The organism is Chitinophaga silvisoli, from assembly GCF_003412465.1.
Lineage (GTDB): Bacteria > Bacteroidota > Bacteroidia > Chitinophagales > Chitinophagaceae > Chitinophaga > Chitinophaga silvisoli.
Genome location: NZ_QTJV01000007.1, coordinates 115,343 through 346,028, shown reverse-complemented (window position 1 = coordinate 346,028; position 230,686 = coordinate 115,343). Strand labels below are relative to the sequence as shown.

Below are 230,686 nucleotides of genomic sequence, written 5' to 3'. Positions count from 1 at the left end.
CTAATTAGGACAAGTTTGAGGTTTGATGTAGTAAACCCAAAAGCGAATGCATATCAGAGACACACTTGCAACTATTACACATACAGGAGCTGATGTGGATGACCTGGATCTGCGTACCCGTATCATTAAGGTGAATACGATGTCGTTGATTATAGGGTTGTTGGTGACTTTTTTTGCATGGTTTTTTTACGCTATTTCGGGGAAGATGGAAATCCTGGTAGCAGCTTCGGTGGAGGGTTTGGCTTATTTCTCTATCATCTGGATCAACAAGAAGGGCAAGTATGACCTGGGTGCCTTGCTGGCACAGTTAATTCCCAACCTCGCCACTTTATATTTTGGAATCATCTTATCGGCAGTGGTAGAAGCGAGTCTGCTGGCGATCTTCCTCATTGGTTCCAGTTTCCTGATCATAAAAGACAAAAAGTACAGGGTGATTTCGGTTGCATTGACTGTGATTGTGGTGGTGCTCTTACAGGTCAATGAAGAACTCCTTATTATTCATCCTTTGACTTTTGGTTATACTAACCAACGCATTATTCACTTCTCTGCTATCGGGGTGGTGTTTAGTCTGAATATCCTCATCATTGCCCTGTATGTGAACCAGAATGATATCCTCGTCACAGAGCTGCGGGAAAGAGGAGAAAAGCTGGAAAAGGCGAATGATTACAAGAGTATATTTGTGCGGGAAACGAATCATGAAATCAGGGTGCCGCTGAACGCTATTCATTCTATCAGCCAGTTATTAGTGATCCAGAGCCGGCAGCAACAGGAGCTGGCACCGATCCGGGCTACGGCGGAACACCTGTGTGCAGCGAGTTATCACGCACTGGAAATTATCAATAATGTCCTTGAATTATCCAGGATCGAAGTTGGCAAATTGCACGAGGTATTCCGGGAACCTTTTGATGTGAAAAACTGGATTGATAATATCGTGATCACCAGTCAGTATATTGCGAGGAATAAGGGTGTCAGGATCGTGCTGGATTACGACAAGCAACAGATGCCTGCGCAGATAGACAGTGATAAGGTGAAGCTGACACAGATTGTCAATAACATCCTTTTCAACGCTATAAAATTTACTGCTGATAATTCCACTGTCTCTATCCAGATCTCTACTGAAAAGAATATCTGTTATATCCGGATCCGGGATGCGGGCCAGGGTATGGACAAGGAACAGCTGGAAAGGGTTTTCGATCCTTTTATTTCCGGTAAGAATGATTTCTCCAGTGGAACCGGTTTAGGATTGCACATTGCCCGTCACCTGGTGAGTCTGTTGGGAGGTGCAATTACGGCGGAAAGTTCGCCGGGCAAGGGGACGCTCTTCTGCATTGCCTTTCCGCTGGTTGCGTTTGAAGGTAATAAACCAGCACAACCAGTGATGAAGGAGATGCCTCCACTACCCTCTTTTACGAATATCCGGATGATGATCGTAGAGGATGACCAGATGAGCCAGATATACCTGACCCGTTATCTCTCCAGCCTGGGTTGTCATTTGCTAACGGCGGCTACCGGCGAACAGGCGCTGAGTGTGATGCAAAAACAGCCGCCAGACATCATTTTGCTGGATAGCCATCTGCCCGATATGGATGCATTGGTAATGCTGAACAAGTTAAAAATCATACCCCACTTAAAAGATATTCCCGTTATAATCACCACCGGTGATGTATTTGAAGAGACCCGGGCTGCGATGATGAATGCAGGCGTTGCCGGGTATATCACCAAACCCATCGATTTTAATTTACTGACCCAGGAGATCAATAACTGCCTCAAGCTCCCCGCACTGTTTTAATCCCTGTACTTCCCGTATCTTCACGTTATATAATGTTGGTTTACAACCCATAGTATGCTGTCATATACTCAGCCTTCACCAGGCTCATAGTCGTTAATGCCGCACTTATACTTTTGAATGTCTTCTCTTGTGCTACTGCGGAGTTCCCGCAGCGCTATCCCGCTACTAATCCGAGCTAGTTTTTCTTTCACTCATAAAACACACACAAGTATGAAGACTATTAACGTTCCGCAGCTTTACTGTCCTTTTGAGTCAAGGATCAGTCCATTTGTAGACAAGGTAGACAGACACACTACCAATTGGCTACACCGCTTTCAGCTTCTCTCGGGGGAGGAATTGTACGAAAAGTATGCGAATTACAAGTTTGCCTGGATGACCTGCAGGACTTATCCGGATGCAGATTATGAATTTCTTTGCGCTGCCAACAACCTGAATTCCCTGCTTTTTGTAATGGACGATTTGCTCGACCATGCTTCTTCAGAGACGGCGGGTTACAGGACCGCCGATTATGTACAAGGTATTATTGGGGGCTTTGTAAATGTATTGCGGTTCAATAAGCGCATACCCATTTCTGTCAACCCGATTATGGCGGCTTTCAGCGATTTCTGGGAAAAGATGCGACGACTGAGCAGTGCATCCTGGCAATGCCAGTTTACCCTGAGTCTGAAAGCGGTTTTCGAGGCCGGGATGTGGGAAATTGAGAATTCCCGGGCACACCGGCATCCGAGCATGCTGCAATACATGAAGATGCGCCCTTATTTTGCCGCGGCCAACCTGGCTACGGACCTGCTGGAAGTGGCTACCAAACAGAATTTGCCTGTTTTTGTGCTGCAGAATGAAGAGTTCCAGCGCCTGGTAGAACTTGCAAGGCGTACCATTTGCTGGTCCAACGACCTCTTTTCACTGTCTAAAGAGCTGGAGCATGGGGACGAGCACAACCTGGTGGTGGTAATTGAACATGAGCGGAATATCAGCCTGGAACAGGCCATTGAGGAGACGGCCCGCATTCATGACCGGGAGATTGCACAGTTTAATGAACTGCGGACACAGTTGCCTTCTTTTGGGATCAGGATTGATACGGAAATTCAACGTCACCTGGATGCGATGGGGACCATGCTCAGGGGATTTATGGATTGGTCCATTTATGACACGGCGAGGTATGAGTTTAACTATGTAACCGAATAGGTTACAATGAAACCTGCTTTGGCCCGCAACCAAAGCAGGTTTTCACTGGTTCGGCCCGCTTGATTATCAACAATTTTAAGGTAGCTGTAAATTTGTTTTGGGTAATGTTTAATATAATTTTATATATTTAATGTCATTGTAGTGCGGGAATAATGTTCCCTTCCCGTGATTGTAGCGATTGGTTCCCCTGTTTCCCAGGTTGCCCGTAGATAAATTTTGTACACTTTAGAAAGTTTTAATCATATAATCCTGCTATCATGAAAGTATCTGCTATCAGTTTTCCCAGCGTGTTCGAGTCAGCGTATGGAAACACAGAGAATTCCTCAAAAGACCTGTTGAATGGTTTAAAAATTAAGAAAGACGATAACTGGTACATAGTCGGCAACCTCGCAAGAAGAGGTGGCATTAACCCGGGGCGTATTACCAATGCGGCACCCCAGGAAGATGACTATGAAATACTCTTCAAAGCTGCCATGGTCAATGTATTGGACAAGGTTCAACAGCCTTTGTCTGTCACCATGGGGTTCCCTTTTTCTACGTACAATATTTACAAAGCAGCAGCAGAACAATTCCTGAGTAAAAGACATTTCCTGATAGAGTATGATACGCAGACTTTCAACAATAAAGGCACGATCAAAAAAGGGATGCTCGATATTGAGCGTTTTGAAGTGATCCCTGAAATTGTAGGTGGTATAATCGGGTTAAAGAAGACCCTGAATGAGCAGAAGAATGACAATTTTATTGCTGTGAGCTTTGGCTTCGGTACTATTGAAGGCGGTCTGGCTACTGCCGATGGGCTTATTAACCGTACCTGCTTTAGTAGTCATGGTATTAAATATGCGATCAATAACCTGGCCCGTGAGCTGAATAAAACCTATTACCTGGATATGAAGAATGAGCATCAGCTGGATGATGCCTTCATGAAAGGGTCCATCTTTACCAACCGCAAGCGCATTGACCTCAAGGAGACCCGTAAGGCTTTGCTGAAGCAGTATTACAAGGAAGTGGTTTCCCCGCTGATGCGTAATTATTTCACTGACCAGGATTTTGAAACCTGCAGCAAGATCTACCTGATGGGTGGTGGTGCACATTACCGTGAACTGACGGATTGTTTCCTGGAAGAATTTAAGGATTTTATCCCGGTAGATGTGGCACCGGATCCTGAAAACCTCGTAAGTATAGGTTATCTTTATAACTCATTGCGTATCTCTGATGATAAGCATCAGCGTAGTGTAGGCCTGGACCTGGGCAATGCCTCCTCTATTATTTCCATATTTGAAGAAGAAAACATATCTGCGGTTTCAAAAATCTGACGTGTCTGCAATAATCGAAATACTAAAAAATGCTTTCCGGAAGAGCATGTTCCTGATACCGAAAGAAGTGTCCGTACAGGGCGCTATCGAGTCGCCGATTCCGGGCCGCATCGATGGTACTGTTCGTGGCGATGTGCGTACTGAGGGTTTGCTGACTATCGGCCATACCGCCAGTATACGGGGAAATGTGTATGCTACGGACCTGATTCATTTCGGCAAAGTATATGGTGATATCTATATCACCAATAAGGCGGTGATCAGTAATAAGGCATATATAAAGGGTGATGTGACGGCGTTGATCCTGGAGCTGGAGGAGGAAGCGGTAATAGAAGGGGCAATCCGGAAGCATGTCAATGACCTGGAGCATGCAATTCCTGTTGATCCTGAGCCGGAGCCTGAGAAGCCGGCGATTGAGGAGGAGGAAAAGCCAACGAGTTGGTTTTAAAAAACTGGTCCTGTAAAATATTAAGGGCTGTTGCTTTACGCAACAGCCCTTTTTTTAGTGTCTTGGTTTCGCTCTTTCATATTGCAGCGGCCATTTCAGTGATTCATCTTTCAGCTGATGGGCGGCGTGCAGCGGGAAATATGGATCCCTGAGCAATTCCCTGGCGAGGAATACCAGGTCTGCTTTCCCGGTGCTGACGATCATTTCTGCTTCTTCGGCAGTGGTGATCAAGCCTACGGCACCGGTTTGGATGCCGGTTTCCTTTTTAATATGTTCAGCAAAATGTGTCTGATACAATGGGCCTACCGGTATTTTCTGCCTGGTATCCAGGCCGCCGGAGGAGGTATCGATCAGGTGTACGCCTGCAGCTTTCAGGATGCCTGAGAGTTTTGTGCTTTCAGGCAGATCCCAGCCACCTTCTACCCAGTCGGTCGCAGAGATGCGCACGAATAATGGGTTTTCTTTTGGCCATACTTCCTGTACGGCTGCAACTATTTCAGTGAGCAGGCGGATCCTGTTTTCAAAGCTGCCACCATATTCATCTGTGCGGTGATTGCTGAGTGGTGAGAGGAACTGGTGAATGAGGTAGCCATGGGCAGCATGGATTTCAATCACTTTAAAGCCTGCTTTGAGGGTGCGTACGGCGGCTGCTTTAAAGTCGGCGACAACTTTATCGATTCCCGCCTTATCAAGCGCTTTTGGCTGTCCGTAATGTTCAGAGAAGGGAATGGCACTGGGAGCCATGATATTTTCCCATCCGCCTTCGCTTACGGGCACCAGTTTCATGCCTTTCCAGGGCTCGGTGGTGCTGGCTTTGCGGCCGGCATGGGCGAGTTGGACACCGGCGACGGCACCATGGGCATGGAGGAAATCGACTATGTGTTTTAATTTTTCGATGTGTTCGTCTTTCCAGATGCCCAGGTCGGCGGGTGAGATGCGGGCTTCGGGGGATACAGCGATCGCTTCGGTGAGGATCAGTCCTGCACCGCCTACGGCGCGGCTGCCCAGGTGTACGAGATGCCAGTCATTGGCAAAGCCGTCTGTAGCGCTGTATTCACACATGGGACTCACTACGATTCTGTTTCTGAGTGTAACTGCGCCTATCTGTAGCGGCGTAAATAGTGCTGCCATATATTGCTCTTCTTTTATTTTTGATTGAAGGAGATCGAATTTAGGGAGAAATGAGGATATGGAAATTGCAAAAAGCAATGGAAGAGTTATGAAAAACAAAGATGGGTTTATCCTTTGGGGTTGGGGCCGGCAGGACATGCAATACCGGCCCTGTATAAAATAAATATCCCGACCTTGTGGGGCCGGGATATTCCTTTCAGTGTATGAAAAAGCAAGCTTAGTCGATACGGCGAACGTTAACTGCGTTTAATCCTTTTCTACCTTCCTGCACTTCGAACTCCACGCGGTCGTCTGCCTGGATCTCATGGATTAAACCGTTTACGTGAACAAAAGTCTCTTTATTGGATTCATCATGCTTAATGAAGCCGTAGCCTTTTGTCTCGTTAAAGAACTTTACAGTTCCTTGAAATTTGTTTGTCATTTGAAAAAATTAAAAATTTGTAAAGGTTAAAGGTAACCTTTTCAGCGTCGCTTACCAAATATTAATTTTCAAGGTAGTGTTGTTGTTTGCAGTTACTTATTTATCGCGACATCGATATCCTTGTACATTACCCTGAAACAGCGGCTGGCGCTCTCTAAAGTATCCTTCGGCGTTTTCCGGCCGTAGTACTCATCCATAAAGGATTCCGCATTGGACCATACGGTCTGCATCATCCCCTGATAACGGTCTTTCATTTCGGGTGTTGCATTATTTCTAAAAGCAATCATATCCTTTACCTGTTGCTGGGCAAACTCAGGTTTTCTCCAGGGACAGGTAATTACATTGAGTCCTTTAATGGCAAAATAAACCGGTGTTTTTTCCGGGCGATCGTAATGCCAGTCGCAGATCATCACATCTTTTGGAATCAGGTCTATGGCGCGGTATGTATTATTCATACTTGCTTCCCACATGCCCAGGCCGGTGGTTTTACCATCCAGCAGGCGGTCGCCCCAGATCCAGAGCTGGCGGCCTTTGTCTGCCAGGTGATTGCGCAGGGTGGCCACTTCGCCGGCATAAAGTTCCGCCTTGTCCCTGCCACCGCAACGGGGGCACTTCTCCTCTCCTATGTAAAATACCTCGTCCATGCCTGCATGAAAGGCGGTGGTTTCAAAGACATCGCAGAGCTCATCCATGATATCAAATACCACTTTGTGCAGACCGGGTGCCAGTGGACAATAGCTTTTGCAGTAAAGTCCGTCCGGGTTAGGCCAGGCATACTTTTCAGGCATTTTCACCCAGGGAGTTTCGTCGAACTGGGGGTACCTGGTGAGCAGGCCAAATACTTCTCCGGCCCAGGATTGGTGGCCTAAGAGGTTGAATTGCGGAATTAAACGAATGTGGTTTTTCTTGCATACGGCTACCACCTTTTTGATATCCGCTTTGCTAAGACAGTTTTCGTTGCGGAGTTCAGGGTGGCTTTCGTATTTGTAATTGTAGTCCACCCGCAGGATCAGCGTGTTCACCTGCCGGGGGGCCAGTTCCTGGTCAATGAATTTAATAAATTCGTTCAGTCCAGACGGTGAGGGCGCTCCGATACAGAAACCACGAACCGGTAATACGCTGTCTGGTTGAGTTTGGGCGTAGGAAGTAAGTCCTATAACGCAGCATAACAGGGAAAGAAAGATGACGTTTTTCATTTTGATAAATTACGAAATAGTATTATCAATGTGAAAGAAATTACATCAACGGAGCCAGTGAATGTTTGAAATGCCGGATTGACATTATCACAAGTTCAGATCAACCGCTCCTCTTATCTCTGTAGATATTTCACCTATGGTTGCATTGCCCTTGCTATTCTGACCTGTATAGACTTTTACAAAATTGATGGCTGATAAACTTACCTTGTTGCCATTATCATCCACCGCATTGGCCAGGTCAAAACTATTGTAGCCATTTGTGCTATATTCGGCCGTCCAGTTATCCGCGTAGCCATTTGCAAAACCGGTATTGGTAATGAAACCCGCGCTGTCTTTTAGTGTAACCGGTAGTCTAAGGCCTGTGAAAGAAAGAGAATCCTGTGTGGTGATGAACGAAGGATAATAGGACTGTGTATGATATGCATTGATTGCTACGGTGCCTGAGTCACCCTGGTTGTCTTTCCACTTTACATCTGCATTGGTGCCCGGATTATAATAGGTGATCTTATAATTCTTTAGAGCATTGTTATATTGGTCACCTGCTAATGTATACCAGGCATCATCCGGCAATCCATTTCCGTTTACATCCTGGCTTACCATAACTACGCCGGGTTCTGAGAGGCTTTCTATGGTATTGCTGTAGATCCCAAATCTGCTGACTCCATGATCAAATCCAAAGATCACATAGCCGCCAAAGGCCCCGAGGCTTAGTACATTTTCCGTATTGCCAACCAGCTTTTGTGCGGCTGTATTATCACCTATACTGGTATTTATAAATTGTCCGGGTGCGGGTTTATATTCATAGATCTTACTGATGTATTTACTTTTTGTAGCAGTGCTTGTATCATCCTTTTTGCATGCACTTAAAACCAATAAGATGAAGATCCATTTACGCATAAATTATTGAATAAAGGGCGATAAATTGTGATTTTAAAACAGATAATGAAATAGGAAATGCTATTCGATAAAGGTGATCACTGAAGGTATATTACCGGTGCTAACACTCCATTTCTTTGTTCCTGTTTTATCAAAGCAATACAAGGTGCCTGGCAGTAAATAATCCTTTACATCTGTGATCAGGATATCTCTTGTTACAGGGTCTACGGCTATCCCGTATGGCGTTGTAAGAGCCTGATTCTGAATGAACCCATTGCTAACAATTGATTTCGTTTTTACATTCACTATACCATAACTGATAGTGTTTGTACCTGTATTATTACTCCACTGCACGCTGATGATGTAAGCGGAGTCTCCCCTGATAGCGAGGTTGCTTACCCCCAGATTCAGTGAATCTGTAACAGCATCAGTTGTACTGCTGACTATAAAAAGTTTGGAAGGTATATTATAATAATCACCCCTGGAACTCACATACAGGTTACCGTATCTATCTGCTTTTACATGGTGCAGGTTGACGGCGACATCAATTGTTTTGATGAGGGTAAAGGTATTTAAATCTATTACTGACAAGGTGCGGTCATAATTGGAAGAAGTATACCCACCTGAGTTCGCGACATACATTTTACTTCCCACCACAGCCATTTCTTCCGGCTGGCGGCCAACAGTCAGGGTACGCAATACTTCGAAGGTGGAAGTATCTGCTTCGGCAATAAAACCAGCTCCATCTGTACTACCACTAGCGGCAGCGAATGAGCTCACATATACTTTACCGTTATAAAAAGAAATATAGCGGCAACTGCGTACACTGATTTCCCCCAGGTGCTTTGCGGTATGCTTATCCATCACTTCTACCCTATCCGAGCCATTGATTACGGCATATAATTTATTGCCATAGATCTTCAGGTCATTGCCTACATCGCCCAGCTCTTTTACGATGGTGGGATTGATTTCTCCGTAGATATTCAGGTTATAATCTCCTTTCCTTCCATTGAAATAGTCCAGCGTCGTCTGGTTCAATCCCATATTCCCTTCATTTAATAAATAAAAGGAACTTTGATTTGTATCATCCGTGACATGCGTTGCTTCGCTGGAACTGCTGTTTGTCCCGCTTTTTCTGCATGCACTTAAAACCAGTAAAACGAAGATCCACTTTCTCATAACTTTAAAAATTTACACTTGCAGTAATACGGTAATAACGGCCCGGCATGGGATAGTTATATATGACATCGTAGTACTGGTTGAAGATATTATTAATTTCCCCGTTTATTTTCAGCTGACTGATATGCCATGACAAAGACAGGTCATGTGTATACCAGGGCTCAATATAATATTCGGGAATATTGACACTGCCATAATAACGTGATCCTACATAGACAAAGTTATAATTGAGGTCCCAGGCCTTCCAGGAGAGGTTGGTCGTAAAGGATCCGCTGTGCAGCGGTACGTACACAATCTGCTGGTCATTATTGTCCGTCGCCCGCTGGTAAGTGTATTTAAGCGAGAAGTTTGTGCCTATCTCTTTGAAAAATCGCGGTGAGGTCTGCACGCCTGCATCTATACCATAGATATTGACCAATCCGATGTTTTGCATTTGCCAGCGAAAGAGTTTTCCCGGCACGGCAACGATTTTATCGGTAACCCTACTGTAATATGCATCTGCCTGAATGGCAAAGTACTGCCACCAGCCAGCGGAGGTCCTGGTATAACTGGCTCCTGCATCATATTGTTTGCTATACTCAGGTTTGAGTGTAGGATTGCCGGTGGTGGTATAATAGAGGTCATTGAATGTCGGCATGCGAAAGATTTCCTTGTAGAAGGCCCGGATCCGCAATGCAGGATTGGCCAGGGGTTGCCAGGAGGCAATGACTGCAGGGGTATATGCCCTGCGGTTGCCACCACTGGTATAAAGTTTTGTGCTTTCGTTGATAATGCTCGCAAGCAGGCTTCCCTGTAGGTCCAGTTTCTGAAAATGCAGTTGTGTAGCGCCTGCCACCAGTGTTGTGATCCTGGTAGGAATACTGAAGTGATCGAGGTTCACGGCTGTCATCTGGTTGACCTGAAAATCGGCGGACAGGGCTACATCCCACCAGTCCTTAATGCGGTATTGGTTGGCTGAGGACAGGTAATATTCATGCTGGCGGAAGCGGTTGATCAGTGGGCCGGTAGTGGTGACGATACTTGTATCCAGGTAGCGAACATAATCCAGCATATACTTGGCATTCAGCTGCATGTTGTATTTGCCGAAGCTTTTATTATAGCCACCCTGGATAAATGCATTCCGGTCCCATTGTCTTTGTCCATTCTCGAAATGGCCTTTTACTATAGGGCCGGGGAGGCCACGATCAGCATTATAATAATATCCCTGTACATGCCAGTTGCTGCTATCCCGGCCATTGCCGTAGACAGCTGCTTCCACGCGCCAGGCATCGATGTCTCCATTTTTGCGAACGGCGGTAGTATCATAATCGTTGTAGCGATACCTGAATTTGTATTGTCCGTCAGCATGTGTCCATTCTGAACTGACAACGGCTGATATGCATGAGCTGAGCTTCTTTTCTATTCTTAGCGATGGGTTGATCAATCCAAAGCTACCGGTCTTAAAGCCTGCTTTACCGTGTAAGGTAGCTGCATCGTGAAAGACAGGTTTTTTGGATTGGAGATAGATAGATGCGGCGGAAGCAAATCCTTTTGCGGGCTGGAAGATGACACCTTTCTGTGCATTGTAGAGGTCTATCTGTTCAATATTGTCAAGAGAAAAGCGACCCAGGTCCACGGTGCCGTTTTGTGCATTGCTGAGTTGAATGCCGTCATAAAATACCCCCAGCTGGTTAGTCCCCATACTGTGTACGTTCAGGGTTTTGAGGCCACCTACGCCACCATAGTCTTTAATCTGCACACCTGAAAAAAAGCGGGCGGCATCAGCTACGGAGAGACTGTTCATTTTTTCCAGTGCCTTGCCGCTGAGAGTTTGAACGGGTGTGATGGCACCTGGTTTAGCAGAGAAGATGGTGATGGTCTGTAAGGTATGGGTAGTATCTTTTTGCTGTGCCTCTAAGTTGAGGCACAGCAAAAAGAAGCATATTATGAAACTTGTTTCCTTCATATTAATGGAACACTACCATGGCCGGATATAAGAAGCCGGTATAGTTCAAAGTATTTTTTAAAGAAGCGTCTGCAGCGCTGTAAGTATAAAGGGTGTTGTCAGGATCACTGCCCCATACGCTGGTGTTCGCTGTTAAAACGAGTGTATTTTTTGCAGGATCGTAGTTAATACCTTTACCATAAAAGTAATGATCAGCAGGCAGGCTAATAAAGGCAGTGCCCAGGGAACTGTTATTGCCGGATACATAGCGGTACACTTTCTGGTCATCGCTCAGTATATATATGGCATTCTCCTGTGTGGAAGCTACGATAGAACTGCTGGTAAATACGAATTCATTATAGCGTACATTGAAGCTGGTGGAGATGGTATCTACTTTGAGTGTAGATGGATCGATTTTCAGCAGCGCATTTTTTTGCGCAGCGTATACATAGCCATCTTTGCCCTGTGCAAAACCTGCAATGGCGGTACCTAAATTCTTTGCTACACTGTAGTCGCTTGTCCTGAGGGCCACGATACCATCATTGGCGGTGAGAGCAAATACATAGTTGCCGGATTTCAGCAGATCGCTGACGGAGCCGGATACTCCGCTGATCCTGCTACCCAGCGCCAGTGAAGACAGGGTGACAGGATAGATGCCATCGTCTGTACTAAGCAGGCCGCTGGTGTTGTCGATGCCTATGAAAGCATGGCCATTGGCCGGCAGACTTGTATTCCTGGCGCTTTCTTTCAGGGAATATTCGTCGGCTGCTACCAGTGGGCCACCGTAATTGGTGACGAGGTACAGTTTGCCATTATAAATAGTACCATACTCCAGTGTGGTGGTGGTAGTAGCCAGCGGGCTGGAAGGATTTATATCAATGTAATTATCCTGTGTAAGGGTATCCGCATTATAGCTGCGGAAGCTCAGGTCTCCGGCTTTGACAGAGTAGTTACCTTCGTTTACGATAAAGTAGCCATTGTCATAGGGGCCCTTGGAAATAATCGTAGTATTTTCATCTTTGCTACATGAAGCCAGGAAGAATACGGCGGATGCTAATAAAAGTGCGTGTAGTTTTCTGTGCATGCTGTTTTAATATTGAAATAGTTGTAAGATTCCTTCCGGAATAGATCATTCAGCATGGCGAGCATGATTTCCTTATAACCCGAAGCTTTTCACCCGAAAGCGCTGAATGGATCTATGCAATCTGGCAGGTCTTCTGGCTCCCTGATTTTCCGGCGGCCTTCCCATCCATGGTGGACAGTGGCAATGAGTAGAACCGGAAATATTACTCAGGTTACAGCTACGGGGATAGCTCCGGTTTTGCACCGGATTCCCTTTTAAGCCTATCACATGATAAGCACCAAATGCGGCACAAACCTACATCAAGGGGGTGGAATAACCAAATTGAAACGATTTTTCGCCTATCTTGCCGCAAATTTTAAAAAATCCATTTTGTTGAGACAACTTTTCCTGTTTGTAGTCCTGCTTTGTAGCATTATCCATAGCTATGGCCAGGGCAACCTGAGTAAGACTGTTTCCGTCTCTATGACCCGTCAGCCTATACATGCTGTACTGGATGCAATAGAACACCAGGGCGATTTTCATTTTTCCTATGTACGTGAGATGGTACATGCTGATAGTCTTGTGTCGGTACATGTCAGCCATAAAACAGTGAAGCAGGTCCTGGACCAGTTGTTTCAGGGAAGCATGTCTTATAAGGATGCGGGGAACCAATTGTTGCTGCAGCCTAACAGGGAGAAGTATTTCTTTGTGAGCGGACATATTACGGATGGTGCTACTGGTCAGCCCCTGCATAATGCGAGTGTGTACGAAGGTGTACAGCTTATTTCGGCCATGACGAATGATCAGGGGTATTACAGGTTGCGACTGCGGGAGCGGGATAAGGATCGGCCTATCCCGGTGATGCTGACAGTGAGTAAGGAATTGTATAAGGATACGATTATGATGGTGACGGGTGGGTATGACCAGGAGATCAGTGTGAGTATAAAACCGGCGGCACCAATCACTTTGGGGATAGTGGATGTGAACCAGTATTCCAGGGTGAGTGAGTCCTGGTTTGGCAAGGTGTTCCTCACATCGAAGCAGCGGTACCAGTCACTGAACCTGAGTAAGTTCTTTGCAGATCAGCCTTACCAGACTTCTTTGTTACCCGGGTTGGGCACACATGGCAAGTTGAGTAGCCAGGTGGTGAATAAAGTTTCTTTGAATTTTATCGGGGGCTATACAGCGGGTTTGAACGGGGTGGAGATTTCAGGTGCTTTTAATATCGACCAGAAGGATGTGAAGTATGCCCAGTTTGCCTCCCTGTTCAATGTGGTGGGGGGCAAAATGGAGGGTGTACAGCTGAGTGGTTTGCACAACCAGGTGATGGATTCTGTAAAGGGATTGCAGGCTTCGGGGTTTAGTAATATGACAGCGAAGGGATACAAGGGGGTGCAACTGGCCGGGATCTTTAATGTATCGACGGGTGAGACACGGGGTGTAGGTGCGGCCGGGGTGTTCAATGTGTACTGGAAGGATCATTATGGTGTGATGGCGGCAGGGATTGGTAATATGACCAGGGCTAAGGAGAATGGGGTACAGGCAGCCGGTGTGTTTAACGTGGGCGTGCGGGAGAATGGAGTGCAGGCAGCAGGTGTGTTCAATGCGGCTGATACGGCTAGTGGGGTCCAGGTAGCGGGTGTGCTGAATATTGCCCGTGTGCTGAAAGGTGTGCAGGTGGGTGTAGTGAATTATGCAGATTCTTCGGATGGGTATAGTATAGGGGTGGTGAGTATTGTGCGGAGAGGATATCACCAGCTGTTGGTATATAATACGGAGTTGTTGCCGCTGAACCTGGCTTTTAAATCGGGGAATAAAAAGCTGTACAGCCTGATCCTGGCCGGGGCTAATTTTGCGGAGGGATCCCGGGCGTATAGTTTTGGGTATGGCATAGGTAAATCGTTTAAGGATTATAGTGTAGAGGTATCCGAGCAGAATCTTTACCTGGGGAGTTGGGAGACGATGGGAACGCTGGCGCGGTTGCAGATGGCGTGGAATAAGGAGTTAAGCAGGCATACGCGGATTTTTGCCGGGCCGGCACTGACGCTTTATTTTAGTAACAATGAGCCGGGTGTGGAGGGGTATAAGACGAGGGTACCGGGTCCATACGGGGCATTCAGGTTTAATGATAATATGAAGTTTTGGTTCGGGTGGCATATTGGGTTTAGTTTCTTCTAAAAGTAATCTGACTATTAAGGATTCCATAAGCCCTTATTTTGTCCTTAGAATTCCGTAAATTTGCCCCTTCTTTTTCAAAAAAATTAAACACTGGTAAATGTCAAAAGTCAAAGTAGGTTTTGTGCAAATGAGTTGTACGGCCAATAAGGCGGAAAACCTTGCCAAAGCAATTGAGCAGGTAAAGATTGCCGCTGCCAAAGGTGCACAGATCGTTTGTTTACAGGAGCTGTTTACTTCCCTGTATTTTTGTGATGAAGAGAATTATGACAATTTCTCTCTCGCCGAGCCTATTCCTGGTCCTTCCACAGATGCCCTGCAACAGGTAGCTGGCGAACTGGGTGTTGTGATCATAGCCTCCCTCTTTGAAAAGCGGACAGCAGGTTTGTACCACAACACTACTGCTGTGCTGGATGCTGACGGCTCTTACCTTGGCAAATACCGTAAAATGCACATCCCGGATGATCCGGCTTACTACGAAAAATTCTATTTCACGCCTGGTGACTTAGGCTATAAAGTTTTCAAAACGAAATTCGCGACTATTGGTGTACTTATCTGCTGGGATCAGTGGTATCCTGAAGCAGCACGTATTACGGCACTTATGGGTGCTGAAATCCTGTTCTACCCTACCGCTATTGGCTGGGCGACTTCCCAGGATGAAGCAACCAATGTGGAACAGTACAATGCCTGGCAGACTATTCAGCGTAGCCATGCCGTAGCCAACGGTATTCACGTGGTAAGTGTGAACCGTACCGGTTTTGAGCAGGAAGGCCGCATGAAGTTCTGGGGTGGTTCCTTTATCAGCAATCCTTTTGGTACTGTTATCTACCAGGCTTCTCATGAAGAAGAGGAAATCCATGTGGAAGAGCTGGATCTGTCTGTTACCGACAGATACCGTACGCACTGGCCTTTCATGCGCGATAGGAGAATCGACTCTTACGGCAACATCACTAAAAGATTTATCGACGAAGCATAATGAACGGACAAGCAACGCTGAAACAGCAGGGATACTTCTTCCCTGCCGAATTCCATCCGCATGTAGCTACATGGCTGAGCTGGCCGCATAAAGAAGCCAGCTGGCCGGGCAAGATTGATGCTATTTATCCTTATTACAGCCAGTTTGTGAAGTACCTGGCGATGAGTGAGCTGGTACGCATCAACGTGGCAGACGAAGTCATGAAAGCCGCTGCTGTTGCACATTTGCAAAAAGCAGGCGTACAAATGGACAAAGTGGAATTCTTCCTGCATCCTACCAACGATGCGTGGTGTCGTGACCATGGTCCTGCTTTCCTGATCAATCCAACTGCTGCAGAAAAGAAGGTGATCGTAGACTGGGGCTATAATGCCTGGGGTGGTAAATATCCTCCTTTTGACAAGGATGATGTGATTCCTACCCTGATCGCAAATCACTTTAAACTGCCGGTATTCCATCCTGGTATAGTGATGGAAGGTGGTTCTGTAGAATTCAATGGTGCAGGTACGGTGCTGACATCCACCTGTTGCCTGATGAACGAAAACAGGAACCCTCACCTGAGCCAGGCACAGATAGAGACATATTTACAGGATTATTATGGTGTAGACCAGGTGCTGTGGGTTGCAGAAGGGATTATTGGCGATGATACGGATGGTCATATTGACGATACTGTTCGCTTCGTAAACGAGGATACTGTACTGACTGTGGTGGAAAGCAACAGGCAGGATGAAAACTATGAATTGCTGCAGGGTAACCTGGAACAATTAAAGCAGATGCGCCTGCTGAATGGCAAACAGCTGAATGTAGTGGAGTTGCCAATGCCGGATGCGGTAGTGTATGAAGACCAGCGGTTGCCGGCTTCTTATGCGAATTTCTATATCAGTAACAAGCATGTAATTGTGCCTACTTACCGTTGTGCACAGGATGATAAGGCGCTACAGATTATCCAGGAGTGCTTTAAAACCCGTGAGGTAGTGGGTATTGATTCGACTGAGATTATCTGGGGACTGGGTAGTTTTCACTGCCTGAGTCAGCAGGAACCGCTGGTATAAATATCAATAAAAATTATATCAAAAAGGCGCTGTTGCCCTCGCAACAGCGCCTTTTTTAAGCAGAAACACATCCCTGAATTCCGTTATATGATGCCCTTGTAATGTCATCTTATTGTTAAAAATCCCTGGCGACCGCTACTGGCTTGATTCTTCTAAAACTGCACCGCTGTTGCATATGCCCTGATTGTTGCAATCGTCCCGTTCGGAGTCCTACTCTCCTCTTCACATTTCTTTTACATTTTCAGTCTTACCTTTGCCTTGTCCTATTATTCCAGATTATTATCCTTATTAAAGAACCTAACCAATTCCTTAGATGAAGAAACCTGTTATTAAAAAAATTACACAGTTCACCTTTGCCGCCGGAGTTTTTGCAGTCACAACATTTGGAGTACTACCATCTACCGGTCATAGAGCAAGTAACGTTATCGCGATTAACAAATCTTCAGTAAGCAGTAAAGCGATGTTGTATGATACGCTCGCATTGGAGTCAATGGGGTTATCCCGCACTGCTTTTAACTATGCCATCCAGGGGATGGAGAAACTGGAGTCTGAAGGAAAATTAGCCAACACTGACCTGATTACGATTGTGGATTTCAGCCTGCCTTCGAGTAAGAAGCGCTTGTTCGTAATTGACCTTAAAAATGGGAAAGTACTGTTCAATACACTTGTATCACATGGTCGGAATTCCGGAACGGATGTAGCCACTGCCTTCTCTAACAGCCCGGAGAGCTTCAAGAGTAGCCTGGGTTTTTATGTAACGGGCGATACTTATAGGGGGGAACATGGTTACAGTCTGCGTTTGGCTGGCCAGGAACAGGGCATTAATGACAATGCGATGAGTCGTGGTATTGTAATGCACAGTGCGGCGTATGTGAATGAGAAGTTAGCGGCGTTGCAGGGTTATATCGGGCGTAGCCTGGGTTGTCCGGCTATTCCTGAAAAGGTGCACAGGGCAATTATTGAGATGATTAAAGACGGATCTTGTCTTTTCTTATATAGTCCTGATAAGTATTATATGGCGCATTCGAGAATTTTGGAGTCATTGCCGGTGGATACGACGATTGCGTAAACGGCTGATTTTAGATTCCGGTATTCGGGATTGAAATTTTCAGTAGGCATGAGTTTCAAGGATATCGGCAAGGAGATTATTGAATTTTACGTGAAGGTATTTCAATCGCCTCAACATCCATTTCACTATAAAGTCAGATGTCCGTTCTTCATCCACCCTGGCCCCTCTTCATTACACACTTCGGCGCTCAATGACACATTATCACGCAACAGACACATCAGAAGGTTAACAGATGCGCAGGAGTATGAAAAGGGCCAGGGGGATGTACGGAGTTTTTTAACGTGCGTCAGTAAATAATTTCGCAGCCATTGTTCGGTCGTGGTCATAGATGTCTTCCACCACATGCAGCTGACCGTCTGCGCCTACCCAGGTAGTATAGTAAGTAATCATAACGGGTACCGGGTTCTTCACTCTGACGTACTTTTCTTTTCCACTGTTCATTGCACTATCAATCTTTTCTGCTGTCCATTCCGGCTGATCATGCAGCAGGTAATTGGCCATTTTAACGGGATCAGACAGTCTTATACAGCCATGGCTATACGCGCGCTGATCCTTGTTGAATAATTCCTTTTGATTCGTATCGTGGAAATATATATTGAAGCTGTTGGGAAAAAGGAATTTCACCCTGCCCAATGGATTTTCTTTTCCAGGCACCTGTCTGATCACCGGTACACCATTTCTCTCACCGGTCACTTCCATATGATGACTTGCCAGGTAATTTTTGTTTCTGCTCATAGCAGGCAATACTTCTTCTTTGATAATACTGCGTGGCAGGTTCCAGTAAGGACTGAAAACGACCTGGTTCAGATCACCGCTAAAGCTGGTGGTACTTTTACCTTCCTTACCTACTACTACAGCCATATCGAAATCTTTATTCTTACCATCCCAGGCATGCAGCATGAATTCAGGGATGTTCACCATGATCAGCCTACCTTCCGGAACAGGCGGGATCCAGCGCATACGCTCCATGTTGATCAGTATTTTCTCAACTATGGTGATAGCCGGTACATTCATTTCACGTACAAGGGTATCCGTGATGATCCCTTTTGGTGTGTGACCATGGGTTGCTTCAAACTTGTTGACAGCAGCTTCCAGTGCATCGTCGAATACGCCGGTGGTATCCTGTCCGTCCAGTTCTCCGCTTGCCTGCAATCGATGTTTGATTGCTGCAATGACTGGACTGTTATCACCTTTTTTATACTTTTTCTTTTTATCAACAGGAATGCTATCCCAGTTACCTTTCTTAGCGATAGCAGTATATTTTTCCAGTTCTTTTGTCAGATCACCATATACATTTTTGATGTCGGTGGAGTGATAACCTTTACCGGAAATCACAGCATCCGCCATTTTCAGGATGTCACTTTTTTGCATGGGTACGTAGTGTTCCATTACTTTTACAGCATCCTTATCATCTTTATGTGCGTCCAGGAAATAGTTAATGAAGCGCTGGGTCAGCTGCAGTTCTGTCTTCACGATATTTGCATCGGTGGCAGAGATAGCTGAATCCTGTTCATTGCTCATGAGGGCATTGAGACGATATTCAAGGGCTTTGTTGTTCTCGCTGGTGTCTACACTATAATCGTACAGGCTGCGAAACCCGTAAGCCTGTTCGTTCAGGCCAGCAGTATCGAACCAGGCATATTCAAAGTTGCGTGCATTGTAAAAACTGCGCAACCTGTTCGCGAGATTGCTATCCAGTTTCTGGTTAGCGATGAACTTCTCTACATCTTTGGTTTCAAGGAAAAGACCATTGTACGCGTTTGCCGGGGTTACTTCATTATTCCTGGGGGTAACAGGTATATCATTGTGCGTGGCAGCATTGTCGCCGCCTGTATTTTTTTTGTCTGTACCTGATTTACAACCTGCGATCAGGGAGATCGCGAAAGCCGAAATTATCAATGCTTTTTTCATACTTGGGATAAGTGCAAAACCTGTGCCTGTGTCCGGGACCGATATTCACGGCCCCGGAACAGTCCCTGATGAAAATAATTTTCCGCAGATTGGGTATTAATTCCCATAAAGCAGGTCCACACTCTCCTTTGCATAGCCTGCGCCGGCGGTCATACCCTTCCCCCCTATTCCTGTGCGGATATGGATTTGCGGTGTCAGGTCATGCTCGAAAATATTATTTTCGTTGTGTTGTGCATAGTAGCCATTCCAACAGGCGGCGATTTGTCGTCCCTTTATATTAATTATATGTGAAGCTTCTTCGAGGATCAGTTCATTAATGTAGTGATTGGTGTGAAAACCAAGATCGTCTGACTGATGGATGGGCGCATATTCATGGCTGTCGCCGATGATGATGCTATTGTCCGTCGCCTGTTTAAAGAGGATGTGAATACCCCATTTTTTCAGCTCCTCATAGTGATGGGGCGTTTTTATTTTATTAAATGAAGGGCAATAGGTAGCAAAGCTTTCATAGCGGCGAATGGTGAGTCCTGTGAGGATATTACCTTTGAGCTGCAATTCCGGCATCGGGATGGTGCGGAGCATCTGGAGTTTGCTCACTACCTGTCCGCTGTTAGAAAAGACATCAGGATATAAAAGTTTTCCTTCATGGCCACAGCAGATGATGACTTTATTTGCCTGGAATTGCTGGTTGACAGTGACAGCACCATTGGTTTCTTTGATAGAACTGACAGGCGTGTAATATATAATCTGCAGCTTGTTGTATGTCTCTTTCATATACGCATGCAGGCGGTGAATCATCTTATCCGGCTCCACGCTGATTTCTTGAGGAAAGAAGAGTGCTTCCCTGGCATATCCCGGTTTGATAGCAGGGTAACGTTGCTGCACCTCCGTAGCGGAAAGCAATTGTGCCTGATACCCGATATGATCATAGTGGGCTTTGAGCTCATGAACCAGTAATTGCTCATCCTCATCAGAGGCAATGTATACACTCCCATTATGCCTGACGGAAATATCACCTTTTGCCTGGATGGATTTGTAGAGGGCCAAGCCTGTGAGGCCATAGCCAAACCATTTATCAGCAAGACCGGAGGGTACGACCTGGCCGAAATTGCGTACGGTTGCGCCGAGGGGGTAATTATCCCTTTCCAGTATTAATACTTTCAATCCTTTTTCCAGGGCGTGCCAGGCATGTGCGGTACCGAGGATGCCGCCGCCGATAATAATGAGATCAAATTGTTGCATAAAAATATTGTTACCATGGCAGGGAATAAGTCTTGGTGAAACTAAAGGTTTTCATCGCTTCAGTGACACCTTCTTTAATACCCAGTCCTGAGTCTTTAATACCTCCGAAAGGAGAATGTTCAATCCGGTAGCCGGGCACTTCGTTGATATTCACGGTACCGGCTTTGATATGTTTGATGGCGTACATGGCATGCTCCAGGTTGTTGGTCACCAACCCTGAAGATAATCCATAGGCCGTGCTGTTGGCAACGGATACGGCATCTTCCAGGTGAGTGACAGCCATTATGGGTGCCAGTGGTCCGAAGGCTTCCTGAACGACCATTTCTGCATGCCGGGGTACCTGGGTAAGGATGGCTGGTTGCAACAATGCGCCCTGACGTGCGCCACCCTGTACGAGGTTTGCCCCTTGAGCGACGGCCTTTTCAATGAGTCGTTCCAAATGAATGGCGGCCGCTTCATCGATCACAGTGCCAACTATGGTAGCAGGATCCGCAGGATTGCCGCAGGTATAGGTCTTTGTTTTTTCAATGAAGCGGCTTACGAATTCATTGTGGATGCTTTCCTGTACCAGGATGCGTTTTACAGCTGTGCAGCGCTGTCCGGAGTTTCTGAAAGCACCTTCGGCGGCGAGTGTAACCGCTAATTCCAATTCAGCATCTTCCAGAATGATCAGGGGATCATTGCCACCCAGTTCCAGGATGACTTTTTTATAGCCTGCGGTCTGCGCGATGCGCTTACCGACACTTACGCTACCCGTAAAGGAGACTACTGCTACCCTGGGATCGGCGACGAGTACTTCGGCTACTTCGTGGGTAGGTCCCAGCAATACACTCAGCATATGCGGGGGCAGCCCCGCTTCGTAAAGCAATTCTACGAAACGGATGGCGGTGAGCGGTGTTTTTTCAGAGGGCTTCAGGATCACCGGTGTACCGGCTGCCAATGCCGGTGCTACTTTATGTGCAACCTGGTTCAGGGGGTGGTTGAATGGGGTAATCGCCACCGCCAGGGATACAGGTTCCTGAACGGTATAGATCTTCCTGGTTTTACCCTGGGGAGAGACATCGCAGGACAGGACCTGGCCGGGTTCCTGGAGGCCAGCGATGGCGGCGAACATGAGCACATCCATGGCTCTTCCGGTTTCGTACATGGCCTCCCTGATACTAAGACCCGATTCCGCGCTTATTAGCGCCGCAAATTCCCCCTTTCTCTCCCCCAGGAGAGTTTGTGCCTTATTTAAGACCTGATAGCGCTCAAAATGGCTCATAAGCGCATTTGGTGCTAAGGCTGCTGCGATGGCAGCCAGGGTATCTTCTTTTTTTACCGTGGAAAGGGTTCCGACTATCCGCCTGTCGTATGGGCTGCGGATGGTAAGAAGCTCTTCGCCCCGTATCATTTTGCCAGCTGCATAGCAATGCAGGGATAAGTTATTGTCCTGTTCCATTAATTGTAAAATCAAAGACATCAAAATTGCGGGCATCACCTGCCGCTTTTCGCATATAGATTGCATTCAGGGGGTGAGAAATGAGCAGTGGCACCATTTCTTCATAACGCCCGCCATGAGACCGGAGGCCGCTATCCAGTGCAGAGAGGTCGTGGTGGGCAGGTGTACGACCCAGCACTACATTGCGTGCGGAGAGTACGACCAGGTCACCTGTACGGTCAGCGGGTTGTTCGAGCAAACGTACGGCCGTGTCCCGGTCATAAACTTCGGTAATGCCGGGTTGTGCCAGTAACCAGCGGCCTATTTCTGCCGCCCGGGATGCATCTTTCAGGTGTACGACTACATATGAGCCTAATGCACCGTGATGTTTTACATAAGGGTCAGTGATGGGGCAGATAACGCGGCTGCCTTTCCCGAATTGTTCATCCAGCAGTGTTTCTACATACATGACGTTCGGACTGCCATCAGGCAATTGTTTGGCATTCATGCCATGATCGGCTGTAGCACCTACGATGGCTCCTGCTGCAAGGAGCTGACCCAGTTCATGATCGATGGCAGCGTAGAAATCTAAAGACTCCGGTGCCTCCGGAGCATAGGTGTGCTGCATGAAATCTGTCAGTGACAGGTACAGGAAATCGGCTCTGCCTGCGCGGAGCAGGGCGTTGCCAGCCCGGAGTACGAACAGGCTGGCATCTGCACTGTAGATGGCGGGAGCGGGTTGACCTGTCAATTGTTCTACATCATCGATGCCATGGGTGGCTATAGTTGCTGTTGCTGCTTTCTCTGCTGAAAACGCAATGCCTTGCATATTATGAGACAGGATGTCGCGCAGTTTCTCTTTCGCTGTTACGACTGCTACTTTACGGCCTGCATTTGCGGCAGCTGCCAGCAGGGTTTCTGCCCGCAGGTAAGAAGCTGCGTTCATCATCACCTCCTGGTCCAGTGCTGCATCGTAAAAGAAGTTGCCACAGATGCCATGGACTGCAGGTGCCACCCCCGTTACAATCGAGGAATTGTTTACGTTCGTAAAAGAAGGTAAGGCCCCTCTTACCATGCCTCTATAGCCTTGCTGAATCATTTTCTTCAGGTGGGGCATGCGGTCAAAAGCCAGTGAGGCATCCAGGTATTCATCGGCCGAGCCATCCAGGCAGATCACCACGATAGGTGCTGCTGGTGGCTGATAGGTAATGCCATTCGCAGTAAAGGATAAGGTAGATATAGACATGTGATTAATTTTGCGGTTCGTTAAATCCTGCAAAAGCGCTCCTTACAGGGCGGCCTATCCAGGCATAAGGTTGTTTCGCATGCAGGGCAAAAGCAATGGTGGCAGCCAGGTCGTAGGTGTACACGGGTTGTTTGATTTCGTATCCGGCTTTCACGTCTTTGCCTGAGAAGATCATGGCAATTTCTGCTTCTTCGGGCGTAGCGCCTCCGTGACTTTTGCCTTTGCCGCCATGGTCGGCAGTAATGATCACCAGTGTATTTGCAGGGATGTTTTCCATGATACGGTCGATGAGTGAATCGGTTTTGGCTACTGCCTGGTAATATAAAGGCGAGCCATGGCCATATTCATGGCCGGCATGGTCCACATGATCGAAGTGTACGAATGCAAAGAGTGGTTGTGCCGTGCGGATGTATTGAATGAAATCGGTAGCTGTTGAATCTTCTGTATTGAAATGGCGGTCGTGGTTCACAGCATTCTTTTCAAAGAGGCGGCCGAAATCATCCCAGTGGTAGACTGCGCCGATACCGGCTTTGGGAAATTGCTGGTGTAGCACACCGAAGATGGTAGGGAAAATCCCCTCTTCATTGGTCACTATCGGTGGAAGGGTATGTTTGTCGCGTTGCCAGTCGTTGTCGGTAATGCCATGTTGTTCCGGACCGGCACCCATGATCATACTTGCCCAATTCGGACTACTACTGCTGGGCAGTACGGTTCTTACATTCCACTTTACGGCACCCTGTGCTATGAGCCTGTGCATGACGGGGGTATTGGCATTTTTGATGCCATCGGGACTCATGCCATCTACGCCGATGATGATGACATGTTCAATGCCTTTGGGTAATTTCTCCTGTGCTTTCAGGAAGGCCGGTAAAATTAAAATACAGCCCGTGAGGAACTTTTTCATATAGCGCTGATGATGATGTCTAAAGCGTGGTCTATTTCTTCTTTGGTGGTAATCAATGGCGGGTATAGCGACAATACCCTGCCGCTGGATACTTTGAAACTCAGGCCCTGCTCCAGGCAGCGGTACAATACCTGCTCTGCATTGTCCGCTTCAATTGCCCAGAGCATGCCTTTGCCCCGTGATGGTAAGTTTTTCAGCCGGCTGCCTATATGGTTTTCCATTTCTTTCACATGGTCCAGTATTTTATATTCTTCCATATAGTCCAGTGCTGCCAGCGCAGCGGTGGCACCCAGGGGATTTTTTTCGTGGGTATAGTGACCCAGTGAAATATGTGCTGCTCTGTTGTATTCTTCTTTGCAGAGCATGGCTGCCATTGGTATCAAACCGGCACCTAAGCCTTTTCCCAGTACAAGGATATCGGGTACGATCCCGTATTGCTGGAAGGCGTAGAGAGAACCTGTACGACCCATACAAATGGGAATTTCATCGAGGATGAGGAGCACGCCGTGTTTTGTACAGATTTCCCTGAGACGTTTCCAGTATTGTATGGTTGGAATAATGACATCTGTGCTACGGATTGTTTCAGCTATCAATGCACCGATATCTCCTTCTTTTTCTATCACATATTCTATATAGTCAGCGTAGGCCATTTCATCTTTCCAGATGCCCCGTTTGGGATCCGGTGGTGGTACGTGGATACTGCCGGTGAGCAGCGGGCCGAGATCCTGGTGGAACTGGTATTCGCCACCAACGGAGATACTATCCAGGGAGGCACCATGGAAGGAGTCGTACATTGAAATAGTCTTGTATTTCCCGGTTACCACGCGGGCCAGTTTCAGGGCCATGCCGATGGCGGAGGTACCTCCCGGCGCAAATAATACCCTGCTTAAGTCTCCAGTGGTCAATCTTTCGGCCAGCTGTATAGCCGGCACATTGGTAAACCTTCTGGGAGAAAAAGCAAGGGTATCCATCTGCGCTTTCACCCTGTCCGTGATGTATTTATTCCGGTAACCCAGCTGATGAACGCTGTTACCGTGGAAGTCCATATACTGTTTTCCCTGCTGGTTGATGATATATATACCTGTTGCCGCTGACAGTACATCCATACAGGGGGTGGAAAGCGATTGGTGCAGGAATACGTTTGCATCTGCATTCAATAGCGCGGTGGTAGTAGTATCTGTCTGCCGGCTTATCCATTGCTGCCGGTTTTCGGAGCTATTAATATCTCCTTCTTTTGCTGAGAATTGCTCTTCCATACCGGACAAATATCTAAAAGAAATAGTTTAGTGTAGCTTAACAAATTGTTAAGTAATAGTAAAACAAAGGTAGCTTGTTAAATTTACTAATACTAAACAAATTTGGGGAGAAAGATTTAATTTTTAATTAACCATGGCTTAACCTTCCCACAACTTTTGTAAAATATATTTACAAATATTAAACTTTCTCACCTATGCATCGCTTACTCAAAAATGCCTCCGGCCCCTGGTTTAGTATCTGGTGCCTGATCGCTTCTTTTGGCACCTATTTCTGTATGTATGCGTTTCGTAAACCGATGTCCACGGGTTTGTATGCTGAGTATACTTTATTTGGGATGGGATATAAAGCGATCCTTATTATTTCGCAGGTGCTTGGTTATATGACATCAAAATTCATCGGGATTAAAGTCATTTCTGAGCTCCGCCCCGCCAGCAGGGTCAAACTTATTATCGGGTTGGTGGGATTTTCTGCTATTGCCTTATTATTCTTTGGCCTTGTGCCTTATCCATATAATTTCATCTTCCTGTTTTTTAACGGGCTGCCGCTTGGGATGATCTGGGGTGTTGTCTTCAGCTTTTTGGAAGGCCGTAAGTATACGGAAGTGCTTTCGATTGGTCTTAGCATCAGTATTATTGCGGCCAGTGGTATTTTAAAAACCACTTACCTCGAAGTGCATAGTTTGTTCCCCCGGATTTCTGAATTCTGGTTACCCTTTACGATTGGTGCTATTGCGTTTCCACTTTTTTGCTTTTTTGTGTGGATGCTTTCCGTCATCCCCGCTCCTTCTGCATCAGATAAGCTGTTGCGTGCTGAAAGGCCGCCAATGACACAGGCCGACAAGGCAAATGTATTGCGGCAATATGGTCCTGGCATCGTTTGTATTATGATTGTATATTGTATGCTGGCAACCATGCGTGATTTCAGGGATAATTTTTCTGTAGAGATCTGGAATGAACTGGATGCGCACTGGAGTAAGACAGTCCTGGCGCAGACGGAGGTTTTCTGTAGCATTTTCGTGCTCATTGCTGTGGGTGCGCTCAGTTTAATTAAGAATAATGAGAAGGCTTTTCATGCCACAATGGGTCTGATTATCGCGGGGGTGGCTATGGGAGGCATCAGCACCTTATTATTTCATCTCCACCTGATTGCTGCTTATTACTGGATGCTTTGGCTGGGCATTGGGCTTTTCCTGGCATATGTGCCCGTCCAGGTCGCCTTGTTTGAGCGGATGATTGCATTGTTTCAGATCCGGGCCAATGCGGGTTATTTTGTGTACCTGTGCGATGCCTTAGGCTACCTCGGCAGTGTGGGAATCCTGTTCTATAAGGAGTTTTTCGCAAAGACTGTAAAATGGTCGGATACTATGGCCCAGTTTAGTTGTGTGATGACTATAGGTGGAGGGGTACTCCTGTTTACCTGCGTGGTATTTTTTAAAAAACTGTTGTTAGATAAAAAAGTAGGCTACCAGAATTAGGGCTGTATCCTCGCCGATATTTGCAGGACGGTGACCCTGCCTGCCATCAAAAAAGATAGAATCGCCGGCGTATAAAGTGTGCTTCTCGTTGTTGATCAGGTACTCCACGGTGCCTTGTACAATGTATTTATATTCATAGGCCTCTGTCCTGACCATATTACTTCTTTTCGCGCCGGGTTTCAGTTCCAGCATTACTATATCTACAGGGAAATTTTTTAGGTTGCGGGTCATAATCCGCTTGTATTTGAACCCTTTTGTCTTTTCCTTTTCAAATTCATAGTATTCCTCACTCCGCTTTACGATTACCTGGGATGCCGTAGATTGTTGTTCGATGCCTTTAAAAAATTCATTCAGGTCCAGATCCAGCGAGGTGATAATATTCATTAATACCAGCAGGGATGGAATGGTACGGTTATTCTCGATCTGTGAAATTAAACCTTTGCTCACTTCGGCCTTGCTGGCTAGTTCCTGTACGGTGATTCCTTTAGCTTTACGAATCTCTTTAATCTTGTTTCCGATTTGTATCAGTATATCTTCCTGCATAATATAAGATAAGGCTTCGAAGTAAAGATAGAATTTTTATCTTTGCCTTATCGTGGGAAAATTACGCCTATACATATTAATGGGTCTCTTTACTTTGCACACCATTTCTTTTGATCAGCTTTTAAAGCTGCCGGTATTGGTGATGCACTATATAGAGCATCGTGCACAGGATGGAAATCTGAGTGTGATGCAGTTCCTTTCCATGCATTACTGGGGACATGACAACAATGACAACGACCAGGATCGTGATGACCAGTTACCCTTCAAAAAAGTAAACAGCACAACCGTTCACCAGGTATTCACACCACTTGCCAGGATTACATATCTTAAAGTACAGGCAGTGTCAAATATAGCCATTAAATACCCCGAGCCGGATGAAGACCGTCTTCCGAATCCAGCTGCCAGCGATCTTTTCCGCCCTCCACGGGTTTAATCTCCTCTTATATATTTCTTTGCAAAGGAAGGATTTCTTCCTTCAATTTCTATTTGATCGAATCTGATATATTATGCTAAATAAAATAATTAGCTTTTCTGTAAAGAATAAGCTGATCATTGGGCTATTTGTTATTGCCCTCATCGGCTGGGGCACTTACGAAGTGACCCGTTTACCAATTGATGCGGTGCCGGATATTACCGACAACCAGGTACAGGTGATCACCGTATCGCCTGCCCTCGGTGCACCGGATGTAGAGCGCCTTATCACCTTCCCTATCGAACAATCCTGTAGTAATATCCCGGGGCTGAAACAACTGAGAAGCTTTTCCCGTTTCGGGCTCTCACTGGTGACCATTGTATTTGAGGATGAAACAGATATTTACTGGGCACGCCAGCAGATCGCTGAGCGACTGGCACAGGTGCAGGATGCTATTCCTGACGGCATAGGCAAGCCTGAAATGGCCCCGGTGACTACAGGGCTGGGTGAAATCTACCAGTACGTAGTAAGGCCCAAAAAGGGGTATGAAGGTAAATACTCTGCGATGGACCTTCGAACTCTGCAGGACTGGACTGTACGCCGGCTTCTACTGGGTACGCCCGGGGTGGCGGATGTGAGTAGTTTTGGCGGGGAACTGAAACAATATGAGATCGCTGTACGCCCTGAACAGCTCAAAGCGTATGGTATCACTATCGCAGAAGTATTTGATGCGCTGGAAAAGAATAACCAGAATACCGGCGGTGCCTATATTGAAAAAGGACCAACCGTACTGTATATCCGGAGTGAAGGCTTGACGGGTAGTCTGGCCGATATTGAAAAGATAGTTGTAAAGAACCTGGGCAATGGGGTACCCCTGCTCATCCGTGATGTGGCAGAAGTGCACCTGGGTGCTGCGACCCGCTATGGTGCCATGTGTTTCAACCAGGACGGTGAAGTAGCTGGTGCAGTGGTGATGATGCTGAAAGGTGAAAACTCTTCGGCGGTGATTAAGCGGGTAAAAAATAAAATAGCGGAGATTCAAAAGGCGCTGCCCGAAGGTGTGGTGATTGAGCCGTTCCTGGACCGGACGAAGATGGTAAATAATGCGATCCGGACGGTGGAACACAACCTGATGGAAGGTGCGTTGATTGTGGTTTTCGTATTAGTATTCTTTTTGGGTAATCTCAGGGCGGGGCTCATTGTATCATCAGTGATTCCGCTTTCCATGCTGTTTGCAATTATACTGATGAACAAGTTTGGTGTGGGTGGTAACCTGATGAGTCTTGGGGCGATTGACTTCGGGTTAATCGTGGATGGAACGGTAATCGTGGTGGAAGCGATCCTGCACCGGTTTTCGCACTCCAAACATTTCAGGAATACGAACCTGATCACACAGGAGCAGATGGATAAGGAGGTGAATACCAGTACTGGTTTAATGATCCGTTCTGCTGTATTCAGCCAGATCATCATCCTGATAGTATATTTCCCGATCCTGTCTTTGCAGGGTATTGAGGGCAAGATGTTCAAGCCGATGGCATTGACGGTGGCTTTTGCCATCCTGGGTGCCTTCCTGCTGTCTATCACGTATGTGCCGATGATGAGTGCATTGTGCCTGAATAAAAAAATATCCCATAAGGCCTCCCTGGCAGATAAAATGATGACCCGTATTGAGCGTTTCTATCAGCCCCTCCTGAGTCGTGTGCTGAATTTTCCCAGGTCCATCATTGCTGCTATCTGCGTATTGATGGTACTGGCGGTGATTGTACTGGGGCAAATGGGTGGTGAGTTCATTCCCCAACTGGAAGAAGGTGACTTTGCTGTAGAAACCCGACTGCTTACAGGTAGTAACCTGAAGACGACGATCAAGGCGACACAACAGGCATCCGGTATCCTGCTGAAGGAATTCCCTGAAGTAGAGAAGGTGGTGACCAAGATAGGAAGTGCGGAAATCCCGACGGACCCGATGCCCCTGGAAGCTGCCGATATGATGGTGATCCTGAAAGATAAGAAGGAATGGACATCGGCAAAATCTTTCCCTGAGCTGTCGCAGAAGATGACTGCAGCATTATCTGTAGTGCCGGGTGTCAGCGTAGGATTTCAGTTTCCCGTACAGATGCGTTTTAATGAGTTGATGACCGGTGCCCGTCAGGATGTGGTGTGCAAGATCTTTGGTGAAGACCTGGATTCCCTGGCATTCTATGCGAACAAACTGGGGGATGTGATCCATACTGTAAAAGGCGCGGTGAACCTGTATGTAGAGAGTGTGACAGGTATGCCGCAGATTGTAATCAATTATAACCGCGATGCCATGGCCCGGTATGGCCTGAATGTGAGCGACATAAACAGAGTGGTGAATACGGCTTTTGCCGGTCAGCGTGCAGGTATTGTATATGAAGGTGAAAAGCGTTTTGATATGGTGGTCAGGTTGGCGGGTGAGGCGAGACAAAATATTTCTGATGTCGAAAACCTGCTGGTGCCTGCGGCGAATGGTATCCAGATCCCGCTGTACCAGGTGGCAGAGATCAGGGAGATTGAAGGTCCTAACCAGATTCAGCGCGAAAATACCCGTCGCCGTATTATAGTTGGTTTCAATGTAAATGGCCGGGACGTTCAGACCATCGTACAGGAGCTGCAACAGAAGGTGGCGGCAACAGTGAAACTGCCTTTAGGTTATTCTATCGTCTATGGTGGTGCATTTGACAATCTCACAGCTGCTAAACAGCGCTTATCTGTCGTGGTGCCGATTGCGTTATTGCTGATTTTCCTTTTATTGTATTTCGCATTTTCTTCTATCAGGCAGGGCTTGCTGATTTATACCGCTATTCCATTATCTGCTATTGGTGGCATCTTTGCTATGTGGCTGCGCGATATGCCTTTCAGCATCTCTGCGGGTGTGGGTTTTATTGCACTCTTTGGGGTGGCGGTATTAAATGGGATCCTGCTGGTGAATGAATTTAACAGGTTGAAGAATGAGGGCTGGCATGATGTGCGGCGAATTGTAATTCATGGGACCAAATCAAAACTGCGGGCGGTGCTAATGACTGCACTGGTGCCATCTCTGGGCTTTATTCCTATGGCCGTCAGCACCGGTGCGGGTGCAGAAGTACAGAAACCACTGGCCACCGTGGTTATAGGTGGTTTGATTATATCTACTATGTTGACACTTTTTGTATTACCTGTCTTATATATCCTTTTTGAAAAAGGATTCCGTTTTTACAGGAAGGGCGCTGCGGTAGCGGTCCTGTTATTGATTGGTACGGGTTTGCAGGCGCAGGAAAAAATATCCCTGCAGGAGTCACTTGATCAGGCGGTTAAAAACAACCTGCATATCAAAGCTGCGAAATCAGGTGAGGATTATTATGCCATGCTCCGTAAGAGCAGCTTTAATCCTGAGAAGACGCAGATCGGTGCTGAATATGGACGGATCAACAGCATGGCGAATGATAACAGGTTTACTATCTCCCAGGGCATTGAGTTTCCTACCGTGTACAAACGACAGCGTGACCTGGGGATCGCGCAGTGGCAGATCAGCCAGGCGAATACCCGTAACGCCGAGAATGAGCTGAGGGCGAGGGTGAAATCTACGTTCTACCTCCTGCTGGCATTGCAGGAGAAAAAGCGTCTTTTGATGGAAGCTGACAGCATCTATGCCGCCTTTGTTGCAAAGGCAACGCTGCGTCTTAAAACAGGTGATACAGATGCACTGGAAAAAGCGACGGCTGAGAACCAGCGATTGCAGATTGCTTCGCAGCTGGCGATGCTGAATACGGATTATAATGCGGCACTGCGCTTATTTGGTGTTTTATTGAATAGCAGTACACCTGTACTGCCTGTTGCAGATAGCCTGGTCTACCATCCGGCGGCGCTGCCGGAGAATACCAACAATGCGCCGCTGCTTCAATTGCAGCAGAAACAACTGGATGCTACAAATGCGGAATATAAACTGGAGAAAAGTAAGATGCTGCCTTCTCTTAATGTGGGGTATGCGAACGGCAGTTTTATCGGCTATCAGAATACAACAGGTGCCGAGGAATATTATGGCAGTGGCACCCGTTTCTCTGCTGTAAGTGCAGGTATTGGAATTCCTATTTTTGGCGGAGCGCAACGTGCCCGTATTAAAGCAGGCAATATCCTGATACAGCAACGGCAGCAGGAACTGGCAGCGAACAGGCAACAACTGGACCAGGAACTTAACAGGGCTTTGAATAACTATTACAGGTACCAGGAGTTGTTACAGACATATACACTGGTACAATTGCCAAATGCAAGGATCCTGATAGAAGGTGCTAATAAGCGTTTGAGCAGTGGGGAAAGCAGTTACCTGGAATGGACAATCCTGATCAACCAGGCCATCGAAACACGCAGCAATTATTACAACCTGATTATAGCCCTGAACGATGCCGCTTTTGACATCGAGAAAATCAGCGGAATTAACTAACTCATTTAAATACTCATCATGAGGGATATATTAAACGTTCTTGCAGGCTCACTGATCATCATGACCGGCTGTCATTCTTCAGCCGATAATAAGGAAGCAACCAAAAACGAGATTGCAGACAGCAGTAATAACACGGTGCAGCTCAGTTCCATCCAGGTGAAAAATGCAGGCATCGTTACCGGCAGACCTGAACTGAGACAGATGCATACTTCCCTGAGGGTAAGTGGTGTTATTGACGTACCACCACAAAATCTGTATTCTATCAGTATTCCATTAGGCGGTTACCTGAAAACGATGAACCTGTTGCCTGGTAGCCAGGTGAAGAAAGGTCAGGTCCTGGCGATACTCGAAGATCCGCAGTATGTGCAATTACAGGAAGATTACCTGGTGGCAAAGAGTAAACTGGCTTTCCTGGAAGCGGACTTCGCCCGCCAGCAGGAACTGAATCAGTCCAAAGCAAACAGCGATAAGGTACTGCAGCAGGTAAAGAGTGATTTCGAAAGCCAGCAGGTAATCGTTCGTGCTCTCGGGGAAAAGCTGCACCTGATCAATATTAACCCGGCCACGCTGCGGTCTTCAAACATCAGTCGCCAGATCAGTATCCTGGCTCCGATCAGTGGTTTTGTAAGTAAGGTGAATGTGAATACAGGTAAATATGTGGCACCTACTGATGTATTATTTGAATTGATGGACCCTGCAGATCTGCATCTGAGTCTGACAGTATTTGAGAAAGACCTGTCGCAGATCAGCGACGGTCAGCAAGTGGTAGCCTGGGCGAATAACAGTAATGAAAAGTACCAGGCAGAAGTCCATTTCATTACCAAGGGGGTAGATGAAACGCATGCAGCAGAAGTGCATTGTCACCTGAAGAAGTATGACAAGCGCTTGGTGCCGGGCATGTTTATGAATGCAGAAATTGCGCTGAATAATGCACAGGTTACAGCCTTACCTGACAATGCAATTGTAAAGTGGCAGGGTAAGAATTATGTGTTCAAAGTAGATACCGGCAATACTTATAGGATGCTGCCTGTAGAAACAGGTGCCCATACGGACGGTTTTACTGAAATCAAAACCAACCTGCCTGAGGGATCGTATGTGATAGATAATGCCTATCCGGTTCTTATGAAAATGAAAAATAGCGGAGACGAGGAATAATGCTTAGCAGGGGCTGGCTTTTTTGAAGCCAGTCCCTATATTGTTTTACCTTCTTTGCCGAATTCTTTCCTGATACCGGCCAACAGGTCTTTTTGCAGAATAGCGTTGTCTCCCCTTTTCAATGCTGCCAGACAGGTATGTCGCGATACATTGATGATGGCTCCACCTGTCATTTCATATTTCTTAGCGATCTCTGATAACTGTATCCCTTCTTCCATGCTTACATGTGAGGGAAAGGATTGTTGCCATAGGCGTTCCCGTTGTACAGGGCCTGGTACCGGGAAATAAATCATGGATTGAAAACGCCTGCCAAAAGCTTCGTCTATATTTGCTTTCAGGTTGGTAGCCAGGATGACCAGTCCGGGAAAGTCCTCAATTCTTTGCAGCAGGTATGCCACTTCCTGGTTGGCATAGCGGTCATTAGAACTTGTGGTATTACTTCTTTTTCCAAACAGGGCATCGGCTTCATCAAAGAATAAGATCCAGTTTTTGTTGACCGCCTGGTCAAATACACCGGCCAGGTTTTTCTCTGTTTCTCCAATAAATTTTGACACCACCATGGACAGGTCTATGCGGTATACATCAAGTCCGAACGTCTTGCCCAGTAAACAGGCTGTTAAAGACTTGCCGGTACCCGGAGGGCCGTAAAACAATGCCCTGAAACCGGGTTTTATTTTTGCCTTCATATTCCATTCATTGAGCAAGGTGGGACCATGTTCTACCCAGGTTCTGATATCTTCCACTTCGTCCATGGTGCGTTCATCCAGTACAAGATCTTCCCAGTTTAAGCCGGTATCAATTCGTTTAGCAGGGAAGTTGATGTTGTAATCCGGTTTGTGGGGAGTACCCAGCGTAAAGTAGCTCAGGTATTCATTTGTTATCTGCAAAGCCCCGCTTAGGAAAGGTTCGCTTGCCGGAGCAGATTGGATACTTAAAATATTGTGTTTTGCGAAGAAATGGTCTGGCCCCAATATCTGCTGGAGTAAGAATCGCTGTTCCAGCTGATCGCCGGCAATAATAAAAGCGGCTGTTTCGCCGGTAGGCAGGAAGCCTCCGTGTTGGGTGCCTTTGATACCACCGAATTCAGTAAACCCCCGGTCGTATGTACTGTTCCGGAGATAAAAGAGGTCCAGCAGCTGTGGTTGAATATGTGGTGCGAGTGCCAGTAATAATAAAACTCTTTCAGGGACGGTAATATTGTAGTGGCGTAAGATTCTTGCGTACACCGCATCATCATCCGGCAATTCCGGCGGCGCAGGGAAGGTGGCAGTACTCTTTTCAAAGTATTGTTGCATGCGTACTTCCAGAACTTCTCTGAGCCATGCCAGCTCCTGTTGCAACACGCTGGCATTTGAATTAATCAGCAAGGTGTCCATTCTGTATAAAAAAATTTATCTGTCCAGGAAGTCCTGATCATTCCATAACTCCAGGGCAGGGTTTGTAATATTATATCGTATCCGCGGGGGGTGACACGTTGAAACCAGGCATCGTCTTTCTGCCATACCAATCCTTCACGTTGCAGGAAACTGGCGCGAAAGCTCTCTACACTACTATTCTTCATTTTCTCCCATTGCTGGATGGCGGCCAGGATGAGTTGTTCTGACAATGCTTTTTCATCATCTGTGATAACCGTGTCAGGCTCAAGGGGAAGTTCCAGCGGGTAATTGCAAAGGATCTTATTCAGAACCAGTTCGTGTTCTGCATGACCGGTTTTCCCATCTACCAGCAATTGCAATAAGCGGATAGCCTTTTGCCGGGCCTGTGAATCTATGAACTTCCCGTTTTGTAATAATTGCAACCTGTTGAAGTAGGTATAGAAAAAAGGATGCAGCAATACGAGTCCTGCATTATTGATGCGGAGCCCTTCCTGCTCTGATGTCGCTATTTGTTTTTTTTGCACCGGTTCAGGCGTTGGAGGTTGTAAGATACGGCGGGTGGCTCTTTCATCAAACTGTTGCAGGAAATCTCTCAGGGCTTTTTTGTATTGTTCCGCATCTTTGAGAATCAGCTTCCCTCCCAGCCATTGTAGATTAAACACACGGAACAGGTGTATGATCCTTTCTCTTTCCAGGTTGTCGGCACCATATTGTACCAATTCTTCCTGGATTTCTTTCAGCATGCTTACGGTGACAACAGGCAGATCTGCCATTAGTGACCAGAACTCTGATTCTCTCAGTAACAGGGCAATCCTGTTGATGGCAGGGGCGGTCTGTAAAACCTGTCTGTAGAAACGGTTCTTATCGCTTGTCTTTTTCCAGATTTCAATGAAGCTACCTGTTTGCTGGTCGTTCAATGTCTCCTGCAGGTACCGGATTGTATCCTGCTCGGTATACTCGGCCAGTTGCTTATTGATTTGTTCTTCCAAAGGGTTTACCGGGTAGGAAAAGAGCTGGTGCATACGCAGGCGGATGTGCGGGAAACGGATTGATTTCTCCCAGAGAGAGAATAGCAGCACAGCGCGTTTCCTGTAGAGCAGGATGATCGCTTGTTGTAATAATCCATTCTGCAGGCCGGGCTGGAGTTGGGTGAACCAATAGGGCAATGGTTCGCCGCTCAGGAATTGGGTAACCAGGAATACTGCTTGTTGCCATACCTCTTCCCTATCCGATTGTTCGGGAATCGTATCATATGCAATCCAGGACGCAGGTAATGGCACATTGGGTCCGTATGGATCAAGGATCCGCCGTACCATAACATCGCCGGAGGTAACTAAGAGAAAGTAAGCCAGAACGGCCTCGCGTGTAGTGGCTACAGTGGGTGAAACGTCTGAGAATTTCTCTTCGTATAGTTCCCTGATCAGCGCAGCCAGCGAACCTGCCGGGATTTCTTTTTTATAAAAGATCAGGGCCTGTCTGAAGGTGTACAGCAGGCGGATATAACCAATATTGAAGTGATGGGCCAGTTGTTCCAGGTTACGGCGGATGAAGGTCTTCCTGTTGAACTGTCCGCTGTTGTCAGTGACCAAATAATTGAGCACAAACAGCCATACCATTTTTTCAAACTCCTCCTGGGTAGCTTTTACAGCAGGTCGTTGCTGTTGCAGCATGAGTACATTGGCAATGTAGCCGTAGATAAACTCCGCCTGGTCAGGTTCCAGCAAGGTAATCAGCTTTTCGAGGGTATGGCGTGAAAAGTGATAGACGATACGGCGTAGTACGTAGTCCGACTGGCTGATGTTAATTATTAACCTGCTGAACCGATCGGGTGTGGTTGTCATCAACCGGATCATGTATTCATCCAGCAAGGCTCCTTCACTGTTTTCGGCCCACCATGGCAGGGTACCTGTCAGCAGGTAGTGCTGCAACAGGGCATAGAGCCGTTCCGTTTCATCTTTAAAATATAGATTGCCGATATCCTGTGTAACGAGTTCCAGCTTGCCCTCCAGTGCATCGCGCAGGGCGGCGATAATGCGGTCGGTGATCTGTTGTTCAAAATTTTCGTAGGCTATTTCGCCGACATCCAGTTCCAATCGTTCTATCCATACACTTTCTCCATTTGCCCCCAGCTGATTAAACAGTGCAGCAGTAGCCGGTTCAATGCTTTGATTGAACACACGGCTGATCCTGTCCTGCAATTCGCCGGCCAGCTCCCTTTCTGTAAAGGTCGCATCCATTACTATCTGCTTTATTTTATGCGAGAAAGTCAAGCAATTTATCTTTATTGTTTGGATTGAAATAGGCGGCTTCGAAGCTGCGCATATCATTCACTCCCAGCCAGCGGAATTTTAATTTATATTGTGGAGGTGTCAGGTCCCTGAATAATGATTCTGTAAATCTCCTGAACTCTTCGTACTGACACCTTGCTGGCCATCCCGGGAGTACTACGGTGATATTAAACTTAAAGAAGGATTCTGGTAATACATGCCAGGGAGTGGCCATTACAAAAAACTCTATCTGACCATTTATGTCAAGGCCGGCGATGGCCGCTTCTCTTTCTGCAAAAGTGAGGCGTTGTTCCTCTTTCAGTATTTCACCCCTGCGGTTTTTTACCCGGTAGCCATAGACAGGATCTTTGAAGGAGGGTTTCAGTAATATGTGCTCTACGATATAAAATCCTTCCGATTGTATACTGATATCTTTAAGATGCCGGATCATCGACTCCTTTGCGGCAAGAGCATCATCGTGATTGCTATGTTTTGCTACTGCCTGCCAGATGCGCTGGCCAGGGGCCTTATACAATACATATCCCTGAACTACCCGGTAATGGGCCGGCTCTATACCATGCCGCAATAAATTTAATGGCTGGTGTCCGAAATAATACCCTTCCTGATCAGGGGGAATCTCGCTGACTACATGGATGATTTCACCGCCTTCATGGAGGGTGAATTGTTCTGAAGGATGTTCATTCGTGGTTCCCAGGTGCGATTGTTCAAATACATCGGTGAGTCGCTCGCCCTGCTCCCGCTGCATATATAGCAATTGTCGCAGGGTTTCCTGATAGCCGCCTGCTTCCGCCTGCAGGCGGGCATACATCAGGGCCGGGAGTTTTTTCAGGAGGTTTTGCTTCCAGGCCAGGGTGGTAATACCGCCATATAAACGCTGATAGAGTGTAATGGGATAAGGTAATAAAGGGAGATTAAAGCGGGCGAGTAAGTGGTCCAGAATAGCTTCTTTACTGGCATCTGACTGAACTGCCAGGGGCTCATAATCCGGCGACAGCAGGTCTTCCACTCCTGGTACATCCGTCAGTGCCTGGGTGAACCTGGTTTGTGTTTTGGACGGTGAAAAGATATGAGGGATATTGCCCAGTTGTGCGCTGTAATTGGCAAGAATCTGTTCAAAGAAGAGCAGGTAGCCTTTCAATTGCCTGGCCTGGGCCTTTCGTTCCCTGGGGGCATCCCTGGGAATACCTTCATGTCCGATACCATAGATGGCCGGGAAAAAATGCTGTATGCTATAATAGCGTCCCAGGTCCCTGAAAACGCTCTGAAGGGAGGTATCGGCCATCGCCACCTGCTGACCGGTATAATGCCTTTTTCGGACCTCTTTTATGCGCTCAAATACATTCCAGAACAGGGCATCCTGGGAATGGTGTTCCACCTGGTCACTTATGATGCTGATGTCGTTCGTATTATTGCTGATATCCACCGAAGGAAAATATCCGGCAGGAATCTGTACCGGCTTGTTCCTGAAGTTCTTTTCATCGCTGGAGAGATACAGGTATTTTACCTGCAGCACATCGTCAAGGCTGGAGATAGCCTTTGTCAGCTCTGCGGGATCTACCTGGATCCGCCTGGGTTTCAGGTCTTCATCCGGAATAAAACCACCGGAAAGCAAGGGGCCCGAGTATATTTCATCCGTTGTTTTATTCATTGCCAGCAGTTCAGCTTCTGAGAGGAACCTTACCGGAGGATGAATGGTCTGTTCTATCGTATTGCAGATATAGGCCAGGGTTTCTTTGACAGGTTGTTTGCCATTGACCAGTATTGCTGCTTTAATAGCTATATTGAGGGGACGTAATATGATGATCTCTTCGTAATTTTCACCCAGGTTGCGGTAGCGCATTAAACAGCGGCGTACATCATCTTCCAGCTGATCATAATTTTTGCTGGCGGTAATGTTCTCATCCGGTTGTACCAGCACTTTAAAAATGCCTTTACAGATTGTGCTACCGGATTTACTTGTCACCGGTTCTATCCATACCTGCTCTACGCCCTCTACCTGGCCCAGGAGCAATTTGCAGAAGTCTGCGATCGTGACCGGGCCGGCGCTTAATATTTCGCCCTTGTTAAAGAAGGCGTGTGCCTGCGGATCAATACGTCCATTAGGCCCTGCCAGGATCTCCTCAATCGGGAAACTGGTTTTGTAGCCGAGGTCTGTAATTGCAAAGCAGAGTTGTTCCAGCATGGTCACACCCGGATCGTGGATATTATAATCAGTCCAGATATGCCCGGAGAGTTTTTGTACCAGTGCCAGGGCTTCTTCGCGCAGCTTGTTATAATCGAAGCGGCTATCTTTCTGAATTTGTATGGGCTTATTGTTCATCAGTGATAGCATTCTGCAGGTAAGAAAGACTCGTCGTCCCAGAGGCGGGTGATCCTGTAGTATATTGCTACTCCTTTGCCATAATTGCTGTTTGTACGCAACTGTAGCCGGTAATTATGTGTGCTCCCTTTCCAGCGCAGGCGCAGTTTGTTCCAGAAGAACCCATAGTGGGCACCGGTACTGTTGATGCTGTTATGGCCATTGCCGAAGGTACTTACAGCAATTGCATGCAGGATGGCAAACCGGCCGGTGTTGACTACACCCACGCGGGCCATCACTTCCATGGCCTGGCAGTTATTGAGATTTTCCAGGATATTATGCCATTTACCGTCTGCAGGTATTGTACCACACATATAGTTGCCTATCCGGCCTTCCATAGATGCAAAGCCATTTACCTGCAATTTGGTATTTTCATCGCAGGGAGCCCCCAGGCCCATGCTGCCATTCATATGCAGAAAGAAACTTTGCGCATCGCGTTTTACTTCTTCCGTTTCTGTTGTAAATGCCTGCATACGCATGGCTGGCCGGGAACGCTCATCTTTTTCCATCATGAAAAAAGGGGCCTGATCGTCGGTATTGCGATAAAAAGAAATTAATCTTGAAGAGGTGCCCATGGCCTTGATGAGCAGGCCGTTCTCTTCATCCTTTGCAAAGCCGTCTTCCTGTTTATTGATGGCGGAATCTATCAGGTAGCCGAAATGCGTTTCTGTGGGAACTTTCCCATTTTTAAAATGTTCTTTCAGCTCTTCTCTTCCTAATGTTTTTGAGGCCATAATGCAATTATTTTGAGTGAATGCTTAGTCGTATCATTTCTCCTTCCATATCCAAAGTATCATCTGTATATCCGTACTCAGGCAATGGTTTCCTGCCTACTATCATTTCCTCGCCTGTTATCATGCTGTTGATGCCCATAGGTGCGGGTTCCCTGTATCTCATTTCATCTGTTACATTGATGCTGTGATGATCCGCAGGGATTAATACGGCTCCGGGTGTGGATGGCATGATGAAGTCTACATCCTGCACGGCAGTATCCAGTACACAATGCAGGTCTCCTTCCTTAAAAAAGTGTACGATAGAAAATGCTGTCATATACGCTACATAAGGTAGTTTCCTGATAAAGCTCATCAGGTCTGCCTTATATATTTTACTGCCGATATTCAGGTCTGCACCTTTGTCGTATAGCCATGGCGTGAGGAAATGATGTATGTCTTCCTGGATCCGGACCAGGTAATAACTGCTATCTTTAGAATTGAAGACCACATCGCAAATCACTTTGACACGTTCGTATACCGGGTTGTGTACCGCCACTTCCATATAAGGCGGCAGCAGTCCTTTTATATAATCCCGGATGCTGTAGAGCGTGGCCAGGTCTGCCCTTGGCTCAGGCACCTGTTGTTTGGGTACGACTATCAGCTGCAGCTCAGGTCCTGCATCCTCATGATTGGCGATATACTTGGCGATGAGCAGATCAGGATAGGCTTCCAGTACCATTTGGATGACATCTACACCCAGTATAGGCCTGTTTTTATGGCGGAGGCGCTCGCTTACGCGCACATAATATTCCTCCTTTGTTTCAGCGGGGCGGCCGCCAAACGACGGAAAGAACTGGTACACCTGTTGGATCCCTCTTATTTCTTTCTGCAATGCTTTGATGGATAAGGGGGGCAGACTTGTGCTGACGGTGGTGCCGGCCTGTTCACGCCTTACTATACCTGCGTTGAGGAAGATACCTTTCACCATGGGTCTTGTAGCCGGCGCATCCGTACAGGAAAGTCGCAACCATTGTATACCGGCTTCCAGCCTGGTATGTCCGCCGGCATCCAGGATGGGCATTTTCAGTACGATGATACCGCTGCGTATAAAATTCTGCGTACTATCTGCCAGTATATGGTGCTGCTCCAGGGCGAGCCATTTATCATTGTGCAGGTAGCTCCAGTAATAGTTTTGCAGGGTACCCGTAGTGTCGGAGTAGTATTTTTCTTCCAGCTGGAATAAGAAGGATAAAACTTCCTGCTGCTTTACATTGTCCAGGCCGATATACAGATTCGCAGCATGTTCAAACCCGGGCAGCAGGGTAAATTCAGACTCATTTGACTGTGGAAAGCATAGCCTGTAACCAAAGGGGTAAATATGATACAGGGAGGTATGCTGTTCTGCTTCGTTTACCAGTTCCGGGCGTAGCATTTGGGTATGTTCCAGCTCATAGTCTACGGTAATGGATTTTACAAGTGGTATATAGGGTGGGTTTGGAATAGGACGTTTCTTTGCCCACTTGCCCGCATTATGTGTCACTACCTCCGGGAACAGTTGTGTATAGAGCCGCTGGCCAAAAGCCACCGGGGGATTGGTAAGTTCAAGCCTGACTACACCGTCTTCATAGTAATTACTTTTCAGGGGTGTGTTGTTAAAATTGATCCTAATGAAATCGATATGCTCTATATCCGTTTTTTCGGCTAATTTTTTGTCGTGGCCTATTTTGAATAAGGGGAAGAGCTGGCGTTTTTCTTTTGCGGGCATGAAGACACCGTCACGCATGTTACTCATGCTTACCTGGAACGCATCGTTTGTCATACCGGCGTGATAATCGGCATACCACTTATTGAATCCACCTTCTACCATAGGCAGGTCCAGCCATTCCAGCTGCAGGCAGAACTGTTTGGTGTACCTGTTAAAGATATTGGCATTGGAGATCTGTAAATAACTGCCGACAGCAGGCGCAGGTCCGAAGAGCTGAAAGGGATTGGCGGCACTCAGTGGGCCGACGTTATTGCGTAGCTGCACGGCCCTGCATCCTTTTACCCTGGCATGGATGGTGATCCTGTCGAGTTGCAGGTATTGCAGGTATGAATATGGATGATGAAAGCTGTTGTTATTAAGCAGCACTTTTACCATAGGATGTGTGGTCCTGTATTGTTCACTATGCACCTTTTGATTGTATACAACAACCGGTGGGGCTGACATGCCGATCGTGAAAGTCAGCTGAATGCTATCGGATGTGAGTCTTGCAGTGTATTCTTTTACATACTGCCAGCCTTCGGGAGCCGTGTAATACACCTGGAAGGCAGCTGCCAGCAGTTCCCATTTCAACACATCTTCTTTTCGGTTCATGACAGCGGAGAGATTGGCGATATAAGTACTGAGCTTTTGAAAACTTTCTGTTGTGCCATATAGATGGATAGTTAGAGTTCTTACTCCTTCCTCCAGGTACAAAACCGGCGATGCCAGTATAAAGCCCATGGAGAGGATCTCCATGGTACGGCTATTGTCGCCCAGTTCCGCCTGTTCTTCCCCCAACATGGGCCAGGAGCTCACAGGTGGAGCATCAGGCAGGTAGGCTGCCGCAGTGGGTATTGGCAGTTTTTGCATATAGACCTGTGTCTCGATGACATCCTGTTGATCTTCACCACGTGCCGTGATCTGTTTATGATGACTTACGAATACGGTACGCAATGCTTTCAGCCTGGTCTGGGACACGGGTACGTCGAAGAGCAGCCGGAATAATACGGGTGGCTGTCCCTTAATCAGCTCAGCAGAGAACAAGGTATTCTCTGGGATGGTTTGATTGGGTGCTTGAGGAGCAGGTACCAGTATTACATGTGCATCATCTGGTCTCGCTGCTTTGCGTGGAATGCCCAGCACTGTTTTATAGTAATATTCCAGGTGCCGCTCTGTGAGCTGATTGATGCGCTGTTGCAGTTGTTTATATAGTTCCAGAAAGGTGAGCAGCAGACCGATATGCGGGTGATGTTGGTGCTCCGGTTCAAGTAAAGTGAGTTGTCTGCCAGCCGCGCTGGTTACCTGGTAAAACCTGGCACGCAGGCGGTTGTAAATTTCATTCAGGGACTCGTATCCCAGGAAATTATTGGTATACGGATCAGTAGCTGCCCGCTGCATACTTCTATCGAAGCTGCCAGCCGGATCGACTGTGTGTAATACTGTACCGGCGGGAAAGAGTGCCAGGGCCTGCTGTTCGTATGAAAGCAGGTGATACACATCCAGTTCCACGCTATCCATCACCTGATCGATATAGTTCCAGAAGGCTGCCCTGGTATCTGCCTGTCTGGCTAATTCCAGTTGATTGCCCAGTAGAATAGCTATCGAGTATAGGAGGTCAAATAAAGCGGTCAGTCCTTTTTGCAATTGTTCTTCATCGCCGGCATGCTCCAGTTCAGACCTGATGTTTTGTTGTGCTGTTTGAAATGCTCCAAAATCGAGCCGTGAGATGTATTCTAATTCTATGCGCAGGTCATGTTGCAGGAACTCTTCCCAGTGGCCCTGTTCATCGTTATTAAGGTCATAATACCGGATCTGTTTTGAAAACTCCATGAGCTCCATGAGCAGATCGCCGGTACTGCGGTCATCGATTTTTACATACGATGGATGCAATGCCGGCAGGTATCGCTCAGACTGCGTCACCCCGTCCCTGATATAGTCAAAGAGGTGCTTCATGTAAGACTCGTTCCCTCCAGGAAGTAAAACGGATAAACAAGGTTATGGCGGGTATTGGTAATGATGACAGTGTAGTTGAGTTGAATATGCAGGATCCCTGCAAGTTCGTCTCTGCTCAGTAATTCTATCGTTACATCCTTAACCCTGGGTTCGAAGTTCAGGAGGGCATAGTAGATCATGTGCTTTAGTTCTCCTATGAGGGAGGATGCGAATTTCTCGAACACGAGCTTTTTGAGATCACAGCCAAAGGTAGGCTGCATCAGTCGTTCGCCGGGGATAGTGCTGAGAATAATGCGAATGCTTTCTTCTATATCTGCGATATCTGATACCATAATGGCGGTGCGGCCTACCTTATCAAAAGACGGTGGGAAGCTCCAGCCGGTACCTAAAAATGATTGTATCTCCATGATCTGTTATCCTCCTATTAGTACGGTGGGACATCCTAATACGATAGTACCGCCATGGGCGGTGCTATCTCCCATTCTGGCTGCAGGCTTACCGCCAATCATGACGGTAGCGGAGCCTTTTACGATAGTATCCGGCGGGCCAACGCATACACACATATCGCCCATAACGGCAGCCGGCATTTTACCAATGAGTACGGTAGGTGCTCCTGGACCTGTAACAGGCCCGCCTACATGGGGTATGGGTGGCAGGCCCGGTGTAACCATCGGGCATACGTGCATGTCTGTTAGTCTGGCTGCTGGCGTTCCCATTCTGTGAGCGTTTTAATTGATCATGACCATGCCGCCTTTCACAATGGTTTGTCCGGAGGCGGAAAGTTCAGCACTGGCAGTACCCTGCGCTGTAAAACCAACCTGGGCTGTCTGCTTGATGTTCATACCAGACAGTTCCAGGTCCTGCGTGGCGGTGCCTGTTATTTTTGAGGTGGCATTCATTGTAATGTTACCTGTAGCTTTGAGCACTAGATCTTTTGTACTGTTTAGTGTAATACCGCTGTCATCCAGTTTGATGCTGTTGCTGTTCTGATCTTCCAATGTAATTCCTTTGGCATCGTCACTAATGGTAATGGTATTGTTGCCGGGGGTGGTGATTTTAATAATCTTTTTATCATCATCAAAATTTACCTGCAACTGGCTTCTTGTATAGATAGCTTTTGTATTATTCTTTTCATCAGGCTGTGTCAGGGGCGGTGTATTTGCCTTGCTATACAGTGAGCCTAATACGATGGGATAGCGGGGATCGTTCTCCAGGAAACCCAATATGACCTCATCGCCTACTTCCGGGGAAAATACGATACCTGCGCCTGAGGTGGCGTAATAATTTCCCAGCCTTGCCCAGATCCCTTTTGCTTCAGCATAGGCGGATACCGGTTTTACCTGCACCCGGAAGCTGGACCCGGGATCTTCTGAGATCTTTACTACTGTAGCCAGTTGTAGACCATGGACAGGTGGTACCTGGCCATTTGCATTGCTATAGGAATATTGTTCCTTATCGTAGATCGGTTTCTCAGAAAGTCCGAAACCAACCGTCGTTGTCCATTCACCTTCTTCCAGTACGTGCTTTACCATGCTTACATATGTATTGCCATTAAAGCGTGCACCGACACCATTGAGGGTGATCATTGAACCTGGTTTCACCGTGGCATTGCCCAGAAAAGAAACTTCTCCTTTAACGGCACTCATACGCATGCGTAAGAGCAGGTTATCTGCCCAGGTTTTTAAGTCAGCCTGTGCCAGGGGGACTGTGGCCGTCAATTGAAATGCAGATTGACCGAGTGTGCCGGATAAGGTGGTCGCCGTCTGGTTGCCGGGCAGGGTGACTGTCGGTTCCGTGGCATCTGCGGTGATCAGTGCCAGCGTAGTTGGATCCCATGCGGCAGTTTGTAAGGTGGGGGCTTGTTTTTCGGCATTGACCTCTCCTTTGAAATGGATGATGGAATCTCCCATTGCAATATTTAAGACAGGGTCTGTGCTAAAATCGGGTAAACCGATGGTAACTGTATCATCATACATGGTGGTAATGAAACCGTTGAAGGCTGCCCTGGTAAGGAGGAAGTCCCAGTCGGTCGCCATCTTTTGGAACACGGCTTCCATTTGCGAATCAGTGCTGCTCACAGTCGCGGACAGTCCGTAGTTGCCCATAAGTTTGCTCATGATATCGCTATCGGTGATCTGGTCGAATTCACATTCTTTCCTGTTGTACGTCATCTTCACCGCCTTGTGCTTGCAGGTCACAATGAGTTTATATCCACCTTCTGCACTTGCGGTGATTGCCTGTTTTACAATAAGACCTGTAAAGATGGAAGCCGGCGCACCGGTACCGTAGCCTGCGGAAATAGCAATCTCCTTTCCCGGGATAAAATCATCTCCCTCGCTAATTGGGAAATTACCTGCGTCACCTTCGGTATCATCATTCAAACCTTCAGCAATTACAATTTCTGCGTATGAGATGCGGTTCACCTCGTGCACGACCTGGATTGATACAATAGGGTATTTTTCCTCTACGGGATTCCCGGCTATTGCAATTGTAAAGCTGATATTGACATCCTGTATATTTGCTGGTGATGGTGCCGGCATTTAAATCTTTTTGAGTGGTGGAAAATATAACTGATCTCCGGGGCGGATCGCGTGTACACTGTTCAGGTTATTGACTCTGGCCACTTCCATATAATAGGCTGAATTGCCATAAATACGGTAAGACATCAGCGGCAGCGTATCGCCCGCGCGCACTGTCAGGATATGTGTAAGGTCCGGAGAACTCTTGCCTGCTTCCTTGTTTTTGGTCAGAAAGTCTTTTGTCTCAGCCAGTCTGAGTTTGGCTTCAGCACGCAGTGTAGCTCCTCCCGGATCAAATAATTTATAGTTGATAGTAAGGCCTTCACTGACACCAGTGACGAGGACCTCACCCCATGTTATTTTCAGGTAATGGCGATGATGGAGATTCCCATCATAGCGGGATACCACATCACTGAGCTGGTTAATATAATCATCTACGGATGTGATACCGTCAGGGAAAGGGATGACCCCTGTCCCATCAATTACCAGGCTTAGTTCAAACCTGGCTGCACTGCTCTTGAATGTTTTTGTATCCTTGCTTTTATTCATTTCCTCGCTGCTCTTGTAATCCGTCATGTAACTTTTGGAGAAGCTGGCAGGGTTGATCATGGCATAGATGGACTTATTCACAGACTGTGTACAGGCCATGTCACTATATGCCTCTATCTTTAACTTGGTCAGTTGTGGCATTGTGCGCGATTTATCTGTCTTCTGTGCTGACTTTTAACCCAGCTTTTAATTGTTGCATACATTCTTTTACAATCTTATCCTTCAGTTGGCGGATAAGCATTGCATCCGGTGTTTCCTGCCTGGAAGCTTGTCCGGAAGTGATAGTGACTTTGATGACCAGTTCACGTATTTCAAGCGCCATGGTTACAAGGTTTTTTCAAAGAAATCATAAGCTATTTCCAGTGATTCGATTACGATCTGACCTTCTTTGGCCGTGAGACCGCTGTAATCGAGTTTCACGGCATATGCATTGAAGAAGGACCAGATGGCAATGGGCATGGCATTTTCCTCCAGTAACTGTACGACCACCGTTTTGGGGCTGATTGTAAATTCACTGATGCACTTTTGTGCCCAGAGGATAAGCGGGGAGTCGAGAACCATGCCCCGCTTTAATACCAGGTTGCCATATTTGGGAGGAGAAGGGAGCCGGTGTGTAAACCGGTTCTCTCCTCCCTCCTTTACTTCTTCGGGGCTGATGGTCACAGAAAGGCCATTGACTTCGCTGAAGCTGCCTTCATGCATACCAAAGATGCCCACAAAGGCCACCTTGAAATAAAAGCCCGTAGGTGGGTAATAAATCTTATTTGCAAATGGTAATGGCATAATTTATCAACTTGGAGCCAGGCCTTCATGTGCTACTTCCATTGTTTCTACGGCGACTTCATTAGCGTCGGACTTCATGTCGGTCACTGTAATTTTGGATGGAAAAGCATTTTTCAATGTCCAGCTCATAGCTACCTGCTGACTTTCATCCAGCAGGCTAATGACGATACTGGAGCGTTTATATGTGTTCATTTTAATAGCACTGTATTTATCCCAAAGGGCCTTATCGCCTTTGAAGATGCCTTTCTTCAGGGTGATGTTGGAGAACTTTTGGATGCCCGGCATTTTTACCGTAGAGTATACAGGGCTGCTGCCGCCTCTGTATTCTATGATCTGGGTTTCGGAGGAGAGGCCTGTAACTTCCTGGAATATCAGTTCAGCGCCATCCCACATTACCTTGAAGGAGAATTTGACCAAAGGCCACACCGTCTGTGACTGTACTGATCCGTCATCTGCCATATTATAATGATTTTAGGGGGTGAAGAAATATTATGCCTGCTGCATTTGTTGCTGGAAGGTGATCACGATGAATTCTGCCGGGCGAACAATCGCAACTTTTACGGTGATGAGCATTTTACCATCGAGGATGTCCTGTGGTGTCATAGTAGTACCCAGGCCGATCTGGACATCATAGGCAACGTCTGGTGAGGAACCTGCCAGGGCACCTTGTTTCCAGAGGTTGTTCAGGAAGTTATTGATCATGCTCTTTACGGTTACCCAGGTAGTGCCGTCATTCGGTTCAAAGACATAAGCACGGGTAGCCAGTTTGATGGATTGTTCGATCATGATGAGGGTGCGGCGCACATTGACGTAGCACCAGTCAGCGCTGTTGCCGTCGAGTGTTCTGCCGCCCCATACCAGTACGCCGATGCCGGGGAAGGGTCTGATTACGTTGATAGACTTACCGGCCATTACGTCGACATTGAGGTCTTTCTGCTCATCGTGGGAGATGTTTACGGCGGGTGCATTCACCATGTTTACGCTCACATTGGCAGGAGATTTCCATACGCCCCGGTTATTGTCTACCATGGTATACAGGCCTGCAATTGCCCCACTGGGTGGCAGTTCGTTGAGGCGTGCTCTTACTTCTTCTATGATGCTGTTGTAAGTAGGGCTGGCTGCTTTCAGCGACTGGTGATAGTTCTTTTTGGCGTTATTGTCAGGTGTAGCTACAGCTTTGAAGGTGGTGACGATTTTTTTAGCCGCGTCTTCAGGCAGGAGTGCGCTGAGGTCAACTTTGTCATCCAGGTTTTCAAAGGTAACTTCGCTGGGCTGAACGATGGATGTCTTAAGCCAGGGGTAATAGGCTGCGCCATAATTGAGTGCATTGATGCCAATACCATCCCTGAACTTCTTCACGACATCTTCAGTCTTGTCAGTGTAGGTCTGTTGTGCCAGATCGAAGATGCCAAAGCGGCTCTGTGTCTCCTGGCAGTGTGCGAGAACTTTGGTATAAACAGAATTGTATGCAGCTTCGCCCAATGCTATGGCATCAGGGATGACCACCAGAGTAGGTTCGAATTCTTTTTTTAACAGTTCAAAGACGTTTGGTTTGGTATCTGAACCAAAGATGTCTTCTCCTGCTATTTCGATCCCGTCCGGCTTATCGCCATAGGTGCCTACCGAAACGATGTAACAGTTGCTGCCACCGTTTGCGTAGAACAGGCGGATGCTGTTGTAGAGGTATACTGTATTTTTAGGATTTATGGTGACCACGTACGGTGCGCCATTGATCATAAAGGTCTCGCTGGGTTTGGCAGGGTCTGCCGCAGCGATGGAAAACTTTGCATGAAAACCGCCACCGTAGTTCTCAACGAACTCGGCAAAGGAGGTGATGCGGGTGGGCTTGTACAACAGCGATTTCCCGAATCGTTCGGCTATTTGCGTATAGCCGATAAATACAGGAACCGCAGTTTCCACGGCGACCACCGAACTGGGGAAGGCGTTCTTTTCCTCGATATAAACGCCGGGGGTCATAAATGTTGAGGCCATAGATTGAGCAGTTTAACAATTAGTACAAAAAGATTTCAGACGACAATTTTGATTGACCACCTGCTACAGAAATCCTGCTGATATCCGGAACCGGCAATGCGGGCATGACTATGCGATAGGCATCACTGCCTGTGGCATAATCTACCAGCATGAATGGAGCTGCCTGTTGGGCCAGTGTGACCGGGGAGTCTGAAACAAAAGATATTGTTTGCCTGCCATCCGGTAACACGGCAGATTGCGGTCCACTGAAAATCGTTTTGCCCGAGGGGTCCAGTACAGCTGGTTTTATCAGATCCTGCAAGTGCCCGCTCATCAGGAAATAATACCATTGTGTAGACCTGGGTGCAAAATGAATAACATATTGTGGCCGTAATTCTTTATCCAGCAGCAACTCTATTCGGCCAAAGGGCCGGATAAAACCGGTGCCTGTCAGCGGAGCGACTTCACTAACGGAAACGTACACGTCCTGATGTAACCTGCCCGTAGAATTATTTTTATTGGTGAACAGGAGTATACTATTCCGCAGATCGTGCTGCTGCAAATCTGTATAATTATAAAAAAGGTGATCCTTTAAAGACAAGTCAAAATTAAGTGACAGTGCATCCTGTAGAATGTTGTCCCTGCTGAGCAGGGTATCATCAAAAGAGATCGTGATGCCATCAGCCTGCTGCCTTAGCAACAGTCCGTACCGGCGCAGATCTCTTGCTGTGGCCACAGGAATGTTTACCTGTAGCTGCTCAAACCTGGTTGAAGTGTAATAATCATGACGGAAATAAACCGCTGTCAATGGTGTATAGCTCATGAATACCTAAATTATGGCGGAAGGGTCCGTTACACCGGGTCTGTATTCCCTGATTACACCATCATCAAATGTCAGCATACGCATCTTGTATATCACAGATGGCATATACTTTGCGCCCAGTGTTGCCCATACATTATTCAGCCGCTCTGTTCCCACGCTCTCCATTTCGAACATCAGCTTATCTATTCTCTTGTCAAGTGAGGGTGTATTTGTACTGGTCAGCACATTCCTGGATTGAAAATATGCAATGATAAATGAGAGGAAACGTAATGCTTCTGCATAGTTATTACTGCTGAAATATGCAGCAAACAATATGTAGAGGTTGATGCATACCGGGGGCATGCTTCGCGTAGTTACGTTACCATTATTGAAACCCGGAGCATTGAGGCCCAGTGACTCTTTTTCAACGTTGATAAGTGTAAGTACCACTTTATTTTCACCCTGAATGGCCACGGAGCCATCCTGGTTGACGATAGCCGACAACACTACTTTGTCTTCACTGAGATGAAGCTGCCGGTTGAAATATTTATTGATTTCATCGGCTATGCAGGAAAGGGTTTCATAGATCATGTCGGTTCTTTTAAGGCAATAGCTACCCGTATAACCATATATGTTAGCAAAGCACATACTATGATCATACACTGTGATCTTACAATGTCAGTAATTATTATATTTTATGGATGCCCGATACGAAGACAGTTCTCAGTATTGCGCATTACACGCATGAGGGAATATACTGGAAACAGGAGATCGTAACGTTAGGATACGTTCATAGTCATGGAGTCATCATAAATGTTTATGTGATAAGTGTTGAATTCTGCGGGCTAGGAATTCTTAATAAGACGCAATATAGGGCTTAGGAAAAAATTATTCAAATTTTATTTTGAATAAATTATTGTCTATTTTTTATGAGGATTGCTTACTATTGCATCATTGACCTCGCCCAAAGTCACAATATTAAATCGAAGTAATGATACCCTGCATGCGGAATAATTTCCGTCTGATTTTATTCATCTTTACTATCTTTTTCTTTGCTGGAAATACTTTGACTGCTTCTGTTGCTGTGTGCCAGCAATTGCCGAAGGATACTGCTGTGAAGACGAAACTGCTGAAACGGATTACTGAAATGTTGCAGTTCAGAAAGAACGCGCGCAGGCGTGAACAACAGCGCATGATCACCATCGTGAACGGTTTGTTTGCAGATTCCCTGGTGGCTACGCCAGCTGCCATTAAATACCTGAACTGGGCATTGGATAATGAGCGTAATCAAAACTTTGCCTACTTACGGCAATTAATAAACGATAGTTTGCCCAGGCATACGACCGATACTGTCTTAGTGAAAGCAGGTATCACTGAAGAAGAGATGACTGAGCTGGCAGGAAAACTGGTACCACTGCTACAACAAAAAGAAGTTGAAGTGAAGGAAGACACTGCCCGGCAGCAGCGCTTAAAAATTATCCGTGCCTTGTATGGCAGGCCGCCTGATCAGGTAGATACCCTGCGCCTGAGTGATACCACCGGACGGCTGTACAAGATCAGGTTATCACACCAGGCCGAAGTAATAGGAATTCAATCGAAGGATAATGGTGATGCGTATATGAATTATAATTTCACCACGCTGAGTTATCTTTCTATTGCACCACCGGGTTCTTATAAAATAATGGATGCTGCCAGGAAATATGGCTGTAAGACAATGTTTATGCTGAACGGCAGTAGTGGTTTGTTGCAAAATGAGGCTCAGCAGTTTGAACTGGTAGACTCTCTCCTTCCATTACTGGAAGCACAGCAGGCCACAGGTGTCAACGTATGGATCAGGGATGTGAAGCAAAGTGAGCGGGATGCATTTACACGTTTTGTGACCATCCTGTATAACTATCTTGATCACAATGCACCGGGAAAGTACAGTGTAGCGGTAACCATTCCTGCCTATGATAAAAACAAGGCTTATGACCTCCGGGAACTGGCACCAATGGTAAAATATTTTATCATCAACTTTACAAGTGCACCTCCCCCGGCAGGAAGTTGCGATCCCCTCAAAGGAAATAATAATTACAGTATAGATCCTGTGGTGTCGCGATATGTGAACCAGCACATCGCACCAGAGAAGTTTATCCTGATGCTGCCTTATGACGGTATAAAGTGGGTGGGCAATACTTACTCTTTTATGTCGTATAAGGATATTAAAAAAGCGTATCCACAGGATAGCATGGTGAGTTATGATGTGACGGCAGCCTCCGCTTATATAGGCAACATCTGGTTCAATGATCCGACCACGCTGGATGTGAAGTATGACTATGTGTTAAGAAATGGATTGGGTGGAGTGGCTATTTGTCCGCTGGGAGCAGATGATGGGTACGGGGAATTGTGGGATGAACTCACCGATAAATTCGTGGTAGTCGATACGGTGTGGATGGATAAGGTGAGGCTGACACCCCTGCCGGTAGAGAAACCGGGATTGTGGACGAGGATTAAACAGCGGATAAAATATGAATTGCGGGCGATTCATCAGTTGTTGAAGGATCCATGTAGCATTAGCACGAACTATTATAAGAGTGATGAATACTTCAGGTACCTGGCAATCTTTTTATTTGTGTGTGTGGTGCTGATTGGGATCTTCTATTTGTATAATGTGAGGATGGAGGGATCGGACTGGAAGTTGCGGAAGAAGGTCCTGTATGTGTGGATTGGTGTGATTGTGCTGGCAATGTTGTCATGTACAGTGAGCCTGATGCTGGCGAAAAGGTTGCCGCTTTTAGGATTTACGGATGACCCCGTGGAGTGTAAGAATATATCCCTTTATAGTGTACTGGTGGTGTTTTTAATGGGAATTGCATTGGGGATGGTATTGATGAGGGTATTTGTGTTTCCGCTGGTGAGGAAAAGAGATATACCATAGTGTCATACGGCCGTTTTTTTGGAGAAAATCGGTTAAACTTTTATAGACGCATCTTCTGAAATGCGTACATTTATTTGATTCACAGTGCGTCCGCAATAATCAATTCAAGATATATCATGCTTTGGATCAAATTTTGCCGATCTTAGCTTTATGCTGATTATTCCCGGCATGCCATTGCATGAATATAATTGAGATTGTCAACAAGCAGGTATTGACTATAGAAAACTGTGACCGCGAGCCGATTCATATACCTGGTAGTATCCAACCTCATGGTATGTTATTGATACTGTCACCTGAGAATGGAGTGGTTCGTTACTGTAGTGCGAATACCTATCAATTCATTGATAAACAACCTGTTGAAGTCTTAGGTAAGTCCCTTACCGATATTCATCCCGCCCTTTGGGAAAAGATACAGCCTTTGCTGCATGCCGATAACTCCCCCTTCCATCCAGTTCCGGTTGGTGATCTTCATGTCACTATTCATGCATCCGGAGAATTTCGCATTTTAAGCCTCGAAAAACGGCTGGACCATGAAGATGACCCGGATTATGCATTTGATCAAACCAGGGGGTTTATTGGGTTTATAGAACGGTCCAGAAGCCTGAAAGACCTCTGTCAAAATATCGCTGTAGAAACAGCCCGCATTACCGGCTTCGACAGGGTCATGATTTACCGTTTTGATAAAGACTACAATGGGGAGGTTTTCGCAGAATCCCGCAGGGAGGATTTGCCACCTTTCCTGGACCTGCATTACCCTCATACCGATATACCGGCTCAGGCAAGGGAGCTCTATCTTCGTAACCTGCTCCGCCTTATTCCCGATGTACAATATGAACCTGTTCCCTTGTTGGCGCTTGCCACGGAATCAATACAGCAACCAGACCTGAGTGATGTCATTTTGCGTAGTGTGTCGCCCATTCACATACAATACCTGAAAAATATGGGTGTAAGTGCTTCCATGAGCGTATCTGTTATCATGGAAGGCAAATTATGGGGCCTGATTGCCTGTCATCATCACCAGCCACTGTATCTTTCAGCCCGGCAAAAGAAAGCTGCGTTATTGCAGGGGCATTTCCTGAGTTCCCAGATCAGGGTACAGCAGGTAGCGGAGGAGCATGTGATCAATGTAAACGTGGAGGCACACCTGCAGCAACTGTTGAACCGGATTGAGCAGGACGAAGATATGAGCCAGAAGTTTGAGCAATTTAGCTCATTGTTGGCGGTTACCAATGCGACTGGCGTAGCGATGCTGCATGAAGGTAAGATTTATGAAATGGGCCTGGTGCCTTCCAGGGAAAAAATCCTGGGTTTGATTCGCTGGGTAGGTGAAAATGTAAAGTCATCGTTGTTTTCTACGAGTTGTCTCAGTAAACGCTATCCTGAAGGTGCTGCCATGAGTAAATATGGTTCAGGGGTGATCTTTCATGCCATGGGGAAACCAACTGATAGTTGTGTGATCTGGTTCCGGGAGGAACTGGAGCTTACTGTAAAATGGGCTGGCCGGCCGGAGACTTCGATCGGGAAAAACAACGGGGACAAGCCGCTGACTCCCCGGAAGTCATTCGAAATATGGAAAGAAATAGTAAAGCAGCAGTCTGCCGAATGGCGGGCCTCAGAGATCAACGCGGCTACCCGTTTTGCTACCTCTCTGCAGAATCATTTCCATCTCACTTACCTGCGTAATGAGGAAAACAGGTTACGTGTGTTGAATGAACGGTTGCAACAGGCCAACCAGGAACTGTCGAACATCAACTGGATTACTTCCCATGATTTGAAGGAACCGCTGCGTAAGATCCAGCTAATGTCGTCGAGAATTGTGTATGAGGGTGGTGACAACCTGTCTGATGTCATCAAAATACACATTGAAAAGATCCGGAACTCAGCCAGCAGGATGCAGCATCTGGTAGATGATATTCTTTCCTATTCGATGATGAATAACAGGAATAATATGTTTACCCTGGGCGATTTGGGACCGATTATTGCGGATGTAAAAGCAGAACTGGAGGAGGAATTGTCTAACAAGAAAGGGCTGCTCTCGGTACAGTCTATGCCGCAAAGTTTGCGGATTGTGGTACATCAGATGGGACAGTTGTTTTCGAACCTGATTTCAAATTCCATCAAGTTTGCGCAACCGGGAGTATCTCCGGAAATCTATATAAATTGTCAGGTGGAAAAAGGCAGGGATATCCGGGAGGTAGCCTTACCGGCGGATAAAAACTTCTATTGCATCAGGATTTCAGACAACGGTATCGGGTTTGAGCCAAGGTATAATGAAAAGATCTTTGATATTTTTTACAAACTACATGACCGGGACACTTATGCGGGTACAGGAATTGGATTAGCCATCTGTAAAAAAATTATGGAGAATCATCAGGGGGCTATCACTGCCAGCGGGGAAATCGGGAAGGGGGCTATTTTCAGGATTTATTTACCAGTAGAATAAAATTGTTTTTCATAGGCTCATATCAGTTAGTTAAAAAGAAAAGCATAATTTTTTTTGGTGATTTGAAAATAAATTCTACTTTTGCAATCCCAATCACGGGAATGGCTTCGTAGCTCAACTGAATAGAGCATCTGACTACGGATCAGAAGGTTTCTGGTTTGAATCCAGACGAGGTCACAAAAAAGAGAGGAGTTTTGTACTAAAAGGGATCAAAACCCTTCTTCTTTAAAAAAGAAATGGCAAAATTTGGTTTTCTAGTAGAAATATTCTAAATTTGCCGTCCAAAACAGCCAAATGGCTTCGTAGCTCAACTGAATAGAGCATCTGACTACGGATCAGAAGGTTTCTGGTTTGAATCCAGACGAGGTCACAAAAAGCCCGATTCATCTACATGAATCGGGCTTTTCTTTTAGCATATTTTACATTTGTGATCATGAAAATACAACTCTGGAGTATCGGGAAGGAGAATGACGCATATATCAGGGATGGTATTGCGGTTTTCCAGAAACGATTACAGCATTATACGGATTTTGAGCTGAAGCTGATCCCTACGGTGAAGCAGGCGGCGAGTCTGTCAGTGCCGGAGCTGAAAAAGGCGGAGGCAAAAATGATAATGGATATGCTTCAGCCACAGGATTACCTGCTGGCCCTGGATGAACACGGAAAGATGCATACCACCCTGCAACTGGCAGATTTTTTACAGCAAAGGGCCAATGCCGGTACCAGGCAGCTGATTATCTTAATCGGCGGAGCCTATGGTATCGATAACAGTCTCCTGGAAAGGGCGCAGCTAAAAATGTCACTGTCTCCCCTCACCTTCCCGCACCAACTGGTAAGGTTAATAATGACAGAACAAATTTATAGGGCGTATACGGTTTTGAACAGGGAAAAATATCATCATCAATGATATTTTAAGTACATTACAATATATAAATTATCTGACTCAACATGGAAGGGCTTACATTAACGATTACAATTATTCTGATCACCAGCCTGGTATCACTCACGACATTGTTCCAATACCCGGATAAAATTTACGATCTCAGTCTGCGTCCCACCATGATCAGGGATCGCAAACAGTACTATCGCTTCTTTACTTCTGGTCTGGTACATGCTGACCTGCTGCACCTGGGCTTTAACATGTTCTCCCTTTATTTCTGCGGACGCTTTATTGAAGAAATTTTTGAGAACATTTTCCAATCTAAATTTTACTTTTTGCTGTTTTATGTTTTAGGTATTATCTTTTCAAATATACCCACATATCTCAGGCATAAAAACGACGATTACTATTCAGCGGTGGGTGCATCCGGTGCTATTTCGGCCGTGATCTTTGCAATGGTTTTATTTGCGCCATGGGCAAAAATTTATTTTATTATTATTCCAATGCCGCTGATCCTGTATGCAGTAGTATATGTGGCAATGACGGTATACCTGGATAGACGTATGCAGGGAGTAGCTGGTGGTGTCAATCACTCTGCACACCTGTGGGGCGCGTTATTCGGATTGATATTCCCAATAATTTTCAAGCCTGCTATTTTCCTGTTCTTCCTGAATCAATTGATCCATCCTACTTTTTAAATGGGAGCACATAATATTTAAAAGTCGCTTTGGTCTCTTTCCAAAGCGGCTTTTCTTTTTTACACGGCCTGCTTTTTGCATTTCTGTATCAGAATTAAGGCTCCAGCTAAGCTAAATACGCCATCTGATGAAATCTGAGGCCACCCGGACTGAGCGGCTAAGTAAATATCCCTACAACGCCACTGTGGACGCAGAATCAATTAGTGGATTTTTTTCTACGGGAGTTCAGTCATTACTTTATAAGGAATTGGTTGCAAACAGGTATGGAAGAAAAAAATGTGAAAATATTATTGGCAGATGATGATCTGGAAGATCGTTTTATTATGCAAGACGCTTTCAATGCCATCAATCTGCCTGACGTGCCCTTGCTTGTGGAAGATGGAGAGAAGGTATTACAACATATGGAACAGCTTTCGCAGGATGCAGGCACCCTGCCCTCTCTGATTGTACTGGATTTGAATATGCCCAGGATGAGCGGCACCGAAACCTTACGCGAACTAAAGAACATTCCTGAATACCAGGATATCCCGGTAATTATCTTCTCATCCTCCATGAACGTGATGGAAATGCATGAGTGCCGTCAACTCGGTGCCCTCTCCTACATGGTCAAGCCATTTACTTATGAGGAATACCTCGTTTCGGCACAACATTTTTACGATTTTTGCCTGAAAAAACATTCTTTCCCGGAGCTCAGCAGCCTGATCCAGAATTTTAAATAGGGTGCCACTCCAGCACCAGCATGTTCCTGGTATTGGAGGTGATTTTACACCTGTCGTCTATGCGCATCCCTATGATCCAGACTACGCGTTTGGCCGATTCCAGGACCCAGATATTTTCCTTCTGAATCAAGGATAATTTTTGATCAATGAAAAAGCGGCTTAGCTTTTTCTTTTTTCGCATGCCTAAAGGGTAGAAATAATCACCCTGTTTCCAGCGACGCATGAGCAACGGAAATTGCAAGGTATCCAGATCGAGGCATGCCATTAATGGAGACGCAGGAATAGGTGCACCCTCACTAGTCCGGATCTTTAATTTCAGGGTGCCTCCTTTCACGCTTACCACACCTGTTTCTTTCTCTATCACAATCAATGGAGCTTCCGGCGCTTCCAGGGGCGTAATCAGGAGCCATACCCGATCGCGGATTATGCGGTGAGTGGGGGTTTCTACTAGTTTACCGGGTTCTGACTGCAGGAGGTCGATTACCTGTGGCAGTTGTGCCGGGCTACAGCCAAATTCTTTGAAAATTTCCCAGGCGAGGGTATGTAGTGGAATCGCTTTTTGCAGTTTTAATACCGGTACTTTAAAGTTCTCTCCCTGTTTGAATAAAAGGCGTTTTTTATGCCTGCTTACAGCTTCTGTATACAATTGTTCCGCCTCCCTGAAACGGTCTATGCTGGCAGCCATTTGGGGTACGGCAGCAGGATAGGTTTCCTGGATTACGGGAATTACTTTATGTCTGAAGAAATTGCGTGTATATTTTACAGTTAGGTTAGAACTGTCTTCCACATAGCCCCAGCCATTGGCCGCTGCAAGTGCCAGTAAATCTTCTTTCTGTGCAAAAAGCAATGGCCGGATCAGGTGTTGCTGCTTCGGTAGTATGCCGTGGAGGCCTGCAATGCCGGTACCTTTGGCGAAGTTCATGAGTACTGTTTCCACATTGTCCTGCATATGATGTGCGGTGGCGAGAAAAGTATATCCATGTTTCTGCCGTGTTTCTTCCAGCCATGCATATCGCAGTTCGCGGGCAGCCACCTGTATGGATATACGTTTATCACCGGCATAGGTTTCTGTATCGAAGCGGATGCTGTACAGGGGCAGCCCCAGTTCATTGGCCAGTGCAGTTACAAAAGTTTCGTCTCTGGCAGATTCTGCCCCCCTGAGCTGGAAATTGCAATGTGCAATACCACAGTCAATGCCTGCCTGTTTGTAGAGGTGTGTCATAACAACGGAATCCACTCCGCCGCTTACTGCCAGCAGCACCTTATCACCCGGGTGGTATAACTTCTCTTCCGCGATATATGCTTTAAATCTGTTGATTAGCTCCATAGTTTTCATTCGATTGTTTGTTCTTACAGCAGGTCATCAAGTGCCATCTGCAGTTCATTATAGGCATGCCTGTTATTCTCCGCTTTCGCCATTTCCATTCCTTTTTCATAGATGGCAATGGCCTCCTGCTCCGCTCCTGCCCTTTCAAGCAGTTTGCCAAGGTGATAATATGAACCTACATAACCCGGTTCGTGTGCCAGCAGTTCTTCGAACTGCTGACGGGCATCTGAATCATTGCCCAGCTTTATATATTCCAGCGCCAACGCATGCTTCAGAAAGCTGTCATTTGGTGTCTGTTTCAAAAATTCTTTTATACTGGCTATCCTATCCATTATTTAAATATATTTGCTCATACCGCTTTTTTTTATATAAAACAGTTAAGGCCATGAAGATATTAGTATGTATCAGTAAAACTCCGGACACGACTGCAAAAATAGCTTTCACAGACAACAACACGAAATTCAATGAAGCGGGTGTACAATTCATCATCAACCCCTACGATGAATGGTATGCCCTGGTCAGGGCGCTGGAACTAAAAGAGACCCTCAACGCTACTGTACATCTCATTACCGTGGGTGGTGCCGACACAGAGCCTATTATCCGTAAAGCCCTTGCATTAGGAGGCGATGAAGCCTTCAGGGTGAACACAGATAGTCCCGACAGTTATTTTATCGCTGCGCAGATTGCAGCCCATGCCAGACAACAGGGGTATGACCTGATTCTGACCGGAAAGGAAACCATCGATTACAATGGTGCTGCCATCGGTGGTATGGTCGCAGAATTGCTTGACCTACCTTATGTATCCATCGCTGCAAAGCTGGATCTGAGTGGTAATACCGCTACCATCAACAGGGAAATCGAAGGCGGCGAGGAAGTCGTGAATGTTGAGCTCCCGGTAGTCGTATCCTGTCAGAAAGGAATGGCCGAAGCCCGCATTCCGAATATGCGTGGTATTATGGCTGCAAGAACCAAGCCACTGGCGGTAGTAGAGCCGGCAGCAGCCGATACGCTGACTGCTATTGCAGGTTTTGAGCTGCCACCGGCCAAGGCAGGCGTAAAAATGATTAGCCCCGACAATGTGGAAGAGCTGGTAAAGCTATTGCACGAAGAAGCTAAGGTGATTTAAGTTAACCGGTTTTACTGAATACCCCGTTAAGAAAAATCATTCCACGTAAGGCTCCTCGCCTGCGCGCACATTATTCAACAATCTAAACAGCCAAGAGATATGTCAGTCCTCATATTTGCAGATCAGGCCCAGGGTAAGATCAAGAAGGCGGCTTTTGAAGCGATACAATATGGTGCAAAAGTAGCACAACAATTTAGTACAACTGCAACCGTGCTGGTGCTGGGTGAAGTAGCCGAAAATGAATTAACGGCACTGGGCAATTACGGTGCAACAAAGGTGTTGCACGCAGCAGATGCGCGCCTGAATGAAACAGAAGGTTCGGTGTTTACCAGGATCATTGCGGCGGCTGCGGAGCATGAAGCTGCCGATGTGATTATCTTCCCACACAATTTTGATGGAAAGGCAATAGCGCCCAGAGTAGCTGCCCGCCTCAAGGCAGGTTTTGTATCAGGTGTGGTTTCTTATCCTGATACCAGCAATGGTTTTGTAGTAAAAAAGAGCGTGTTCTCTGGCAAGGCATTTGCCAACATAAATATCACTTCTGCTAAAAAGGTAATAGCAGTAATGCCCAATACCTTTGCAGTGGAAAAATCTTCGGGTACAGCGACGGTTACTGCTTTCCCGGCAGCTGTGAACGATGGGGATTTTAAGGTAAAAGTGAGTAAGGTAGAAACAGTGAGTGGGGAAATTCCGCTGACAGAAGCAGAGATCGTAGTGAGCGGCGGCCGCGGGCTGAAAGGTCCCGAGAATTGGGGCCTGGTTACCGACCTGGCACAGGCATTGGGAGCAGGTACAGCGTGTTCCAGGCCAGTAGCGGATTCAGGATGGCGGCCACACCATGAACATGTAGGACAAACGGGTTTGACTGTGCGGCCGAACCTGTATTTTGCAATAGGAATATCTGGTGCAATACAACATTTGGCAGGGGTAAATGGTAGTAAGGTGATCGTAGTAATCAATAAGGATCCGGAAGCACCGTTTTTCAAGGCGGCTGATTACGGAATTGTAGGTGATGCATTTGAGGTAGTGCCTAAGTTGACAGCGGCTGTAAAGGCTTTAAAAGGATAAAAATAAGTCCTGAAAATTGGCTGCTGTCTTCGACAGCAGCTAATTTTCAGGATTTTCAAGCATTACGTAATTTTTAGATAAGGAATATTTTTTCTAACTTCACGACTTATAAAATATTCAGCGACAACGCAGGACAGATATGAGAAAAATAGAACTGGAAATAGTTGCCCTTTCGCACAGCATTACACAAACACATTCATACGCCGTCGTATTGGGGGAAGTGAACGGTTTGCGCAGATTACCTATTGTGATAGGTGGATTTGAAGCACAGGCCATTGCTGTAGCGCTTGAAAAAATGCAACCCAGCCGCCCACTGACACACGATCTGATGAAGAACTTTATGAATGCATTCAACATTGAATTACACGAAGTAGTCATCAGCAACTTGCAGGAAGGGATTTTTTATTCAAAACTGGTCTGCTACAGTAATGATGAAACCATTGAAATAGATTCACGTACTTCCGATGCACTTGCACTGGCTGTTCGATTTGGTTGTCCCATCTTTACTTATGAAAACATCCTGAACAGTGCCGGTATCCTACTCGATGACCCTGCCGGCAAGAAGGGTTTAAAACCTGTTACGCCGACCATTTCGGAACATGAAAAAGGCGCAGAGGATGATCTGAAAGTCCTGAACCTGGATGAGCTTACACAATTGCTACAGGAAGTATTGGAACAGGAAGATTATATCCGGGCGATCGCGATACGCGATGAGATCAATAGCCGGAAAAGCAGATAATTCATACCTTTTTTCCGCATGATCGTTTTTCCAAATTGCAAAATAAACCTGGGTCTGCATATTATCCGTAAGCGTACGGATGGTTTTCATGACCTGGAGACGGTATTCTATCCCCTGCAGCTCACAGATGCGCTGGAGGTTTTGAGTCCGGGAACATTACAGTTCCACAGCAGCGGTATTGACATACCGGGTGCTGCTGCAGATAATCTATGCCTGAAAGCCTGGCATTTGCTGAAGAAGGACTTTCCATTTATACCGGAAGTAGATATTCACCTCCATAAGCATATTCCTATTGGTGCAGGTTTGGGTGGTGGATCCGCAGATGCGGCATTTATGCTGGTACATCTGAATCAGCGTTTTCAGCTGGAATTGACGAAGGAGCAAATGCTGGCGTATGCCGCAATGTTGGGGAGTGATTGTCCTTTTTTCATACTCAACAGGGCTTGTTATGCTACAGGACGCGGAGAGGTGATGGAGCCCCTTGAACTGGATTTGAAAGGATGTACGATTGTGCTGGTATATCCTGGTATTCATGTAAATACAGGTTGGGCGTTTAAACAGCTGACACCCAGGGAGCCAGAAGTCTCTTTGAAGGAGGTGATAAAACGGCCATTAGAAGAATGGAAGGGATTGATGAAGAATGATTTTGAGATTCCGATTTTTGAGGCGCACCCGGAACTCGCGGCGATTAAAGAGGAGATGTATCAACAAGGTTCGGTGTACGCGACAATGAGTGGTAGTGGTTCGGCCATGGTTGGCATCTTTCCGGAGGGAGGGAAATTTAAAACAGATTATAAGTCATTTATCATATAGTTAAAAAAGCGCTTCTGCCAAAGGTGGAAGCGCTTTTTTTATGAGTAGCTGTGGAGGATGACTACAAAATAACAAAGCCGGTGTCTTTACGACACCGGCTCTATTTTTATCCTTGGAGGCTTCCGCTTATTTAACGGTAGCTACGAGCTTCTTGAAAGTCTCAGGCTCATTCATAGCCAGATCAGCCAATACCTTTCTGTTCAGATCGATATTTTTAACTGACAGCTTGTGGATGAACTCAGAATAAGTGATACCTTCTGCACGAACTGCGGCGTTGATACGCGCGATCCACAACTGACGGTAGTTTCTTTTCTTTAATTTACGGCCTACATAGCTATATGTAAGACCTTTCTCCAATACGTTTTTGGCTACGGTATAAACATTTTTACGTTTACCATAGAAACCTTTGGCCTGCTTTAAAATTTTCTTCCTGCGGGCTCTGGAAGCAACTGCATTTACTGAACGAGGCATTTTGTGCTCTTTTTTCCGTTTTAGTTAAATAATAATTTCTAAACTACCGACTATCTGAGTGCGAGCATTCTCTTAACCAGATCCAGGTTAGCTGAACTAACCAGGCTGCTGCCTCTCAGGTGGCGTTTTCTTTTGGTAGCTTTCTTGGTCAGCAAGTGACTTTTGAAGGCATTATACCGCTTAATCTGTCCGCTCCCGGTAACCTTGAAGGTCTTCTTAGCCCGGGAATGAGTCTTTACTTTGGGCATCTTACATCAAATTTGGTCTGCAAAGGTAGATAAATATTTGACACTACGAACGTCAAATATAACTTTTTTATTCACGGATCGCAGATGTGGATAACTTTTCTTCTCAAATGTAAAAATAATTTTAACCCCATTAAGTACCTGAAAATCAAAATTCCTCTCCCCTATTACTTCCATTTATGCTTTTATTTATCCAATGATGAGTAATACACATTTTTTCTATTTACTATATTAGTGTTAATTTTAATTTCAAAATAGTATTATTTAAAGCCATATCGTAAAACTTAACCAGGCCTATGAAAGCACTTTACACTTCATGGATCGCCATCTCCGTAAGGAGCTGGTTGCTTTTTCACCCTCAAAAATATGAAAGACCACAAAGAGCGCCCGATTGTTAATCCAGCCCTCTCTGATAGTTTTTTCCCAAAATAATTGAAGATGAAAAAGATTCTAATCCTATTATATAGCTGTTTGTTCCTCGTGACGGGTATAACACGAGCGCAATCAGTCTATTTCAACGTGCCGGACACGGTATGTATGTCCACTAATAATAGTACTGCGGATCAGGCCAAGTTTGTTAGTATGAATGCCTTACTCTCAAGTAACCAGATAGGTAAGGCCAACTGGACAATCGCAACACCCAGTGGATCAGATGCAGATTACACTATCCTGTATTCTGATGTCAACTCCAGTGTCAAAGCGACCCAGCTAACAGGTACTCAGGCCCTGACTATTCAGTTCCTCACTCCCGGTACTTATACATTTACCGTTACCATGAAAAGGAATAATGGTGCAGACATCGTGCGGACCCAAAAGGTCGTGGCAGTTGACTGTACAATCCAGACATGTAGCGGCGGTAATGCCACAATGCCAGGGTTCTCTGAGAATTTCGGTGTGTTGCCCAGCAACGCTACCCGAATGGCTTACACCCCCTCTTCGGCTGTTACCTATATTTACCAGGGTTCAGGTGATCTGAACGATAACTACTATGCGATCTCCAATACCACCCGACTCAGACCTGAGTGGGTGGCCGCTATGGACCATAGTGGTCTCACACGCGGTGGTATGCTGGTGGCCAACTCAGATTATACACCTAGTATCTTCTTCCAGAAAGAAGTAAACGGTCTCTGTCGCGGTTCCGTTTATAACTTCAGCGCGTGGCTCCTCAACACGGACTCCTCTGTTGTTCTAAACAACAATTGCGTAAGCGATTATAAATATGCCGGGGTTACCTTCCAGGTGCTCAACGCGGCAAATACCAGCCAGATACTCGCAGAGTTTAAAACCTATGCGGTATCCATGAACATCAAAAAGACACAATGGCAAAGGTATGGTGGTTCATTCACCGTACCTTCCGGCGTTACAGATGTTATTGTAAGAATCAAAAATAATTTTGACGGTGGTTGTGGTAACGATATTGCGGTCGATGATATCGAATTCCAATATTGTAGCCCGGTGATCACTGCGAAAATTGAAGGACAGGACGATAACCTGAAAGAGGTATTGTGTGAAGGCGCTCCTACTATGATTACCTCCAGCTACACTCCCAGTACTTACTTCACTAATCCGGAGTACCAATGGGAAATGTCCGACGATGGAGGTGTTACCTGGTTCAACGTACCTTATGGTACCGCGAACAACGATACCCTTATCATTGCTGAAGGCGAACTGACTGCTACCAAAACATCGGCGGCAGATTATTATTTCCGTGTAAGGATTTACGAGAGTGGTAGCTCCTCCGAAACCTGTGCGTCTCCATCCTCCGCTGTTAAGATCACAATCCTCCCAATGCCAACTCTTTACCTGACAAAGAGCCAGGTCTGCGAGGGGGCCATTGTTGAATTGCAGGCTTCAGGTGGTTTCGACTACTTCAACTGGAGTGACCTGCCGGATACGCTCCATATGGCAAAACGAGAGATCCAGGTATTATCTGATACCACTATTAAAGTATATGGTCACATATATTATGGTATCGGAGATGTTAAAGAGTGTGTGGACTCAAATAGTGCTACCATCCTGAAAGATGATAAACCAATCGTAGAAATCTCTGCTACGCCAAGCGCTATCTGCCTGGGTAACAATATTACCTTCTCTGTAAACGATGCATTGAACGTAGATTCTACAGGAGGTCATATATATTGGTATAAAGGAGCGGATTCGACCGGTACATTGCTTGCTACCGACCAGACATCGATCACTTATACTACGGTGACCATGGCCGATACTTTATTCACCGTCGTCGTTAAGGTCGGGGAATGTATTGTGCAGGCGGCACCATTCAAAGTAAATCTCACCGATATTCCGGCACCTCCTGCTGGTAAGCAGTTCATTCAGTGTGCGGAAACAGGAACCGGTAAATTTAATACCGGCCGTACCAATATTACAGGTACAACCGGTACATGGTCGATAATAGGCGTGGAAGGACCTGCGGTGACGGATCCAGCTAATGTTGACTTTGCGGATTACGTAAGCCTGGGTAACACGAAAAATCCAAATTACACCTTTGAAGTTTATCACGCGGGTACCACCGTCTACCTCCAATGGAAAGTGACCGCACAAGCGAACAACAACTGCGTTGGTTATGCTTATGATACACTGACATTCGTAGGTGGTGCTACTGTGGCCGTTGCCGGTCCGGATACCACCCAGTGTGGAACTTCGAATGTATTCACCATGGCGGCTAACGAGCCTAACGTAGATGCTACCGGAATTTTCGCAGAACAGGGTACCTGGTCTGTCATCTCCGGCAACGCGGCAAACGTTGCGATCGACGATATCCATGCCTATAATACTACTGTAACTGTTACCCCTATAGGTACAGCACAGGATGTAGTATTACAATGGAGCATCGCGAACACTATAGGTTGTGCTACCTCTTATGACACTGTGATCCTGCACTACCAGGGAGTGCCAACTGTGACCCTGAAACCGGTGACCATCTGTAACACATCCACTTCTTTCTCTCTGGATACTACTGCTACTACCGGCAATCCAACTTACTACAGCATCGCTGCTGCAAGCACAGGTGCAATGCCTGGATTCAGCGCCGTTGCTGAAACGCCGATTACCGGATGGCCAATCACTGTAACCGTTCCCAGCGGTGTTGCTGCCGGAGTTTACAACTTCGTGCTCACCGTAAGAAATGATAATGGTGGTTGTATCAATACGATTCCGTTCTCTGTGAACGTAGAATCCCCTTCCGCTGATCCTACCGGTGTAACCGTAGGTTCTCCAAACATCTGTAGCTCAGGTGCTACTACACTGACCGTTACAGGTGGTTCCCTGGGTAAAAACCCTGATGGTACCGATGCTGCACAGTGGGTATGGTACGCTGGTGGTTGTGGTACAGGTACCGCACTTGGTACAGGTCCTACTATCACTGTAACCGTTTCTGCTACCACTACTTTTTATGTAAGAGCAGAAGGTACCGGCCTTTGCGCAAACTCAAATTGTGCAAGTGGTATTGTAACCGTATACACTGCACCTGATACTGCCAAAGCAGGTCCGGATCAAACCCATTGTAATGACAGTGCCTTCATTATGACAGCTAATACAGCTTCCGTAGGTGCAGGTAAATGGACTGTTGTAAGTGGTACTGCCACTATTCCGGCGACCGATTCTGCCAATGCAGGTGCCAAAATATATGTACTGGCTGGTAACACAGCCACCCTGGCATGGACCATTACAAATGGTGTATGTCTCACTTCTGACCAGGTAGTTTTAACTAACTACATGCAACCGGTTCAGGCGAATGCAGGTCCTGATTCTATCAAAAACTGTAGCACCAATACATTTGTAATGTCTGCTACCGCTGCATCACCGTCTACCGCAACCGGTACATGGTCTACATTTGCAGGTAGCGCTGCTACCATCACTGCAGGTCAGTTCAATCAGCCCAATGCGACTGTTACAATGCCTGTAGGTGATACAGCCACCCTGATCTGGACTGTAACAAATGGAACCTGTTCTTCCCATGATTACGTAAAACTGTTTAACTACGCCCAGCCTACTACTGCCAATGCAGGTGTAGACACAATTAAACAGTGTATGACCACTTCCTTCACCATGGCAGCAACAGCGCCCACCATCGGTACCGGTAAATGGTCTGTGAAGAGCGGAACTGCTACCTTCGCTCCTTCCGACAGCAGCAAGGTCAATGCGGTGATCACCGTACCCAATGGTTCTACTGCCGTGCTGACATGGACAGTGACCAACGGAACCTGTTCTTCTTCTGATGATATCGTATTAATCAATTACCAGAGTCCGGCTACCGCAAATGCTGGTGCGGATTCAATCGTACAGTGTAACAATGCGACCTTCACCATGGCAGCGACCGCAGCCTCTCCTGCTCCAGCAGTTGGTACCTGGTCTCTGTATCCTGGTAGTGCGGCCACCATTGCTGCCGCAGATCTGAATAAAATCAATGCAGTTATCACACTGCCTGCAGGCGACACTGCTACTGCCTTCTGGACAGTTACAAATGGCGTATGTTCCAGCCGTGACTCCATCTTCCTGAGAAACTACCAGGCACCGGCCAAGCCGAATGCAGGTGTTGACCAGGCACATTGTAACGACTCTATCTTCACTATCAATGTAACTACTCCGGCTATTGGTACCGGTACCTGGACACTCTCCAAAACTACCTCTGCCATCGTTTCCCAGACTGCTACTACTGTAACAGTCAGAGTGCCTGCCGGCGATAGCGTACTGGCGATCTACACTGTTGTAAACGGTACATGTTCCGCTGCGGATACTGCAAAACTGCTGAACTATATGCAGCCTGCAGATGCAAATGCAGGTCCTGACCAGCACCAGTGTAACAACGCTAACTTTACCATGGCCGCTAATACACCGAATGTAGCAGGTGCTACCGGTATATGGACCAAACCAGCTGGTTCTACTGCAACCATTACAGGAAGCACCAGCAGTCCAACCACAACTGTCACCATCCCTGTGGGTGACAGCAGTATGTTGTTCTGGACAATTACTAATGGAACCTGTGTGGATACTGACACTGTTTGGATTGTAAACAACAATCCGCCAGCTGCTGCCAATGCAGGTCCGGATACAATTAAACAATGTAACACTGCAGCTTTCGTTATGACAGCGAATGCTCCATCTGTGGCCGGTGCTACCGGTACATGGACAGTGGTGTCTCCATCTTCTTATACCATCCCAGCCGCTGATGAACACAATCCGACAGCAACCTTCAATGTAACTGCCGGTTCTACAGTAGTACTGAGATGGACTATCACCAACCTGGGATGTACTTCTGCTGACAACATTGTGCTGATCAACTACGAACAGCCAACTGCTGTAAGTGCAGGTGCTGACCAGACCAAGTGTGCGGGTACTGCCTTCGTGATGACTGCTTCTGCAGTAAATGTAACGGGTGCAGTTGGCACATGGCGTGTAGCCAGCGGCAACGCTGTGATTACTGCCGGTGAAGAGCACAATACAAATGCCCATGTCACTATTCCAAACGGTCAATCTGCCGTATTACATTGGGTAGTAACAAACGGTGTCTGCGCTGACTCTTCTGCTGTCACACTCACTAACCTGCTCACCCCAAGTGATGCAGCTATCACCCAGGATTCCATCAGGCATTGTAATGACAGCGCCTTCGTAATGTCTGCCAATGCTCCTGATGTAGCCGGTGCTACCGGTACCTGGACATTCAAGGGCACTACTACTGCTTACGCCAGCAATGCGAATGATCCGAATGCAACGATCTACGTTTCCGCCGGTGACAGCGTAATTGCTTACTGGACTATTTCCAATGGAACCTGTCCTACTACCGACAGTATTAAACTGGTTAACTACATGGCACCAACTGCCGCTGCGTTACCAGCTGATATGCAACAGTGTATGACAAGTACCTTCCCTGTTACTGCAAATGCGCCGGATGTACCGGGTGCAACTGGTACATGGGCAATAGTAAAAGGCAATGCTACCTTCCCTGCTACTGACTTACATAACACCAGCACCACCTTCACGGTTGCAAACGGTGACAGTGCTTATGTAACATGGACGATTACAAATAACCTGTGTAGCAGCGTAGATACTATTAAATTATACAACTATCAGCAACCCGTTCAGGCAAATGCCGGTCCGGACCAGACCCAATGTAATATAAGTGCCTTTACCATGCAGGCTACAGCAGCATCTCCTGCTACCGCTGTTGGTAAATGGTCACTGTACCCGGGTAGTGCCGCCAGCTTCAGTTCAGCAGATTCCAGCAAGCCAAACGCAGTATTTACACTGCCGGCCGGCGATACTGCTACCGCTATCTGGACGGTAACAAATGGTGTCTGCTCTTCTGCTGACGTAGTACTGCTGAAGAACAGTGCAATGCCAAACCAGGCAGATGCAGGTGTCGATTCCATCCGCCAGTGTAACACCACTACATTCACTATGGCTGCCAATAGCCCAACTGTAACAGGTGCTACAGGTAAATGGACACTCTCTAATACACGTGCTACTATGGCTGCAGCTGATACCAGCAATCCGAATGCGGTCATCACCGTTCCTGTAGGCGATAGCGTAATTGCTACCTGGACAATCACTAACGGTGCTTGTTTTACTACCGACAAGATCAAACTGGTAAACTATGCGCAGCCTACTGCTGCAAATGCAGGTCCTGACCAACGCAAGTGTGCTACCACCACATTTACTATGGCAGCGAACACACCATCTATCGGTACCGGCGTATGGACACTCTCTAATACCCGCGCAAGCATCGCTGCCGCAGATCTCAATAAACCAGCTGCAGTGATCAACGTACCTGTAGGTGACAGCGTAGTGGCTACCTGGACAATCACCAACGGCGTATGTACTACCAGCGACGATGTGAAACTGGTAAATGATGCAATGCCTACGACCGCAAATGCAGGCCCGGCTCAGACTCATTGTAATAACAGTGCCTTTATCATGGCGGCCAACACTGCCACCGTTGGTACCGGTACATGGTCATTCTACACCGGGTCTACAGCAACGATCGCAGCAACAGATCTAAACAATCCAACGGCTAAGATCTTTGTACCAGCCGGTGATACAGCCACTGCAATCTGGACAATCTCTAACAACTCCTGTATGACCAGCAGCACTGTCCTTCTGAAGAACGACAGAATGCCTGAAACTGCTAATGCAGGACCTGATCAGACACACTGTAACGACAGTGCCTTCATCATGGCAGCTACACCAGGAGCTCTTCCTAATTCAAAGGGTACCTGGACTGTCATTAGCGGTACTGCAACCATCGCAGCTGCTGATCTGAACAATCCTACTGCCAAAGTACTGGTATTCGCAGGTACATCTGCTACCCTGCAATGGACCCTGACCAATGGTACCTGTACCGGCACACCGGCAACAGTCACCCTGACCAACCTGGGACCAGTAATTGGAAACACCATCTCTGCCGATCAGACACTTTGTGCATCTGAAACACCAGCTGCCCTCACAGGTACTTTAACGCTGGGTGGTGGTAATGGCACCTTCACTTACCAGTGGCAGATGAGCACCACAAGTGCAACCGCAGGATTCACTAACGTGACTACAGGTACAGGTGGCACCGCTGCTACTTATACTCCTGCAGCACTGACTGCCGATACTGTATGGTTCAGAAGAATTGTAAGTTCCGGTTCCTGCTTAAATGCTACCAGCAACGTTGTGAAACTGAGAAGAATCACGACTAACCCTGTAGTGGTTTCCGTACCTGCTGCCATCACTACCAATTGCGTAGCCGGTAAAGATTATACTACTATGTTCGGTACACCGGTATTCAGTCACATGCCTTACAGCAATGAACCACTGACTGTTACCTATACCGATAATACCCAGACACCGAATGCCTGTCAGACAATCATCATGCGTACCTGGACTGCCGTTGACCGTTGTGGTCTCACCACTTCTGCAGCACAGACCATTACCGTGATCGATACCACTGCACCTAAGTTCACCACTGCCGCCCCGGCAAATGTGACTGCAAGTTGTGACAACGTACCGGCTGCTGTAACCCTGACTGCTACCGATGATTGCTCCGGTACACTGACTATCACACCGATTGAAACCCGTGTAGATATCGCTGGTCAATGTACAAGTAATTATTACCTGATCCGTAAATGGGTAGCGGTTGATAATTGTGGTAATGTAAGCGACACCCTGAGACAGACCGTCACTGTTAAAGACACCACCGGTCCTGTGTTCACCGGTCCTGCTCCTGCCAACGTAACCGTTGATTGTGATAAGGTACCGGCCGCTATTACACTCACTGCCACTGACAATTGTACTCCTGGTACCATCACTGTAACACCGGTAGATACCAGACAGTCTATTTCAGGTGCGAAGTGTAGCAATACCTACCAGATTACCCGTACATGGACTGCTACCGACAATTGTGGTAACAGCACCATCCTGAAACAAATCATCACTGTGGTTGATACCACCCGCCCTGTATTCAATACTATCGTGGTGGCTGATACCACAGTAAACTGCGACGGCGTACCTGCCCTCCCAACCATCACCGCGACAGACAACTGTACTGCCAGCGTGAAGGTAAGCGTGGCTCAAACCAAGGTATTCCTGAGCACTACCTGCTCTAATAATTACCGCCTGACTCGTACCTGGACCGCGACCGATGACTGCGGAAACGTGGCTACCATGAAACAGGTAATTACTGTACAGGATACCACCAGACCAAAATTCACGATCACACCTCCTGCTGATACTACGGTAAGTTGTAGCGCAGTGCCAACACCGCCTAGCAACCTGTCAGCTACTGACAACTGTAGTGCTGCCAGCAATGTGAAGATCAGCTACAGCCAGGTTCGTCAGTCTATCACTGGTGCCTGTGCAAGTAACTACCAGCTGATCAGAACATGGATCGCGAAAGATGAATGTGGTAATACCAGCACTATTCGCCAGGTAATCACCGTCGTAGATACGACCAAACCTGTGATCGATCCGGCTCCGGCTGCTGTCACTGTCACTTGTGGAGGTACTATCCCGGCTGCTGCTACCCTGTATGCAACTGATAACTGCGATGCTAACTTCCCTAAGAAAGCGACTATGACAACCGATCCATATACCGTGGATGCTTGTAACGGTTACACCATCACCAGAAGATGGAACATCGCTGATGCATGTGGTAATGCCGCTATCGAAAGAGTACAGATCATCACTGTAGTCGCTTGTCCTAAACCAGAACTGGACACAGCACTGCCAATGAACTGTTCTGACAATACGAAGTTTGCACTGCAACTGAAAACGAAAGTCAGCAAACCAACATTTACGCTGCAGAGCGTTTACCCTGCGGGTACTGTAAGTACACCGAAGAGTCAAACCAGCAATGTATTTGACCTGAACGGTGCTACTCAGGCTACCTTCATTGTAACTGACGGTGTAACTGGTTGTGTATCTGATCCGGTAACTTATAATCTGCGGTATGTAACCAGGCCAACTGTAGACCTGGGTGCTGATGTGGCCATCTGTGAAGGCAACGCTGTAACCCTGGATGCAGGCGCAGCAAATGCAACGGCTGGTTATGCCATCAAGTGGAACACTGGCGCAACTACCCAACAGATCACCGTATCTGCTGCCGGTACTTACTATGCAACAGTCACCAACAATGGTTGTTCCGCAACCGACACTGTGAAAGTAACGGTGAATACACCTCCAACAGTTAACATCCCGGATACCACTATCTGTGACGGCATGACAGTGAAACTGAATGCTTATGTACAGGGTGCTTCCTACACCTGGAACACAGGTGATACCGGACCATCTATCACCGTTAGTACCGCAGGTACCTACACCGTAGATGTAACACTGAAAGGCTGTACCGTTACCGACCAGGCTACTGTAACGGTGTCTACCCCGCCAAACGTGACCCTGACACCTGATACTGCTATTTGTCCTGATCAGTCAGTGATGCTGCAGGTAGAGCCAGATGGTGGCAGCGTAGCATGGTTAGACGGTTCTGTAACAAACTCTATCGTCGTATCTAAACCTGGTGATTACTGGGTGACTGTAACGAAGGGTGGTTGTGTTGTGAAAGATACTGTCACTGTGACCAACAAAGCAAACATCTCCTTCGACCTGGGACCAAACAAGGATATCTGTGCCGGTGGTCTCGTAGTACTGGATGCCACTAATCCTGATGTGATCTCTTACCTCTGGAATGATGGTACAACCGATCCGATCAAGGAAGTAAGCACACCAGGTACCTACACCGTAACAGTGCTGGACAGGTTCTGTAACCTGACTACTACAGATAGCGTAAAAGTAACAGTGGCTGGTATCGGAGATATCTCTCTGGGTAATGATACCACCATCTGTATCGGTCAGACCCTGACCCTGAGCGTAGATGCCGGCAGCGGTAACAGCATCAGGTGGCAGGATGGCGCTACTACTCCAACGTATGTAGTGACTACGACCGGATACTATACTGTCACTGTTTACAATGATTGCGGTACTGTAACCGATGATATCACTGTAACTTATAAAGCTTGTGAAGGTAAACCTGAATTCCCGAATGCGTTCACACCGAACGGCGACGGCAAGAACGATTCCTTCAAACCACATGTAACCGGAACGATGTATGATTACGACCTGCGTATCTACAATCGCTGGGGTGAACTGATCTTCCTGAGTAAAGATTCCAAGACCGGATGGGATGGTCGATACAAAGGAACACTGGTGGATGTAGGAACCTATGTGTGGATGCTGAGTTATAAGAAGATACTGGGAGGACCGGTAAATGTGGTGAAAGGAGAAGTGACGGTAATAAGATAAGAGAAGTGTAAAGTAGAAATAAAATAGGCTTAAAGGCGTCCCGGGATACCCACCGGGGCGCCTTTCTTTTTCAGATCAAAAACAAAAAGCCCTGGCAGCATCCTGCCAGGGCTTAATACCAAATTTATTTACTCCGATTAATAAAGCAGTCTTGCCTTAATTGTATTCTTCACATCGCGCAGCAATACAAAAGCTTCTTTCGATAACTCACTGTCCACGTCCAGTACCACATAGCCTACCGCGTCATTGGTCTTCAGGTACTGCCCCAGGATATTGATCTTATTTTGTGAAAGCACCGTATTGATTTCTGACAATACACCCGGAACGTTCTGGTGAATATGCAGGATACGGTGTGCATGATCTACCTCTGGCACACTCATAGCCGGGATAGTATGAGAGCCGAAGCTCGCACCTTTCTCCAGGTAGTTCAGCATCTTGCTGCTCACATCCAGACCGATGTTGTGCTGAGCTTCCTCTGTACTACCACCGATGTGTGGCGTGAGGATCACATTGCTCAGCTTTTGCAGCGGAGTAGAGAAAGCAGCGCCATTCTTTTCAGGTTCTACAGGGAATACGTCGATGGCAGCACCACTCAGGCGTTTTTCCACCAGCGCATCGCGCAGCGCTTCCAGGTCTACCACCTCACCACGGGCATAGTTGATGAAAATAGCACCAGGTTTCGCATGACTGAGCACCTCGGCAGTAATCATATTATTGGTGGTCTTGGTAGATGGTACGTGCAGGGAAATGATATCTGACTGCGCAAACAACTCCTCCAGGGTGCGGATCTGAACCGCGTTACCCAGTGGCAGTTTAGTTTCCACATCATAGTAGAGTACGTTCATACCCATCGCCTCAGCAAGCACGCTCACCTGGCTACCAATATTACCATAACCTACTATACCCAGACTCTTGCCTCTCAGTTCGAAGCTGCCTTTGGCTTCTTTCATCCAGGTACCTTCGTGCGCAGCGGCATTTTTGTCCGGAATACGGCGGATGAGCATAATGGACAGGCCAATTACCAGCTCAGCCACAGAACGGGTATTGGAATACGGCGCATTAAATACAGCTACCCCAAATTCACGGGCACTCTTCAGGTCCACCTGGTTCGTACCGATACAGAAACAACCGATGGCCTGCAGTTTATGCGCTGCCTCCAGCACCTTGCGTGTCACCTGCGTCTTGGAACGGATGCCCAGCAGATGTACGTCTTTTACCTCACGAATCAGATCCTCTTCGCTCAACGCTCCCGATAACCTTTTTACATTGGCATAACCAGCTGATGTAAATTGTGCCGCGGCGGCATCGCTGATGTTTTCCAACAATAAAATATTGATCTTCTCCTTCGGATAACTAGTCAACTTTTGCTGATCCATGATTCTATTTTATATGTTACCAACTGCAAAACAATTGGCTTAATGTTTGTTATTACCGCAAACAAAGCACAAACCTAAAAGATGTTGCGCAAAAATCAAATAGCAGTCGCTTCAAATTTGATTTCGTCAAAATTAAGCCGGTTTTTGGGGTTTGTTTTGCCATTTTAGGGGTATAAATCTTAAAATACCTTTAAAATGACCAATTTGGGATTGAAATTTTTGCCCAACTTAGCTTTAGGTCCTAATTTTATCGCTTTTACGAAATTTTTGTCACAGACCGACTCTTAACAGCAGAATGAAAGCAGCTTTTATTGCACTAACTATCTCCGGGTTTACGTTATACGCTGTTACCGCTTGTCAAAGCAATGCGGCGTATAATAAGGATAGAAAATCGAGAACAAAGGATACTACGCAGATTGAGATTACTGATGAGGCGAAAGCTGCTGTACTCAATTCCCCCCGCACAAAAGCACAGCAAGCGGAACTGGAGGCTTTTTACAACACAGGTTTATTACGCGCAGGTTTCAATGGCTCCATGATTGTAGCCAAAAAAGGAGTAATCATCTTCGAAAAATATCATGGCCTGGAGAATTACAGGGTGAAAAACTCCCTTATCGGGGACAGTTCTTCATTCCAGCTGGCCTCTGTGTCCAAAACATTTACCGGGATGGCCACCCTTTACCTGGCTGAACAACAGAAGCTGAGCCTGGAGGATACCCTGCAGAAATTCTTTCCAAATTTTCCATATAAAGGAATTACTGTCCGGATGCTGCTTTCTCACCGAAGCGGGCTTCCAAACTACCTGTATTTCTGTGATAGCATCTGGCCTGACCGGCAGAAATATATGACCAACGACGATGTGATCCGGCTGATGGAACAACATAAGCCAAAGATCCAGCACATGCCGGGTACACATTTCCAATATTGTAATACCAATTTCATGTTACTGGCATCCATCATCGAAAAGGTGTCCGGTGAGAAATATGCAGATTTTTTACATAAGACTTTCTTTGAACCCCTGGGCATGAATAATACCTTTGTGTATGATCCACGTACCCCACCAAGAGCACACCAGACTGTCAGCCATAAATATAATGGACAGGCAGAACCGGATACGAACTTCGACGGCGTGGTGGGCGATAAAGGAATTTATAGTACCGCACAGGACATGCTGAAATGGGATCAGGGATTGTATAGCGGCAAGCTGTTTACACCTGAATGGCTGAAACAGGCGTACACACCATATAGTCATGAGAAACCGGGTGTCAGGAATTATGGACTGGGATGGAGATTGATGGTGTACCCCGATAGTACCGAAATTGTTTATCACAATGGCTGGTGGCATGGAAATAATACGGTGTTTTACAGAATAGTGAAGGATACCTCAACGATTATTATTTTAGGTAACAAGTATAACAGGAATATTTATCATGCTGTCAAACCGGTAGCGGCGATCTTAGGAGCCGGCGATGGGGAGACGGAAGGTGAGGAATAAAAAAAGGGGCGATTCCAAGAATCGCCCCTTTTTTTATTATTCTTCCCCATGTTTTCTGTTCGGTAACACATTCTCCCTCGTCCAATGAATCACCCCTGTAAAATCATGCTGGCGTACCGCGCAATCCGGCATCTGGCAATAATGACAACAGGACGACAGGCAAGGGTCGATATGGATAAAGAACTCCACTTCTCCCGATGTAAAAGAATCATTTACCAGCTTCTCCATCGCTTTCAGTTCCTCATGTGCATCATTTAATAATAAATAATATGGCAGGGTCAGATGGCAATCGATATGATAATTATTCCCATACTGCTGCACCCGCATATTATGTACGTCTATCCACTCTACCCTCCTGTGCTCCTGTAGGATGGCAATCACCTTGTCTACTACCTGCATATCCGTTTCATCCATCAGCCCTGATATAGACTGCCGGAGCAAGCGGTACCCCTGTCGCAGGATGAGCGCCCCCATGAGAGCCGATGCCAGGGGATCCACCCAGGTCCATCCCGTAAAGTGAATGATCAGCAACGCTACGATCAGTCCGCCGCTGCTGTACACATCTGTCATGATATGAGAACCATTGCCGGTGATGGTCAGGGAAGATAATTTCTTTCCCTCTCCTAACAGATAAGCCCCTAATATCAGGTTGCCTGCAGCCGTGCCGCCAATGATCCAGAGACCCTTATCAATGCTTTCCAGCGTAGTGGGGATAAAGAAGAACTGAACTGCTTTAAAGAGGATAAGGCAACCAGCTATGAAGATCATAGCGCCTTCGAAACCGATGGAAAAAAATTCTACTTTCCCATGCCCGTAAGGGTGGTTCTCGTCTTTTGGCTTACCGGCCAGGTAAATACTGTAGCAGGCAAAGGCACCGGCTACCACATTGATAATTGATTCGAGGGCATCTGATAGGATAGCCACTGAGTGCGTCATGAACCAGGCAAGGAACTTGGTCCCCGTAAGTATAAAGCTTACGATCAGTGATATCAATATGACACGTAATTCTTTTCTCTGCAAAACACAATTAATTGATCCACAAAGAAAGGAAATTTTGCGTAAGTTTAATGAAAGAGAATATTAGGTAAAAAATAACAAAAAGATTAGTGGGGCTCGTCGTACCTGTAGCAAATCTGATTTTTCAACCAAAGGTTAATCAACATGTAATCGTAATAAATCTGTAGCAATATACCCCCAACCAAAATCGTAATAATGATGAATTTCAACCCAAAATTCGCATGGCTATGCCTGCTATTTTGCAGCATATGCATGTATCCTGTGCACGCATTCCAACAACCCGCTGATATAGTCATTACCGGGGTGGTCCGATTACTCGACAAGAATGGCCTTAGCGCCACAGCACCCGGTATCAGTGTAATAGAGCAAGGCACAAAAAATGGTACTATGACAAACCTGGAAGGTACCTACAAACTCAAAGTAAAGCCAGGTGCTACCATTATTTTTTCCATGGTCGGTTACAAATCTGTCACCCGTGCCGCACAGGCGGTGATCAATGTAACAATGGAAGAAGATGTCAGCAGGCTGGGCGAGGTGGTGGTCACCGGTTACCAGACTATCGACCGCAAACTTTTCACCGGGGCCGCTACTTCTGTGAAAGCCGCTGATATCAAACGCGATGGTATCGCCGATGTAAGCCGCATGCTCGAAGGCCAGGTAGCCGGTGTAAGCGTCCAGAATGTATCCGGTACCTTTGGTGCCGCTCCCAAGATCCGCATCCGTGGTGCTACCAGTATTACCGGCGATAACAAACCCCTCTGGGTAGTAGACGGCGTGGTACTCGAAGATGTGATCAATGTAAGCAATGAGCAGCTTTCAACCGGGAACCCTTCTACCCTGCTCGGTTCTTCTGTGGCTGGTCTGAACTCCGATGACATCGAAAGCTTTCAGATCCTGAAAGATGCCGCCGCTACCGCACTTTATGGTGCAAGAGCCATGAACGGCGTGGTCGTGATCACTACCAAGAAAGGTCGTGTAGGCAAGCCGGTAGTTTCCTACACAGGCAACTTCTCCACTTACCTGAAACCAACATATGATCAGTTTGACATCATGAACTCCGCAGACCAGATGTCCGTCTACACGGAACTGGAACGCAAAGGCTGGCTCAACCACTCGGATGCCACCCGTGCTGAAAACGGCGGTGTGTACACCAAGATGTACAACCTGATTGATACTTACGACGAAACCAAAGGACAATTCGGACTGGCCAATACCCCTGAAGCCCGTAAGGCATTTCTGCAAAGGTATGCCGGTGCCAACACCGACTGGTTCGACCATCTCTTCAAAAACTCCTTTATGCAGGAGCACTCTGTCAGCATCTCCTCCGGTACAGATCGTTCGCAACTCTATGTATCCACCAGCTTCCTCCAGGATGGCGGATGGACCCCGGCGGATAAGCTGAAACGCTTCACCGGCAATGTAAGAGCCAATTATAACTTCAATGACAAGGTCTCCTTCGGCTTCATCACCCAGGGCGTGATCCGCGATCAAAGAGTACCGGGTAGCCTGAACAGGAACAGTAACCCTGTGAGCGGACAGTTTGACCGCGACTTCGACATCAACCCGTACAGCTACGCCCTGAACACCAGCCGGACACTCACGGCCTATGATGAACAGGGACACCTGGAATACTTTACACGCAACTTCGCTCCTTTCAACATCCTCAATGAAATGGCAAACAATTACATCGATGTAAGCCAGCTGGATCTGAAATTGCAAGGCGAGTTTTCCTATAAGATCCTGCCAAACCTAAAGTATACCTTCCTCGGCAATATCCGCTATGTAAAAAGCAGCCAGGAACATAAAGTAAAGGAGAACTCCAATATGCCCATGGCATACCGCGCTGCTGGCGATGCCACCATCAGGGACAGGAACCGCTTCTTATATAAAGACCCCGATAATCCTGATGCAGAAGCAATCGTCGTGCTCCCCTATGGCGGGATCTATTCTACTGATGATGATTACCTCGTGAGCTATTATTACAGGAACACATTAGAATGGAATAAGACCTGGAATAATACACATACCCTGAACCTGCTCGGTTCCCAGGAATTGCGCTACGCCAACAGGCAGAATAAACAGTTTGACGGCTACGGCTACCAGTTTGACAAAGGAGGTGTGCCCTATATCGATCCCAACATCATCAAGCAGAATGTGGAGAACAACTTCAACTACTACAGCATGACGATGAACTATGATCGTTACCTCGCCTACCTTGCAAACGCCGCCTATTCGTACAGGGGTAAATACAATTTCAATGCAAGCCTGCGCTACGATGGTTCCAACCTCCTGGGGGAATCCAGAACCGCCCGCTGGCTGCCTACCTGGAATGTGAGTGGCTCCTGGAATCTCGATACGGAAGACTTTATGCAATCACTCAACAATATAAACCGCCTTACCCTGAGAGCGACCTATGGGCTGACAGGAAGTATGGGGAATGCGCGAAATTCCAGCGTAGTATTGCAAAACAGGAGTACCAACAGACCTTATCTATCCGAAGTAGAATCAGTGATTTACATCCAGAGCTTAGAGAATTCACAGCTCACCTGGGAGAAGCAATATGAGACGAATGTGGGCATAGATTTAGGCATGTTCCAGGACAGGCTGACCCTCACGCTGGATGGTTATATCCGCCAGGGCTTTGACCTCATCGGTCCTATCCGTACATCCGGCATCGGTGGTGAAGAGATTAAAATTGCCAACTATGGCGACATGCATTCTAAAGGGGTGGAAGCAACTGCCGCCTATAAAATTGTGAATGACAGGGACTGGGCACTTCGTACCCAACTTACCCTGGGGTACAATAAAGGGAAAATCACCCGCCTGGAAAACAATCCCATTATCTGGGACCTGGTCGTAGCCGAAGGCGGTGCTACCCAGGGCCATCCTGTAAGAGGACTCTACTCTATTCCATTTGCAGGCCTGAATCCAAAAGATGGTACGCCATTATTTATTAACGAAGATGGCAGCAAGAGCAACAACGTATACCTGCAAAGTGACAAGGTGCAAAACCTCCATTATGACGGCCCTGTAGATCCTACACTTACCGGTGGCTGGTACAATACCCTGCGCTATAAAGCCTTCTCACTCTCTGCCCTGGTGACGTACAGCACAGGCAATAAAATCCGCCTGAACCCCGGGTTCAAACAACAGTACACCGATCTCGATGCCAGCTCCAATGACTTCATCAACAGGTGGACTTTGCCAGGTGATGAATCCCGTACTAATGTACCCAGCATCCTGGATAAGTACGGCGAATCATTGCTGGATGGTGTATACCCATATAATAATTATAACTACTCTACAGTACGTGTGGCAGACGGCAGTTTTATTCGCCTGAAACAGGTATCCCTGACTTATGGATTCAAACCAAAAGGTTTCAATAACCTTTCGGTAAGCCTGGTAGCCAATAACCTCTGGCTTATTTATTCTGATAAACGGCTGAATGGACAGGACCCTGAATTCTTTAATGCTGGTGGTGTGGCATTGCCAATACCACGTCAGTTCACCCTTTCAGTAAAGGCCAGTCTGTAACCCTCTAAAACACGCATTCATGAAAAAGCATCATATCTTATTACTCATATTACTTGCCGGCAGCGGGTGTAAAAAGTACCTGGAGCAGGCACCGGATCAGCGTACACAATTGAACAGTGTAGAGAAAGTAGCGGAGCTGCTTGGTACCGCATATCCGCAGGCAGATTATGCTACCTTCACAGAAGCCGCTTCTGATAATGCTGCGGACAAAGGTACCGGTGGTACAGTATCCCTGGAGATCAATACCAATCCTTATTATTTCAGAGATGTCATCGATAAGACAGAGGGCTCTCCTACCTATTACTGGAATAATTGCTATAAGGCCATCGCAGCCTGCAACCAGGCATTACAGGCCATCGATAATGCAGAGAACCCGGCTGACTACAGCGCGCAAAAAGGGGAAGCTCTCGTGGCAAGAGCATACTCCCATTTTATGTTGGTGACCCTCTTCTCCAAAGTGTATGATGCTGCTACTGCTGCACAGGATCCCGGTATTCCCTACGTAACCAGTCCTGAAAATGTAGTGATTCAGCAATACGAACGTAAGACTGTCGCTTATGTATACGAGCAGATCGAAAAGGATCTTACCGAAGGATTACCATTGATCAAAAACACGAGTTATAAAGTACCCAAATACCATTTCACTACTGCGGCTGCCAATGCCTTTGCCACCCGCTTTTACCTCTTCAAAAAAGATTATCAGAAAGTGCTTACCTACGCTGCCAATGTATTTCCAGGAGGTAACAATAAAAGCAATCTGCGTCAGTGGGTAACGGTGTACCAGAACCTGACAGCTGCCCAGGCGCTGGCCCTATATACCAATGCCACTGAGCCTGCCAATCTCCTGCTGGTAGAAGCACCTTCTATCTGGGCCCGCAATGTGGCACAATACCGTTACGGCCTGCAAACAGATCTGGTATACAGCATCTACAGGTATACCAATGTAACGGGTGCTACCTGGGTACAACCGCTCTACTACATTGGTGATAATACTGACAACTGGGAGATCCTGAAGTTCAGGGAACATTTTGTTCGCTCCAGTGCCAATGCAGATATTGGCGTACCCTATACCATCTTCCCGCTCTTCACAGCAGAGGAGGTACTGTTCAACAGGGCTGAAGCCAACATCTACCTTGGTAATTATGATGCGGCCAAGCAGGATTTGAATGACTATGCCAGCATGCGCATAGATGGTTATACCACCAGCAACCGGATCACCAATACCAAGCTGGCAAACTTTTATGGTACTACCGATGTGAAAACAGGACTAATCTACACTTTACTCGATTTTAAGCAGGCAGAGTTCATGCAGGAGGGCATGCGCTGGTTCGATATACTGCGCTATCACATTCCTGTCACCCATAGTGGTGAGACCCTCACAGGTGATGACCTGCGCAGACTGTTTCAGTTACCCCAGGAAGTAAAGCTTTCAGGTCTTGAACAAAATCCCCGTTAACCGCTTAAAAAAAATGAACATGAAATACTTGCCTATATTACTGCTCATGGTGCTCATGGCCTGTTCCAAAAAGGAACACCTGGATACAGACCTGCCGGGACTCGGTGGCGAAACCTGGGATAAAGGACCACTGGATTTCTGGCTGGATTCAAATTTTGTCTATCCATATAATATAGAAGTGAAATACCGGTTTGACCGCTATGAACTGTCACTGAACAAGGACCTGGTACCTATATTGGAATCGCAGGTCACACCCGTGATGACGACCATCTCCAAAACATGGGTACAGCCCTACATCGACGAAGCCGGTGCTACTTTCTTTAAGAAGTATTGCCAGAAGCAGTTTGTACTGGTTGGTAGTCCGCAATACAATACCAATAACACCATTACATTAGGTACCGCAGAAGGCGGCCGTAAAGTGGTGCTCTTTGCACTGAATGCCTTCAGCCTGGATGACAAACCTGGTGTAAGGGAAATGTTGCATACCATCCATCATGAGTTTGCACACATCCTGCATCAGACAATCATGTATCCTGTTGAGTTTAAAACAATTTCTACTGGTTATACCGGTAGCTGGAATGACTACTCGCTGGATGAAGCACTTGCTAAAGGCTTTGTGACCCAATATGCACGCAGTGCCCCGGATGAGGACTTCGTAGAAATGGTATCGACCATGCTTGTAGAAGGCAAAGATGGTTTTGATGAAATCGTGGATAGTGCCCCGGATGATGGTGCTGCCAAACTAAGACAGAAAGAAGAAATTGTAGTCCGGTACTTCAAGGAGAGCTGGAATATTGACTTCTACAGTTTGCAGACCCGGGTACAAAATGCTATTGATAACCTTTAACACAGCTCACCATGCGTAGACATATTATATATATCCTTTTGCTGGCATGCCTGCTGAGCTGCCGCAAAGATAAAACGACCTCTATCTTTGGAGAAACACCGGATCAGCGATTAGAAAAGGCTCTGGCTGATTATAAAACCCGCCTGACCGGGGCTGAGTATGGATGGAAAACGTCCATGTTCCCTCCGGCCGGAGGCGGTTACAGTTTCTTCTTTACCTTCGATACCGCAGGCAGGGTCACCATGTACGGCGATGTTACTAATGATGCTGCCGGCACCCCGGAAAATAGTACCTACCGGCTCAAGGCTATGCAACGCCCCTCGCTCTTATTTGATACCTACTCCTACCTGCACCTGCTGTCTGATCCGGATCCTAACGTGTATGGAGGTGTCACCGGCCAGGGATACAGTGTAGACTTCGAATACTCAATAGATAGCGTTGCGGATGATACTATCAAACTAACCGGCATTGCATACAATACCAAAATGATCCTGGTAAAGGCAACGAAGGCGGAACACGACGCTTATACATCCGGTCAGTTTGGCGAACAACTGGCGGATATTGAAAATACGATCGCGGATTTCCCCTGGCAGTATTTACAATTTGCTGATGGTAAGAAATTGCAGGTGAGCATCAATACGGCTACGAAAAACTTCACCCTGATTTACCTGGATGATGCAGGCAAGGTACAGCTCATTTCTGCAGCGTATTATTATACTACGGATGGTTTGTACCTGCAAACGCCCATTACCTATGGCAGCTACACCTTCAATGAGGTGTTCTGGGATGCTGATAACCAGGTATTTTATGTGGAAATTAACGGAAGCCGGGTGGATGTACAGGTATCGGACAATTCAATCATCCCGATGCACCAGTTGCTCGGCGTGAGCTTCACATCTATTGTAGTGCCGCCACAGGCCATCCCGGGCTGGTCTACTGATTTTACGAATATGTGGAAGTCAATCGCGGCTTCTTTAAAGAGCGGCAATTATGGTCTGACCCTGTATTACACTTACTTTACTTTCGATCCTGAACAGGAAGTGCTGTTCCTGGACGTATACATAATACAGAATAACCGCCTGTACCTGGCAGAGTATCCGTATACATATACCAAGACAGCTGCAGGGGTATTTGATTTTACGGAACAGGCTTACCAGGGGAATGCCTCACTGATTGCAACAGATATGGCCCCCTTACGGGATCACCTGGAAAATGATCATTTTACGATGGACTTCTTTGAGGGAACTTTGGGACAGTTGAAAAGTGTGGAGGACACAGAATTTTATTTCACAGGTTACCTTGAATAATAAATAAAGAGGTTGGATCAAAAGTAATTATGAATGCTCATATTACTTTTGATCCAACCTCTTTCTATTTTGGTAAGTAGACAGTAAATGACGCACCTTTCCCTAATTCAGCGTCCGCCCGGATTAGCCCATGATGGTTCTCTGCGATCTTTTTACAAAGTGCCAGCCCGATGCCGGTACCAGCATATGCTTTCTTTTCGTTCAGGCGTTGAAAGATAGTAAAGATACGATCGGAGAATTGCTGCTCGAACCCGATACCATTATCCTGGAAAATGAGTTTGATGTAGGCTTGATCCTTCGATAACTCCTCCGGTATCTCCTCTTCAGGCACGGTACACCCGGTAATTTTAATCACAGGTTTTTTGTCACAGAACTTCAGTGAATTTCCAATCAGGTTTGTAAATAATTGCTGTAGTTGCAAAGGAATACCCCTTACTACAGGCAAGGCATCTGATTGTACCAATGCACCTTTTTGTTCGATCAGTAATTCAAAATCCGTCAGGGTATTTTTCAGGATAGCCTGCAAATCTGTATCTACAAACCGGGCATCCGGGTTTGAAAGCCGGGAATATTCCAAAACGTCTTTGATCAGGGCTGTCATGCGGGCAGCAGAAGACTGAATTTTCTCGAAGTAATGATTTGCCTGTGTTCCCGTACCCTGCATACTTTTCTGCAATAATTCCGAGAAGGTCCTGATTTTTCGCAGGGGTTCCTGCAGGTCATGACTGGCGATATACGCAAATTGTTCTAATTCGTTATTTTTTCTTAACAATTCCGCCGTACGTTCATCGACTTTCTGCTCCAGCTCCTGGGCACTTTGCTGCAATATTTCCACAGCGTGGCGGTGCAGGCGGGTAATCCGGATCTGTACCCGTACCCTTGCTAATAATTCTTTAGCTGAAAAGGGTTTGACGAGATAATCATCTGCACCTACATCATAACCGGCAATTTTGGCTTCCTCCCCGGCCCTGGCAGATAGCAGGATGATGGGAATGGCTGAAGTCTGGGGATCATTTTTCAGGTGATTCAGCAGTGCCACCCCGTCCATTTCAGGCATCATCACATCGCTGATCACAAGCTCCGGCACCTGCTGCCGGATTCGTTCCAGGGCAAGTTTTCCATTAGCAGCTATATCGACTACATAATAGTGTTGTAGCAGGCGCTGAAGATAGTCCCGCATATCCGCATTGTCATCTACAACGAGAATCAGGGGTTTATCACTATCGGCAATTTCTCCATTATAAACAGGTTCAATTTCAATTTGATGCGCGGCCTCCTGTGCAAATGATTCCGGCAACAGGGAGAAGTAATCACTGTTGTCATACATGCTGACCTGGGCTGCAGGCAGGTGATCAGCGCCCAGGGGGATGCTCACTGTAAAGGTACTACCCTTGCCAGCCTCACTCTCCACTGTAATAGTGCCTTCATGCAGCAATACCAGTTCCTTGACTAAAGAGAGGCCGATACCGGTGCCTTCAAAGCTGCGCCCACCACTTTGCTTAACCCTGTGAAAGCGTTCGAACATATGGGGCAATTCCTCCGCAGGGATACCAATGCCGGTATCCTTTACCCTTAAGACGGCCTTATTATCTTCTTCCCGCAAAGACACTGAAATGGTGCCTTTCAGGGTGTATTTAAATGCATTTGAAAGCAGGTTGAGAACGATCTTCTCCCACATATCCCTATCCACATAAGCTGTTTCCTGGAGTGGCCGGCAATCGACCTCCAGTTCCATACCGGCATGCTCAATGGCGGAGCGGAAACTACCCGCCAGGTCTGTCGTCACATTGGCAAGGTCCACAGGGAAGTACTGGGCATGGGCTTTTTTGGCTTCGATCCGGCTGAAATCCAGCAGGGTATTTACCAGCTTCAGAAGGCGATTAGCGTTCCTTTGGGTAATCTCCAGGTCAGCACGTTGTTTCGTCGAAAATGCTGAAGTGTCTCCAGCCAGTAATTCTTCCAGGGGTCCCAGCATGAGTGTAAGCGGTGTCCGGAACTCATGACTGATGTTGTTGAAGAAAGCGGTTTTAGCCCTGTCGATTTCGATAAGAGCTTCGGCTCTCCTGCGGGCTTCTTCATATGCGTATACGTTCGCCAAACTGCTTCCCAATTGGTCAGCGATGAGCTGAAAAAAGCTGCTGTATTTATCGTCCAGTTGTCGGTGCGGATTTAGTCCAACGATCAGCAGGGCACTTACTTTTGACTGAGCAGCATTGACAGGAATCACCAGCGCATTGTCGGGCGAGCGAGCCCATGCACCTGAAGGTAAATTGCCAAAGCCTTCTATGACGCTGCTGATAACCAGTGTTTTATTAAACGAAATGGCTTCCTGGAATTTCCAGTAATCGGCGGCTGCTGTATCCAGGTTTAGCCGGGCCGGTAATACGTTTTCCAGGGTGCTTCCCACCTGGATAGCGGTATTACTTTCTGTACCTAACTGGTAAATACAGGCAAACGGGAAGTCGTGAGGGTTCTCTTTAAGCACATGAATGGTATGTTCAAAGACGGCCGCATCGGAGGTATTCTCCGTGTTTGTCCTGCCCAAATCTCTTAAGGTACGTAGTTGTCGTTCGCCTGTGATGCGGAGCGTATCGTCTGTATTGGCACAAATAATCCCGTTGGTACCACCGGAATCACCTGGGATTGGACTGTATGAAAAGGTGTAATAGGTCTCTTCCGGGTAGCCGTTGCGTTCCATGATCAGGAGCATGGCTTCGTCATAAGTGCCGATATTCTTTTCCATACAGGTAGTGGCCCTGGGCCCTACATCATCCCAGATTTCTTTCCATACTTCGGCGGCAGGCATGCCAAGTACATTGGGGTGTTTACCTCCAAGGATGGATCTGTAAGGATCATTGTACAGGTTAATCAGCTCCGGTCCCCACCACACGAACATGGGTTGGCTTGACGTGAGAATGATGCGTACGCAGGTTTTCAAACTTTGTGGCCATTTTTCAAAAGAGCCTAATGGGGTTGATGCCCAGTCATGGGAGCGAATCAAAGCACCCATCTCCCCACCACCGGTGAGGAATTCCGGGACAACGGTATTGGTCAGTTCCATATAAATGCTGAAATCAGGTATGATACCCTCTCAAAACTTGCTCCAATCTTTTCTCAAGCAGGGCCATACTGGGTGGTTTAACAATGTAATCGGCCGCACCGAGATGTTTGGTTTCCAAAATGTCACGTTGTTCGGATGAAGTAGAATAGATAATTACGGGAATATTATCCAGCCTGGGAATCTTGCGGATTTCCGACAGGCATTCCCGTCCATTCATGCGAACCATATTCAGGTCAAGGAAGATGAAGTTTGGCGTAAACGCATCTTCTTTGTTTAACCTTATCAGGGCATCTATACCATCGTTGGCAGTAATGCAATGGATGTTATCATCGATGTTGCTAAGTGCCAGGGAAAAGATCTCCTGGTCATCGTCGTCATCGTCAATTAAAAAACAAATTATCCTATCCTCCATATTGTCTTTAAGCTTACCCAATATACAGTTTTTATATGCAGGTAAATATCAAAAGTAATACCTAAATCTTCCCCTATGTTCATGCAAAAAGACCCGAAGCCATTGACTTCGGGTCTTTTCAATATTATACACCAGTGATTATTCTGGTTTGTTCTCAGGAGCCGGTGATGCTGCAGGAGCTGCAGGACGTGGTTCTCTTGGCTGCTGTGGACGATCTTCTCTTGGAGCACGATCTTCCTTCGCTTCTTTAGGACCACTTGGCTTTTTCTTCGCGGATTTAGGGGCGAAGATAGCGATCATACGTTTACCTTCCATGGTAGGCATACCTTCCAGTGCACCTACTTCTGCAAGTCTTTCTGCAAATTTCAGGAGGATCAGCTCACCACGTTCTTTGAACATGATAGCACGGCCCTTGAACTGCACATATGTTTTTACTTTATTACCGTCTTTGAGGAATTTTTCCGCATGTTTGGCCTTGAAGTCGAAGTCATGGTCATCGGTATTAGGCGTAAAGCGAATTTCTTTCACTTCGCTTTTGTGCGCATTCGCCTTCATTTCCTTTTCCTTCTTCTTCTTCTCGTAAAGGAATTTATTATAGTCAATGATGCGGCAGACAGGAGGAGCGGCATTCGGAGATATTTCAACCAGGTCCAGTCCCTGTTCTTCGGCCATCCGCAGCGCTTCGTCCGTGCGGTACACACCTACTTCAATGTTCTCTCCCACTAATCGCACTTCAGGAACGCGGATCATTCTGTTTGTGCGGTGCTCTTGCTGTTGTTCTCTACGAAAATTGGGGTTTCTTCCGCCCCTGTTAAAATTTGGTCTGGGTCCTTGCTGCATTAAAAAAAATAAAATTTCAAATTAATAATTGTCTATAATGTTTAGCATGAGCCGGCACAGCTACCGATTGTTTTGCTTTAAATAATTGATATTAGCTATGAACCGACCTTTTATTGTTAATAGACTCTTTAGCAATTAACGTACCCGAAAATACAAAAGTTCAATTAGTTAAAAATATATTTCTATATTTTTCGAAGTATCAACCCTCAAAAAAGAGGGTTGATACAAGAACTTTGTACTTTAAGGAATGTTATTCAAAAGATTTTCTGTTTGTTACTTCTTCCTGAACCAGTGAGATGAATTGTTCGAGATCCATGGCTCCGAGGTCTCCCTTGGCCTGTCTGCGTACTGCTACCTTATTGTCAGCAGCTTCTTTTTCACCCAGTACGAGCATATAAGGAACTTTGGCGAGCTCGGTTTCCCTGATCTTCTTACCAATCTTTTCACTCCGGTCGTCAATTTCTGCTCTAATTTCCGCATTTTTTAACAATTCTGCCACTTTTTCTGCATATGCCTGGCTCTTGTCACTAATTGGCAGGATTTTCACCTGGGTAGGTGTCAGCCACAGCGGGAATTTACCACCGCAGTGTTCGATCAATACCGCAATGAACCTTTCCAGGGAGCCAAATGGCGCACGGTGAATCATTACAGGACGGTGACGCTGGTTGTCTGCACCGATATATTCCAGTTCAAAGCGCTCAGGCAGGTTGTAATCCACCTGGATGGTACCCAGCTGCCATTTACGGCCCAGGGCATCCTTCACCATGAAGTCCAGTTTAGGACCATAGAACGCTGCTTCATCATATTCTGTTACAGTATTCAGACCTTTCTCAGCAGCTGCTTCGATGATCGCCTGTTCCGCCAGGTTCCAGTTTTCCTCTGTACCGATGTACTTGTCTCTGTCAGTCTGGTGACGCAGGGAGATCTGGGCAGTATATTCTGTAAAGCTCAGACTGTTAAATACGTATAATACCAGGTCGATCACTTTCATGAACTCTTCCTTCACCTGGTCAGGACGGCAGAACAAGTGTGCATCATCCTGGGTAAATCCACGAACACGGGTCAGACCATGGAGCTCTCCATGCTGTTCGTAGCGATAAACTGTACCGAATTCCGCAAAGCGAACCGGCAGGTCTTTATAGCTTTTTGGACTCGCCTTGTAGATTTCACAGTGGTGCGGACAGTTCATTGGTTTCAGCATGAACTCCTCTCCTTCCTCCGGGGTGTGGATGGTCTGGAAACTGTCTTTACCATATTTCTCATAGTGACCGGATGTCTTGTACAGGTTCACATTACCAATATGTGGTGTCACAACAGGGAGGTAACCCAGGTCAAGCTGCGCTTTTTGCAGGAAAGCCTGCAGTCTTTCGCGGAGTAATGCACCTTTTGGCAGCCATAAAGGCAGTCCTAAACCTACTTTTTCAGAGAAGGTGAAGAGTTCCAGTTCCTTACCCAGTTTACGGTGGTCACGTTTCTTTGCTTCTTCCAGGAGGAACAGGTGCTCGTCCAGTTCTTTCTGGTTAGGGAAAGTGACACCATAGATGCGGGTGAGCATCTTGTTCTTTTCATTACCTCTCCAGTAGGCACCAGCGATATTTGTCAGCTTGATCGCTTTGATAAAACCGGTACTTGGAATGTGTGGGCCACGGCACAGGTCAGTGAAATTACCCTGGGTATAAAAGGTAATTTTACCATCCTCCAGCTCATTGATGGTCTCTATTTTATATTCGTCACCTTTTTTGGTGAAGTATTCGAGTGCTTCTACTTTGCTGACTTCTTTACGATCGTAAACGTTATTGGCTTTTGCCAGTTCGTTCATTTTCGTTTCTATCTTACGCAGATCTTCGTCGGAAATAGTACGGCCACCAAGGTCGATATCGTAGTAAAAACCGCCTTCAATGGCGGGGCCATAACCGAACTTTACGCCCGGATAAAGTGATTCCAGCGCTTCGGCCATCAGGTGGGCGGAAGAGTGCCACATGGTTGATTTACCTTCAGCATCAGACCAGGTCAGCAATTGCAGCGTACTGTCCGTCGTTATAGGGCGGGCGGCATCTACTACCTGCCCGTTCACTTTAGCGGCTAATACTTTGCGTGCCAATCCCTCACTGATGGATTTGGCAATGTCCATTGCAGTTACTCCTGCTTCATACTGACGAACTGCGCCATCCGGTAATGTAATGTTGATCATACGATTGAGCTGTTAATCTTCAGCTGTTAAGTTTTGCGTTTTTATGTTCCCAAAAAGGTATATCTGTCTGATACACCGCATTTGGGCTTGCGAAGTTAAGAAAATTGATGGGTTTTTCTGCATCTGTTAAAAGATGGTTGACAGGACCTTCGGATTAACAGGGACGAAGGTAGCAGGGAGGACTGCATTAATACTTCCTGCAGGTATGCTTTATTTCTATTTTCAGATCCAAAATACAGGTTATGTATGTTTAACAAGGCCCCAACCCTTTTACCCTCCTGCAGGGACCTAATTGAATTTCAGGCTGTCTGTCACCTCCACACATCCCAGCATATCATTCCCAAAATATGGATTTATCTTTTTACTGGAATTACTCAGCCAATAACCGCCGGCATCCTTCAGCGCCATTGGACAATACTGCCGGTAAATCGTCTTTCCTTTCACACCTGTCACCTTAATCAAATCAAACAACAAACCGGATACCATATCAAATGCGGCCCTTTTCTCTTCAAGCGCCTTCTCACCTGCCAGCCCACTCAGCTCTGCACTCATACTCGTCACCTGGTTTCTCACATTCGCCAGTCGTCCTGAATCCATCTGTAAAGTATTCAGTGGCAGACTATCCAGGTGCAGTTTCAACTCAGAACTGTACTTGTCTATATAAGTAATATTAGCCTGGGTAAAACCTTCCGTCAGGGAATAATAACTTTCCATGGCCAATTGTAAAGAATCGTAAAATACTGTGGCATAAGGTGCCTGTAATACGGTGCTATCTATTTTTTCTTCCGCCTCCTGCCTGCCGGATGACTGACATGCCGCTATGCTAATCACCAATAATGCCGCTGCTATGAACCTCATAATATTATATGTATCTTTTTACAAAGATAAGGAAACCATTGCTTTTGCCTGCGCCCGGCACAAAGGATCATGAAAAAGCACTAACTTTGCCCCTTTCAATTAATTTAGGCAATGCTAATAGCACTTCAGGACATTACTTTTGAGTTTGGCGCAAGGGCCATTGTAGAAAATGCCTCGTGGCATATTGTTCCAGGCGACCGTGTAGGATTAATCGGTATGAATGGAACCGGGAAATCCACCATATTACGTGTTATTAACGGCGAGTATTCCGTGTCAAAGGGTAGCGTTAACAAGGCCAAAAACCTGTCTCTCGGCTTCTTTAACCAGGACCTCCTCAGCTTCGAATCCGACGAATCCATCCTCAAAGTAGGCATGACTGCTTTCGCAGAAGCCATAAAATTGGAAAAAGACATTGAGCGCCTCACACAGGAACTGGAAACTAACCAAAGCGAAGAACTCCTGATCGAATTCAGTGATAAACTCCATCTTTTCGAAACCCTCGGTGGTTACGAAATGAAACACCGTACCGAACAGGTACTGGAAGGTCTCGGTTTCAGTACCACCGACCTCGAAAGACCTTACAGCCAGTTCTCCGGAGGCTGGCGCATGCGCGTACTCCTGGCAAAACTGATCCTGCAGCAGCCGGATGTACTCATGCTCGATGAGCCGACGAACCACCTTGACCTCCCTTCTATCGAATGGCTGGAAAAATACCTGCAAAGCTATAATGGTGCCGTCATCATCGTATCGCACGACCGTTTCTTCCTCGACCGGATGGTGAACAAGATTGTTGAGTTGTACCAGCAACAGCTGCACCACTACTCCGGCAACTATGAAGACTATGAAGTAGAGAAGGAAATGCGCCGCGAAATGCAGCAACGATCTTATGAAAACCAGCAGGAATACATCCGCCAGCAGGAACGTTTCATCGAGCGATTCAAAGCCAAAGCCTCCAAGGCTGCCCAGGCACAGAGTGCCATGAAACGCCTGGACCGGCTGGAAAGAGTAGAGCAGGTTGATGGCGGTCCTTCCAAAATCAGGATCAACTTCACGATCGATAAAACCCCAGGTAAGATTATCTGTACCCTGGAACATGTGACCAAGAAATACGGCAACCTCACCATCCTGGAAAATGCCAGTGCTATCATCAACCGTGGTGACAAGATCGCCCTCATCGGTGCAAATGGTAAGGGTAAATCTACCCTGCTCCGCGTGATAGCCGGTACCGAAGAGATGGAAGGTGAACGCATTCCCGGGCACAACGTGGTAGACAGCTTCTACGCACAGCACCAGCTGGAAAGTCTGCACCTGGACAGCGAAATCCTCGATGAACTGAAAAGCTGCGGTAGCGGCCGTACGGAAGTGGAACTTCGTTCCCTGCTGGGCTGCTTCCTCTTTACCGGCGATGATGTTTACAAGAAGATCCGCATCCTCTCCGGTGGTGAAAAAGCACGTGTGGCACTTGCCAAGACCATCATCAGCCAGGCGAACTTCCTGCTGCTCGATGAGCCTACGAACCACCTGGATATGAACTCCGTGCAGATGCTGATTGATGCACTCTCCAAATATGATGGTACCTATGTACTCGTATCGCATGACCGTTACTTTGTAAGCCAGACGGCCAACAAGATCTGGGAGATCGTGGATGGGGAGATCAAAGAATTCAGAGGTACCTATGCAGAATGGGAAGAACATAAAAGAAGACAGGCAGAAGTACTGAAACAACAGGCCGCAGTGGAAAAAGGACAAAAGAAAGAAGCCGCGCCGGTTGTAAAACAACAGGAACCTAAAGCGCCTATTGATAAGGATAAGAAAAAGGAACTCCAGAAACAGCAGAAGCAATTCCAGCAACTGGAAGAACAGTTGGCTAAGCTGAATGCAAAGAAGGCAGACCTGGAAACAGAAATGAATAATCCGGAGGTATATGCTGATAAAGCCCGTTTCCAGAAGGTGGAGGCAGCCTATACACAGCTGAGCAAAGAGCTGAAAAGCGCTACTGAAGAATATGAAAAGGCATTTGAAAAACTGATGGAGCTGGAAGGTTGATCCGCTCCCTCAGTTTGCATCATACTTAAATCAGCTTATGCAGCGTATACTCGTAGTCGAAGATGAAATAAAAGTAGCCAACGCCGTCAAAAAGGGTTTGGAGGAGAATGGTTTTGAAGTAGATGTAGCCTATGACGGCCGTATGGGTAAAAGCCTGGGTGCGTCTAATAATTACGACCTGGTGATCCTGGATCTCAACCTGCCCCATGCAAATGGTTATGAAGTGTGCGAAGTGATCCGTCGCCGCAATAACCGCATCCCTATTATTATGCTGACCGCCCTGGGCGGCATGGAAGACAAGATGCAGGCCTTTGAACTGGGGGCTGACGACTATCTCGTCAAGCCGTTTGACTTCAGGGAACTTCTTGCACGCATTCGTGTGTTCCTGAAAAGAGCCGGTAGCGAGGTACAGCAGAACTCACAGTACAAAATTGTTATTGCCGACCTCGAGATCGACAGGGAGAAGAAAGAAGTAACACGCAGTGGCAAGAAAATACCTCTCACAGCGAAGGAATATCAGCTCCTGGAATTCCTGGCCCTGCACAAGGGAAAGGTGATTTCCAAACTCGTTATTGCAGAGAAAGTGTGGGATATTGATTTCGATACCGGCACCAATGTGATTGAAGTGTATATGAACTTCCTGCGGAAGAAGATCGATAAGGATTTTGAGAATAAACTGCTGCATACCAAAACCGGGATGGGATATTACCTGGCGGAGGAGTAATCTCTACCAGGACTTTTTACACCGCATTCATACAAATAAATCCCGGCGCCCGCTTTTCCTGCATACATCATTGTGAAGATCAAATATAAAATAGCACTTACCTACTCTATTTCAGCAATCATCCTGCTGAATACCTTTGCTATTCTCGCTTATTACTTCTCTTCACAATCGAGACAGGCCGAGTATCTCGACCGCCTGGAATACCGTGCCCGCTCCATCGCCAACGTCATTATAGAAGACAATACCGTAAAGGTGGACCTGCTGCGCAAACTGGATAAAACCACCTTCCAGGACCTCTACAAAGAAAGCATTCTCGTATACAACCTCAACTACGACCTCCTGTATTCTAACCTGAAGGATACAGCCATCCGCACCTCCCGCCCACTCCTCGACTACATTAAAAAATACGGAGAGTATAGCCATGGTCGTGATAACGGGGAGTTAGTCGGCGTATATTATACAGAAGGCAATGTCTCTGTCATTGTACTCGTTTCCTCCTTCGATAAATACGGTTATCAGAACCTGCAAAACCTGAAGCGGATCCTGATGATCGAAATTATCGTAGCTGTGATCCTGTTAGTCATCATCGGCTATTTCTTTGCCCGCAAGATGGTACAGCCGATTGATAAACTTGTGAAACAGGTAAAAACCATCAATGCCAACAACCTTCAGGGTATTAGTGTGGAAGCTCGTGGAAAGGACGAGATCGCACAGCTGGGGGCGAACTTCAATACAATGCTCCAGCGCCTGAGCGACGCATTTGACCTGCAGAAGAGCTTTGTAAACAATGCCAGTCATGAGCTGAGAACCCCGCTGGCATCCATCATCAGCCAGCTCCAGGTAGCACTGTCCAAAGAAAGGACAAAGGAAGTCTATGCAGACATCCTGGCCTCCGTACTGGAAGATGCAGAGAACCTCTCAGACCTGAGTAATGGCCTGCTGCAGCTGGCCCAGAGTGAGCTGAACCAGCAGAAGTTTATCTTCAGCGCGGTGCGCATGGATGAGCTGCTGCTCGAAATGGGAAACCTGGTGAAGCTAAAGCATGTGCCTGTAGCCGGAGAGCCGCAGAAAGGGCCAAAGGTAGATATCAGTTTCCTGAAAGTACCGGAGCAGGACACAGAGCTGGTGGTACAGGGCAATGAGAGTCTGCTGAAGGTATTATTCCTGAACCTGCTGGACAACGCATTTAAATTCTCCACTGATAATACAGCGCGTGTCACAATCGATTTCTTTACACATAATATACAGATCCAGGTAAGAGATAACGGGATCGGTATAGCGCCGGAAGAATTGAACAAGGTATTCGAACCCTTCTATAGAGGTGCCAATGCACATCAAACCCGTGGACATGGCCTGGGATTATCTATTTGTAAGAAGATTGTACAATTGCACAAAGGCCATATTTCCGCCTCGTCAACCCCTGGAAAAGGCACTGTATTCACTGTTATCCTGCCCCATGCCTAAATGAGGCAGCTTCCTGCATCCCTTACATTCCTGTATTTTAATGAGTTTTTAATTGCCTTTAAAGCATTCTTTAAGTGAGAATGGGGAATTTTGCTATTATTCTACAGAACGACATGAAGTGCAATTTTCTTTTTTCCCTGTTACTTACTCCGGGACTTTTCCTGGGGAGCTGCAAACATCCGCAGCTGGAAGGCGGGGTCACTAAAAAGACTTTTGTACTAAGTGATACCATGCTGAAGACAATTCGGATAGATACTGCCAGTATTGAACCTGTGCAAATGGAATTACATTTTTCAGGTAAAGTAGCGGCAAAGGTCAGTAAGCAAAAAGATGTAGAGATCCTTGTCGATTATTCCTCGCTGCATCTGGATGATGTAAAGGAAGGCTATAAAGCTGAAATCGTCACGGCAGCGCTGCCTGATAAGGTTTTTTACGGAACTGTAGATGCCGTCGATTCTTCTTCAAATGCAATGCAGTTAAGCATAAAACTGGATGATGCGAACAAGTTGCTAAAGCCTGAAATGTTCACAAAAGTCATTTTACATTATAGCGAAGGAGATGATATGGTAGCGGTACCTGAGAATGCGGTGATCGTAGATCATAGCAGGAATTATGTGCTGGTATTTAAGGATAAGTACAATATCCAGTTAAGAGAGGTAGAAACGTATACGACTTCAGGGGAAGTAACATATATCAGCAAGGGACTGGACGCGGGAGAGAATGTGATATCAGATCACCAGCAGCTGATCTATGATGCATTAAGTGAGAATTAAGTTTTAGTTCGCATATAGGTTGATAGAATGGACATGCAAACGCAGCTCTTTCAGATGTTAAATTTGTCTGAACTGTTTTCATGCTCAATTACTCCGCCCCGCCGCAGAAGAAACAACGCGGGGCGGTTTTTCTTTTTAATAACTCGTATCCTTGGAATAGCAATGTCGATTAATCATAGGCAGATTAGTCAATTTTAAGTTTTAGTTTTAAAAAAATACGCTCATGCTAATGCATGAGCGTATTTTTTTTATTCGTTTATCCTGGGCCGTAATCGCTGCTTTGCTTTGTTAAATGCCATCACTCCCTTGTCAACTCCCTTCCTCATTTCCTGCTGCACCTCCGGTTCCAGGTGATACACTGTCTGGCACTCTTCACTACAACATCCATCATACTTCGCCGCACATTCCTCGCATTGAATAAAGAGCAGGTGACAGCCATCATTCTTACAATTCGTATGCGTATCGCAAGGCTTTCCACACTGGTGACAATTACTGATGATTTCATCCGTAATACGCTCCCCTAAGCGATCGTCGAACACAAAGTTCTTACCCTTGAACTTAAGCGGTAAGCCTTGTTCTTTTGCCTTATTGGTATATTCAATAATCCCCCCTTCCAGGTGGAATACATTCTTAAATCCATGATGCAGCATATAAGCCGATGCCTTTTCACAACGAATACCACCGGTACAATACATGACGATATTTGCATCTTTTTTCTCCTTTAGCATATCTACCGCCATAGGTAACTGCTCCCTGAAAGTATCAGATGGTACTTCAATCGCGTTCTGGAAATGCCCCACTTCATATTCGTAGTGGTTACGCATATCGACCACGATGGTATCAGGATCGTCAGTAAGGTCGTTGAATTCTTTGGCTTTCAGGTACTTACCCTTGTTTTCCATGCTAAAGGAAGGATCCTCAATACCATCGGCCACGATTTTCTCGCGCACTTTGATTTTGAGTACCCAAAAGGATTTGCCATCATCGTCCACGGCGATATTCAGGCGTATGCCATTGAGGAAAGGATACGCGTACAGGCGATTCCTGAATTCCTCAAAATGGTGCTCAGGAATGCTGATCTGGGCATTGATGCCCTCGGAGGCTACGTAAATACGGCCAAATACCCGGAGCTCATCGAGCTTCAGGTACAAGTCATCACGGAAAGCCTTTGGATCTTCGATTTTTGCGTACTGGTAAAACGAGACAGTGACGCGACGGAATGTCTCTGCTGCCAGCTTCACTTTAAGTTCAGCGGCGGAAATGCGGTTGTGTAATGCCATTGTTTGTTGGTAGAAATTTTAAGAACACTTGCCTTGTGAGCAAAATTTCTACGAACCCCTTACCTGATAAGGACCTCGTAACGTTAATTTCTTTAATTCTGTCTGAATCTACGTATTTGGAATGCTTAAACTAATAGGTTCAGACAATGCAAAGGTAACAATATGCTTTTAAATTTCACGCTTCCCAAACCGCAGGCTCCATAGACCACTCATACAATACAGACGACATATAATACGCCGCACTACTGATAATCAATACATAACCTGTAAAACCGACCGTCAGATACTCCTGTAAACCTACCCAGTCATAGATCTCTGCGAAGTAAGCCAGCGTAGCCAGTACCACGCCCAGGATGAATGCGAATAATGCAATTCTTTTCATAAGGGGATAATTTAATCACACGAACATGTTATAAAAGTCCAGACCAATCTGGCTTGAATTTAGATTACTCTTATTATTATAACATGATACAGGTACAAAAGTTCAGGCTGCCGCTGACATATCTGAACTCGTATAACTATCTGATTATTATTGTATATAAATAAATTTTAAGACTTGGCACTCTTTTTGACTTAAACGAACCGGACAAGTAATCAGCGTTTAACCCAAAAATGTGAATTTATGAGTACAGTTTTTCTTTACATCTTTTACTTTATCGTAGGATTGTGGATATACCGCCTCCTGGCTTACTTTTATGATCGTGATCCCAAAGAAAGCTACAAAGCAAGAAAGGAAAGATACTAAGCAGGCAAGGGGAAAGTCAATGGCAGGCTTTCCCTTTTTTATATCTCCATTTGGAGCATGCCCATTTTCAGGAATATCAGTTTTAGCGGCTACGGCTCTGGCGTATTCTGCTGTCTTACCATCCCGCCAAACAAACCACCAAATCCTAACCTCACTCCCATTCTCGTTGCATCCTTACTCTGGTATCCTGCGATTACATCAACGCGCAATACCTTGAAAATATTCTCCAAACCGGCAAAAACTTCTACATAATTATTATCCCGGTTCACATAGAATGCATTCGAACCTGCTACAAGATTCCATTTTAGCCTGTTGAACAAAGGAATTTTATTAGTCAGCAATCCGTTGAAATGGTGCTCCACATTTGCCGTTGTATAGAAGGATGCCGTCGTTGAATACCTATAGTAAGGTGCCAGCTGGAAACTATTCAGGTAATTGATATTGTAGAACGTCTGATTTCCGTTGAAGTGCTGAAAATCAGGAAGATCTACATGTTTATCATTCAGGAATCCACCCACTCTCACCCTGTACATAAACTCTCCGAACAATTTCAGGTTCATATTATCTTTCACCTGGAACTGCCATTTGTCAAAATCCGCATCACTGCCCGCCAGTCCATGAATCCCCTTGGTATACGTCAGCCCGAAAATGGGATACTTTGACCCAAATGCAATCTTCCTGTCCGGCAGCTCAATAAACTTCTGTCCTGGCTGGAACGAAAAACCAACTTCCGCCACCAATGCCTGGTTCCGGGCAAATGGAATGTCGGCCAGCTCATATGGATGGTTGGGTAAAAATTCCTTCCTGCTGTTCTTAAAGATTACAAAATCCGTTGTGTTTTCCAGTGGCATACGATCCTCATACCGTACGCCCAACCTGAGGAATGAATTATTCTCAAACCGGCGGGTGAACTGCAGGGTTGTAAAATAGTTCTCGTACAACTTCATATAGTTCTCCTTCAGGAACAGCGTATAAAACTCGTTTTCCAGGGCAGAAATCGGGTTATCGTGGTTGAACTGACTCACCCTCTTTCCCCCGCCCAGTAACCAGGAATTCTGACCGATGCTATTCCGGATCCTGCTTTCCTGCGTCCATTGCAGGTACGTCCAGGCATTCAGGTGCGTATTGCTGAATCCATACCGGATATGTGGCATAATCCTCAGTTCCTGTGAGCGGGCCAGGCTCAGTTTTAATTCAGGTTCCACACTTAGTACCAGCCCTTCTACAGTGTTGTATGCAATTTTCTTAAGCAGCCCATTCATGGACAGCTGGTGTGAATAAATTCCGGTATCCCGTTGGAAATAATAGTGATGCTTTGGTCCCGACCAGAAGAAGTCGGTAATTTTGACAGGTTTCTGGTGCGCACGCAGGGTATCCAGGGTGCGGGATGACCTGGCGCTGTCTCTTTCCGCCTGGGCTGTACTGTCTTTCACACGAAAATCCTTCACTTCTTCCTTCTCTAATGGTACCGGACGGATGCTATCCCAGTAAGCCAGCAGCTTTTTATCGAAAGCGGTGTCATACCGCATAATAATATTGTCAAAGTGCTTTTTCTGAAAGTTGGGGTGCAGATCATAATTGGAATATACATTTACGAAGTTGCCTACCATATCAAAACCCAGTTGTTTGATGCTCATGGTGATCACCTGGTCTTTGGTGCGCCATACTTCGTTATTCACCGGTACATGGATCTGCCTGATCCGCAGGGTGTCCATAATCTCCAGCTGGTATTCCTGTGTGAGCATCAGGTCTGCACTATGAATGCGCCAGTCATCGTCGGTAATAAAGATGGTACCGGAAAATAAGGGTTCAAATTTCCTGCGGGGAATGACTTTGATCTTGTTCACAATTTTACCATCATCCTGGAAGGTACCTTCCAGCTGGTATTTATAATAAAGCAAAGCGTTTTCTGCGATAGGAGAAATATAGCCTCTCTTGTTGAACTGGGTAATGACAGCCGTTACATTGTTGTCGTAGAAGTCGATGAAGGCCGGGAAACTAAATCCAAATCCACCCCCACTCTGGCGTGCAGAGAGCACTTCGACCTTTACTTTGTCCGGCTCCTGGAAGTCTACACGTGTCATGGATTCGGAGAGGAATACCACTCCCTGGCCATTAGAGTCCAGGCCCATGTCTTTCTTATTAATTTTCTGGAAGAAGACCTGTTCCGGCACGTTTCTCAGTTTGAACATGCCTTTGATATAATCATTACAGGTATACTCACTCACCTGGTGACGATAGAAATTGCGCTTTTTGATAGCCGCCCGAATGATTGCGTAGGCAGGATCCTCACCGCCGGATTTAACGACGATCTCTTTGATCTGCATACTTACCGGTTGCAGGACAAAGTCGATGGTCTGGTCGCTATTGGAAATGGTGATCTGTTTTTCCAGTTTACGATACCCCATGTACTGGCACACCAGTGTATAGGTGCCCGCAGGGATCTCCAGCTGATACTGGCCGCCGGCATTGCTGGTTGTTCCGGTGGTAGTACCTTTTATGAAGATGGTTGCGTAAGGAAGCGGGGTGTGTTGTTCATTGGTGATGTGCCCTTTGATAATGGCAGCCTGTGAAAGGTTAAATAAGAAGCAAAATAATACGGTCAGTACGTTTTTGGGCATAATCAATGTTGTGTAAGGAGATCACTGAAAAGTTCAAATCTCTTTTATGAAAGAAAATCGCTTTTACTAACAGCAAAAGCGATTTTCAACAGCATATTTTTAATAAAAAGGTGTCTATAATTTTTTGTTGTATCTCAGGTAACTACCTGACAGGCTTCCCAGGCCAGCAACCAGTCCTCCGATAAACGCACTTACTACGCCAATCAGTATAGGACTTTTTACTTTCAGTATTAATTCACTCATCCTGTTCGCCAGGATATGATCATTGCGTATGTCCGCCACGAAAGCCAGTGACAGCCAAAGCAGGAACACCGCAATAAAGCCATTCATAAAACTACGAAATGGCGGCAAAGGGATCACCACAGCTACTATAAAAGCTGCAATTGCCACTGTCCACCATGGTAAGAATAAGCCACCCAGATAACTGAGTATAACGATCAGGATAAAACGAGGGAATGACTTCATAACGGAAAGATAACGAAAAAAAGGTCTTATATAATGGTAACACTTTTCAATTTAAATATAATATCAGAAGCCCCCCTTGAATTTGGTTGAAATAATTATAAGCTCCCAATGATTATCGTAAGAACCCTTCAATCGGATTATACTTCTAAGAAGCCCCCGGTCCGGCTACAATTGCAGGAACCCTTCGATCTGTTTTTTTATCCTGGTATAAGTCTCCGGCTGAATCACCTGCGAGTTTGGAACAATCAGCTGATTCCAGCTATAGTTCTCCTTGTAATCCCAGGCACTCTGACCATTGGAGCCGAAGATTTCCAGTCTGAAGCCGCGTGATTTGTCCATATCACTCGTCAGCTTGTACCAGTCCGGACCACCTTCTTTCTTTGCCTTATCAGCACCTTTCCCAAAAGTCACCTGTACGGCAATCACGTACTTTACCTTTAGCAGGATGCACAAACCTGTCTTGTCCAGGTAATACGGCTGATCGGGTTCAATACCGGCATCGGCAAAGAGTTTGTTTGTCCTGGAAGCGGGTTGCAGAGTATCGCCACCCGCATAAATGGAATTGTAGAGAGCTTCCTGTAAAAAGACACCAATCTTCTTACTATATTCTTGCATTTCGGGTGTAACTTCTCCCGCTGGCACACCAAAATTGATGGAGAAGGGCAGGATAGCTACACCGCGCTGCGCAAAGGCAGCTACCGTAGCCATCAGGAACAGGCATAGGAATAATAAGCGACGCATAGGATTAAATAAAATAGGTAAAGGAAATAAAAAAAGGGCTGAACAAAATCGTACTTTTTGTTCAGCCCTTCAAATATGCAAAATTATTTACTTATTTCCAACGCCTGATTTATATCATCGATAATATCCTGTGCATTTTCCAGTCCCACAGAGATCCGGATCATGCCCGGCGTAATACCAACTTTCAGTCTTTCCTCATTACTCAACTTAGCATGAGTAGTACTTGCAGGGTGTGATGCAATACTGCGGCTGTCGCCCAGGTTGGCTGTCAGGGTCAGCATCTTCAGGGCATCCAGGAAACGGGTTCCCTGTTCCAGTCCGCCTTTCAGTTCAAAGCAGACGATCCCGCCACCAGCAGTCATTTGTGCCTTTGCGATTTCATGCTGCGGATGGCTGGCGAGCATGGGGTATTTCACCCATTGCAGCAAGGGATTTCCTTCCAGGGCTTTGGCCAGTGCCAGCGCACTTTCGCAATGCCTTGCCATACGGATATGTAATGTTTCGAGACTCTTGCTCAGTACCCATGCATTGAATGGAGAAATTGCAGGACCAGTACTGCGGCAGAATGTATGAATTTCTTTTATCAGGTCTTTTCTACCTACTACTACCCCACCCAGTACACGTCCCTGGCCATCCATCCACTTGGTAGCGGAGTGAGTGACGATGTGCGCGCCAAGTGTGATAGGCTTCTGCAATACAGGAGAGGCAAAACAGTTGTCAACGTTTAAGATGACACCATGCTTGTCGCAGATCTTTGCCAGCAGGCTGATATCAACTACTTCCAGACCTGGGTTTGAAGGCGTTTCTACAAACATCATTTTGGTGTTTGGTTTGATCAGCGCTTCTACAGTTTCTGGTTTGTTGATATCAAAATAAGTATACTCAATACCCCATTTAGGGAGGAATTTGGTAATAACTGTATGGGTAGAACCAAAGATAGAGCTGGCGGATAGCAGGTGATCGCCTGCATTCATCAGGGCCATAAAGCTCGCAAAAATAGCGCTCATACCGGATGCGGTGGCATAACCGTCTTCAGCCTGTTCCAGGCTGCATACTTTACGTACGAATTCATCTACATTGGGATTACTGAAACGGCTGTATATATTATTATCCGTTTCATCTGCAAAGGTAGCCCGCATCTCCTCTGCACTGTCGTAGGTAAAACTGGATGTGAGGAAGAGTGGTGTAGAGTGCTCCATCTGCCAGGTCTTCTCCGTCTGTATCCTGACTGCATTCGTTTCCGGCCGGTATTGATCTTTCTCCATTACTTATGTTAGTTAGTTTTTAGTAAACCCCATTATTTTTTAAATATTTGACGAAGTCAATTATCTATTTGACTCAATCAACCATTTACCCTGGTTTCCCATGTCAGCTTGCCTCCTGCCCTACGCAGTGTCTCCGCCACGGAACAATATTTAGTCATAGACAGTTCAACTGCCCTCGCTGCTTTGTCAGCATCCAGATTTTCACCGGAAAGATGAAAAATGATATGAACATTCTCCCAAATGGATGGTTCTTTACCCTTCTCACGCTCTCCATCTATTTCAATTCTAAAATCACTCAGTTCCTGGCGTTGCTTCTTCAGAATCATAGCCACATCTATCGCAGAGCAGCCACCGAGTCCCATCAGCAACATCTGCATAGGTCTTACACCATTATTCTTTCCGCCATTCTCGATGGAAGAGTCCATTGAAACTTTATGTCCCTGCTCGTCTACAGCTTCCATGTTGAACGCGTCGTCGATTCTCTGTAATGAAATCTTCATATTAGATGTTGTTTATCCTACAAATATAAGTAATGCAGAAGGATTTTTTAAGAAGTCATAATTTGGTAAAAAGCCGGCAAGCTCAGATTATTTTGCCACCAAATAATTTAAATGGAGATGCATTTTCCACGTTTTGCGGCCCTGATAAATTAGATGATTTCCAAATTTCTTCCCATTTTCTTGACTTATACCCGTCATATGTTATATTTGCGCAAATTTTTCCGGGGTTTTGACGGTACAGATCTATCATAATAAGCACACATTTACACTGGAGTCCGGGGTCGTGTTACCGGAGCTGCAAATCGCCTATCACACATACGGTACGCTGAATCACAGCAAATCAAATGTGATCTGGATCTGCCATGCCCTTACTGCCAATTCGGATGTAGCCGACTGGTGGAAAGGCCTCATAGGCCCGGGCAGGGCCATTGATCCTGCCCGCCACTTCATTGTATGTGCAAACATCTTGGGCTCCTGCTACGGCAGTTCAGGCCCGCTTTCCATCAATCCTGCTACCGGGAAGCCTTATTACTCCTCTTTTCCACAAATCACCGTGAGGGATATGGTGCAGGCTCATACCCTGCTGCGCGAACACCTGGGTATTGAAGAAATTCAGCTGCTCATGGGCGGCTCTATGGGGGGCTATCAGTCCCTGGAATGGACCCTGCTGGAACCTGCCCGCATCCGTCAGCTGGCATTGCTCAGCACAGGTGCCTCAGAAAGCGCATGGGGAATAGCCATACATACCGCTCAGCGCCTGGCTATTGAAGCGGATAGCACCTGGAGGGATCATACGCCAAATGCCGGCGCAAATGGCTTAAAAGCCGCCAGAGCCATCGGCATGCTCACTTATCGTAATTACCAGACTTTCGTTCGCACCCAATCCGACCCGGACAATGACAAAACGGACGATTTCAAAGCTGCTTCTTATATCAACTACCAGGGCGATAAACTGGTAAGAAGGTTCAATGCACAGGCCTACTGGCGACTCACCAAAGCGATGGATAGTCACAACATCGCCCGCGGCAGACGCACAGATCAGGCAGCTACCCTGGCCCTTATCAAACAACCTACCCTGATCGTGGGCATCACCAGCGATGTGCTGTGCCCGCCGGAAGAACAACACTTCCTCGCTAAGCACATCCCCGACGCTACCTACCACGAAATCGATTCTTCGTATGGCCATGATGGTTTCCTGATAGAAGTCGATAAGATCGATTCCCTGCTGAACGACTGGCTGGCTTAATTCAACAGCAAACAAACATTAAAATAAGATAGGCCCCCTGCAAAGCAATGAGCGTTTGCAGGGGGCTTTATTTATCATTAACCGAATGAAAATACGCAGTATTAGCCTGTTTGAAGCCTTGATAATTAAAGTGTTTCCCCCGGTTTCACCATGTGATCAATGCGTTAAAATCTAATTAAAAAGGTCTTAAAATTCCTTAAGACCCTTTAAACTGTTATAGCCCCAGTCTATATTTGTACCAGATTTAGCATGACAAAGGTATTTTCTTACATATTACTCTTCCTACATATTGCGACTACTATGTTTATCCCGGTCGCGGATGAGAAGGATATATTCGATGCCCGCGGCAGACAAATCAATGATGTCAACACCATTTTCGATTTCGTCAATCATGTAGTACTGGGCCACACAGCTGTCACCCAGCAGGACGAAGACGATGACCAGGCACATTACTTCACCGGAAGCAACAGCGTGTCTTATTACATCGCCAATCCTGAACAAATCACCTGCAGCAGGCAGGAACCCTCTACCAATGATCTGGCTGTGGCGTACCCGTTTCTTGCTGTACAAAAACCACTTGCCATCGCCTACGAAATTCTCACTCCTCCCCCGGAAGCCTGACTTTTACGCGATAAGTCATGAACTATTATCAGCTATAAATGGTTGATAAGAGAGCTCGTGTACATACAGGTCTTTCACTTTAATAGTATTAAATTCAAATCAGATGTATAGTCGGGATTCTAAAACAAAGCGCCCTCCCCGGATTGTAGCCAGTTGTATCATCATGTTGTTATTCGCATTCAAAGTATCTGCACAGGATACCGTGCATATAAGTCTGCAGGATGCCGAAAAACAATTCCTGGAGAAAAACCTGGACCTGCTGGCAGAGAAATACAATATCTCTATCGCCCGCGCCCAGATCATTCAGGCCAGATTGTACAACAACCCCAACCTCCAGATGAGTGGGAACCTGTACAACCCAGACCGGAAGCAATTCTTTGATCTCAGTAATCAACATGGTCAGTACGAAATCGGTATTACCCAGCTCATTTCCCTGGCAGGTAAAAGAAACAAACAGATAAAACTGGCGCAAACAACCGCAGCTATGTCTGAAAATGCATTCTTTGATCTGCTCAGAACCCTGCGCTACTCCCTCCGTAGTAATTTCTTCCAGGCTTATTACCTGCAGAATTCTATGAGAGCCTACGCAGACCAGATCAGCTCCCTCGAAAAGATGGATGCCACCTACAAGGACCTCCAGTCCAAAGGTCTCGTAACCCTCAAAGATGCTGTGCGCCTGCGCTCCCTGCTCTATAGCCTGAAGGCAGACCGTACCGCCGCCGAAAACCAGGTAAGTGATATCGAATCAGAACTGCAAATCCTGCTGGCCAATAATCATGCTTACTATATTATAGACCTGCCTGAAAATGCTGCCGCCAACCTGCCTGCTATCCGGAATATCAGCCTGGCAAGCCTGGTAGACACCGCCTACGCTAACCGACAGGATCTGCTGATGGCGCAGAACAATCTGCTCTATAACCAGCAAAACCTAAAACTGCAGAAAGCCATGGCCGTACCCGACCTGAACCTGGGCGCAGACTTCGATAAACGTGGCAGCTTCGTTAACAATGCCAGCTTCCTCACCGTTGGTATCGACCTCCCCTTCTTCAACAGGAACCAGGGCAATATCAAAGCTGCTACCTACAGCATAGATCAGACAAAACTGCAGGTAACACAGCAAACACAAAAAGTGGAAAACGAAGTGCAGACCGCTTACCTCAAAGCATTGAATACCGATAAAATGCTGGAATCTGTAGACCCTGATTTCCGCGGACAGTTCGAACAACTGCTGAAATCAGTGACTGACAACTTCCTGAAGAAGAACCTTAGTCTGCTGGAGCTGACAGACTTCTACGATTCTTATAAAGAAAATATGCTGCAACTAAACCAATTGCAAAACGATAGAATGCAGGCTATCGAAACACTCAATTTTGCTGTGGGTAAAACTTTGTTCAATAATTAATCACAACCTTAGTATAGTCATGAAACCTTTCGTTATATATCTCTTTCCTGTTGCACTTGGATGTATGCTCACGGCATGCGGTGGTCACACGCCCGAAGTAGCCAAAGATGAAAACGCACTGTCTGATAGCCTCGTGAAAAATGTTCAGACCGCACCTGCTACTTTCGAGAATCCTTCGGAAACCATCAAACTGAATGGTAAAATCGTTCCGGACGAAACCAAAGAAGCCAAAGTATACGCCCTGGTAAGTGGTAAAATCAAATCCGTGAATGTTGAACTGGGCGATTATGTAAAACAGGGCCAGCTGCTCGCTGTATTGCAAAGTACTGAAGTAGCCGGCATCAGCAACGATGTATCTGTCGCTGAATCGAATGTCGCCCTGGCTAAGAAGAATGTAGAGACCCAAAAATCCCTCTTCGAAGGCAACCTCGCCACCCAACAGGATTACCTGGCTGCACAGATCGAAGAAAAGAAAGCAGAATCTGAACTGAACCGTGCCCGCTCCGTAGCCAGCATCACCGGCGGCAGCAGCGCTGCTTATACCCTGAAAGCACCCATCAGCGGTTATATAATTGAGAAAAATATTTCCAACAATTCAGAAGTTCGCCAGGACAACAACGCGAACCTCTTCACTGTTGCCGACCTCAATACTGTGTGGATCATTGCAAATGTATACGAAGCAGATATTCCTGCTATCAAACTGGGCGATGAAGTACGTGTCACTACCCTCGCCAGCCCTGAAAAAGACTACATCGGTAAGATCGACAAGGTTTATAACGTACTGGACCCCACGAACCGTACCATGCAGGTGCGGATCAGCATGCAGAATGCCAGCGGGGAACTGAAACCAGAGATGTTTGCCACTGTAAAAGTAAATACCAAACCTGCCGCTACCAGCATGCTGAGCATCCCTGCCAGTGCAGTCGTGATGGACAACAGCAAGCAATATGTAGTGGTAAAAACTGCTAAAGGGCTTGAAATCCGCGAGATCAAAGTGATCCGTCGTATCGACAACAGGGCGTTTATCTCCGGCCTGCAGGTCAATGACCAGGTGGTGACCAGCTCACAGGTATTTATTTATGATGCCCTTAATACAAAATAATCCATGCAGAAAGTCATAAAAAAGATAATTGCTTTTTCGTTAAAGAATAAGCTGTTCATAGGTTTTGCGACCATTGTCCTCATCGTATGGGGTGTGATCGCATTCAAAAATATTCCCATTGAGGCCTTTCCGGATGTAACCAATACACAGATTACAATCATTACCCAATGGCCCGGCAGAAGTGCGGAAGAAGTAGAAAAATTCGTCACTGTACCGGTGGAAATAGCCATGAACCCTGTACAGAAAAAAGAATCCGTTCGTTCTACAACTGTATTCGGCCTGTCAGTTGTGAAGGTAATCTTCGAAGACGGCGTGGACGATGCATTTGCCCGTCAACAGGTGAACAACCTGCTGCGCGATGTAGAACTGCCGGATGGTGCAGATCCTGATGTACAGCCACCTACCGGCCCTACCGGTGAGATCTTCCGTTATACACTGGAGAGCAAAACCAAAACGGTACGTGAACTCAAAACCCTGCAGGACTGGGTGATCGAACGCCGCCTGCTGAATGTACCCGGTGTAGGCGATGTGGTGAGTTTTGGGGGTGAAGTAAAGACCTACGAAATTGCAGTAAATCCACAGAAACTGGCTTCCTATGATATCACGCCGCTGGATGTATCGAACGCAATTTCGAAAAGTAATATCAACGTAGGTGGCGATGTGATCGTAGACAACTCACAGGCTTATGTGGTACGCGGTATCGGTTTGCTGAACAATGCAGAAGAAATCGGTAATATCATCGTAGACAATATCAATGGTACCCCTATCCTGGTGAAGGACATTGGAACTGTTTCCATCTCTGCCCTGCCCCGCTTAGGCCAGGTAGGTCGCGACAAACAGAACGATGTGGTGGAAGGGATCATCGTAATGCGTAAGGGTGAAAACCCCAGTGAGGTCATCAAACGCGTACAGGACAGGATCACTTACCTGAACGAAAAAGTGCTGCCACAGGATGTAAAGATCAATACCTTCTACAACCGTAGTGACCTGATCGAATTTGCTACCCACACCGTACTGCACAATATGCTGGAGGGTATCATCTTCGTAACGGTGATCGTATTCCTCTTCATGGCCGACTGGCGTACTACCGTGATCGTAGCCATCGTGATCCCGCTTGCACTGCTCTTTGCATTTATCTGTCTCACGCTCAAAGGCATGTCTGCGAACCTGCTGTCGATGGGGGCGATTGACTTCGGTATCATCATTGACGGTGCCGTCGTGATGGTGGAAGGGATCTTCGTGCTGCTCGACCAGAAGGCTCACCAGATGGGGATGGAGCGCTTCAATAAATTATCCAAGCTGGGGATCATCAAGAATACCGGTGGTGAACTGGGTAAGGCGATCTTCTTCTCCAAACTGATCATCATCGCGGGGCTGCTCCCTATCTTCTCTTTCCAGAAGGTAGAAGGTAAAATGTTCTCCCCCCTTGCATGGACACTGGGTTTTGCGCTCCTGGGTGCGCTGATCCTGACCCTGACACTGATCCCATTACTCAGTAGCCTGCTCCTGCGTAAGAACGTTAAGGAAAAGCACAACGTATTCGTGGAGTTCATCACCAATGGTGTCATGAAAATGTTTTCCTGGACCTACAGGAACAAACGCCTGTCATTGCTGGTAGCCTTGGGGCTGGTAGTAGTCGGGCTGTTCAACTTCAAATTCCTGGGGAGTGAGTTCCTGCCCGAGCTGGATGAAGGTGCGATCTATATCCGTGCTACCTGCCCGCTCAGCGTATCGCTGGAAGAATCCAAGGCAATTGCCAACAAAATGCGCCGCATCATCCTGTCTTATCCCGAGGTAAAACAGGTCATGTCGCAGACAGGTCGTCCGAACGACGGTACGGATGCAACAGGGTTCTATAACATCGAATTTCACGTTGATATCTACCCGAAGAAACAGTGGAAGAGCGGTATCACCAAAGAAGAGCTGATTGACCGGATGCAGGATAAATTGTCTGTCTATCCTGGTATCAACCTGAACTTCTCCCAACCGATCATGGATAACGTAGAGGAAGCGGTATCCGGGGTGAAAGGTTCACTCTGCGTGAAGATCTATGGTGATAGCCTGGTGTATACCGAAGGCAAGGCTAACCAGGTATACGATATCATGAAGAACATCCCCGGTGTAACAGACCTGGGTGTGATCAAGAACATCGGTCAGCCGGAACTGGATATAGAACTGGATGAAAACAAAATGGCACTGTATGGTGTGACCACTGCCGATGCGAACGCGATTATTGAAATGGCGATTGGGGGTAAAGCAATCACCCAGATCTATGAAGGTGAGCGTAAATTCCAGCTGCGCCTGCGTTATGATGAGCAATATCGTAACAATGCGGAAGCGATCAGTGACCTGATGGTACCTACCCTGCGTGGTGCAAAAGTGCCTATCAAAAACATTGCAACGATCAGGACACTGACGGGGCCAAGCATCATATTCCGGGATGATAACAGGAGGTATACAGCTGTGAAGTTCTCCGTACGTGGTCGTGACATGGGTAGTGTGATTGCAGAAGCGCAATCGAAAGTAAACAAGCAGGTAAAACTGGATAAAGGTTATGAAATGCAGTGGGCAGGTGACTTTGAAAACCAGCAGCGTGCCACCAAACGCCTGACACAGGTAGTACCTATCAGTCTGATGATCATCTTCCTGATCCTGTTTGTGATGTTTGGCAATGTGAAGGATGCGGGCCTGGTATTGATCAACGTACCGTTTGCGATCATCGGAGGTATTGCTGCCCTGCTGATCAGCGGTACAAACTTCAGTATCTCCGCAGGTATCGGCTTCATTGCACTGTTTGGGATCTGTATCCAGAACGGGGTGATCCTGATATCGGTATTTAAGAATAATATGGCGAAGGTGAAGAAGCTCGACTTTAATCATCATACCCTGGAAATTTCCATCAGGGACGGGGTACGCGAAAGGGTACGCCCGGTGGTGATGACGGCGCTGATGGCGGCAATAGGATTGCTACCTGCGGCATTGTCGAAAGGGATTGGTTCTGAAACTTCCAAGCCACTGGCGATAGTGGTGATCGGAGGTTTGATTACCGCGACCGTATTGACGCTGCTGGTATTCCCGTTATTCTTCTACCTGGGGTACCGCAAGGTAGGCCAGAAGATGGATTAAGTTTCAAATTATATAAAGAAGGTGTCTCATTGAGGCATCTTCTTTTTTTATGTGGGGAATCAATTTCATTGCTACATTCAAACCGGTGCTGTTTATTCCAGTTTTACTTCCCTCGTTGATTCATTCCCGGGTAAATCCACTGCCGTCGCTATTACCCATCCACCAGCGGGCAAATTCACCGCTTTATAATACCAATCCACACCATTCCGGCCTAAAACAGCCTTCCCATTTTCCAGGATAACACCTGCCGGATCGACTACTTTTATCGCTACTTCTGCTACCCTGAATTCATCTTTCGCGGTCACTACTACAGTGGTATCTTCAAATTTCAGTTTTTGGATCTCAGGAGAGTTAAAAGCATCCTTCACAGCCATATTATAAGCATTCTGACCCGGACCTGCTTTGGACTGGTAGTAAGCCTTTATTTCAGGGTCTTTCAGGATCGACTTCGCATACGCAGCTGCTTCCATCATTCTAAACCGGGCTTCTTTTTGCTTTTGAGTGGGCTTCCTGTTTGACCGCTTACGTTTTTTGGCAATAATGATCCGGCCGTTTCTTTCGTAAATCGTGAATTGCCCACCGATGGTGCCCCGGACGTGCTGAAAGAGAATATTGTCTTTAATAATGGCCATAACAAACATTTTTAGATGATAAGATTAATATACCTATTAGTGGTGAATCCCAATACAGCTTTAACACTAATTGAGTACTAATACGTAACATTATCTTCATTAGAAGGGCACTTCAATATCCAATCGATATACAAGTGCCCTTTTAGTGAACTTATGATGATCTATTGGAGTTAATTTGGTATAAAAGCTTCACACCCCAAATTCCCACTTTTGCGGTAGCCCACTTTTTGTTTTTATTAACATTTATTACTTATATTCAATTAAAATTATACACCCCTTCAATCGAAATCGCAAAATCGCCACTATATGAAGAACTGCTTTGTAAAAGCCAGTCTGTGCTGTATGCTGCTATTATCCATTTTCACAGTAGCACAAGCCCAGCAAAAAACCATTACCGGCACTGTAACCAATAAGAGCACGGGGGATCCGTTACCTGGGGTAACCGTTAGCTTGAAAGGTACCTTGTCGGGGACTATCACTGACGCCAGCGGCCATTATAAATTAAACACCACCCGATCGTTGCCGCTGACACTTATTTTCTCATCTGTAGGTTTTAAAAGCGAACAGGTACAGGTCTCGAACGAACAAAGTAATAATATACAGCTCAGCTCCACCGAAATCCTGGGAGAAGAAGTGGTGGTAGCCGCCAGCCGTGTATCAGAATCGATTCTCAATTCTCCTGTGTCTATTGAAAAACTCAATGCGACGGCCATCAGGGAAACACCTACCCCCAATTTTTACGATGCACTCCCCTCCCTGAAAGGCGTAGAAACCAGTATGCAAAGCCTTACCTTCCGTACCGTGACCACCCGTGGTTTCAATACCAATGGAAACACCCGCTTCAACCAGCTGGTAGATGGTATGGACAACCAGGCACCCGGTCTCAACTTCTCTGTAGGCAACATTTTAGGTCTTTCCGAACTGGATGTGGCATCTGTAGAATTATTGCCCGGTGCATCTTCCGCCTTGTATGGTGCCGGTGGTATGAACGGTACATTGCTCATGACCAGCAAAAGTCCGTTTGAATACCAGGGGCTGAGCCTTCGCCTACAAAGCGGTGTCAATCACATCAACAAATCACAACAACCCTATGTAGGGTTTATTCCCGACCTGGCAGCCCGTTATGCAAAGGCATTCGGCCGCTTCGCATTCAAACTGAATGTGAGCTACCTGCAGGCAGACGACTGGCAGGCACTGGATTCTACCAACTATGACCGTTTGAATGGTAAAACAAAAGCGGGCTTCTCACACTCCTCAGATCCTAATTACGATGGGATCAATGTATATGGCGATGAAATCACCACTACTTATGGTGCCAGCGCCGGTTACCTGAACGGCGTGGCAGTGTCCCGTACCGGTTACCGGGAAAAGGACCTGGTAGACTATGGCACCAAAAGCTTAAAGCTAAGCGGTGCTTTCCACTATAAATTCACGGACAACCTGGAAGGTATTATCCAGGGTAACTGGGGACGCGGTACAACCGTTTACACCGGATCTGACCGCTACTCTCTCCGCAATTTCAATATGGGGCAGTATAAGGTAGAACTCAGGGGCAAACGCTTCTACCTCCGCGCTTACACTACCCAGGAACGTTCCGGTGAAGCTTACAATGCAACTGCCTTAGGTACGATCCTCAATGAATCTTATAATCCAAGTGCTACCTACGATGCCAATGGCAATGTAACCGGTGGCTGGTTTGCAGAATATGCCACCGTATACAACCAGGCAAGATTGGGTGTATTCCAGGGGGCACCAGGCGTGAAGACAGATGCTGAAGCACATGCCATCGCCCGTGGATATGCTGACAGGAACCGGCTCTTACCTGGATCTGATGCCTTCAATACCGCTAAGAAAGCCATTACCTCCCGTTATATCGGTTTTGGTGCAGATCGTAATGGTGCGAAATTCAATGATAAAACCAACCTGTATCATTACGAAGGATTCTATGATTTCACGGATCATGTGAAAGTGTTCGACCTACAGGCTGGTGCCAGTTTCCGACATTATGCACTCAACTCTGACGGAACTATCTTTGATGATGCAAATGGCCGTATCGGGATCAATGAATATGGTGGTTTTGTACAGGTGGGTAAGAAACTGGTGAATGACAGGATTAAGCTGACAGGTTCTGTACGTTATGATAAGAACGAAAACTTTGACGGCCGCTTTACACCCCGTATCTCCGGTGTGTTTACAGTAGCACCACAGCATAATATCCGTCTTTCTTTCCAGACAGCTTATCGTAATCCTACCAACCAGGATCAGTATATTGACTTGCCGATCCGCTCCAATACAAGGCTGATTGGTGGATTGCCCGCAATGATCTCCAAGTATGACCTGTATAACACAAAAGGGTATACGCAAGCCAGCGTACAACAGTATGCGGCTACCGGCGATCCTTCCAAACTGGAAGCCTACACTTTTGGGAAGTTCAGACCTGAAAGCGTAAGTTCTTATGAAGTAGGTTATAAGGGTCTGATCGATAACCGCCTGATGATCGATGCTTATTACTATTACAGCAAGTATACCAACTTCCTCTCCTACCTGGTACTGATTCAGCCTACACAGCCGCTGGCTTCAGATCCAGCCTTCAGCAGGGCTAATATTTTTGCTACTTATGTAAACAATCCTGCCGATGTGGTGACGCAGGGTGGTGCATTGGGACTGGATTACCTGATTGGCAAATGGACGCTTACAGGTAATGTATCTTACAATGATATCACGAAGGATTCCAAGACCCTGACCAATGCATTTAACACGCCGAAGTATCGTTTTAACCTGGGATTGTCTAACAGGAATGTGTACAAAAATTTTGGATTTAATGTGATGTATCGCTGGCAGGATGCCTTTGTGTGGAACTCAAGTTTTGTACAGGGTGACGTAGCTGCATATTCAACGCTGGATGCGCAGGTAAGTTATAGAATACCGAAGGTAAAAGCCACCATTAAAGTAGGTGGTTCTAATATTACCAATCATTATTACCAGACTTCTTTGGGTAACCCAATGGCAGGTGGCATTTATTATGTATCACTGCTGTTTGAAGATCTGTTGAAATAAATAAATAAAAGAAGGCGCGGCATCAACCGCGCCTTTCTTTATATCGGGAATGTATATTCCTCTCCTCTTTCTTCTACTGTCGTATTATACCGGCTCTCCCACAAAGGACGATGCAACTGGGTCTCCTCATATTTCTTCAACTCGTCTTTCAATTGCTGCAACTCCTTCGGATGTGATGCTGACAAGTCATTTTTCTCCTCCCTGTCCTTACCCAGGTCAAATAACCATTCTTTTTTGTCATGCTCATTTATTACTAATTTCCAGTTGCCACTGCGATATGCTTTTGAAAATCCACTTCTCCAATAAAACTTCTCATGTGGGTGTTTAGTCAAAGTTCCTTTCTGTAAATAAGGTAACAGGTTCACACCATCATAAGTCCTGTCTGCAGGCAGGGTAGCATTGGACAAAGCCGCAGCAGTCGCAAAAATATCCAGGGAAGAGATCTCCTGTGCGGAAGTCACGCCGCTGGCAATATGGCCCGGATAGCGCACATAAAATGGCACGGATAAACCACCTTCGAAATGAGTACATTTCCCACCACGCAAAGGATAATTATCTGTGGCACGGGTATAGCTGGCACCACCATTATCACTGGTGAAGAAAATGATAGTATTGTCTTCCAGACCTGCGGCCTTTACCTGTTGCAAGACTTGTCCTACAGCATCATCCAGGGCTTCGATCATCCCGTAGTAAATACGTTTCAGGGAATCTTTTTCAGTGCTTACTTTGTTATAGTAAGCCTTAGGTACCTGGAAAGGATCATGCGGAGCATTGAAGGTGAGGTACAGGAAGAAAGGTCCGTCTTTGTGCTGCCGGATGAACTGTGTCGCTTTATTGGCAAGTGAGAAGGTCAGGTAAGAGGTATCTTTGACCACCTCCCGCCCTTCGCGGATGGAAGTAGCTCCTTTGCGGGGTGTCCAGGCAATTTTATCAGTCAGCGCCCAGGGTGCACGGATGCCCACATATTTGCTGGTATCCAGTTCCCCCTCTGTATAAGGCGATAAACCAGCCTGGAAATAATAGCTGTAATCAAATCCTTTCTGATCCGGATAGAAGCCATCGCCAGTACCCAGGTGCCATTTTCCGACGATACCGGTAGCGTAACCCTTGTCGTGCAGTAATTGCGCCAGGGTGATTTCAGAAGCAGGCAATCCATTTTGGGTAGCACCGCTGGTTTCGGGCATGAATTCATAGCCGAATCGTACCTGGCTCCGGCCAGTGATCAATCCCGCACGGGAGGGGGAACAGATCGGCGCAGCGGAATAAGCGGTGGTAAAACGTATACCACTCTTACCTAAACCATCAATGTTGGGCGTGCGTACTTTGGCATTGCCATAGGCTTGTAAATCGCTATAACCTAAATCGTCTGCAAGGATGACGATCACATTTGGCGGACGTTTTGCAGCCGGTTTGGGGCCTGTAAAGCTGCTTAAGACAGCAGCTCCCAGTATAAGAGGTAGAAGAAATGTTCTTTTCATATTGAATAGTCTACTGATTAAGTAGACAAATATAAAAAGAGAAAGCTTAACGAAGCTTAAAAATTTTAAATACTAAGGGAGCAGCCCCCTTTAAATAGGCGATGCCCTGGGACCAACCGGCCCAGGGCATCTTTTGTTGTAACCCTCATCGGCCATTACAGCCGTGAAGCATCTTTTATACGTTAAAACGGAAGTGCATAACGTCGCCATCCGCCACTATATATTCTTTACCTTCTATTCTCAGGCGGCCATTATCTCTCGCAGCACTCTCAGAGCCATACTTCACAAAATCATCATAAGCTATCACCTCCGCCTTGATAAAGCCTTTTTCGAAATCCGTATGGATTACACTTGCTGCCTGCGGCGCTTTCCAGCCTTTATGGATGGTCCAGGCCCTTACTTCCTGTACACCCGCTGTAAAGTAGGTGATCAGTTCCAGCAGGTTGTAAGCAGAACGAATTAGGCGGTTCAGGCCTGGTTCAGTGAGGTTATATTCGGAGAGGAACAGTTCCTTGTCAGCCGGATCTTCCATTTCAGAGATCTGTGCTTCAATAGTATTATTCATCACGATCACCTGCGCGCCTTCTGCCTTTACACCTTCCTGCAACGCCTGTGAATATTTATTACCGGTGTGCATGCTGGCCTCGTCTACGTTAGCTACATACAGTACTGGTTTTTCTGTCAGCAGGAACAGGTCTGCAATGGCAGTACGGTCTTCCTTGCTCAGTCCCAGTTCACGGATATTTTTACCTTTTTCCAGGTGTTCCTGGCATTGTTTCAGAATTTCAAATTCTTTCTTTGCTTTCGGATCACCACCGGTTTTCGCCATCTTCTCAGTACGGGCGATCTTCTTTTCCACGCTCTCCAGGTCTTTCAGCTGCAGCTCGGTATCGATGATTTCCTTGTCGCTGATAGGATTGATCGCACCTTCTTCACGGAGGATGTTGTCATCTTCGAAGCAACGAATTACGTGTACAATAGCGTCTACCTCACGGATATTGGCGAGGAACTTGTTTCCCAGACCTTCACCTTTACTGGCACCTTTTACCAGGCCGGCGATGTCTACGAATTCGATAGTAGTTGGAACGATCCTGTTTGGATTTACCAGTTCAGCCAGCTTGCTCAGCCTCACATCCGGTACATCCACCAGGCCTACGTTAGGTTCAATAGTACAAAAACGGTAGTTGCTAGCCTGCGCCTTTGCGCTGTTGCTCACCGCATTAAACAATGTCGATTTTCCCACATTCGGTAATCCAACAATTCCTGCTTGTAACGCCATTTTTTAAAAAATTTGCGCGAAGATAGTACTTTTTTAACTTAATCAATAAGTTTTGCCGTCCGGCCGCTTCTGGCCGGGAAAAAGGTTTGATCGCATCCTGCATTTTTTGCGCTCATGTATCTAAATGTTGTTTTACCCCACAAAAGGTGCTGGCTTGCAGCCGGCTGAAAAATTTATTACATTTACCGGATTACTTATATAACCAATCTAAATTCATGGCTTTAAACTACGTTTGGCTGGCTTTTTTCCTGATTTCTTTCGTCGTGGCACTCTTAAAACTGATCGTTTTGGGAGATACCGCTGTGTTCTCTACCGTAATGACTGGCATGTTCGACAGCGCCAAAACCGGGGCGGAGATCTCCCTGGGCCTGGCCGGAATCATGACCTTCTGGCTGGGAATGATGAAAGTAGGAGAAAAAGCGGGGATGATTGAAGTCTTTGCCAAAGCAGTAACTCCTTTCTTTTCCAAACTGTTTCCGTCCATTCCAAAGGGCAACCCGGCCATGGGGTCTATGCTCATGAACTTCAGTGCCAATGCACTCGGACTGGACAATGCCGCCACTCCCCTGGGCCTGAAAGCCATGAAGCAGCTGCAGGAGATCAATAAAAAGGAAGATACCGCCAGCGATGCCCAGATTATGTTCCTGGTATTGAATACCGCGGGCATCACCCTCATTCCCACATCGGTGATCGCTATACGCCTGGCCCAGCATGCCGCCAACCCGGCCGATATCTTTATTCCGACCCTCATAGGTACACTCATTTCTTTTATATCGGGTATGATTGCCGTTGCCATCTACCAGCGGTTGAACCTCTTCAAATTGCCGGTATTGATCTTCCTGGGCATTTTCGGTGCACTGCTGGCCGTACTGTATTACGCCATGCATAACCTGCCTGCTGAAAAATTAGCAACTTATACAGCCTTGACAGGCGGCCTGGTGATCTTTTCTATCATCGTATCCTTCCTTACCCTGGGACTGATCAAAAAAGTGAATGTCTACGATGTGTTTATTGAAGGGGCTAAAGAAGGTTTCCAGACTTCCGTAATGATCATTCCTTATTTGGTTGCCATGCTGGTTGGTATCAGCGCCTTCCGCAGTACCGGTTGCCTGGACTATGTAACCGGCGGTATTGGTGCCGTGGTATCCTGGCTGGGACTGAATACTGACTTCGTACCGGTTCTGCCTGTTGGTATCATGAAGACCTTCAGCGGGGGCGCGGCACGGGGCCTCATGGTAGACACGATTGTGCACTATGGTGTCGATTCTTTCCAGGGTAAACTGGCCAGCGTCATCCAGGGCTCTACAGAAACTACCTTTTATATCTTAGCCGTATACTTCGGATCTGTAAATATCAAGAATACCAGGTACGCCCTTACCTGTGGGCTGATTGCGGATGTGGTAGGCCTCATAGGCGCTATCATTGTCGGTTATATTTTCTTCTGGCATAAATAAACCTTATTTATTATCTTACCGGCACCACCACTTACGAAAAAACCTTATGCATGCTTACTAAGAAAATCCACGAAGACTGGATCGCCGTCATTATTGCGTTCCTGACAATTGCTGTTATTACTACTGGTCTCAAACCCTTCTATGGAACAGATGTTCTTACCAAAACAGTTTCGGGTTTTATCTGGGTAGCTGTCAGCCTGTTCATTGCAAAAGTACTGAGCCGCAGTACGGCAGATTATTTAAAACTGTTGCCCGCTTTACTGGTGGTGGTCTTAATTACCCTGGTCGCACAGATTGCAGCGAATACTTCCGTCATGAAAGCATATGGTATCGAAGTAGTACTTTTCAGTCTTATAATCGGGCTGCTCATCAGCAATACGATTGGTGTACCCGCCTGGTTAAAACCTGCTATCCAGACAGAACTCTATATCAAAATTGGCCTGGTGCTCTTAGGTTCAACCGTCTTGTTCCAGGATATCGTCAAGGCTGGTGCACTCGGTATTATTCAATCTGTAGCGGTGGTCTTTACCGTATGGTATTTCAGCTTCTGGTTGTGTAAGAAATTAGGACTGGACGATGAATTCAGGATGATGATCTCAAGTGCCGTTTCCATCTGTGGGGTATCTGCGGCTATTGCTACCGCGGGCGCTATAGAAGGGGATAATAAGAAACTCTCGCATGTCATTTCACTGGTATTGATCGTGGCGATTCCCATGATGCTGTTCATGCCTTACATCGCAAAGTGGGCAGGGATGTCTCCGGCAGTTGCAGGTGCATGGCTGGGAGGTACTATAGATACTTCCGGTGCAGTGGTGGCAGCAGGAACGACGCTGGGCGAAGAAGCGCTGAAATATGCAACACTGGTGAAGTTCTCACAGAATGTATTATTGGGATTAGCTGCTTTCTTTATCTCTTTATACTGGTCTTATTCCAAAAAAGAGGCTAATTATGAAAAGCCTACACCGAAAACAATCTGGGAGCGGTTTCCTAAGTTTGTATTAGGGTTTATTATTGCTTCCCACTTCTTTTCATTTGCGCTGAGTCCTGAGTTTGTGACCAGCATCAAAGGAAGCATCAAGGAAATACAAACTTACTGGTTTGCACTGGCCTTTACCTGCATAGGACTGGAAACAAAGTTCACTGACATTTTTAGTATGGAAAGAGGCCGGCCGGCAATGGCATTTATCATTGCCCAGGTGTTTAATATCTTCTTTACACTGGGGATCTCCTACCTCGTGTTTGGTTAAAATCCGGAGCCTGCTGTTTTAAACAGCAGGCTTCCAAAAACCTTAGTCATATTTTTCCATCTTGTCATCGATGTATACATCCGCATCTTTTTTAATCTGCATTTTGATGTAGCACAGGAGCTGCGACGCACCGGCTTTAAAGCATACTTCCTGGGCCTGTCGTACCACTGCCATGACTTCATCATACTTCCCTTCTATCACAGTTTCAAAAGGACATACCCGGTATTTGAGGCCTGAGTTGTGAATGACAGCTATGGCCTCATCTACTGTTGCATACACCTTTTCAGGCGCTACTGTCGGCAAAATCTGTAAAGCTACGTTAATCGTGTGTTCCATTATTTTTTCCATTTTACTTCGTAAAGGTCTTTTCGTATATCCTTTTTTGTTTGTACGCTACCGAATGCATGTAGTTCCTTTAACAATACCAGGTCTACATCTGCAATCACTACCATTTCTGTATTGGTAGTCGCATCAGCTTTTACCCCTGTAACGGGGAATGCAAAATCAGATGGTGTTAATACAGCACTTTGTGCATACTGCAGGTCCATATTATTTACCTTCGGCAGGTTGCCTACACAACCCGCTATGGCTACATAACATTCGTTTTCGATGGCACGTGCCTGTGCACAGAAACGAACCCTGTTGAATGCGTGCTGTGTATCAGTGAGGAAAGGTACAAACAGGATCTGCATGCCTTCTTCCGCCAGTATACGCGATGGCTCCGGGAATTCCACATCGTAGCAGATCTGTATACCGATTTTGCCACAATCTGTATCAAAAGTCTTCAGTTCATTCCCGCCTTTTATTCCCCATGCATACACTTCGCTCGGGGTAGGATGAATCTTGATATAATGATCAAAGGTACCATCCCTGCGGCAGAGATAAGAAATATTATACAGTGCATCTTCTATAAGTACGGGCATACTTCCCGTTATGATGTTTACATTGTAGGCTACTGCCTTGCCGATGAACCAATCCCTGATCTGCTCTGTATATTTCGCTACGCCCCTGATAGCCTGTGCAGAATCCATCTGGTTGAATTCTGCCATCAATGGCGCATTGAACAGTTCCGGGAAAACTACGAAATCAGATCCGTAATCGCTGACAGCATCAATGTAATATTCTACCTGCTGCAGGAAACCATCCAGGCTGCCGTAGTCTCTCATCTGCCATTGCACCAGGCCAATGCGCACTGTCGACTTGTTGTAACGTACCGTATCTGCATCTTTTTCATAGTAGATATTATACCATTGGAGCAGTGTCGCAAATCCCTTGCTGGCCTCATCATTCGGCAGGTAGTTTTTGAGGATCTTTTTAACCAGGAAATCGTTGGAGAACTGGAATGTCAGTGTCGGATCATAGATCTCTTTATCCTTAACTTTCTCAATATATTCGCGGGGAGTGAGCTGATCTGCGTACTTTTCATAATTAGGAATACGGCCGCCGGCTACTATACCGCGCAGATTGAGGCGCTCGCAAAGGTTCTTACGGGCATCGTACAATCGTCTTGCCAGTCGTTTGCCCCTGAAATCGGGATGTACAAACACCTCAATACCGTACAGGATATCCCCTTTGGGATTATGCGTATTAAAAGTATAATAACCGGTGATCTGCTCGTAGGTATGTTCATCTCCGAATTTGCCATAATCCACGATGATAGATAATGCACAGCCCACTACCTTTTCATTTACAGTAATAGCGATCTGCCCTTCGGGAAACACCTCTATAAGTCGGCGCAGGGTAGGTTCCCGCCAGTAACTGCCAGCCATATCCGGGTAAGCCCTCAACATGGATTCTTTTAAATCTATGTAATCTTCTGCGGTCAATTGCCTGATTTCTACTGTTTCTGACATGGTTTCTCAATTTACAGGCAATTTAAGTAAAAAGGGCGTATCATGATGATACACCCTTTCTGCTGATTTTTCGCATATTCCCCCGCTTCGTCGCGAGGTTTTCCTTTAGTATGAGAGGGAAACTATTGATTCAGGAGATCCTGAATATAGATGACCTTATTATTTTGTGTCTGTAAAAAAGCTTTATTCGCCCTGCCGATATGCAGGAATGCTTTGACTTGCCTGATGAAAAATACGGGCAGGTAAAATAGCGCGCCCACGGTTTTCCTGTCTGTGCTCATCACCGCTACGATGATGAAGAATGACAATGGGAATAATAACATCGCTGCTATCCAGCCCAGCATCCACACCGGCGAGATCCAGTAATTCACAAAGGCAAAGAACGCTGCGGCGACTACCTGCAGGAACAATGGCGGACGCAGTAAATTGAACCCGAAAAATACGAGGTTAAAACTACCACGGCGCAGTCCTGTCAGGAACACATCCCAACCGTATTTAAAATATTTAAAGTAGGCATTGATCCACCTGGTGCGTTGTGTTTCCAGGGCATCGCCGCTATCTATCTTTTCATCGTATACTTTTGCATCTTCAGCATAAGCCAGCTGTGGAATGAGTTTCACAATATCTGCCTGGATCTTCTTATCAAATCCACCCAGGAAGTTGCGATAGATCACCTGCTTGTACAAAGCTGTTTCGATCGCAATACCCAAGCCCCAGATATTGGCCGATAAACCCATTTCCATGCGCATACGCCTGTCAATGAAGTTGCTGAAATAATTACCGGCTGCATCCAGCTGTGCATATACGCTGTCATTGTTCTTAGCCAGCATATTGGTCTGTACCGCGCGGTAACCTTTATTGAAATACCTGTTCAGCACTTCCAGATAATCAGGGTGCAGCAGGTTGTCCGCATCCAGGATAATCATTACATCGTGTGCAGCATCAAAGTGATTGATGGCATAGTCGATGGAACGGATCTTTGCATTAAGAGGTACTTCAGGCAGGAGCACTTTTACCTGTGGATCATCATTGTATCCGATGTTTGCGTGGTCACATCCATCCGCCACCACATATACTTTGAAGTGACGGTAAGTTTGCCTGAGTACTGAATCTACGAGGGGTGGAACCAACTGTAGATTCTTATGCGCTGTAATAATCACAGCAAAGGAATAATTTTTCCCTGGTGCTTCGATATCGGTTTTCTTCTTAGCAAAGAGGAAGCCAAAAAATTTCTTTATGCCATAAATGAGCAAAAGAAAAGTTGGTTGGAGCAGGTATGCTGCCAGTAAAAGCTGTATAGCTGCAAAGCAGCCAAAGAGAATTGACCACATATTAATTTGCTTTTTCCCACACTGAAAAGAACCCTCCTGTAAAGCGGTAAGGCAGTGCATCGGCGATCTTACAGTCTAACCACTGTAATGCACGTACTTTTTTCGCTACAAATGAGAAGGGAAATACATCCTCAATAAAATTTGCCTTGCCAAAACGAACGATGCGAAATTTGTTTTGTGTAGACAAATTTTCCAGGTCCGATTTGTTGAAAAATTGCACATGGTCCAGATTATCCGCTGCAGACTGCACAGTAGTGCCTGTATAGCCCAGTGCTTTCTTGACACTGACCACCATTCTCCATGGCCAGCTGTTTTTTTCACGCATTGCCAATACGGGCCGGGTTACAAACAATTCGCGCGGACCACTTCCATTGGGTACGGTTACAATCAGTACACCATCCTGTTTCAAGGACTGGTACAATACTTTCAATAAGGAGGAAGGATCCTGCAGGTGTTCTAATACTTCGCTACAGATGATGGCATCGAAGCAGTCGCCCTGTGCTACCAGTTTCTCTGCACTGATCACGTCAAACCTTACATTAGGCTGAGTATTCAGGGCGCGTGCACGGGCTATGGTCGCCTCGCTTACATCAATCCCCAATACATTAAAGCCCAGTTTACCCAGGTGACGGCTGATCACACCGTTGCCACAGCCTACATCCAGTACCCTGGCAGCTGGCTGGGCCTTGCGCTGCAGTGCATTACTGATAAAGTCAAGCCGCTTTCTGTCAGCGATTCTATCATATTCGTATGTAATAGTCGTAGTCATGATTCGTATCCGGTTAATTTTTATGATCAAGCACGTTCCTGTACAGGACTTCTACCTGACGGGTCATGCCTTTTGCACAATAGTGCTGATTCACGGTAGCAGCAGCTGCCTGCTGTAAGGATGTGCGCAATGCCACATCCGAATGTAAAGTGCCGATGGCCGTAGCCAAAGCAGCGGGGTCACGGGCAGGTACGACCAGCCCGTTCTGCCTGTCGGCCACAATTTCTTTGCTGCCATCTACTGCTGTCACAATCACGGCCTTTCTCATGGCCATGGCTTCCAGCAACCCGATAGGCAGGCCTTCCCAGAGGGAGGGCAAACAATAAATATCTATCGCCTGTAACAATGCCGGCACGTCGCCGCGGAAGGGCTGAAATACAATCTGGGAGGCAATGCCCTGTGCCATCGCCAGTGAAACCATTTCGTCTTTCATATCCCCTTCTCCTACTACCAGCAAGGTAATGTCGCGATGCTGCTCCAATACCTTTTTAAAGGCGTAAATAAGGGTTAAAGGGTCTTTTTGATGGGTGATGCGGGCTATATATCCCACCACAGTATTTGAGGCTGGAATGCCCAATTCCTGGCGCACATCAGGCAGGCTTGCCCCGGGATTAAATCTGCTTAAATCAATTCCGTTATTGATCACTGTAGACCTGAATCCTGAAAAGTGTTTTACGCCGGTATCCCTGTTGGATGCAGAGACGGAGATGTTTGCTTTGGTGCCGCTGGTCAGCAACCTTTCTGACCACACCCTCACCTGTTTTTGCAGGAAAGGCTGATCATCGTGAAATGACCAGCCATGGATGGTATACAGCAAAGGTCGGCCACTCATGCGGGCGGGAATGAACAGATTGCTGGCAGCACGGGAACCGTGTGCATGAACGATGTCAATCTGTTCGTCCTGAATAAGGGTTTTGACCCGTTTCCAGCAGGAAGGGTCAAATGCTTTCAGGGAAGGAATCACATAATGGCGTATACCCATTTCCTGCAGGCGCGTGATCATAGGGCCGTCTGTAAAAGACAGCACCACCGGCTCAAAGCGCTCTTTGTCCATGGCATCCACCAGGCTGAGTACGTGGGATTCCCCACCGCCTATCAGTCCCTGGCGGATGGCCTGCAATACCTTTATTTTAGGTGTGTTGTTCATTATGCGGGAACACCTTCGGCCTGGGGTTGTTTTCTCTCCCAGCCCTGTGGCAGTTTTTCGTAAATCTCAATGTTTTCGAATTCCTTGCTCTTACGTGCACCTACTTCTTTCGCCCACTCGGCCATGCGTGCAATGCCATCCTGTAAGGATACGCCGCTGCCTTCGCCAAATACGCGGTGCGCCTTGGTGTGGTCAGAGTAAGCGTGCATTACTTCGTTGCGAGCGGCCAGGTATTTAATATCCGGTGTCACACCAAAGCAGGCACCTACTACCTTCGCCAGTTCATTTACTGTATAAGGTTTGTCGGCCCCGATATTGAATACTTCGTTGTATGCTTCCGGAATGTTTACGCTGTTAGCGATTGGAATAGCTACATCATCGATAAAGCTGAAAGCCCTGGTCTGTTCGCCATCGCCAAAAATGGTCAGTGGTAAACCCTGCATGATCTGGTTCATGAAGATGCCGATCACGTTGCGGTATTTATCCCCGATGTTCTGGTTCTCGCCATATACGTTGTGCGGGCGGAACACGACATAGTTCAGACCAAACATTTCGTGTGCTGCTTTCAGGTCCAGTTCTACAGCGAATTTGGATACGCCATATGGATCTTCCGGCATGGGTACCATTTCTTCACGCATAGGCAGCTGACCTGCACCATATACTGCGATAGAAGAAGTGAATACAAAGCATTTTACTTTATGCTTGATAGACTCATTGATCAGGTTAATGCTGCCAATGAGATTATTGTTATAATTGAAGCGGCGGATGAAGTGGCTCAGGCCTTCAGCTGCATATGCCGCCAGGTGATATACATATTGGAAACGGTATTCCTCGAAAAGGCTGGTCACCAGCTGATCGTCGGATACAGAACCCTGTACGAATATTGCGCCTGCAGGGATATGATCTTCAAATCCTCCGCTGAGGTCATCCAGTACAACTACTTCATGTCCCATTGCCAGGCAATGTTTTACGACATGTGAACCGATAAAGCCGGCACCGCCGGTAACGAGTGATGTTATTTTAGACATAATTGAGTTTTTTTATACAGGTGAATAACTTGATGTAGTGAGGTTCCAGAATGTTCCTTTTACAAAAGATCTTAAATGTTTGAACTGTCCTTTGAGTGTGTAAGTAAGCACCGCTTTGGGGAATGTGAGGAAACCAAAGAAGCAGAGGAACGCGGCCAGCTGCAGTTTGTTGGTATTCCTGCGCATATAGAGAATGCGGTTACGGGTATGGTAGTATGCTTTGATAGCGCTTTCCTTACCCATGGTGATTGACTCTTTGTGGTAAATTAGTCCGTTAGCATTATAATAGATCTTGTAGCCGGCGCGCAGAATTCTGGCAGACCAGTCACTTTCTTCGTAATAGATAAAGAACTTGTCAGCAAACCGGCCTACGTTGTCAATCACTTCACGCTTTACCATCATGGCAGCGCCGTGTGCGCACCAGGTAGGACCTGATACATCGTGCTGACCTTTATCTTCTTCCTTACTGCCTACTGCCCAGGTACGACCTGTGAGCAGGTTCATCTTGTTGAAGCCTGCATACTGAATGACATTGGGGTGTGAGTAAAAGCGAATTTTGGGGCACACCACACCAATTGTTCCGTCTTCATAAAATGGTTGCAGCAGCTGCTCCAGCAGGTCAGGCGTGACTTCGGTATCATTGTTTACAATGAATACAAAATCGCCTTTCGCATGCTCAATACCGAGATTGTTGCCACCGGTGAAACCCAGGTTGACAGGGCTCAGTATGAGACGGAGATTCGGATAGTTGCCTGCTTCAATTTGTGCAGTAGGATCAACGCTGGATCCGTTATCTACGAGGATCGTTTCAAAATTGCGGTAGGTCAGCTTTTTTGTCGATTCCAGGAATTCGCAGGTAACAGTTGTCTGGTTGAAATTAAGGGCAATAATGGACACCAAAGGTGTTTGTTCTTGCAAACTCATAATTGTATTCGGTAGTTATAATAATTTATACATTGTCCTTTTGCCGCAGGGCATTGGGAGTATTAGCCAGGATCCACATATCATATAGTACAGAATGCTTTTCAGCATAACTCTTATCCAGGTTGATTCTTTCACTTACGCTCATATCCTTATTGCCTCTCTTTTTGATCTGCCACAGGCCGGTGATACCTGCAGGTGCCAGGAAGCGGCCTGCATAATCGTCTGTAGTAAGGGTGGCAGCTTCGTACAATGGAAGGGGGCGATTGCCTACGAGGGACATGTGCCCCAGCAGTACATTGAGCAGCTGGGGAAGTTCATCCAGACTGGTGTTGCGCAGGAAGGCACCCAGGGGGGTTACACGAGGGTCATTGCTTACCTTGAAAAACACGGGACCGGTGCCATTCGTATCGTACTGGTTCAGGTGTTTCATCTGGGCTACCTGTTGGTCAGCGTCCGCTACCATAGTGCGGAATTTGTAAAACTTAAAGATCTGGTAGCGCTTGCCGGCGCGGCGGGACACATAGAAAACAGGCCCTTTGGAATCCAGTTTGATCAGAATAGTCAGGACAAGGAAAAGCGGGGATAACAATAAAAGCAGTGTGCCGGCAAATAAAATATCCAGGCCACGCTTGATGGAATAGTTAAGGTAATACCCAGGTTTGATAGATACAGTACTGCCTTCTTTTTCGACAGTCTGTGCCATCTGCCTGATCTGCTGTGCAATGCGCAGCTTTTCTTCAAATATCGCAGGGGTAACGTCGGGGGTGAGGATATCATCGATACCTCCAATGGTGCGGAGCTCCTGTTTCAACTCCGCTGATAATGCTTCAGTATATACGAACACAGGTACTTTCGCAAGTCTGGACTCCGTTCGGATGTAGTCTCTCAACTTACGGAAATTGAATTGGGGATTGTCATGTACATTACATATAATGAATGTAGGTACATTGTTGTACAGCAGCTGCTCCTTCAGTACATTTACTGACAGGGACAACTCTTTGGCGGTAAAAACATACTCTTCCGTTTTGCCAGTCACACCATCGAAGAACTCATCATTACCGATACAAAGCGTATACCTGTTGACGTGGCTCGAGGCCATGGCGACGACTTTGGTGCCGGTTTTTTTCCTGGCATTAGGATAGCTCAATGGTAGATTAGATATCATGTGCGTTCGGTTTACTTAAAAATACTGGTATAACAATGGTGCCGGGGAACAACGAAAAGGATCATCCCGCAATACTCACAGACTGCCTTGTGCTTAACTGGTTATCTACAATCTCGAGCAGTTTAATCGGATCAAAAGGCTTGCTAATCACTTTGGCCACGTTTGGGTACAGGGGTATGTTTTCCTTCAGGTCCATCCCCGTCAGCACGATGACAGGAATATCGCTATACAGTGCATTGCCTGCAAGATTTTTGGCAAGTTGCCATCCATCTATATTAGGCATCTGAACATCAGTGATGATCAGATCAGGAATGTTGCCACCGGATAACCACATAGTAGCAGTCAGCCCATCTGTAGCAGCATATACTTTATACTTGTTGCCTAACATCGCTTCTAACAAAAATCGCATTGGGGCACTATCGTCTACTATTAAAATCTTCTTTTTCATTTTACTCCGGTTTAGAACATAAAAGATTGCTCTGTAAACCAAATGCATACACGCCACAACGTTCATTGTTGCAGAATGGGCAAATGGAATCTCTTTGATCTTCCAGGAGGATAAGGTAGAATTATCACAAAATTTTCACCACTTGCAGGTTAGTACATATGTACAAATAAGTGTACATACGCGCAAAGACTGCGGTGGTAGTTCATTTCAGGACAAATTGGTTAAGTGAATTTCAGAGGAGATGGCTATGGTTACTATTAGCAGATTGCTATATTCAGGGTAAAAATATTTATTATTCCTGAATAGTGCAAATAAAATCTTGAACAATATTTTTTTTGCACTTGAATGTCAACAATCTCTAGGTTTTTATCGAAATATGCTCCAAAAGTATAGTAATAATTATTTTTTAATATTTTGAAATTGGTAAAAGACTAAGAATTCCTCGTGAATGATGCAAAAGTGAAAGTAAACGATACTAAAATTGCGGTTGCTGTATCATTATATTGAGCCACAATAATTTTTCTTCTTTAATTTGGCATCTTATTAAGAAAGCATTACCCCGATAAAGCCAATGTTAACGATGACGATTTTATTCTACACCAGCTTATTCATACTGTTCTATAATTATATCGGGTATGGTTTCCTGGTAGGGATACTGGTGGGCTGTAAGCGCCTGCTGTCAAGGATTCACAAAGAGTCCACTGCATTCGAGCCTGCAGTCACCCTCATCGTTGCAGCCTATAATGAAGCGGCATTTATTCCAGAAAAAATTAAGAATACGCTGGAACTGGATTATCCTGCTGATAAATTAGAGATCATATTTATCACTGACGGTTCGAACGACGGTTCTGAAAAAATAGTGCAGCAGTATTCACGTATCACCAGCATGCATGAAAATGAAAGGAAGGGAAAAACAGCTGCCATCAACCGCGCTATGCAAAGCGTACATACACCGCTTGTGATCTTCTGTGATGCCAATACGCTGCTTAACGCCGCTGCTGTCAAGCATATTGTGCAGCACTACCAGGATCCCCGGACCGGTGGTGTAGCCGGTGAGAAAAAAGTAATGCAGGCCGGCAACAGCGGCGCTGCAGGTACTGAAGGCATCTACTGGAAGTACGAATCTGTATTAAAGCGACTGGATGCTGCGCTGTATACAGTGGTGGGGGCTGCCGGTGAATTGTTCTCTGTAAGAACAGCACTCTTTACCCCGGTAGAACCTGAAGTCATCTTAGACGATTTTATAATTTCATTAAGAGTAAACCAAATGGGCTACAGGATAGCATATGCGCCGGATGCCTTCGCAATGGAAACACCCTCAGCGGGCATTACGGAAGAGCACAAGCGTAAAATCCGCATCAGTGCCGGTGGCTTTCAATCCATCGTTATGCTGCGTGCATTGCTCAATGTGTTCCGCTATCCCCTCCTCTCCTTCCAGTACATTTCGCACCGGGTACTGCGTTGGACACTGAGCCCGCTTAGTCTGCCCATCCTGTTCATCAGCGCAGCTGTATTGACATTCCAGGGTGCGGGCAGCTGGTATCAGTTCATCTTCGCAGCACAGGTAATATTTTATATACTGGCAGTCACCGGATTTTTTCTTGCTAAGCGGGATATTAAATTCAAGCCCTGCTATATACCATTCTATTTTCTCTTTATGAATGTGGCGATCTACGAAGGTTTCTTCAGGTATATCAGGAAGCAGCAATCTGCCGTGTGGGAAAAGGCCAGGAGAGAAACAGCCGTTATGAATGCTTAAAAACAACAACCAAAAGATGTCGACAGGTTCCAATACACAGCGTATTAACAGTATGGATGCACTCCGGGCACTCGCCATGTTCCTGGGTGTGGTGCTGCATGCAGTGATGGCGTATACAATGACCCCATTCGAGAATTTCTACCACGACCCTCATTACAGTAGCAATATTTATGATGTAATCTTTTTTGTCATACATACTTTCCGGATGCAGTTGTTTTACCTGATAGCCGGGTTCTTTTTCCGTTTGTTATATTTCAGGATTGGCGAAGCAGCGTTTATCAGGCACCGTACGCAACGTATCCTGATCCCCTTCGTAGTGGGTCTGTTCCTGATCCTTCCCTTTACCAATCTGCCGCTCACAGCGTACACCGTCACCGGTGGGGGCCAGCACCTCACCGGTCCGGACGTTTCCCTGATCCTGCACAATATCATGATCTGGAGAGGCCCGGTACACTTGTGGTTCCTGTATTACCTTACGCTGTTTTACATCATTGGTATCGTGTTACTACGATTGAAATTGCCTAAACTGCCAGTAGCCATTGTGCCTCCACTGCTGCTGGCAGGTTCATTTGTTTCCTTGCTGCTCTTTGATACTTACTATATCAAATACACGCCGGGGCTGGTGCCTAAGCCTAATTACATACTGTACTACGGCATTTTCGTATATGCCGGCTGGGTGCTGCATGCGCACAAAGAAAAATATTTCCCCCTGCTCAAACGCTATGGACTGGCGTTTACGGCAACTGGTCTGGCCGTAGCGCTCCTGATATATTATAATAGTACTGCAGCCGGAATATTATTAAAATCAGGTATGACTATTGCTACCGTATCACTCGTGCTTGGTTTCCTGGGCGTGTTTCTACGCTGGGTCAATGCTGAATCATATACCATGCGTTACTTATCAGATGCCTCCTACTGGGTATACCTGGTGCATGTAGGGCTGGTATATATGATGCAGGCCTGGCTGGGAGATACAAACCTGCCTGGCATCCTCAAACCGGTATTATGCTTTATCGTACCCGTGGCGATTTCACTGCTCAGCTACCAGTGGTTCGTACGGTACACTATTATTGGATTTTATTTACATGGGAAAAGAGAAAAATCGAATACAGAAGAACACAAAAGAGTATACAAAGTATCTACATCCAAATCTTAAAAAACGTTATAATCCTTTGCACATAAGCATTACAGCAGATTTTAAAACGATTTGTTAATGTATTAAAAAAGATTTGCTTCTTTTAAATTTTATACTACCTTAGCAATCGAATTTATCCTTCCAACCAGTCCTCATTTAAAACCTCACGATAATACTTTTAGCCGTTTTCCTATTAAAAGCCGCTCAGCATTGAGTTGGCCGAATACGTTGTTGAGATACATGTGAATAATTAAATCGCAGTGTTGCCAAAACTTGCTGGGTAAGTTAATTAATCGGTTTACAACTGAAACACTTATCCATATGAGGAAATTTTACGCAATCTGTCTGTTTTTTATCATGGGCTTTGGTCACCTGGCCATGGCGCAGATATTTAATTCAGGCGACGCCGTTGTGAATTACGACCCCAATAACCCTCCTACTGCACCTGCGTGGGGTACTATTGGCAAATGGGTCCGAACATTGCGCAGCGATGTCAATTTCACCAACAAAGACTCTTACAAGTGTTACTACCTGAACGGCATGCCGTTTCGCCTGAAGTTCCCCAAAAGCTATCAGCAAGGTGTAGCAGATGGTAAGAAGTACCCCATCTTCATCTTCTTCCACGGCAAAGGAGAAGGCGGAGGCATTTATGACAATGAATATTCCCTGTACCATGGCGGTGGCAAATTCTGTGCTGCTGTCGACAATGGTAACTTCGACGGATTTATTCTTGTTCCCCAAAACACAACCGGCTATTTTGGTGCCGGTCATTTTTCATTCGTAAAACAAATCCTGGATACCCTCATCGCCAGCAATAAGCTCGATGTAAACAGGATCTTCGTTGACGGTCTTTCCGCAGGTGGCTCCGCTACCTGGGAATTTATGTTTGCTTACCCTACGCTGGTAGCTGGTTTCCTCCCTATCAGCGGTTGTTCAGTTGCATACAAAGACCAGGTCAACACATTTAAGTACATTCCTCTTTGGATCTTCCAGGGTGGCCTGGATAACAATCCTCACCCTAACACTACTGCACAGGTTATGACCGCCGATTCTCTCGCTGGCGGCAATTGGAAAGAAACGCTTTACCCTAACGGGGGACATGGTATTTGGGACAACGCATGGAACGAATCTGATTTCTGGCCCTGGATTAACAGGCAGAATAAAACCAACCCCTGGCCAAAAGCCGGGCACAATGAATTTTGCCCTGGTGAAACTGTAAATGTTACATTAGGTTTAACAGCTGGTTTTGATGGCTACGAATGGCGCAAGGATGGTGTAACTATCCCTGGTGCCACTTCAAACGAATTGGTAGTGACCGCTTATGGTACCTACGACGCAAGAATTAAAAGAGGTGATGTATGGTCTGATTACTCCACTACTCCTGTAGTTGTAAAACAAAAATCAGCCACACAAACCCCTCCTATCACTATCTCCGGTCTGATGAGTAAGGTAATCCCTGCTCCGGACGGAAACAATTTTGTCACACTGACACTGCCCAACGGTTATACTTCCTACCGCTGGGCGAAAGCTACGGATACAACTACACTGGCTACTACGCAGACTTACAATGCAAGCACTGCCGGCCAGTACCGTGCCAAGGTAACTGAACTGTATGGCTGCTCCAGCGAATGGTCCGCACCATTCAATGTTGTACCTGCCAACGGTACCAAAGCACCTGCTCCTGCTTCAGGTCTCACGGCTACGGCTATTTCAAAAACAGCCATCACCATCGACTGGACAGACAATCCAAACGCTACTTACAATGAAACCGGTTACGAGGTTTACCGTGCCACTACCTCCGGTGGCCCGTATTCCCTGATCAAACTCACCGCCGCAAATGCTGCTACTTATACTGACAGTCTGCTGAATCCAAACACGAAGTACTATTACATCGTACGCGCTGTAAACGACAGCAGTGCTTCAGCTAACAGTAATGAGGCTGTGACCCAGACACAGGTGGACAACACTCCTCCTACAGCTCCCGGCAATCTCACTGTAACGGGTTCTTCTTCCAGCCAGGCTTCCCTGTCATGGACGATCTCTACCGATGATGTGGGTGTCTACAAATACGACATCTATGTAAATGGCATCAAATCCTACACTGTAGACAACGATGTGAACACCTTCACTGCCTATGGCCTGAAGAGCGATTCTCTGTACAACTTTGTAGTGAAAGCCAGAGACGTAGCAGGCAACTCTTCCGCACGCAGTAACCAGGTAGCTGTTTATGCCGTGGCCAACGGCCTCGCCTGGCGCTATTATACCGGTAACTGGAGTACACTGCCTGACTTTAATACCCTCACTCCTGATGCTACCGGTTACTCCGCTATCCCCGATATCAGCGTAGCTACAGATGCTGATTACTTCGGCTTCGTATGGGAAGGTGAAATCCGTATCCCTGTATCCGGCAACTATACCTTCATCATCAACTCTGATGATGGTAGTAAACTCTGGATCGACAGCAAGTACGATGCTTCCGTAACCCCACTTGTGAACAACGATGGCGCTCACGGTACACAGGATAGAGAAGGTACTATCTATCTCACTGCAGGGATGCACAAGATTGCTGCTGCCTACAATGAAATCGCAGGCGGTCAGGCATTTACCCTGAGCTGGAAAAATACGGCTAATGGTATCACTACCGCTACCCAGATCTCCGCGGACTATTTCAAGAAAACGGTGACCAACGGTGCTGTACCTAAATATCCCGGCAACCTGCTGGCTACTGCTACTGCTTATAACAAGATCAAACTGACATGGGCAGACAGCAGCAGCAATGAATCAGGATTTGAAATCTACCGCGCTACCGCACAGGCAGGTCCATACGCAACCATAGCTACTACAGCTGCGAACGTAACGACCTACACTGACAGCAACCTGGTGGCTTCCACTACTTACTACTACCGCGTCAAAGCGATCAATAAATATGGTGATTCAGGCTTCAACCCTGCTGAAAGCGGCGGCCTGTTCTGGGCTGAATATCCAGGCAGCTTCAGTGCCCTGCCTGCATTCGCATCCCTGACTCCATACATCTCCGGTACTACGAATAATATCAACCTGAATGTAAGAGACCGTGAAGACAATTTCGCACTCAAGTTCGATGGTTATATTAATATCCCGACTACCGGTACTTATACGTTCTATACTGCTTCTGACGATGGCAGTAAATTATATATCGGAGGCTTTAGCGAGAGCAATCTGGTGGTGAACAATAACTACCTGCAGGGTACTACCGAACGTTCCGGTACCAAAACCCTTACTGCTGGCAGATATCCTATCACCGTTACTTATTTTGAGCAAGGTGGTAGCCAGACATTATCTGCCAGCTATGCAGGTCCCGGATTAAGCAAACGCCTCATGCCTGACAGCGCTTTCATTTACAAAAACATGAGAGCCACTACCCTGGCTAAACCGGCACTGCCTGCTGCTCCGACTAACCTGGTATTGACTGCAGTAAGTCCAAACAAGATTCAGTTAAGCTGGAAAGACAATTCCACTACTGAAACCGGTTTTGACATCTACCGCTCAGTGAATGACAGCTCTACTTTCAAACTGTTTACTTCCGTTGCTGCAAACAGCACTGCTACTGCCGTGTACAACGACTCTGCACTGTTTGCAAACGTGAAATACTTCTATAAGGTGCGTGCGAAAAATGAAGGTGGTAACACCATCTTTACGAACAGCGCCGGAATTTACACACTCAACACCCCACCTGTGATCACACAGCTGGTCAACCGATCAGTAAGGTATGGCACTCAGCTCGTGCTGAACATCACCGCTACTGACGCAGATGGCGAGACCCTGACGCTCACGGCAGCGAATGTACCTTCCTTCGGAACTTTTGCTAACACGGGGAATGGTACAGCAACACTGACATTCAATCCTGCCAATTCAGATCAGGGTACCTATGCCAACATTACCGTAACTGCTACTGACCAGCACAGCGGTACTGCAAGCACCTCATTCACCCTGAATGTGAATGATAACTACACCCCGGTCATTGGTACTGTCAGCAATGTATCACTGGCAGAAGCAACTACCTCTTCTATCAGCCTGACTGCAACAGATGGCAACGCAGGAGACTCCATCACCTGGACCACCAGCGGCCTGCCTTCTTTCGCTACCCTGACTAAGAGCGGTAACAATGCCAGCATCAGCCTCGCTCCTACATATGTAGATGCCGGTACTTACAATGTAACTGTAAATGCCAATGACGGTAAAGGCGGTATCGATACCAAAACCTTTGTCATCACTGTGACTGATGTGGACCCAAGCCGTACTATCTATGTGAACTTCTCCGATGGATCTTATGCTCCATCTGCTCCATGGAACAGTACCAACAAGGCACCGGTTCAGAACGACCTGTTCCCGAACCTGAAAGATCAGAACAGTGTAGCTACCACCGTTGGTATCAAAATCGTAAGCAACTGGGGTGCACTGGGTAACGGTTCTAACTACTATGGTACCAATACCGGCAATAACTCCGGTGTGTATCCTGACAATGTAATGAGAACTGCTTACTGGACTAACACCACCAAACAGACCCTGAAACTGTATGGCCTGAGCAGCAGCAGCAAGTATAGCTTCACCTTCTTCGGTGCCCGTGCGGATGTAACAGATAACCGTCTGACCAACTATACCATTGGTACGACTACGGTATCCCTGCAGGCATCATCCAACACGAAGAATACAGTAGCTATCAACAATGTAGCACCAGATGCCAATAACGAAATCAGCATCGACCTGCAGAATGGTACCGGCTCTGTATATGCCTACCTGAATGCAATGGTGGTGAAAGTAGCCTACGATGATGGGAACGCACCTGCGAAACCGACTAACCTGGCCGTAGCCAGCAGTTCTACCGGTGTGAACCTGACCTGGAAAGATGTAGCCTTCAACGAAAGTGCTTATGAAATCTGGCGCGCTGCTACCAGAACAGGTACTTATAGCCTGCTCACACCAACAGCTGCTGCCAATGCCGTAAGTTATACCGATACTTCCGCTAAGGCTAACAATACTTACTTCTATGCAATCAGGGCGATCAACGCAAATGGTAACTCTGCATTCTCCGATACAGTAACGATCACTACCGGCAACAATGCACCTAAACTGGACAGCATCGCCGGTGTGACCATCAAGAACAACGAAACCGCCACTGTAACACTGCGTGCTACCGATGACGCAGGCGATGTGCTGACACTGAAAACCACCAACCTGCCGTCTTTCGCTAAGCTGACTGACAACGGTGACGGTACCGGTAGTATCGCCATCACACCAGCTGCCGGCAATGTTGGCAAATACACTGTGACTGTCACAGCGAATGATAACAACGGTGGTACCACGAGCAGAACTTTCGTGATCTACATCAGGGACAAGAACCTGACATCAGTATACTTCAACTTCAACCAGACCTTGCCTGCTGATGCGCCATGGAACAACTTCAATACTTATCCTTACAATACAGCTGTGATCAACAACGCTGTAGATGAATCAGGTGCTGCTACCAGTATCAAAATCGCCCTGCTGGATGCCTTCTCAGGTACCAATGCAAGCGGTGCTTCTACCGGTAATAACAGCGGGGTATATCCTGACAACGTACTGGCCACCACTTACTACACCAGTGAGTCTACCGCCAGAAGAATCAAGATCTCCGGCCTGTCTTCTACCTACCGCTACAACCTGATCTTCCTGGGCAGCCGTACCGGTAATGATAACAAGAATACGGAGTACACTGTAGGTACCAACACGGTCACCCTGAATGCAGCGAACAACACCAACAATACTGTTCAGATCAATGGTATCTCCGCTGACAGCACCGGTGCTATCCAGTTCACTGTAAAACAGGCTACCGGCGCCACCTACGGTTATATCAACAGCGTAGTACTCCAGTACTACATCGACAACGGTTCGCCGCTGAACCCGACCAACGCTACTGCTACTGCAACTTCCAAGACCAGTATCAATGTGAAATGGCAGGATAACTCAACGAACGAAACCGGCTTCCAGGTATACCGCTCTACTGACAACAGCAACTTCTCATTGCTGACCACCGTAGGAAACAATGTGAATTCTTATGCAGATGCTGGCCTGGCAACAGATACCCGCTACTACTATAAGATCCGCGCCATCAAGGATACCGCGAAGTCCGATTATACCAACGTAGCAAGTGCCTCTACTTTCATCAATGCGGTGTACATCAACTGTAATGTTTACACCCCTGCAGGTGCTCCATGGAACAACACGAACTCAGGCCCGGCCCTGGGATCTACCTTCCCGAACCTGAAAGATGAAAGCGGCAATAACACAGGTCTGACCATGACCATCACCCAGGCCTTCACAGGTGACAACCCTTATGGTATGAATACTGGCAACAACTCAGGCATCTACCCTGACAATGTAATCAGCAGCACCTACTGGGTAGATATCAACGTGAATGGTCAGCTGAAGATCTCCGGTCTGAACCTGGCTAAGCGCTACAACTTTGTATTCTTCGCCAGCCGCGATGGTGATGGTGACAGAACGACCAACTACACCGTTGGTACCACCACTGTATCGCTGAACGCTTCTTACAACACCAGCAATACCGTTCAGATCAACGACATTGTTCCTGATGCAAACGGTGAGGCCTACATCAATGTGAAAGCAGGTGGTAACTCCATCTACGGTTACATCGGTGCCCTGGTGATCCAGCAGTATACGCCGGCCACAAGTGACCTGGATCCGTCCCTGATCATGGCGAAGAAGAGCGACTTCCTGACAGGCCAGTTAACAAATTCAGACGCTGCTAACAAAGTTGCCCTGACAAACGTTTATCCAAATCCGTTCGCATCCAGCGTAACCCTGGATATGACGAATACCGGAAAGACAAGCAGCAATGTGAGCATCGTAGTTTCAGATATTACCGGCAAAATCCTTTACACCAGATCGCTGGGTAAACTGGATGCCGGCAGTCAGCGAATCAATGTTGATCTCAGTACCTCCCAGATTCCAGCTGGTCCATGTATACTGAGAGTGATAGAAGGAGAAAATGTAGTGAAGACTGTTAAGTTGATAAAGAATTGATAAGCACCATTCTTTGATTGATTACTTATTTGTTACCGAAAAAGTCCGGTGTAAACCGGATTTTTTCGGTTCTCTTAGATTAGATTTTTTTACACTTTAAAGAATACGCCGATATGGATTTGATCTATTTATTCAAATCACTACTGAGAAGAAAATGGTTAATCATCATCAGCACCTTTCTGGCTGTGCTGGCGGCTTTTTTGTTAACCCTGAACCAGGAAAAACTATACAAGTCCGTTGCCCAACTCGCTACCGGGTTCACCATGAGTGACCAGGTAAAACTCAAAGATGAAAGTTTCAACGTGTATGAAATTGATGTGAAATTCAACAACGCAGTGGAGGCCATCAAGTCACCCCGCGTGTTAGGGATGACAGGTTACAATCTCATGCTGCATGACCTGGAAAATCCTGACAAACCATACAGGATCCCCAGTGAAGAGGACCGCAAATCTGATATCTACCGCAAACTAAACAGGCAGAAAGCGATCGAGATCCTCACCAAGAAATACAACGAAGAACAATTGCTCAGCTCCTACGATCCTGAAGAAAGGAAAATCCTGGAGCTGCTGAACATATACCGGTATGACCTGGAAACATTGCGCTATGTGCTGTACGTAGGCCGTGTGCAACGCACTGACTTCATCGATATCCAGTACCGCTCTATCAATCCCGAGCTGTCTGCCTATATCGTCAACCAGGTGGTGACTGAATTCCTCCGTAACTATGAATCCAGCCGTAACCAGCAAACCGTTCAGAACATCGAAACGCTGAAGAAACTGGTGGACCAGAAACGCGAGGAACTGGATGCCAAAATTGGCAATATCAAAACCATGGGTACCCTGGACGCTACCGTCGAGAGCTCCAGTACACTGGAACAGATCTCTAACTTCGAGAGCAGGCTGGCTGACGAAAAAGCGATATTGACCAGCGCACAACTGGCCAGCCAGCAAGTGACTCAGCGCCTTTCAGAAATGGAAAGCACCAGTACCCAGAATGCTGCTGCCACTAATAGCTCCAATTCTGAACTGGCTACCCTGCGCGAAAAAATGAATGACGCTTCTGCTGAATACCAGAACAAAGGCGGTAATGATCCTGAACTGTATAATAAATACAAAAAGGCAAGAAATGATTACTCCGCCAAACTGATGGCCATGGCTTCCGCTGCTCCTTCTGCCGCCAATCCCGGTACTACCAAGGCGGACCTTCAGCAGAAGAAGAGTGACCTGGACCTGCAGGTAAGATCTGCGCAACAGAACATCGCCGCCTACGAAGCCAAGATCAGACAACTGAATAGCAGCATGGGCGCTGCAGCTTCAAGAGGTGCCAACAACCTGGCACTGCAAAAGGAAGTAGAACTGGCCCAACAGGAATATGAAAGCATCAAATCACGTTACGATGCTGCGGTGAACAACAAGATCGCCCCGATGGACAACTTCCACCAGATCCTGTATGGCCAGCCTGCGGTAGAACCAGAACCTTCCAAGCGGATCATTATCGTTGCTATGGCAGGTATGGCTGTTGCTGTGTTCTGCTGTATCCTCATCATCTTCCTGGAATACATCGATGTGAGTATCAAAACACCCACACAGTTCCTGAGAGTACTGGAACTGAAACTGCTGGGGGTGGTGAACAGGATCAACCTGAAGAAAACGCCACTGGAAGAAATCTTTACAGATCCAACCCTGAAGCAACATGATACCGCCGCCTTCCGCGAACTCCTGCGTAAGCTGCGTTTTGAAATGGAACATAGTGGCAAAAGGATTTTCCTGCTCACCAGTGCAAAACCCGGTGAAGGTAAATCTACCATCATCAAAGCACTGGCATATAGCCTGAGCCTTAGTCATAAGAAAGTACTGATCATCGATACACAGTTCCCGCACAATAGCCTGACCCAGGAGTATGAGGCAAAACCGGTGCTGGAAAGCTTCAATACATCTGCACAGGATTTCAGAATTTCTGCTGTACAGGACCTCATCTCTCCTACCAGTATGCCCAATGTGTCTATCATTGGTTGTGAAGGCGGCGAGTATACACCGGCCGAAATCCTGAAACCGGGCAACCTGCTGGAATACCTGCGTGCACTCACACATCAATATGATTACATCCTGATGGAAGGTGCTGCACTGAATGACCGTGCTGACAGTAAGGAACTGATGCAGTATGCTGATACCATCATTACAGTTGTATCTGCAAGATCTGGTGTGAACCAGACGGACAGGGAGACTATCTCCTTCCTGCATAGCCTGAACGGTAAGTTCAGCGGTGCCGTGTTAAACTTTGTTGAACCAGAAAATATAGATCTATAATGAGCACAGCGAAACCCGGCAACAGGCTGGCGTGGATAGATTACGCGCGTGGCATTGCCATCATACTGGTACTGTACCGCCACATCTTTGAGGGCATCAGCCGCTCAGGTGTGGAGGCTGCCCAGTTTAGCTGGCTGGAACATGCGAATATCATTTTCTACAGTTTCCGTATGCCCCTGTTCTTCATCCTGTCTGGTGTGTTCATTGCCAGGAGCCTGGCAAAGAGAGGTATGAAGAGTCTGATCATTAATAAATTCAACATCCTGCTGTATCCGTATTTACTGTGGTCTGCCTTGCAGATCACGATCCAGATCTGCCTGAGTGGACTGGTGAATGCGAACAGGGGGATTGCAGACTATGGATATATCTTCCTCTTTCCCCGCCGGATTGACCAGTTCTGGTACCTCTATGCACTGTTCAATGTAACGGTCCTGTATATACTCACTAAGGAAAAACTGCGCCTGAAGATCTGGCAGCAGCTGGCGATTGGGTTTGCAGCTTATATGTACAGCAGTTATTTGTCCGTGCATCATATTGATCTGGGCTTCGTTTACGACATCTGCCACTTCTATATCTTCTTTGCCATCGGGGAGCTGATTGCAGACCAGATTTTAGATAGCAGCAAGTATCCATTGTACAGCAGCTGGAAATTATTCTGGATCCTCCTGCCCTTCTTTGCAGTGGGCCAGTATTATTTCCTGGTCACGAATTTAAACAACCAGTACAACCTGTTTGTGGAAGAACATCAGCCCCTTTTATTTGCGCTGATCGCCCTGGTGGGTTGTGCTTTTATGATCAATATATCATTCCTGTTACAACGCTATGGCAGTGTGAAACTGCTGCGGGTAGCCGGATTCCATTCACTTTATATTTATGTTTCCCATGTGTTGGTTGCATCGGCGGTGCGTATGTGCCTGGTAAAGGTGTTTCACATCACCTACCTGCCAGTGCTGTTAGTGATTTGTTTATGCTTTGCCGTTGTAATACCCATCCTGCTGTACAAGGCAGCTATGCGCGCAGGTGCATGGTGGCTGTATAGTCTGGAAAAGCCCATGGAACTTAAATTAAGTTAAAACAAAAATGAGCGACCCAAAATACACCTACTGGCTGAAATCCGGCATCTACAGCGGATTACAGAAAATTGCTGTACTCCTGTTCGGGATTGGCAGTGTGCTGGTTTTAACCCGCTCACTGACGAAGTCCGACATGGGCGTATGGAACCTCTTTCTCGTATATACCGGTATTATTGAGATTGTAAGACAAAGTCTGATTAAGAACGCCGTGATCAAATACATCAATGGTCATGCTGCTGAAGAACATCCCCACATACAGTCCGCTGCTTTATACCTCAATATTGTAATCACAGGTCTGATCGGGATCCTGATTGCAGCCTTTATCATTCCTGTGAGCAAGGTGCTGCAGGCACCACCACTAGCCATGGTGATGTACCTGTTCCTGCCAGGTTTGGTATTGTTAATTCCCTTCTCACATTTTGAGTGGGTGCAGAATGCCAATGCTGATTTCAGGGGCATTTTCTGGGGCTACCTGAGCCGCCAGGGTACCAGTTTCTTGCTGATTGTAGCCCATTTAGTATTTACCCACGGGATCTCTCTCACTCACCTGATCCTTTATTTCGATGCCGGGCTGGTAGCGGGTACCATCGTATCCGGTTACTTCGCAAGGAGCTTCCTGAGCCGCCAGATTAAATATCACAGGGAGTGGTTTAGCCGCCTGTGGACATTTGGCAGATGGGTGTTTGGAACAAATGTGAGTTCCTCCCTGTTCCGCAATACAGATTCGTTTATTATCTCTTCCTTTTTAGGTACCCCATCTGTGGCATTGTACAATGTATGTCTGCGTATATCCAATCTCGTAGACGTACCCAGCCAGGTCCTGGGAGATATTCTTTTTCCCAAAACAGCGAAGATGATGGAAGACGGTAACCTGGTAATGGTGAAGTACTATTACGAAAGAGCGGTGGGTACGATCCTCGCTATCGCAGTACCAGCCAGTCTTGCCATCGTATTGCTGCCTAAGCTGGTGATTGGTATCATAGCCGGCCAGGGGTATATGGAAGCAGTACCTATATTGCAGGTAACAATATTTTATGGCCTGTTTCTGCCATTCATCAAGCAGTTTGGCACTATTATGGATTCAATAGGCCTGCCCAAATTGAATTTCTATGTAATCACTGTAACGGCTATCTGTAATATCTTCATCTGCATGTTCTATACCCGTCAGATGGGATTGATGGGCGCTGCTTATGGGACGATGACCTCATACGGGATCTGCTTTATTATTACGCAGACCATCCTGCACCGTAAGCTCAAAACCAGCTTGCTCAATGTGGTTAAATATATGCTGCAATTTTACCCGGAAGCTATTTCCGTGGTACAGCAACGTTATTTACTTAAATGGAAAGCCAGATGATCAGGAACAGGGACATCATAATAGTTGGCTTACAGCCCTGGGACATCCGCATTGGGAGTAACTGTAAGAACATGGCGCAGGAGCTGTCGCAATACAACCGGGTACTGTACGTAAACCGGGCGCTGGACAGGATCTCTGCCATCCGCTCTTCCGACGATGAGAAGGTGCTGGCCCGGAAAGCGAGCCTGCGTGGCGATACCAATGATCTGAAACCTGTTTCAGCTTCACTCTGGACACTCGACCCACGCACGGTCCTGGAATCTATCAACTGGATTCCTATGCCGGTACTCTTTGACAGGATCAACCTGGTCAACAATAAAAGACTGGCCCGCGAAATCAACCAGGCTGCAAAGCGCCTGGGATTCAGCAATGTACTCCTGTTCATTGACAATGATTTTTTCCGTGCACAATACCTGCCTGAATTGCTGGAAGGTGTACAGGAGACCATTTATTATATCAGGGATCACCTGACCACTCAGCCTTATTTCAAAAAGCATGGGGTACGGCTGGAACCACAGCTGATGCAGAAAGCAACGATGGTAGCAGCTAATTCAGCTTACCTGGCAGAATATGGTGCAAAGTATAATAAGGCTTCTTTTGACATCGGGCAGGGTTGTGATTTCAGCTGGCTGAAAGCAGAATTGCCGGCAGTACAGCAATTCAAAAGTCCGGTGATCGGCTATGTAGGCGCACTCATTACCTCCCGGCTCGATCTGCCCCTGCTGGAGATGATTGCCACCCAGCGTCCCGACTGGACCCTGGTACTGGTAGGTCCGGAGGATGAAGCCTTTCATGGCAGTGTACTGCATCAGCTCAGGAACGTGCACTTCACAGGTAACCGCCCTGCGGAAGAACTACCTGCCTGGATCAGCAGTTTTGATGTGTGCATCAATCCGCAGGTGTTAAACGGGATGACGATAGGCAACTATCCACGCAAGATAGACGAGTACCTGGCACTGGGGAAACCGGTGGTAGCCACTGATACAGTCGCTATGCGCATGTTTGCGCCGTATGTATATCTCTGCGGCAAACAGGCTGATTACATCACGCAGATCAATACCGCCCTGCAGGAAGGAAATAATACTTACCTGCAGGATGCAAGGAAAGCCTTTGCATTATCACATACCTGGGAACAGTGTATACAGTTAATGGGGGCATATCTGGAACAAACTCAAAACGTAGAGGCATGAAAGATAACAGGTTTTCAGACGATCGCTTATTAGAGATCACCGTAACGATGTTCATTGCCTTCACTTTGATCATCCTGACTTTAAAAGTTTTATTCTTCTAAACATATGCGACAATCAATCATCAGCAGAACAGCTCCTTTGAGAGGATCCAGTGTACTGGATGCTCCCCTGGCTTTCGCTGCCGTGTTGGTAGTGGCCCTGGGCATCAGTCTGCTGGTCGGCTACAAGGATTACCGCATAGGTCTGATCATTGCAGCAGGCCTGGTAGGCGGCATGATTACTTTTATCTGCCTGTTCAATACCCGGCTTGGATTTGTGATTACGACGATAGTAGGCTTCTTTATGTTCTACATCAAGCGTATGAGTGACGATGCGATCCCGATGGGGGTGGCAGTGGATGTGCTGACGGCGGTGACATTTATCGGTGCTTATTACAGAAGGACGATTCATAAACAACGCATCTGGCAGTATATGAAGAATCCCGTTTCCTACATGTACATCATGTACCTGGGATTCCTGCTCATAGAACTGTTCAATCCTTCTATGTATTCGGTAGCCGGCTGGATCTTCACGGTACGTAAGTTTATCAACTTCGTCATGATCTACTTCGTTGGCCTGTTTACATTCAACAGTGTGAAAGATGTAAAGGATTATATGAAACTCTGGCTCTTCCTTTCTGTGCTGGCAGGTGCCTATGGCTGCTTCCAGCAATGGTTTGGATTGCTGGGATTCGAGGAGCACTGGGTAGTGAGCGACCCGGTACGCTACAGGCTATACTTCCAGGGGGGAGATATCAGGAAGTTCTCCTTCCTCTCCGACCCTACTGCGTATGGTATCCTGATGGCCTGTAGTATTGTCTTTGCCATAGTACTGGCAATGAACACACAGAAAGCGAAGCAGCGCAACTGGCTGATAGTGGGCATTATCATCATGGCATTGGGGATGGCATTTTCAGGTACCCGTACGGCCTACTTCATGATACCTGCGGGCCTGGCTATTTACATCCTGATGACGATCACCAACAGGCGCACACTCCTGTTCATGGCCGGCTTCCTCATGTTCATCGTGGTACTCATGTTCGGCCCTTTTTCCGGCAATAATACCGTGAACCGTATACGTACCTCCTTCCACCTCAAAGATGACGAATCTATGAACGTAAGGGATGAGAACAGGCATAATATCCAGCCTTACATCTGGCGGCATCCTATAGGGGGTGGCGTGGCTACATCCGGGGTATTGGGTATTCAGTACAATCCGGGCCATCCTTTGGCCGGTTTCCCGCCGGACAGTGGTTACCTCCGTACTGCCCTTGAAACGGGCTGGATCGGGCTAATAATCACTATGTCGCTCTTCTTTGTGACCCTCCTGGTAGGCGTAAAAGGATATTACCGGGCGCAGACGAAAGATGTCCGGGCACTTTATGTGGCGATTGTGACGGGTTTATACGCCTATATCGTGGCGCATTATGCCCAGGTGGCCATCGGGCAGATCCCGGGAGCATTTTTCTTTTATAGCTCCATGGCCATTATCGTTAAAATGAAAGATTTCGAAACACCTTCTCATAAACATTCAGACCAAGCAAAAACTATAACAACATGAAACAGCACATCAGCATTATCTTAATTTTCCTCGCTACTGCCCTCACAGTGAGCGCACAGAACAAAACATTACCGTCTGCACCGTCCAAAGATGTATCTGCCGAAGACATCCAGGAGAAACTGGTACAACTCGCTTACGAGAATCCCGACCTGAAAGTCAGAGTATACGAAAGACAAAGAGCCGGCTATGAGCTCAACAAAGCAAAGGGTAACTGGCTGAATTATGTAACCGCAAGTGCAAACATCAATGATGTGACTACAGGTCGCTACAAAAACTCCGGCGACTATCGTGCACAGGTTTATTATCCTCTCTGGAACGTAGGGATCAACGTACCATTGGGTTCCCTGGTGGGTAAAGGTTCCGATGTAAAGGTAGCCCGCGCCAATGTAAACATTGCGACGGCACAGGAAGAATCTGCTAAAAGACAGATCAAGGCGATGGTATTGTCAAAATATCATGATTACCTGATGACCAAGCAACTGCTGACGATGCAAAACGAAATTACCGAAGATGATTTTGCTGCATTCACCCAGGCAGAAAGCAAACTGGCAGCTGGTAGTATTTCCTACGATGCTTATTCTTCTGCTTCTCAGTTGTACAACAATGACAGAACCAAGAAGCTGAACCTGGAAAGAGACCTGGCGAATATAAAACTGGAAATCGAAGAGCTGATCGGCGTTAAGCTGGAGACTGTGATTGCCCAGTAGTTACCTGGACCCATTTATTAATTTTAATTATTTGTCATGGTAAAAAGTACCACTACAATTGTTGCATTCTTGTTCGTAATGTGCATGCAAACAGTGAACACATATGGTCAACATCATATGGATAGTATTTTGATTCCTGTTAATCCATGGAGTAAAGTAGGCGCACTGCTGCAACTCCCCGATGATTATACCAAATCGAAAAAAGAATACCCCCTGATCGTTTTCCTGCATGGCAAAAGCAAATCGGGGCATGATCTGTCAAAGTTATACCTGGAGGGCATTCCTTACTGGATCAATAATGGCGAGAAAATAGAAGCTGTAAATCCCGTTGATGGTAAACTGTATAAATTCATTGTTGTAGCACCCCAGGCCCCCAGCTGGGGCCTGAAACCAGCAGAAATCAAACGGCTGCTGGACGATGTGGAAAAGCGGTATCGTATAGACAAGTCCAGGGTCTACTTCACCGGTTATAGTGCGGGAGGCTGGGCAACTGTGATGGCGATGACGGACAATGCGGCATTATCCAACCGCATAACGGCGGCGGTACCCATGTCAGTAGCAACTATTGATGTGGAAAACATGAAACGGTTTAAACTGGTAGCTGATGCCAATATTCCGACCTGGTACCTGGCCGGTACAGATGAACCGCATTTCCTGGAAGAGTGTGAGCGGTACAAAGACAGTACAAATACATATAAGCCGAACCTGGCCAAACTCACCATTGTGGAAGGGTTTGCACATCATACATGGAAAGCGCTGTATGATACGAAGAACAGGCAGTATGGTATGAATATTTACGAATGGATGTTACAATACAGGAAGTAATAAAAAAAGGCCTGCGGCATCTACCGCAGGCCTTTTCTCTTTAATTCACTTTTATAAACTTACTGCTTAGTTTCATGGCCTTACCATCCGTTATTTCAAGAATATACAATCCGGCAGAAAGGCGACTTACATCAAAAGTCCTCGTCACCGAATTGGTGGTACCCAGGTAATAAGTATCCCTGATATATCCACTGCTGTTGAATATTCTCACCACAAGATTAGCCGCCTCTTTGACTACCAGCTTCAGGTTCAGGGAGGTACTGGCAGGATTAGGATATACCTGGATGGTCACTTCGCTGTCATCGGTTGAGGCAGACTTGCCACTGACTACCACTGTTACTTCGTCGGTGGCGGTAGCACCATAAGTATCCGTTACTGTGAGACGGAACACATAGGTACCTGTCAGGGTGAATGTAACCACCGGTGTTTGAGATGCCGTATTCAGGATAGTCGCCCCATTGGCAGTTCCACTAACCAGCTCCCATTTATAAGCGGATATATAATTATTGGAAGTAGAACCGGCACCTGTGAGTGTTACTGTGTTAACAGTAGGCAGTGTGATGGTTTGGTCCGGACCCGCATTGGCCACCAGGGTATTGCCTGCAGCTGCTTTCACGATCACATTAATGTCATCGGTTGCAGTGGCACCATCGTCATCGGTGACGGTGAGTCTGAAGACATAGGTCCCTACATAAGAAAGCTGGTTAACGTCTGTCTTCGCAGCAGTAGCAGCTGGCAATGATGCGGTGGACGGACCTGAGATCTGTGTCCACTTGTAAGCAACGATGGACCCATCGCTGTCAGCCGAACCTGAGCCATCTATGGTAGTAGAGTTCTTCGGCATGGTGATGGTGATATCGCTCCCTGCGGCAGCTACTGGTGCTTTATTGGTGGCAGGAGATGAAGTCGTGGCCGCTTTTACAGTGATGGTCACCTGGTCAGATGCAGTGGCACCATCATCATCAGTTACTGTCAGTGTAAAGATGTAGCTACCTGCCGTAGTGAGTTTGCTTACTACCGGGGAAGCGATGGTAGCGCTGCTTAGGGTAGCGGTAACAGGACCGGAAGCCTGTACCCATTTGTATGCTTTGATGCTGCCATCGCTGTCAGCAGAACCGGTGCCGTTTAAAGTCACAGTGGCTGTAGGCAGTACAATCGTCTGATCAGCGCCGGCATTGGCGGTAGGTGCTTTATTCACAGCAGCAGCGGTGACGGTGATGTTTACCTGGTCGGTTGCAGTAGCACCGCTGTTGTCAGTGACAGTCAGGGTGAATACATAAGTACCTGCTGTAGTAAGGTTGGTGATCACCGGCGAAGCGATGGTCGCACTACTAATAGTCGCAGTGACAGGACCGGAAGTTTGCACCCATTTGTAAGCAGTGATACTGCCGTCACTGTCTTTAGAGCCGGTACCGTTTAAGGTCACAGTAGCGGTAGGTAGCTGGATGCCCTGATCAGTACCTGCATTGGCAGTAGGTGCTACATTGGTAGAAGTAGCTGCTTTTACAGTAATCGTAATATTATCAGTTGCAGTAGCACCGTCATCGTCCGTCACGGTCAGCGTAAATACATAAGTACCTGCTTTGCTAAGATTCGTAATGACCGGCGATGCGATGGCGGTATTGCTGATGGTAGCGGTAGCAGGACCGGAAGCCTGTACCCATTTGTAAGTCTTGATAGTGCCGTCACTGTCTTTGGAACCAGTACCATTTAAGGTAAGGGTAGTAGTAGGCAGTGTGATCGTCTGGTCGGCACCGGCATTGGCAATAGGTGCTACGTTGGCTGCTTTTACAATGATGCTTACCTGGTCGCTGGCAGTAGCGCCATCATCGTCGGTAACAGTCAGTGTAAAAACATAAGTACCGGCAGCAGTCAGTTTTGTCAACACCGGGGAGGCGATTGTAACGCTGCTGAAGGTGACGGTAACCGGACCGGAAGTCTGCACCCATTTATACGTTTTAATGGTACCGTCACTATCAGTAGATCCGGTACCATTTAGTGTAACAGTTGCAGTGGGTAAAGTAATGGTCTGGTCAGTGCCTGCATTGGCAGTAGGTGCTACGTTTGCGGAAGTACCGGATGCATATTCATCGGCACCAACATCAAATGCGCTACCCTGCGGACGGGCATTGCCATCTATATCAGTTTTGAAATACGTACTCAGGTCCTTTCCCTGGTCGATAGCAGGAGAACCTGCTGCCAGGTGGAAGTTCTTGTTGGCAGCATCTACAAACTTCACGGTGGATGCATCCGGGTAATTCAGGTTGTTAGATCCTGAATAAGAGATGCCTGATTGAATAGTGAGGTAAGCAAGTGCTCCCCTGGAAGCCAGTGAGCCTGGTTTCACAGCAAGGTTGTTGATAAAGAGGTTGCCCGTACCATCAGTACCGTTGGTATTCTGCATGCGGATGGCATCTCTGCCGGAATTGATGATGGTATTGTTCATCACGTATACCTGCAGGGGTTTGTAGTTTTGTTTGGTTGGGCGGTCATCGATGAAAATGGCATCCTGACCTACGCTTGTGCCATCTATACCACAATCGCTGAGGATGTTGTTGTAGATGTAACTCAGACCGGTACCGAATACTTCGATTCCATTACCGGTACCTTTGATCACGGTATTGTTGTACACCTTACCGTTGGATTCACCACCAAGGATGATACCTGCCTGCTGGCTACCTTTGTTTTCTACCCCGTAGTTGGACACCTTATTATTATAGATCTCTACGTTTTCAGGAGCGGATGCTACCTGGATGCCGTCCCAACCAGTGTTGGCGGTGATAACGTTGTAGATTTTCAGGTTGTAGATGCGTGGAGGCAGTAAGGTAGTAGAAACACCATTACAGGTAGCGGTTTCGCCGTTGGGCGCGGTGTTACCGATGTACATACCTTCGCCTGTTACATCGTGTATATAAAGGTCATGCAGTTTTACATTTCTGATAGCGAATGTAGGATACTGGTTGGCCGCATCACAATCAGGATTTACTTTGGCCATTACCCCTACTTCAGAGCCGGTGATTTCAAAGTGATCTGCTTCATAATCGGTACAGCCTTTACTGATACCGAGACCCACATTTAGTTTTTTGGTGACACCGTCCACGCGGAAGCCGTATGTATCAGTACTACCGGTACCGGTTACTTTGAAGTATTTGGCGTTGTTGAACACAAAGCCATAGCTACCGCCGTTGCCGATCTTCACCTGGCCACCGCAATTGATGAACACAATTGGTCTGGCAGTGGTACCGGTGATGTTGAAGAACTGGATGTAATTGTAGCTGCCTGACTGGATACATACGGTATCGCCGGGTTGTACGCCGAGGGTAGTACCATTGATATAAGCACCGCCATCGGAACCTGGAGTGATGAGGAACTTACAACCAGCGCAGGCAGTTTTGCCGCCGGTAGCAGCACTCACGGCAACGCTCACCGTTTTGCTGCTGGTGCCGGTAGCGTTTTTAACGGTGAGTGTAAATACATAGTTACCTGCTACAAGGTTGCTGGCAGTGATCTTCGCGGTGCTGGTGCTGCTGAGCGTAGCGGTAGCGGGACCGGAAGTTTGTGCCCATGTATAACCGGAGATGGTGCCGGTAGAAGAGGAACCATCCAGGGTAGTTGTGTTTGTTGGCAGCGTAATCGCGATATTGGAAGCGGCGACTGCGGCTACAGGAGCGGCAAGGGTGGCAGCGTTTACAGTAACGGTCACAGATTGGGAACTACTCCCTGCGGAATTGGAAACAGTCAGCTTAAAAACATAAGTGCCGGCAAGGAGATTGCTGGCGGTGATTTTTGAAGTGCTGGTGCTACTCAGGGTCGCAGTAGAAGGACCTGAAGTTTGTGTCCATGTATATGAGCTGATGGTGCCGGTAGAAGTGGAACCATCGAGTGCAGTACTATTAGTGGGTAAGGTGATGCTCAGGCTGGAAGACGCTACAGCAGCCACCGGAGCGGATATGGTAGAGGATGCGTTGTTCCGGCTATATTGGAGCATCCATTCGTAAATGTTAGGATTCTGGTAAGTGTGATTAGGATCATATGCTTTGTCCCATACATCATCGCTGTGGGTACCGCCACTATATTCAGTAGCAATAGGTGTGATGGAAGGATTGCAGGCCTTCATATCAGCAATATAATCACGCTGGTTGCCAATGAAACTATCGTTGGTGCCACAGAGCATCCATACGGCAAGTTTACTGCTGGCAACATTGCATAAACCGGCAAATTTGTTCGCATCGATTGCGGCTGAAGACACTGGTACGATAGCAGCCAGGTTATCTGAATAGGTCGTTCCGGATGCGATGTAGTTTAATACACCATAACCGCCGGCACTGAGCCCGGTCAGATAAATACGGGATGCATCTACTCTGTACCTTGATTTAATATCATTCAGTACATTCTGCACCATGGTCTCACTCGCCCATCCGTTGGGAATTTGCGGAGATACCACGATAAATTTAAACAACTTGCCATTGACTGTGTACTGCATCTTTGCACCGTTTGCAATCATCTTCGGTACACCGTGTGCTAATACAGCATTGACATCAGTTCCCCCCTCTCCTACGCCATGCAGGAAAATGAGTAATGGATAACTGGTAGAAGTGCTGTTATAATCATCCGGTAAATGCAGCCAGGCCCCTGTGGTTTGGCCGGTGGCAAGTTTTACAGAGATAGCAGTCTGGTCTCCCTGGGCTTTCGTTACATAGGGATACACGGATGCAATTAATGACAGACAGGCACATATCAGTAGCCTGACGATAGGTAGGTTCTTCACGTTTGGTTAAAATTTAGTAGCGTTTTACAATAGCCGACTTTTTTTGTTAATACTTTAGAATCGATCTGATGTGTCTCAATCGTCCCGGGCAAAAATAGGACACAAATTTGTTTTTCAATAAAAAAAACAAATATAAAGTATTAAATAATCTATATTATTTAAATATACGTAACTAACTGGATAAAAACAATATGTACTACAATTTTCCCCTCTAATTTTTTTCTGTTTAACTGCTCGTTAAGAATTGTTCCAAATTAACTTACATACAGGGATCGTTTTGACACATTCGATTTAGGATATGAACATGGAATTTTCTTGAATAACATGATCATTTAAACACAAATTTTGGAGATTTTGTTTTGGGAAGGCACACATTGTAAATTTACATAGAGATAAAAATTACTCATGTTTTAAATGAGGGATAGCGCATCGAATAAATAAAAAATGGTGCTTATGTTTTTTTGCGCCTTTTGTTAAGGCGCTTACTTAAATTTTAGAAAAGCTTTGGATGCTCATGTGAATACTGCCGTCAGCGCTTCACCTGGTCCTTATTCGTCATCTCCTGGATTCTATTCAATAATAAAATCCCTTTCACGGCAGCATTGATACTCACGGATGGCCTTTCACAATTGAAACGATGCAGGATCTTTGGATTAAAATCTTTCCGTTGATTGCCGGTTCCAAAAATCACATCCAGTGGATCAGGTCCTTCCAGTAGTGTATTAAAGAAGATCTTACTCACACCTGCATCGGTATGTGGGAATGCGAAAGCCCTGTACGGAAGCTGGAATTGCTGTACGAGGAAGTCAACGGACTGCCTGGTTTGAAAAAGTTGTTCCTCCAGTGTAAGCTGGCTGTAATATGGATGATCGATGCTGTGGCCACCGATGGCAAAGCCTTGTTGTAAAAGTGTGCTTACCTCATCAGTGTTTAAAAATGGTTTTACACCTGATAAGTATTCGGTAAACGAAATACCCAATATCGCAGCTATTTCATCTGCCTGTCCTCTCGTTGTATAGGTGATCTTTCTGATCGCTGGAATGATGGATGTTTCGTCCGCTTGCAGGTAAGCATAGAGCTGATCAAGCGTGGCCTTTGAATGAGTGGATGTCTGCAGGCTTTCAATGATCAGGCTAAGCTTAAATTTATAGAAGAGGTTTTTATTATCCAGGAATGCGCTGTTCAGGAAGAATGCCGCCGGAGCGCCTTTACGGAGGAGCATGGGAGCTACGATGTCTTTGATCTGGCGTAAGCCATCATCGAAGGTGAGCAGGAAGGAACCTGCAGGAAGTGATTGTCCTGTTTTTAATGATTGGATGATATCCTGTAAGGTGACAGGTTTGAAACGCCTGAGCAGGTAATCGAGGTCTTTTTCGAAATCCTTAGTGCCTTTCCAGGGATAGAGGTGTTTGATGTGGGGAACGGGGGCATCGCTTACCAGGTGGTGATAGGGCAGCAATAAACTACCGGGACGTTTTTTTTTCAATACGGCAAGGGGTAACAGTTGCGCGGCACTGTAAAATGCGTTTTTTACCAGGCTCATAAATTGTGATAAATCTGCTAATTAGATAAATCTTCTAATTAAAGGTATGATTATTCTTTTTTAATGAAAAAGCGATTTCACGCTTCCGAAAAATGCATAGCATGTAATGCGGGATAACTTTTGTACCCTTGGGAAATGCACTATTGCATCGACATCACCTTCACCCGATGCTGTGCCCCCCATGCTGCCAACACTTCTATCACCGGTTTCAGGGAAGCACTATATTCAGTCATCATATATTTTCCCTCTTCATTCTTTTGGATCAGACTGTTCACTTCCAGTTCATGCAATTCTCTCGAAAGCATCTTGGGCCCTATCCCGGCCAGTTCCCGTTGCAGATCCATGAACCGCTTCTCTCCCATTGCCAGGCACCCTAAAATGGTGACTTTCCACTTGCCACCAAGAATATCCAGGGTATCCTGGATAGCGAGTAACTGGCGCTTGCAATCATAAATCTTTTCACCGGGACAAACCATATAAGAATAATTTAGTATTATTTTCATTCCCTGCATGGAAGCACTTCCATAAAGGGTAGTTCTCATCATTGTAAAGTTAACCTATTTACTTTTGTTCAAAATGATAATTATGGAATTTGAAGTCATCATCGTTGGAGGAAGTTATGCCGGTCTGCAGGCAGGAATGACACTTGGCCGGGCACTCAGGAAGGTATTGATCATTGATAGCGGTAAGCCCTGTAATGCGCAAACCCCGCATTCCCATAATTTTTTAACGAGAGATGGCGAGACACCGGCAGCGATTACGACTGTAGCACTTGAGCAACTCAAAACATATAACACCGTGCAATTGCTGCGTGGCAAAGCCATAAAGGGAGAAAAAACTGGTCATGGATTTGCAATTACCACTGAAGCAGGAGAAAGATTCACCGCAAAAAAACTCATTATAACAACAGGGATTAAAGATCTGGTGCCTGACATCCCGGGAGTAGCAGCGTGTTGGGGTATTTCCGTGATCCACTGTCCGTATTGTCATGGCTATGAAGTAGCACATCAGCCAACAGGCATTTTAGGTAATGGCGATGGCGGATTTGAGACGGTAAAATTGATCCGGCACTGGACAAAGGATTTAACCCTGTTTACGAACGGCCCCCTGGCGATGAGTGAGGAGATGGTGGCGCAAATAAAGCGGAAGAACATCCGGATCATAGAAACGCCTGTAAAGGCCATTATTCATGAGAAAGGGCAATTGAGTGCAGTGGAGCTGGCAGATGGAACAAAAGTGCCTTTAAAGGCCGTTTATGCACGATTACCGTTTATACAACACAGTGACATCCCGGCACAATTAGGTTGTGAGTTTACAGAAACAGGTCATATTAAGATTGCGGATTTTGGAAAGACGAGTGTAGAAGGAGTATATGCCGCGGGAGATAATTGCAGTATGATGCGTGGGGTGGCGAATGCGGTATCTGCCGGACTGGCAGCGGCGGCGTTTGTGAACAGGGAGTTGATTTGGGAAGAGTTTGAGCAGGTGTGATACGAATTATTGAAAATTGCCCGAACTGGCCAGAAGAATTGATATCGTCATACCTGAACCCGAAAAGAAACAAACGTTTTAGACCAGGCCACTTATAATAAAAAAAACCGCTTTCGCATGCAGCCAAAGCGGTTTTTTAATAATATTCAAAAGCTAATTACAGGCCAAACGCTGCTTTCACTTTATCTACATAATCCAGTTTCTCCCATGTAAACAACTCCACTTCCACGCTCTTCTCATGCTTCTTCCCCTTGTTGAATACCTTGGTCACCACCTTGCTCTCACGGCCCATATGACCATAAGCAGCAGTATCGCTATAAATAGGGTTACGCAGTTTCAGGCGCTGCTCGATTGCATAAGGACGCAGGTCGAAGATCTCTTCCACTTTACGGGCAATCTCACCATCTGTCAGCTTCACCTTTGCAGTACCACGTGTATCGATGAATAAACCACAAGGCTTAGCCACACCGATTGCATAGGATACCTGTACCAGTACTTCATCAGCCAGACCGGCAGCAACCAGGTTCTTGGCAATGTGACGGGTAGCATAAGCAGCAGAACGGTCTACTTTGGAAGGATCTTTACCGGAGAATGCACCACCACCGTGTGCACCTTTACCACCATAGGTATCTACGATGATCTTACGGCCTGTAAGACCGGTATCGCCGTGTGGACCGCCGATTACAAATTTGCCGGTTGGGTTGATGTGGTAAGTGATCTTATCGTTGAACAGTGCCTGCAGTTCAGGTTTCAGCTGCGCTTTGACACGTGGGATAACGATCTTGATCATATCTTCCTTGATCTTCGCCAGCATTTTTTCTTCTGCATCGAAGTCATCGTGCTGTGTAGAGATCACGATGGTATCAATACGGATAGGCTGGTTGTCATCAGAATATTCGATAGTTACCTGTGACTTTGCATCCGGACGCAGGTAAGTGATTTCTTTGTTTTCGCGACGGATCGCAGCCAGTTCGATCAGCAGTTTGTGTGCAAGATCCAGTGCCAGTGGCATATAGTTTTCGGTCTCTTTGGTAGCGTAACCGAACATCATACCCTGGTCGCCAGCACCCTGTTCTTCCGGGCTCTTGCGCTCCACACCCTGGTTGATATCCGGAGACTGCTCATGAATAGCAGAGAAGATACCGCAGGAGTTAGCCTCGAACATGTATTCACTTTTGGTATACCCTATCTTGCGGATTACCTCACGCGCAATTTCCTGCACATCCAGGTAAGCTTCGGATTTAACTTCACCAGCCAGCACCACCTGACCGGTAGTTACCAATGTTTCACAGGCAACCTTGGAAGTTGCGTCATAGGCTAAGAAATTATCTATCAATGCATCTGATATCTGATCGGCAACTTTATCCGGATGTCCTTCGGATACTGATTCTGAGGTAAATAAATAAGGCATAAAATAATTGAATTTCGGCTTTAAGATTAGTAAATCTAGTACAATTTACCATATTTTAGTCATTTGGTGGTATGCCTAATGGTAAACTGGGGCAAAAATAAGTAATCTGACTATATTCCAGTGATTTAATAGGGAAAATATTCGTTAAAGCCTCCCGGGTACATAAAAAAAAGGATGCACCATACGGTACATCCTTTTCTATTACTTCAAAGACCTGCTTTACTTACCTAACAGCTGCGTATACAGCTGCAGATAATCTGCCAAATCTTCATTCTCTTTCTTATAAGGCAAAATGATCTTTCCTTTCTCTGCCTTCAGCTCATCCACCACCTTCTTATCGGTTTTCTCGCCGGCCAGTACCACCGCATCTGCATATTTTGCAGCTCCCTTATTCAGGGCGGAGTTAGTACCTTCCTTATACAGTTCTATATCTTTTTCCTTAATCTGGTTGCTGATGGTCGCTTTCTTAACAAAACCAGCACCCAGGTTCTCCTCAAAAGAATTAGGTTCTAAAGAGTATACTACCTTGGAATGTGCAAATACAGGTTCCTTTTTGTAAGCCGTTTTCAGGTACAACGGAATCAGGGAGGTCATCCAACCGCTACAGTGGATGATGTCAGGAGGCCAACCGAACTTTTTCACCGTTTCTAATGCTCCTTTACAGAAAAATACAGCACGCGCAGCGTTGTCATCATAGAATTGGTCATTCTCGTCCGTAAATAACGCTTTTCGCTTAAAGTAGTCCTCGTTGTCAAGGAAATACACCTGCAAACGGGCATTAGGCAACGACGCCACCTTGATAATCAACGGGTAATCATCTCCTTCAATCACGATGTTAATGCCTGACAATCGTACCACCTCGTGCAACCGGTGCCTTCTCTCATTGATAATGCCAAAACGGGGCATGATCACCCGCACTTCCAGTCCTGACTCATTGGACTTAATTGCCATTTTATTGACCATAGCCGCATAATCTGTCAGTTCCAGATAAGGCGACATCTCCTGAGCAATAAAAAGAATTCGTTTCTTTGTGGACATCTAATGCTGATATTAATCCAGTAAATTTAAATTTGGTTTGCAAAATTACGGATTTTTACCGGAACAAAAGACATTTTGGCACTTTTAACATCCTTTTAAGCAATAAATTATGTATTTATTCAAGCGAAAAGACGAACTGGAACGGCACTTAACGACAGCCCGGAACGAGGGAAAACACATTGGTTTTGTGCCAACTATGGGCGCTTTGCACCGGGGACATATCTCCCTGATCAATGCTGCAAAAGAAAATTCTGACCTGGTGGTTTGCAGCATCTTTGTAAACCCCACACAGTTCAATGATCCGAAAGATTTCGAAAAATACCCGGTTACAATAGACCAGGATGTTCAGATGCTGACCGAGGCCGGCTGCGATGTTTTGTTCCTGCCATCTGTGCAGGAAATGTACCCGGATGGGTTGACTGCCAAAATGCATTATGACTTTGGGACACTGGAGACTATCCTGGAGGGTGCTGCCAGACCTGGTCATTTCCAGGGTGTAGGGCAGGTAGTACACCAGTTGCTGAACCTGGTGCAGCCTGATAAACTGTTCATGGGCCAGAAAGACCTGCAGCAGTGCCTGGTTATAAACCGGCTGCTGAAGATCATTCATTCCCAGGTAGAACTGGTCATTTGTCCTACCATAAGGGAAAATGACGGCCTGGCCATGAGTAGCCGGAATTTAAGGCTGAATCCTGCCGAAAGGGTGAATGCACTGCATTTATACCAGGGCTTGTCTTATATAAAGCACCATTTTAAGAAGGATTCCCTGAAAGACCTGAAAGAGAAAGCAGTAAAAGATCTGAAAGACAGCGGCTTTGAAGTAGACTACGTAGAGCTGATCAGTATCCTGGAGGATGGATCAGTGATCTTCCCGGAAAATGCCGGCACTACGCCCCTCTATGCAGTGGTGGCCGCCAGGGAAATAAGCAGCGGCGTGCGATTGATTGATAATATGCAATTATAAGATTTTGGGAGGCGCGATCTATGGTCGCGCTCCTAATTTATACTGACACATATCACCTTTTGTCACATTCATTTATTTATCCGTAACTTTGCCCCCGCACGCAGAATTACGTTATGCAGATTGAAGTATTAAAGTGTAAAATACACCGCGCAGTTATCACGGAAGCAAACTTACAATATGTAGGTAGCATCACCATCGACGAAGATCTGATGGATGCAGCCGGCCTTATCGAATATGAAAAGGTACAGGTAGTAAACGTGAATAATGGCGAACGCCTGGAGACCTATGTACTGAAAGGTAAAAGAGGATCAGGCGTAATATGTATGAATGGCCCGGCAGCCCGCCTTTGTGCCGTAGGTGATGTGGTGATCATTATCTCTTATTGTACCATGGATTTTGAAGAGGCGAAAAAACATACACCGATCGCTGTTTTTCCAAAAGAAAATAATAAATTGTAAGAGTAACCCCCTAAATCAGACTTTCTATGCCCAAATCGCTTAAGACTATTATCAATTTCACAATATTTTTAGCGATAGGTTTAGGGTTGATCTGGTTGGTTACACACAATCTAACTGCACAGGAAAAGGAAGATATCATCAGTAGCTTCCGAAAAGCCAATTACTGGCTTATTATCCCCGTTATTTTTGTAGGTATCGCAAGCCACTGGTATCGTGCCGTACGCTGGAAATTACTCATGGAACCTCTGGGTTATCACCCCAGTACCATGAATACATTCTTTGCCGTAATGGTCGGTTACCTGGCCAACCTTGCCATTCCCCGCCTGGGCGAAGTGACCCGTTGCGGCATCGTAGCCCGCTACGAAAAGATCCCCGCAGAGAAACTGGTAGGTACCATGATCGCAGAAAGAGCAGTCGATATGCTCGTACTCATGCTCCTCATGCTCGTAACAGTGGCATTGCAGCTGGATACTGTCGGCATCTTCTTTACCAGGAACATCTGGGAACCTTTGCAAAATAAAGCCGGTGGCAGCCGCACCTGGGTGCTTGCAGGCATCCTTGTCCTGCTGGTGGTACTGGGCTTTATCGCCTTCCGCCTCATCGCCCGCTCAAAGTTTGGCGACAAGATCAAAGGCATTTTCAGAGGCGTATGGGAAGGGGTTCTTTCCATCGGGAAGATGCAGAAAAAAGGTTGGTTTATCTTTCTTTCACTCTTTATATGGGTCCTGTATTTCACCATGATGTACCTGGGCTTCCTCTGTATGGAAGAAACCCGCTCCCTGGGTGTAGGTGCAGCCCTCTCCGTCTTGTGCTTTGGTAGTATCGGAATGATCGTTACACAGGGCGGTATCGGGGCCTACCAGATCCTGGTACAACAAACCCTCCTCTTGTATGGCATTCATGCTACTACCGGCTATGCCTTTGGCTGGATCGTATGGCTGGCACAAACCCTGATGGTGATCGTCATTGGATTTGCAAGCATGATCGCACTCCCCATTTATAATAAAAGCAACCAGGCGAAAAGCACTGAGTAAACTTACTTAATATAGCAAAAAGCCGCTTACACCTTTGGCGTAAGCGGCTTTTTTATTCAAGGCTTATTATTTCTCAATTTCTTATCTTTAAGTACGGTATCACAAATTTAACATTGGATTTTCCCCAAAATCTGGTATTGTTGTGATTATGGTTATATAACATATAACCTACAACGTTAATTTGCCCTTTAAGATGCGATTGTCCAAAAGTGAGCCTTTAGATACTTTTACTCAAGATCCGGAGATGGAAAAAAAGACGAACAGCAAGAAAAATGCGCCAGAAAAAAAGAAAATGATCCCCCGGGACGTAAGCTGGCTCGCCTTTAATGCCAGAGTATTACAGGAAGCAGCTGACCCCAGTGTACCATTACATGAACGTATCCGTTTCCTCGGTATTCACTCGAATAACCAGGATGAATTTTTCCGCGTACGCGTAGCCACCCTTCGCAGAATGCTTTCTGTTGGCAAATCAGCCCGCATGCACCTGGAAGAAAACCCCGAACAGATCCTCAATGATATCCATGATCTTGTCATAGATCAGCAACGTGAATTTGACCGCATCTGGGACGGTATCGTGGATGAACTGAAAGAACAGAAAATCTATATCCGCACCGAAAAGCACTTAAGCAAGGAACAACAGAAATTCGTTCTCAATTTCTTTAATGAGGAAGTGCGTACCAACATCATCCCCCTGATGATCGAGAGTATCCCGCAATTCCCATTGCTGCGCGATAAATCTATTTACCTGGCCATTGTACTGGCCAGACAGGATAATTCTGTCAGACAGAAATTTGCACTGATAGAAATTCCGACTACGGTCCTCCCCCGTTTTATCATCCTGCCATCCAAAGAAGGCGAAAAAGACATCATCCTCATCGAGGATGTAATCCGTTTCTGCCTGCCTTATATCTTTTCTTATTTCGGCTACGACAAGTTCAATGCCCACATCATCAAGGTAACCCGCGATGCGGAACTGGATATTGATAACGATATCTCTACCAGCCTCATTCACCAGATCGAGAAAGGCCTGAAAGACCGGCGTAAAGGGAAACCTGTACGCTTCGTCTATGATAAGGACATCGATCCCCTGCTGCTCGAATACCTGATGCGCCGTATGGGCCTCTCCCCCGGCGATAACCTGATTCCGGGTGCGCGGATCCATAACTTCAAAGACTTTATGGACTTCCCGAACTCCGTATTCGCTGAGAAGACCAGCTCTCTGCGCAAGAGTTTTGTGCATCCTTTGTTTGCCGAGGCCACCAGCGTTATGCACGTGATCCAGGGGCAGGATGTGATGCTCCACACACCTTACCACTCCTTCGATACTATCATTGACCTGCTGCGTGAAGCAGCCATCGACCCGAACGTAGTGAGCATCAAGATTACTGCTTACAGACTGGCACGTAATTCCAGGATTGTAAATGCACTCGTGAATGCAGTACGTAACGGCAAACAGGTAACAGTATCCCTGGAACTGCGGGCCCGTTTTAATGAAGCAGATAACCTGGAATGGAAAACCCGGCTGGAAGATGAAGGGGTGAAAGTACTGATTGGTATCCCGGGCCTGAAAGTACACGCCAAGATGTGTGTGATCAAAAAGAAAATCGGTACCAAGACTATCCAGTGTGGCTTTGTCGCTACCGGCAACCTGAATGAAAAAACGGCCCGTGTATATGGTGACCATTGGTTGCTCACAGCCAACAGAAGCATTCTTGCCGATATCAATCGTGTGTTTGCCTATCTCGAAAGTCCCAAGCACGATACTAAAATCCTCGCAGGTTGTAAGACACTGGCCATCAGTCCTATCAGTATGCGGCCTTTCTTCGTGAAGATGATTGAAAGGGAAATCAAGCTGGCTAAAAACAAGAGTGGCGGAGAGATGATCATTAAGATGAACTCTCTCTCTGATCCGCAAATGATCAACCTCCTGTACGAAGCAGCCCGCGTAGGTGTGGATGTGAAGATGATCATCAGGGGTATCTGTTGCGCATATACGGAAAATAAGAAGTGGAAGAAAAACATCACAGCGATCAGCATTGTGGATGAATACCTGGAACACGCCAGGGCATTCGTTTTCAGAAGTGGTGTATACATCTCTTCCTGCGACTGGATGGTGCGTAACCTCGACCATCGTGTGGAAGTAGCCGTGCCTATCTTCGATCTTTCTATTCAGCAGGAAATAAAGGATATCCTGGCCATTCAGCTGAGTGGAAACGTGAAGGCAAGGATCCTGGATAATGAGCAGAACAATGAATATAAACGTGAAGGTGGTAAGAAGATCAGGTCACAGATTGAGATCTTCAAGTACCTGCATGAAAAACAGTATAAATAATGCCAGGGCATGTAGTGTTGCAGTTTGAATCAATTTCCTTGTAACTGCCCTTTCCTGCAGGCCTTTGAGCCTGGCTCATTAGCCGTACAATTCCTGGAAAATTCAAACTACAACACTAGCCCGGTGCCGTTTTTGTTGATCCTGAAAAGATAAACGACTATCTTTGCCCATTATGAAGCTTGCTGCTATTGACATAGGCTCCAACGCCGCCCGGTTACTGATTTCAGAAGCATCGCCCAACAGTCAGGGACGTATGGACTTTACAAAGGTAAACCTGGTGCGTGTGCCGCTAAGGCTGGGTATTGATGTTTTCAGCACCGGCATCATTTCTCCTAAAAGGGCAGAACACCTGATCAGTACGATCAAAGCATACAAACTCCTCCTCGAAGTCTACGAAGTAAAATACCTGAAAGCCTGCGCTACCAGTGCCATGCGCGATGCAGGCAATTCTGCCGTCATCCTGGATGATGTAAGACGCGAAACGGGTATTGATATCAAAATTATATCGGGACAGGAAGAAGCATCTTTCCTCTACGAAAGCCACATTGCGGAGAACCTGGACAAGTCACGCGCCTATATGTATATAGATGTAGGTGGTGGTAGTACCGAGGTGACCATCTTCAGCAAAAATACGCTGGTACACAAGACCTCTTTTAATATCGGTACAATCCGGCTGCTGCAGCAACAGGTGACTGAAGCACAGTGGCAATATATGAAGGACACCATCAAGCAACAGATCAAAGGCCTTGGCCCGGTGACCGCCATCGGTTCCGGGGGTAATATTAACAAGGTATTTTCACTCTCTAAACGCAAGGAAGGAAAACCTCTCACCCTCGACGTGCTGAAAGATTACTACAAGGAGTTCAGCAGTTTCTCCGTCGAAGAACGAATTCACCTCTATAATTTAAGGGAAGACCGGGCAGATGTAATCGTTCCGGCCCTGCAGATCTATGTTAACATTATGCGTTGGGCGAATGCAGAAGAGATTTTTGTACCCAAAATCGGCCTGGCGGACGGCCTGATCCAGTCCCTGTACGGAGAAATCACTTCAATTTAAATATTTTCCCTACCTTAACACCCTTTTTTAACAACAAGATAAGAGATGTCTACGCACAAAGAAGTTAAGCGGATCACAACGCATATCCTTCAGCGGATGAAGGATGAAGGGGAAAAGATTTCAATGATTACCGCCTACGATTTTTCCATGGCCCGCATCTTTGACGATGCTGGTATGGATGTGTTGCTGGTAGGCGATTCCGCGGCAAACGTAATGGCTGGTTATGAAACCACCCTGCCTATTACCCTGGACCATATGATTTATCATGCGGCATCGGTCGTAAGGGCTATCAAGCGGGCATTTGTGGTAGTAGACCTGCCCTTCGGTACCTACCAGGGCAATTCCAAAGAAGCCCTGATGTCTACCGTGCGCATTATGAAGGAAACCAGTGCACATGGGGTGAAGATCGAAGGGGGTGAAGAAATATTAGAATCGGTAAAACGTATTATATCTGCCGGCGTGCCTGTTATGGGTCACCTGGGACTCACACCTCAGTCTATCAATAAATTTGGTACCTACTCAGTACGCGCTACAGAAGATGCAGAGGCTGAAAAGCTGCTGCGCGATGCCAAACTGCTGGAGGAGGCGGGTTGCTTTGCAATTGTACTGGAGAAGATTCCGGCCCTGCTGGCAAAGAAAGTGGCTGAGAGTGTAAGGATCCCGATCATCGGTATCGGCGCGGGTAAGTATGTAGACGGCCAGGTACTGGTGATGCACGATTTGCTGGGCATTAACAAGGACTTCAAACCCAGGTTCCTGCGCAGGTACCTGAACCTGTACGAGACGATCCTGGGTGCTTCGAAACAGTATATCAGTGATGTGAAAGCGAAGGATTTTCCAAATGATAATGAACAATATTAAGCTCAGAGAACGCTTCTGCCCCGGCAGGAGCGTTCTGCTAAAATAACCTACCTTTACCCCGATTCCACAAACCGGTAAAGCCTCATTTTGAATGCCCCCATTGTCGTAAATGGCTGAGCAATCAATAATGATGCATGCCCACAAACTAAACCTGAGTTATGTTAGACTATGTACTGAACGGCCTGATGCAACGGTATCAGGAGCGTGTACCAGACGTTGCTGCTATTATCGCGGCCATGATCAATGAAGATATTATTCAGATCGCAGATGACATTGAAAATGACCACATTGCTTTCAGAACGATAGGTGTGCCACAACTGGGCATTCAATCGCTGGAAAAGATCTTCCTGCATTATGGTTATACGAAACAGGATCCTTATCATTTCAGGGAAAAGAAGCTGGACGCTTACTGGTATGCACCACCGGCCCCGAAATATCCGCGCATCTTTATCAGTGAGCTGCGGGTGCAGGACCTGAGTGCGGAGGCGCAGCGTATCATTAGCAGTTATACAGATGAAGTGAAGACAGACCCGGTGACAAAGCTTGACCTGGACAATGGCCCGGAGGTAGATTTGTTCTTGCATAGTGCCCTCTGGAGAACCCCTACCCTGGCGGATTACCAGGCACTGGCGGCAGAGAGTGAATATGCAGCCTGGGTGATTTATAACCGGTATTACCTGAATCATTTTACGGTCAGTTTGCAAAACCTGCCTGCGGGATATAATACGGTGGCCGATTTTAATAGGTTTTTAGAAAAGAATGGATTTAAATTGAATGATGCAGGCGGGAAGATTAAGGAGAGTCCGGATCATTTGCTATTGCAGAGTAGTACGGTGGCGAAAATGATTCCGGCGAGGTTTGCAGGGAATGAGATGAAGGAGATTTCAGGATCTTATGTAGAGTTTGCGGAGAGGAGGGTATTACCGCAATTTGCGCATCTGCCATTGAGTGAGATAAAGAGAGAGCACAGAAGAGAGGGCTTTGAGGCAGGGAATGCGGACAAGATTTTTGAGAGTACGTATAGTTCGCAGACAGGGAATTAAGGGACTTGATTTAAATTTTTTAGCACCAAAACAGTTAGCGCGCGCGCAGCCTGTTAAGTAATATTTAACATCCATTCAACAATGGTGTTCACTGTTCGCAGCTCGTTAAAAACATATATTTGCACCATGATACAAGACATTCTGAACCAGTTCCATATCAGTTCCCAAAACAGCGGTGTCAGCACAGGCACCCAGTGGTTGAAAGCCGATGGCGCAGTCATAGATGCCCATTCACCGGTAGATGGTAAACACATAGCACAGGTCACAGCGGCCAGTCGTGCGAATTATGATACAGTCGTAACAACAGCAGCTGCTGCATTCAAAGAATGGCGCTTATGGCCGGCACCACGCCGTGGCGAGGTCGTAAGACAAATTGGCGAAGCACTGCGTAAAAATAAACAGGCACTGGGCAAACTCGTGTCTTATGAAATGGGTAAAAGCCTGCAGGAAGGATATGGTGAAGTACAGGAGATGATAGACATCTGTGACTTTGCAGTAGGCCTTTCCCGGCAGTTGCACGGACTCACCATGCACTCTGAACGGCCGGGCCACCGGATGTATGAGCAATGGCATCCCCTGGGTATCACAGGTATTATTTCAGCCTTCAATTTCCCGGTGGCGGTATGGAGCTGGAACGCTATGCTGGCATGGGTATGTGGTGATGTATGTATCTGGAAACCATCAGAAAAGACACCGTTATCTGCAATCGCGTGTCAGCAGATCGTGCAGGAAGTGCTGCAGGCGAACAATGTGCCGGAAGGGGTATGTTGTCTGCTGGCAGGTAACCGGGATGCAGGTGAATGGCTGGCGGCAGATACCCGGGTTCCATTGGTATCGGCCACTGGTTCTACCCGGATGGGTAAGGCGGTAGCGGCTGTGGTTGCAGCACGCCTGGGGCGGTCATTGCTGGAGCTGGGTGGCAACAATGCCATCATTATTTCTAAAGATGCAGACCTGGATATGTCACTGATCGGATGTGTGTTTGGTGCTGTAGGTACGGCCGGGCAGCGTTGTACCACCACCCGTCGTTTGATCATTCATGAAAGTGTATATGATGCATTTACGGCGAAGCTGGTGAAAGCATATGGACAGTTAAAGATCGGTAACCCGCTGGATGAGAATAACCATGTAGGGCCATTGATCGATACAGATGCTGTGAGGATGTATGAACATGCGATTGCAGAGGTGCAGAAGGAAGGTGGACGGATTTTGGTAGAAGGTGGTGTATTGTCAGGTGCTGAGTATGCCTCCGGCTGTTATGTGAAGCCTTGTATAGCAGAAGTGGAGAATCATTACCAGATCGTGCAGCATGAGACATTTGCGCCGATCCTGTATGTCATGAAATACAAGACCCTTGAGGAGGCGATTGCTTTGCAGAATGGGGTGCCCCAGGGCTTGTCTTCTTCAATAATGACATTGAACCTGCGGGAGGCGGAGGCCTTCCTGTCACAGGCGGGATCTGATTGCGGTATAGCCAATGTAAATATCGGTACTTCGGGTGCGGAGATCGGGGGTGCTTTTGGTGGAGAGAAGGAAACCGGTGGCGGCAGGGAAAGTGGATCAGAAGCGTGGAAGGCGTATATGCGGAGGCAGACGAATACGATTAATTACTCTACGCAGTTGCCGTTGGCTCAGGGGATTAAGTTTGATTTATAAGCTATTAGAGGATTATTATAAAAAAAGCGCATTAGCAGTACAAGGCTAATGCGCTTTTTTTTATATGTTATTTTGCTGGGGGAGCAAATTGGAATTGCTACGCCATTTGGAATTCTTTTGTTGGTTTCAACCCGATTATTGCTTTTTCTTTCACTCAAATTACCGTTTTCTATATAATATAAAATAAAAACATAATAACTTCGTTATATAAAAAAATAGCGAGGTTAGAGAACCTCGCTTTTTCGTTAAACGGAAACCATGCTTATGAGAAAAATAATTGGAGAACCTCCTAATTATTCTTCCAGCTCTAAATATTACACTTTTTTCCGAAAATTCATATTCTACTTTCGTGCTACTTCCCTGCCCCTTAGCCGGCAGTTTAGCCCTAAAAGCAGCTTATGGCTGTGCCCGTAGCCACTTTCCAAAGAATAGCACCCAGCGCCAGATAGTGGAAATTATTTTATAATATTGGATCTTTTCTTACTGCGTATAGGTAGTTCCCCCCATCTACCACGGGAATCTGCTGATCATAATATTCTATTTCCCCCCTTCATCAATTCGTCTTATCTTGGCCCATTACACTTTACATTACCTTTAACCTTTTATGGTATTTGTATTGATATGCTTATTGTGAAAAAAAACAGACCAATGAAATCTAGCGGAGCAATGGCAGTCATGGCAGGATGTGTTGCAATGATGACTGCACTTACAACTAATTCAGCCTATGCTCAGGGAAACGCCGTACCGAAAAACTGGCACCTGCTGGACTACGCGACAGACAGCGTATACGGCACCAGCGTGCAACGCGCCTACACTGAACTGCTGAAAGGGAAAAAGAGCAGCCCTATCGTTGTAGCGGTAATCGACTCAGGTATCGACACCCTGCATGAAGATCTGAAATCTATTTTATGGACAAATCCAAAGGAAATTCCAGGTAATGGAATTGACGACGATAAAAATGGGTATGTGGATGATGTGCATGGATGGAATTTTTTGGGAGGAAAAGATGGACGTAGCCTGAAAGATGATTCTGACGAAGCCACCCGCGAATACGTAAGGTTAAAGGAAAAATATATTAACCCGGACTCCGCGCTGGACCACCAATCAAAAGAATATGCCTACTGGCAGAAAGTGTCTTCCAAGATCGCGAAGCCTTCTACCGAAAGTAAGACGACTTATAGATCCATGCTGAAACTGCAGGATAATGTGAAGAAAGCCAGTAGCCTGCTGACCGCCTACCTGAAACAGGACGACTTTACCGTACCCAGGCTGGACAGCATCCAGACGACAGACCAGGATGTGATGGTGGCAAAGAATTTCATGATCCGCCTGTTCAGAAGTACGGGAGACTCCAGTATCAGCTATGCTGATTTCAAGCCTGAGTTTGAAGAGTACATCGAGGACCTGAAGAAGAAGGCAGAGGTTTCGGATAACTATACTCCAAATGCTAAGCGTGCGGAGATCGTAGGCGATAATATCAATGATATAAATGACAAGTATTACGGCAACAATGACGTAATGGGACAATTTGGTTTCCACGGTACCCACGTATCCGGTATCATTGCAGCTGCCAGAAACAATGGCGTAGGAATGGACGGTGTGGCTGACAATGTAAAGATCATGGCGGTGAAAGCGGTACCTGATGGCGATGAGCGGGATAAAGATGTGGCACTGGCCATCATCTATGCTGTTGACAACGGTGCCCGTGTCATCAATATGAGCTTTGGTAAATCATTCTCTCCGCATAAGGATTGGGTGGATGCAGCCTTTAAGTACGCAGCAGATCACAATGTGTTATTGATTCATGCGGCGGGCAATGATGGTAAGAATGTGGATAGTACTGACAACTTCCCCAATGCTGATTTCCTGAATGGTGGTACGGCTACAAACGTGATTACCGTGGGTGCCAGCAGCAATGGTAAAGTAGGTGCCAAGGTAGCAAGCTTTTCCAACTATGGTAAGCGCACAGTGGACCTGTTTGCACCTGGTGTACAGATTTATGCTACCCTGCCCGGTGGTAATAAGTATGGGAGTCTGAGTGGTACGAGTATGGCTTGTCCGGTAGTAGCCGGCGTAGCTGCGTTGGTATGGTCTTATTATCCCGATTTGAGTGCTGAGCAGATAAAATATGTGTTGTTGAAATCGGCGGTGCCGCTGCCTGATGGGGCGAAGGAAGTGAATAAGCCGGGCCAGGGAAATGAGATGGTACCGTTTGCTGATTTGTCTGCTACAGGAGGCCTGGTGAATGCGTATAGTGCCCTGAAACTGGCAGCTACGCTGAAGCCGGAGAAAGTAGAGAAGCTGGGTAAGAAAGCGAAGGTGATGAAGGTAAAGAAAGGATAAATATGATCAATACGGTTGAATGATCAATAAAGTAAAATATAAAAGGGCTTTTGCGGGTAGCAAAAGCCCTTTTATATTTTATAAGTATCCAGTTATTTTACAATTCTCCAGCTGAACGGATACCTGTACACTTCGCCATTATTCGCTTTTATTGCTGCAATAATTGAGAAGATCAGGTTAATAATCCAGACTATATTATTACGTCCCCTGAATATCCTGAAATGGAATCCGGGCGTATAATAATAGCTGGAGAAAAGGAAGGTACTGAATGTCCAGATAGCGGAAAGGAAGAAGAAAATGATGTTGACGATCACCACCAGGATGCTCATAGTAATTTGAAAATTGAGGGCTTCCTTGCCTTCGGTATCCAGGAGAGAAGATTCATCTCTCTTGAAGAGCCAAAGTGCGAGTACGGCCACCATATTACCGATGGGCGATAAAAAACCTATAGTCATGCCAATAATGCCGGCGAGGCTGATAAATACGGCCCAGTTTCTTTCGTCTTTTTGATTCATTGGGTATAATCGATTTGGTTGTAAGTAATTTAGAAAGGAGAAAAACAAAAACTACAAACCTATAAGCCGGATTCTGTTCAGCTGTCTTGCGACGACTGATGCTATCATTTATCTGCGATGACGTTCACACGCCACCTGTATCTGCCTACCCTCGGTCATTGGACGAGCCGCCCTCATCGACCGTATACATGGCATTTCAGCACGCAAGGTTTACCCTTCTGTTATGTTGCCATTCCAGAACGTAGGCTCTTACCCTACATTTTCACCCTTACCCTGTACGAGACAAGGCGGTCATTTTCTGTGGCACTGTCTGTGACCTGTGCGACTTATCGGAGATAAGATGAACAGGTCCCCACCAGTTAGGTGGTGCGTTGCTCTATGCTGTCCGGACTTTCCTTACCAGTTGCCTGGAACGATAGCACGGTTTGTAGTTTTTGCAAAAGTATAAAAATCTGTGAGGGATTTTGAAGTGTGGGGAAAATATATAAGTGGCATCCTTTATAATATCAAAGGTATCCTTCAAAATATAAAGGGCATCCTTCAAAACCTTCACCGGCAAAAAATATATTTAATCCATCTCCATTGTCTCCACCCATCTGAAAATCTCTGCTGATCAGGCATGCTTAAAAAAGATCTCCGTAGCCCCAAACCCGTATCTCGGGTGGTATTCATTCACAAACTTATCAACTCCGGGCGTATCTCTTAAGATCATATGAATCTCATCCTTGAGTCTGCCCTTCCCTACCCCATGAATCACGAACATTGTATGCTGATGATGAGAAATCGCCAATTCAAGATAGCGTACAAACTCATTGAGCTGGATAGCAAGAATTTCGATATTCTTCATCCCTTTCCAATCCGGCGTGAGCTGTTCGATGTGCAGGTCGAGTTCATACTTGGGCGTGATCGGTGGTTCGGGTGCGCTATTGGTGATAGTCGTAGTCGTGCCTGCCGAGAACTTACCGATCGACGAAGTATCGAAATCATTGACTGATTTTTCCGGCTTTGGTGGGAACTTTTCAAACAGTAAATAACTTAATGTAGCGTTTCTTCTGGCTTGTAAATCACTTAGTTGCTGAAAAATCTGCTTGGTTTTTATTTTCCAGGTTTTCTGGAAAGAGGGTGCCAGTTTTGGATCTGGTTCTTTCGGGTAAAAAGTGAATTCTATCCTGGGCCCATCGTTCAGCGATTCGAAAGGCAGGTCGCTGAGGTAGAAATTAGCGAAGGGCTGAATTTCATTTTTCATTTCCAGTTCCAGCTGGTTTTTGAGGTAGACCTGGAAATGGAATTTCCAGGCGCTGTTGGTCTCATTGGCCAGGTGGAATTTAAGTTGTTCTACATTCTCCTCATATCCTTCTACACGGAATACGGGCAGAACGGAGAGGAATACCCCTTTGTCCATTCTGAAAGTATCCTGTTTTTTCTCAGGTTTGATATCGAAACCGGCTTTTCTGGCTGGTGGGTTGCCATTCTTAGGAGTGGTTGTAAACCGGTGAAAATAAGGGAAATCGATTTGGTCCAGGTACACCGGGAATGTCACTTTGCCGATCTCTACCATCACCATGTCGGCGTTGATGATATCGACAACGGTACCTTCTTCTTTTGAGTGAAGCAATATTATCTTATCTCCAATCTCGTACTTCATGATTACTAAACTGCGGCTCTATTAGACAGCTGGCAGGAGTCCCTGATAGCTGTATCGCAGTGTGCAAAACTACATAAATTATAGGACTTCTGTTTTTGGGGCGGAGAGAGGGTAAGACAGGGAGAGGTGATTGGGTGCTCACGCCAAAACAGATAGCAGGCTCCCCTGCTACCTGTTTCCTGTGCAGCAAATAACATCAATTTATTGAATTCCAATCTTATATGCACACTCATGCTGGATGCCGGCGCATATAACCATCATATGAAAGGGGGCCACTACCTTCTACAAGGAATGCTAACAGTAACAGCAGAACAAGGATGGAAAGGCCGGATTCATTATGTACACTAAATAACCCGGTAGGTGTATGTACAAAGATGAGGGCGCCGAGAAGAATGGGGATCTGTGCAAGGACAGCAACTCGAGTGAGGAGACCAAATGTGATAAGGACCCCGCCCAGGAGATGAGCAAAGACAATGTAATGAGCAAGCCAGAAGGAAAGAACCGTGATAAACGGGCTTTGGTTTATCACTGCTTTGAGAACATCGATATTTTGAATGAATACAACTCCTTTCCAGAACAAAAATATTCCAAGGAGAATGCGAATGCCATCTACCCATTTAGGATGATGCGATTCGCCCCAATGGTCAATTCGCTGTAGCAGGTTCATAAAATATGAGTTTTAGGATCAAAGAACTACTTAAATATAAGGTTTTTTTGTGAAATCTCCAAATTAGGTAAGTGGTACAAGGTATTAGGGATGAGGTGGTTATATAAAAAAGGGGCCTCTGCTGAAAGCAGAGGCCCCTTTTCTGTTTATTTTAATGTCTATTGAATATGCACCTTTGCCACATCTTCATTCAGCTTACTCTTCCTGTAGCTATATCCAAAATAAATCGCTAATCCAATCAACAACCAAACCGTAAACACCTCCCAGTTACTCAGCCCAATCTCCGTCATCAGGTAAAAACAACTCAGCAATCCTAACACCGGAATCAACGACAGCTTCTTCCAAAACGACAGCACTACAAAAACAATCGTCGCCACCGCAAAGAAGAAAAACGGAATATTATGCTTCCATACATCCCAGCCGCCTGCCAATGAAAAACGGGTAGGCAGTTCCTTCCTGAAGATATAAATAAAGATCAGCACTATCGCCGGAACAATATACTGACCATTAATGTATGGCAGACGGAATCGCTTGCTACCATCATTCGCCGGCTGCGGAGGCAGTAACAATACGCCACCACATACCAGGATAAATGCAAACAAAGTACCGATACTGGTCAGGTCCGTCACCACTGTCAGGTTCAAAAACAGTGCAGGTACTCCTACAATTACCCCTGTGATAATCGTTGCAAATGAAGGAGTTTTAAACTTAGGATGGATCTTACTGAATTTCTTCGGCAACAAACCATCCCGGCTCATACTCATCCAGATTCGCGGCTGGCCAATCTGGAACACCAGCAGTACGCTCGTAGTAGCTACCACCGCACTCACCGAGATCAGGAAACTTACTTTATGAAGATTTACTGCATTGAATACGAATGCCAGGGGATCCTCCACTTTCAGCTGTGAATAAGACACCATCCCTGTCAGCACAAACGCAATCAGGATATACAATACCGTACAAATAATCAGTGAATATATCATCCCCTTTGGCAAATCACGCTGTGGGTTCGCACATTCTTCGGCGGTGGTACTGATCGCATCAAAACCTATGTAGGCAAAAAATACGGCAGACACCCCCTTCAATACACCTGAAAAACCATTCGGCATGAACGGTGACCAGTTGTCCGGATGTACATAAAATGAACCGACGATAATGACAAAGAGAATGACCGCGATTTTGAGTCCGACCATGAAGTTGGCGCTCTTTTTACTTTCACGGATGCCAACATAGGCGAGGTAAGTGACTAATACTACTATGATGAAAGCAGGTAAATTGAGGATGACAGGTAGACTGCCAATGTGCGGTGCTGATGCATAAATCTCAGGCGTGGCACTATCGTAATTACTTGTAAGCCAGAGCGGCAGGGAAAGATTCATCCCGAAAGCTTTGCCGACACCGGCAAGTAAGTTATTGAAGTAACCGCTCCACGATATGGCAACTGCAATGTTCCCGATAGCATATTCCAGGATCAATGCCCAGCCAATCACCCATGCTGCCAGCTCTCCAAATGTTACATATGAATAGGTATAAGCACTGCCCGACACTGGTACCCTGCTGGCAAATTCAGCATAACAGAGTGCCGAGAAGCCACAGGTAACTGCGGTGATGATAAACAGTAAGGATACCCCGGGACCACCATGAAAAGAAGCCTCCCCGATGGTGGAGAAGATGCCTGCGCCGATTACGGCTGCAATCCCCATTGCTGTCAGGTCCTTTACTTTCAGTACTTTGTGTAGGCCGCCACCATGTGCGTCATCTGATAAACCATCTTGTGCATCTTTCAGAATTGTAGTAATAGATTTCTTACGAAACAGCGATTTAGACATCTGGTGGTGATATTTTTTTGTTGTTGACCTTCCTTAGGTTTAGCGATAGTACGAAGATATTGAAATTAAATCAATGCACTCTTTTATGCAGGAAACCAAGCAGTTGGTAGCCGGTTTAAAAAACAGGAGGCATTTCTCCTATAAAAAGAAATCACCCTGATTTATCACGATTGTTGCTCCACGATAAGCCAGGATGATTCCCATATTTTAATTAATGTTCCCTTTTTAACAGGAAATCAGCCAATTCTATCAGCGGCTGCTTTCTCGCAGATAATACCGCGATCTTTTCCAGGTGCTCCAGTGCCAGGTCATGAAACCTTTCCTTCTCTTTCTCCGCCCACTGATCAATCTGGCAATCATGGAATAATTCCAGCACCTGTGCCACCTTATCCTCCGGATTTGTCGCCAGCAGTTCCTTCAGTTTGCTCCGCTGTGTGCCATTGCACAACTCCAGTGCTTTGAGCAGGAGAAAGGTCTTCTTATTCACAAGGATATCTCCCCCCTGTTGTTTCCCAAATTTTTCCGGGTCTCCGAAAGCATCCAAAAAGTCATCCTGGATCTGAAAGGCAATCCCTACGTTCTTCCCAAACTGGTACAGGTGCTCCTGGTTATATTCACTTCCTCCACCAATGATTGCGCCCATCTTCAGACTGGCAGCAAGCAATACGGAGGTTTTAAGTGCGATCATATTTACATAGTCGTCATACTGTACATGCTCCGGCTCCATCTCTTCAAAATCCATATCTATCTGCTGGCCTTCGCATACTTCTATCGCGGCTTTATTAAATGCTGCCAGCAGCTTTTGTTTATACTGAGGCTGTACCTTGTTCAGGTATTCATATACATTTATCAACATCACATCTCCGGCCAGGATCGCAGCTGTATCACCATACAGGGTATGCACGGTCGGTTGGTTTCTGCGAAGGGGAGCCTTGTCCATCAAATCGTCGTGTACGAGGGTGAAGTTGTGAAAGAGTTCCACCGCGGTACCCACCTGGTAGGCATCCGGATGGATGGTATCAAACAACTCATTGCCCATCAATGCCAGGATAGGCCGGATTCGTTTGCCGCCTATCTTCAGTATGTGGCTGGCTGCATCGTACAGTTTCTTTGGTTTTTCCGGAAAATGTTCCTTCGCAAAATGTTCTCCAAACTGGATCGTTAATTCCTGAAATGAATGCATGGTATCTTGTCAATAATTATGAATCGGGTCGAAATTAGGCCTTTTTACGGGAAGCGCCGCTCCCCTTCTTGTCTGATGTTGATTTCTTCTTACCAGCGGTAGATTTTGCTTTGCCTTTGGCAGGGCCGCCTTTCTTTTCAGCAGACTGCTTTTTGCCACGGGGTGGGCGGTTCTGGTTGTCGAAATCCACGTCCTCACTTTTCCTGCCGCGTGGAGTCCTGCCGGAAGCAGAGAAATCACCTTCCCCATTTCTCCTGCGGGACACCCTGCCCTGTGCCGGAAACCCTGCATCTTCATCCTCTATCAGCTCATAATCCAACTGTCTCTTCACCAGGTTCGCAGCAGCTACCTGCACTTTCACCTTATCCCCAATCCTGATCTTCCGGCCGGTATTCATTCCTACCAGGGCATATTCATTCTCATCATATTTAAACTCATCCCTGGTATTCATACTCTGCAGACTCACCAGCCCTTCACACTTCGTATCTACCGTTTCTACCCAGAAACCAAAATGTGCAACCCCACTCACCACACCATCGAAGGTTTCGCCCAGGAAATCCTGCATGTATTCCACCTGCTTGTATTTGTTCGCCGCTCTTTCCGCTTCCATTGCCTTGCGCTCCATCTCTGAAGAGTGCTTACACTTTACATCCATCTGCTTATCTGGATGAATGTCATTCGCCAGGCATTGCGCTACCACGCGATGTACCATTACATCCGGGTAACGACGGATTGGAGAGGTAAAGTGGCAATAGTGATCGAAGCCCAATCCGTAGTGACCAATATCTTCTGTCTGGTAAACCGCTTTGGCCATGGTACGGATGCCCAGGGTTTCGAGTACGTGTTGCTCAGGTTTCCCTTTCGCCATCTGCAACATAGCATTGAAACTATTGGCCAGTGCGTCTGGGTTTGACAGATCCAGCTTATGACCGAATTTGCTTGCAAAACCAGAGAACACCTTCAGCTTTTCTTCGTCCGGTGTATCGTGGGTACGATATGGGAATGGCACCTGCTGGTTGTTGCCGATGCGGATGTTGTATACATATTCTGCCACCTTTTTATTAGCCAGCAGCATAAACTCTTCAATGAGCTGGTGAGCTTCCTTGCTCTCCTTGATCATAATGCCGATCGGCTTTGCATTCTCATCCAGCTGGAAGCGTACCTCCTGTGAGGAGAAATTGATGGCACCGTGTTGAATACGTGCTTTGCGCATAGTCTGGGCAATAGAATTCAACAGCAACACTTCCTCTTTGTAAGGCCCTTCGCCTGATTCGATGATCTCCTGCACTTCTTCGTAGGTAAAGCGGTGATCGGAATGGATCACGGTTCTGCCTATCCATTGTTCTTTGATCTCTCCTTTCTCATTCATTTTGAATACAGCGGAGAAGGTCAGTTTATCTTCGTGCGGACGAAGGGAACAGAGTTCGTTCGAGATCTTCTCAGGCAGCATTGGCAGTACACGATCCGGCAGGTATACGGAAGTGGCGCGTTTGTCCGCCTCCTTGTCCAGCGCGGTATCCGGCAGCACATAGTGGCTCACGTCCGCAATGTGTACCCCGATTTCATACCAGCCAGCGCGGGTCTTTTTGATAGAGAGGGCATCATCAAAGTCTTTGGCATCTACCGGGTCGATGGTAAAGGTGAGGGTCTTGCGGAAGTCCTTCCTTTGCTTTACTTCGGCAGGGCTGATGTCTTCTTTGATGGCCTGCAGTTCCTGGATCACGTCTGCCGGGAAACTGAGGGGGAATCCTGCTTCGATAAGGATCTCCTTCATGGCCAGGTCGTTGGTATCGCTGGCATCGAGGAGTTCTACAATCTCGCCAACGGGCTTGCGGGTCTTTTCGCCCCACTGCACCACCTTTACAACGGCTTTATCGCCGGTTTTCAGGTCTTTCACCGCGTTTGCAGGAATATATATATCCGGCATAAAAGTGCCCTTATCAGGTACCAGGAATGCAAATCCTTTATTCACCTGCAGGGTGCCGGTAAATTCTGTTTTCTTACGTTTAGTAATCCCCGTTATCACGCCTTCCATCCGGCCCAGGTTCCTGCCCTGCTTGATTACATCAACGCTTACTTCATCACCGTCCAAAGCGGTGTTCAGGTTTTTCTGTCTTACCAGTACATCTTTATCCTGTCCTTCGACGATGACGAAGGCCATGCCGGAACGGGTAATTTCTACTGTCCCATTGTAGGTTTTCTTCTGGCTGCTATTACCTTTTTCTCTGTGGCCGGAACTTTTTTCTCTGTTGCCGGCACCTTTTGCTTTTTGAGGTTTTTTCTTTTTAGTCATTCTCGTAACATTTAATCATGGTTACTTCCAAACCGTTCCACGTAATCAAAAATATAATTATTAAATGAATCTCCTTCCCCGAACAGGAAAGATATTTCCACCGGCATAACGGCGATGGTTATGTTGCGCTCCCGGAGTTGCGGGGCCAGGAGCTGTAGCCTGACGGCATCTTTCTCGGTGGTAATCACCATTTTGTTGTCCCCTGGCAGGTTATTCAGTTCACGTTGTATCTTGTCAAGGTCGTGTCCAGCATAATAATAATGATCGGGAAAAGACAGCAGGAAGACCTCCCGGTTGCTGCTTTTCAGTTCCTGCAGGAGTGGTTCAGGGCGGGCGATCCCGGCTACCAGCAGCAGTGTTGTAGCTGCCGGTACGGTGATAGGTTCACCGCTGAACATATCGTACAAGTTACCATATTGCAGGGTAGTAAAATATACATGTTGCCCAGGCAAGGGATTGATTTCCTGCCTGATAGCATTTTTTTCAGCCAGGGAGAGCTGTGGCGGACATTTGGATACGATGATACAATTCGCCCTTTCGTATCCTTTACGTCCTTCCCTGAGGCGGCCGAAAGGCACCACGTGATCTTTGGTAAACCGGCGGCTGTAGTCGGTAATCATGATGTTCATACCAGGCTTTACAGAGCGGTGCTGGAAAGCATCATCCAGCAAAATCACCTGTGTATCATGGCGCTCCATGAGCAGTTGCGGTATGGCCAGCATTCTTTCTTCGCCCACGCATACGCTGATGTCCGGGTATTTTTGATGAAACTGCATGGGCTCATCTCCAAGCTGTGAGGCGGTACTGTTTTCATCCGCCAGCAGGTAGCCTTTGGTACGGCGGTTGTAGCCACGGCTCAGGGTAGCAGTATGAAAACGGTCTTTGAGCAGGCGGATGAGGTATTCGACATGCGGTGTCTTGCCGGTGCCGCCTACTGAGAGGTTGCCGACGGCGATCACAGGCAGGTCAAACTCCACGGCTGTAAGTACTTTATTGTCGTAGAAGCGGTTGCGCGTCCACATGACCAGGCCATACAGGAGTGAGAAAGGATATAATAAGATCTTGAGATAATTCAGCATGCATCAGCTTTTTGTGAAATGATAGATGGTATTGGGAGTAACCACGATGTTTAGTGGCACATCCCAGGGACCGATGTCGGCAATGCCGGCTACGGGATCGAAGAGTGACAGTCCGATAGTGAGCACGTCGGGGCGGCATTGTTCCAGGAAGCGGTCGTACATCCCTTTGCCATAGCCTACGCGGTGTCCGGCAGTATCGAATGCCAGCAGTGGTACGAATACCAGGTCCAGGTCTGCCGGTGAGATGAGGATGCCGCCTGCAGGCTCCGGGATCCCGTACGCGTTCTTTTCCAGTACGGTGTTTTGCTCCCAAAGGTAATGCAACATGGTACTATTGGACATATTGGAACGGGAAATTACCCATTGAAGGGCCGGGAATGTGGCCCTGGCCTGGTCTACAATGGCGTGTGTATCCACTTCTTTTTTTTCCCTGATAGGTAGAAAAATGTGTGCCAGCTTATAAGGGCTGAAATCCAGCAGCCGGCATTGAGCAAGCAGCTGCGCGTTGAGCGTGGTAATCTGTTCTGTGGGAGTGTTGAGTCTTTTTTCAAGAAACTCCCGGCGTATATCCTTTTTTGTTAACAAATGGTACTCTGCATTATTTTAACTGTAAAGATAGCTTTTCTGCCTGTTCCTTTACAAAAGCCTTGTCAATATGGCTGGCCTGGGGAATCCGTCCCAGTTTCGGGAATCCGGACCATGCCACTACCTCGTCTTCATTTGAGTGGGTATCACCGCTGAAGATCCAGCCCAGTACAGGGATTTTTTCCTGTTTCAGTACGCTGGCGGTGAGCAGCGAGTGATTGATGGAGCCGAGATAATTGCCGGCTACGATGATCACCCTGGCTTTGAGCTGCCGGATCAGGTCTATGGTGAAAATGGTGTCGGTGATAGGTACCATGAGGCCGCCGGCACCTTCGATGATGAAGGGACGATTGGCAGGCTGGTAGGTATCAGCTATTTCTGTTATTCTTTTTACATTGATGGTAATGCCTTCCAGTCTTGCCGCCAGGTGCGGACTGGCGGGTTCTTTGAGGCAGTAGGCCTCCCTGTGGCATTTGGATACTGGATTGCTAAGCAGGCTTTTAATGGTATCGGTATCCGTACCTTCGGTCAGACCGGTTTGGACAGGTTTCCAGTAATCTGCCTGGAGAGACTCGGTAATGATGGCGGAGGAAATGGTTTTGCCTACGCCTGTGCCGATGCCGGTGATGAAGATGCGGTTTGTCATAATTGTGCAAAGATATTGTATATTAATTATATAGTAAGATATTGGCCTGCAGACCGCTTTTTTCGCTTCCTGATAATTATCTTATTTTCGCTCCGATCAATATAATATAGTTATGAAGTTTTGCAACAGCATCCTTGAAACCATAGGAAACACCCCATTGGTAAAACTCCACCGCGTTACCGCAGGCCTGCCCTGCCCCGTCTTTGCCAAAGTAGAATTCTTTAACCCGGGCAACTCTATCAAAGACCGTATGGCTGTAAAAATGGTAGAAGTAGCCGAACAACAAGGTTTACTTAAACCCGGTGGTACCATCATCGAAGGCACCTCCGGCAACACAGGTATGGGCCTGGCCCTGGCCGCTGTGATCAAAGGCTACAAATGTATCTTTACCACTACTGATAAACAATCAAAAGAAAAGGTAGACATCCTGAAGGCAGTAGGTGCAGAAGTAATTGTATGCCCTACTAACGTAGAGCCTGAAGATCCCCGCTCCTACTACTCTGTGTCCAAACGCCTGGCGACAGAAGTACCCAACAGTTTTTACGTAAATCAATACGATAACCTCGCTAACCGCGATGCGCACTATGAACAAACAGGGCCTGAAATCTGGGAACAGACAGATGGTAAGATCACGCACCTCGTGGTAGCTACCGGTACCGGTGGGACTATCACTGGTACAGGCAAATTTCTGAAAGAAAAGAATCCGGATATAAAAGTCTGGGCGATAGATAGCTATGGTTCCCTGCTCAAGAAGTACTTCGAAACCGGTGAACAGGATATGTCGGAAGTATATCCTTACATCACCGAAGGTATTGGTGAGGACTTCGTGCCGCAGAACTATGATATGAGTGTGATTGATGCCTTTACAAAAGTAACGGATAAGGATGGTGCTGTCATGGCAAGACGTATTACCAAGGAAGAAGGCATCTTCGTGGGCTACTCAGCCGGTTCCGCTATAGCTGGACTTTTGCAGCTGAAAGCAAGTTTGAAACCAACGGATGTGGTAGTTGTGATCTTCCATGATTCCGGCAGCCGCTATGTAGGTAAAGTCTATAATGACCAGTGGATGATGGAGAGAGGTTTCCTGGATGTGAAGACAGTGAAAGATGTGGTGAACGGTCGCCGTAACCAGCCCCTGGTAACGATTCAGCAGGAGGAGAAAGTGAGTGATGTGATTACTAAAATGAAGAAATACGATATCGAACATATCCCTGTATTGCATAACCAGGAAGTAGTAGGATCTATATCAGAGAATGGTTTGTTCATCAAACTGATTGATGATGTGAACCTGAAGGATGCACAGGTGAAACAGGTGATGCAGGCTAAATTTCCTGAAGTAAAAATGGATACGCCGATAGAGAAATTATCTTCTTATATCAATAAAGAAAACGGTGCGGTGCTGACAAGAGATGAAAGTGGAAATGCACACATAGTGACCAAATACGATATCATTCAGGCACTTGGCAGTTAATACATTTGATATTGGCCACTGAGATGTCTTATATAGATCAAACTGGCAGGGAGTTAAGGTGGCACTTTCCTCCCCGCCGTATTGTGTCGCTGGTGCCTTCGCAAACAGAGTTGTTATTTGACCTGGGATTGTCAACGGAGTTGGTGGGTGTGACTAAATTTTGTGTGCATCCCCCGAATCATAAACTGCGCATAGGTGGTACGAAGCGATTGCATATAGAAAAGATAAAGGGTTTGCAACCTGATCTGATCATTGCCAATAAGGAAGAGAATGAACGGGAGCAGGTGGAAAGTCTGATGAAGGAGTTCCCGGTATGGGTGACGGATGTGCATGATCTTTCTGGTGCGCTGGAGATGATCAGGCAGGTGAGTGTGATTACAGGTCGTGGGGAAAAAGGGGCGCAATTATGCGGGGAAATTATTGGAGCATTTAATGAGCTGGCTGTATTAAGAAAATTGTCGCCATTAGGTGTGACAAGAAAGAAGGTGGCTTATTTTATCTGGAAGGATCCCTGGATGGTAGCGGGCGGGGATACTTTTATATCGGCAATGCTGGAGCAATGTGGGTTGGAGAATGTATTTAAGGGGCGGACGCGCTACCCGGTTATTACGCTTGAAGAATTGCAGCACACTGATTGTCAGTTAGTTCTATTGTCTTCAGAACCTTTTCCTTTCAAAGAGGCGCATTTTTCTTCTTTCCCTGACTGGCCGGTAAAGCTGGTAGACGGGGAGATGTTCAGTTGGTATGGCAGTAGAATCTTGCGCGCAGTGGCTTATTTTCGGGAGATTTTCTACCAAAATCAGGCTTTTTTTTGACGAATATCATATAAATCACTAGAAAACATGATTCTAACACTATAAAACTTGTTATTTAGTACTTATATTTGCTGTCCTTAAATGTAAAACAATCCGAAAGCTATGGGAAAATACAGAGCTGGCGTATTATTCGGCGAAGAGCTGGAAGCGCTGTACAATGACGCCAAGAACAATGCATGGGCAATGCCTGCGGTAAACGTGGTAGGTACTAACACAGTGAATGCTGTACTGGAAACTGCTGCTAAAGTAAACTCACCTGTTATTATTCAGTTTTCTAACGGTGGTGCACAGTTCTTTGCAGGTAAAGGAATGCCGAATGATAAGTTGCAGGCTAACATTGCAGGTGGCATTTCCGGTGCAAAACACGTACATGAAGTAGCTAAGTACTACGGTGTACCAGTTGTATTGCACACAGACCATGCTGCTAAAAAATGGTTGCCATGGATCGACGGTCTGCTGGATGCGGGTGAAGAATTTAAGAAACAGACTGGTCAGCCACTGTACAGTTCCCACATGCTGGATCTTTCTGAAGAGCCAATCCATGAGAACATCGAGATCTCTAAGAAATATTTCGAGCGTATGAACAAGCTGGGTATGTCCATCGAAATCGAACTGGGTGTAACCGGTGGTGAAGAAGATGGTGTTGATAACTCCGGCGTTGACAACTCCAAGCTGTATACTCAGCCTGAAGATGTAAACTTCGCTTACGAACAACTGTCTCAGGTAGGTTCCCGTTTTACAGTAGCTGCTGCTTTTGGTAACGTGCATGGTGTTTATTCTCCGGGTAATGTGGCGCTGCGTCCCGAAATCCTGCAGAATTGCCAGCAGTTCATCCAGGCTAAGCACAAGACTGCTCCTAAGCCGGTATATTATGTATTCCATGGTGGTTCAGGTTCTCCTAAGCACCAGATTACAGAAGCGCTGGGTTATGGCGTAATCAAGATGAACCTGGATACAGATATGCAGTGGGCATTCTGGGAAGGTGTTCATGATTTCTATGAATCCAAGAAGGATTATCTGCAGGCTCAGCTGGGTAACCCAGAAGGTGCTGATAAGCCAAATAAGAAATATTATGATCCTCGTGTATGGCTGCGTAAAGGTGAAGAGACTTTCGTTAAACGTCTGGAAGAAGCGTTTAAAGATTTGAACTGTATTGGTAGAAACGCCTAGTTTTGAGGGAGATACTTCAGGGAAGCCGGTAATCTTGGTGATTACCGGCTTCTGCATTTTAGCCCTTCCCCTCCTACGAAAATGGTATTTTCAGGAAAATAGTGAGTACCAGCCTCTTTTGTTATAATATTGCAGATGAGATACTTTTGAAGTTAATTTAATTTGTATCTTGCACAACTATTTTGTAACCTAATAGTTCAATATGTCAAGCTGGTTTAAGCGAATTAAACAAGGCATTCAAACGTCTACAAGTGAGAAGAAAGAAGCGCCGGATGGTTTGTGGCACAAATGCCCTAGCTGCAAAAAAACAGTTACGGTAAAAGACCTGAAGAACCACTTTTACGTGTGCGATAAGTGTAATTACCACAATCGCATCGATTCTGCTGAATATTTCGAGATTTTATTCGATAACAATCAGTTCGAAGAGCTGTTCCCAAATATTTATCCAAAGGACTTCCTGGGCTTCAAGGACTTAAAGCCATATGGCGCAAGACTGGTAGATGCCCAGAAGAAATCCGGCCTGAAAGACGCGATGCGTGTTGGTGTGGGTAAAGTATTTGGCAATGACCTGGTGGTTTCCTGTATGGACTTTGCCTTCATTGGCGGATCTATGGGTTCCGTAGTAGGTGAGAAAATCGCCCGCTCTATTGATTACTGCATTGCGCACAAAATGCCATTGATGATCATCTCCAAATCTGGTGGTGCCCGTATGATGGAAAGTGCGTTTTCTTTGATGCAGATGGCTAAGACCTCTGCCAAGCTGACCCAGCTGGCGGACGCGAAGCTGCCATTCATCTCCCTGGCGACAGATCCTACCACCGGTGGTGTAACGGCATCTTTCGCAATGCTGGGTGACCTGAACATCGCAGAGCCGAAGGCCCTGATTGGTTTCGCTGGTCCACGTATCATTAAGGAGACAATCAAGAAGGACCTGCCGGAAGGTTTCCAGAGTGCTGAGTTCCTGCTGGAACATGGTTTCCTGGACCTGATCATCGACCGTAAGGAAATGAAGGCCAAGCTGGCACAGTTGCTCGAGTTATTTAAAAACTAATTATAGATGATTGCGGATTACAGCAGGTGTGGCGACATGCCTTTGTAATCCGCAATTTGTAAATCCCAATTTTAAAAGTGGCAGAACTGAGAAACAGATCGGCATTTTATGAATATGCAATAGAGGATAAATTTATTGCCGGGATGGTATTGACAGGTACTGAGATTAAATCTATCCGTCAGAGCCGGGTAAGTTTTAATGATTCATTCTGCTATTTTTCTAAAGGAGAATTGTTTGTTAGAAGCCTGCATATCACCGAATATTCGCATGGCGCCTACGCGAATCATGACCCATTGCGCGAACGTAAGCTCCTGTTGACCAAACGGGAACTGCGTAAGATGGAGAATAAGATTAAGGAGAAAGGGTTTACCATCATTCCATTGCGTATTTTTTTGACTGAGAAGGGTTTGGCGAAGATGGAGATAGGTCTTGGCAGAGGTAAGAAGCTGCATGATAAGCGTGAGTCTATAAAGCAGAGAGATACACAGCGGGAGATTAAAAGGTATCTGAAGTAGAAGTTGAGGGGAAGGAGGATTTGTGGAGGTTGAAAGGTTTCTTTGGAGGTCTTTTTAGGAAAAGATCATCCCTTGAAAAACCAGCATGACTACCAGGATGCTTATTCTATTGAATTAAACTACCTGCTATGCACAACATGTGCTTTATAGCAAAGAGATTACCTGCGGCAATCTCTTTTACCAAGGGGACTATACCTACATCATGAAATACAAACCTGACTGTCGCTGGTGGCTAATTGCACCATTTATTCTTGCATTGTCCTGTAAATCAGGAGAAAAACTGTACAATAAGGGTCGTTATGACGAAGCCGTTATTGCATTTGTAAAGAAACTCCGTAAAAGTCCCACCTCTTCGACTTCACTGACTCTATTGCCACAGGCATATGCGCAATCCGTACAATTGCATGAGAAGAATGCAACTGCTGCATTGTCATCCAGTGGGCATTTAAAATTTGAATCGGCCCTGCAGGAGTACCAGGTGCTGCAAAACCTCTATAACAATATTGAAGCATGCCCGGCATGCCTGACGGTGGTAACGCCAAAGGATTACCGGAATGCAATTAATGCTTCCAAAGATACGGCAGCTGCTACGCGATATGATCGTGGCATGGCATTGCTGCGCAATGGAGATAAATTCAGTGCCCGCAAAGCATATAGTAATTTCCAGGCGGCACTGTCCCTGGTGCCGGATTATAAGAATGCCAAAGAGATGATGGACCAGGCCTACCAGATGGGTATGGCGATCGTGGAGGTGAGAGATGTGGCGCTTGTTTCGCAATACGATCAGAGAGCACTGGAACCGGTAGCAGCAGTGTTCAGGGATAATGTGCTGAATAACCTGCGGGCAAAGAATAATAACAACTTTGTACAGATCCTGCCGGAAAGTGAGGTGGTGAAGAATAAACTGCATGCAGATTACCTGGTGGATATCCGGGTGGAAGATTTTTTAGTGAGTAAGCCTAATATCCAGAAGAATTTCAGGGAATTGGTGAAAACGGTAGAGATCGTGGAGCCGGCAGATACGACTAAAAGGCCCAGGCAGAGTGAGAAGATCAGGAAGGAGACTTATAAGGGCGTGTTGTATTTTACGAATGTGACGGTGGTGACAGGTGGCAATATTGTGTGTTACCTGATAGATGGGGCGAATGATGATGATATGGAGAAGATTGTGTTGCCGGCGGATGCAGGATGGAGCAATGCGTTTTGCTATTTTAAGGGGGATGAACGGGTCTTAGCGCCGGAAGACAGGAAGTTGATTGGTGGGCAGGATTTGCCTTCTCCTACTGTGGGAGAATTGTTTCAGGCGGCGGTGGCGAAGTCTTATGGGGAGATTACGAATGTGGTAATGAAGCATTATTCAAATTTCTAAGTTTGTTTTTTATAAAAAGAAGAGGTGCGCTATTTTTTATAGCGCACCTCTTCTTTTTATACGAATACATTTAATTCCCTGCCTCAAACCCCTGGTCTATCAGCCATTGCCCGCTATCTGCGGCGGCGGTAGCCAATTCATCACAACGGTTATTAAATGGGTTCGTGGCGTGGCCTTTTACCCATGTAAATTTCACCTGTTGCCTTTTGTATGCAGGGATAAAACGCTGCCAGAGGTCTTTGTTCTTTTTGTCTTTGAATCCGATCTTTACCCAGTTCCAGAGCCAGCCTTTTTCGATGGAGTTGACTACATATTCACTGTCGGTGAAGATGCGGACAGGAAGCCCGTCTTTTTTGAGTGATTCAAGGGCTACGATAACCGCCAGCAGTTCCATGCGGTTGTTGGTGGTTTTGCGGTATCCCTGGGAGAGTTCTTTGCGAACGGAGTTCCACATGAGGATAACACCATAGCCACCAGGGCCTGGGTTGCCGCGGGATGAACCGTCTGTGTAGATTATAACTTCGGACATAGCGGGCAAAGATAGGGATTACACCTGAAACACCCCCAAACTAAACGCGCTCTCCACAGGTGCCTGATTCGCCGCCTTTATACTCTCCGATATAATCTTCCGCGTATTCAAAGGATCAATAATCTCATCCACCCACAAGCGTGCTGCCGCATAATATGGCGTAGTCTGACTATTATACTTCGCCGTAATCTCCGACAACAACCTGTTCTCCTCTTCCGCCGTAATTTCCTCCCCCTTCGCCTTTAGCGATGCCACCTGGATCTGCAGCAATGTTTTTGCTGCCTGCTCCCCTCCCATTACAGCTATCTTCGCATTCGGCCAGGCATAAATAAACCTTGGATCATACGCCTTCCCACACATCGCATAGTTGCCTGCACCATAAGAATTCCCCACAATCACCGTAATCTTTGGCACGACTGAATTCGCCACCGCATTCACCAGCTTCGCCCCATCTTTGATGATCCCCGCATGCTCACTACGGCTACCCACCATAAAGCCTGTTACATCCTGCAAAAAGATCAGCGGAATCTTCTTCTGGTTACAGTTCATAATAAAGCGCGCCGCCTTATCCGCACTATCATTATAGATCACGCCTCCCATCTGCATCTCACCTTTCTTACTCTTTACGATCTTCCGTTGATTTGCGACTATCCCTACAGCCCAGCCATCTATGCGGGCATAGCCACACAAGATGCTTTTTCCATAATCCTCTTTGTATTGGTCAAATTCTGATTTGTCTACCATCCTTTCTATCACCTCCACCATATCATAAGGACGGGTACTATCTTCCGGAATGATCCCATATAATTCATTAGGATCTTTGGTCGGTGCCGCTGCTTCTATCCTGTCAAAGCCTGCATTGGCCGGGTGTCCCAGCTTGCTCACTATTTTCCTGATATGATCAAGGCACTCTTCGTCTGTACTGAATTTATAATCTGCTATACCGGAGATTTCTGTATGCGTCACTGCACCGCCCAGGGTCTCTGCATCAATGGTTTCACCGATCGCGGCTTTTACCAGGTAAGGGCCCGCAAGGAAGATGGATCCGTTGCCTTCTACCATCAGCACTTCATCGCTCATGATAGGCAGATAGGCACCACCTGCCACACAGCTACCCATCACCGCGGCGATCTGCGTAATTCCCATGGCACTCATCCGTGCATTATTGCGGAATATCCGGCCAAAATGCTCCTTATCCGGGAAGATCTCGTCCTGCATGGGCAGGTATACCCCCGCACTATCTACGAGGTAAATTATAGGCAAATGATTCTCCATGGCGATCTCCTGGAGGCGAAGGTTTTTCTTTCCCGTCATGGGAAACCAGGCCCCGGCTTTTACTGTCATATCGTTGGCCACAATCATACACTGACGGCCGGCGATATAACCGATACCACCTACTGTACCTGCTGCCGGACAACCACCATGTTCCTCATACATTCCATAGGCCGCAAATGCCCCTATTTCGGTAAATGGCGTGTCTTTGTCACAGAGGTAAGCGATGCGTTCGCGGGGAGTCAATTTGCCGCGCTGGCGGACTTTTTCAAGGTTCTTTTTACCTCCGCCCTGTTCTACAATGGCGAGGCGTTGTTTCAGGGTACTGAGCGATCTGCGCATGGCATCTTCATTCCTGTTCATGTCCAGTTGCTGTGCTTCCATAACGATTGTTTTTGGTTCGGGGAATCCTTAAAAATAAGGGATTGGGGGGAATAAAAATTATTTAAATAAAAAAGGCCCGGAGCCACCTGGGCTCCGGGCCTTTTCTATAATTATTTACTTCTTACTTTCATTCATCGGCATCGCCTCCTGACAGGAATCTGCCGGTGTAGGCCCAAAGATCCGCTTCGCTGCCACTAATCTCTTCTTATAATAAGTACTATTAGTGATATCCACAATATTCACCCCCTGGTTCGAAGAATGAATCATCATCACCTTCCCATCCTCCACCTTATACACCATGCCTACATGTCCCACCTTCTTCCCTTTTACATTCTTCCTGCCTGTAAAAAACAACAAATCACCCGGACTGAAATTCTCCGGGCTCACCACCTGCCCCAGTACTGAAATACTTGCCGCCGTCCGGGGCAAGGTCATTCCAATCGCATTAAATCCATAGTTTATCAGTCCGCTACAATCAAAGCCAATAGGCCCGATTGCACCACGAATGTAAGGTTTGCCCAGTTCCGATACCAGCGTAAGCAACAGGTTACGCACCTCTTCCTGCTTGATGCTGGCCAGATCCGCACTGTCAGGCACATAAGCCATATGTAGCGGTTCGTCCGGCAAATCAGGATTGACCTGCGAAACAGGTTTCTTCACTTTTACGGTATGATGAGCAGTCCCCTTCGATCCGGGTTTGGTATGAGTCAGGTGAGCCGTTTTTCCAGCATGGGAATTATGCACATGCGATGTAGTTTTAGCATGCGTGGAATGTACCACATGCGTTTGCTTCTTCGCAGGTGTGGCTTTGGTTTTCTTTTTCTGCTGTGCAGCAGTCGTTATGGTCGCCCCCAGGGGCAATAGCAGTAATATTAGCCTCTTCACAATTACATTTTTTGCATCACAAGGTCCCTGCATTCACACCTGTAAATCCAAAATCCTTCACCGACAATGAACGGATAGTCTTGTAAGCGGTCATGGCCGAATCCGGTTTTGGTACACCTTCTCCTTCTTGCTTGAAAGAGAAGACTTTATTGTCCAGCAATTTACCCTCTTTTGTGATTGTTACCTGTAACAAAGGTGCAATATTTAGCGGATATTTTAAATTGAATTGATGATAAGTTGAAAAATTTCCTAAACTATAAGCTATTAATTTCTCTTTATAAACTTCCATTCCCCTTACTACATGGGGGCCTGAGCCGATTACCATGTCCGCCCCGGCATCTACACAAAGTCGTGCAAAATGTCTGACATTGCCTCTATCCTGCCCAAAAAAGATCTCCTTTTTCTTCGGTGTGGTCATTTTTGAAGCCCCTTCGGCACCGCCATGGAAAAATACTACTACCAGGTCAAAACGGGTTTTCAGGTCTTCAATGTATGCCCGAACGATAGTATCGTTGTTGAGATTCAGACAATTGCTATGTGGTGCAAAGGATACGAAGCCAATGCGGGTATTCCTGACCGTAATGCTGTCCGTAGGGTGCTGCGGGGTGCCACTGGTACGGATATTATTTGCCTGCAGCCAGTCCAGGGTATTGTTTACACCTTTGAGTCCGAAATCAAAACTGTGATTGTTGGCCAGGTTCAGGTAGTCGAACCCTGCATCTTTGTACCACTGCGCAAATTTAACAGGCGTACGGAAGGCAAAGCACTGACTGGTACCACAGCTTTTGAAAACGGGTGCGGAGTCGGACACACAGCTTTCCAGGTTGCCAAGCCGGAGATCTGTCTGCTGCATTACGCCAAGCGCTGCCTGCAGAATCGTACCTGAATCATAAGGCGGCAGGTAATAGGTAGACGGATAGCTGGAACCTACCATGAGGTCGCCGACTATCGAAAAACTAAGTGTATCCTCCAAACCAGGTGCACGTAACCTTGCTACAGGTACTGTGGCCTTAAGCGATACAGGTTTCCGGGGCGTGGATGAAATGGTATCCGGGCCTCCGAGTAATAATTGGGCTAACACGATCAACACAATGCCATTAAATGAAAACAGTACTTTGCTGCTTTTAAAACTATTCAAATTGAACATATATACTGGGGAATAAATCACGCTATTGTCCGCCTACGAAACAAACTTCACAATGCCGCAAAGGTATAAAAAAATGCGAAGATCCGCCGTGCCTGCTTTGCAGACACAGCGGATCCTTCAGGTGGGCCAGGGCCTGCCTTATTTTACAAATTTGCGGGTATATTGCTGACTACCATGGTGTAACACAAGTGTATATACGCCGGCAGGTAAACGGGACACATCGATCTTACCTGTTGAGGTATAAGTACTTAATACTACTTTGCCTGACATGTCTACTACCCGTACTATTTCCCTGGAGAAATCAAAGCCGGCTCTCAATGTCAACACATCTCTTACAGGGTTCGGATAGATAACGAATGACTTGTCATCAGCCCTAACTTTGGTTTGCACATTAGCGATGACTGCCGCAGCTGCGCTAATCCTGATGGAGGAGGTGGAATCATTAAAATTATCATCTACCAGACAGGCATCATCCGCCGTTTTCACCACTGATCTGCCACCAAAATTATCATTCAGATACATCGTTACCTGGTAGCCGCTGCTCACTTTCAGGGATGATACATCATCATTCTGAATTCCTCTCGCCTGCAACTGGGACAAGGTATAAGTGCCCGCCGGCAGACTCACAAAGGCCCCTGTATAATTACAATCTTTGTAGAAGGTAGCCACGCCTACCGGATGTACAATCAGGGAAGATGTACTGTCATTCCAGGCATTGCCAATCCAGGTGCTCAGGCCTGTTATAGTCAGGTTATCGCCCAGGAAATTGTCATTCTTATACAAGGTCACCTGGTAACCTGCAGGGATCGCGTAGCTGGTGATATCATTATCCTTAATACCTTTTGCTACCATTGCTGCCGTGTTGTACGCACCTACCGGCAGTGGCCATGCATAAGCGCCATAGGTGACATCTTTGTAGAAGAATGCCTGGTCCAGGTTGGCCGCAGCTTCTTCCAGGAATACGCCACTGATCTGCGTGGAATAATCGGTAGAACTACCCGGTGCTACTGACCAGTTAGGACTCACCAGGTTGTTGGACGTATTGATGCCCTGGGTACGTAAAACCTCTGCATTGTACTGGATAGCGGCATTGTACTTCGCTCTTACCGCGTCTGTCAACACCCCTTCCCTGGCCAGTAATGCGAGATAGCGGATAAAGATGCCTTTGAACAAACCGCCATCACCCCCACCTGTTTCATCTGCAAAAAACATCCCGTTTGGCCGGCGGCTGTTATATGCATATTCCGCCGTCTTAATCGCATCGTTCAGGTAAGTTACATCGTTCGTGGCCTTGTACAGTTCCCAGGCCGCACCGATGTAAGTACCTACATTGTAAGAGAAGATCCAGGCTTTCTGGGTCACACCGGTATTCAGGTTGATGTTGTCCCAGACAGCACCGGTAGTGGCATCCACCAGGTTCGCCTTTACAAAGGTGTAGATATCCTTTGCCCTTTGCAGGTCTGCTGCATTCCCGGTATAGCGGTAAATGCGTGCACCCAGGATCACCGCAGGGGTATTCGCACAGGTATTTTTACAACCGGAACAGTTCTTGTTCCAGTCGATAGCACCATTGGAATAACCTGTGTTGATGTCCGTCCAGAGCAGGGATGCAACGCTGTAGTAATCGGCATCTTCGGTAGATTTGTAGGCATTCAGCGCCGCTATCCCCATCCACTCCATATCATCATAGAAAGTGTTGATATAGGTGTTGCCGTTAAACGATTTGGTGCCCAGCAGGAGGTTCTTCATACGGGTCCTGTACGTAGCTGAACGGGTACGCAGATAACCGTCATTAAGCGCATCTATGCCATGGGCACACCACCAGTAATTGGAGGTAGGAACACCAAAGGTGTTGTACATACTTGTCTGTAAATTTTCTGCTACAGGGCCATAGGTAGCAAGCTGGCCGAAAGTGCACAGGTGTATGAGCAACAGCAGGGCACTGAGTGTAAAAGTGGGTTTCATTTTCGTGGGTTTATTTTGAGAGATATAAAAACCAATAACGTGGATTGTTAAGGTAGGAAAAAAATAGGATCTTGTATAGGAATATCGGTTTTAAAAATAAAAAAGGGCGTACCATATAAATGATACCCCCTTCCTGTTGATAATTACTTTATCCTAGACGAGATCCATGTCGTAACGCTCTTCATTCATGTGCTTTCCATACAAACCTACAGGTTTTTCCCCTGTCTTCCGGAAGCCTGCTTTCCTGAACATGGCATTGGCCGTTTCCGCCAGGTTGGTAGAAAACAGGTACACCTTGTGATACCCTTTCTCCCTGCAATTGCTTATTGCATCGGCCAGCAGCTTACGCCCCAGGCCCATGCCCCTGAAATCAGGATGAACCAAAAACCACTTCAGCTGTGCAGCATAGCGGGAATGCCATACCACAGCTATGGAAGCCACGATCTGGTTACCATGCAGCGCCAGGTACACCTGGTCCTTACTGGGGTTATAGGCCTCCAGGAACTCCGCGAAGTTCTTACATACATTGGTATCAAATTCCAGGTTATACCCCAGCTCCTTCGCATACAGGGTACCATGCATGTAGATCAGGTAACCGGCATCACCGGGTTGCAGCTGATACCTCCAGGAAATATCATCGGCAGTGATCCGGTTTTCTTCCGAGAGAATGTGGCGGATGGTTTTCATGGCCGCAGCAAGTGCCTGCTGTTGTTCGCCCGGAATCGGCTCCAGTAACTGGCGGATCTGCTCCCCGGCAGTTTCCTGCATCATGTCCAGCAGCTTCCTTCCTTTGGCGGTGATCTGGAGATACCAGGTACGGCCATCCAGCGCAGATTTCTTGCGGGATAATAACTGTTCGCTTTCAAAAGCTTTGAGCATCCGGCTTAGATAGCCGCCGTCAATTTTGAGATTTTCCACTAGCTTACCAGCGGTGCACTGGTCTTCGGCAGTTAAGGTGTGGAGGACCCTTAAGGCCGTCAAGGTAAGGTTGTTTTCCGATACGTGCCGGTTCAAGGTTTCCGACAGACTGGTATAGTATCTGTTAAACTCACTGATCTCCTGTACCACTTCAAGATTCGATGACATGTCCCATTGAATTTGTACAAAAATATAAATCAGTTTTATAATATGCAAATATGTTGAAAATGAGGGATGAGAGAATTAAAAAGGGCCGGCTTTTCCCGCCAGCCCTTTTTAACTTATTTCAGCTTTGCTCTCACCGCCTTCACCTCTCCGGGCTTCACGGCACTGGCCTTGTTCCCGAAACTATTCCTTACAAAGGTGAGCACATCTGCTATTTCCTGGTCCCTGAGCTGTGATTGTGGTGGCATAGGATTGGAGTAGTACTCCCCTTCTATTTCCACGTCATCGTTCAGCCCTTTCAGGACGATGGTGATCAATTTTGTTTTATCGCCCAGCACAAAGCTCGTTTTGATCAGGGGTGGGTTCATACGGGGTACCCCGCTGCCGTCTGCCTGGTGACAAGCTAAACAAATGTTCTGGTAGATGACTTTTCCGCGGGCGATCGAGGCCGTCACTGAACCTGCTCCCGGCGTAGCACCGGGTTTATTGGCGGCAGACTTTTGCTGCCCCATCACCATACCCGAAACCCCCATCAGCAGCAAGGCTGCCATTATTCTTCTCATATTACTTATTATAAATAATCCGGTACACAGTTCCTTTCACATCGTCAGATACATAAAGGGAGCCATCGGGCCCCTGTGCAAGTCCGCAGGGACGATGCTGTGCCTGACCGGGAGATTTAATTTCACCGGGACCAGCAAATCCTTCTGCAAAGATCTCCCAGTCACCCGCAGGCTTGCCATCCCTGAAAGGCTGGAATACCACGAAATAACCTTTCTGCGGTTCAGGAGCACGGTTCCAGGAACCATGGAAGGCAATAAAAGCCCCGTTACGGTACTTTTCAGGGAACATGGTACCTGTATAGAACAGGATGGCATTAGGGGCCATATGACCCGGATAAGCAGCCGCAGGGTCCTGGATATGATCACCACCTGTCTTCTTCCCATCCCCACCGTATTCAGGTGCCAGGATCTTTTTGTGCTGGAACTGGTCGTAGTAAATATACGGCCAGCCACAATCAGAACCTTTGTGCAAAGCATACATACATTCTGCTGGCAGTTCGGCTGACTGCTTTTCGTCGTACATGTCCGGGAAGAGGTCATGGAGCTGGTCACGGCCATGCTGCATCACGAAGAGCTGGTTTAGCTGGGTGTTCCAGTCAAGACCTACTACGTTGCGCAGACCGGTTGCATAGCGCTCGCCATCGCCGTAGGTCTGGTTCGCCTTGTCTGCTTTGAACTGCCAGATGCCGCCGGCAGAATCCAGGATCGGGCAGGGTTGCATACCCAGGGAGCCCTTGGTACGGTCCTTTATCTGGCAGGAGTTGGAATACGCGCCGATGTTTACGTACAGGTTGCCATCATTGTCCAGTGTGAACGCCTTGGCTTCGTGCTGGTGACGGTTGATGAGACCTGTTACGATCTTTTCTGCCTTGTTGGTATCAATCACCTGGTGTTTGTCATTCAGTTTAAAACGGTACACGTCCGTGTTGGAGGATGCGTAGAGGTAATTACCTTTCACTTCTATGCCTGTACCATCGTATTTGAAGAAGCCGGTTTTCTTATCGATCTTGCCATCGCCATTGGAGTCCTGCAGGTACCAGATAGTGTTGCCTTTGTTGCGGGTGCCTTCTACTTTCACATAAAGGTCACCTTCGGGCGTAACAGTAAGGTGGCGGGCATGGCCCAGGCCTTCAGCTGCTACCAGGGCACCGAAGCCTGAGGGGAGTTTCAGACCTGCATTGTCTGCATCCGGCTTTAGCGTAGTACCAGGCACACCAGGACCGAAACTGGTGAGGAAGGTGGCTAGTGCTACGGTAGCCAATGTGAATTTGTTCATTTTGGTTGCGTGGTTTTTTAGAAATGAGTTTTGTTAAAGCCGGGGTGAAATTACAAAATACCCCCGCTCCTGCGGAGCGAGGGTAGCTATTTTTTAAATGAGTGGTAATTTATAAGGTTAGGTGGCCGGGACCGGCAGTCCTTTCCCTTCTAAAACCCGGGGTTCTGCACCAACTTGTTATTCCTGTTCATCTCATCCCGCTGTATAGGCATAAAGTACATCTTATCCAGCCACAACCTGTTCTCATTCACCAATGTCACCGGTGTATAAGTGTAATCATAATTAGCCAGATCATACTTATATAAAGTCACCTTACTGCCTGGTTTCAGTTTCCCCTGTACATTGATCCCCCTCAGCGAACGGCCAATCGTAGCCTGCGCCGTCATCCATCTCCTTACATCATAATATCGCTGTTCTTCAAACACCATTTCTATCTCCCGTTCACGCTGATAATCTGCTTTCAGCTGTGCGCCGGATGAGGTAATGTCCGGCATCGCCGCTCTCTTCCTGATCATATTCAGATAGGTACGTGCTTCTCCTTCCTGTCCCAGTTCCATCAGGGCTTCTGCATAGTTGAGGATAATTTCTGTGTATCTGAAGAAAGGCCAGGGTACTTCCTGCCTGAAATACTGTGCATCTACCGCGGGGTCTATGAACTTTTTCATATAGTACCCGGTAAAACTACCATTCCAGTCTTCCACAGGGCCCTGGCGGGTATCTAATCCGGGGTTGGAAATTGCCTTCGTTCCATCCCACACTTCGTAGGTACCTGCCTGCACCTGGTTGGCCGGATCCATATCCGCAACATCTGTTGGGCGCTGCCGCCAATCTGCCCCATCATAGAGGATCGAAGCGTAAAAACGGGGATCACGATTCTGATAAGGATGTGCTTTCTGTGCCGCATTGTTCCAGTCGAAGGCCGTACCATCACTCATTTCATAATCATCGATCAGTAACTGTGTCGGTGTATTGCCCGACCAGTTATGATACCCGTTCAGGCCGTTGTACAAACCAATTTGTCCGCCCGCTTCCGATTTTGCATTCACAAAATAACGGGAAAAAATACTTTCTGAATTATCTTTCAAAAACATGGCCTGGTAATTGGCAGTTGCTTCAGCAGCGGTTGCAGGATCAGGCGAAGCAAGGGAATAAAGCCCCAGGTCCATCACTGCCCTGGCCGCATCCAGTGCCTTCTGCCAGCGACTGGCACGATCACCGGATACATAGCCTAACAATTCAGGTTGTGCAGCTGCTGCAATGGTAGCTGACTTCGCCTTCGCTGTCGGCATATCATGCAGGTCACTCGCTGCATACAATAAAATGCGCGACTTCAGCGCCAATGCCGCCCCTTCGGTAGCACGACCTTTTACTGACACGGTTTCTGTACCATGCAGATAGTAAGCCGCAGAATCACAGTCTTTCACGATGTGATCAACACACTCTTCGAATGTATTGCGGGCTACACTGTAATCTGCATCACTCAATGTATATACCTTGTCTACCAAAGGTACACCCCCGAAGTTCCTCACCAGCTGCTGGTAAAAAAATGCACGCAGGAAAAAGACCTCTCCTTTCAGACGCGCTGCCTGCAACTGTTTGTCAAAACTTACCTTCGATATATTCGCAAAGAAATTGTTACACGCGCGTATGCGCAAATACATGGTTCCCCACTGGAAAGCACCACGGCTATTGATATACTCTGCATCGGTCGGACTAATCGTCGACTCCACCATATTCTTCATGCCATAGTTATGCGTAAACATGGTTTCGTCTGTAGCGGAAGACAACATTGTTTCCGGGAAACCACCATTACCCAGTCCATTGTAAATATCATTGACATAAGCTTCTGCCAGTGCAGGATCAGTCCACACATCATCTGAGGTAGCCTCTCCCAATGGCCTTGTATTCAGGAAGTCCGTATTGCATGCAGCAGTTGTCAGCAACAGTATTATGAGTAAATATTTCATACAGCAATTGTATTAAAGCGTTAATGTAAAACCGGCATTGATCACTCTTGCCTGTGGGTAATATTGACCATTTCCGTTCACGGATTCAGGGTCGAGGATCCCTAATTTATCCAGCGTAAACAGGTTCAGACAGTTTGCATAAATACGCAGTCCATTCACCCCTGAACGTTTCTTCAGCAGGTCAGATAAACTGTAACCGATTTCCAGGTTCTTCAAACGGATATAGTTGGTTTTCCTGAACCAGTACGTGTTGCCCGTAGCCCAATAGGTATCGTTCCTGTCATTTACACGGGGGGCTACTGAGCTGGGATTATCCGGACTCCAGCGATGATCATAATAGTCTTTTGTAAAGTTGCCGATCTCGCCAGATTCCGTGTTGATGGCCAGTGCACCACCTGTAGCACCCTGCACCAATATCGCCATGTCAAAGCCCTTGTACTGTAAACTGATATTGACACCACCGGTGAAAGTCGGCTGTGTACTCTTATCATTTCTCACCTTATCATCCCCATCAATCTTTCCGTTTCCATCTATGTCTTTAAACTTCATATCCCCGGGGCGGAGATTGTTTGTAAGGGCGCTGTAATCGATTGTATTTTTGCTTATTTCATCAAAATCTTTGAATACGCCATCATATTCATAGTAGAGCGCCGTGTTCATGGGCCTGCCGGTTGACTTCTGCCAGCTGGGTGCTCCTGGTGCTTCATCCCAGAAGATGATCTTGTTTTTAGAATACCCACCGTTCACACTGATGTCGTACCTGAAGTCGGGCCCAATCTTGTCAGTATACCCGATCCGGAATTCCCAGCCTTTGTTATCAACCTTACCGATGTTCTCCGCGGGCAGCGTCATACCGGTAGTTTGAGGCACCGATGCATTCCTCCTTACGAGGATGCCCGTACGTTTATTCATGAATGCATCCAGTTCAAAATAGAGCCGGCTATTCAGCAGCGCACCATCTAAACCAAGGTTGTAATTATTGGCTACCTCCCAGGTTATGAATGGGTTAGGCATACGTGCCTCATAGAGTGATTTCACTACATTGCCACCCAGGATGTAGCTGTTGAAGCCATAGGTTGCATAGTATTGATATTCCTGCAGTGTGAGTGTACCATCGCCATTTTCGTCGAAGTAGATCTGGTCATTCCCCAGTTTACCCCAGGATGCGCGCAGCTTCAGGTAGTTGATGAATTTGATATTGTCCTTCCAGAAGTTCTCTTCCGAAATCCTCCACCCTGCCATGATACCGGGGAAGAAACCAAAGCGGGAAGACGCGGGGAACATATAAGAACCATCATATCGCCATACAAATTCAGCAAGGTATTTTTCTTTATAATTGTAGGCCGCGCGACCAAAGTAATTTAAACGCGCACGATCCCAGGCACCACCATAGTTATCTTTCTCAGCATCGCCACCAGCACTCAGCTGATCGATCAGGCTGGAAATAAAATATTTACGGGAGGCACCGAAATTATCGAAGTTGACCGTCTCTTTCTCAATACCGAAAACGAGGTTTACCGTATGACTTTTATTGAATGTATGGTCATAGGTCAACAAGCCTCTCAGCAGTAAATTCGTCTGGTCTTCATCGCCCTGCGACAACAGCGCCTGGTCTGTACCTCTTTTGCTTTTTACGAGCAGGGGCGTTGTGCCATCGTCTTCATAGGTTTTCTTATCCCAGGTATACAGGTACCAGGGGGTCATCCAGTCTTTCGTGCGCTTCAGGTATTTATCATAAGCGATGTTGCCGCTCAGTTTTAATCCCTCTACCCAGGGGATGGTGATGTCAAGTCGTGCATTGCTCTGCACATAATAACGCCTGTCTTTGTCATAACCGGTTTGGTCAGTCGTGATCACCACAGGGTTGTTTCCATACTCGATATCAGGCCCCGGTAAGCCATTGGGCCAGAAGGCAGGTTCTGTCGGCTTGCCACGCATCAGCATCCGAAAGATGTCGCCGGCGCTGCGGGTTGGGAAATGCCGGTTTTCTTCCCTGCCCATCAGGTCCACGGCTACGTTCATGTATTTGTTGATCTTCGCATCCAGGTTCAGGCGCAGGCTATACTGGTCATAACCGGTAGCGGAGTGTTTGTAGTAGGCATCCTGCGACTGGTAACCGAATGAGGTGAGGTACTTGATGTTTTCAGAACCACCGGACAATTGCAGGCTATGATTGGATTGTGGAGACCAGGTCTTGAAGGTCGACTTATACCAGTTAGTGTTAGGATACAACCATGGATCAGTGCCGTCTTTGTAATGCTGAATTTCATCCAGGCCGAAAGCCACATCCCAGGTCTTGTTCGTGGTAGGCGAAGTGTAGGTGCCATGTTGCTTGTATACGCTCCAGGCATTGTTCCATTCAGCCGCAGGTACATCCCTGTAGAGGCTCAGCTCATCGCGCAGCTGGGCATACTCGGGGGCGTTGGACATATCAGGGATGTGTGTGGGCTGTGACCATCCCTGGTTGAAGGAATAAGCCAGTTGTGGCTTACCTGATTTCCCTCTTTTGGTGGTTACCAGGATCACCCCGTTTGCCGCGCGGGCACCATAAATAGCGGCGGATGCATCTTTCAGCACAGAGATACTTTCGATATCTACAGGGTTGATCCTTTCCAGGCCACCGGTACGGTTAGCCACCCCATCGATCACAACCAGGGGGTCATTGTTCCCCAGGGTATTGGAACCACGGATGCGGAGCGTAGAACCATCATAGCCGGGCTCCCCGCTGTTCTGCATGGCTGTTACACCCGGCATACGGCCGGAGAGAGAGTTGGATAAGTTCGTGGCTGGCGACTTGATAAGGTCGGCACCTTTTACGCTGGTAATAGCACCGGAAACGGCTTCTTTTTTCTGGGCACCGTAACCAACTACGACTACTTCACTCAGGCCTTTGGTATCTGCCTCCAGCGAGACCTCGATGGCACTGCCGGTCACAGTGAGGGTTTGTGGCAGGTATCCGATGGCACTGACGGTAATGGTGGCACCTTTGGCAACGGGCAGGGTAAAATTCCCTTCGGGGTTGGTAGTCGTGCCTTTGGAAGTACCGTCCACTTTGACGGTAGCACCGATCACGGGCGAGTTCGTTTTGTCTGTGACACGCCCTTTGAGGGCAAGGTCTTGTGCCTGTACAACGCTACAATAAAAAAGCAGGGTCAGGGCATAGCAAAGCCAGCCCCGGAAGAGGAGCAAATTTTTCATACGCGATTTTTGATGGTTACAGAATACGAAGGCTACAGTAACGGACAGTTGTTACTGAAGATTTTGGTTTTCAACGAGTTTAATAAATGGTTCCAAGCTTTCGACGGGTTTAATTAACGGAATAGCAATACCAATCCCGTTTGGCTAAACGCTTTTATTTCGGATAATCATCACAACGTGGTTTTAATGTGAATGAATGATGGTGAAATGAATAGCCATGAATCTGGCTAATGAATCAGGTTTTCGCTACAGTTTTAAAAATGAAAAATACGGGTTGATTAATACAATCCTAAAATAGAAAAAATAATCAAGGAAGAAGAATTTCTTTGGCAGGCACGGGTTAATAATCCGTCTCGAACGAAATAGCAGTAATACTGAACTGACTCCCCCTTGCTACCAGGTAGAGGTCATGTACACCAAATGAGTATTTAGAATTGCCAGTCATTTTGAGATTAAAGGTTGTATCTCCGGTATATGGGATCTTCAGGGTACCTATACGACGACTTTTCTTTCCTTTAGGGCTGTTTATTCTAAATTCGAGTCTTGAACCTTTTGATTGCTTATTTTCACAAAATACAGTGACTTTGACTGCTACTTCTCCCAGCCCCAGGTTAACTTGTCCAAATCCAAGATAGCTCCCGGATTTCATTTTAAACTCAGTCTCAAAGTTTCCCTTTCTTACTACTGGCGCAGGTTGTGCTGGCGGTTGCGTGCTGCCCGGTCCACCGCCCGCAGGAGGTGTAGCGGCAGACGTTGCAGCCGGTGGCGGTGATGCTGCCGGAGGCGACGATTGTGATTGTCCCCGGACGATCAACTGCGCGATAATAAAAAATAGACATAGGATAGGCCTCATAGCTATATGGGTAGGTCTGGCTCATAGTCATTTTCAATCACTATTGCCCAACCAGTGTCAAATTTTGTAATCAGAATGAAAATTACGCAAATTTATATTAAATTATACAATAATAATATATAATGATAACCAAGGCTTTGTTAATATTGTTTAAACCTCTGCTATATTTTACGTCTCAGGCGGGGAATTATTGTATCAGCGTGGATAAAATCGATAAATGTGGATATGTTATCTTTTTATAATAAACGCTTTTGCCCGCAGGCAAAAGCGCTATTGTTGTACTTCAGGAATGATAATATGGAAGGAGGCTCCCTGGTTCTCCACCCCGAATGCCTGAATATCACCATTATGGATATCCATGATTTTGCGGCATAAGGCCAGGCCAATACCCGTTCCTTCAAATTTCTCTTTTTGGTTCAGGCGCTGGAAGATGACAAAGAGCTTGTCAGCATAAGACTGGTTAAAACCAATTCCATTGTCCGACACTACGATCCGGTACCAGGAGATATTTTTGTTCAGGTGCGGGTAATCGTTCATGTCAGCTGCTGTCAGCTTGTTTGCACTCACTGTTATGCGGCAGGCATCCCCCGGGTTGGAGAATTTCAGGGCATTGCCGATCAGGTTGTAGAACAACTGGTTCATTTGCAGGGGAACGGCATCCAGCACCGGCAGTTCACCGATTTCCATCTGCGCCTGCTTTTCCCTGATCAGGAGTTCGAAGTCCTCCGTCACATTTGCCACTATCTGGTTCAGGTCTACAGGCAGGAAGGCATTCTCACCCAGCTCCAGTCTTGAATAGCTAATCAGGTCCCGGATCAGATCCGACATGCGGATAGCAGATTGCTTGACCTTACTGAGGTACAGCCGGGTATCAATTTTATTATTGTCAGGTTTTACACTTTCGAGCATGTCTGCAAAAAGACGGATCTTTCTCAGGGGTTCCTGCAGATCATGGGAGGTGATGAAGACAAACTGTTCCAGCTCGTGATTGCGCTTGGAGAGGTTTGCATTTGCTTCTTCCAGCGCCACGGTACGCTCCCGCACTTTCCTTTCCAGCGCATCTTCCACCATCTTCTGGTCGTCAATATCCACACAGGCACCTATAAAACCTACAAAATCATCCTGGGCAGTGAATCGCGGAATACCGGAACAGGACAACCAATGATAAGTGCCATCCTGTCTTCTCAGCCTGAACTCTGAATAGAAATTCCTTCTGTCGCGGGAGGAACGGCTGAAATTGATCTTCCATTTATCAATGTCATCCTCGTGCATGATGTCGTACCAGCCTTTGTCCTTGTCCTGGTCCATAGAGCGCCCCGTGTATTTCTGCCAGGCTTTGTTGAAGAAGGAGAAGGAACCGTCTTTTTCTGCAATCCAGATCATCACCGGTGCGGTATCGGCAATCATCCTGAAATAAGCTTCGCTTTGCTGCAGGTTTAGCTGTGCATGTTTACGTTCAGTAATATCCTGGGTGATCCCGATCATGTGCCTTACCCCTGTCTGCTCATCTATTACAGATTGGCCCCGGGCCATCACCCAGCGGATCACAGGGTCCTGTCCTTTGATGCGGTATTCTTCAGAAAACAGGGTATGAGAAGACAGCGCAAAATCCAAAGCCTCTTTTACCCGGCTTCTATCCTCGGGGTGAATTGCCTGCAATATTTTATCGATGGTCACTATAGCGCTGGCAGGGAGGCCATAATTCGCCTTACAGAGCTCATTGCACTCCAGTACTCCTGTTTCTGTATTGAGCTCCCATGAGCCTAATTTGCCTGTTTCCAGGGCAAAGTTGAGGCGGTTGTTCACATCCTGCAAATGGCGCTGGTACAATTTAGTTTCGGTTACATCCGTCACCACGCCCAATATCCGTGATGCGATGCGTTCGTCGAAGAAGACCTGAGCCTTACAACTGATCCATTTAATCTTGTCTTCACTCGCAGTGATACGGAAGTCGATATTGATCTGTCCATTGTCGATGCCTGCCAGGGCGGCCTGGATAGATCCCTGTACAACCTCTACATCCGAAGGATGGATAGCTTTGATGAAGGTATCATATTCTACCGGTGCGGCACTGTTGATATTGAACAGTTCCCGGCTCCGGTCGGACAACAGTATTTCGCGGGTAGCGGGATTGAATTCCCAGGTACCGGTTTTGGTACCATCCAACGCGAGGCGGAGGCGTTCTTCATTATTGCGGACCTGTTCCTGCTTGCGGGCAATTCTTTCACGGGCTTCTCTCACTTCGGAAATATCTTCGATGGCCAGCAGGATCAGGTCTTCCTTCAGGTCCTGGGAGGTAATGAGCTGGCCATTCAGCAGCATGGTACGCTCCCCGATTGTATTAAATTTGTGTGTAAGTTCGTAATTGATGAAGGGGGTCCTGGAAGAGAGCAGGTTTTCGAGTAAGGTACGCAGGTCGGAGTTATTCCATTGCTTGTTGCCCAGTTCATAGAAGATCTTGCCTTCTGTTTCTTTCCTGTCTATTTTAAAGAAACGGTAGAAAGAAGCGTTGGCACTGACTACCCGGATATTGGCATCGAGGATCACGAGTGATTCGTGCACGGTATTCACGATGGCTTCTGCGTACAGGCGGGCATTGTTCAACTGGTTGTTACGTTCCAGCAGGTCATTGTTGCGCGTACTCAGTTCATCGTTGATCACCTGCAGTTCTTCCTGCGAGACTTCCAGTTCTTCGTTCAGACTTTTCAGTTCCTCATTGGCAGATTGCAGTTCTTCGTTGGTCGCTTCATATGCTTCAGCCACTGCACGCAATTCATCTTTATAGCGCTGCACTTCCTTTTCCATCTGCAGGATGCGCAGGGTTTTATCATCGGTGCTGTCGGATACCGGTTCCGCTTTTTTAGGATCGCCGCTTACAAACTGTTCGGGTGCCTGATGATTAAATATTACAAGGTAGTAAGTCTCATGGAGATTGACGATAGGTACTATTTCAAAACCAACGGTGAGCTGGCCGGAAACAACCGAAATGGTGATACCTTCTTTCTTTACATTTCTTTTGCCTGTCTGTGCCTGGTTGAGGGCACTGCGCAGACTGTGTACAAGATCCCTGTGGGCTAATTTCAGGATATTCAGACTGGCTTTACCCGGGCCATGCTCGAAGAACTGCATCGTTACCCCGCGGAATTCGATGATATCGAATTGCTCGTTGAGTAATACGGCAGAGGGAGCAAACATGGAAAGGATAATACTATCAGCCGCCTTCTGAGCATCTACATTCTCATCTCTTTCCTGGTCGAAGCTGGGTGTCATGTGCTTGATTTTTTTATTAGTGGGGAACGCACTTCTCAGCGTCCACTTATCAACGTTCTTTTTTAAATAGACTTTCGTTTTTTTAGATGGCATTTCAAACAGGTCGGGCGAACGGTTGGTTTCAGATTTGCCCAGCCAGAGGTAGCCTTTATCTTTCAGTGCATAATTGAAAATGCTGAGCATTTTCTTTTGCAGTACGGGTTGCATGTATATGAGTACATTGCGGCAGCTGATCAGGTTCAGTTTTGCAAAGGGTGGGTCAGTAAGCATATTGTGGGATGCAAAAACACATACATCACGAATGTAGCTGACTACTTCATAGCCCTGTTCTACTTCTCTGAAGAACTTTTCCAGGCGTGCTTCAGACACGCCTGCCATCTGTGTTTTAGGGTACACAGCTTTTCTTGCCTTTGCGATGACAGCATCAGAAAGGTCGGTGGCAAAGATCTTTACCTTTTCGGAGAAGTTTTCGTGCCCCATTATTTCATAGAGACAGATAGCGATTGAGTATGCCTCCTCTCCGGTAGCACAACCTGCTACCCAGATACGTACCTGGTCCTCCCCATCTACCGCCTGGCGGGTTACCTGAGGCAGGATAGTCCTGAAGAGGTATTCAAAACTGCCGGGGTCCCGAAAAAACGACGATACATGAATTAACAGTTCAGCAAATACTACATTTTGTTCATTCTCATTGTCTTTAATTAAAGTTAGATACTCTTCAAAACCTGGAATGTTCATTAATGACATCCTGCGTTGCAACCGTCTTGTAATGGTGGAAAGCTTGTACTGCAAGAAATCTACTCCCGAATATTCTGACAGGATAGACAGGATACTTTTTAATGCAGCATTGGGCCCCGCACCGAATTTACGCCGGTTACTCTCAGCCTCTTGATGCATATCAGGCATACAAACTTTTTTGCTTGTGTCTATATAAATCGCTAAAGATATATAAAAATAGCATCAAATCACTCGTTTATCAGTTTTCAGGTACCGCAGGAGGAACCTGGCAATTTCCGGTGGCGGCAATACAGCATGGGGATCGTCCCTGTGAATCGCTGTCAGCGGAAGGATGTTAAAGTCTGTCGACTCCGGGTCCTGCACAAGCACCAGGCCATGGCGATCCTCTATCGCCTTAATGCCCTCTATCCCGTCAGTACCCATACCAGACAGGAGGATGCCCACCGCGTTCTCATCATAGCATTTGGCCATGGACTTGAAAAAGATATCGATCGACTTGTTGATGATTTCGCGGGAATAACGCTTCCTCACGCGTAGCACATGATCTTCTACAATCATCATCTTACCTTCTACCAATACATAAACATTATTGGGTTGCATTTTCACGGTATCGGTCACACGATGCACCGGCATATCAGTAAACCGTTGCAGAATGTGGCTGAAACGGCTTGGATGCTCGGCTGACAGGTGTGGTATTACCACAAAAGCTGCGCCTGTTTTTTCTCTCAGGTGTTGAAAAAATTCACAAACCGGTTCAAGACCGCCGGCGGAGCAGCCAATACCAATGCACAGAGATGGGGATTTAACAACATTACTCATGGTTCACGTCTAATTAACGGTTCAACAATAAAGATGCCTCACAAAGAGGACGGGTTCAGCCATTAAAGTCAAAGAAAATGCCAGAGTATGCTGGGGTGGTACAATTTTAACTCAGTTTGTAGAATTTGGGGGACAGCGGGGTTAGAAAGAAGGCCAGTGTTACCTGGCCTCCACATTATTTTGATTCCTTTAACACCATGTCGATGGTAATAGCACCAGCAACGATGGCAATTTTTTTCAGGTCTTCAGGACATTCCTTACCAATAATGACGCGGTATTTATCAGCAGTCGTGAATACTTCTTTCATCACACCAGCCCACTTCTTGGTGATCTGTCCCAATTCATGCCCACTTGCATCCACAATTGTGAAATTCCATGCCTTCCAGTCACCTTTGATCTCGGCGATTACAGCACCATATTGATCTGTGATGTGGAATAAGGGTTTGAACAATTTAAATTTGTGTTTGATACCACCAATAGGGGTACCATTACCATCCAGGATGGTGATTTTCGACATCCAGAATGTCCAGCCACGGTGAATACTAGCCACCACTGTGTTGTCCATTTCCTTAATGTCCAGCGTAAACGGAAATACAGCTTTGCTCAGGAATAAACGCAGCAGTTTATGCCATGCAGGTACTGTTTGTTGAATATTGCCGATCTGCTGTCCCTGATCATCGTACACTTTATAGGCATTGGAGAATTTAAAAAGTCCAATCTTTTCGTCGATAAAGTAGTCGTGGTGGTTGAAGAATGTCGGTAAGTTCGCTTGTCCCATCAAATGAGGTTTTATTTGGTTATGGTTTAACAATGGGGGCAAAGGTATATTAAATTTATAATATAAAAAACCGTTTATGTCAGTGAGGCATAAACGATTTCCTGGTAACGATGATGATTTTAATCAGGATATTTTTCCAATAACGCCGTCAATTCTATGACCTTTTGCGGATATTTATCTTTCAGGTTTACACGTTCTCCCGGATCCTGTGACAGATTAAACAGCTCCAGCGTCGTCTTCGTCTTCCTCAGTTTCCACGCTCCTACTTTTACCACCTCCGGCACCACATTCACATAGTAAATAGGCTGATGCGGGGTCTTTGGTTCCTTACCTGCAAGCAGGTCATTCACCGCTTCTCCATCCAGTGTAGTTCGGGGCAATTTCGTATTGGTCCACACCGCCAGCGTAGGCAGGATGTCCAGGCAGGAGAATGGTTCCCTTATCACCTTGCCCGCCGGCGTATGCCCTTTCCAGTAAGCAATAAATGGCATCCGGTCCCCACCTTCGTAGGTATCAAATTTAGCCCCTCTGAACACGCCTGTGGACCCGGTGTGGTATTTGGTAGTCACACTATCTGCATACACACGATCCGGCAAATTGATCCAGGGACCATTGTCACTGGAGAAGATAAAGATTGTATTATCCGCCAGACCTTTTTCCTCCAATGCTTTCCACACTTTTTCTATTCCCCTGTCCAGGGCCTCTATCACATCGCCATACTCCCCTCCTGCCGAATGCTGCGCTACATGCTTCTGAGCAGCATACCATACCGGTGAATGTGGCATGTTGTGCGCCAGGTATAAGAAGAAGGGCTGCCCTTTCTTTTGTTCTTTTATAATGCGGATACTTTCCTTCGTATACAGGTCTGTGAGATCACTGTCCTGTGGCTGGATGATCTCAGGAGTATGATTTCTGAAGATTTTGACAGTCGTATCTGTTGCTACATATGGTGCCCTGTAATCATGGCTGTACAGCATACCGTAGTATTGCTCAAAGCCCTGGGCATTCGGCAGACTGCTATCCTGATCTCCCAGATGCCATTTCCCTACCATATAGGTTTTATAACCAGAGGTTTGCAGCATCTCCGCCAGGGTGACTTCATTGCGGGGCAATCCATGATTCGCTCCCGGCCCCACGGGCACGGGTAAGCCATATCGTGTAGGATAACGACCCGTGAGTAATGCCGCCCTCGATGGCGTACAGATAGGCGAAGTCACTGCATAGTTATTGGCCTTCACCCCGATCGCAGCCATATGATCCAGGAAAGGTGTATTGATCAGCGGATTGCCATAACAACTGAGATCAGCATAGCCCATATCATCTGCCAGCACGATAATCACATTAGGGCGCTGCTGTGCGTAGATTTGCCTGCCACCAGCCAGCAGACAAAAGGATAACAAAAGCCGTTTGTACATATCATATAAAATTTAAAAAAGGCCAGCCATTACAGCTGGCCCCAGGCTCAAATATAAGGGGGAAAATGTAAATTACTAGTATCCCGGATTCTGGTACATCCCCGTTGGATTTAGTTTGTATTCATCGTAAGGAATAGGATAATACCTGTCCTTTGTGGAGAAATGCTGGGGAATAGCGTTACCATACCTGGAAGGATCCTTTGCCTGGAAATAAGCCACCAGTTCGTCCGTAGTGAATGTTCTCAGCAGGTCATACCAACGCTGATTTTCAAACGCCAGCTCCACACGCCTTTCATGCAGGATAGCAAGTCTCAGCGTTGGATACTTTGCAGCATAATCGGCATCCTGCGAAGCAGTAGCGTAGTCAGTCATACCAGCTCTTGCTCTCACCTGGTCCAGGTAAGCGATAGCAGTCGTCTGGTCACCCAGGTAATTGTTTACCTCTGCCAGCATAAGAATGATATCCGCATAGCGCATCAGGATCCAGTCATTACCACCGTAACCATTCGGACCCGCAGCATCAGAAGCATCGCGGAATTTTGTAATGAAGTAATCTTTCACATTGGAAGCATTCGCATATTTCACAGAGAACTCCATTCTTGGATCACCGCTTTCATAATCATCGATCAGGTCCGCAGTAACGTTGCCGCCTACACCGGTCGCTTCTTTCTGTGAGTTGATAGTTTCGCCCGCCGCCTGGTTATTGGCTGCAATAGAGGAAGAATAGGTCGCATCGCCCTGTTTATACACGATCTGCATGATCAGCTCCGGACAAGATGATTTCTTATCTACGCTGAATACATCTGTATACGCAATCTCGCTCAGCTGACCAAATTTGCGCATATTGTAACAGGCCTCCAGGTAGGTTTTGGCATCCTGTAGGTGCGCCGTACTTTGCCCGTCATCAATGGTCTTCGCCATTGTCAGGTACACCTGCCCCAGCAAGCCATTGGCAGCTGCTTTGGAAGCACGACCTATTTTATCGCCTGTCTGAAAGTTGGGCAGCGGACTATCCAATACATCCTTCAGATCAGCAATGATCTGTGCATAGACGGCTGTATCAGCCACACGGTAGGTATATGCTGTGACCTCCTGAGAAGTAGTGAGCTGTTTAGTCACCAGTGGCACTGCTCCCCACTGGCGTACCAGGTGGAAGTACATCAGTGCACGCAGGAATTTCGCTTCTGCCGCATAACCCAGTTTGGTATCATTGCTGGAAAAGCTCACCTTATCAATGTTGGACAATACCACATTTGCACGCGAAACGGTTTCATACAGTGCCGCCCAGTGAGATTTCAGGTAAGAATTACTTACCAATACACTGAAATCGTTGAACTGAAATGGCTCGCCGGAATTGCTATAATCATTACGACCGGTATTATCTGAGCGTTCTTCCAGCCAAAGACCACTGTTCTCGCCGATACAATCAGCACTTCTTATTGCCTGGTAAATACCGTTCACGGCCAACAGCACATCATTCTCAGATGCAAAATAATCGGATACACTCAATGCATTCGGATCGGACTGGTTCAGGAAATCCTTGCTGCAGGAACCCAGGACCACACACGTTGCTATAGCTAAAAAGATTCGTTTCATGTTGAATAATTTTGAAAATAAATGACTAGAAGCCCACCTTCACACCTACATTGTATGCCCGTACCAGCGGGTACATACCATAATCCACACCCGGGGCCAGGTTATTTCCATTATTAAAATCTACTTCAGGATTGTAACCCTTGTATTTTGAAATAGTGAACAGGTTATCTACACTTGCAAACACCCTTGCGCTGCTCAGACCCAGGCGGTTTTTAAGCAAGGTTGACCTGATGTCATAACCCAGTGTGGCATTGGTACAACGGAAAAAGGAACCACTCTGCAGGTAGAAGGTAGACAGGCGCGTACTATTACTCTGGGTACCACTCCTGCTGGCGCGGAATACATGCCCGTTGCCCGGGTTAGCTTCGCTCACATAGTGACCGGCAGCATCTGCATACTGGTTGCCTGAACCTTCCATATTGTAGAGATAATAATCCTGGCCATCCAGTACCTTATTACCATAAGAGCCGTTGAAAGAAGAAGCAAAGGAGAAGTTCTTATAGCTGGCATTCAAACCGAAACCATACGTAAATTTAGCATAAGGAGAACCGATCACTGCTTTGTCAGCATCATTCACTACCCCATCTTTATTGGTATCCCTGAAGATCAGGTCACCCGCTCTCATTTTGGTAGAGCTGGCAGAAGATTGCGCCACCTTGCCAATATCATCCGGTCTTGCAATACGCTCTACCTGGAAACCGTAGAACATTCCTACAGGCTGGCCTTCCTGAGTGATGTGCGTCTTGTAAGAACGCTCGGCACCGGCAGTGATAATGGTGCTACCACCACCCATATCCAGTACTTTATTTCTATTGATGGAAATGTTGCCATTCACACCCATGTGGAAATCCTTTCCATCTATAATTCTCGCATCTACCTGCAGGTCTACCCCGCTGTTACGGATCTTTGAATCGCGCAGGTTGGTCAGGATCTCTGTGGAACCCGAGATGCCGGAGATAGATTGTTTGAACAGCAGGTTGTAAGAATAAGAAAGATAATAGTTCGCAATAATGTTCAGGCGACCTTTCAGCAACCCTACATCCAGTCCGGTATTGAATTGTGAAGTAGATTCCCAGCCCAGTTTCTGGTCTTTCAGGTCACCGGGATAATATGCGGTGCTAACTGTACCGGAACCAAATACAGTACCGGTAGCTGTAGCCATCGTCTGCATAGTATTGTAGTTACCAATATTGTTGTTACCGCTTAAGCCCCAGCTGGCACGCAGTTTCAGGGTAGATTGCTGACCCAGCCAGTCATGGTAAAAAGATTCATTGGAAATATTCCAGCCGGCAGAGACTGAGGGGAATAAGCCCCATTTGTTCTGCGGACCAAAACGGGAAGAACCATCTGTACGAAGAGATCCTGTCACATAATACCTGTCTGCATAGTTATAACTTACACGACCAAAATAAGACATCAGGGTGTAAGTGGATTTATACGCATTGGTCAGCTGGAAGTCCGTGCCGTCTGCACCCTTTGCTGTGATCTCCTGGATCCGGTCGTCTTCAAATCCTTTTGCAGTCACCTTTACCAGGTCAGTGGTATTCATCTGTGCAGAATAACCCGCCAACCCGCTGATGCTATGTTTACCAAAGCGCTTGTTGTAGTTCAGGGTGAACTCAGCCAGCTGGTCAAGCACGGTCTGGTTTTGTGCGATCCCGTTTGCAGCAGCTTTTGCATTATCAGAATAAGGTGCACTTACACCACTACTCAGGCTGGTTGGGTAATAATAGTTATACTTCTCTGAATAGCTCATCATACCCACATTCGCCTTGAAAGTTAACTCAGGCAGGAGGGTGTAAATAGCGTAAGCATTGTAGTTGCTACGGTTACCTTTGCGGGTAATGTTGATTTCTTTAGCCTGGGCAATGGGATTTTCAAAGCTATTATAACCATAGGTAGCAGACAATGCCGCAATTTCATTTTTCAACGGATGACCATTTGAATCGAATGGCTGCGCACTTGGCGGCATCAGTAGTGCCGTCATAATCGGGTTGTGATCCCAGCGGCCCTCACTCAGTTCCCTGTTCTGGTTATTCGTATAAGAAAGGTTGACACCCGCTTTCAGTCTTGGGTTGATAGTCGCATCCAGGTTCATTCTCAGGTTGATCTTCTTCACACCGGTATTCAATACCACACCATCCTGGTCCTGGTAACCACCGCTCATGTAATACCTGATATTGTCAGTACCACCGGAGAAGGATACATTGTGACGGCCAAAGAAAGCATTCCTGTAAATCAGGTCCTGCCAGTCTGTATTATATTTTGACGGGATGACCTTTTGATTGGCGAAGTCATAATAACGGGGATCGATCTGTACCGCATTTGCATTACCGACCCTGGCCACACGGGTCGCGTTGTTATCGCTCATCATGTTGTCATTCCAGGTCAGGGAAGTATTATTTTCTACCAGGTCCCTGTAGGTTCCATTACGGCCATCTACCAGGAGTTGCAGGAATTGATTGCTGTCGAGTAATTTCACTTTCTTTGATACCTGGTTAATACCCGTGGTATAGCTATATTCCAGTTTACCCTTAGTGCCGGCTTTACCTCTTTTGGTAGTGATCATCACCACACCGCCGGAAGCACGGGAGCCATAGATGGCTGCAGAAGCTGCATCTTTAAGGATGTCGATGGTTTCGATATCTTCCGGGTTGATGAATACATCGTTGTCCACAGGGTAACCATCTACCACATACAATGGATCAGAGCTGGCATTGAAAGAACCGATACCACGTACACGGATCTTAGTGCTCTTGTAGGGTGCACCGCTCACCTGCGACACCTGTACACCGGCTACCTTACCTACGATGGCCTGGCCAACAGTAGGTGCTGTCAGGTTCATTTCGCTGGATTTCACACTGGATACAGCACCGGTGAGATCACTCTTTCTTACAGACTGGTAACCGATCGCCACCACTTCCTGCAGCTGGCTGTTCTGTGCTTTCAGGCGTACATTCAGCATGTTTGCGGAGGTAACAGTTATTTCCTGGGGAGCGAACCCGATGAAGTTAAAGACCAATACATCGCCGATGTTAACCCTGATGCTGTATTGACCATTTGCATCGGTAGTGGTATTTACTTTAGATGTTTTTTCGTGAATGCTCACACCAGGAATAGGCTGGTTGTTTTCGTCAGTCACCACACCAGTGATAGTTACAGGAGCAGTAGCGGGTGCTTCCACCAGGGGTGCCGCTTTGATTTTTTCAACTTTCAGCAGGATGTGATTGTCATCTACCTGTTTCACCGCACCTTCGTATCCTTTTAGTAAGTCCTGCAGCACTGTTGACAGCTGGGCAGCTGTAGCTTTGTAGCTAATGAGCTGATTGTCTGCCACATGGGTAGCATTGTAGGCAATGGAGAGGCCGGTCTGAGATTCAATGAGTAAAAATACTTTTCTGAGTGGTGTGTTTTTAACGTCTAAATTAATACGGGTATCACGAACCTGCACCGTGATCTGGCTGCGTAGTTCATTGGCAAAACCCAATACATGACAAGTCAATAATATGAGCAGCAGGTAAGCCCGGCGCGTCATACTTGTTGGCATTTTACATCTTATTCGCATGATGTTGTGTTGATTTTAATTTCATTTTGATTAATCTGATAGCTAATGCCGGATAACTGCGACAGTAATCGCATGGCGTTTTCTATCGTTTCATTCTTCAACTGTAGCGTGTATTTACAATTGTACTTAGCTGGTCCTGTCAGGGTGATATGGATCTTGTATTGTCGTTCTAAAACAGCAGCTATTTCCGGAATGCTGGCTTTTTCGAAGTAGTAATTATAATTTTGCCATGCGGCGATCTGGCCGGCTTTGCATATTCCTATATCCAGGGAATCTTTTGCTTCATTGTATCGCAGAACCTGGTCCTTCGTCAGACCGGCAGAGAGTACAGCAGTTTGGGTAGCTACCTTTTTCTCGATCCTTACTTTCCCCGTCAATACCGCAATCTCCACTTCATTTTCGCCGGGATAGGCTTTCACGTTAAAGGAGGTACCCAATACTACTGTTTGCAGGTTTCCGCTATGAACAATAAAGGGCTTTGCCTGTTGCTGCGCAACGTCAAACACCGCTTCACCGCTCATTTCGATCACCCTGTCATTCACGCCAAAGTTTGACGGGATGCGGAGTTGCGTATTCGCATTGATGGTTACGATACTCCCATCCGGCAAGGTGATTTTTTTACGCTCAGCTTTACCTGCCTGCAACAAGGCATAGGTAATAGGAACAGGCCGCTGGTGTAATTGCTGGTATATAAATAGGACAGACGTACATATTAGTATAAATACGGCGGCAACTTTCAGGATCCGCGGCAGTACGCGCACTTTTACCTTTGGTGGGAACATGCGCTCCAACGCCTCCAGGGCAGCGTCATTAGCAGCATCAGTAAATGCCGGATTGTCTGGCAATTCTTCGAAAGAATCAAACCACTCCCTGACGCGGGCAGCTTCTTCCGGTGTAGCTTCACCGGCTCTGTATTTTTTGAGCAACGATAAAATCGCAGCTTTGTCTGATGATGTGTGCATTCATCAGTATAGTCTCTAAATCATACAAGCGGTACCGTTAAGGAATTGTAAACTCAATGTTAACAGAATGTAAATGGACAACCAATGGTCTGTTTGTAAACGGAGACGGATTTTTTTGAGGGCCAGTGACAGGGTGTTTTTTACGGTCTGCTCGGAGAGGCCGTATTCCTGGGCTATTTCTCGGATGGACTTGGATTCCCAGCGACTGGATATAAACACCTTCCGCATGGTATCGTTCATCTTTGCCACTTCCGTATCTACCTTTTCCCGCATTTCGCCGGCGATCAACTGGTTCTCTACCGGGAAGCTACTGGGTTCGTCTTTTTCGAGTAAGGCCGTCTGCCGTGCTAATATTTTTTTATGTGCGATCTGCCAGTCGATCACTGAGTAGTAGGCAGCGCGGCACATGTAGTGGAAGATCTTCTCAGGGTTTTGAATGTTGTGCCGGTTATTCCAGCAGGAAATCAGTACTTCCTGCAGGATGTCTTTGGAGTCGTCTTCTGATCGTACGCGGGCATAGATGTACTTATACAACGCTACATTGTAGCGCAACACAAGCATGGCAAAAGCCTTCTCATCATTCTCCTGCTGAACTAAGGATAATAATTCCGCATCGGTAAAATTCTTCATTATGGCTGGACGCTAAAGCGATGCGAAATTATTATCGAAAAAACTGCTTGTATGTTATGTTTAGGTTAACTACAAGGGAAACTCGTCTGAAAACCTTTGTCCTCTTTGCATAGCTGCAATTTCCACAGGTGTGCATAAGCACGATTCCAGTTCAATCGTGATCAGTTCCCTGTTCATGTCCTTGCCAATGATCACCAGTTCATTGTACCTGTCTCCAAAATTTTTATCCCATCGGGCTTCTATTTCTTCTTTGTAATCTAAGAAGCTGGCATAGCGGATGCGATCTTTATAGGGCATGCTGCACCACCATACACCGGCTTTTTCCGCACGCAGACTCCCCCCGGCCTGGCTCCAGTTAATCGCCTCATCGGGTCTGCTGGCGAGCCAGAAAAGTCCTTTGCTGCGGATGATATTGGAATGCCATTCATTGTTCAGGTAATCCCAGAAGCGTGCCGGGTGAAAAGGTTCGCGGCTGCGGAATACGAAACTACTGATACCATATTCTTCTGTCTCCGGGGTATGATAATCTCTGTTGAGTTCTTCGATCCAGCCGGCTTGCTGACTGGTAGTATCGAAATCGAATAAGTGGGTATTTAATATTTCTGCAGGTGCAATTTTACCAAAAGTGCTGGTAATGATCTTTGCACCGGGATTGAGTTTATGGATCATGGCTTTGAGAGTGCCCAGCATCTCAGGTGTGATCAGGTCTGTCTTATTTAATATAATCACATTTGCAAATTCCAGTTGATCAGTGAGCAGGTTTACCACGGTCCGCTCCTCATGCACGCGGGTACTACCGTAGTCCTGGAGAAAATTAAAGGCATCTACAACTGTCACTAAGGTATCGAGCCGGGACAATTCATCCAGGGTACCATAAGTAAAAGTCTGTGCTACAGGCAGGGGCTCGCTGATACCAGAGCTTTCTATTAATAAATAGTCGAAGCGCTTTTCTTTGGCGAGTTTCTCTACTTCAATCAGCAGGTCTTCGCGCAGGGTGCAGCAGATGCAACCATTGCTCATCTCTACCAGCTTCTCTTCCGTTCTGTTGAGGGTATTTTCATTTTTTACAAGTTGGGCATCTATGTTCACCTCACTCATGTCGTTGACAATAACGGCCACTTTCAGGCCTTCTTTATTATGCAGGATATGATTGAGCAAAGAAGTCTTACCGGCACCCAGGAATCCACTGAGTACCGTTACAGGCAAACGGTCTGTCATTACGATATGTATTGTTTGCTGCAAATATATGCAACTTTGTTGCATATAGTGTAATAAGCCAAAGATTTTGTAACTTCTATAGAAAATCCTTTGTTATGAAACCCATCTACCCTATTCTGTGCCTGATGGCACTGACAGCCTGTTCCAGGAAGGATTCCCTCCCCATTATTACCAACTCCAATCCTGACACCATCATACCCCGATCGGCTATTAATGATTTTATAGAGGAACGCCTCCGGGAAGAAGATCACTTCGACTGGGCAATGGCGAATGACAGTATGGTCTGGAGTGCATTGATCCAGTCGGACAGCGTGTTGAGTATTGGTTATACCAGCGGCGAAAAAGAGAAAGTATTACAAGTGGTACAAGCGAATGAAGGTGCACTCATTTATCCTTTTAAAGAAGGAAAATTACCTTTTGTGAATCTCAAAGTAGGCAACTTTGCCACCATCAAAGCGCTACGGGCAGCAGCCTTTGTGCGCTATGCAGACCCTATTGGCTATGGTGCCTATAGCGGGGAAAACGCAAGGCCTGCGAGTAGTTTACTGAATTTTGGTTGCGGCAGCAATACGGCGCAGACAACCCTCGCAGCCGGCACTGACTATGTAGCCATTACCCCGGCAGCCAAACAATCCTGGAATTATACCTATCATCATATCCCGGAGGCCTGGCAGTTATCTACCGGTGCGAACATCAAAGTGATGATCATCGATACGGGCATCAGTGATGCGCAGGAGAATTTAGGATCGGCATTTAACCAGGGTTACTCTTCGGGTAGAACGATTACCCGTGCCGTCACTTATTCAGGCGGATCGCTGAATGACGATTGTGGCCATGGCACCAGCATGGCAGGTACACTCGCAGGACCGCGTGGTACGGATGGCAATACGGCAGGTATTGCGTACAACTGTAACCTGCTCATGGTCCATGCGGCGGAGAACGTGGTGATCCTCTCTTCAAAATCAGTAAACGGAGTAACGGATGCGTATGTACTGGGTGGCGATGATCCGGAGGTAAAGATTATCAGTATGAGCCTGGGCACTATCTTCAGCTACGGACAGATCAAGGATGCCATTGCCTATGCAGATAGCAAACAAAAGTTGATGTTCTGTGCAGCGGGTACTTCCTTTTCTTTCTTTGCAGGCTTTGTAGGCGTGATCTTCCCGGCCAATCAACCACAGGTGCATGCGGTGACAGGTGTGAAGGATAACCTTACTACACGCTGCGATGACTGCCATGTAGGTAGTAAGGTAGATTTTACGATCGTGATGGAAAAAGCCGGTACCGGGTTACACCCACTGAGCATTGCCATGAGTGGGGATGTCCCTTCTACAGTGGGCGGATCATCAGTGGCCACTGCAAGTTGTGCCGGTATTGCAGCGCTGATCTGGAGTAAGCACCCGGAATATCCCCGGGATAGCATAATCAGCAAGATGCGCAGAGCGGCCTCCTACCCTGTCAACCGCAATAGTTCTTTTGGCTGGGGTGTCGTGAATGCGGCAGCTGCCTTATCGCTTTAGGAAGCGGTTATTCAGGATGCGCTGGAGAGTTTCTTCCTTTTGATATTTTGAAACAGGGATCTGGAAAGCACCTACATACAGGGTATTCCCTTCGATACTATTGATCTTGTCGATGGCCACCAGGTAAGACTTATGAGGTTGTACAAAGGATGTTGCAGGCAGGTGCTCCTGCAGCATCTTTAAGGTAAGATGGGTGATAATTTTCCTGCCAGGGATATGAATGGCGACATAATTCTCCATCGCCTCTACAAAGAGGATGTCATTGACACTGATTTTTTCCAGCCTGCTATCTACTTTTACAAAAAAGTAGTCATTGCCTCCCTGTTGCTGCTGGAAATAATCGTGGATTTTATTGGCAGTTTTGAGGAATCTTTCGAAAGAGATGGGTTTTAATAAATAATCCAGTACTTCCAGCTCATACCCGTGAACCGCGTATTTTTCATAGGCAGTTGTAAAGACCACTTTTGGAGGCTTTGATAAGTTCTTCAATAGCTCTATTCCAGTCATATAAGGCATTTCAATATCTAAAAACAGCACATCTACCGCCTGCTTTCTGAGCAGGGAGTTCAGTTCTACGGCATTTTCGCACATGCCCTTCAGTTCCAGGAAATCTATCTTTTCTATGTACCCCTGCAATCCTTTTCTTGCAAATGGTTCGTCGTCGGTTACAATACAGGATATTTTCATAATAATTCGAGTCTCACTTTAAATTGGGTGGCTGATGGTTCAATTTGCAAAGTATGCCTGGCCGGGTATAATAATTCGAGCCGTCTTTGCAGGTTTTCAAGGCCAATTCCGCCGGTTCCTTGTATTTCCGGAGGAATATCATTCTCGGCTTCAAATATGATCCTGTCGCCTTTTAAAATGGCATTTATGCGCAGGTGATAATTTCCGCCTACATACTTAAACGCATTTTCTACCAGGGGGAAGAACAATAAGGGGTAAATGGTTTGTGCCTGGAGTGCCGGATCGAAATGTACCTGGAGCGATAATTTCTCTGACGCGCGTAGTTGCTGCAGACTGATAAAGCTCTCCAGGTAATCCAGTTCCTGTCTGACAGGCACGGTTTGCTGCTGGTCGTACAATTGGTACCGGATCAATGATGAAAACAATTCCACGCTTTTCTTGGCAGCGCTTACATCTTCATCCATCTGGAAGTAAATGGTGTTGAGCGCGTTGAACAGGAAATGCGGGTGCAGCTGGGCTTTCAGGAATTTTAATTCCGCCTGCAGCTGGTCGTTCATGACCTTTTCGAGTTTGAGCCGGTTATCTACATAAGCCTGCAGGAAGGTATTACTTCTTCGCAGGCCATAGTAGATATATCCATAGAGCAAAGGTATGACATTCACATCTGCAAAATCGAACCACTGCAGTCCGTCGTCCGTAAAGATCGGGATGGGCAGGATCAGGACATTCTGCATAAAAAGCATGAACAGGGTCACTACGCCCAGTTCCTTCAGGATCCGCTTTCTGGTGAATTCATCCGCCCAGTGGGTATCAAAGTACCTGAACAGGTAGTCCTGCCCGATGACAAATAACCAGCCGGCGATGAGACAGATCCCGATTTCCATGCTGTTCAGTTGCCAGCTGCGTTCCCAGAACTTCATACCGGTCACAGTATCCAGCAGTAAGCGGATGGTGAAGTAAGTGACCAGGCCATAGATACTTCCGTCCAAAAATACCCGTTTCGATTTCATCATCCTTCACTTTCGGTTTTAGGGGGAGAATTTACGATTCTTTTCATTCCAAACAGCCATCTTGTGATGTTGTACGGTCTGATAAAATGGTGAAAGACTGCCATACAGATAGCCAGGGTCACCAGCACTATGAAGATATACTTCATCGCTACCTCATCCGGTGCTTTTACGACATAATACGCCAGGATGACGATGACGGTCTGATGCAGGATATAAAAGGGATATACGGCTTCGTTGAGGTACCTGAGTGCAGGATGGGGCCTGTTGAGGTTTTTTTTTCCATATCCGATGCAGGTAAGGACCCAGGCCCAGCCGCAGAGCGATTTCATGGCCATGAATGCATAGGTACGATAGTCATGCTGCCAGTCGGGCAATACATCCCATGGGCTCAGGTCATTCCAGCGTACGGCATTGATGGCAACCAGGGATAAGAATGCAATGATAAAAGTAGTTTTCCTGTTTCGTTCCAGGCTGTCCATCAATGCCGGATTCGCGATGCACAGGAAGCCGGGAATCAAAAACAGCAGCCAGTAGGCCATGTAAGCCCAGTCGCCCCAGAAAGTATTTGATTCGGGGTATTGCAGGGTAAAAGCGGTATACACAATAATCCCGGGGAGGGTAAGCAGGTAGATCCGCTTGCCTTTACTCAGCCAGGCAAGTTTTCCCCTGAAATTTGTTCCTTTTGTTGAAACAATCCAGGCGAACAAAGGTGCGCAAATGATGTCATACAAAACCAGGTATAAAATGAACCACAGGTGATGCCAGCTCAGGTTTCCTTTTGGGTAAGGGCCGGTGGCAAACATGTCGGTATAGAAGCGTAGGTAAGACCCGTGGTATCCCTGGGTGAGTCTTTCCATGTAGACTTGTGGGGGTACAATTACCAGCATTCCAAAGATCAATGGGATAAATAACTTGGTCATTCTTAGCTTAATAAACCCGCCTGCATTGCGGCTTTGCAGCATGTAATAACTGACGGTTCCTGAGATGAAAAATAGCAGGGGCATCCGGAACATATGCAGCCATTGGTTCATTTCTAAGAGGATATTGCTGGTTTCCTTGTTCCGGATGTGCCAATCGAGGTCGGTAGCGAAAGGCATGGCGGAGTGGAAGATAAGAACGCCGAAGATGGCAAGGATTCGGAGCCAGTCTAACCATGCCTGGCGCGGAGTTGATTGCATAATTTTCAATTTATACAGCCAAATTAAGGCGGTTCCACAGGGGGCTAAAATAAGTTTGACCTAAGGACAGTTTTGGCGGGTCTGAGGACATTATTATAAATTTTACAGCACTCGCCTACTGTCACAAATTGTTTAGGGTCTTTCCCATTGATTTCACTTATCCTTTGCAGCAGGTACGGGGAAGCACGTTCCTTGCACCCGGTGCCTTCCTTTTTTTAGAAAAGAACAATCATTACCTCATTCATAATATTCACCCAATTAATTTACTTATTCGTAAATAATTAACAATTATGTAAATTATATTACACTTAACAAACACAACAAATGCTTAGGCCCGGGAGAAGCTAAAAGCCTCTCTGTCATCTCTTAATTTTTCACCGAAACTGATGATTGGGAAACAGGTATTTATTTATTAAATTTATATAATGTCGACTAAAATAGCCGCTATGATTATTTAGTGAAAGTTACCTCGAAATAATTGCTTATATTAATAGCATAACCCTATATTATGGCTCATGAAAAATAAAAATACTGATGGTGGGCGTACTTCCTCTATGGCTGCAGCAAATAACCACCGTTCTTCAGGGATCTCTCAGCCTGCAGTCGATTCATTTCAAAAAACAGCATTAGATAAAGAAAGGGAAATAGAACCATTCTCCATACCTGATGTAAATGGAAAGGAGCCGTTTCACCTGAAGCCCGTTATGAAGCCGGGAGGCACTGAAAATAAGATGCAGGCACCCATGCCCCTGCCAGTACTGCAACGAAAACCCATGTCTAAAACGACAATTTTTGAGGACCAGGTAAAATGGATCGTCGTTCAGGGTATAGCCAGGATATATTCAGGTAAGGGAAATGTGGGTAGTGAGGCAGGTAAAAAATTGGCTGAAAAGCTTGATACTTTAAGGCTGATCGATATCAGTAAATTAAAAGATTCATATAGAAATGTCAAAGAGGCGCAGATACAATTACTAAGAGTGGAAAAAGACGGCTTGCTGGCAGGGATCACGCAGGATGCGCTTAATGAAAATAACCTGATACTGGAGGCGGCTACAGCAGCGGAGGTATCAAAGGCTAAATGGGAGTTGTACAAAACATCTATTGATGACAAGGACCATAAGGCGACAGGCCTGGAAGGGGAAGCGCAACATGATAGCCAGAAAAAGGTTCAGACAGCCATCGAATGGGCCCCAACAGTACACGGGCAAGGGAAAAGTGTTACCGCCAAAGTACTTGCGTCCGATCATCCGCTTGGATCTGTATCCGACAATAAAGCGATCAATAAGAGTGTTCAAACCCTAAGTACGGCAGCTGGCAACCAGGATTATATTGCGGGTCATTTATTGAACCACAAACTTGGAGGACCTGGTAATGATGCCAGGAACCTGACTGCTATTCCTGGTGATGTAAACAGTGAGATGGCGAATAAGGTAGAAGATAACGTAGTGGAGTGGGTCAACAAGGAGCATCAGATCGTTTATTATAAAACGGAAGTGGATTATGACAATGATGCTGGCAAGGATTACGCATCTATGGTAAAAATTACATTCGGCAGTTATAAAGAGTCAACTGATTTTTCAAATCCTAACCCTGACAATGACCTGGAGAATAAGCACATTTTTGAATTACCTATTAATAAACCATCCCAGTATTTATCAACAAATTCCGGGTATATCCGTGATGATAATAGCTTATCTCCTGGCTATAAAGATATAAGTGGTAAAGCTTATTCATGGGCAGGCGTAAAAAAGGTAGATACGTCCGCCAAGCTTAAATTTGATAAGGAAAAAGATGTTGTGCTGAATACAGAAGCACATATAAAAATTGAATTTATCGCGGCGGCAATTTATTCCTTGCCCATCAGCAAACTACAAAAGCAGGTTGAGGAGATTACAAAGGAAAAAACAGAAGCAGGTAAGCAACTGGAATTGTTGACAGACAAGAATAAAGAGCTTGTAGAAGAACAACGAAAGCTGAGTGTGCTTAAATTCCAGCTGGATTCTCTCCAGTACCAATATGACAACGAAGTAGAAGAACTGAAAAGAGCAGAAGCCTACTCCGAATCGCTGGAGAAGGAAAAAAGTGAAATGCATGAAACGATCGTTCGATTGGAGAAGACAATTGATAGTCAGAATGAGTTGGCAGTTAATCTAACAGAACAGCTGGAGGAATACAAATACAAAGCCAGGCAACGGGCAGAAAATCTGGGGTTTGAACTTGGCTTTTTTGATGGTTTGAATGGAAAGGAGGCCAATTCAGAGGAGTGGATTGCCAAGAGAAGAGTATCTCTGGGCAGTACCGCACCATTTAGGAACGGGTATAGCAGGGGGCTTGAAAATGGGAAGTTAACGAGAGAAAAAAATGAGGAAAATGAACAGCTTAAAGAGAGAATCAAATCCCTGGAAGAAAAAAATAAGGCGATCACCGAGGAATTGGAGCGATTAAGGCCGAAGGAGCAAGCCCCTGAAGTTGAATCAAAGACACTGCATGTGCTGCCTGACAACATAGAACCTACCCTTGGTATTCCATCGCCTGTAGATGAAGAGCAGGAGAAAGACCCTGATGTTGATGAAGAGGAAATTGTTTCATCATCGGAAAAGACATCGAACATTGATTGGGATCCTAGCCAGATATCGGATAGTGACAAGGAGGTAACCGATGACAAGGAGCAGCAGATTAAGAAACTATTTTCGCCTGCCAGGGATTGGGTTGTGAGCCGGCAGGACCAGAATTTTAATAAATTATTATCGGAGCAGGATTTGAGAAAATATCAAGGTTTGGCGATAATGATCCATCTGGATATAATTAGTCCCAGTGAGGCTTATAAGGCTTATCCCCATGTCAAAACATACAATAACTTGTTTACCAAAGCGAAGAAATGCGAAAACCATTTTAATCTTTTCAAAGGAAAATTCGGGGAAAAATGAGAATGGAAAAACATTGTTCATGTTGTGGTCGTTTAAAAAAATTAGAACGCAAGTAATTTTTATTCTGTTCTTAATGCTTTTATTGGGTTCATCACGCTGCAAGCTTAATTCCAAGAGGTGAATTAGTCAAAAGAAATTGAATGAAAAATTCATTCCCTTGCTAGAAAACCAAGCCTTACATTCTTCTAGCCAATCATTATTTGATACTAGAAAAATCTTCCTCTTTAGCAGGACACCTATACCCCCCATCTTCCAGGTAATGCTTACGCAAATAATTATTATTTTCAACCATAAATAACGTAATAGTGAGTACTTATGATTACCGAAGAGAAGTCCTCAATAACAAGTAATTGTATCCCCTCTTTCAATTATAATATTGGTAATGTCATTTGATGGTGCATAACTGTCAGGTAGCCTAATACCCAACATTTTACTCGTTAAGTATTCTATATATGTTTTTTCACTTTTACTTATACTAAGTAACTTTCCCGCATTTAAACCAATATGAAATTGTAAGTCATCTGGAATTAATATTTGAGGATACTTTTTCAAATAAAAAGAGTAATAACTCGGCCATATCCAAATCCCATCTGTATAAATAACATTAGGGCCGATTAATTCCCCACCTTCATCGTATAAATTGGATATATAACGAACTATCGAAACTCCACTTTCTAAATAATTACAAATTTCAGATAACTTTTCTTTATCAAGAAAACTATCAGAAAAAAGAGAACTTATTTCTCGAGAGCATGCAATATGTGGATCATGAATTTGCAAAAAACCGACAGCATTCATATTTTATATTAAGGATTAAATACTTAAAAAAAACTGCTTAAACTATTGGATTACCTAACTGAAACCAAGAACCCGGATATCCTACAAAGATCGGCCTTGTAGGTTTTCTAAATCACTTTCCTGCATTTTAATGGTAATAAATTTAACGGAGTAATGAAAGCAAACATTACAACCTAAAGGGAAGTACTATAAACGTATTATCTGAATCCTTCTGAGTAGGAAAAACAAAACGGTAGTAATCCTCATATTCGCTCCCTCCTACTGCGGTAATGACTTTCTCTTTGAACATCAAGTTCACTTTATCATTAAATTTAAACTCATTGGGCATAAGCCTATATTCCAGGTAAATTCGAAGATAGTTAAGGAACCCACTTTCACTATCTGCAATGTATGTATACCTCCCCTGCATATCATCAAACAATATCACCTTGCAATTAACCAAATCAACACTCATATAAAAACGTTCATTATCACGTCCAAACAATACAAGCCGATCCTTTAAACAAAATGGTTTAATAAAGTAAAATTGAACTAATACCTGGGGCACTTCCGATAAATTGCTATTTTCCAACAATTCCGCAAACATTCCCCATTTTGAATTCCCTTCCTTAGACGGCCTCTGATACCGAATCAGTGTATCAGGAAAATCCTCCTTATCCGGAGGCTCAAGAGAATCAAATATTGCCCTTAGCTGGGAAAATATTGCATATTGATAAATAGAAATAAACTCTTTTATAGCTAGCGCTTCCATCTATTGTAATTTATTTGTAAACGTGTTATGTACTTTATTCGCAGGCACATTCTCAGGTTTCACCATTTCAATGACATTTACTGGTGAAAAGCCTTTTTCCCCATTTTGTTGGAAAAAAATTACGGCATGGGTAACTGTCTTGTTAAGTTTTGCGGATGCCGCTGAAGCATCCTGATAATAAGCATTCCAACCGTCTACCACGAAGGTCGCGGGATCAGCCTTTGAAAGGTTGAAAAACTGAAGATTTGCCATCTCACTTTCCGATGCATAATAAATCCCAACAGTTCCTGGTCTCATTGACCCGGTTCTGGAATTATTTCCAATGGCAAAACGGACCACTTGTTGATAATCACTCTGACCAAGTCCTGCCTTCGCCATCATCAATTCATCTTCATGCCATTTTGCATCTGTGAATTAGGAGCAGTTGGTGCAATGAAGTATATAGGTGTGTTATTTTATTCTAATTGATCAATTGAAGATAATTAGCAAGAGAATAATAAACGGCAGCACCATATGCCCACAGGAAGAGATTATCGATAAGCCAACTAATACAGTTTTTTTTTACATTTAGACAACCATCGAATTTAACATACGACTACACCATAACTTAATATAAAGCATTAACGAACCACACAAGACTAAATATTAATTTCATGAGGTAAATTCCAGAAATAATCCAAATCCTCTTTGTAAGTATTCCTGGTGAGTATGCTTCCATTATATAACTCCCGAATAGTAAAATTCTTTTGCCAAAGAAAATCTAGTACCATAACTAACTCTTCTTTAATCTGAAACAACTTATTTATATCTTGACCACTAACAGTTATTCCAACACCATCAAATGTTTGCAAACCTGTTGAAATCACTGGAAAAATACTAATAACCTTTCTTGGAAATTCACTTAATGAAACCAAAACTTCATTAATATCTGTTGTATCATCAAGATCTGCAATAATGTTAAACATTGCCATATTTAAGATTTAAATACAATAAAAAATCGCTGTTTCCCTAATAGACTCCTTAATGACTCTTTCATTTTCTTTTCAAATGCTCTAAAATCAACTTTACTAACCAATTGACCTCTAATATCAAATAGTACAGTAATTAGTGTTCCTTTAGGAACCTCTTGAAATGCCCATAAAACCTGACTAAGAGCATACCGAAAGATATCATCCAAATCATTTTGTTGAAATGAAACATTTAAAATTATTGTTGCATTCCGGGTAATATTACTATAATGATCTAAATAAGGAGGACCCCAGTTTAATGAATAAACGTTTGAGAATTCTAATTTCATATTTTAATTAGTTTTAAATTCAATTGTCACACCAGGAGTCCTGGTTTGAGTCAAAACCTGGCTTCTAAAATACATCTGTTGTATTTTTTTTACAAATTGCCCACGTACATCCACTATAATATGTTGTGTACTCCCTGCAGGTAGGTGGGTTTGACGTTGCCTAATTTGTTTAACCAATCCATTTATAGAAGACCTACTTGCTCCCGTTACTTTGAATGTAAAGTTTTTAACTTCAGTAGCCTGGAGGGTTTTAAAATTGTACGACTCCGGCTTAACATGTCCTTTGGTATTTGAATTAATTAAATTCCCACTTTTAAATTTGGGTTGGATTTCGTCAAATGATCCACACTCAAAAACCTCCCCACTCTCCCATCATACACCCTCATCCCATAATCCTGCTCATCCCTTCCCCCTTCACCTCATTATCATTCTCCTTCCCATTAAACCCATACCGATCCCCACTCAACGCATACCTCCTATCCACCATCCCCATCCCCAAAGGATAATAATCCCCCGCACTCAACACCTCCGGAATAGTTTCCATCCTTTACATCTGCATCATTTGGATAAATGTCTTCTTGATATTATGCTTAAATGGGTTTAAATTCAAAAAGCCGATTAGGTTTGGGGGGGCCGTTACCCAAACCTAATCGACTTTTTAATCTAGTAATTTCCACTTTATATTAACATAGGCAATATTAAAAACCATATAACTAAATCCTCATAAATTGACTTTACTCATCACTCTTCCTGAGTGGGAATTTCTGGGTCCGTAAATTCACTTAAATACCAATCCAAATAAGCTTTTACATCCTTTAGCCTCATTGGAACTTCCAATTCAGCAAAAGATAAACAAATTTGCATATTTTACAACACTCTCTCCCCTTAGTATTCTCCAAACATCGTCGCTGAAAACTCGCATCACTAAAATAATAAAGTGGGTCATTTACATTAATTACAAAGGCTGAAAATGAATAGGTCTCATTTTCGCTTTCTATTTCAAGATTACAAATAGGACAGCTTGTTGTGCCCAGGAGCGTCGGTACTACTTGGTGGAGCAGAAGTAGAATGGATCCAATAAAATAAACAACTTGGTTAAATCAAGTTGTTACTGGATAACATTTCTCATAAATAATAAATCCCTGA

At 46.3% G+C, this 230,686-nt stretch carries 170 protein-coding genes, 2 tRNA genes, 1 other RNA gene and 1 riboswitch; of the genes, 70 read left to right on the top strand and 103 right to left on the bottom strand.

The genetic code is table 11. The features are described from left to right. The first annotated feature begins 46 nt into the window (after positions 1-46). From DXN04_RS20155 to DXN04_RS20140, 4 genes are all read left to right on the top strand, one after another. The gene (locus DXN04_RS20155; protein ID WP_116855189.1) at positions 47-1,789 is read left to right on the top strand and encodes an ATP-binding response regulator; all 1,743 of its coding nucleotides are present in this window, start codon (positions 47-49) and stop codon (positions 1,787-1,789) included. Positions 1,790-1,999: 210 nt separating this feature from the next. Next, complete coding sequence (locus DXN04_RS20150; RefSeq protein WP_116855188.1) at positions 2,000-2,974, top strand: terpene synthase family protein; 975 nt, start codon at positions 2,000-2,002, stop codon at positions 2,972-2,974. Positions 2,975-3,231: 257 nt separating this feature from the next. Next, complete coding sequence (locus DXN04_RS20145) at positions 3,232-4,287, top strand: ParM/StbA family protein (RefSeq protein ID WP_116855187.1); 1,056 nt, start codon at positions 3,232-3,234, stop codon at positions 4,285-4,287. Between the two features lies 1 nt (position 4,288). Then, positions 4,289-4,732 (top strand): bactofilin family protein, encoded by a 444-nt coding sequence (locus DXN04_RS20140; protein WP_158569086.1) that lies wholly within the window; start codon positions 4,289-4,291, stop codon positions 4,730-4,732. A 54-nt stretch (positions 4,733-4,786) separates the two neighbouring features. On the opposite strand, the gene DXN04_RS20135 is transcribed toward DXN04_RS20140, so the two are convergent. The 7 genes from DXN04_RS20135 to DXN04_RS20105 all read right to left on the bottom strand — a co-directional run bounded on the left by DXN04_RS20135 (position 4,787) and on the right by DXN04_RS20105 (position 12,543). Then, on the bottom strand, positions 4,787-5,863 hold the full coding sequence (locus tag DXN04_RS20135) for an NADH:flavin oxidoreductase/NADH oxidase (RefSeq protein WP_116855271.1): 1,077 nt from the start codon (positions 5,861-5,863) through the stop codon (positions 4,787-4,789). A 217-nt stretch (positions 5,864-6,080) separates the two neighbouring features. Further along, positions 6,081-6,284, bottom strand: coding sequence for a cold-shock protein (locus tag DXN04_RS20130; protein ID WP_072357632.1), 204 nt, complete (start codon positions 6,282-6,284; stop codon positions 6,081-6,083). 92 nt (positions 6,285-6,376) lie between these two features. Then, positions 6,377-7,480, bottom strand: a complete 1,104-nt coding sequence (locus DXN04_RS20125) for a family 20 glycosylhydrolase (protein WP_116855185.1) — start codon at positions 7,478-7,480, stop codon at positions 6,377-6,379. Positions 7,481-7,567: 87 nt separating this feature from the next. Further along, the gene (locus DXN04_RS20120) at positions 7,568-8,377 is read right to left on the bottom strand and encodes a PKD domain-containing protein (protein WP_116855184.1); all 810 of its coding nucleotides are present in this window, start codon (positions 8,375-8,377) and stop codon (positions 7,568-7,570) included. A gap of 60 nt (positions 8,378-8,437) precedes the next feature. Then, positions 8,438-9,535: a YncE family protein gene (locus tag DXN04_RS20115; protein ID WP_116855183.1), complete on the bottom strand. Its 1,098-nt coding sequence runs from the start codon at positions 9,533-9,535 to the stop codon at positions 8,438-8,440. Between the two features lie 4 nt (positions 9,536-9,539). Continuing rightward, positions 9,540-11,447: a TonB-dependent receptor plug domain-containing protein gene (locus tag DXN04_RS20110; RefSeq protein WP_233525642.1), complete on the bottom strand. Its 1,908-nt coding sequence runs from the start codon at positions 11,445-11,447 to the stop codon at positions 9,540-9,542. A 34-nt stretch (positions 11,448-11,481) separates the two neighbouring features. Next, on the bottom strand, positions 11,482-12,543 hold the full coding sequence (locus tag DXN04_RS20105) for a DUF5074 domain-containing protein (protein ID WP_116855181.1): 1,062 nt from the start codon (positions 12,541-12,543) through the stop codon (positions 11,482-11,484). Between the two features lie 106 nt (positions 12,544-12,649). Beyond that, positions 12,650-12,840: riboswitch (cobalamin riboswitch) on the bottom strand. A gap of 72 nt (positions 12,841-12,912) precedes the next feature. Between DXN04_RS20105 and DXN04_RS20095 the strand changes: the two genes are divergently transcribed. From DXN04_RS20095 to DXN04_RS20080, 4 genes are all read left to right on the top strand, one after another. Next, on the top strand, positions 12,913-14,700 hold the full coding sequence (locus tag DXN04_RS20095) for a peptidase associated/transthyretin-like domain-containing protein (protein WP_147320003.1): 1,788 nt from the start codon (positions 12,913-12,915) through the stop codon (positions 14,698-14,700). A gap of 97 nt (positions 14,701-14,797) precedes the next feature. Then, positions 14,798-15,673 (top strand): carbon-nitrogen hydrolase, encoded by an 876-nt coding sequence (locus tag DXN04_RS20090; protein WP_116855178.1) that lies wholly within the window; start codon positions 14,798-14,800, stop codon positions 15,671-15,673. Next, entirely contained in the window at positions 15,673-16,722 is a 1,050-nt protein-coding gene (locus tag DXN04_RS20085; protein ID WP_116855177.1) for an agmatine deiminase family protein, read from the top strand. Before DXN04_RS20090 ends, DXN04_RS20085 begins: the two co-directional genes overlap by 1 nt. Positions 16,723-17,035: 313 nt before the next feature. Further along, the gene (locus DXN04_RS20080) at positions 17,036-17,791 is read left to right on the top strand and encodes a murein L,D-transpeptidase catalytic domain family protein (protein WP_116855176.1); all 756 of its coding nucleotides are present in this window, start codon (positions 17,036-17,038) and stop codon (positions 17,789-17,791) included. 276 nt (positions 17,792-18,067) lie between these two features. Here DXN04_RS20080 and DXN04_RS20075 read toward each other — a convergent pair whose 3' ends face one another. From DXN04_RS20075 to pbfA, 6 genes are all read right to left on the bottom strand, one after another. Continuing rightward, positions 18,068-19,702, bottom strand: a complete 1,635-nt coding sequence (locus DXN04_RS20075; protein WP_116855175.1) for a L,D-transpeptidase family protein — start codon at positions 19,700-19,702, stop codon at positions 18,068-18,070. A 96-nt stretch (positions 19,703-19,798) separates the two neighbouring features. Next, on the bottom strand, positions 19,799-20,944 hold the full coding sequence (locus DXN04_RS20070) for a TIGR03364 family FAD-dependent oxidoreductase (protein ID WP_199415089.1): 1,146 nt from the start codon (positions 20,942-20,944) through the stop codon (positions 19,799-19,801). A gap of 10 nt (positions 20,945-20,954) precedes the next feature. Then, positions 20,955-22,385, bottom strand: coding sequence for an aldehyde dehydrogenase family protein (locus tag DXN04_RS20065; RefSeq protein ID WP_233525641.1), 1,431 nt, complete (start codon positions 22,383-22,385; stop codon positions 20,955-20,957). Further along, positions 22,369-23,610, bottom strand: coding sequence for a phosphonoacetate hydrolase (phnA, locus tag DXN04_RS20060; protein ID WP_116855172.1), 1,242 nt, complete (start codon positions 23,608-23,610; stop codon positions 22,369-22,371). Before phnA ends, DXN04_RS20065 begins: the two co-directional genes overlap by 17 nt. A gap of 4 nt (positions 23,611-23,614) precedes the next feature. After that, entirely contained in the window at positions 23,615-24,514 is a 900-nt protein-coding gene (locus DXN04_RS20055; protein WP_116855171.1) for an alkaline phosphatase family protein, read from the bottom strand. Then, a complete protein-coding gene (gene pbfA / locus DXN04_RS20050; protein WP_116855170.1) occupies positions 24,511-25,770 on the bottom strand; it encodes a (R)-1-hydroxy-2-aminoethylphosphonate ammonia-lyase in 1,260 nt (419 codons plus the stop codon). The genes DXN04_RS20055 and pbfA overlap by 4 nt, the downstream gene beginning before the upstream one ends. A gap of 194 nt (positions 25,771-25,964) precedes the next feature. On the opposite strand from pbfA, the gene DXN04_RS20045 reads away from it, so the two are divergent. Continuing rightward, positions 25,965-27,245, top strand: coding sequence for a DUF5690 family protein (locus DXN04_RS20045; RefSeq protein ID WP_116855169.1), 1,281 nt, complete (start codon positions 25,965-25,967; stop codon positions 27,243-27,245). Here the strand turns inward: DXN04_RS20045 and DXN04_RS20040 are convergent. Continuing rightward, positions 27,216-27,788 (bottom strand): helix-turn-helix domain-containing protein, encoded by a 573-nt coding sequence (locus DXN04_RS20040; RefSeq protein ID WP_116855168.1) that lies wholly within the window; start codon positions 27,786-27,788, stop codon positions 27,216-27,218. The genes DXN04_RS20045 and DXN04_RS20040 overlap by 30 nt on opposite strands. Positions 27,789-27,840: 52 nt before the next feature. Between DXN04_RS20040 and DXN04_RS20035 the strand changes: the two genes are divergently transcribed. The 3 genes from DXN04_RS20035 to DXN04_RS20025 all read left to right on the top strand — a co-directional run bounded on the left by DXN04_RS20035 (position 27,841) and on the right by DXN04_RS20025 (position 33,793). Beyond that, positions 27,841-28,221 carry a hypothetical protein gene (locus DXN04_RS20035; RefSeq protein ID WP_147320002.1) on the top strand — a complete coding sequence of 127 codons (381 nt, stop codon included), beginning with the start codon at positions 27,841-27,843 and terminating at the stop codon, positions 28,219-28,221. 73 nt (positions 28,222-28,294) lie between these two features. After that, entirely contained in the window at positions 28,295-32,638 is a 4,344-nt protein-coding gene (locus DXN04_RS20030) for a CusA/CzcA family heavy metal efflux RND transporter (RefSeq protein WP_116855166.1), read from the top strand. Between the two features lie 18 nt (positions 32,639-32,656). Beyond that, on the top strand, positions 32,657-33,793 hold the full coding sequence (locus DXN04_RS20025; protein WP_116855165.1) for an efflux RND transporter periplasmic adaptor subunit: 1,137 nt from the start codon (positions 32,657-32,659) through the stop codon (positions 33,791-33,793). Between the two features lie 35 nt (positions 33,794-33,828). On the opposite strand, the gene DXN04_RS20020 is transcribed toward DXN04_RS20025, so the two are convergent. The 15 genes from DXN04_RS20020 to DXN04_RS19955 are packed head-to-tail and all read right to left on the bottom strand — an operon-like array spanning position 33,829 to position 51,441. After that, positions 33,829-35,169 carry an ATP-binding protein gene (locus DXN04_RS20020; protein ID WP_116855164.1) on the bottom strand — a complete coding sequence of 447 codons (1,341 nt, stop codon included), beginning with the start codon at positions 35,167-35,169 and terminating at the stop codon, positions 33,829-33,831. Then, positions 35,154-37,406 (bottom strand): contractile injection system tape measure protein, encoded by a 2,253-nt coding sequence (locus DXN04_RS20015; RefSeq protein ID WP_116855163.1) that lies wholly within the window; start codon positions 37,404-37,406, stop codon positions 35,154-35,156. The genes DXN04_RS20020 and DXN04_RS20015 overlap by 16 nt, the downstream gene beginning before the upstream one ends. A 16-nt stretch (positions 37,407-37,422) precedes the next feature. Further along, complete coding sequence (locus DXN04_RS20010; protein WP_116855162.1) at positions 37,423-39,777, bottom strand: hypothetical protein; 2,355 nt, start codon at positions 39,775-39,777, stop codon at positions 37,423-37,425. Then, positions 39,777-40,550, bottom strand: coding sequence for a hypothetical protein (locus tag DXN04_RS20005; protein ID WP_116855161.1), 774 nt, complete (start codon positions 40,548-40,550; stop codon positions 39,777-39,779). Before DXN04_RS20005 ends, DXN04_RS20010 begins: the two co-directional genes overlap by 1 nt. Positions 40,551-40,557: 7 nt before the next feature. Beyond that, complete coding sequence (locus DXN04_RS20000; RefSeq protein WP_116855160.1) at positions 40,558-44,226, bottom strand: hypothetical protein; 3,669 nt, start codon at positions 44,224-44,226, stop codon at positions 40,558-40,560. After that, positions 44,223-44,633, bottom strand: coding sequence for a GPW/gp25 family protein (locus tag DXN04_RS19995; RefSeq protein ID WP_116855159.1), 411 nt, complete (start codon positions 44,631-44,633; stop codon positions 44,223-44,225). The genes DXN04_RS20000 and DXN04_RS19995 overlap by 4 nt, the downstream gene beginning before the upstream one ends. Before the next feature lie 6 nt (positions 44,634-44,639). Further along, positions 44,640-44,942, bottom strand: coding sequence for a PAAR domain-containing protein (locus tag DXN04_RS19990; protein ID WP_116855158.1), 303 nt, complete (start codon positions 44,940-44,942; stop codon positions 44,640-44,642). Between the two features lie 12 nt (positions 44,943-44,954). Then, entirely contained in the window at positions 44,955-46,766 is a 1,812-nt protein-coding gene (gene vgrG / locus DXN04_RS19985; RefSeq protein WP_116855157.1) for a type VI secretion system tip protein VgrG, read from the bottom strand. Next, positions 46,767-47,435, bottom strand: coding sequence for a CIS tube protein (locus DXN04_RS19980; protein WP_116855156.1), 669 nt, complete (start codon positions 47,433-47,435; stop codon positions 46,767-46,769). 10 nt (positions 47,436-47,445) lie between these two features. Beyond that, entirely contained in the window at positions 47,446-47,616 is a 171-nt protein-coding gene (locus tag DXN04_RS34850) for a DUF5908 family protein (RefSeq protein WP_158569085.1), read from the bottom strand. A 2-nt stretch (positions 47,617-47,618) separates the two neighbouring features. After that, positions 47,619-48,077: a phage tail protein gene (locus tag DXN04_RS19975; RefSeq protein ID WP_116855155.1), complete on the bottom strand. Its 459-nt coding sequence runs from the start codon at positions 48,075-48,077 to the stop codon at positions 47,619-47,621. A gap of 6 nt (positions 48,078-48,083) precedes the next feature. Beyond that, complete coding sequence (locus DXN04_RS19970; RefSeq protein ID WP_116855154.1) at positions 48,084-48,536, bottom strand: phage tail protein; 453 nt, start codon at positions 48,534-48,536, stop codon at positions 48,084-48,086. A 30-nt stretch (positions 48,537-48,566) separates the two neighbouring features. Further along, complete coding sequence (locus DXN04_RS19965; RefSeq protein WP_116855153.1) at positions 48,567-50,069, bottom strand: phage tail sheath family protein; 1,503 nt, start codon at positions 50,067-50,069, stop codon at positions 48,567-48,569. Between the two features lie 19 nt (positions 50,070-50,088). After that, the gene (locus DXN04_RS19960; protein WP_116855152.1) at positions 50,089-50,871 is read right to left on the bottom strand and encodes a hypothetical protein; all 783 of its coding nucleotides are present in this window, start codon (positions 50,869-50,871) and stop codon (positions 50,089-50,091) included. 6 nt (positions 50,872-50,877) lie between these two features. Continuing rightward, complete coding sequence (locus DXN04_RS19955) at positions 50,878-51,441, bottom strand: DUF4255 domain-containing protein (RefSeq protein WP_158569084.1); 564 nt, start codon at positions 51,439-51,441, stop codon at positions 50,878-50,880. A gap of 412 nt (positions 51,442-51,853) precedes the next feature. Between DXN04_RS19955 and DXN04_RS19945 the strand changes: the two genes are divergently transcribed. The 7 genes from DXN04_RS19945 (at position 51,854) to DXN04_RS19915 (ending at position 58,507) form a co-directional block, all read left to right on the top strand. After that, positions 51,854-53,767, top strand: a complete 1,914-nt coding sequence (locus DXN04_RS19945) for a glycosyl hydrolase family 18 protein (RefSeq protein ID WP_158569083.1) — start codon at positions 51,854-51,856, stop codon at positions 53,765-53,767. Between the two features lie 178 nt (positions 53,768-53,945). Beyond that, positions 53,946-56,210 carry an ATP-binding protein gene (locus tag DXN04_RS19940; protein WP_116855148.1) on the top strand — a complete coding sequence of 755 codons (2,265 nt, stop codon included), beginning with the start codon at positions 53,946-53,948 and terminating at the stop codon, positions 56,208-56,210. A gap of 103 nt (positions 56,211-56,313) precedes the next feature. Beyond that, positions 56,314-56,387: transfer RNA gene (locus DXN04_RS19935), tRNA-Arg, on the top strand. Positions 56,388-56,506: 119 nt separating this feature from the next. Then, positions 56,507-56,580: transfer RNA gene (locus DXN04_RS19930), tRNA-Arg, on the top strand. Positions 56,581-56,643: 63 nt separating this feature from the next. Continuing rightward, complete coding sequence (locus DXN04_RS19925) at positions 56,644-57,117, top strand: 23S rRNA (pseudouridine(1915)-N(3))-methyltransferase RlmH (RefSeq protein WP_116855147.1); 474 nt, start codon at positions 56,644-56,646, stop codon at positions 57,115-57,117. 41 nt (positions 57,118-57,158) lie between these two features. Next, entirely contained in the window at positions 57,159-57,788 is a 630-nt protein-coding gene (locus DXN04_RS19920) for a rhomboid family intramembrane serine protease (protein ID WP_116855146.1), read from the top strand. A gap of 278 nt (positions 57,789-58,066) precedes the next feature. Continuing rightward, positions 58,067-58,507: a response regulator gene (locus tag DXN04_RS19915; RefSeq protein ID WP_158569082.1), complete on the top strand. Its 441-nt coding sequence runs from the start codon at positions 58,067-58,069 to the stop codon at positions 58,505-58,507. Here DXN04_RS19915 and tilS read toward each other — a convergent pair. Continuing rightward, positions 58,500-59,834, bottom strand: a complete 1,335-nt coding sequence (tilS, locus tag DXN04_RS19910; RefSeq protein ID WP_116855270.1) for a tRNA lysidine(34) synthetase TilS — start codon at positions 59,832-59,834, stop codon at positions 58,500-58,502. The two genes, DXN04_RS19915 and tilS, sit on opposite strands and share 8 nt — an antisense overlap. A gap of 23 nt (positions 59,835-59,857) precedes the next feature. Then, positions 59,858-60,136: a tetratricopeptide repeat protein gene (locus tag DXN04_RS19905; protein ID WP_233525640.1), complete on the bottom strand. Its 279-nt coding sequence runs from the start codon at positions 60,134-60,136 to the stop codon at positions 59,858-59,860. Positions 60,137-60,219: 83 nt separating this feature from the next. Here DXN04_RS19905 and DXN04_RS19900 point away from each other — a divergent pair, with 83 nt between their 5' ends. The 4 genes from DXN04_RS19900 (at position 60,220) to ispE (ending at position 63,580) form a co-directional block, all read left to right on the top strand. Continuing rightward, entirely contained in the window at positions 60,220-60,960 is a 741-nt protein-coding gene (locus DXN04_RS19900) for an electron transfer flavoprotein subunit beta/FixA family protein (protein WP_116855143.1), read from the top strand. A gap of 99 nt (positions 60,961-61,059) precedes the next feature. Next, positions 61,060-62,028 (top strand): electron transfer flavoprotein subunit alpha/FixB family protein, encoded by a 969-nt coding sequence (locus tag DXN04_RS19895; RefSeq protein WP_116855142.1) that lies wholly within the window; start codon positions 61,060-61,062, stop codon positions 62,026-62,028. A 139-nt stretch (positions 62,029-62,167) separates the two neighbouring features. Further along, positions 62,168-62,767, top strand: a complete 600-nt coding sequence (locus DXN04_RS19890) for a bifunctional nuclease family protein (protein ID WP_083725830.1) — start codon at positions 62,168-62,170, stop codon at positions 62,765-62,767. An 18-nt stretch (positions 62,768-62,785) separates the two neighbouring features. Then, positions 62,786-63,580: a 4-(cytidine 5'-diphospho)-2-C-methyl-D-erythritol kinase gene (gene ispE, locus DXN04_RS19885; RefSeq protein ID WP_233525639.1), complete on the top strand. Its 795-nt coding sequence runs from the start codon at positions 62,786-62,788 to the stop codon at positions 63,578-63,580. 126 nt (positions 63,581-63,706) lie between these two features. Here ispE and rplT read toward each other — a convergent pair whose 3' ends face one another. Next, positions 63,707-64,051, bottom strand: coding sequence for a 50S ribosomal protein L20 (rplT, locus tag DXN04_RS19880; RefSeq protein ID WP_072357586.1), 345 nt, complete (start codon positions 64,049-64,051; stop codon positions 63,707-63,709). Positions 64,052-64,101: 50 nt separating this feature from the next. After that, positions 64,102-64,299 carry a 50S ribosomal protein L35 gene (rpmI, locus tag DXN04_RS19875; protein WP_072357585.1) on the bottom strand — a complete coding sequence of 66 codons (198 nt, stop codon included), beginning with the start codon at positions 64,297-64,299 and terminating at the stop codon, positions 64,102-64,104. A gap of 435 nt (positions 64,300-64,734) precedes the next feature. On the opposite strand from rpmI, the gene DXN04_RS19870 reads away from it, so the two are divergent. Further along, positions 64,735-75,087, top strand: a complete 10,353-nt coding sequence (locus DXN04_RS19870; RefSeq protein ID WP_147320001.1) for a gliding motility-associated C-terminal domain-containing protein — start codon at positions 64,735-64,737, stop codon at positions 75,085-75,087. A 137-nt stretch (positions 75,088-75,224) separates the two neighbouring features. Here DXN04_RS19870 and serA read toward each other — a convergent pair whose 3' ends face one another. Then, the gene (serA, locus tag DXN04_RS19865; protein WP_116855139.1) at positions 75,225-76,463 is read right to left on the bottom strand and encodes a phosphoglycerate dehydrogenase; all 1,239 of its coding nucleotides are present in this window, start codon (positions 76,461-76,463) and stop codon (positions 75,225-75,227) included. 295 nt (positions 76,464-76,758) lie between these two features. Here serA and DXN04_RS19860 point away from each other — a divergent pair, with 295 nt between their 5' ends. Continuing rightward, the gene (locus tag DXN04_RS19860) at positions 76,759-77,958 is read left to right on the top strand and encodes a serine hydrolase domain-containing protein (protein WP_116855138.1); all 1,200 of its coding nucleotides are present in this window, start codon (positions 76,759-76,761) and stop codon (positions 77,956-77,958) included. Between the two features lie 36 nt (positions 77,959-77,994). Here DXN04_RS19860 and DXN04_RS19855 read toward each other — a convergent pair whose 3' ends face one another. Next, positions 77,995-78,978, bottom strand: a complete 984-nt coding sequence (locus DXN04_RS19855) for a cation diffusion facilitator family transporter (RefSeq protein ID WP_116855137.1) — start codon at positions 78,976-78,978, stop codon at positions 77,995-77,997. A 192-nt stretch (positions 78,979-79,170) separates the two neighbouring features. On the opposite strand from DXN04_RS19855, the gene DXN04_RS19850 reads away from it, so the two are divergent. Genes DXN04_RS19850 through DXN04_RS19835 form a run of 4 tightly spaced genes read left to right on the top strand, consistent with a single transcriptional unit; the run spans position 79,171 to position 86,119 of the window. After that, positions 79,171-82,509, top strand: coding sequence for a SusC/RagA family TonB-linked outer membrane protein (locus tag DXN04_RS19850; protein WP_116855136.1), 3,339 nt, complete (start codon positions 79,171-79,173; stop codon positions 82,507-82,509). Between the two features lie 19 nt (positions 82,510-82,528). Continuing rightward, a complete protein-coding gene (locus DXN04_RS19845; protein ID WP_116855135.1) occupies positions 82,529-83,965 on the top strand; it encodes a RagB/SusD family nutrient uptake outer membrane protein in 1,437 nt (478 codons plus the stop codon). 19 nt (positions 83,966-83,984) lie between these two features. Continuing rightward, entirely contained in the window at positions 83,985-84,812 is an 828-nt protein-coding gene (locus DXN04_RS19840; protein ID WP_233525638.1) for a zinc-binding metallopeptidase, read from the top strand. Positions 84,813-84,823: 11 nt separating this feature from the next. Next, a complete protein-coding gene (locus DXN04_RS19835) occupies positions 84,824-86,119 on the top strand; it encodes a DUF4302 domain-containing protein (protein WP_116855133.1) in 1,296 nt (431 codons plus the stop codon). Between the two features lie 64 nt (positions 86,120-86,183). Here DXN04_RS19835 and DXN04_RS19830 read toward each other — a convergent pair whose 3' ends face one another. The 5 genes from DXN04_RS19830 to DXN04_RS19810 form a co-directional block, all read right to left on the bottom strand. Next, the gene (locus DXN04_RS19830; RefSeq protein WP_116855132.1) at positions 86,184-89,180 is read right to left on the bottom strand and encodes an ATP-binding protein; all 2,997 of its coding nucleotides are present in this window, start codon (positions 89,178-89,180) and stop codon (positions 86,184-86,186) included. A 13-nt stretch (positions 89,181-89,193) separates the two neighbouring features. Next, complete coding sequence (locus tag DXN04_RS19825; RefSeq protein WP_116855269.1) at positions 89,194-89,592, bottom strand: response regulator; 399 nt, start codon at positions 89,590-89,592, stop codon at positions 89,194-89,196. A gap of 138 nt (positions 89,593-89,730) precedes the next feature. Beyond that, entirely contained in the window at positions 89,731-90,432 is a 702-nt protein-coding gene (gene infC, locus DXN04_RS19820; RefSeq protein WP_116855131.1) for a translation initiation factor IF-3, read from the bottom strand. Positions 90,433-90,682: 250 nt separating this feature from the next. Then, positions 90,683-92,623: a threonine--tRNA ligase gene (gene thrS, locus DXN04_RS19815; RefSeq protein WP_116855130.1), complete on the bottom strand. Its 1,941-nt coding sequence runs from the start codon at positions 92,621-92,623 to the stop codon at positions 90,683-90,685. A gap of 288 nt (positions 92,624-92,911) precedes the next feature. Then, complete coding sequence (locus DXN04_RS19810) at positions 92,912-93,481, bottom strand: DUF3347 domain-containing protein (RefSeq protein ID WP_116855129.1); 570 nt, start codon at positions 93,479-93,481, stop codon at positions 92,912-92,914. A gap of 111 nt (positions 93,482-93,592) precedes the next feature. Between DXN04_RS19810 and abc-f the strand changes: the two genes are divergently transcribed. From abc-f to DXN04_RS19790, 4 genes are all read left to right on the top strand, one after another. Further along, positions 93,593-95,527 (top strand): ribosomal protection-like ABC-F family protein, encoded by a 1,935-nt coding sequence (gene abc-f / locus DXN04_RS19805; RefSeq protein WP_116855128.1) that lies wholly within the window; start codon positions 93,593-93,595, stop codon positions 95,525-95,527. Between the two features lie 37 nt (positions 95,528-95,564). Further along, entirely contained in the window at positions 95,565-96,251 is a 687-nt protein-coding gene (locus DXN04_RS19800; RefSeq protein ID WP_116855127.1) for a response regulator transcription factor, read from the top strand. A gap of 72 nt (positions 96,252-96,323) precedes the next feature. Then, positions 96,324-97,715 carry a HAMP domain-containing sensor histidine kinase gene (locus tag DXN04_RS19795; RefSeq protein WP_116855126.1) on the top strand — a complete coding sequence of 464 codons (1,392 nt, stop codon included), beginning with the start codon at positions 96,324-96,326 and terminating at the stop codon, positions 97,713-97,715. Between the two features lie 113 nt (positions 97,716-97,828). Beyond that, positions 97,829-98,488, top strand: coding sequence for an efflux RND transporter periplasmic adaptor subunit (locus DXN04_RS19790; protein WP_116855125.1), 660 nt, complete (start codon positions 97,829-97,831; stop codon positions 98,486-98,488). 248 nt (positions 98,489-98,736) lie between these two features. On the opposite strand, the gene trhO is transcribed toward DXN04_RS19790, so the two are convergent. After that, positions 98,737-99,768 (bottom strand): oxygen-dependent tRNA uridine(34) hydroxylase TrhO, encoded by a 1,032-nt coding sequence (gene trhO, locus DXN04_RS19785; RefSeq protein ID WP_116855124.1) that lies wholly within the window; start codon positions 99,766-99,768, stop codon positions 98,737-98,739. A 175-nt stretch (positions 99,769-99,943) separates the two neighbouring features. Then, a complete protein-coding gene (locus DXN04_RS19780; protein ID WP_116855123.1) occupies positions 99,944-100,150 on the bottom strand; it encodes a hypothetical protein in 207 nt (68 codons plus the stop codon). A gap of 240 nt (positions 100,151-100,390) precedes the next feature. Between DXN04_RS19780 and DXN04_RS35635 the strand changes: the two genes are divergently transcribed. After that, a complete protein-coding gene (locus tag DXN04_RS35635; protein ID WP_262512489.1) occupies positions 100,391-100,513 on the top strand; it encodes a hypothetical protein in 123 nt (40 codons plus the stop codon). Between the two features lie 89 nt (positions 100,514-100,602). Here the strand turns inward: DXN04_RS35635 and DXN04_RS19775 are convergent, their stop codons facing one another. The 5 genes from DXN04_RS19775 to DXN04_RS19755 form a co-directional block, all read right to left on the bottom strand. After that, positions 100,603-103,134 (bottom strand): DUF5686 and carboxypeptidase regulatory-like domain-containing protein, encoded by a 2,532-nt coding sequence (locus DXN04_RS19775; protein ID WP_116855122.1) that lies wholly within the window; start codon positions 103,132-103,134, stop codon positions 100,603-100,605. A 114-nt stretch (positions 103,135-103,248) separates the two neighbouring features. Next, positions 103,249-103,599, bottom strand: coding sequence for a hypothetical protein (locus tag DXN04_RS19770; protein WP_116855121.1), 351 nt, complete (start codon positions 103,597-103,599; stop codon positions 103,249-103,251). Between the two features lie 165 nt (positions 103,600-103,764). Beyond that, positions 103,765-104,340, bottom strand: a complete 576-nt coding sequence (locus tag DXN04_RS19765) for a hypothetical protein (RefSeq protein WP_116855120.1) — start codon at positions 104,338-104,340, stop codon at positions 103,765-103,767. 83 nt (positions 104,341-104,423) lie between these two features. Further along, complete coding sequence (locus DXN04_RS19760; protein ID WP_116855119.1) at positions 104,424-105,605, bottom strand: trans-sulfuration enzyme family protein; 1,182 nt, start codon at positions 105,603-105,605, stop codon at positions 104,424-104,426. 77 nt (positions 105,606-105,682) lie between these two features. Continuing rightward, the gene (locus tag DXN04_RS19755; protein WP_116855118.1) at positions 105,683-106,105 is read right to left on the bottom strand and encodes an OsmC family protein; all 423 of its coding nucleotides are present in this window, start codon (positions 106,103-106,105) and stop codon (positions 105,683-105,685) included. Between the two features lie 229 nt (positions 106,106-106,334). Here DXN04_RS19755 and metX point away from each other — a divergent pair, with 229 nt between their 5' ends. The 5 genes from metX (at position 106,335) to DXN04_RS19730 (ending at position 113,602) form a co-directional block, all read left to right on the top strand. Beyond that, positions 106,335-107,351 (top strand): homoserine O-acetyltransferase MetX, encoded by a 1,017-nt coding sequence (gene metX / locus DXN04_RS19750; RefSeq protein WP_233525636.1) that lies wholly within the window; start codon positions 106,335-106,337, stop codon positions 107,349-107,351. A gap of 249 nt (positions 107,352-107,600) precedes the next feature. Further along, a complete protein-coding gene (locus tag DXN04_RS19745) occupies positions 107,601-107,972 on the top strand; it encodes a hypothetical protein (protein ID WP_116855116.1) in 372 nt (123 codons plus the stop codon). A gap of 103 nt (positions 107,973-108,075) precedes the next feature. Further along, the gene (locus tag DXN04_RS19740; protein WP_116855115.1) at positions 108,076-109,374 is read left to right on the top strand and encodes a TolC family protein; all 1,299 of its coding nucleotides are present in this window, start codon (positions 108,076-108,078) and stop codon (positions 109,372-109,374) included. 19 nt (positions 109,375-109,393) lie between these two features. Further along, the gene (locus tag DXN04_RS19735; RefSeq protein WP_116855114.1) at positions 109,394-110,476 is read left to right on the top strand and encodes an efflux RND transporter periplasmic adaptor subunit; all 1,083 of its coding nucleotides are present in this window, start codon (positions 109,394-109,396) and stop codon (positions 110,474-110,476) included. Positions 110,477-110,479: 3 nt separating this feature from the next. Then, positions 110,480-113,602 (top strand): efflux RND transporter permease subunit, encoded by a 3,123-nt coding sequence (locus DXN04_RS19730; RefSeq protein WP_116855113.1) that lies wholly within the window; start codon positions 110,480-110,482, stop codon positions 113,600-113,602. Between the two features lie 92 nt (positions 113,603-113,694). Here DXN04_RS19730 and DXN04_RS19725 read toward each other — a convergent pair whose 3' ends face one another. Next, positions 113,695-114,234: a hypothetical protein gene (locus DXN04_RS19725; RefSeq protein WP_116855112.1), complete on the bottom strand. Its 540-nt coding sequence runs from the start codon at positions 114,232-114,234 to the stop codon at positions 113,695-113,697. Between the two features lie 306 nt (positions 114,235-114,540). Here DXN04_RS19725 and DXN04_RS19720 point away from each other — a divergent pair, with 306 nt between their 5' ends. After that, positions 114,541-117,291 carry a TonB-dependent receptor gene (locus DXN04_RS19720; RefSeq protein WP_116855111.1) on the top strand — a complete coding sequence of 917 codons (2,751 nt, stop codon included), beginning with the start codon at positions 114,541-114,543 and terminating at the stop codon, positions 117,289-117,291. A 38-nt stretch (positions 117,292-117,329) separates the two neighbouring features. On the opposite strand, the gene DXN04_RS19715 is transcribed toward DXN04_RS19720, so the two are convergent. Further along, positions 117,330-118,769 carry a sulfatase-like hydrolase/transferase gene (locus DXN04_RS19715; RefSeq protein WP_116855110.1) on the bottom strand — a complete coding sequence of 480 codons (1,440 nt, stop codon included), beginning with the start codon at positions 118,767-118,769 and terminating at the stop codon, positions 117,330-117,332. 175 nt (positions 118,770-118,944) lie between these two features. Then, on the bottom strand, positions 118,945-120,048 hold the full coding sequence (gene ychF / locus DXN04_RS19710; RefSeq protein ID WP_116855109.1) for a redox-regulated ATPase YchF: 1,104 nt from the start codon (positions 120,046-120,048) through the stop codon (positions 118,945-118,947). A gap of 215 nt (positions 120,049-120,263) precedes the next feature. Here ychF and DXN04_RS19705 point away from each other — a divergent pair, with 215 nt between their 5' ends. After that, positions 120,264-121,502 carry a nucleoside recognition domain-containing protein gene (locus DXN04_RS19705; RefSeq protein WP_116855108.1) on the top strand — a complete coding sequence of 413 codons (1,239 nt, stop codon included), beginning with the start codon at positions 120,264-120,266 and terminating at the stop codon, positions 121,500-121,502. 50 nt (positions 121,503-121,552) lie between these two features. Further along, entirely contained in the window at positions 121,553-122,749 is a 1,197-nt protein-coding gene (locus DXN04_RS19700) for a YeiH family protein (protein ID WP_116855107.1), read from the top strand. Between the two features lie 42 nt (positions 122,750-122,791). On the opposite strand, the gene DXN04_RS19695 is transcribed toward DXN04_RS19700, so the two are convergent. From DXN04_RS19695 to DXN04_RS19655, 9 genes are all read right to left on the bottom strand, one after another. Then, the gene (locus DXN04_RS19695) at positions 122,792-123,085 is read right to left on the bottom strand and encodes a thiamine-binding protein (RefSeq protein ID WP_199415088.1); all 294 of its coding nucleotides are present in this window, start codon (positions 123,083-123,085) and stop codon (positions 122,792-122,794) included. Further along, positions 123,085-124,602: a bifunctional GNAT family N-acetyltransferase/carbon-nitrogen hydrolase family protein gene (locus tag DXN04_RS19690; RefSeq protein WP_116855105.1), complete on the bottom strand. Its 1,518-nt coding sequence runs from the start codon at positions 124,600-124,602 to the stop codon at positions 123,085-123,087. The genes DXN04_RS19695 and DXN04_RS19690 overlap by 1 nt, the downstream gene beginning before the upstream one ends. Before the next feature lie 122 nt (positions 124,603-124,724). Next, positions 124,725-125,933, bottom strand: a complete 1,209-nt coding sequence (locus DXN04_RS19685; protein ID WP_158569081.1) for a glycosyltransferase — start codon at positions 125,931-125,933, stop codon at positions 124,725-124,727. A 1-nt stretch (position 125,934) separates the two neighbouring features. Next, positions 125,935-126,702, bottom strand: coding sequence for a class I SAM-dependent methyltransferase (locus DXN04_RS19680; RefSeq protein WP_116855103.1), 768 nt, complete (start codon positions 126,700-126,702; stop codon positions 125,935-125,937). A gap of 13 nt (positions 126,703-126,715) precedes the next feature. Further along, positions 126,716-127,849: a glycosyltransferase family 4 protein gene (locus DXN04_RS19675; RefSeq protein ID WP_116855102.1), complete on the bottom strand. Its 1,134-nt coding sequence runs from the start codon at positions 127,847-127,849 to the stop codon at positions 126,716-126,718. Next, entirely contained in the window at positions 127,849-128,877 is a 1,029-nt protein-coding gene (locus DXN04_RS19670; RefSeq protein WP_116855101.1) for an NAD-dependent epimerase/dehydratase family protein, read from the bottom strand. Before DXN04_RS19670 ends, DXN04_RS19675 begins: the two co-directional genes overlap by 1 nt. A 12-nt stretch (positions 128,878-128,889) precedes the next feature. Beyond that, on the bottom strand, positions 128,890-129,801 hold the full coding sequence (locus DXN04_RS19665; protein ID WP_116855100.1) for a glycosyltransferase family 2 protein: 912 nt from the start codon (positions 129,799-129,801) through the stop codon (positions 128,890-128,892). Positions 129,802-129,826: 25 nt separating this feature from the next. Then, complete coding sequence (locus DXN04_RS19660; RefSeq protein ID WP_199415087.1) at positions 129,827-130,966, bottom strand: sugar transferase; 1,140 nt, start codon at positions 130,964-130,966, stop codon at positions 129,827-129,829. A gap of 61 nt (positions 130,967-131,027) precedes the next feature. Beyond that, complete coding sequence (locus DXN04_RS19655; protein WP_158569080.1) at positions 131,028-131,414, bottom strand: response regulator; 387 nt, start codon at positions 131,412-131,414, stop codon at positions 131,028-131,030. Between the two features lie 580 nt (positions 131,415-131,994). Between DXN04_RS19655 and DXN04_RS19650 the strand changes: the two genes are divergently transcribed. The 10 genes from DXN04_RS19650 to DXN04_RS19605 all read left to right on the top strand — a co-directional run bounded on the left by DXN04_RS19650 (position 131,995) and on the right by DXN04_RS19605 (position 150,427). After that, positions 131,995-133,173 (top strand): glycosyltransferase family 2 protein, encoded by a 1,179-nt coding sequence (locus DXN04_RS19650; RefSeq protein WP_116855098.1) that lies wholly within the window; start codon positions 131,995-131,997, stop codon positions 133,171-133,173. After that, positions 133,166-134,329: an acyltransferase family protein gene (locus tag DXN04_RS19645; RefSeq protein ID WP_116855097.1), complete on the top strand. Its 1,164-nt coding sequence runs from the start codon at positions 133,166-133,168 to the stop codon at positions 134,327-134,329. The genes DXN04_RS19650 and DXN04_RS19645 overlap by 8 nt, the downstream gene beginning before the upstream one ends. Positions 134,330-134,629: 300 nt before the next feature. Then, positions 134,630-141,370 (top strand): fibronectin type III domain-containing protein, encoded by a 6,741-nt coding sequence (locus DXN04_RS19640; RefSeq protein WP_116855096.1) that lies wholly within the window; start codon positions 134,630-134,632, stop codon positions 141,368-141,370. Positions 141,371-141,483: 113 nt separating this feature from the next. Next, on the top strand, positions 141,484-143,676 hold the full coding sequence (locus DXN04_RS19635) for a GumC family protein (protein ID WP_116855095.1): 2,193 nt from the start codon (positions 141,484-141,486) through the stop codon (positions 143,674-143,676). Next, positions 143,676-144,749, top strand: a complete 1,074-nt coding sequence (locus DXN04_RS19630) for an acyltransferase family protein (protein WP_116855094.1) — start codon at positions 143,676-143,678, stop codon at positions 144,747-144,749. The genes DXN04_RS19635 and DXN04_RS19630 overlap by 1 nt, the downstream gene beginning before the upstream one ends. Before the next feature lie 7 nt (positions 144,750-144,756). After that, the gene (locus tag DXN04_RS19625) at positions 144,757-146,106 is read left to right on the top strand and encodes a flippase (RefSeq protein ID WP_116855093.1); all 1,350 of its coding nucleotides are present in this window, start codon (positions 144,757-144,759) and stop codon (positions 146,104-146,106) included. Then, positions 146,091-147,296, top strand: a complete 1,206-nt coding sequence (locus tag DXN04_RS19620) for a glycosyltransferase (protein WP_233525635.1) — start codon at positions 146,091-146,093, stop codon at positions 147,294-147,296. Before DXN04_RS19625 ends, DXN04_RS19620 begins: the two co-directional genes overlap by 16 nt. 105 nt (positions 147,297-147,401) lie before the next feature. Beyond that, a complete protein-coding gene (locus DXN04_RS19615; RefSeq protein WP_116855092.1) occupies positions 147,402-148,895 on the top strand; it encodes an O-antigen ligase family protein in 1,494 nt (497 codons plus the stop codon). After that, positions 148,892-149,602, top strand: a complete 711-nt coding sequence (locus DXN04_RS19610; RefSeq protein WP_116855091.1) for a TolC family protein — start codon at positions 148,892-148,894, stop codon at positions 149,600-149,602. Before DXN04_RS19615 ends, DXN04_RS19610 begins: the two co-directional genes overlap by 4 nt. Positions 149,603-149,638: 36 nt before the next feature. Further along, positions 149,639-150,427, top strand: a complete 789-nt coding sequence (locus DXN04_RS19605; protein ID WP_116855090.1) for a carboxylesterase family protein — start codon at positions 149,639-149,641, stop codon at positions 150,425-150,427. A 40-nt stretch (positions 150,428-150,467) separates the two neighbouring features. Here DXN04_RS19605 and DXN04_RS19600 read toward each other — a convergent pair whose 3' ends face one another. The 3 genes from DXN04_RS19600 to DXN04_RS19590 all read right to left on the bottom strand — a co-directional run bounded on the left by DXN04_RS19600 (position 150,468) and on the right by DXN04_RS19590 (position 157,283). Then, the gene (locus tag DXN04_RS19600; RefSeq protein WP_147320000.1) at positions 150,468-155,195 is read right to left on the bottom strand and encodes a PKD domain-containing protein; all 4,728 of its coding nucleotides are present in this window, start codon (positions 155,193-155,195) and stop codon (positions 150,468-150,470) included. 529 nt (positions 155,196-155,724) lie between these two features. Continuing rightward, positions 155,725-156,738: a polysaccharide deacetylase family protein gene (locus tag DXN04_RS19595; protein WP_116855088.1), complete on the bottom strand. Its 1,014-nt coding sequence runs from the start codon at positions 156,736-156,738 to the stop codon at positions 155,725-155,727. Positions 156,739-156,878: 140 nt separating this feature from the next. Beyond that, positions 156,879-157,283: a winged helix-turn-helix transcriptional regulator gene (locus tag DXN04_RS19590; protein ID WP_199415085.1), complete on the bottom strand. Its 405-nt coding sequence runs from the start codon at positions 157,281-157,283 to the stop codon at positions 156,879-156,881. A 40-nt stretch (positions 157,284-157,323) separates the two neighbouring features. Between DXN04_RS19590 and DXN04_RS19585 the strand changes: the two genes are divergently transcribed. Next, positions 157,324-158,229 (top strand): NAD(P)/FAD-dependent oxidoreductase, encoded by a 906-nt coding sequence (locus DXN04_RS19585; protein ID WP_116855087.1) that lies wholly within the window; start codon positions 157,324-157,326, stop codon positions 158,227-158,229. A 157-nt stretch (positions 158,230-158,386) separates the two neighbouring features. Here DXN04_RS19585 and metK read toward each other — a convergent pair whose 3' ends face one another. Together metK and DXN04_RS19575 are read right to left on the bottom strand one after the other, a co-directional pair. Further along, entirely contained in the window at positions 158,387-159,640 is a 1,254-nt protein-coding gene (metK, locus tag DXN04_RS19580) for a methionine adenosyltransferase (RefSeq protein ID WP_116855086.1), read from the bottom strand. 219 nt (positions 159,641-159,859) lie between these two features. Then, entirely contained in the window at positions 159,860-160,678 is an 819-nt protein-coding gene (locus tag DXN04_RS19575; RefSeq protein WP_116855085.1) for a glycogen/starch synthase, read from the bottom strand. Positions 160,679-160,787: 109 nt separating this feature from the next. Between DXN04_RS19575 and panC the strand changes: the two genes are divergently transcribed. From panC to DXN04_RS19530, 9 genes are all read left to right on the top strand, one after another. Next, a complete protein-coding gene (gene panC / locus DXN04_RS19570; RefSeq protein WP_116855084.1) occupies positions 160,788-161,642 on the top strand; it encodes a pantoate--beta-alanine ligase in 855 nt (284 codons plus the stop codon). A 113-nt stretch (positions 161,643-161,755) separates the two neighbouring features. Continuing rightward, the gene (panD, locus tag DXN04_RS19565) at positions 161,756-162,100 is read left to right on the top strand and encodes an aspartate 1-decarboxylase (protein ID WP_116855083.1); all 345 of its coding nucleotides are present in this window, start codon (positions 161,756-161,758) and stop codon (positions 162,098-162,100) included. A 26-nt stretch (positions 162,101-162,126) separates the two neighbouring features. Continuing rightward, positions 162,127-163,134, top strand: a complete 1,008-nt coding sequence (locus DXN04_RS19560) for a lysylphosphatidylglycerol synthase transmembrane domain-containing protein (protein ID WP_116855082.1) — start codon at positions 162,127-162,129, stop codon at positions 163,132-163,134. A gap of 244 nt (positions 163,135-163,378) precedes the next feature. Continuing rightward, positions 163,379-165,466 carry a polyphosphate kinase 1 gene (gene ppk1 / locus DXN04_RS19555; protein ID WP_233525634.1) on the top strand — a complete coding sequence of 696 codons (2,088 nt, stop codon included), beginning with the start codon at positions 163,379-163,381 and terminating at the stop codon, positions 165,464-165,466. A 172-nt stretch (positions 165,467-165,638) separates the two neighbouring features. Next, positions 165,639-166,523 carry a Ppx/GppA phosphatase family protein gene (locus DXN04_RS19550; RefSeq protein WP_116855080.1) on the top strand — a complete coding sequence of 295 codons (885 nt, stop codon included), beginning with the start codon at positions 165,639-165,641 and terminating at the stop codon, positions 166,521-166,523. 45 nt (positions 166,524-166,568) lie between these two features. Further along, complete coding sequence (panB, locus tag DXN04_RS19545) at positions 166,569-167,384, top strand: 3-methyl-2-oxobutanoate hydroxymethyltransferase (RefSeq protein WP_116855079.1); 816 nt, start codon at positions 166,569-166,571, stop codon at positions 167,382-167,384. 158 nt (positions 167,385-167,542) lie between these two features. After that, complete coding sequence (locus tag DXN04_RS19540; protein ID WP_116855078.1) at positions 167,543-168,427, top strand: DUF1338 domain-containing protein; 885 nt, start codon at positions 167,543-167,545, stop codon at positions 168,425-168,427. Positions 168,428-168,553: 126 nt separating this feature from the next. Next, positions 168,554-170,083 carry an L-piperidine-6-carboxylate dehydrogenase gene (amaB, locus tag DXN04_RS19535; protein ID WP_116855077.1) on the top strand — a complete coding sequence of 510 codons (1,530 nt, stop codon included), beginning with the start codon at positions 168,554-168,556 and terminating at the stop codon, positions 170,081-170,083. A gap of 648 nt (positions 170,084-170,731) precedes the next feature. Then, a complete protein-coding gene (locus tag DXN04_RS19530) occupies positions 170,732-172,426 on the top strand; it encodes a S8 family peptidase (RefSeq protein WP_116855265.1) in 1,695 nt (564 codons plus the stop codon). A gap of 92 nt (positions 172,427-172,518) precedes the next feature. Here the strand turns inward: DXN04_RS19530 and DXN04_RS19525 are convergent, their stop codons facing one another. From DXN04_RS19525 to bioD, 10 genes are all read right to left on the bottom strand, one after another. Continuing rightward, on the bottom strand, positions 172,519-172,941 hold the full coding sequence (locus tag DXN04_RS19525; protein ID WP_116855076.1) for a DUF4870 domain-containing protein: 423 nt from the start codon (positions 172,939-172,941) through the stop codon (positions 172,519-172,521). Positions 172,942-172,987: 46 nt separating this feature from the next. Further along, an RNA gene (gene rnpB / locus DXN04_RS19520) (RNase P RNA component class A) lies at positions 172,988-173,373 on the bottom strand. A gap of 181 nt (positions 173,374-173,554) precedes the next feature. Next, positions 173,555-174,586, bottom strand: a complete 1,032-nt coding sequence (locus DXN04_RS19515) for a Smr/MutS family protein (protein ID WP_116855075.1) — start codon at positions 174,584-174,586, stop codon at positions 173,555-173,557. Positions 174,587-174,815: 229 nt separating this feature from the next. Continuing rightward, a complete protein-coding gene (locus DXN04_RS19510; protein ID WP_116855074.1) occupies positions 174,816-175,253 on the bottom strand; it encodes a DoxX family protein in 438 nt (145 codons plus the stop codon). Between the two features lie 158 nt (positions 175,254-175,411). Next, positions 175,412-177,082: an amino acid permease gene (locus DXN04_RS19505; protein ID WP_116855073.1), complete on the bottom strand. Its 1,671-nt coding sequence runs from the start codon at positions 177,080-177,082 to the stop codon at positions 175,412-175,414. Positions 177,083-177,293: 211 nt separating this feature from the next. Beyond that, positions 177,294-178,265: a polyprenyl synthetase family protein gene (locus DXN04_RS19500; protein ID WP_116855072.1), complete on the bottom strand. Its 972-nt coding sequence runs from the start codon at positions 178,263-178,265 to the stop codon at positions 177,294-177,296. Positions 178,266-178,299: 34 nt separating this feature from the next. Beyond that, positions 178,300-180,558, bottom strand: coding sequence for a ribonuclease R (rnr, locus tag DXN04_RS19495; RefSeq protein WP_116855071.1), 2,259 nt, complete (start codon positions 180,556-180,558; stop codon positions 178,300-178,302). Between the two features lie 11 nt (positions 180,559-180,569). After that, positions 180,570-181,637 (bottom strand): tetraacyldisaccharide 4'-kinase, encoded by a 1,068-nt coding sequence (gene lpxK, locus DXN04_RS19490; protein ID WP_116855070.1) that lies wholly within the window; start codon positions 181,635-181,637, stop codon positions 180,570-180,572. 3 nt (positions 181,638-181,640) lie between these two features. Beyond that, on the bottom strand, positions 181,641-182,222 hold the full coding sequence (locus DXN04_RS19485; RefSeq protein WP_116855069.1) for a 5-formyltetrahydrofolate cyclo-ligase: 582 nt from the start codon (positions 182,220-182,222) through the stop codon (positions 181,641-181,643). 13 nt (positions 182,223-182,235) lie between these two features. Beyond that, positions 182,236-182,868 carry a dethiobiotin synthase gene (gene bioD / locus DXN04_RS19480; protein ID WP_116855068.1) on the bottom strand — a complete coding sequence of 211 codons (633 nt, stop codon included), beginning with the start codon at positions 182,866-182,868 and terminating at the stop codon, positions 182,236-182,238. 112 nt (positions 182,869-182,980) lie between these two features. Here bioD and DXN04_RS19475 point away from each other — a divergent pair, with 112 nt between their 5' ends. The 6 genes from DXN04_RS19475 (at position 182,981) to DXN04_RS19450 (ending at position 189,259) form a co-directional block, all read left to right on the top strand. After that, the gene (locus DXN04_RS19475) at positions 182,981-184,339 is read left to right on the top strand and encodes a pyridoxal-phosphate dependent enzyme (protein ID WP_116855067.1); all 1,359 of its coding nucleotides are present in this window, start codon (positions 182,981-182,983) and stop codon (positions 184,337-184,339) included. Between the two features lie 23 nt (positions 184,340-184,362). Continuing rightward, a complete protein-coding gene (locus tag DXN04_RS19470) occupies positions 184,363-185,154 on the top strand; it encodes a helical backbone metal receptor (protein ID WP_116855066.1) in 792 nt (263 codons plus the stop codon). A 102-nt stretch (positions 185,155-185,256) separates the two neighbouring features. Further along, on the top strand, positions 185,257-186,324 hold the full coding sequence (gene fbaA / locus DXN04_RS19465; RefSeq protein WP_116855065.1) for a class II fructose-bisphosphate aldolase: 1,068 nt from the start codon (positions 185,257-185,259) through the stop codon (positions 186,322-186,324). Between the two features lie 202 nt (positions 186,325-186,526). Next, positions 186,527-187,375 carry an acetyl-CoA carboxylase, carboxyltransferase subunit beta gene (gene accD, locus DXN04_RS19460; RefSeq protein ID WP_116855064.1) on the top strand — a complete coding sequence of 283 codons (849 nt, stop codon included), beginning with the start codon at positions 186,527-186,529 and terminating at the stop codon, positions 187,373-187,375. Between the two features lie 77 nt (positions 187,376-187,452). Then, entirely contained in the window at positions 187,453-187,890 is a 438-nt protein-coding gene (smpB, locus tag DXN04_RS19455) for an SsrA-binding protein SmpB (RefSeq protein ID WP_116855063.1), read from the top strand. A 202-nt stretch (positions 187,891-188,092) separates the two neighbouring features. Continuing rightward, positions 188,093-189,259, top strand: coding sequence for a tetratricopeptide repeat protein (locus DXN04_RS19450; protein ID WP_116855062.1), 1,167 nt, complete (start codon positions 188,093-188,095; stop codon positions 189,257-189,259). A 70-nt stretch (positions 189,260-189,329) separates the two neighbouring features. On the opposite strand, the gene rnhA is transcribed toward DXN04_RS19450, so the two are convergent. The 20 genes from rnhA to DXN04_RS19350 form a co-directional block, all read right to left on the bottom strand. After that, positions 189,330-189,788, bottom strand: coding sequence for a ribonuclease HI (gene rnhA / locus DXN04_RS19445; RefSeq protein WP_116855061.1), 459 nt, complete (start codon positions 189,786-189,788; stop codon positions 189,330-189,332). An 18-nt stretch (positions 189,789-189,806) separates the two neighbouring features. Then, the gene (locus DXN04_RS19440; RefSeq protein WP_116855060.1) at positions 189,807-191,444 is read right to left on the bottom strand and encodes an acyl-CoA carboxylase subunit beta; all 1,638 of its coding nucleotides are present in this window, start codon (positions 191,442-191,444) and stop codon (positions 189,807-189,809) included. 114 nt (positions 191,445-191,558) lie between these two features. Then, positions 191,559-192,329: a C40 family peptidase gene (locus DXN04_RS19435; protein ID WP_158569079.1), complete on the bottom strand. Its 771-nt coding sequence runs from the start codon at positions 192,327-192,329 to the stop codon at positions 191,559-191,561. A 16-nt stretch (positions 192,330-192,345) separates the two neighbouring features. Then, complete coding sequence (locus DXN04_RS19430; RefSeq protein WP_116855058.1) at positions 192,346-193,476, bottom strand: CapA family protein; 1,131 nt, start codon at positions 193,474-193,476, stop codon at positions 192,346-192,348. A gap of 138 nt (positions 193,477-193,614) precedes the next feature. Beyond that, positions 193,615-195,441: a glycoside hydrolase family 76 protein gene (locus tag DXN04_RS19425; protein WP_116855057.1), complete on the bottom strand. Its 1,827-nt coding sequence runs from the start codon at positions 195,439-195,441 to the stop codon at positions 193,615-193,617. Between the two features lie 153 nt (positions 195,442-195,594). Next, entirely contained in the window at positions 195,595-196,527 is a 933-nt protein-coding gene (locus DXN04_RS19420; RefSeq protein WP_116855056.1) for a bifunctional helix-turn-helix transcriptional regulator/GNAT family N-acetyltransferase, read from the bottom strand. 113 nt (positions 196,528-196,640) lie between these two features. Continuing rightward, positions 196,641-197,087, bottom strand: a complete 447-nt coding sequence (locus tag DXN04_RS19415) for a c-type cytochrome (RefSeq protein ID WP_116855055.1) — start codon at positions 197,085-197,087, stop codon at positions 196,641-196,643. Between the two features lies 1 nt (position 197,088). Continuing rightward, positions 197,089-198,363, bottom strand: a complete 1,275-nt coding sequence (locus tag DXN04_RS19410; protein WP_116855054.1) for a PQQ-dependent sugar dehydrogenase — start codon at positions 198,361-198,363, stop codon at positions 197,089-197,091. A gap of 149 nt (positions 198,364-198,512) precedes the next feature. Further along, positions 198,513-200,330 (bottom strand): RagB/SusD family nutrient uptake outer membrane protein, encoded by a 1,818-nt coding sequence (locus DXN04_RS19405; protein WP_116855053.1) that lies wholly within the window; start codon positions 200,328-200,330, stop codon positions 198,513-198,515. Between the two features lie 12 nt (positions 200,331-200,342). After that, on the bottom strand, positions 200,343-203,528 hold the full coding sequence (locus tag DXN04_RS19400) for a SusC/RagA family TonB-linked outer membrane protein (protein ID WP_116855052.1): 3,186 nt from the start codon (positions 203,526-203,528) through the stop codon (positions 200,343-200,345). A 340-nt stretch (positions 203,529-203,868) separates the two neighbouring features. Next, a complete protein-coding gene (locus DXN04_RS19395; protein ID WP_116855051.1) occupies positions 203,869-204,381 on the bottom strand; it encodes a carbohydrate-binding protein in 513 nt (170 codons plus the stop codon). Positions 204,382-204,651: 270 nt separating this feature from the next. Next, positions 204,652-208,548, bottom strand: a complete 3,897-nt coding sequence (locus DXN04_RS19390; RefSeq protein ID WP_158569078.1) for a CheR family methyltransferase — start codon at positions 208,546-208,548, stop codon at positions 204,652-204,654. Between the two features lie 63 nt (positions 208,549-208,611). After that, positions 208,612-209,208 carry a chemotaxis protein CheB gene (locus DXN04_RS19385; protein WP_116855049.1) on the bottom strand — a complete coding sequence of 199 codons (597 nt, stop codon included), beginning with the start codon at positions 209,206-209,208 and terminating at the stop codon, positions 208,612-208,614. A gap of 175 nt (positions 209,209-209,383) precedes the next feature. Next, positions 209,384-209,986 (bottom strand): LURP-one-related/scramblase family protein, encoded by a 603-nt coding sequence (locus DXN04_RS19380; protein WP_116855048.1) that lies wholly within the window; start codon positions 209,984-209,986, stop codon positions 209,384-209,386. A 119-nt stretch (positions 209,987-210,105) separates the two neighbouring features. Next, positions 210,106-211,401, bottom strand: coding sequence for a sulfatase-like hydrolase/transferase (locus DXN04_RS19375; RefSeq protein WP_116855047.1), 1,296 nt, complete (start codon positions 211,399-211,401; stop codon positions 210,106-210,108). 75 nt (positions 211,402-211,476) lie between these two features. After that, on the bottom strand, positions 211,477-212,997 hold the full coding sequence (locus DXN04_RS19370) for a RagB/SusD family nutrient uptake outer membrane protein (RefSeq protein ID WP_116855046.1): 1,521 nt from the start codon (positions 212,995-212,997) through the stop codon (positions 211,477-211,479). A 25-nt stretch (positions 212,998-213,022) separates the two neighbouring features. Then, positions 213,023-216,532 carry a SusC/RagA family TonB-linked outer membrane protein gene (locus DXN04_RS19365; protein ID WP_116855264.1) on the bottom strand — a complete coding sequence of 1,170 codons (3,510 nt, stop codon included), beginning with the start codon at positions 216,530-216,532 and terminating at the stop codon, positions 213,023-213,025. Positions 216,533-216,552: 20 nt separating this feature from the next. After that, the gene (locus tag DXN04_RS19360) at positions 216,553-217,524 is read right to left on the bottom strand and encodes a FecR family protein (protein WP_116855045.1); all 972 of its coding nucleotides are present in this window, start codon (positions 217,522-217,524) and stop codon (positions 216,553-216,555) included. Between the two features lie 15 nt (positions 217,525-217,539). Further along, complete coding sequence (locus tag DXN04_RS19355; protein ID WP_116855044.1) at positions 217,540-218,154, bottom strand: RNA polymerase sigma factor; 615 nt, start codon at positions 218,152-218,154, stop codon at positions 217,540-217,542. Positions 218,155-218,223: 69 nt separating this feature from the next. Next, complete coding sequence (locus DXN04_RS19350; RefSeq protein WP_116855043.1) at positions 218,224-219,372, bottom strand: GTP-binding protein; 1,149 nt, start codon at positions 219,370-219,372, stop codon at positions 218,224-218,226. Positions 219,373-219,467: 95 nt separating this feature from the next. Here DXN04_RS19350 and DXN04_RS19345 point away from each other — a divergent pair, with 95 nt between their 5' ends. Then, positions 219,468-220,892, top strand: coding sequence for a S8 family peptidase (locus DXN04_RS19345; protein WP_116855042.1), 1,425 nt, complete (start codon positions 219,468-219,470; stop codon positions 220,890-220,892). On the opposite strand, the gene DXN04_RS19340 is transcribed toward DXN04_RS19345, so the two are convergent. From DXN04_RS19340 to DXN04_RS19330, 3 genes are read right to left on the bottom strand one after another with little or no spacing between them, the layout of a single operon-like run. Next, on the bottom strand, positions 220,881-221,579 hold the full coding sequence (locus DXN04_RS19340; RefSeq protein ID WP_116855041.1) for a LytR/AlgR family response regulator transcription factor: 699 nt from the start codon (positions 221,577-221,579) through the stop codon (positions 220,881-220,883). The two genes, DXN04_RS19345 and DXN04_RS19340, sit on opposite strands and share 12 nt — an antisense overlap. Continuing rightward, positions 221,576-222,592: a sensor histidine kinase gene (locus DXN04_RS19335; RefSeq protein WP_116855040.1), complete on the bottom strand. Its 1,017-nt coding sequence runs from the start codon at positions 222,590-222,592 to the stop codon at positions 221,576-221,578. The genes DXN04_RS19340 and DXN04_RS19335 overlap by 4 nt, the downstream gene beginning before the upstream one ends. Then, positions 222,589-223,767 carry an acyltransferase family protein gene (locus tag DXN04_RS19330; RefSeq protein WP_116855039.1) on the bottom strand — a complete coding sequence of 393 codons (1,179 nt, stop codon included), beginning with the start codon at positions 223,765-223,767 and terminating at the stop codon, positions 222,589-222,591. The genes DXN04_RS19335 and DXN04_RS19330 overlap by 4 nt, the downstream gene beginning before the upstream one ends. A 515-nt stretch (positions 223,768-224,282) precedes the next feature. Here DXN04_RS19330 and DXN04_RS19325 point away from each other — a divergent pair. Further along, positions 224,283-226,694, top strand: a complete 2,412-nt coding sequence (locus DXN04_RS19325) for a DNA/RNA non-specific endonuclease (RefSeq protein WP_116855038.1) — start codon at positions 224,283-224,285, stop codon at positions 226,692-226,694. 336 nt (positions 226,695-227,030) lie between these two features. Here the strand turns inward: DXN04_RS19325 and DXN04_RS19320 are convergent, their stop codons facing one another. The 6 genes from DXN04_RS19320 to DXN04_RS34845 form a co-directional block, all read right to left on the bottom strand. After that, on the bottom strand, positions 227,031-227,492 hold the full coding sequence (locus tag DXN04_RS19320; RefSeq protein ID WP_116855037.1) for a hypothetical protein: 462 nt from the start codon (positions 227,490-227,492) through the stop codon (positions 227,031-227,033). Positions 227,493-227,658: 166 nt separating this feature from the next. Further along, positions 227,659-228,243 (bottom strand): hypothetical protein, encoded by a 585-nt coding sequence (locus tag DXN04_RS19315; protein WP_116855036.1) that lies wholly within the window; start codon positions 228,241-228,243, stop codon positions 227,659-227,661. Next, on the bottom strand, positions 228,244-228,624 hold the full coding sequence (locus DXN04_RS19310) for a hypothetical protein (protein ID WP_147319999.1): 381 nt from the start codon (positions 228,622-228,624) through the stop codon (positions 228,244-228,246). Between the two features lie 257 nt (positions 228,625-228,881). Next, positions 228,882-229,214, bottom strand: coding sequence for a hypothetical protein (locus DXN04_RS19305; protein ID WP_116855034.1), 333 nt, complete (start codon positions 229,212-229,214; stop codon positions 228,882-228,884). Between the two features lie 2 nt (positions 229,215-229,216). Then, complete coding sequence (locus DXN04_RS19300; protein WP_116855033.1) at positions 229,217-229,540, bottom strand: hypothetical protein; 324 nt, start codon at positions 229,538-229,540, stop codon at positions 229,217-229,219. A gap of 382 nt (positions 229,541-229,922) precedes the next feature. After that, a complete protein-coding gene (locus tag DXN04_RS34845; protein WP_158569077.1) occupies positions 229,923-230,084 on the bottom strand; it encodes a hypothetical protein in 162 nt (53 codons plus the stop codon). Positions 230,085-230,686: the final 602 nt, after the last annotated feature.

Excerpts from the sequence above, each read along its gene's own strand:
- DXN04_RS20155 (WP_116855189.1), top strand. The coding sequence starts at position 47 with ATGCATATCAGAGACACACTTGCAACTATTACACATACAGGAGCTGAT.
- DXN04_RS20150 (WP_116855188.1), top strand. The coding sequence starts at position 2,000 with ATGAAGACTATTAACGTTCCGCAGCTTTACTGTCCTTTTGAGTCAAGG.
- DXN04_RS20145 (WP_116855187.1), top strand. The coding sequence starts at position 3,232 with ATGAAAGTATCTGCTATCAGTTTTCCCAGCGTGTTCGAGTCAGCGTAT.
- DXN04_RS20135 (WP_116855271.1), bottom strand. The coding sequence starts at position 5,863 with ATGGCAGCACTATTTACGCCGCTACAGATAGGCGCAGTTACACTCAGA.
- DXN04_RS20130 (WP_072357632.1), bottom strand. The coding sequence starts at position 6,284 with ATGACAAACAAATTTCAAGGAACTGTAAAGTTCTTTAACGAGACAAAA.
- DXN04_RS20125 (WP_116855185.1), bottom strand. The coding sequence starts at position 7,480 with ATGAAAAACGTCATCTTTCTTTCCCTGTTATGCTGCGTTATAGGACTT.
- DXN04_RS20120 (WP_116855184.1), bottom strand. The coding sequence starts at position 8,377 with ATGCGTAAATGGATCTTCATCTTATTGGTTTTAAGTGCATGCAAAAAG.
- DXN04_RS20115 (WP_116855183.1), bottom strand. The coding sequence starts at position 9,535 with ATGAGAAAGTGGATCTTCGTTTTACTGGTTTTAAGTGCATGCAGAAAA.
- DXN04_RS20105 (WP_116855181.1), bottom strand. The coding sequence starts at position 12,543 with ATGCACAGAAAACTACACGCACTTTTATTAGCATCCGCCGTATTCTTC.
- DXN04_RS20090 (WP_116855178.1), top strand. The coding sequence starts at position 14,798 with ATGTCAAAAGTCAAAGTAGGTTTTGTGCAAATGAGTTGTACGGCCAAT.
- DXN04_RS20085 (WP_116855177.1), top strand. The coding sequence starts at position 15,673 with ATGAACGGACAAGCAACGCTGAAACAGCAGGGATACTTCTTCCCTGCC.
- DXN04_RS20080 (WP_116855176.1), top strand. The coding sequence starts at position 17,036 with ATGAAGAAACCTGTTATTAAAAAAATTACACAGTTCACCTTTGCCGCC.
- DXN04_RS20075 (WP_116855175.1), bottom strand. The coding sequence starts at position 19,702 with ATGAAAAAAGCATTGATAATTTCGGCTTTCGCGATCTCCCTGATCGCA.
- DXN04_RS20070 (WP_199415089.1), bottom strand. The coding sequence starts at position 20,944 with ATGCAACAATTTGATCTCATTATTATCGGCGGCGGCATCCTCGGTACC.
- DXN04_RS20065 (WP_233525641.1), bottom strand. The coding sequence starts at position 22,385 with ATGGAACAGGACAATAACTTATCCCTGCATTGCTATGCAGCTGGCAAA.
- phnA (WP_116855172.1), bottom strand. The coding sequence starts at position 23,610 with ATGTCTATATCTACCTTATCCTTTACTGCGAATGGCATTACCTATCAG.
- DXN04_RS20055 (WP_116855171.1), bottom strand. The coding sequence starts at position 24,514 with ATGAAAAAGTTCCTCACGGGCTGTATTTTAATTTTACCGGCCTTCCTG.
- pbfA (WP_116855170.1), bottom strand. The coding sequence starts at position 25,770 with ATGGAAGAGCAATTCTCAGCAAAAGAAGGAGATATTAATAGCTCCGAA.
- DXN04_RS20045 (WP_116855169.1), top strand. The coding sequence starts at position 25,965 with ATGCATCGCTTACTCAAAAATGCCTCCGGCCCCTGGTTTAGTATCTGG.
- DXN04_RS20040 (WP_116855168.1), bottom strand. The coding sequence starts at position 27,788 with ATGCAGGAAGATATACTGATACAAATCGGAAACAAGATTAAAGAGATT.
- DXN04_RS20030 (WP_116855166.1), top strand. The coding sequence starts at position 28,295 with ATGCTAAATAAAATAATTAGCTTTTCTGTAAAGAATAAGCTGATCATT.
- DXN04_RS20025 (WP_116855165.1), top strand. The coding sequence starts at position 32,657 with ATGAGGGATATATTAAACGTTCTTGCAGGCTCACTGATCATCATGACC.
- DXN04_RS20020 (WP_116855164.1), bottom strand. The coding sequence starts at position 35,169 with ATGGACACCTTGCTGATTAATTCAAATGCCAGCGTGTTGCAACAGGAG.
- DXN04_RS20015 (WP_116855163.1), bottom strand. The coding sequence starts at position 37,406 with ATGGATGCGACCTTTACAGAAAGGGAGCTGGCCGGCGAATTGCAGGAC.
- DXN04_RS20010 (WP_116855162.1), bottom strand. The coding sequence starts at position 39,777 with ATGAACAATAAGCCCATACAAATTCAGAAAGATAGCCGCTTCGATTAT.
- DXN04_RS20005 (WP_116855161.1), bottom strand. The coding sequence starts at position 40,550 with ATGGCCTCAAAAACATTAGGAAGAGAAGAGCTGAAAGAACATTTTAAA.
- DXN04_RS20000 (WP_116855160.1), bottom strand. The coding sequence starts at position 44,226 with ATGAAGCACCTCTTTGACTATATCAGGGACGGGGTGACGCAGTCTGAG.
- DXN04_RS19995 (WP_116855159.1), bottom strand. The coding sequence starts at position 44,633 with ATGGAGATACAATCATTTTTAGGTACCGGCTGGAGCTTCCCACCGTCT.
- DXN04_RS19990 (WP_116855158.1), bottom strand. The coding sequence starts at position 44,942 with ATGGGAACGCCAGCAGCCAGACTAACAGACATGCACGTATGCCCGATG.
- vgrG (WP_116855157.1), bottom strand. The coding sequence starts at position 46,766 with ATGCCGGCACCATCACCAGCAAATATACAGGATGTCAATATCAGCTTT.
- DXN04_RS19980 (WP_116855156.1), bottom strand. The coding sequence starts at position 47,435 with ATGCCACAACTGACCAAGTTAAAGATAGAGGCATATAGTGACATGGCC.
- DXN04_RS34850 (WP_158569085.1), bottom strand. The coding sequence starts at position 47,616 with ATGGCGCTTGAAATACGTGAACTGGTCATCAAAGTCACTATCACTTCC.
- DXN04_RS19975 (WP_116855155.1), bottom strand. The coding sequence starts at position 48,077 with ATGCCATTACCATTTGCAAATAAGATTTATTACCCACCTACGGGCTTT.
- DXN04_RS19970 (WP_116855154.1), bottom strand. The coding sequence starts at position 48,536 with ATGGCAGATGACGGATCAGTACAGTCACAGACGGTGTGGCCTTTGGTC.
- DXN04_RS19965 (WP_116855153.1), bottom strand. The coding sequence starts at position 50,069 with ATGGCCTCAACATTTATGACCCCCGGCGTTTATATCGAGGAAAAGAAC.
- DXN04_RS19960 (WP_116855152.1), bottom strand. The coding sequence starts at position 50,871 with ATGAGCTATACACCATTGACAGCGGTTTATTTCCGTCATGATTATTAC.
- DXN04_RS19955 (WP_158569084.1), bottom strand. The coding sequence starts at position 51,441 with ATGATCTATGAAACCCTTTCCTGCATAGCCGATGAAATCAATAAATAT.
- DXN04_RS19945 (WP_158569083.1), top strand. The coding sequence starts at position 51,854 with ATGCGGAATAATTTCCGTCTGATTTTATTCATCTTTACTATCTTTTTC.
- DXN04_RS19940 (WP_116855148.1), top strand. The coding sequence starts at position 53,946 with ATGAATATAATTGAGATTGTCAACAAGCAGGTATTGACTATAGAAAAC.
- DXN04_RS19925 (WP_116855147.1), top strand. The coding sequence starts at position 56,644 with ATGAAAATACAACTCTGGAGTATCGGGAAGGAGAATGACGCATATATC.
- DXN04_RS19920 (WP_116855146.1), top strand. The coding sequence starts at position 57,159 with ATGGAAGGGCTTACATTAACGATTACAATTATTCTGATCACCAGCCTG.
- tilS (WP_116855270.1), bottom strand. The coding sequence starts at position 59,834 with ATGGAGCTAATCAACAGATTTAAAGCATATATCGCGGAAGAGAAGTTA.
- DXN04_RS19900 (WP_116855143.1), top strand. The coding sequence starts at position 60,220 with ATGAAGATATTAGTATGTATCAGTAAAACTCCGGACACGACTGCAAAA.
- DXN04_RS19895 (WP_116855142.1), top strand. The coding sequence starts at position 61,060 with ATGTCAGTCCTCATATTTGCAGATCAGGCCCAGGGTAAGATCAAGAAG.
- DXN04_RS19890 (WP_083725830.1), top strand. The coding sequence starts at position 62,168 with ATGAGAAAAATAGAACTGGAAATAGTTGCCCTTTCGCACAGCATTACA.
- ispE (WP_233525639.1), top strand. The coding sequence starts at position 62,786 with ATGATCGTTTTTCCAAATTGCAAAATAAACCTGGGTCTGCATATTATC.
- rplT (WP_072357586.1), bottom strand. The coding sequence starts at position 64,051 with ATGCCTCGTTCAGTAAATGCAGTTGCTTCCAGAGCCCGCAGGAAGAAA.
- rpmI (WP_072357585.1), bottom strand. The coding sequence starts at position 64,299 with ATGCCCAAAGTAAAGACTCATTCCCGGGCTAAGAAGACCTTCAAGGTT.
- DXN04_RS19870 (WP_147320001.1), top strand. The coding sequence starts at position 64,735 with ATGAAAAAGATTCTAATCCTATTATATAGCTGTTTGTTCCTCGTGACG.
- serA (WP_116855139.1), bottom strand. The coding sequence starts at position 76,463 with ATGGATCAGCAAAAGTTGACTAGTTATCCGAAGGAGAAGATCAATATT.
- DXN04_RS19860 (WP_116855138.1), top strand. The coding sequence starts at position 76,759 with ATGAAAGCAGCTTTTATTGCACTAACTATCTCCGGGTTTACGTTATAC.
- DXN04_RS19850 (WP_116855136.1), top strand. The coding sequence starts at position 79,171 with ATGATGAATTTCAACCCAAAATTCGCATGGCTATGCCTGCTATTTTGC.
- DXN04_RS19845 (WP_116855135.1), top strand. The coding sequence starts at position 82,529 with ATGAAAAAGCATCATATCTTATTACTCATATTACTTGCCGGCAGCGGG.
- DXN04_RS19840 (WP_233525638.1), top strand. The coding sequence starts at position 83,985 with ATGAAATACTTGCCTATATTACTGCTCATGGTGCTCATGGCCTGTTCC.
- DXN04_RS19835 (WP_116855133.1), top strand. The coding sequence starts at position 84,824 with ATGCGTAGACATATTATATATATCCTTTTGCTGGCATGCCTGCTGAGC.
- DXN04_RS19830 (WP_116855132.1), bottom strand. The coding sequence starts at position 89,180 with ATGGAACTGACCAATACCGTTGTCCCGGAATTCCTCACCGGTGGTGGG.
- DXN04_RS19825 (WP_116855269.1), bottom strand. The coding sequence starts at position 89,592 with ATGGAGGATAGGATAATTTGTTTTTTAATTGACGATGACGACGATGAC.
- infC (WP_116855131.1), bottom strand. The coding sequence starts at position 90,432 with ATGCAGCAAGGACCCAGACCAAATTTTAACAGGGGCGGAAGAAACCCC.
- thrS (WP_116855130.1), bottom strand. The coding sequence starts at position 92,623 with ATGATCAACATTACATTACCGGATGGCGCAGTTCGTCAGTATGAAGCA.
- DXN04_RS19810 (WP_116855129.1), bottom strand. The coding sequence starts at position 93,481 with ATGAGGTTCATAGCAGCGGCATTATTGGTGATTAGCATAGCGGCATGT.
- abc-f (WP_116855128.1), top strand. The coding sequence starts at position 93,593 with ATGCTAATAGCACTTCAGGACATTACTTTTGAGTTTGGCGCAAGGGCC.
- DXN04_RS19800 (WP_116855127.1), top strand. The coding sequence starts at position 95,565 with ATGCAGCGTATACTCGTAGTCGAAGATGAAATAAAAGTAGCCAACGCC.
- DXN04_RS19790 (WP_116855125.1), top strand. The coding sequence starts at position 97,829 with ATGAAGTGCAATTTTCTTTTTTCCCTGTTACTTACTCCGGGACTTTTC.
- trhO (WP_116855124.1), bottom strand. The coding sequence starts at position 99,768 with ATGGCATTACACAACCGCATTTCCGCCGCTGAACTTAAAGTGAAGCTG.
- DXN04_RS19780 (WP_116855123.1), bottom strand. The coding sequence starts at position 100,150 with ATGAAAAGAATTGCATTATTCGCATTCATCCTGGGCGTGGTACTGGCT.
- DXN04_RS35635 (WP_262512489.1), top strand. The coding sequence starts at position 100,391 with ATGAGTACAGTTTTTCTTTACATCTTTTACTTTATCGTAGGATTGTGG.
- DXN04_RS19775 (WP_116855122.1), bottom strand. The coding sequence starts at position 103,134 with ATGCCCAAAAACGTACTGACCGTATTATTTTGCTTCTTATTTAACCTT.
- DXN04_RS19770 (WP_116855121.1), bottom strand. The coding sequence starts at position 103,599 with ATGAAGTCATTCCCTCGTTTTATCCTGATCGTTATACTCAGTTATCTG.
- DXN04_RS19765 (WP_116855120.1), bottom strand. The coding sequence starts at position 104,340 with ATGCGTCGCTTATTATTCCTATGCCTGTTCCTGATGGCTACGGTAGCT.
- DXN04_RS19760 (WP_116855119.1), bottom strand. The coding sequence starts at position 105,605 with ATGGAGAAAGATCAATACCGGCCGGAAACGAATGCAGTCAGGATACAG.
- DXN04_RS19755 (WP_116855118.1), bottom strand. The coding sequence starts at position 106,105 with ATGAAGATTTCATTACAGAGAATCGACGACGCGTTCAACATGGAAGCT.
- DXN04_RS19745 (WP_116855116.1), top strand. The coding sequence starts at position 107,601 with ATGACAAAGGTATTTTCTTACATATTACTCTTCCTACATATTGCGACT.
- DXN04_RS19740 (WP_116855115.1), top strand. The coding sequence starts at position 108,076 with ATGTATAGTCGGGATTCTAAAACAAAGCGCCCTCCCCGGATTGTAGCC.
- DXN04_RS19735 (WP_116855114.1), top strand. The coding sequence starts at position 109,394 with ATGAAACCTTTCGTTATATATCTCTTTCCTGTTGCACTTGGATGTATG.
- DXN04_RS19730 (WP_116855113.1), top strand. The coding sequence starts at position 110,480 with ATGCAGAAAGTCATAAAAAAGATAATTGCTTTTTCGTTAAAGAATAAG.
- DXN04_RS19725 (WP_116855112.1), bottom strand. The coding sequence starts at position 114,234 with ATGGCCATTATTAAAGACAATATTCTCTTTCAGCACGTCCGGGGCACC.
- DXN04_RS19720 (WP_116855111.1), top strand. The coding sequence starts at position 114,541 with ATGAAGAACTGCTTTGTAAAAGCCAGTCTGTGCTGTATGCTGCTATTA.
- DXN04_RS19715 (WP_116855110.1), bottom strand. The coding sequence starts at position 118,769 with ATGAAAAGAACATTTCTTCTACCTCTTATACTGGGAGCTGCTGTCTTA.
- ychF (WP_116855109.1), bottom strand. The coding sequence starts at position 120,048 with ATGGCGTTACAAGCAGGAATTGTTGGATTACCGAATGTGGGAAAATCG.
- DXN04_RS19705 (WP_116855108.1), top strand. The coding sequence starts at position 120,264 with ATGGCTTTAAACTACGTTTGGCTGGCTTTTTTCCTGATTTCTTTCGTC.
- DXN04_RS19700 (WP_116855107.1), top strand. The coding sequence starts at position 121,553 with ATGCTTACTAAGAAAATCCACGAAGACTGGATCGCCGTCATTATTGCG.
- DXN04_RS19695 (WP_199415088.1), bottom strand. The coding sequence starts at position 123,085 with ATGGAACACACGATTAACGTAGCTTTACAGATTTTGCCGACAGTAGCG.
- DXN04_RS19690 (WP_116855105.1), bottom strand. The coding sequence starts at position 124,602 with ATGTCAGAAACAGTAGAAATCAGGCAATTGACCGCAGAAGATTACATA.
- DXN04_RS19685 (WP_158569081.1), bottom strand. The coding sequence starts at position 125,933 with ATGTGGTCAATTCTCTTTGGCTGCTTTGCAGCTATACAGCTTTTACTG.
- DXN04_RS19680 (WP_116855103.1), bottom strand. The coding sequence starts at position 126,702 with ATGACTACGACTATTACATACGAATATGATAGAATCGCTGACAGAAAG.
- DXN04_RS19675 (WP_116855102.1), bottom strand. The coding sequence starts at position 127,849 with ATGAACAACACACCTAAAATAAAGGTATTGCAGGCCATCCGCCAGGGA.
- DXN04_RS19670 (WP_116855101.1), bottom strand. The coding sequence starts at position 128,877 with ATGTCTAAAATAACATCACTCGTTACCGGCGGTGCCGGCTTTATCGGT.
- DXN04_RS19665 (WP_116855100.1), bottom strand. The coding sequence starts at position 129,801 with ATGAGTTTGCAAGAACAAACACCTTTGGTGTCCATTATTGCCCTTAAT.
- DXN04_RS19660 (WP_199415087.1), bottom strand. The coding sequence starts at position 130,966 with ATGATATCTAATCTACCATTGAGCTATCCTAATGCCAGGAAAAAAACC.
- DXN04_RS19655 (WP_158569080.1), bottom strand. The coding sequence starts at position 131,414 with ATGAAAAAGAAGATTTTAATAGTAGACGATAGTGCCCCAATGCGATTT.
- DXN04_RS19650 (WP_116855098.1), top strand. The coding sequence starts at position 131,995 with ATGACGATTTTATTCTACACCAGCTTATTCATACTGTTCTATAATTAT.
- DXN04_RS19645 (WP_116855097.1), top strand. The coding sequence starts at position 133,166 with ATGCTTAAAAACAACAACCAAAAGATGTCGACAGGTTCCAATACACAG.
- DXN04_RS19640 (WP_116855096.1), top strand. The coding sequence starts at position 134,630 with ATGAGGAAATTTTACGCAATCTGTCTGTTTTTTATCATGGGCTTTGGT.
- DXN04_RS19635 (WP_116855095.1), top strand. The coding sequence starts at position 141,484 with ATGGATTTGATCTATTTATTCAAATCACTACTGAGAAGAAAATGGTTA.
- DXN04_RS19630 (WP_116855094.1), top strand. The coding sequence starts at position 143,676 with ATGAGCACAGCGAAACCCGGCAACAGGCTGGCGTGGATAGATTACGCG.
- DXN04_RS19625 (WP_116855093.1), top strand. The coding sequence starts at position 144,757 with ATGAGCGACCCAAAATACACCTACTGGCTGAAATCCGGCATCTACAGC.
- DXN04_RS19620 (WP_233525635.1), top strand. The coding sequence starts at position 146,091 with ATGGAAAGCCAGATGATCAGGAACAGGGACATCATAATAGTTGGCTTA.
- DXN04_RS19615 (WP_116855092.1), top strand. The coding sequence starts at position 147,402 with ATGCGACAATCAATCATCAGCAGAACAGCTCCTTTGAGAGGATCCAGT.
- DXN04_RS19610 (WP_116855091.1), top strand. The coding sequence starts at position 148,892 with ATGAAACAGCACATCAGCATTATCTTAATTTTCCTCGCTACTGCCCTC.
- DXN04_RS19605 (WP_116855090.1), top strand. The coding sequence starts at position 149,639 with ATGGTAAAAAGTACCACTACAATTGTTGCATTCTTGTTCGTAATGTGC.
- DXN04_RS19595 (WP_116855088.1), bottom strand. The coding sequence starts at position 156,738 with ATGAGCCTGGTAAAAAACGCATTTTACAGTGCCGCGCAACTGTTACCC.
- DXN04_RS19590 (WP_199415085.1), bottom strand. The coding sequence starts at position 157,283 with ATGATGAGAACTACCCTTTATGGAAGTGCTTCCATGCAGGGAATGAAA.
- DXN04_RS19585 (WP_116855087.1), top strand. The coding sequence starts at position 157,324 with ATGGAATTTGAAGTCATCATCGTTGGAGGAAGTTATGCCGGTCTGCAG.
- metK (WP_116855086.1), bottom strand. The coding sequence starts at position 159,640 with ATGCCTTATTTATTTACCTCAGAATCAGTATCCGAAGGACATCCGGAT.
- DXN04_RS19575 (WP_116855085.1), bottom strand. The coding sequence starts at position 160,678 with ATGTCCACAAAGAAACGAATTCTTTTTATTGCTCAGGAGATGTCGCCT.
- panC (WP_116855084.1), top strand. The coding sequence starts at position 160,788 with ATGTATTTATTCAAGCGAAAAGACGAACTGGAACGGCACTTAACGACA.
- panD (WP_116855083.1), top strand. The coding sequence starts at position 161,756 with ATGCAGATTGAAGTATTAAAGTGTAAAATACACCGCGCAGTTATCACG.
- DXN04_RS19560 (WP_116855082.1), top strand. The coding sequence starts at position 162,127 with ATGCCCAAATCGCTTAAGACTATTATCAATTTCACAATATTTTTAGCG.
- ppk1 (WP_233525634.1), top strand. The coding sequence starts at position 163,379 with ATGGAAAAAAAGACGAACAGCAAGAAAAATGCGCCAGAAAAAAAGAAA.
- DXN04_RS19550 (WP_116855080.1), top strand. The coding sequence starts at position 165,639 with ATGAAGCTTGCTGCTATTGACATAGGCTCCAACGCCGCCCGGTTACTG.
- panB (WP_116855079.1), top strand. The coding sequence starts at position 166,569 with ATGTCTACGCACAAAGAAGTTAAGCGGATCACAACGCATATCCTTCAG.
- DXN04_RS19540 (WP_116855078.1), top strand. The coding sequence starts at position 167,543 with ATGTTAGACTATGTACTGAACGGCCTGATGCAACGGTATCAGGAGCGT.
- amaB (WP_116855077.1), top strand. The coding sequence starts at position 168,554 with ATGATACAAGACATTCTGAACCAGTTCCATATCAGTTCCCAAAACAGC.
- DXN04_RS19530 (WP_116855265.1), top strand. The coding sequence starts at position 170,732 with ATGAAATCTAGCGGAGCAATGGCAGTCATGGCAGGATGTGTTGCAATG.
- DXN04_RS19525 (WP_116855076.1), bottom strand. The coding sequence starts at position 172,941 with ATGAATCAAAAAGACGAAAGAAACTGGGCCGTATTTATCAGCCTCGCC.
- DXN04_RS19515 (WP_116855075.1), bottom strand. The coding sequence starts at position 174,586 with ATGAAGTACGAGATTGGAGATAAGATAATATTGCTTCACTCAAAAGAA.
- DXN04_RS19510 (WP_116855074.1), bottom strand. The coding sequence starts at position 175,253 with ATGAACCTGCTACAGCGAATTGACCATTGGGGCGAATCGCATCATCCT.
- DXN04_RS19505 (WP_116855073.1), bottom strand. The coding sequence starts at position 177,082 with ATGTCTAAATCGCTGTTTCGTAAGAAATCTATTACTACAATTCTGAAA.
- DXN04_RS19500 (WP_116855072.1), bottom strand. The coding sequence starts at position 178,265 with ATGCATTCATTTCAGGAATTAACGATCCAGTTTGGAGAACATTTTGCG.
- rnr (WP_116855071.1), bottom strand. The coding sequence starts at position 180,558 with ATGACTAAAAAGAAAAAACCTCAAAAAGCAAAAGGTGCCGGCAACAGA.
- lpxK (WP_116855070.1), bottom strand. The coding sequence starts at position 181,637 with ATGCTGAATTATCTCAAGATCTTATTATATCCTTTCTCACTCCTGTAT.
- bioD (WP_116855068.1), bottom strand. The coding sequence starts at position 182,868 with ATGACAAACCGCATCTTCATCACCGGCATCGGCACAGGCGTAGGCAAA.
- DXN04_RS19475 (WP_116855067.1), top strand. The coding sequence starts at position 182,981 with ATGAAGTTTTGCAACAGCATCCTTGAAACCATAGGAAACACCCCATTG.
- DXN04_RS19470 (WP_116855066.1), top strand. The coding sequence starts at position 184,363 with ATGTCTTATATAGATCAAACTGGCAGGGAGTTAAGGTGGCACTTTCCT.
- fbaA (WP_116855065.1), top strand. The coding sequence starts at position 185,257 with ATGGGAAAATACAGAGCTGGCGTATTATTCGGCGAAGAGCTGGAAGCG.
- accD (WP_116855064.1), top strand. The coding sequence starts at position 186,527 with ATGTCAAGCTGGTTTAAGCGAATTAAACAAGGCATTCAAACGTCTACA.
- DXN04_RS19450 (WP_116855062.1), top strand. The coding sequence starts at position 188,093 with ATGAAATACAAACCTGACTGTCGCTGGTGGCTAATTGCACCATTTATT.
- rnhA (WP_116855061.1), bottom strand. The coding sequence starts at position 189,788 with ATGTCCGAAGTTATAATCTACACAGACGGTTCATCCCGCGGCAACCCA.
- DXN04_RS19440 (WP_116855060.1), bottom strand. The coding sequence starts at position 191,444 with ATGGAAGCACAGCAACTGGACATGAACAGGAATGAAGATGCCATGCGC.
- DXN04_RS19430 (WP_116855058.1), bottom strand. The coding sequence starts at position 193,476 with ATGTTCAATTTGAATAGTTTTAAAAGCAGCAAAGTACTGTTTTCATTT.
- DXN04_RS19425 (WP_116855057.1), bottom strand. The coding sequence starts at position 195,441 with ATGAAACCCACTTTTACACTCAGTGCCCTGCTGTTGCTCATACACCTG.
- DXN04_RS19420 (WP_116855056.1), bottom strand. The coding sequence starts at position 196,527 with ATGTCATCGAATCTTGAAGTGGTACAGGAGATCAGTGAGTTTAACAGA.
- DXN04_RS19415 (WP_116855055.1), bottom strand. The coding sequence starts at position 197,087 with ATGAGAAGAATAATGGCAGCCTTGCTGCTGATGGGGGTTTCGGGTATG.
- DXN04_RS19410 (WP_116855054.1), bottom strand. The coding sequence starts at position 198,363 with ATGAACAAATTCACATTGGCTACCGTAGCACTAGCCACCTTCCTCACC.
- DXN04_RS19405 (WP_116855053.1), bottom strand. The coding sequence starts at position 200,330 with ATGAAATATTTACTCATAATACTGTTGCTGACAACTGCTGCATGCAAT.
- DXN04_RS19400 (WP_116855052.1), bottom strand. The coding sequence starts at position 203,528 with ATGAAAAATTTGCTCCTCTTCCGGGGCTGGCTTTGCTATGCCCTGACC.
- DXN04_RS19395 (WP_116855051.1), bottom strand. The coding sequence starts at position 204,381 with ATGAGGCCTATCCTATGTCTATTTTTTATTATCGCGCAGTTGATCGTC.
- DXN04_RS19390 (WP_158569078.1), bottom strand. The coding sequence starts at position 208,548 with ATGCATCAAGAGGCTGAGAGTAACCGGCGTAAATTCGGTGCGGGGCCC.
- DXN04_RS19385 (WP_116855049.1), bottom strand. The coding sequence starts at position 209,208 with ATGAGTAATGTTGTTAAATCCCCATCTCTGTGCATTGGTATTGGCTGC.
- DXN04_RS19380 (WP_116855048.1), bottom strand. The coding sequence starts at position 209,986 with ATGGGACAAGCGAACTTACCGACATTCTTCAACCACCACGACTACTTT.
- DXN04_RS19375 (WP_116855047.1), bottom strand. The coding sequence starts at position 211,401 with ATGTACAAACGGCTTTTGTTATCCTTTTGTCTGCTGGCTGGTGGCAGG.
- DXN04_RS19370 (WP_116855046.1), bottom strand. The coding sequence starts at position 212,997 with ATGAAACGAATCTTTTTAGCTATAGCAACGTGTGTGGTCCTGGGTTCC.
- DXN04_RS19365 (WP_116855264.1), bottom strand. The coding sequence starts at position 216,532 with ATGACGCGCCGGGCTTACCTGCTGCTCATATTATTGACTTGTCATGTA.
- DXN04_RS19360 (WP_116855045.1), bottom strand. The coding sequence starts at position 217,524 with ATGCACACATCATCAGACAAAGCTGCGATTTTATCGTTGCTCAAAAAA.
- DXN04_RS19355 (WP_116855044.1), bottom strand. The coding sequence starts at position 218,154 with ATGAAGAATTTTACCGATGCGGAATTATTATCCTTAGTTCAGCAGGAG.
- DXN04_RS19350 (WP_116855043.1), bottom strand. The coding sequence starts at position 219,372 with ATGACAGACCGTTTGCCTGTAACGGTACTCAGTGGATTCCTGGGTGCC.
- DXN04_RS19345 (WP_116855042.1), top strand. The coding sequence starts at position 219,468 with ATGAAACCCATCTACCCTATTCTGTGCCTGATGGCACTGACAGCCTGT.
- DXN04_RS19340 (WP_116855041.1), bottom strand. The coding sequence starts at position 221,579 with ATGAAAATATCCTGTATTGTAACCGACGACGAACCATTTGCAAGAAAA.
- DXN04_RS19335 (WP_116855040.1), bottom strand. The coding sequence starts at position 222,592 with ATGATGAAATCGAAACGGGTATTTTTGGACGGAAGTATCTATGGCCTG.
- DXN04_RS19330 (WP_116855039.1), bottom strand. The coding sequence starts at position 223,767 with ATGCAATCAACTCCGCGCCAGGCATGGTTAGACTGGCTCCGAATCCTT.
- DXN04_RS19325 (WP_116855038.1), top strand. The coding sequence starts at position 224,283 with ATGAAAAATAAAAATACTGATGGTGGGCGTACTTCCTCTATGGCTGCA.
- DXN04_RS19320 (WP_116855037.1), bottom strand. The coding sequence starts at position 227,492 with ATGAATGCTGTCGGTTTTTTGCAAATTCATGATCCACATATTGCATGC.
- DXN04_RS19315 (WP_116855036.1), bottom strand. The coding sequence starts at position 228,243 with ATGGAAGCGCTAGCTATAAAAGAGTTTATTTCTATTTATCAATATGCA.
- DXN04_RS19310 (WP_147319999.1), bottom strand. The coding sequence starts at position 228,624 with ATGATGGCGAAGGCAGGACTTGGTCAGAGTGATTATCAACAAGTGGTC.
- DXN04_RS19305 (WP_116855034.1), bottom strand. The coding sequence starts at position 229,214 with ATGGCAATGTTTAACATTATTGCAGATCTTGATGATACAACAGATATT.
- DXN04_RS19300 (WP_116855033.1), bottom strand. The coding sequence starts at position 229,540 with ATGAAATTAGAATTCTCAAACGTTTATTCATTAAACTGGGGTCCTCCT.
- DXN04_RS34845 (WP_158569077.1), bottom strand. The coding sequence starts at position 230,084 with ATGGAAACTATTCCGGAGGTGTTGAGTGCGGGGGATTATTATCCTTTG.